The organism is Ruegeria sp. BE10 (assembly GCF_056538905.1).
The window spans coordinates 1-216,319 of record NZ_JBQFTX010000008.1; the positions used below are offsets into that span (position 1 = coordinate 1).

Genomic DNA, 216,319 nt, shown 5'->3' on the forward strand with positions numbered 1-216,319 from the left:
TTCGATCGGCGCCTCACTAACAACTTTCAATACAAACGTCCCGAAACAAACCGCCAAAAAAATATCCACAAAACACCTTGTGGCAATTCTGCAATTGAAGAGTTAACGGCAGTGTGGCCGGGCCGGATAGCGTTGCAGGTCACCCTTGAATTTAAGCAAATGCGTCTGGGGGGCTGCGGGCGCGGATCTGTGGCAAGCCTCTGAAAAAGCAGATTTTATCTGCACGTTTATAGAAATTTTTTCAGCAATGGCATTCTCACCTCCGAACGGGTGTGATAGCGTCCGGCCAAGACTTGTTTTAGGAGATTCATGATGATCAGAGCGACCGTGTTGGTTCTGGCCCTTTCAACCACAAGTGCCTTTGCGCAGGACGCGACCGACGGGACGACCCCGGAGCCTGTCGATCCTACTCGTGTAGCCCCATTGGACGATGCGGCGGCTGCAGCTGCGGCTGAAGGTGTGACTGGTTTTGTACCTCTTGTCGCGCCCGCACTTGGCGTGGCTGCGGCCGCAGTAGGTGTGGCTGCCTCGGGCGGCGGTGGCGGCGGGTCGTCAAACAGCACCACAAGCACAGTGGGCACCAACTGACCCGCTGTTCAAACAAATGAATAGTAGTGCGCCAATACGGCGCGCTGTCACCGGGAAAACCATTGCGGCAGTCTTTAGTTTTTAGATTGGTGTAATGTGCCGTGACACCGGAATTATCCTTTAGATACGTGCTTACAAACTTTTACGCCAGACACACGTAAAACGTGTGTCGTGCCGCTTTGCCCTATGGCACCAAAACATGAGCTTTGGGCCTAAGCGCTTGACCATACCCCAACCTTAGAAACACGGCCGAAACTGTCTGAGATACAGTCATGTTCCCATGGGACATGGATGAAAAAATTGACTGAACAGTAAAAAAATGCTGCCATCCTGCCAGACAGGAGAGTGTTATGACAAAAACAATATTTTCAAGAAGAGTACTGCTGGCCGCTGTGGCGGCTGCCTCAACCCTATTCTCCGCCGGTCTGGCGGCAGCGGAAACCGTCAAGGTCGCGGCGATTTATACCTTGCCGGTGGAACAGCAATGGATCAGCCGCATACACAAGGCCCTAAACACCGCAGCCGAGCGTGGTGACATCGAATACGTGTTCTCGGAAAATGTGGCGAACACAGATTATGAACGTGTGATGCGCGAATATGCCGAACAGGGCGCACAGCTGGTTGTGGGCGAGGTGTTTGGCCTGGAACGCGCCGCGCGCAAGGTGGCGAAGGATTATCCCGACACCGCCTTTTTGATGGGGTCTTCCTTTGGGCCGGTGGCGCCCAATTTCTCGGTCTTCGACAACTGGATTCACGAACCGTCTTACCTGACTGGCATGGTGGCAGGGGCTGCCACGGAATCGAACGTGATCGGCATGGTCGGCGGATATGCCATCCCCGAGGTAAATCGCCTGATGAACGCTTTCATGGATGGTGCGCGTGAAGTGAACCCGGATGTCACATTCCTCGTGACCTTCATCGACAGCTGGTACGATCCGCCCAAGGCCAAGGAAAGCGCCATCGCGATGATGGATGCGGGGGCGGATATCATGTACGCGGAACGCTTTGGTGTCTCGGATGCGGCGGTTGAGCGTGGTGTAAAGGCCGTAGGCAACGTCATCGACACGTCGGGCGACTACCCCGGCACGATCATGGCCTCAGCCCTGTGGCATATGGAGCCGACCATCGACAAGGCCATCGCCAATGTTGCGGGCGGCTCGTTCGAGGCTGCGGATTACGGCCAGTACAGCTTTATGGGTTATGGCGGCGGGTCAATGGTTCTGGATGAAGAGCTAGTTCCGGCCGAGGTTCTTGAGGCGGTGAATGCCCGTCAGGCCGAGATTCTGGACGGTCTGTTCCGGGTGAATGTCAACGATGACCGCCCGGTCTCGGATAACTGATACTGCTCGGGCCGGTTCTGCAACTGGCCCGTGTTTCCAATGACAGACTCCACGGTTCTGCAACTCAACGGGCTGAGCAAACGCTTTGGTCCCGTCGTCGCCAATGACGATGTCAGCCTGATCCTGAACAAGGGCGAGGTTCTGGCATTGCTGGGCGAGAACGGCGCGGGCAAGACCACGCTGATGAATATGTTATTCGGGCATTATTTGCCCGATTCAGGGTCTATCGACGTTGCTGACGAGGCGGGTGTTCTGCAGCCCTTGCCATTGGGTCACCCGCAGGTGGCGCTGGCCGCAGGCGTGGGCATGGTGCATCAGCATTTCACGCTGGCCGAGAATATCTCGGCCCTGGATAATATCACATTGGGCTCAGAACCCCTGCTTGCACTGCGCCGCAACCGGCAGGAGGCGCGGGAAAAGATTCAGGCCATTATAGATCGAAGTGGCCTGACCGCGCCGCTGGGTACGCCCGTGGGACGATTGTCGGTGGGTGAACGGCAGCGGGTGGAAATCCTGAAAGCCCTGTATCGGCAGGCGCGAATTTTGGTACTGGACGAACCCACCGCCGTGCTGACCCCGCAAGAGGCCGACACATTGTTCGAAAACATCCGGATGATGACGGATGAGGGGCTATCGGTCATTTTCATCAGCCACAAGCTGCGCGAGGTTCTGGCCTTTTCTGATCGGATCGCGGTGCTGCGCCACGGACGCAAAGTTGGTGAACTAGCTACATCCGAAGCGGATGAGAAATCTATCGCCCGAATGATGGTCGGGGCGGATACGCCGGAACTTGCCGGGGGCACCATGGCGCCGGGCGTTCCGGTACTCAGCCTGTCCGGCGTGTCAGTCGCTGGCCGGTCCAAGCGCGATACGCTCAGTGCTGTGGACCTAACCGTGCATGCGCACGAAATCCTCGGGATCGCTGGGGTTTCGGGCAACGGACAAAGCGGGTTGGCCAATGTTATCTCGGGTCTCGTTCAGCCAGAACAGGGTCTAATAAAGGTGGATGGAGCTGAAATCGGCACGCTCAACCCCGCGGCGATGATACGGGCGGGCGTGGGTCGTATCCCCGAAGATCGCCACCACGAAGGCATCGTTGGCGCGATGAGCGTGGCTGAAAACATGGTGATCGAGCGATTGGGTGACAGCGACGTGCAATCGCGCGGCCTGCTGCGACGTGAGGCGATCGAAGAGAACGCCGCGCGCCTTGCAAAGGCTTATGACGTGCGTGGGCCGGGTGTCGAAGCCCCGGCGCGGTTGCTGTCGGGTGGCAATATACAAAAGCTTATTCTGGCGCGGGTATTTGATCGGGCACCGCGTTTGATCCTGGCCAATCAACCGACGCGTGGTCTGGACATGGGGGCTGCTGCCGAGGTCGGACGCCGCCTGCTTGAGGCGCGCGCGCGCGGGGCCGGAGTAGTTCTGATCTCAGAGGATCTTGATGAAATTCTGGGTTTGGCCGACCGCATCGTGGTGATCCGCGATGGCGAATTGCACGAGGCCCCCGGCCGCGACCGCGAACAGATCGGGCTGATGATGGCAGGAGAACCGGCATGATCCGCATAGAACCGCGCCAGACTCAGTCTCGAGCCTTTACCCTGGGTGTTCCAATCCTGTCCGCCATAATTGCACTGGGGTTTGCCGCCATTCCATTGCTGGCCGCGGGGGCGAACCCTATTCTGGCGTATCAAGAGATGTTTCGCGGCGTATTTGGTTCTGTTTTCGCATTTTCCGAGGTGCTGACGCGCGCCACGCCACTGATCTTTACCGGTCTGGCCGCCGCTTTGGCGTTCCGCGCCAAGCTGTGGAATATCGGGGCCGAAGGGCAGCTGTATCTGGGTGCGATGGCGGCTGTGGCGGTTGGGTCGGGGGTGCTGGATGTCCATGGTATCTTGTTATTACCGCTGATCGTCGTGCTGGGTGCTGCAGCGGGTGCGGCAGGGATGGTTGCCCCGACCTATCTGAAAATCCGTTTTGGCGCGGATGAGGTGGTGACTACGTTGCTGTTGAATTTCATCATTCTGATCTTTGTGCAGATGATGCTGGAAGGGCCCCTACAGGACCCAATGAGCCTGGGATGGCCCCAATCCGCCCCTATCCTGGATCAGGGTATGTTACCGCCTTTGATCGAGCGGATGCGGGTGCATTCAGGGTTGATTGTGGCTCTGATACTAGCCGGATTGGCGCAATTCATGCTGGCCCGATCGGTTTGGGGATTTTGTTTGCGGGCGGTGGGGGAAAACGCTGCTGCCGCGCGCCATGCCGGGATCAATGTAAACCGCTCGCTGTTTGGCGTGGCCATCTTGTCTGGTGGCCTTGCGGGGCTGGCCGGGGTCAGCGAGGTCGCCGGGCTCAAGGGGTATCTGACCTCGGACCTGTCGCCGGGCTTTGGCTATACCGGCATCGTGGTCGCCATGTTGGCGGGGCTGTCACCTGTGGGCGTAGTGATCGCCGCGTTGTTCATCGCATCCGTGTTCGTAGGGGCTGACAGTATGAGCCGCGCAATGGGCGTGTCGTCTTTTCTGGCCGATCTGGTGGTGTCGGTTTCGTTGCTTTGCGTGTTGGTTGGTGGGTTCTTTGCCCGCTACCGGATCGTTCGGGCCAGCACGTCAGGGGTCACGTCATGATGGATATCCTTAATATCCTGCTCTCCGAAAGCTTCTGGGCCGCGTCCTTGCGCATCGCCACGCCGCTGATCTTTGGCGTATTAGGCGCGCTGATCTGCGAGCGGGCGGGTGTGCTGAACCTCGGGATCGAGGGGATATTTGTCGTCGGAGCGATGTGCGGCTGGATGGCGGTCTGGCTGGGCGCGGGGCTGTGGGGCGGCGTGCTGGTCGCGGCGCTGGCCGGGGCCTTTTTTGGCCTATTGCACGCGATCCTAACGGTGCCTCTGGGTCTGTCGCAACATGTCTCAGGGCTGGGGATCACTCTGTTTGCAACCTCCGTCAGTTATTACTCCTATCGCACCGCATTGCCGAACGTGTCGTCACCGCCGCGGATCGAGCCATTTCAGCCACTGGATTTGCCCGTACTGTCAGATCTACCCTTTTTAGGGACTGTTTTGTTCCAGCAAACCGCACTGACATGGCTGGCTCTGCTCATGGTGGCGGTGGTCTGGTATGTGATGAACCGCACCGCCCTGGGCGTGGCCATTCAGGCGGTTGGAGACAACCCGGACAGTGTCGATGCACAAGGCCTGTCGGTTTACGGGCTGCGGATCGGGGCCATTGTCGCGGGCTCGGCCTTGATGGCTTTGGGCGGGGCTTTCCTCACGATGAGCGCCTTTGATGCCTTCTTCTTCGGCATGGTCAACGGGCGCGGCTGGGTTTGCATCGCGCTGGTAATCTTTGCCAGTTGGCGGCCTGGAAAGGCGCTGTTGGGCGCGTTGTTGTTCGGGGCCTTTGATGCGTTGCAGGTGCGGCTGCAAACCGAGATCGGCGCGCTGGTGCCAGGTCAGGTATTCCTGATGGCCCCTTATATCCTCTCGATCATCGCCCTTGTGGTTGCGGCGCGGTCGGCGGATTATCCGCGTGCATTGCTCACCCCCTGGTTCAAGGGCCAACGATAGGAAACGTCATGTTCGATCTGATCGTCAAGAATGCCACCCTGACCGATGGCCAGACTGGCATTGATATTGCCTGCGCGGATGGCAAGATCGCCGCGATTGAATCCGAGATCACAGCCGAAGCTGGCGAAGTAATCGATGCGGGTGGCCAATTGGTTTCTCCCCCTTTTGTTGATCCGCATTTTCATATGGATGCGACTCTATCGCTAGGTAATCCGCGCATGAATGTCTCGGGCACATTGCTGGAAGGTATCGCGTTGTGGGGAGAGCTGAAGCCGATCCAAACGGTCGAGGACATCGTCGCACGTGCAATGCGGTATTGCGAGCTGGCCGTGGCCAAGGGGATTGGTGCGATCCGCAGCCATGTAGATACCTGCGATGATGAGCTGAAGGGTGTTGAAGCCCTGCTGCAAGTGCGCGAGCAGGTGAAGGACTACCTGGATCTGCAACTGGTTGCCTTTCCGCAGGACGGTGTTCTGCGCGACCCTACCGCGATGCAGAACACGATCCGCGCGCTAGATATGGGTGTGGATGTGGTGGGCGGTATTCCGCATTTCGAACGCACGATGGCGGACGGGGCCGACTCTGTACGTCAGCTTTGCGAAATCGCGGCCCGACGTGGCTTGATGGTCGACATGCATTGTGACGAAAGCGATGACCCGCAAAGCCGCCATATCGAGACGTTGGCCTATGAAACCCAACGATTGGGTCTAAACGGACGGGTGGCGGGGTCGCATCTGACCTCGATGCATTCGATGGACAACTACTATGTATCGAAACTGATCCCTCTGATGGTCGAAGCCGGGGTACATGCAATCCCAAACCCGTTGATCAACATTATGCTTCAGGGCCGCCACGACACGTATCCCAAACGCCGCGGCCAGACCCGCGTACGCGAATTGCGCGATGCAGGGATCACTGTGGGGTTCGGATCGGATTGCATGATGGACCCTTGGTATTCGCTGGGTAAGGCCGACATGTTAGACGTGGCCTTTGTGGGGCTGCATGTGGGACAACTCTCAAGCCGGGCCGATATGGCTTGGTGTTTCGATGCGGTGACCGAAAACTCGGCCCGGATCATGGGGTTGCAGGGCTACGGCGTGGCCAAGGGCTGCGATGCGAATTTCGTGCTGCTGCAGGCCAACGACAAGATCGAGGCGATCCGCCTGCGCGCCCATCGTCTTACCGTGGTGCGCAAAGGCCGGGTTATCGCCCGGTCGAATCCGGTGATCCATGATCTGACCTTGCCCAGCGGGCAGACATCTCTGGATGAGGCACGCGTGCCATTCACAAGCTGAAATCTGATAAGGCCACACGGTGTTACAGGTTTGAACGCGGCAAATCTCGATAAGCTCATCCTGAATCTCTGCGGTCAGATGCTCCTGTTTCGTGCATATGGGCGTACATAAACATTAAATTCGTTAACCATTGCAGACTCAGACGGGTCTGCTGTGCTAGGTCTGTGACTGAAGTTGGGGGCTTCAGAGGGGCGACATGTCTCAGGACCTTAGGGACTGGCTAAGCACACTTGGACTATCTGACTATGCGCAAGCCTTTTTGGATAACAAAATTGATTTCGCAATTTTGCCCGATCTGACGGGCGAAGACCTGATCGAAATCGGAGTGACCGCTGTCGGAGACCGCCGCAGGCTGCTGCGCGCGATTGCTGAGCTTGAGACTGTCGAAACCGTTCAACCCTATGAGCCCGAAACCCCGCTGGAGCCCGCCAGGCGGCAGGTGACAGTCATGTTCGCCGACCTGACCGGCTTTACTCGCCTGACCAGCGAGTTGGACGCCGAGGACATGCATGAACTGCTGAACGCGTTTTTTGCCAAGGTGGATCATGTGGTCGAAAAATTCGGTGGTCGGATCGACAAGCATATCGGGGACGCGGTGATGGCGGTGTTTGGAGCGCCGATATCGCACACCAACGATACCGAGCGGGCCGCCCGGGCGGCGCTGGAAATCCATGCAGTGCTGCCCGCTTTGAACCCGCCTCTGTCGTGTCACATCGGCATCGCGTCGGGTCAGGTGATCGCCAGCACAACCGGCAGTCAGGCCCATACAGAATACACGGTGACGGGCGACGGCGTTAATCTGGCGTCGCGCATCACCGATATGGCGACGCCGGGTGATACTTTGGTGTCCCATGACATTCAGCGCGCGTTAGGGCCGCTTTTTGTCGGCGAGTCGCTGGGTGAAAAGCCGATCAAGGGGCTGAACGAACCGGTCGAACTGTGGCGTCTGGATCGAATGGCGCGCAACATCCGGTCACGTCGGCACCGATTTGTCGGTCGCGAACGCGAGATGTCGCTGTTCTCGGCCACGTTCGATCGCTGCCAGCAGCACGGCAAGGGTGAGGTGCATATCGTTCTGGGTGAGCCGGGCATCGGCAAAACCCATCTGTCCGAACAGGTTGCCGAAATGGCTGCGGGGCTCGGATACTCGATCCACAACGGCGTGGTCATGGATTTCGGCGCGCGTGAGGGGCATTCAGCCATCCAATCCGTTGCTCGCAGCATTCTGGGGCTGCAACCCACAGATGACGCTGCCACCGGTGCTGCAATGGCGCAGGATGCGGTGACCAAGGGCTGGGTGTCGCCGTCTAACGTGGCGCATCTGAACGCGCTTTTGGAACTGGAGCAGGACCCTGGCCTGGCCGAAGTTTATGCTGTGATGGATAACGCCACCCGCCAACGCGGAAGGCGGCAAGTGATCGACGAGCTGATCGCGGCACGCAGTCGTGACGCGCCGATGCTCATCCAGATCGAGGATATCCACTGGGCCGCCCCCGAAATTCTGACCGCCTGCGCCCATATTGCCGCGACCACGCGAGATTTGCCTTGTGTACTGTTGATGACCAGCCGGGTCGAGGGCGATCCGATCAACCGTGAATGGCAAATGGGCACCGAAGGCGCGCTGATCTCGAAGCTGGAACTGGCGCCGATGGGGGATGAGCAGGCCCGACAGTTGGTTCAGGAGTTCACCGGCGTGGACCCCGAACTGCTGGATGCCTGCGTAAAGCGCGCCGGGGGCAACCCGCTGTTTCTGGAACAGCTCTTGCGCAATATCGATGTTCTGAAACGCGAATCCGTGCCGGGCAGCATTCAGGGAATCGTGCAATCGCGGCTGGATGCGCTGGACCGGCGCAGTCGGGCGGCGATTCAAGCGGCCTCGGTGTTGGGTCAGAGGTTCTCGCCCGAGGTGCTGAACTATGTCTTGGGTGAAGGGCATCTGGACACTTCGACCCTGATCCGGTCCGCCCTGATTCGTGAGGCAGGAACCGATCTGATGTTTGCCCACGCGCTGATCCGCGACGGGTCTTATGCGACGCTGGTGAAATCCGAACGCGCGCGGCTGCATCGTCAGGCCGCGAAATGGTTCGAGGATCGCGATGCCACCCTGCGGGCGCAACATCTGGACCGGGCAGGTGCCACCAATGCGGCACAAGCGTATCTGGAAGCTGCCGAGAAATTGATTCAGGCGTTCCAGTTTGATGATGCCAGCCCGCTGATCGAACGGGCCTTGGAATTGCCCGCGCCATCCGGGGTGCGGTTCGATCTGTTTTGCGCGCGCGGTGAAACCCACCGTTTGCAGGGCCTGTCGGATGACGCCTTGCGCGAATTCAAAGAAGCCGCTGATCTGGCTGAAACGGATGAACAGACCGCCCGCGCCCATATTGGGTTGGCGCAGGCCGCACGGCAGGCCAGTTTGTACAAAGACGCCCTGCAAAGCCTAGGTACGGCCGAGATAGCTGCAGAGCGGTGTGGATCGGAACGCGATATTGCCCAGATCAACTATGTCCGTGGCAATGTGTATTTCCCTCTGGGTCGGGTCGAGGACGCCCTGCAAAGCAATGAAAAGGCTCTAACACTGGCCAGAAAGCTGGAATCGGCGCGGCTTGAGGTCGGTGCGCTCAGCGGTTTCGGCGATGCGAATTTCATGAACGCGACCATGCAGACCGCCACGGGGTTCTATACGCAGGCGGTGGAACGGGCACGAGAAAAGGGGTTAGTGCGTGATCTGGCAGCGAACCTGCACAACCTCAGCGTGGCGCGCAGCTATACCGGCGATGTGGCGCAGGGCAAGCTGGATGCACAAGAGGCCATCGAGGTGTCCCAGAAGTATTTTGCCTTTGTGCCGGAATGTGTGGCCCAGACCTGCCTAGGCGTTGCGCATACGTTTTTGGGTGAGCTGGATCGGGCGCTGGAGACCTTCGCAGTTTCGGCCGAAATTGCCAGCCGCGTAGGCGCAAAGCGGCTTGAGGCGCAGGCATTGGAGCATCTGGCCCGCACACAGGTTTACGCCGGGCAGATGGACGATGCTCGGGAAACCGGTCAGCGGGCTGTCGATATTGCGCTCGAACATGGTCGGAATTTCGTGGGGCCCAAGGCGTTGTCGGCGCTAGCCATGGCGGAAACAGACCCTAATAAACAGGATCAGCACCTGAAACTGGGCGCCCAGATCATTGCCGAGGGTTGCGTTGGCCACAGCCACCTGCATTTTTATCCCGATGCCAGCGCCGTCATGCTGGCACGGCAGGAATGGGACCGGGCGACTGAATATGCGGACGCATTGGCAAAATTCACCGCCGAGGAACCCCTGCCAATGGTCGACCTGTCGATACAGCACACCAGGGTTCTGGCCGCGTGCGGGGGTTGGGGCATTCCCATGTCAGCACATGAAGATTTCGAAGCGCTGGGCGCGCGCTTTTCCGAGATGGGCATCACGCAATCTCTGGTCGGGCGGTTGAATTGAGCGGGCGAGGGGCTGAATGAGCATCGAAAAGAAGGTTTGGCTGATTTCCGGTGCCCTGACGCTTGCTCTGGCCGTCGTGCTGTTCAAACTTCTGGTCGCGCTGAACCATTTCGAGGGCGACCCGACGCAATTGCCAGATGAGGCCTCAGTCGATGAGTATCTGCAAAAGCTGGACAATTTGCCCGACTATCGGGTCAAAACCGGCATCTTCATCAAATCCTTCAGCTTTACCGGCGCCAGCGACGTGCGCGTGAGCGGCTACGTCTGGCAACATTTCGAAGACGGCGTTCATGACGCGATCAAGCCAACCGAAAAAGAGATCGGGTTCATCCTGCCCGAGGCCGTCGATGCCGCGAATGGCGTAATCGAAGAGGCCTATAGGATGGATCAGGACGGCGTGACCCTGATTGGCTGGTATTTTGAACAGACCCTGCGGCAGAGCTTTGACTACACCAGCTATCCGTTCGACCATAAAACCGTCTGGGTCCGGTTTTGGCCCGGTGAGTTTGATGTAAATGTGGCTCTAATTCCTGACTTTTCGTCCTATCCCGCCACCGGGCCGGATGATATTTTTGGCATAGATCCTCGCATCGTCATGGGCACGTGGGAGCGTGAGAACACCTATTTCGACTATCGCTTGTCCGATCTGGATACAACGCTGGGAATTGGCGAAAACGAGTTCCAGACCAACCTGCCGGAACTGCATTATAACTTCGTCATCAAGCGCAATTTCGGGAACGCTTTCATTGTCCACATGATTCCGTTGATCGTGGTGACGATGCTGCTGTTCGGTGCGGTAATGACGGTGACCCGCCGCCCCGATTTGGTCGAACGGCATGATTTCAGTACCTCCAGCGTGATCGGCACATGCTCGGTCTTGTTTTTCGTGATCCTGCTGGCCCATGTACAGCTGCGTGAAGGCTTTGCCGGATCGCCGGTGATCTACATGGAGTCGTTCTTTTTCCTGATGTATTTCCTGTTGCTGGCGGTTTCCGTGAACACCTACTTGTTTGCATCCGAGGCTGTGCCGTCCCTGCGGCTTATCCATTACAAGGACAACCTGTACCCAAAGGCCGCGTTCTGGCCTTTTGTCCTTCTGTGCATGGTGGCGATCACGGGCTACAACCTCAGCCTAAAGGCCGGACCCGAGGTTGAGGCCGTGATCGAAACCCACAATTAGGCTGTCGGTTGAAACCCCGGTTTTGGCGTGCCGGTGGCCATATCAAGCGTGTATTCAGCCACAATCCCAGATGTGCCCTGCTCCCATTCATCCAGATACTTGGTGGGGTGTGCGATCACATAGGTATAGGCGGGTTTTTTCACGCCGTTGATCAACACGTTGATCCGTTTGCGGACATAGACATTTTCGGGAGAGTTGGGGCCGTGATAGCCTTCAAGCTTGTCCAGCTCTTTCATCCCGGTGGATGAGACGCGATAGACCTCGCCCCGCACCGCCTTGCCACGGCCTTTCTGGTCGACCAGCGTGGCCATCCGGTGCAAAAACCCACAGTTCGGATTATCGCAGAACGGTTTGTGCGGCACGATCAGGGGCATGCGTTGCCGGGTGATCGCCTCGCCCACAAAATCATCCAGCACCTCGGCATGGGCATCGTGATTGGGAAAGCCTTTCTTCAACGATCCGTAGGTGAAGTAGAGATGGGTCTTTTCACGGTCTTCTATCAGATCGTCTTCGTCCTCATCCTCAAGCTCAGTCAGAGTGTGAGTATTGGCCCAATCGTCCAGCATCGCCTGGATTTCGTCCGAGACTTTGGCGTCTCTGGCGTTTTTGGGATTCTGCAGGAACTGGATGCACGAACTGGCGTCGATCCCATCAGCTGCCAGCAGGATTTTCACCATCTCGACCGAGTTGTTCATTACCGCCACATGCAGGCTGGTAAAGCCGTGGTCATTGCTGGCGTTGACGTTGATGCCACGGTCGATCAGCGCCTGTGCCGCCTCAAGGTCGGGCTTGCCCAGATCCATCCCGCTCTCGTTCATCTCGCCTTCGCCGCCTGCCGCGTAGTGCAACAGGGTGTCGCCGTTGCTGTCATCAACGATATCAATTCCAGCCATACCGTTGTCGATGGCCTGAAATACACGGCCCCATTGCGCGAATTCATCCGAGGCGGCGGCCTCTTGCGCCCATTTGCAGATGTTGTGTTCTTGATCGGCCAGTTCCTCGAAGGCCTCGTCCAGAACCTCCATGATCTGATCCGGAGTCGCCATCATACCGATGCCCATCATGCCGTTAGACAGCCGCCCTTTGCGCGGCCCGACCAGATCAATACCCAGATCGCGCAGTTTTTCGACATTGTTCTGGGTGGTGACGTTGTTCCACATATTGGTGTTGCAAGCGGGGCAGAGGATCACCGGTTTGTTCCGGTATTGCCACGCCACAAAGACCGAGGTCAGCAGGTTGTCGGCAATTCCGTTGGCGATCTTGCCCATTGTGTTGCAGGTCACCGGCGCCACGATCACGCAATCGGCCCAGTCACACAGCGCCAGATGCGAGGCGCGCAGGGGCATTCCAAACTCGATGTAGCGAAAGTTCCACTCGTCATCGTCGCGGTAATAGTCGTTATGGGTGATGCATCGCTCGATCCGTTCGGCACCGAAATCGCGAAAGAACCTCTCGGCCGAGACCGAGGGGATCAGTTTCACGTTGTGCCCGGCTTGTGTGATCCGTTCCACTAGTTCCGGCACCTTGTCGGCTGCCGATGATCCGCAGGCGCACAGCAATACGTTGCGCTTTTCGGTCGGCGCATCGGTCAACCCGCCCTTGGGATAGCCAAAGATGTTCTTGTCCAGGCTGGGGGATTCATGGCGCAGCAGAACCGGTAGACCGGCTTTGTGTACCCGTTCCTGCAACCGACCTTTCAGGATCATATCGACAATGTCCGACCGCCTGCCCAGGCATTCGTTCTGGAAAAACAGGTAAGGCGGTTTTTCCTTACCGGTCAGCACATTCAGTTGCCGCCGGATCTTCATCACATTGGCCCCGTGGCCTTCTATGTCGATCAGCTTGATGCTGGTGATGCCGATATTGGACAGGATACTACGCAGCATATAGGACCACGGGTCCTCATCGGCGTAAAACAGCACAAGCGGGTTGGTCGCGACAATGCGGGCCACGTCGGTGGGGTCTTCTGGGGGGTCGTGTTCCTCGATCACCAGCATCGCTGGGTTTTTCACATCACGCAGGCCGCGGAAGATATGCCCGCGCGGGGCCTGCCACACCTGCGAGGTCGCGGGGCTCATATCCACCACGGTCACCAGATCGGTATCCTCGTCATAGGCGATGCAGAGGCACCAGAATTCCTCAAGCAAGGCCGTTTCACGATAGACGTTCTCGGGCGGACGGATGACTTCAAACCCCAGCACGCGGTTAAAGTCGATGTTGATCATCAGGTGCCGATCATCATCGCTGTTGAGCAAGCGCAAATGATCTTGGAACCATTTCTCGGGTGTTATCTCCTCGGGATTAGGTCGCAAGGCATAACTGTGGAACGTGCTGCCCAGATGCACATCGGGCGATTGGCTCAGGTACCGCTGCGCAAGGCTGTGCATTTCCTTGGCGGTGGACACACGGCTCAAGGCTTCGGTGTAATCGGTTTGCGTGGCAATCAGCAGCTTGTCTTCATCGACCTGCTCATCCCCAAGGATCGCAAGGCTTTCGGCCAGCACCCCCAGCGAGTTCATATTCGGGCTGGCCCGCCGGAACAGGTTGCGGCGTTTCTTGGGGTCTTTGGCCAGATACAACGTGCTGTCCACATAGTTGCAGTCCTGCTGCAGGGTCTGCAGGTTGGTCTTTACCGCCTCACGCGCTGAGAACCGCAGGATGCCCCGTGATCGCATCGAGGTTCCGTCGCGATCCGACATTCCGGCCCACAGCCGGTCGATGGTGGTGACCCACAGCTTGCCGTATTTCTCGGGGTGGACGTCCATCATATGCACCAGCCCGGTGCTGGGATTGCACTTGGCGATGATGGCAAAGTGGCCACCCGGCATGGTCGGTTTGCCATGGGCGACTCCGACCTGAAAATTTGCCACCAGGATGTCGTTATCCCCACCCAGCCGGTTGGATTCGTCGATCGCCTTCAGCAAAATTTCGACCGAGGTCGTGGCCTCGTCCATGAAATAGGCCTGAACCTGCACCTTGTCGCGCAGGCCCTGGGTGTGGATGAAGGTACAGGCGACGTCGTAAAGCTCACCCAGTGAAATACCGTCATTGACCACGAAGGAGGTAGGCAGGGCACATTCGCGAAAGATATCGTTGACCTCGCAACTGAACCCCAGCGCCGACATGCTCAGCGCCGCTGCCGTAACGCTGCAGCAATTGATGGGTTGCTGAAAGTTCTGCAAATGCACGCTGACCAGATCACCGAACAGGGTGTCATAGCAGGCTTCGCGGATGTCCGTCGGAATTTCCAGCCAGTGATTGCTGGACAAATAAGCCAACTTGGTGCCGGGCGTGGCCAAGGCTTCGAGGCTGACGGGAATATCAAAGATCTCAAGATGTTCCTCGTAGAAATAGTCGCCCGCATCGGCCGTTGCCAGAACCGTCTCGTCCTGTCGCAGATGCACCTCGCCCCCCAGCACCACATACATGCCCTGCGATGGCAGGATCGTATCCTCAGCCACCTCGAAACACTCGAAATGCAGTTGGATTACGGTTGGATCATCTGCGGGCAGAACTTCTTGTATCAGCGCCCATTCGGATTCGGTTGGATGATAGGAAATAGTGTTTTCAATCGGGTCTTTAGGCACGTCTGTTCCCCCCTGAACTAAAGCCGTGAATGTCGTCAAAGAACCAGTGCTGCGTCTTGTGGCATGTGTCAGGCGTCTTATGGTCAAACAGAAATAAAGGACCGGCCCGACGGTTAATCTGCACTGGCCGGGCCAACAGAATGCGCACGTTCAGCGCGAACAAATGGGCCCAATTGCGCGTACCGTATCGCATTTGGACACAAAAATCACCGATGTTGTTGATTTGACTATACGAGTTCGGATTGTAGCTTTTGCCGCCCGCTTCCTGTCAGTCATGGCTTTGACATTATGTCGAAATTACCGTCGTAATGACGTAACTTTCCGCGTTTTCGTCAAGAATACCCCTGCGGATCGAACAGCCCACCCCTCATACTTTTCCTAAACGAAAGAGGAGGCGCGTTTTGAGCTGGAACATTTGTGTCATAGGGGCAGGTAAGATTGGTCAGATGATCGCCAGCCTGCTGCAAGCATCGTCGAATTACTCGGTCACCGTTGCCGACCGCGATCTGGCGGCGTTATCGGTGCTTAATAAACAGGGGATTGCGACCCGGCAGATCGATGTGGGGGATGAGGCACAACTGACCCAAGGACTGTCTGGGTTTGATGCCGTAATCTCAGCTGCTCCGTTCTTTTTGACGCCGAAGATTGCCAAGGCGGCCAAGACCGCCGGGGCACACTACTTTGACCTGACCGAAGACGTTGCAGCCACCAATGCGGTGCGCGAATTGGCCGAAGACAGCGATACCGCCTTCATGCCGCAATGCGGTCTGGCTCCGGGCTTCGTTGGCATTGCTGGCGCGTCGCTGGCGGCCGAATTTGATGAGCTGGACAGTCTGCACATGCGGGTGGGGGCGCTGCCGCTCTATCCGACCAACGCGATGAAATACAATCTGACCTGGTCGACAGACGGGCTGATCAACGAGTACTGCAACCCCTGCGATGCCATCGTGAATGGCGAGCGCGTGAAAACCGCGCCGCTGGAAGATTACGAAGTGCTGGGCCATGACGGGGTGGAATACGAATGCTTCAACACCTCCGGCGGGTTGGGCACGCTGCCCGAAACGCTTGAGGGTAAGGCGCGGGCGGTATCCTATCGCTCGATCCGCTATCCCGGCCATTGCGATATCCTGAAGCTGCTGCTCAAGGATCTGGAGCTGGAGCGCCGCCGCGACCTGCTGAAGGACATCTTCGAGACCGCGCTGCCGCGCACCGATCAGGATGTGGTGCTGGTCTATTGCACTGCCAAGGGCCTGATTGACGGTGCGCTGCGCGAGAAATCCCTGATCAACAAAAGCTTTGCCCGCACCCTCAACGGACAGGTCTGGAGCGCCATTCAGGTCACCACCGCCGCAGGCGTTCTGGGCGTGGTCGACCTGATGCGCACCGGGGGACTGCCCGCAAAAGGATTTATCCGGCAGGAACAGGTGAACCTGTCCGATTTCCTCAACACTGAATTTGGCCGACTCTATCGCGCCGGCGACGTAACTGAACAGAACAAGGCGGCCTGAGATATGAAAGACATCGTGATGACTGCGCAAACCACCCTGGCAAATCTGGACCTGACCGAGGCCGAACTGACCGGCGGCACGCTCAAGGTGACCTCGCCGATTGACGGTAGCCTGCTGGCCGAGGTGCATGAGACCCCAGCTTCCGACATGGAGGCCATCCTTGCCCGTTCGAAAATGGCCTTCAAGGCATGGCGCACCGTGCCCGCGCCGCGCCGGGGCGAGTTGATCCGTCTGCTGGGCGAGGAATTGCGCGCCGCCAAGGACGATCTGGGCGCGCTGGTCAGCTGGGAGGCCGGCAAGATCACCTCGGAAGGTCTGGGCGAAGTGCAGGAGATGATCGACATCTGCGATTTTGCCGTTGGTCTGTCGCGCCAGCTATACGGTCTGACCATTGCCTCGGAACGGCCCGGCCACCGGATGATGGAGACATGGCACCCGGCGGGTCCGGTGGGCGTAATCTCGGCCTTCAATTTCCCCGTCGCAGTCTGGTCGTGGAACGCAGCGCTTGCGCTGGTGTGTGGCGATCCGGTGATCTGGAAGCCGTCCGAGAAGTCCCCGCTGACGGCAATGGCCTGTCAGAAAATCTTTGAACGTGCACTGGCCCGGTTCGGCGACGCGCCCGAAGGCTTGTTGCAAACCCTGATCGGCGGCGCCGCGCTGGGCGAGGCGCTGGTGGCCAGCGAGGATGTGCCGGTGATCTCGGCCACGGGTTCAACCCGTATGGGCCGCGCAGTGGCCCCCATCGTGGCGCAACGGTTCGGCAAATGCATTCTGGAACTGGGCGGCAACAACGCAATGATTGTCGGTCCGTCGGCCGACTTGGAAATGGCAGTGCGGGCGATTGTCTTTTCGGCTGTGGGCACCGCGGGTCAGCGTTGTACCACACTGCGCCGTCTGATTGTGCATAGCTCGATCCGTGAAGAATTGGTGAGCCGTTTGAAGAAGGCCTATGCTGGTTTGCCCATTGGCAACCCGCTGGCTGAGGGCACCTTGATTGGCCCGCTGATCGACGAAGCCTCGGGTGCGGCCATGACCGCAGCCCTGAAAGCTGCAGAAGCCGAAGGCGGCACCGTATTCGGCGGCAACCGTGTGACCGAAGGCGTGCCTGCCGGGGTCTATATGGCACCCGCCATCGTCGAAATGCCCGGCCAAAGCGATGTGGTGAAGACCGAAACCTTTGCTCCGATCCTCTATGTCATGGGTTATGACGATTTTGACGATGCGATCGAGATTCAGAATGACGTACCGCAAGGACTGTCGTCGTGCGTGTTCACCCTGAACATGCGTGAGGCCGAGCAGTTTTTGACCGCAGCCGGGTCGGATTGCGGAATTGCCAACGTAAATATCGGACCTTCGGGTGCCGAGATCGGTGGCGCATTTGGCGGCGAAAAGGAAACCGGTGGCGGGCGCGAAAGCGGCTCGGACGCGTGGAAGGCCTATATGCGGCGTCAGACCAATACGGTGAACTACTCAGCCGAACTGCCGCTGGCCCAAGGCGTGAAGTTCGACATCTGATTGACCCTTCCGGCGGCATCGGCAGGTGCCGCCGGATCAGTCTGCAAACAGATAATCCAGTCTCATCACGGCCTGCGCCTTGTCTTCTGGGACATTCAGAAATTCAGCCATTACCTCTTCGTTTTCAGCCCGCGTATTGGCCTCGCGGATACGCAAGTATCCTTCGAACCCCGCACCCCGGATCAACTCGGATTCATAGGCCAGCGAATTGCGCAAGGCCGGCACAAGGCGCGCCACGGTTTCCGATGGGCTGTTTTCTCCGGCCAGACCGACCCGCCGCGCATGGCCGATCAGGTAATCGTCAGAATAGTCGCATTCGATCTCAAGAACCCGGGTCCTGACCTGGTCCGAGCAGAAATCCTGAATGATATCCAGATTTGCCGGGTCCACACACAGTACCAGCTTGTCGGTCTGGAAATGATCGAACAACATCCGCACGACCGCGCGCCGGTGGCGGGAGCGCTTGGTTAGCGTCGTCTCGATACCGCCAAGATTAGGCAGAAGGGTGTCTTCTTCATTGAACAGGTATTCGACACAAGGAATGTCAGTCTCGGACGTGATCTGATCGACCAGACGCTTGGCCACGTGCCATTTTTTGCACGCAATTAGATATAGTTCGCGTTCGGGACCCAAGGTATTCCCGGCCTCCCAAAAGCGCTGCCCAAAGCGGCGGCCAACGCGCCCGCGCCCGGTTAGAAACCCATAGAGGTTTCGCCCTTCATCCGAGATTTGGAACTCGACCCCTTCGCTGGCATAGAGCTGGCCCAGCCTCTCTTTCAACTCATGCGCCTCGGGGCTGATCTTGCGGGCAAACATGTAATCCTGCCCCAGCAGCATGTCGTAGTGATCGTTGTAAAAGGTCACCGGCATCCCGTAATCCGAGAACATTAGGAAAGTGGGGGTGCGGTTCTCAATCTCTTCCTTGGGGATCAGATGGCGGACTAGGGTCTGGAAAAACGTCTCATCCGGGATCCAGGTGGTCGAGAAAAAGCGGACCACATCCGGGCGCTGTTGCAGGAGATCAAGGATCATCTCGACCGTGCGGCGGCGCAGGCACCACCACTGACTGCCGATCATAACTTGGATGTCTGCGGGGATATCGCGCGTCAGGTCAAAGCGTTTTTGCAGGTTGTATGCGGCATAGAACCGCTTGCTCTGGGTGCGTTCGTTGAAGAAATGACGGTAAATTAGCCGGTCTTCCTTCATACCGGTTTTGATCCAGTTGCTGGCAAAGAAATCGTGGCTTTCCACAAAATCCTTGTCGTTTTCGTCCAGAAACCAATGGATGTACTCGGCGGTTTTGATCGCCATGCAATCGCCAGACAGCATGTAGAAATGGGTGACCCGTGGAAACGCATCCACCGCAGCCTGCACGGCATTCAGGGTCGCCTGCACCAAAGACCACTCGCCCCAGCCGCATTTGATGCGCTTGGCGGCAAAAGCCACATTTGGATTATCTTTCAACGCGCTGCGAATACGGTCATAGGCCACCGCGCTGGCGCGCGCGTCAAAATGGATGGCCATGCAGTCGCCTGCGGCTGTCAGTTGCTCGGCCTGCGCGATGATTGCGTCAGGGTCCTTGTGGCACAATAGAATATAGGCAATTTTTGCCATATTGCGTCTGTAACGTCCGTTTCTGCCTGTTTGCTCTCTGATACTGAGGATGAGCGATTGAATAAACAGAATATTTTTGGTTCTTTATGAGCCTAGGCGGGCGCGTGTGGTTATTTTGACCCGCTGAGGAGGCATTGCAGATGGGTTTTCCCGGTACATGGATGACCGAGAGTGAGAGTATGGTGTACCGTGTTGTGCCGAAATGTGCGTGCTCGACCATCGGGCAGATTATGTACTACTCGGACCACGGTCGGTTTTTCGACGGCGATATTCATGACGCCAAGGACGGTATGCACAAATGGGCCTTTGCCGACAGCCAGGCCCGGATTTCCGGCAATATTCGCAAACACGCCTCATACTCTTTTACCTGTGTGCGCAATCCGTACACCCGGATACTCAGCTCGTTCTTCGACAAGATTTGCGGTATTCAGCGCAATGGCAGCCGGTATCGGGGCAATCTGGTGCCGACGCTGATCTATAATTACGGGATCGAAGTGGGCGGCGATGACGGCAAGGGCGAGTTTGACCAGATCGCCAGTTTTCGCCGCTTTTTGCTGTTTGCGCGGGATACGATCCGCTGGCGCCGACCGATGGACCCGGACATTCACTGGTCAGCCGTGTCAGGGCATGTCTCGACTTTCATCGTAAATGGTGGACGCTACGACAACATTTTCTGGACCGAGAAATTCAATGACGGAATGCAGGGGGTGCTGGACAATCTGGACACACCTCACGCGGTCAGCCTTTCAGATATTCCACGGTTCAACGAATCCGAAGGGCATGGCCCCAAACGTGCGCATCCGGTCGAGGATTATTTCGACGATCTGTCCATGCATTTGGTCTACGAAATCTACAAACAGGATTTCGAACTGTTCCGATACGATTTTGAGAACCCGGCAAATAAGATGCCGATTGGTGAGATTGATCTGGACGAAGTTCACGCCAAACTAGGCGATTGACCTGCCATAAGGCAGGCACTTCCGCCTGTCGTCAATGTCTCTGACGAGACGTCTCCTCTAGTTGGGCCCGGCGCTGCGCACTGCGCGGCGCCGGGCCCAAGGCCGAACGTAGCGTCGGCGTAGCCGATGGTGCGGGTCGGGCGCGGGAGGCTGTCTGAGAAGACTCAGGTAACGATCAGTTCGCGTTTCAGACCGATAGGGTACAAATTTGGTCCGCTATCCGTATCGAGTTCACTGAGGTCGCGCCAACTGGCTCTGCACATGAGTCCGTTGTCCTCGGCAAAGGTGATCGCATGTTTTGGTAGGGCAGATGGATTTGACAGAGTCACTTCTGTGGCGAAAATTATCTCGTGCCCCAGCTGGCCTTCGTGGCGATAAATGTTCTCCAAAACCAAAGGCGCGCCGGAAATCTGAATGTCAACGCCAAGCTCCTCGTGAAATTCGCGTTTCAGCGCGTCCTGCCAAGTTTCGCCGAACTCAACTGTACCGCCAAGCGGACGGACACCTTTCAGATTGCCACTGTCGTCATGGACGTCGGCGACCAAGAGACTGGGACCTCTCCATAGCAAGCCGATCGCCTTGACCCGAATGCCTTGATACGGACGCCAAATCGTCATCAGAGCTCCTTTTGATCAAGTTGGCATTCAAAAATGAAAAGGCCCCGCTGTGCAATACAGCGAGGCCTATAATCTACCTACCGCAACCCGGTTCAGACCTGACGCACGGCTCCTTTCGCCGCGCTGGTTGTCAGCTTGGCATAGGCCTTCAGTGCGGTCGACACCTTGCGCTTGCGTGGCTCGGCCGGCACCCAGCCCTTTTCGTCCTGCTCTTCGCGCCGTGCTGCAAGTTCTTCGTCTGATACGGCCAGATGGATGCTGCGGTTCGGGATGTCGATCTCGATCTTGTCGCCCGGGCGCACCAGTCCGATCTCACCGCCCTCGGCGGCTTCGGGTGAGACGTGGCCAATCGACAGGCCCGATGTACCGCCCGAGAACCGACCGTCAGTCAGCAGGGCGCAGGCTTTGCCCAGACCTTTGGATTTCAGATACGAGGTCGGATACAGCATTTCCTGCATCCCCGGACCGCCGCGCGGGCCTTCATAGCGGATCACCACGACGTCGCCCGCTACGACTTTGCCGGTCAGAATGTCATTGACCGCCTGATCCTGACTTTCGCAGACATAGGCCGATCCGGTGAAGGTCAGGCTGGCGGGATCAACGCCTGCAGTTTTCACGATACAGCCGTCCCGAGCGATATTGCCAAACAAAACCGCCAGACCGCCATCCTGGCTGAAGGCATGCTCTTTCGACCGGATTACACCGCCTTCGCGGTCGATATCCAGTTCCTTGTACCGGTTCGATTGGCTGAAGGCTTGGGTGGTGCGCACGCCCCCCGGGGCGGCCTTGAACAGCTCTTGCGCTTTGGGGTTGTTGGCGACCTTGATGTCCCAATTCGCGATTGCCTCACCCATCGTGGCGGAATGCACGGTGGCGCAATCTTCGTGCAGCAGCCCCGCTCGGCCAAGCTCACCCAGGATCGAGAAGATACCCCCGGCGCGGTGAACGTCTTCCATGTGTACGTTTTCAGTGTTTGGTGCCACCTTGCACAGGCAGGGGACTTTGCGGCTAAGGCGGTCCATGTCGGACATGGTGAAATGCACCTCGCCTTCATGCGCGATGGCCAGCAGGTGAAGAACCGTGTTGGTCGATCCACCCATGGCAATGTCGAGGCTCATGGCGTTTTCAAACGCCTCAAAGGTTGCGATCTCGCGCGGCAGGAAGCCTTTTTCGTTCAGATCATAATGGCGTTTTGTGATCTCGACGATGCGGCGACCGGCCTCAAGGAACAGCTCTTTGCGGTCGGCGTGCGTGGCCAGGGTCGAACCGTTGCCGGGCAGCGCCAGACCCAGCGCTTCGGCCAGGCAGTTCATCGAGTTGGCGGTGAACATGCCCGAGCATGACCCGCAGGTGGGGCAGGCATTTTCTTCGATATGCTGCACCTGTTCGTCAGTGTATTTGTCATCAGCGGCGGCAACCATCGCGTCGACGAGGTCGATCTTTTTGACGTCCAGATCAGCGATGTCGATCTTGCCCGCTTCCATCGGACCGCCCGAGACGAAGATGGCCGGGATGTTCAGGCGCATAGCGGCCATCAGCATGCCAGGGGTGATCTTATCGCAGTTCGAGATGCAGACCATCGCATCGGCGCAGTGGGCGTTGACCATATATTCCACCGAATCCGCGATCACCTCACGCGAGGGCAGCGAATACAGCATTCCGTCATGGCCCATGGCGATACCGTCATCCACCGCAATGGTGTTGAACTCCTTGGCGACGCCGCCTGCTGCCTCAACCTCACGCGCGACCATCTGGCCCAAGTCCTTCAGGTGAACGTGGCCGGGAACGAACTGGGTGAACGAGTTGACGATGGCGATGATCGGTTTGCCGAAATCGTCATCCTGCATACCGGTTGCGCGCCACAGGCCGCGGGCACCGGCCATGTTGCGGCCATGGGTGGAGGTTCTGGATCGGTACATTGGCATGATGCTGTTTCCCTTTTGCCCCGGTTGCGATATGCGGGATGTGTGCGTTATAGCGCACGTACCACATGTGCGCTATAACGCACAAGAGGATTCGAAAGACGATCAGATGGCACCGGACGATATTACACTGAAACTGCGGGATGTGCGGGCGGCCTCGGGGCTGAGCCTGTCGAAGGTGGCTGAGATGACCGGCGTTAGCAAAGCCATGCTGGGCCAGATCGAGCGTGGCGAATCCAGCCCGACCATCGCGACGCTGTGGAAGATTGCCAAAGGGTTTCAACTGCCCCTCAGCGCATTGATCGGCACGGCGGCACTGCGCGATACGACAACGCCTGACGTGTTTCGCACGGTGACCTTTCCAGGCAGCATCGAAGTTAAGATCGTCTTTCCCTTTGACCCCGCATTACGGGCCGAGACATTTCATGTGGAACTTGCGCCGAACCAAAGCCACGAATCCGCCGCCCACGCGACTGGCGTGACGGAAGAGGTCTTTGTCCTGAACGGCGCGCTTGAGATTTTGCGTGATGGGGAGTGGGTGGCGCTTGAGGCGGGACAGGGCCTGCGATTTGCGGCGGACCTGCCGCATGGCTATCGCGCCGGTGATCAAGGGGCTGTTTTTTTGAACATGCACCATTATGCACAATTGGATGCGCTGGCCGCGATCGGCTGAACCTGACCCCACATAGTAATAGGCAAGATATGGGCGCTTTTCTGGAAACTCTAACACTGGCGGACGCGATTGGCTCAATCGGTGCTTTGGTCGTGGTGGCTGCGTATTTTGCCACTCAGATGCGGATGATGAATTCGGACGATCTGGCATTCCCGGTGCTGAACCTCGCCGGGTCGATCCTGATCGTCTATTCGCTGCTTCAGAATTTCAATCTGGCGTCGATGTTGATCGAATCCTTCTGGATTCTGATCAGTATGATCGGGATCGTTCAGTTTTTCCGTCTCAGGCGCGCGCGTTAGGCGGGCTAGGCCCCATCCAGTCTTGAACCCGAATGCGTGCGCGTATAGGGAAAACTCAAGCTCGCTTAGGGGAGGCTTTGATGCTGGACGATCCGAAAACACTCGTTTCCACCGAATGGCTTGCCGCCCATATCAAGGATCCTGATTTACGGATTCTGGACGGGTCATGGTATCTGCCGCAACAGGGGCGGGATGCTAAGGCGGAATATGATGCCGCCCATATTCCCGGCGCGCGGTTCTTCGATATCGATGATATATCCGATCAGCGTTCGGACTTGCCGCATATGGCACCACCGGTCGAAAAATTCATGTCGCGCTTGCGGGCGATGGGTGTGGGGGATGGACATCAGGTCGTGGTCTATGACGGTGCCGGGTTGATGTCTGCGGCGCGGGTCTGGTGGCTGTTTCGCCTGATGGGTCAGGAAAACGTCGCCGTTTTGGACGGCGGCTTGCCGAAATGGCAGGCTGAGGGTCGCGAAATCGAAGACCTGCCGCCGATCATTCGGGATCGCCATATGACCGTACGAGTGCAAAACCATTTGGTACGGGATGTGACGCAGGTATCGGCCGCAGCCAAACTCGCCGATCATGAGATTATCGATGCCCGATCCGCCGCCCGCTTTGCCGGAACTGCGGCTGAGCCGCGCGAAGGTTTGCGGTCGGGGCATATTCCGGGGTCGCGCAACGTGCCTTTTGACCTGTTGCTGAACAAGAATGGTACGATGAAATCGCCCGACGATTGCCGCGCTGTGTTCGAAGCCGCGGGTGTGGACCTGTCAAAGCCCGCGATCACATCCTGCGGGTCGGGCGTGACCGCCGCCATCCTCAGCCTGGCGTTGGAACGCTTGGGCAAGAAAGATCATTCGCTTTATGACGGCTCCTGGGCTGAATGGGGTGCCTTCCCGACCCTGCCCGTCGCAACCGGAGAGAACTGATGTTCGAGAACCTCAAGCCGCAACCTGCCGACAAAATTCTGGCATTGGTGCAGATGTACCGCGAAGACCCGCGTGATCAAAAGATCGATTTGGGCGTCGGCGTCTACAAGAATGCCGAAGGCGTGACCCCGGTGATGCGCGCGGTGAAGGCCGCCGAAAAGCGCATTCTGGAAGAGCAGGAAAGCAAAGCCTATACCGGTCTGGCCGGTGACCCGGCTTATGCAGATGCGATGATCGGCCTGATCCTGGGCACGTCTGTGCCACGCGGTAACATCGCTGCCGTGGCCACCCCGGGCGGCACCGGAGCCTGCCGTCAGGCGTTCGAATTGATCCGCATGGCCAACCCATCGGCGCGCGTTTTCGTGTCGAACCCGACATGGCCGAACCACCTGTCGATTCTGAACTATCTGGGAATGGAGATGGTCCCCTATCGCTATTTCGACGGCGATACCCGTGGCGTCGACTTCGATGGCATGATCGAGGATCTCAAGACGGCCAAGGCGGGTGACGTGGTGCTGTTGCACGGCTGCTGCCACAACCCGACCGGCGCCAACCTGAACATGGTGCAGTGGCAAGAGGTCGTGAACCTGATCAACGAACGTGGTCTGGTAGCGATGATCGACATTGCCTATCAGGGCTTTGGCGACGGTCTGGAGGCGGACGCGCAGGCGGCCCGTCTGGTAGCCTCGTCGGTCAAGCGCTGCCTGATCGCGGCGTCGTGCTCGAAGAATTTCGGCATCTACCGCGAACGTACCGGCCTGTTGATGGCGATCAGTGATGATGCGGCGCAGACAGCCTTGAATCAGGCTACGCTGGCCTTCCTGAACCGCCAGAATTATTCCTTCCCGCCCGATCACGGTGCACGTGTGGTGACCACCATCTTGAATGACGACGCCCTGCGCGCCGATTGGGCTGCTGAGCTCGAAGATGTTCGCCTGTCCATGCTGGGCCTGCGTCAGCAACTGTCGGATGAATTGCAGCGGCTGAGCGGCTCGGACCGCTTTGGTTTCATTGCTCAGCACCGCGGCATGTTCTCGCGCCTGGGTGCGGCTCCGGAACTGGTCGAGAAACTGCGCGACGATCACGGTATCTACATGGTCGGCGACAGCCGCCTGAACATCGCCGGCCTGAACGCGACCACCGTGCCAATTCTGGCCAAGGCGATTGTCGACGTCGGGGTTTGAAATCCCGCAGTTTTAAAAAATGAAAACCCGGACGCGAACGCCCGGGTTTTTTGTTTGAGAGTGGTTGACTCTTAGCCTTTTGAAAACTCGGGATACGCTTCCATACCCAGTTCCGCCATGTCGAGGCCGTTGATCTCGTCCTCTTCGCTGACGCGGATGCCGACGGTGGCTTTCAGGATCATCCACAGGATCAGGGCTCCGACAAAGGTGAACACACCGTAGGCAATGATGCCGGTCAATTGTGTGATCAGCGTGGCCTCGCCGTAGAAGATGACGGCGATGGTGCCCCAGATACCGCAGAACAGGTGAACCGGGATGGCACCGACCACGTCGTCGATCTTGAACTTGTCCAGCATCGGAACCGCAAAGACCACGATGATACCGCCCACGGCACCGATCCACAGCGCACCGAACAGGGTCGGGGCCAGAGGCTCGGCCGTGATCGACACCAAACCGGCCAGTGCGCCGTTCAGTACCATGGTCAGGTCAGGCTTTTTGTACAACAGCTGGGTCATGATCAGCGCCGCGACAGCCCCCGAAGCGGCGGCCATGTTGGTGTTGGCAAAGATGCGCGACACGTCCGAGACATCCCCCACGGTGCCCATAGCCAATTGCGAGCCGCCGTTGAAGCCGAACCAGCCCAGCCACAGGATGAACGTTCCCAAGGTTGCCAGCGCCAGGTTCGAACCCGGGATCGGGTGGACCTTGCCGTCTTTGTTGTACTTGCCGATGCGCGGACCCAGGATGATGGCCCCGGCCAGAGCCGCCCAGCCACCGACCGAATGCACCACGGTCGAGCCAGCGAAGTCCGAGAATCCGGCTTCGGACAACCAGCCGCCGCCCCACTGCCACGAGCCTGTGATCGGGTACATGATACCGGTTAGCACCACAACGAAGGCCAAGAAGGGCCACAGCTTGATACGTTCGGCCACGGCACCCGAGACGATCGACGCGGTTGCGGCAACGAAGACCAGTTGGAAGAAGAAATCCGAACCGATTGAGGCATAATCCAGAGCCGCTGCATCGGCGCCGACGCCAACGGGATCAAGCACGGTGGTTGAGAAGAACGGACCAAGCCAGCCGGAGATGGACCAGCCATCGCCCGGATACATCAGGTTGAAGCCGATCAGCCAGTACATGATCGCGGCAATCGAAAACAACGCCACATTCTTGATCATCTGCATGGCCACGTTCTTGGAACGCACCAGCCCGCCTTCTAGCATGGCAAAGCCAGCAGCCATGAAGAAAACGAGGAAGCCGCCCATCAGGAACAGCAGAGTGGTAAAGATATACTGGGTGTGCAGCGCGGCCTCGCCTTCGACGGCAGCCTCTTGCGCCAGACCCATCTGCGGCAGCGCGACAATCGCGGCGGCAGGGATGAGAGATTTCATCAGGTTCATAGTCAGTCCTCGAATTTTTGGAATGGAGGGCACTTAAAGCGCCTCTTCGTTCATTTCCCCGGTCCGCACGCGCAGGGCCTGCTCGACATCGAGGACGAAAATCTTGCCGTCGCCGATCTTGCCGGTTCGGGCGGTTTTGGTGATGGTTTCGACGATCTGGTCGGCCATCGTGGCAGGCACCACAATCTCCAACTTGATTTTGGGCACGAAATTCACTGCGTATTCAGCGCCGCGATAGATTTCTGTGTGACCAGATTGAGAGCCAAAGCCCTTGATCTCGGTCACCATCATGCCTTGTAGGCCTGCGTCGGTCAGTGCCTCGCGCACCTCTTCAAGCTTGAACGGCTTGATTGTCGCAATAATCAGTTTCACGTTGGTCCCCTCTGCGGTCCGGTCTGTTTGCACCTGCAGAAAAAAGAGCGTGCCTGACCGCAGTAAGGAACGGGTAAGGAGGGACGACGCCGGGTGAATGCGTGGGGAAGTGCACAATTTTTGCACAAAAAGTAACAATTGAGTAATAAATAGGCACGCTATAGAGGGTGATTGCCGGAATTTCAGACCTCTACTTCACCGGCGTGGCATTGTATTGTGCCTCAAAACGATAACCGGGCAGAGTTTGAGCATGACTGAGTCCAGGCGCCGAAAGGCACCGCTTGTCGCGGATAAAAGATACCCGTCGAAAAGGCGCAAGCCGACGACGACCAAGCGCACCACGAAACCCGCGGGCAAGAAGGCGGCCGCGCGCAAAACGACGACGCGCAAGACCACGCGTAAGAAAACGCGCCGGAAATCCGGTGGCGGTGGTGGGGGTATTTTCCGCCGTTTCTTCCGGTGGGTCTGGCGGTTGATCTGGGGCATAACCTGGCGTGTCGGCGCGGTGGTTGCGATGCTGTTGGCGCTGGCTGTTGGAGTTGTCTACACCACGCTGCCAGATGTGAATGAACTGCTGGACGGTCGGGCGCGGGGGTCGGTCACGCTGTTGGACCGCAACGGCAAGGTCTTTGCTTGGCGCGGGGATCAGTTCGGCGGGGTGATCACGGCGGGCACTGTTTCACCGCACCTCAAAAACGCTGTCGTCGCCACCGAGGATAAGCGGTTCTATCGCCATTTCGGCGTCAGCCCCCGAGGTGTGGCCAGTGCTGTGCGCATCAACCTGAGCGAGGGGCGTGGGCCGCTGTCAGGCCATGGCGGATCAACCATCACGCAGCAGACAGCAAAGCTGTTGTGCTTGGGCGTGCCCTACGTGCCCAGCGAGTGGGAATCCGAGAAAGCATATGAATCGGACTGTCGCCAGGGATCATTGTGGCGCAAGGCCAAGGAAGCGGTCTATGCGATTGCGATGGAGGTCAAGTATTCCAAGGATGAGATTCTGACCATCTATCTCAACCGCGCGTTCCTTGGTGCCGGTGCCCGCGGGTTCGAGGCCGCAAGCCAGCGCTATTTCGGTATCTCTGCAGCCGAGGTGAACCCGGCGCAGGCGGCGATGCTGGCCGGTCTGCTGGTGGCCCCCACGCGTTATGCGCCCACGAACAACCTGCAACGCTCGCAGGATCGGGGGCGGCTGGTGCTAGGGCTGATGGAGGCGCAGGGCTATCTGACAACCGCGCAAGCCAGCAGTGCCCGCAGCAACCCCGCACAACTGTCCGAGGCCGCAGCAGCACGGGCCGGCGGGTATTTCGCCGATTGGGTCATTACCGAGCTGCCCAGTTACTTTGGGGCAGATACCACGGATGATGTGGTGATCAAGACGACCTTGGACCAGCGCTTGCAGAAATCGGCAGAAGAAGCGCTGAAATACATCTTTCAGGAGAAGGTTCGCGAAGGGTCCAAAGCGCAGGCCGCAATTGTGGTGATGTCGGCAGACGGCGCCGTACGCGCCATGGTCGGCGGGCGCCAAACGCGGGTCTCGGGTGCGTTCAACCGCGCCACGCAGGCATTGCGACAGACCGGGTCGTCCTTCAAGCCGTTTGTCTATGCCACTGCTTTGGAGCTGGGCTATTCACCGCTGGATACGGTTGTGGATGAGCCCTATTGCGTCAACATTCCAGGGTCCGGTCAGTGGTGTCCCAAGAACTATACCCACAAGTTCTATGGTCGGGTTACGCTGGCAGATGCACTGAAGAATTCGCTGAACATCCCGGCGGTGAAAGTGGCCGAAGTTGCCGGTCTGGACAATGTCCGCACGGTCGCCAGTGAGTTCGGCATCGACAGCGATCTGGCGCAGGGGCCGGCCTTGGCGCTGGGCGCGTCGGAAAGCACGCTGATCGAGATGACCGGTGCCTATGCCGGTATCCTCAATGGTGGCTCGGCCGTGGAACCCTATGGCCTGTCAGAGTTGAAGCTGCTGGAGGATGATACGCCGGTGATGGTGACCAGCTCGGGCATTGGTGAGCGGGTGATCAACGACAAGGCCGCCAAGCAGCTGACCTGGATGATGCAGCGTGTGGTGTCCGAGGGGACCGGCGCACGGGCGCAACTGCCGGGCTGGCAGGTGGCCGGTAAGACAGGCACGACGCAGGCGGCGCGGGATGCGTGGTTTATCGGATTTACAGCAGATTACGTGGCCGGTGTCTGGATGGGTTATGACGACAACACACCCCTGTCCGGAGTTACCGGGGGTGGGCTGCCCGCAGAGATCTGGAAAGAAACCATGCTGCGCGTGACCGAAGGTATGACACCCACACCGCTGCCGATGCTGGCCCCGGATCCACCTAAACAGGTAGCACAGCCGCAGCGACAACGCCGCAGGCAGGGTGGGTTTGAAAATGCCATCAACAATCTGCTGAACAATATCTTCGGCAACTGATGCACCAATAAAAAAGGCGGTGCGCGTGGCACCGCCTTTTATTTGTCTGATGTGAAAGCGGATCAGAGGCTGCTGTCCAGCGCCGCCAGAATCGCGTCACCCATTTCGGTGGTCGAGACTGGTTGAACGCCCTCATCGGCCAGCAAGTCACCGGTGCGGACACCGTCTGCCAGAACCTTCTCGATCGCGGCCTCCAGTCGATCCGCCTCTTCGCCCTGATCAAAGCTATAGCGCAGTGCCATGGCGAAGCTGAGGATACAGGCGATCGGGTTGGCTTTGCCCTGACCCGTGATATCGGGGGCCGAGCCGTGGACCGGTTCGTACATCGCCTTGGGGCGGCCATTGGCCATCGGTGCCCCCAAGGACGCCGACGGCAGCATGCCCAGCGAGCCGGTCAGCATCGCGGCACAATCCGACAGGATATCGCCGAACAGGTTGTCGGTCAGGATCACGTCAAATTGTTTGGGTGCCCGCACCAGCTGCATCGCGCCGTTGTCGGCATACATGTGCGACAGCTCGACCTCGGGGTATTCCTTGGCCACACGGTCCACGACCTCGCGCCACAAGATGCCCGATTCCATGACATTGGCCTTCTCCATCGAGCAGACCTTTTTGTTCCGGCGCATCGCCAGTTCAAAGGCCGAGCGCGCGGCGCGTTCGATCTCGGATTCGGTATAGCGCTGGGTGTTGATACCGACGCGCTCATTGCCTTCTTCGAAGATTCCCCGGGGTTCGCCGAAATAGACGCCCGAGGTCAGCTCGCGCACGATCATGATATCAAGACCGGCGACGATGTCTTTTTTCAGCGACGAGAAATCGGCCAGCGCGTCAAAGCACTGTGCAGGGCGCAGGTTGGAATACAGGTCCATTTCCTTGCGCAGTCGCAGCAACCCGCGTTCGGGCTTGAGGCTGAAATCCAGATCGTCGTATTTCGGACCACCAACAGCGCCCAGCAGAACGGCGTCAACTTCCTGCGCCTTGGCCATGGTCTCGTCCGACAGGGGCTTGCCGTGCGCGTCATAGGCCGCACCGCCCACCAGATCCTCGCTCACGTCAAAGTGAAGGCCGCGCTTTTCGCCGAACCAATCGATTACTCTGCGCACTTCGGCCATGACTTCGGGGCCAATTCCGTCTCCGGGCAGGATGAGGAGCGAGGGGTTGGACATGAAGGATCTCCTTGCGTTTCGTCGCAAAGGCCCTAGCGTCTGCGCCGCATCGGGTCAATGAGACGATCCGGCCAATTCACGAGGAAAACACATGTTGATACCGGGAAACCCCGTTCCTGAGCTGAAAATTGAAACCATAAGCCATGGACGTTTCGATTTGGATACGGGCAAGGGCGAAAATGGCACGTTGGTGATTCAGTATCGCGGCCTGCACTGTCCGATCTGTATCAAGCAGATGGCCGAGGTCGAAGCGGCGCTGGATGAATTTGCCGAGCTTGGTATCGAAGTGATCATGATCACCACAGACACGGCCGAGCGCGCCGCGGAAACGGCCGAGAAGGCCGGTGTTTCGCGGCTGCGTGTGGGACACAGCCTGCCAATGGCTGCGGCGCGGGATGATTGGGGGCTGAACATCTCAACCGCGCGCGAAGGCAGCGCCGAACCTGACCTGTTCGCCGAACCAGGTCATTTCTTCATCGCCCCGAATCGAATGCTTTACTATGCGTGGCAACAGACGACGCCCTTTGCCCGACCTGCCATGTCCGACATTGTTGGCGGTCTGAAATTCACTCTGGGCAACAACTACCCGCCGCGCGGCACCTATACCGGCGCGCTTTAAAGGCTGGCCTTCAACCCGTCCGCCAGCAAATCCCAGACCCTGCGAATGCGCGGGGTCTGACGCATGGCCTGCGGTGCGGCCAGCCAGACTGGCAAGGTCTGAACATCAACATCCAGCGGTATTATTTCGACATCCGGATCAGCCTTTGCCACTTCGATCTGGGTAAAGCCGATTCCGCATCCCGCACGGACCAGTTGCCAATAGGCGCTTTGCAGGTCACAGCGGGTGGCGAAGCTGTCCCTGCTGGCGGGCCACCCTCGCGCGCGCATCTTAGTGATGATCTGTTCATTGGCGTCAAAGCCTACCAGATCGTGGTCGAACAGTTCTTCGGGGCGTGTTGGCCGCCCGGCGCGATCCAGATAAGTGCGGGCCGCGCAAAAACACAGATTCACATCCCCAAGATAGCGCGAGATCAGGTCCATCTGTTCCGGGCGATACATGCGCACGGCAATGTCGGCCTCGCGATACAGCAGGTTTTCGATCGTGTCCGTTGCCACCAGTTCCAGTTGAATGGCAGGTTCCTGGGCCCGGATCTGTGCCAGAATTGGTGGCAGCAGATGATGCGATGCAAAGACCGAGGCGGTGATGCGCACCGTCCCCTCCAGTTGCTGTGCCTGACCTGCCGCCGTCAGGCTGAATGACGTCATCGCTGAATGCATCTGTTGCGCCATCGGCAGCAGTTGCGCCCCAACATCGCTGAGCTTCAGGCCGCGGGCATGCCGGTCGAACAAGGACACGCCCAGCTCATCCTCAAGCGCGTGGATTTGGCGGCCCAGCGTAGGTTGGCTTCGGTCCAGCTGCCGCGCTGCTGCCGAAAGCGAGCCGGTCTGAGCCACGGCCAGAAAGCTTTGGATCAAAGACCAGTCGGCATGAGTAAGAGATTTGTCCATTCATAAATGAATACACGTTCCGAGTCTGGCGGCAATAACAGAAGTTAAATGAATGGATCAGTGCGAAAGCTGCTTGGGCGCAGCAATGTCGACCCAGACCAACCGGTGTCTGCTGGCCTGTTCGGCGGCGATGCGCAGAGGTGTGCCCGGTTTGGGCCAGAACACCCCCGCTGCGGTAACTTGCAGGTCGGCCGAGGGCAGCACGTAATCCACCCGCATTTCGCCCACCGCCTTCCAGACCACAGTAGTCTGGGACTCCAATGGTTGATCTGTGTGTGGGTCCTGCAAGCGCGGATCGGCCAGCAGCGCCTGTATTGCCTCTTTCCGCCCATCGCCGCGTGTCGGGTCCAGATTGGCATCTCCGGCGATCACGAAGGGGCCTTGGGGCCTATGCCCCAATTCTCCGTCCAGAACTGCGGACCAAAGGCGGATTTCGTCGCGGTTGCGCAACCCGTTGCGGTCCTCGGGGCCGTCAAACACTGGTGGGGCCGCGTGAAATGTCATCAGATCCAGCGAACCAATGGGTGTGTCCACAGGTACGATCCAATGGGCAACAGCGGACAGGCGCTGAATGGGCTGGGCCTGTTCCGATGGGAAGGGGCCGTCTTCCGTCACTGGCAATTGCGCGCCCGGCAGATCGCGCCACAGCAGATCCGTAAACTGCTGCACAGTGTCGGTGCGGATAGGGTGCCGTGACAGCACCGCAAGCCCGCCCTGACCGGTGAAACGACCCCAGCCCTGCGCGTCTGCCGGACCATGGGTGCGCCCGTCTCCGTTCAGGTCCAAAGCGGTCTCAAGCCCCGCATTGGGCTGGGCGGCAAAGTGATGGGGATAGTCCAGTCCAGCGGTCCGCAACAGATCGGCCAAAGCAGTCAAAGCCTGCCCGTCCATATCCCAGTCGATGCCTTGCAAGCTGACGATATCTGGTCGGGCGGCGACCAGAACGTCGACCACCGCCTGTACCTGTGGATCGCCGCGCCGGATATCGCGCAGCAACAGACCCGGCCCGTCGCGGTTCAGCTCGGTGTTGAAGGTGGCAATGCGCAGCGTTTCTGCCTGTGCCATAACCGGCAACAGCAACAGAAGAAGAATGCGGATCATGCGGCCTGTGTGGACTCAGCCGTGGAATAGGCGCGGCGCTTTTCAACGATCAGATTGGCGATGCGTAATGTCGCCATGCCGCGCATGATCATCGAGGCGGGCAAAAAGGCCCAGGCGCTCATGGTCCAGATCATGGTCTGAGGATTGCTCAGCGAGATCGGGTTGGCATAGTCAGTCAGTAATTTGATCAGCGCTGGAATCAGGAATGGCAGCAGCACCCCGATTGAGATATTCAGGCGCCCGTCCCGTTGCAGGCGGGTGACGACGTCCCCGCCCTTGGTCGGGTCAAACAGAGGCAGGTTGGTCCAGACGTTGAACGCACCGTTGCCGGTAGGCCAGCCGCGCATCTTCACCGCATAGGCAAAGCTGGCAATGGTCACTAGCGCGGCAACATAAGCAACACTGGCCGAGATACGCACCAATTCGATCAGCGGCGCGTTGGCATCGGCGGGCAGCACCAGCACAACCAGCCGAACCGGCGAATAAGGGAAATCGACAACATTGGCGATGCCCAGCCCCAACGCATAGAAAAGCCCGGTCAGATCGCTGGGCGCATAGGCGTTTTTGCAGATCAGCGTCAGGAAAGTGATCATCGACATCAACCCGACAAAACGCAGGCGGTTCACAGGTGGTGCGTCGCGGAATTCGATAAAGCTGGGAAAGGCCGAGTTATATTCAGCAAACGTCAGAAAGAATGCGAGAATGGCGAGAAAGACGACAATCTCGGTGCCATTCGTTGACGATACGGGCAAGTACAACGCGGGGGTTAGCACCATCAGTGCAACCATTATTCCCCGAATTGCCGCCCCAGTTGTGCGCGCAATCACTATCCGAACCCTTTCCAAACCGGAGTAGCCGATTCTGTGCCGACTTACGTTCCAACTTGTGCCCGCCGCATTTTTTTATGACGGATGCCTCTGTCTCGCCAACTTTGACGATAAGCGACATTTCGCTCAAGCCAGGGTGCAGAAAACACGTAGTTTCGGGCAAAATGATGGCGCAACTGGTGCGGGATTGCATCATTTTTGACGCAAATCCGACGTGTATCTCAAATTGATACCTATATCTTGTGGTAGTTAGACTTTTGACCCCAAGAATGCGAATGGGGCCGCCGAGGCGACCCCATTAGGTTGAGTATCCACAGATTCATCCACAGAATCACACCCAGGGGCGGGCCTGGCCTGCGTGATCCTCGAATTTGTCGATGTGATGGTCTTTTTCCATCGTAAGGCCAATATCGTCCAAACCGTTCAGCAGGCAGTGTTTGCGGTGTGGGTCGACGTCAAACTCGATCACGACGCCATCCGATGTTGTGATTTGCTGATCTTCCAGATGCACGGTCATGCGGGCGTTCTGACCCTTGTGGGCATCTTCCATCAGCAGCGCGTGATGTTCTTCTTCGACCACGATCGGCAGAATGCCGTTCTTGAAGCAGTTGTTATAGAAGATGTCGGCAAAGCTGGTCGAGATCACCACCTTGATGCCGAAATCCTTGATTGCCCAGGGCGCGTGCTCGCGGGACGAGCCGCAGCCGAAATTGTCGCCTGCCACCAGAATCTCGGTTTCACGATAGGCGGGTTGGTTCAGGACGAATTCTTCGTTCTCCTGCCCGTCATCGTGGTAGCGCATCTCATCAAACAGCACGACGCCAAGGCCGGACCGTTTAATGGTTTTCAGATGCACTTTCGGAATGATCATATCGGTGTCGATATTGATCAGTGGCATTGGGGCAGCCACCCCGTGGACTTTGTCAAACTTTTCCATGTTCACACTCCTGCGGGAGAAGGCTGCGCCCGTGCCCCGCGTTTAAGCCTGTTTCGCTTCTATTGTTTCGTCTTTGGGTGCGTTCTTGATGAAGAGCGCCATGAAGACCAATCCGAACCCGTTGAACAGCATCTCAATGCCCAGGAAGATCCCCAGAATGCTCAGCAGAGCCTGGGGTTCCTTGCCCACATACGTCCAGATGATAGCGGCGAGGACGATCGACAAGATGCCCGAGATCATCGTGGGCCAGAAAAACTGCGTTCCTTTCATTTGGAACGACAGAATGACCCGCGCGATGCCGCCTGCCATAAACAGAACCAGCATCACCGTCGCCAAGGTCAAGGTCCCCTGCAGCGGGTGATCCAGGAAGGACCAGCCCAGAAACAGCATCACCACACCCATGATGAGAGACAGGATCTTGTTGCCGGTGCCTTCGACGGTGAACCCGCCGACAACCTGCAACGCGCCTGCAATCAGCAGCAACACCCCGGTCACCACCGTCACCGCAACTGAAGCTGCAATCGCATTGCCCAGCGCAAAGACGCCAAATGCTATCGACAGCAGCCCCAGCAGGAACCATTTGATCCAGTCACTCATGTGTTCAATCCCTCAAATATCTAGATATGAGGAGACTTTACATCAATTCACGGACGTCTGTCAGCCGTCCCGTAATTGCCGCAGCGGCAGCCATTGCCGGGCTCAGCAGGTGGGTGCGTCCGCCCCGGCCCTGACGTCCTTCGAAGTTGCGGTTTGAAGTCGCGGCACAGCGTTCCCCCGGTGCCAGCTGATCCGGATTCATCGCCAGGCACATCGAACACCCAGCCAGACGCCATTCAAAGCCTGCTGCTTTGAAGATATCCGCCAGACCCTCTTCTTCGGCCTGCGCGCGCACCAGGCCCGAGCCGGGAACGATCATGGCCCGCAGACCATCTTTGATCTTTTTGCCCTTCAGAATTTCGGCGGCAGCGCGCAGGTCTTCGATCCGGCCATTGGTGCAGGACCCGATAAAGACGGTGTCAATTTCCACATCGCTCAGCTTTTGGCCCGCTTCCAGGCCCATATATTCGATCGAGCGGCGGGCCGCCTCGACCTTGCCGCCTTCGAAATCCTCGGGGTTCGGCACGGTTGCGGTGATCGGCAGGACGTCTTCGGGGCTGGTGCCCCATGTGACGACTGGCGCAATGTCTTCGCCGCGCAGAGTGATAACCTTGTCAAAATGCGCGTCTTCGTCGGTGTAGAGCGTTTTCCACCAGTTCAAAGCCGCTTCCCATTGCGCACCTTTAGGAGCGTGCGGGCGACCTTTGACATATTCAAACGTCGTTTCGTCCGGCGCTATCAGGCCCGCCCGGGCGCCACCTTCGATGGCCATGTTGCAGACGGTCATGCGACCTTCCATCGACAGATCACGGATCGCTTCGCCACAATACTCGATGACATAGCCGGTGCCGCCAGCCGTACCGGTCTCACCAATCACGGCCAGAGTGATGTCCTTGGCGGTCACGCCTGGCTGCAATTTGCCGGTGATCTCGACCTTCATGTTCTTGGATTTCTTCTGGATCAGAGTCTGTGTGGCCAGAACATGCTCGACCTCAGACGTGCCGATACCGTGGGCCAGCGCGCCAAACGCGCCATGGGTGGCAGTGTGGCTGTCGCCGCAGACAACGGTCATGCCGGGCAGGGTCCAGCCCTGTTCCGGGCCGACGATATGCACGATGCCCTGACGGACGTCATGCACTGGGTAATAGTGAATGCCGAAATCCTTGGCGTTCTTGTCCAACGCTTCGACCTGAATGCGCGATTCCGGGTTTTCGATCCCGTTCACGCGGTCCGGTGTAGTCGGAACGTTATGATCCGGCACGGCGATGGTTTTTTCTGGGGCGCGCACCTTGCGGCCCGCCATGCGCAGGCCTTCGAACGCCTGCGGGCTGGTCACTTCGTGGACCAGGTGGCGGTCGATATACAGCAGGCAGGTGCCATCATCGGCTTCGTGCGCGACATGGGCATCCCAGATTTTGTCATAGAGTGTTTTGGGGGACATTGGTCCTCTCCCGTATTTAAATGAGAAATAGCTGGCGAGTGGCTGGACGCGCCTTATAGGCGGGCCAGAACCGTGCGGGCGGCCCCAAAGAACCGTTCACGCAGGCGCGTGCGGTCTTGCAACGTCGGTGCAGGGGCCAGATTGAGTCTCATGCGCACCAGATATATCGGGCTTTGCTGTCAATCAAGGTTCAATCCGGTGTCAGACTTGCATCATTGAGCAACGCTGTCCAAGCTGGAACCATGAATCAGGACCTGATCCCCAGCTCGCTGTCGGACCTTTATGAAAACATGGTCGCGGGCTTTTCCGTGCAATTCGAAAACCTTGTCGAACTGATTGTCACCCCCGGTTGGCGACAGCACCAGTTGGTCATCATTGTTGTTCTTTGGGGGTTGGCCCTCCTTTTGAAATTGGCAACGCAAGGCCGGTGGGAGACCTGGGCCCGGTCCCGCTCGGGCTGGCCGAAATGGCGGCTGCGTACATTGGTACAGTTAATGCAGCGCCTGACGCTGGTTTATTTCGTGGTGATGTCCTGGGCGTTGTATCTTTTGATGCAGCAAGTCACCTGGCCGTCGCGCAGTTACATTATCGGCGTGTTTGCGACTTTGGCCTTGGCGTGGCTGGCCATTGCCCTGGTGGCGCGGCTGGTGCGCAACCGGACCCTGCGGCGGATATTCAAATGGGCCATGTGGGTCTATGCAACGCTGATTGCGCTGAATCTGACCGATGACGTGGCCGATTTTCTGGACGGGGTAGCGATTTCCATCGGCGATCTGCACATCTCGGCGCTGGGGATCATCAAGGCGGTTCTGCTGATCGGTATTTTGCTGACGCTGGCCCGTATTGGCACCCGCGCGGCTGAGCGGGGGCTGATGAACAATGACGACATCACCCCATCCATGCAGGTGTTGTTGGCCAAGGGCATTCAGGTGCTGCTGTATGGCGCTGTCTTTCTGGCAGCCATCCGCACGCTTGGGTTTGACCTGACCGGTATTGCGCTGCTGTCCGGTGCGATTGGTGTGGGGATCGGGTTCGGGCTGCAAAAGGTGGTGTCCAACCTGATATCCGGGATAATCATCCTGATGGACCGGTCGATCAAGCCGGGCGACGTGATCTCGTTGGGCGACACGTTCGGCTGGATCAATGCGCTGGGCGCGCGTTATGTCTCGGTCGTGACGCGGGACGGGCGGGAATACCTGATTCCGAACGAGGATCTGATCACCAATCAGGTGGTGAACTGGTCGCATTCCGACAAATTCGTGCGATTGGACCTGGAGTTCGGCACCAGCTACGACGACGACCCGCATAATGTCCGTGCAACGGCCATCGGTGCGGTCAAATCCGTGACGCGCGTTTTAAGTGGCGGTAAGCACGAGCCGGTCTGCCACATCACCGGGTTTGGTGACAGCAGCGTGGATTACGTCCTGCGGTTCTGGATCAGTGACCCGACCAAGGGCCTGACCAATATCCGCGGCAATGTCTATCTGGCCCTGTGGGATGCGTTTAAATCCAAAGGTATTTCCATCCCCTTCCCCCAGCGCGAGGTTCGGTTGTTGTCCGACGCAGCCACGCAACAGGTCGCCAAAGAGTGATCCCCTGTGCGCCCCGCATAGCGGCGTTTCATTGAAATGTTGCATTCCCCTTGTTACCTTATTAGTACCCCGGCGCCGGGGTTTTACGGCGCGCAGCAAAGGAGGACTATGTTCTGTCTCTACATACCCAGGCGGGTTTGCCCGCCGATGACCGGGCCAATGTAATGGCTCACTCTCAGTCAATCAGCGACAAGCTGCTTGAACGTATCCTTTCCTCACTTTCCGATGACAAGGCCGAAGATGTCGTGCAGATCAACCTGCAAGGCAAGTCCTCGGTTGCGGATCACATGGTGATTGCCTCGGGTCGGTCGACCCGTCAGGTCTCGGCCATGGCGGAAAAATTGACGGATCGCATCAAGCAGGAATTCGGTTTCACCTCGAAGGTCGAAGGCAAGGATGCCGGCGACTGGGTGCTGATCGATACGGGCGACGTGATCGTCCATATCTTCCGCCCCGAAGTGCGTGAATTCTATCAGCTGGAAAAGATGTGGCTGCCCCAGGGCGGCAGCGCCTCGGCGAACTGAGGCGCCATCCCGGCCTGCATTAACAGGCCGGCGGCGAGAGAAATATGCGTATAAGCATTTGTGCGGTCGGGCGATTGCGTGCCGGACCGGAGAAGACCCTGCTTGACGATTACCTGACCCGATTTGACCGGACCGGCCGCGCACTGGGCCTTGGTCCTGCACGTGTGATCGAGGTTGAGGACAAGAAAAACGCAGGCATGGGGGCCGAAGGTGCGCTGCTGCGCAAGGCACTGCCCAAGGGGGCTGTGATCTGCACCCTGGACGAACGCGGGCGGGTGATGTCCTCGCCGGATTTTGCCAAGAAACTGGGCGGATGGCGCGATGCCGGGCGTCAGGATTTGGCGCTGATCATTGGCGGGGCGGACGGAATAGACCCTAATCTGCGGGACGAGGCCGATTTTTCTATCTCATTCGGGTCAATGGTCTGGCCCCATATGCTGGTCCGTGTGATGCTTGCCGAGCAAATGTACCGGGCTGCAACCATCCTGTCGGGCGGCCCTTACCACCGGGTCTGACATGGCGCAGCTTTTGATCGTCTACCATTCGCGCACCGGCGGCGCCCGGCAAATGGCCGAAGCCGCGGCTGAGGCCGCGCAGGATGAGGCCGAAACCATCCTGAAACCCGCCGATCAGGCCGGACCGGACGATCTCCTGCGCGCCGATGGCTACCTGTTCTGCGCGCCCGAGAATCTGGCCGCGATTTCGGGTTTGATGAAAGAGTTTTTCGACCGCAGCTATTATCCCGTACTGGGCAAGATCGAAGGCCGTCCCTATGCCCAGATGGTGTGCGCCGGGTCCGATGGCGAGAACGCCGCGCGCCAAATCGCCCGGATCGCAACCGGCTGGCGGTTGAAAGAGGTGCAACCGCCACTGATCATCTGCACCCATGCGCAAACGCCCGAGGCGATTTTGGCGGAAAAGACTGTTCCAGACGACCAATTGGACCAATGCCGCGAGATTGGTGCTGCTTTGGCTGCGGGTCTGACTCTGGGCGTGTTCTGAGCCTCAGTTCAGATCAACGACCGTAGTGTCTTCGTTCCAACCATCAACATTGCAGCGTGCCTGAATCTGAACCTGTGTGGCACCGTCGGGAATGGCCACACCGCTTAGCGACCGGGTAAAGGGCTGCTCATTCTCATGTGGATGGTGCAACACGCGCATGCCCAGCTCGTTGCCGTCCATATCCAGCACGCGCCAGCCATCGGCGTAATGATCCCAGCCGGTATCGGGATGGCGGATCGTCACGTCGAATCGCCAGGTATCGCCGCTCTGACCGGCTGAGACATTCTCGATCACCGACGGATCGGCAAGGGCAGGGCTGGCCAGAAAGGCACTGAGAATCAGGTATCGCATGCGCTGACCATAGGGTGTGCGACGCACCCGCGTCATCACGAACCTGTGTTGGGTGGCAGGTCCATCAGGATCGATCGTGAATGCGAGGCAAATTCCCGCCGGTACAACACGCCAAAGGTGACGGTGGTGCCGATGATCAGGGCAACCGGCCCCAATATCCATGTCACCGAGGCCAGCGCAAAATAGGTCGCCCGAAGGGCACGGTTGAAGCTGCGTGCGGCGGTGACGCAAATCTCGGCGGCTTGCGCGGCCCGGGGATAGGCCTGCGGGTCTTCGGGGTCATTGGGCACGGCGGCCATCAGCACCCCGCAATAGCCGAACAGGCGATGCGCCCAGACATATTTCAGAAACGCGTTGGACAGAAATGCCAGTACGATCAGAATCTTGATCTCCCAGACCAGCGCCGGGGCGCTGCCTATGGCTAAATCCTGCGCCACCCCGGCCAGACGTTCGGTATTGCCCAGTAAGGCCAGCCCGCCGCCAATGGCAATCATCGTGGTCGAGGCGAAAAACGTGCTGCCCTGCCGCATGGTGCCAACCATCTGCGCATCAAACATGCGCGGTTGGCGCGTTACCATCTCGTGCATCCAGTTGCGGCGAAAATCATCCATCATCATCGTGACGGAATTCTTGCGCGGTGAGGGATTGTCGATCCGCCAGCCGATCCACTGCCAGGCACAAAACAGCAGCACAATGGCCGCATAGTCGAGTGGTGAAAACACCAGGGCGCGTTCAATCCAGGTCATGGTCGCGACACTACGCGCGGCCAAGAGAACTTGCCAGATGTAGAAATTGGTAATATTAATTTACCAAACCGGAGGGCTCGCCATGGACATGCCAACGCCAAACCCAGATATTCTGCGCCGCAGGGACGCCGTTTTGCAGCAATTGCTGGAGGTTTTGCCCCAAGATGCCGTGATCCATGATGCTGCTGAAACCCTCGCGTATGAGTGCGATGCGCTGACGGCGTACAAGTGCCCTCCGATGCTGGCAGTATTGCCGGCGACCACGCAACAGGTCTCGGACGTGCTGCGCATCTGCCATGCCGAAGGCGTGCCGGTGGTGCCGCGCGGTTCGGGCACGTCTCTGGCGGGCGGGGCATTGCCGACGGCGGATTGCGTCATTCTGGGCATCGCCCGCATGAACGAGGTGTTGGAGACCGATTATGACAATCGCTTTATCCGCGTTCAGACCGGCCGCACCAATCTGAGCGTGACCGGGGCCGTTGAGGAAGAGGATTTCTTTTACGCCCCCGATCCTTCGTCACAACTGGCCTGCGCCATCGCGGGCAATGTCGCGATGAATTCCGGCGGGGCGCATTGCCTGAAATACGGTGTGACGACCAACAACTTGCTGGGCGTGACCATGGTTTTGATGGACGGCAGTGTGGTTGAAATCGGCGGCGCGCATCTGGATGCAGGTGGATTGGACCTGCTGGGGGTGATTTGCGGCTCGGAAGGGCAATTGGGTGTCGTGACCGAAGCAACGCTTCGCATACTGCGCAAACCCGAGGGCGCCCGGCCGGTTCTGATTGGTTTCGACGACAACGAAGTCGCCGGGCATTGTGTCTCGGATATTATCAAATCGGGCATTCTGCCCGTCGCGATCGAGTTTATGGACACGCTGTGCATCAGGGCTTGTGAGAATTTTGCCAAAGCAGGCTATCCCGATTGCACGGCGCTGCTGATCATCGAGGTCGAAGGGTCCGAGGCCGAGATCGACTATCAGCTGTCGAAGATCGTCGAGATTGCCAAACGCCATAACCCGGTGGAAATTCGCGAAAGCCAATCGCCCGAGGAAAGCGCCAAGATTTGGTTGGGCCGGAAATCGGCCTTTGGGGCCATGGGGCAGATGAACGACTATATGTGTCTGGACGGTACGATCCCGGTCTCGTCCCTGCCCGAAGTGTTGCGCCGGATCGGCGAGATGAGCCAAGACTACGGCCTGCCCGTCGGTAATGTGTTTCATGCGGGTGATGGTAACATGCACCCTCTGATCCTGTTCGACGCCAACAAACCCGGTGATCTTGAGAAATGCGAGGCGTTTGGCGCCGACATTCTGCGGCTATGCGTCGATGTAGGCGGCTGCCTGACGGGTGAACACGGGGTAGGCGTGGAAAAGAGGGATTTGATGACACATCAATACGCGCCGCAAGACCTGGAAGCACAGATGTCGATCAAGGATGTGTTTGATCCGAAATGGTTGCTGAACCCCGCCAAAGTGTTCCCTCTGGACGCGTCAGCATCCCGGCGCGATGTGCGTCTGGCCGCGGAATAAAAGGCTCTAACACAAAAGATATGCGATGAAACCCAAGACGGAAACCGAACTGGCCGAGATGGTGGCCGGACTGAGCCATCCGGTGCGTATTGCCGGTGGTGGCACCCGTGGTATTGGCGGGCCAGACGCAACCATTCACACCGCGGGCCTAAGCGGCATAACCCTGTATGAACCCGGCGCGCTGACCCTTGTGGCGCAGGCCGGCACACCCTTGGCCGAAATTGAGGCCGCTCTGGAAGCAGAAGGCCAGCAATTGCCGTTTGAGCCTATGGATCATCGTGGTCTGCTGGGCACGGGCGGAGAGCCCACCATCGGCGGTGTCGTGGCGGCCAATATCTCGGGCCCACGGCGTATTCAAGCCGGGGCCTGCCGGGATTTCCTGCTGGGTGTGCGGTATGTCGATGGCAATGGGCAGGTGATCAAGAACGGTGGCCGGGTGATGAAAAACGTCACCGGATACGATCTGGTCAAATTGATGGCAGGGTCCTGGGGCACGTTGGGGATTTTAACCGAAGTGTCACTGAAAGTGCTGCCAAAGCCCGAATCCACCGCGACCTTGGCTGTACAGGTCGCGGATGCTGAAGACGCAGTGCAAGCCATGTCCGCAGCGCTGAAATCTCCATTTGAGGTCAACGGGGCCGCGTATGACCCTCAAGATGGGCGCACCTATTTGCGGATCGAGGGGTTTTCCGATTCGGTGTCCTATCGCTTGGGCCAGCTGAGATCAGTATTAACCAGATTTGGTGAGGTCACAGAAATCCCGGATTCTGCGGACCTGTGGCAAGGTCTGCGTGATGTTAAGCCGTTTCAGGGTCTAGACGGCGACGTCTGGCGGATTTCGGTCAAGCCAAGCGACGCGCCCGATGTTTCGATGCATCTGGCAGCGGACCAGCTTCTGTTCGATTGGGGCGGGGGATTGATCTGGGCGCGGGTCTCACAAGGAACCGATCTGCGCGCACGTTTGGGTGCATTTGACGGCCACGCAACACTGGTACGGGCTGGAGCAGATACAATAGAAACATTGGGTCAATTTCAGCCTGAACCTGCCGAAGTTAAGGCTCTAACACGGGGATTAAGACAGCGTTTTGATCCACGCGGCCTCTTCAATCCGGGCCTGATGGGATAAATTGATGCAGACGACATTTACCGAAGAACAGCTAAAGGACCCGGCGACCCAGCGCGCGAATGAAATTCTGCGCAGCTGTGTACATTGCGGGTTCTGTACTGCCACCTGCCCCACCTATCAGGTACTGGGCGACGAACTCGACAGCCCGCGCGGACGTATCTATCTGATCAAGGACATGCTTGAGAATGAGCGTGTGCCGGATGAAAAAACGGTACGGCACATCGATCGTTGTCTGTCCTGCCTGGCTTGTATGACAACTTGTCCGTCCGGCGTGCATTACATGCATCTGGTTGATCACGCGCGGGACTATATCGAACAGAATTACAATCGCCCCTTCAGTGATCGTGCGCTGCGCTGGATACTGGCGCAAATTCTGCCCTACCCGACACGATTCCGCTGGGCGCTACTAGGGGCGAAACTGGGTCGCCCGCTTCGTTTCCTCATGCCGGATGCGCGGCTGCGGGCGATGTTAGATATGGCGCCCAAGCATATCCCTCCGGTCAGCCGAAATGACGACCCGCAAAGCTTTGTGTCCAAGGGACCGCGCAAGAAACGCGTGGCTTTGATGACGGGCTGTGCGCAAAAGGCGCTGAACACCGATATCAACGACGCAACCATTCGCCTGCTGACCCGGTTGGGGTGTGAGGTTGTGGTGGCCAAAGGAGCCGGGTGCTGTGGCGCGCTGACCCATCACATGGGCAAGACCGGCGACAGTCACAAAGCGGCCCGAGCCAATATCAAGGCCTGGACGGCCGAGATGGATGGCGGTGGACTGGACGCCATTGTTATCAACACCTCAGGTTGCGGCACGACGGTCAAGGATTACGGGCACATGTTCCGCAACGATCCGCTGGCAGAAGACGCTGCGCGGGTGGCGGATATCGCGATGGATGTCAGCGAATTGCTGATGCGTCTGGACCTTCCCGAAGGTACGAACCAGAACTTGACCGTTGCCTATCACGCGGCATGTTCTCTGCAGCATGGGCAACAGATCAAAACTCATCCCAAGACTTTGTTGAAAAAGGCTGGATTCACCGTATTAGAGCCTGCTGACAGCCATTTGTGCTGTGGCAGCGCTGGTACGTATAACCTGATGCAGCCGGAAATCTCGGGCCAGTTGAAGCAGCGCAAAGTGAAAACGCTTGAGGCCAAGAAGCCCGACATGATCGCGGCGGGCAATATTGGTTGCATGATGCAAATCGGCTCGGGTACAGATATTCCCGTTTTGCACACGGTTGAATTGTTGGACTGGGCCACCGGTGGCCCCAAACCACGGGCCTTGCAATCGGGTGATGGGGCACAGATTCCGATCCTCAGATAAGCCTGGTTGATGCAGCGGCGCATCAGTTTTCGGACGAAACCAAACCCGGCACGGCTGCCCTATTTTCGCCCAACCACGACCGTAGGAAGGTGATCCAACAGCAACGCCGGAGAACCGCTTGCAAAACTGGATCAGGGCTTTAGCGCTGGCATTGATGCCGATAGCGGCCGCGGCGCAGGATAGTGGGCTAAAAAGCCTGGATACCACCGATGCCGGGCGGGCGTGGATGGCCGTTGGCCGTCTGGATATAAACGGATCGGGGTTTTGCACGGGTACGCTGATCTCACCGACTTTGGTGCTGACCGCCGCGCATTGCCTGTACGACAAAACAACCGGTCAGCGGATCGATCTGTCCGGGGTCGAGTTTTTGGCGGCGTGGCGTCTGGGCCGCGCGTCCGCCTATCGTGCGGCGCGGCAGGCGGTGGTGCATCCGGACTATCGCTATGACAACGAAACTTCGACGGCACGGTTGCGCAATGACATTGCACTGATCGAGTTGTGGCAACCCATTCGCAACACCACTGTGATCCCGTTTGAAACCGGCGATCGCCCCCGTCGTGGGGAAGAGGTGGGCGTTGTCTCGTACGGACAGGACAGGGCCGAAGCCCCGGCGCTGCAAGAGGTCTGCTCGGTCATGACCCGCCGGTCAGAAGTTCTGGTGATGTCCTGCGATGTCGAGTTCGGCTCTTCGGGCGCGCCGGTTTTTTCCTTTGAGGGTGACCGCCCGCGCATCGTGTCCGTGGTGGCTGCCAAGGCCGAGTTGAACGGCCAGCGCGTTGCCGTCGGTACCCCGGTCGAAGGGTCGCTGCGCCTGTTGCAAGCTGAACTGTCGGCTGGGCGCGGGTTTCTGGCTGCGACCCCTGAGGGTACATCCAAAAGAAACATTGGCGCGAGGTTCATCAAGCCATGATACGAATTCTGCTGGGCACATTTTTATGCTTGTCTGTCTTGTCGACTGCATCCCATGCGCAAACCGCAAAACGCAAGCTGACGGACCGTGACGACCTTTATGGCTGGGAGGCGGTGGGCCGTCTGGATATCGGCAATAAGGGCTTTTGCACCGGCACGCTGATTGCACGGGATCTGGTTCTGACGGCGGCTCATTGTGCGTTGGATAAGGCCACCGGCCGGCCCTATAAACCCGGAGAAGTGACGTTCCGTGCCGGATTGAGCAACGGTAATTCTCTGGCCGACCGCAAAGTCATCCAGATCGCCACCCATCCGGATTTTGTGGCCAATGCGCCGGTCTCGGCACCGCGAGTTCGCATCGACGTGGCGCTGATGCGTCTGGATACCCCGGTCCCGCACGGCGTCGCCGATCCGTTTGCGTTGTACGAGGGACGGATCAACGACAACGAGATCAGCGTTGCATCCTACGGGCAAGGCCGATCCGAGGCAATTACGCGCCAGCGTTCGTGCAGCATCCTTCAACGCGGTCGCGGGCTGATCAGCTTTGACTGTGACGTAACCTTTGGGTCTTCGGGGTCGGCCATTCTGGCAAAAAAGGGACCGCGCTGGCAGATTCTGTCGGTTGTATCCGCGGGTGGTTTTGATGGTCGGCGCAAGGTCGGGTATGGCATGGAACTGTCTGGGATCGTTTCTGATTTGAAAGCTGACCTGCGCCGAGATGCACCCCAGCCCAAGGCCAAGATCCGCCGGTTGCAGGTGGGGTCGGACAAGTCCAGTTCCGGTGCCAAATTCATCTCATCCGACGGGTCTTGAACTCGTTCGAAATGCTCCCCATGTGAGTTGTACCGGGTCGCCGTGAACGGGGCCTGGCATGCTCAATCGCCCGTCCGAACGGAGGGCAAATCGTAGATCGCTCAGATATGAGGATATGACACATGCGTACTTTTGATTTTGCACCGCTGCACCGCGCAACCATTGGTTTCGACCAGATCGCAGACATGATGGACCGCGTTCTGACCAATGACGTGGCTCAGCCCAGCTATCCGCCTTACAACATCGAAAAAACCGATGCCGACACCTATCGCATCTCGGTCGCTGTCGCCGGTTTTTCGGAAAATGACTTGTCGGTCGAAATGAAGGAAAACGCGCTGATCGTCGCCGGTAAGAAAGCCGCCGAAGACCAAGAGCGCAGCTACCTGCACCGTGGCATCGCCACCCGTGCATTCGAGCGCCGCTTTGCGCTGGCCGACCACGTGCGTGTTACCGGCGCGAACCACGAAAACGGCATGCTGAATATCGACCTGAAGCGCGAGGTGCCCGAGGCCCTTAAACCGCGCCGGATCGAGATCGCATCGGCCAATGCCATTGAAAAGGATGTGGTCGACGCCAAAGCCGTGAACTAAGGCGGTCAACCCACACGCCGCGGCGATCTCCTCCTCTCTGGGTCGTCGCACCATGCGCCCCGCGTTCCTCCAGACGCGGGGCGTTGTTTTTGGGTCGGGCTTTATCTGCCGATCGGACAGGGTCGTCCTATTGAAAAAGGCGCTTGCAGGGTTGCAAACGCCCGAAATCTTGATTCACCATTACTTTATGACGCAGATATCCCTACTCCAAAAAGCGTGATTAAGCTGTGATTTGTCTTCTTCTGCGGCGGGTAACAATGCCCAAGCCTAAAAACGCGCTTCCCAACAGCAGAAGTGAAGGCGGCAACGGAACAGCCGCGACCTGTATTCCGTCGATCGAGAAGCCGTCGTTCGAAAATGAACCTTCCCCCCCCTCTGATGCATAATTGGCAAGTGACACTTCTGCCGCTCTGGTTGGCCTGCCAAAATCGATGGTCACCAGCCGAACGTTGCCATCCCGCAATTTGCGGCCGGATCTGAGTTCATGGTTCACACCAACGGCACTGATGCGCAGAAATCCACCGGCATCGCTGGCGTCGGTAATGGCGAACATCAATTTGCTAAACGATTTCCCGTCGGCAAGTGCGACGTCCCAATTCAGCCCCCAGGTATCATTACTATCCATGAACCAGGATCCTCTGTCAGGGGACGTGCTCTCGCGCCCAAAAACGTGTCCTTGCCGCAAGGCAAGCATACTGCCGGTGTTGCCTTCCAATCCGGATACCGTGCCACCTGTGCCGACACCGCCCAGTGTAGAGAATGACCCGACAGAGGTTGAGAAACCATTTGCCACTTCACCCTCACCATGAGTGCCGCCAAGTGCTTCAAAGCCCTCGAAGACAGAACCATTCATGGCCCGGTACGCTTCTTGGTTAAATTCGACCACATTGATTGTTGTGGCATGTGCGCACACAGCAAATATCGACACAAAGCTTGCACCTATGAGTGCTCTAATCTTACTCATGAGAGAAACCCCACTAACAATCAATGAGATATATTAGCTTGGATGATTGTATTTGTAAAATACTGGGCTTGACAGTTTTGTATTGTCCGCTGCTCAAGCATGATGTGTTTGGACTAAAAAGTGAAAATTAGTTTTGAGATTGCCGATAACTCGCGTCCAGAACTGAAATTGTCGAACATATGAAAGCTGCGTTCACGGGCTGCAGCGGGTAAAATCCTGACGCTGTAGCGTTGCCGAATTCCCGGCTGACGTTGAGCAGTTTGGACCGAGCATCGATTCTTCTCAAATAAAGTCGCCGCGATGATCTCGATTGAGGCCCAAAGAGTGGAATAGGCCCCTGTAGCTGTGTTTCTGCCTAGCCGGAAGGGCGCAATTACGTTGGATGACGCGCGCCTTAAGTATGGCCACCGCCTGCTGACGGTGGCCCAAGCGGATCAGACCGACATGCAGATGTATTTCATCTCAAGATAGTCTTCCATGCCGTGATGGCTGCCTTCGCGGCCCAGACCGGATTGTTTGACACCGCCAAACGGGCCCAGCTCGGTTGAGATGATGCCGGTGTTCACGCCCACGATGCCGTATTCCAGCGCCTCGGCCACTTTGTAGACGCGGCTCAGGTCTTTGGCGTAGAAATAGGAAGCCAGACCAAAGATCGTGTCATTGGCCATGGCGATGACATCATCCTCGTCCTCGAACTTGAACAGAGGGGCCAGCGGGCCAAAGGTCTCCTCTTGCGCGACCTTCATGTCCTGCGTCACGCCGGTGACGATGGTGGGCTGAAAGAACGTGCCGCCCAGATCATGCGGCAGGCCACCGGTCAGGATAACGCCGCCTTTTTCCGTGGCATCAGCAATATGTTCGCGCACCTTGGCCACGGCCTCATCACTGATCAGCGGGCCGGTGGTGATACCCTGGTTCAGGCCGTCGCCGACGTGCAGGGCCTCGGTTGCGGCTTTCAGCTTGGCTGCGAATTCGTCGTATACACCGGCCTGCACATAGATGCGGTTGGCGCAGACACAGGTCTGGCCGTTGTTGCGGAACTTGCACATCATCGCGCCTTCGACGGCCGCGTCCAGATCGGCGTCGTCGAATACAATGAAAGGTGCATTGCCGCCCAGTTCCATCGAGCATTTCATGACCTGATCGGCGGCCTGACGCAGCAGGATGCGCCCCACCTCGGTCGAGCCTGTAAAGGTCAGCTTGCGCACGCCGGGGTTTTCGCAGAACTCTTTGCCGATCTCGCTGGCCTGAGACGAGGGCACGACGTTGAACACGCCGGCAGGTACGCCCGCCTGTTCCGCCAGCAGCGCCAGCACCAGCGCTGACAACGGCGTTTCCGTCGCCGGACGGGCCACAAAGGCGCAACCTGCGGCCAGCGCAGGGGCCGCCTTGCGCGTGATCATTGCGTTGGGGAAATTCCACGGAGTGATCGAAGCCGCCACACCGATGGGCTGTTTCAGCACGGTGATCCGCTTGTCGCGCTGATGGCCGGGGATGGTCTCGCCATACACACGCTTGGCCTCTTCGCCGAAGAATTCGATGAACGAGGCACCATAGGCAATTTCACCCACGGCTTCAGCCAGCGGCTTGCCCTGTTCGGCGGTCAGGATCTTGCCCAGATCCTCGGCGTTTTCCATCATCAGGTCGAACCAGCGGCGCAGGATTGCAGCGCGTTCTTTGCCGGTCAGTTTGGCCCATTCTTTTTGCGCAGCCTCGGCCTGAGCGATGGCGCCTGCCACCTGCGCCCGGCTGACATCGGCAACCTCGGCCACCACATCCCCGCGGGCCGGGTTGGTCACCGCAAGGGTGCCATTGTCGCCATCCACCCACTGACCGCCAATATAGGCTTTGGTCACCAGCAGGTCAGGGTTTTTCAGAAGGGATTTCAGATCGGTTGTCGCGTCCAGCATGGGTCAGCCTCCGGCAGAAAATTGGTTCAACGCACCCAATCAGGTGGGGTCGGGAATGTCTATGTCCACTATCGCCAGCGGGTCAATCCAGATTTGATCAAATAACCTTCAGTTCAAGGCTGTGCATCACGCCTATCTTTTTCAGGCTGAGTTTGTCAAAGTCTGGAGGAATTTTGGACCCAAGGGGATGTAAATACCCGTAACATTTCCTATCTTATTGGGTAAATAAAGAAAAAAGGGATAGCAGAGATGTCGAACCATCAATTTGATGCCTTGATCGAAGAGACTCAGGCGAAAGTCCGTGAAAGCCAATCACAGATCGAAGGGCTGACATCGCGGATTGAGGCCGCCCGCGCCAAGATCGGCACCACCGAGGCGGATATCGACATCGAAAATGCCACGCTTGAAGACGTGCATGCCCATACCGAGGTGATGAACGCCAATATCGCCGAGCTGATCATGGGTCTGGACGATGTGACCAACGCGTTTTCCAAGGATTTCGACGAGATGCGATCGAAAACCGGGTGGGAATCGTTTGTCGGCATCTTCGCAAAGGCCAAATCCGAGTCGATGCGGCAGGAACGGATGCGCACCGCTAATATCGACGACAAGCTGCAGGACCTGATCGCCAAATCCGACGTGATCGTCAAGCTGCTGGAAGGGCAGTTGTCGGTGTTGGAGGAGCAGCGGGTAAAGGTTGAGGACAACCTGACCGGCACGCTGGACGACCGTGAGGCGACCGTGGCCGAACTGGAAGCCTTGCGCGCCGAGATTCAGGGCATGGACCCGACGATCATTACGCTGGAGAACAAGATCAGCGTCGAACAGGACGCCGCCGCGCGCACCCAGCTGGAAACCGAACTGGCCGAGCTGAACAAGCAGTACAACGCCAAGGTTCAGGAAGAACAGGTCAAGCTGGCCAAGTCTCAGACGCTGGAGCGTTATATCGAAAAGGGCAAGACCTGGGTCGATTCATTGCAGAACCAGGCGGCGACGCAGATGGTGCTGATCAACAAGCTGCAAACAGACACCCAACAGCGTGTGGTTCTGTATGACGCCCTGACCAAATCGCTGAAAACGGCACAACAGCAGGACGTCGCCCACCGTATTAACGAGATCGGCGTGCAGACGGACCAAGAGGCGCAAACTGCCATGGCTGCCATCGGCACCGCGACCAATCAGAAAATGGCTGACATGCTTGAGGCGCATGAGGACCACATGGTTTTTGCCCGCGACGTGCTGGAGAAAAAGGCCAAGGCGGATGAACGCTTTGCCCGCCGGTTTGCCTCGATTGTCGAGAAGCATGATAAGAATTTGTATGGCGGGTGAGGCGCTTCAGTGACGTTCCGTTCCAAAGGCAAGCCAAAAGGAATACGCGACAGGTTCAGGATAGGGATTCTCTTTGTTGTCTTTGGCGGGTTCCTAACTTTGCTTCTTCTGACAGCTAATTGGATGCCAGACCATTTGGTGATTAAACCTGTGCTGATAGCGGGTGTTCTTTTGGTGACATTCTGCCTCTGCGTTCTGTTCGCCAACGGTCTCATCAAGCTTGAACAGCTTGATGAGAAGTTGTTCGGTCGCCGACAAAGAAAAGAGCGCGTGGATAATGACTAACCCCACCCAAGACCATGTCGGCCTGACCGACACCTTCGCCTCGCGCCGGTATTTCCGCAAATTTGAGGTGATCACCGTCCACCTCCTGCGCGTAGCCGCGACGATGGAGGCCGAGGGCGCGATCAGCAAGCAAGAGGTGCGGATCGTGTCGCGCTACCTTTCGGGGCTGCTCTACACCTTCCGCGCGCTCAGCATGAAGTACCTGCTGGTCGGGCGCGATACGGGGCGGTTCTTTGGCAGCCTTGCCATGGACAAGCGAGACAGCGGCTTTCCGGTGGCGGCCGAGTTGTTGACTATGGCCAATGACGCGCAGCAGGCGCAGGTGCATCTGGAGAATATGCCCTCGGAAGATGATCTGAAAACCGACATGGTGCGGGCAATTATTGGCGACCGTGAAATCCCCACCAAGCTGCAATTCGCGCTGTCCCAAAGGCTCTATTACGAGGAATTGCTGAAAGGTCAGCTGTTCTGGGCCCGCAACGATCCCGAATGTCACTGGATCGGGAATGAGGGCGAGCGGCGTAAGTTCATGATCCACTGGGCGGTCTATGACAGCCAGATCAACCTGCCGGTCATCTATCTAATGCAGTTGGAGGACAGTGGCAAAACCGCCCTGCCCAAGGATCAGCGCCGCTGGCCCGAAGTGCAGGCGCATCTGATGGCGCAGTCCTTGGGTGGATTGAAACTGGTGACCATCGCCAAAGGTTTCGATCAGGACTTCGACGACCTGCACCCCAAACACCTGCGCCGCATCCACGTGGGCCCGATGTATTCCTCGGCCTATACGGAGCAATCCGGGCCACTTCGGCAGGTGCTGGAAGACGCGCAAGCGCCCGAAGGTCAGGACTGGGCGCTGGCCTGGACCACTGAAGAATTGGAGAGCGAAGACGTGATCGAAGAACGCGCCGGGTGGTTTTCCACCGTCGAACGCGAGGTGTTCGCTTTGGACCCGTTCGGCGGGCAGGGGGCCGAGACCGGTGCCACAAGCACGCAGCGATCCATCATCCTGCCCCAGCGCCCGTTCCAGGTGCTGGCCGAGCGCAACCCGCCGGGATTTGCCGACGTGCGCAAGTTCGTCGTTAGCAAGACCGGGCAGGTGTTGAGATATTGAGGATTTCGCCTTCGGCGAGAGTATTTTTGAAAAGATGAAGCAAGGGCGGTTTTGAGATGAGTTTGACGTCTGATCAGATGGAATTGCGCGAGGCGGATATACGCAAACATTATCCGGCGGCGACCGCCTTGCTGAATGGGTTTGAACACGCGCCGCGGATTGCGAAGGCGGTTGATGCGACGGTCGAGCGTTCACCGGGTGTGTCCACGGGGCGGCGGTTTCGGTCCACGACCCCTGGTCTAGTGACAAGGCGTACTGTGCGGGCCGACGGGGTGCATCTGGTTGAACGGATCGAAGCTTCGGATGATGGCGATGCGCTGGTCTCGCCACCGCAGGCCACTACGCAGCAGGCAATCCGCCGTGCGGTTGCCATTGCTCTGGCGGTGGCTGAAGCCTATGCCGAACAGACACCGCTGGCAGACCTGAAGCGCGCGAACCTTGCGGGCGATCTGCCCGTCGCGCGCAAGACCGAGTTTTCGGAATTGCTGACAGCTGAGGCGCTGATCACCTCGCATACTTTCGGCAATGCCTTAGCCTATCTGATGTCCTCGCATCTTGACGAAACCACTGCTGATATTGGTGAGATCGAAGAGGTCTTGACCGACAACGGTCAACTCGCCCTGCATGGCGCATTGTGGGAACTGGACCAGATGCTGGCCAAACATGCCCCTGACGATGCCTATCTGATCGCGGCCACCAGCGCCTATGCTGAACAGCTAATGGAAAAAGCCGCCCTGCGCGCGCAATCTGCTGGTCATCTGGCCCCGTTCCACAACGCCGCCTGGCATATCGAGGCCGATGATCTGACGATCCGAGGGTTTGAACCCGCCTCGAAGGCCAAATCCACCACCCTGACCATGACGTTCAAGAAACCGAACGAGGTGGTTGGCAACCACATCGCCAAGTATCAGGCGATGAAGCTGGCCAAGATGGTGATGGCCTATGACTTCGACCGCCGCCTGAACCCGTTTGCGGAGCTTGGCGGGTTCATCTTTACCTTTATGGGGGATGGCAAACCGGGCACCGGAAAAACCACCCTGATCCAGATGATGGCCGGGCTAATCAATGACTACTGCCAGAACGCAGGCTATCCGTTCCGCTATCAGAACCTGAGCACCGACAATATCGACAGCTATCAGGGCAAATCCGGCCAGAACGCCAAGGCCTTCATCAACACGATCATCGACCCCTCGGTTATCGGGTTTGGCACCATCGACGATATCGACCAGCTGGCGGGCAAGCGCGGCGACCGGCAGTCGTCAGCTGGGCAACTGGAAATTACCGCCGTATTGATGGAGAGCTTTGCCGGCGCCAACACCGTCGTGCGTGGTAACTGCACCTTTGGCATGTTCTCGAACTACCCCGAGAATGTGGACGACGCCCTGCGCCAGCGGGCAGGCGCGCGGTTCCTGGTGGACGGGCCGCAAACGCGCGAGGATTACATCGACATCCTGCACCTGCTGATGGGCCGCAACCATGACATCCCGCTGGGCGCGCACGAAGCCTATGCCGCGCAGGAAATCAAAAAGGCCGTCGCCGCCAGTTTCGAAAGCCATTCCCGCCCGCATGAGGACGCCTTGCTGCAGGTCTATGACCGGGTGTCCGGCGATATCGGCCAGATGGACACGATCGCCAAGCTGGGCACCTACCTCAAGGCGATCCAGCAGGCGGATGAGCGTTTCACCGGTCGCGCGATCAAGAACATCACCGATGCGGTCAAGGTCCGCGCGATGGATTTCGAACTGCCCGACGAATGGATGGAAAACCCCGACCTGTTCCTGTTCCGCGACTACGACACCAAGAAGGCGATGATTGAGGACCTACGCCAGCCGATCACGGTCGAGATGGTGATGCAAGAGATCAACCGCTACGCCGACAGCGAGTTCCGATATGCCGACAAGAGCGACGAGGTCGCCATCGAAAACGCCGTCCGCGAGATGGGACGGATGGAAGAGGCCAAACGACGGTACTTGGAGGGGAACTGAAATGGATGATCTTCTGCCGCTTGTTGCGTATTATTTTTTAACCGTCGCGATTTCAGCGGTTGTGGGTTGGCACGCCGGAAAACTTCGTTTGAAGAGAGACGAACACACCGGAATTGGAGCGGTGCTCGTAAGTTTGGTACTTGTATTCGTTGTGGTACCCATTGGGCCGGTCATTCTTTCATCGATACTTTCGGAAGGGTTCGGTAGCGTTCCGACCGTTCTGAGTTTGTGGGGCTGGCTCCTTCTTCTTTCTACCGGCTCTGAAGGAGGAGCTGAGTTCCTACTGCTGATCGTAGTTTCGAGCGTTGCGGTCTGCCTATTGAACCACGCTTTAGGGCGTCGCGCGGCCGTTGAAGACGTTGTTTCGCGGCGAGAACTGCAAAGTCGAATAAGTGCTCAGAATAGCCGCATTAAAGAAACGCGCATGCGCCATATTTCGAAGGAGAGGCTGAAATGATCCGCCTCATCGAAAAAGGCCTGATGTTCGGCAACCTCGTCCACATCTCCAGCCCGGCTCTGGTCGAGCGGTATAACCGCGCGCTGCAGCATCTGGCGGGCAGGACCACGGCGCTGACGGATTTCCATGTCGATATCTCGGGCTATTCGCCGGAGGTGGGGATCGAGCTGGAGGATGAGCTCTACCTCAACCCCAACGGCGTCAACCGGCAGTTCATCCTGCTGACGACCGAGCAGAAACGCAGCCCCCTGCTGAACGTCAAATTCTCGACCTCGCGCGATATTCTGCGCGAATTCATCGAGATGAACGAGGCGCAGCTGTTTGCCCTGACCGCCACAGATGCGGTGGCCGGAGAGCTGGTGAACTCGGTCATCAAACTCAGCACGCCGCGTGACCTACTGAACATCAAAAAGATCGAGATCGAGGCCGACACTGCAGGCGGCACCCTGCGCAAAGCACAGCAACTGGCGGGCATGGTCGAGCGCTTCAAAACCGAAGAAGACGCCTGGTTCGACGATGTGCTGATCGCGAAGATGATCGAGACGGCCAAGGAAACCGGTGACGTCACCCGCAACCCCGTTCGCCTGCGCCACACCGCGTTTGAGCAACGCAACTTCTGGACGGCGCATTTCGGCGGGCTCTATCTGTTTCCTGATCTGGACCACCCGGCGGCGATCTGTATGGGCAAAAAGCCCGAGGATCTGAAGATCAAATACACGTTCGAGCCGTCGCAGCGAAATCAGATCGCCAAGTTTCTTGACTTTAACGACTTGGTCGAACCAATCGTCAAAGCGCGGGGCGTGGATGCCACCGCGATCCTGCAGCAAAAGATGGATTTCCTGACCGTCGACGCGGCGGCGGATGCGGGCGTTGACCTGACGGGGCTGGATCGTGGCGACATGCGGCGGCTGGCCCGTAATCACGCAGACCGCCTGCCCGAGGCTTATCACGGTTTGGGCCAATTACTGCGCTGGGCGAAGGATGGTGGTCCGTGGCCGCGCATCACCTCGGACCATCCGGCCTATTTCTACACGTTGCGGGCCACCGATACGCCGAACCGTGATCTGGTGAACATGCTGCTGGCTGAGCTGGCCCCGCTGGACCCGCGCCAAATGTTCATCTGCCACAAGGAACTGTTTTACAACACCTATGCCGGTTGGCCCGAGACCAAGAAAGCCTATGTTGCCGACTTTCTTGCGCGCGAGTATCAGGTGGACAAGGCGGGCGCCCGCGCTGCGCTGTTCGGGCATGAACCGGACATGAGCGGCAGTGACCGGATTAGCGATGACATCATCGCACGCGTTGGTCCCTGGGGCGCAGTTGGGAGGAATTGAATGCTTGTCGCAATCCGTTTTCTAATTCCACTGCTGATCGTTCTGACCGTGATCTATGTCGGGCTGTCGATCTACTCCCGCCTCGTCCGTCGGCGTAAGTTGATCGCGCATTGGGAAAAAAAAGGGCTGCACGGTGATCGAGAGGCTTTTCTCGAGCGGGGAATGCGGCAATATGACAAATCGTTCCGCAAGAAACTGCTGCTGGGTGTCTATGTCATCCCGCTTGGGGCCATTGCCCTGCTAATCTATATTACTAATTTCAAATGAGGGCCGGATAGATGGTCTATGTCAAATGGGTATTCATCATCGTGTTTTGGGGGCTTGTTGCCTCGGTGCTGGAATACACCTTGCCACAGCAAGATGTGGTGCGGATCGTAAAAACCGAGGTGCGGCGCGTCGATTTTGGTGAGAACTCGATCTTCTGGGCACAGCAGGATACCGGTCAGGAAGGGGCGCAAACCACCAACCGCGATGTGCGCTTTGTCGAAACTTTCCGCCCGAACGGGAAACCGCGCGTTTATCGCAATGAGGATACCGGCTGGGGCTGGCCGCCCTATTTCAAACTCGACAGTTCGAACCTACAGGCGGAACTGACCAATCTCGTGTCGACTGCGGATAACCCGCAATGGGTGGTTTTGCGCCATTATGGTTGGCGCAATCAGCTTATGTCGATCTTTCCCAATGTGGTCTCGGTGCGCCCGGTGGACAGCCCTGATGTGCGGCTGATCCCATGGTTCAACATCATCTTTCTGACGGTTTTCTTTGCCATCGTCTGGGCTATTTGGGTGCGCTGGCGTCGGTTCCGGCAACGCCGTATCGACCCGATGCTTGAGAATATGGAAGATGGGATTTATGCCGCCGGTGATGCGATCGAAGAAAAGCGCAACGGGTTCCGCCGCTGGCTTGATAGCTGGAAATCCAAGTGATGGCGGGCATCTGATCCCGCCATCTGCTCGGTTCTGTTTGCTTATCGAACTACGAATTCAGCGTGCAATGCCCCGGCGGCCTTGATCGTTTTCAGTATGTCGATCATGTCGCGGGGCGACACGCCCAGCGCATTCAGCCCGGCCACAACCTCGGACAGGGTAGTTGCCTCGGGGATTTCGGCCAACCCGGTGCCCTCTTCTTCTTCGATACCGGCGAAAGTGCGGGGGACCACAACCGTTTCGCCGCGGGCAAAAGGGTTGGGCTGAACTGCGATGGGGGATTCCTCGACTGTCAGGGTTAGATTGCCTTGTGATACCGCGACCCGTGAAATCCGAACCTCTTGCCCCATGACGATGGTCCCTGAGCGCTGATCAACCACGACGCGCGCCTTGGTTTCCGGTTCGACCAGAATGTTCTCGATCCGACCCAGCGCATGCGCGGTTGAAACCGACTGGGTTGCCGCAATGTTGAGTTCCACCGTGCCGGAATCCCGCATAATCGCCACTGCGCGGTTGAATTCTGTGTTGATCGCAATCTCAATCCGGCTGGCGGTGGTGAAGTCCGGCTCGCGTAGGGCAAGGCGCATTTGCGTCAAGGTTGACAGGTCAAAATCGATCTCACGCTCAACCCGTGCGCCCGAGGGGATCACGCCGGAGGTCGGCACTCCCTGAACAACCGAAGCAGCCTCACCCTCAGCCACGGCGCCACCGGCCAGAACCGTGCCTTGCGCCACAGCATAGATTTGCCCATCGGCCGCATTGAGCGGTGTCATGATCAGGGTGCCACCCAACAGGCTTTTGGAATCACCAATGGCCGACACCGTCACGTCGATCTGCCCGCCGACCCGCGCGAAAGGCGGCAGGCTGGCGGTCACCAACACAGCCGCTACGTTTTTAGGGCGAAAATCTTCGCCATTCACGTTGACGCCCAGCCGTTCCAGGATGTTCGACATAATCTCTTCGGTGAAGGGTGAATTGCGCAGCCCGTCGCCAGTTCCGTTCAGCCCGACAACCAGGCCATAGCCGACCAGATCATTACCCCGTACCCCGTCAAAATCCACAAGATCCTTCAGGCGTATCGTGCCAGCGAACGCGATCCCGGGCAGCAACATCAGTAGGAAAACAAAAAGCTTCATCTTAGGAAATTCACCAGCGACAGGTTCGCATTGCGAACGGTGACGGAATACAGGCTCTCCAACTGGAACTGGACGGTCTGCAACTGTGCAGCGGTTTCATAGGGGTCCGCAGCGATCAACTTGTTCCTGCTGAATTCAAGGCTGGTCTGCGCGGCGCTGTTGCGCGTGGCCGCCTGTTCGATCCGAGCCTCTGCTGAACCGACCTGAGCGCGCAAGTTCACCACATCGTTCTGGGTGTTGGCCAGATCGACGCCCAACTGTGTAAACAGGGCAGTGCGCTGGTCACGTGGCAAGTTCAGAGCATTGTCAGAGACCAACACCGCAACGGCAATATCCCGTATCGCATCCTTGATCGCGGGGTCGGTGGCTGTGATCGGGATCGTGATGCTTTCATTCTCGGATATCTGCATCGGTGCCAACGCATTGCCCGAGCCCTGGTAGATCACCGCGTCAAAACCGGCGGGGTCGTTGAACCAGTCTTCTGCCGCCTGTCTGATATCCGCCGTTGTGACGTATCCGCTCAGCTCCGTTTCAAGTGCGCTCAACAACGTGTCGGTTGACGGCAGGGGGGAGACATCAGTGGCCGCGCCGGAATACAGGCTGCGTCCACCAGCGCGGGTGTTCAGCGCTGATATAATCGTATCCAACTCGTTCCGGGCCTGAACCGATGCATTTTCATGGCTGACCGCCTGGTTTGACGTGCCGAAGGACAAAAGGGAGGAGGTCAACTTGGTCACGGACTCGTTAATCGTGGTCAAGCTCAGCTGCATGGCATCCGTGAACAGCCCAGCCTCAGCCGTCGATATCTGATAGGCGTCTAGACGCGATAGGCTGCGGTCCAGATCCAGCAGATGGGAATAGTCTCCATCCAGACGTCCCGACACATCCTGAACCTTGCCGGTCGACATCTCATAAGACAGGGTTTCGATTTCGTTTCTGAGTTCGGTCGAGCGGGTCCGCAAAGTCATGCCCCGCTCCAGATCGCCAATAGACGTCAAATTCATCATCAGAGCCTCAACAAGGTTTGCATCAATTCATCCACTACCGAGATGACCCGCGCGTTCGCGGCATAGGCCTGCTCGATCTCCATCAGGTTCTGCAATTCCTGGTCGGTATCCACGCCCTGTTCCGCCTCGATTCTGGCCATTTCCAGCTGCGCGCTGTTGGCAAAGGACAGTCGCTGGCTGGCGGAATGAGCGTCCGACCCGGTTCTGGACATCAGCGCCTCGGTCAGGTCCGAGGCGCGCATGTCACCGGTGCCAAAGGGCGACCCCGCGACGGGCCGGGCATCGCTGAGAATGGCGCCAAAGGCTTGCAATTGCGTGGCATCGCCCGGATCGCCGGGGGCCACCGCACCAAGCCCGTCGCGCAAGCGCCAGCTGTCACCCCCAGTGTCGGGATCAACAATCGTGTTCAGGCTGATGCGCGAGGCCAGCCCCTCAGGCGCAGTGGCATCGAAGCGGTTGCCGGCATCCGTGAACAGACCGGGATCGGTAGGCAATGCGGTGGGGTCCAGACCGGGTGTTTCGAACCGTTCGATCATATCCCGCGCGACCGAGTCGAGATGAGCCTGTGCCTCAACCGCCAGCTCATCGCGGATTTCAAACTGCGCCATCAGCGCGCCGCCGCGTATCTGGGCGTTGTCTCCGCCGGTGCGCACCGGGTTTCCGTTCATCTCCAACCCCGACAGCAGCCCATTGCCCACCGTCATGTGGGGTTTGGTGTCGCCCGTGGTGGTAAAGGAAAATTCGGCAGCCGTGCCTTCCAGCAGGATCAGGCCACCGTCTGAGTACAGCGACACCTGATCGTTCGCACGCGGAACCGCGTTCACCGGAACCAGCTCATTCACCTGATCTATCAACACCTGCCGCTGGTCTAGCAGGGCACCAATATCGCCACCCGCATGTTTGACCGACGGAATTTTGGCGTTCAGCTTCTCGATATCCTTGAGGGTCTGGTTCAGGCTCTCTACCTGCTTTCCAATGGAGCGATCTGCGTCCGAGCGCAGCTGCCGAACGCCTTCGGACGCCGAATTGAGCGCGTTGGCCAGATCACGGCCCGCGCGGGCCACCTGATCCAGTCGCTCAGAAGAATCTGGCAGGCTGGCAGCGGTAATCAGGCTGCTGTCGAACTCGGCCAACCGATTGGCAAGCGATGTGGGATCGTCAACCGTGCCAACGGCGCCCTCAACACTTGTGTGAAAGCTGGAAACTGCAAATTGGTAGGCCAGTTCCGCATCGGTGGTGCGACGGTTGGCGGTTATAACCGGGTCCTGATTGCGAATAACGCCTACGGTGCGCACCCCGGTGCCCGAAATCACGTTTGTCGTCAGTTCCAGCGACCTGCGGGCATAGCCGGGCGTCCGCGCGTTGGCGATATTGTCCGACACGACCGAGGTGCCGCGGCTCGAGGCCGTCAGGCCGCTGACGGCGTTGTTGAATGCTGTCGACAAATTCATCAGACAGGCCCCCTTTCCGGGTCAAAACCCAAATCAGCGTTTGATGTTGGTGGTTTCTTGCAGCATCTCATCAACGGTCTGAATCACCGTAGCAGCCGAGGAATAGGCGCGTTGGGTCTGGATCAGCGAAGTCAGCTCGGTCGCGATATCTGTGGTCGATTCCTCGCGCGCGAAAGACACAAGTTCACCTGTTGGACCTTCCCCTGCGTTCCAGAGAAAATATGTGCCGCTTTCCCGTGATGGCGCATAAGTCTGGCTGTCCAGCGCGGTCAGGCCATTGGGGTTGGGCACATCCGCTAGCGGGATCTGGAACATGCGGCGGCTGACACCAGTGTCATAGAACGCATAGACATAGCCATTTTCGTCAACTTGAACGCTGGTCATCGTGCCCACGGCCGACCCGTCGCGTGTGATCGAAACGGGCGCAAAGGTATCGGACAGTTGCGTAATGCCGTCCGCATCGCCGATCTGGCCGATATTGATCTCCATCGGGCCACCCGCGACGTTGACCACAAGGCTGCCGGTTGCCGGGTCATAGGCCCCGCCCGACACGGTGGCGACGCTGGCCAGTGTACCGCCAGCGGTGCGGCTGTCGGTGAACGTCAGCGTGTATTCCCCGATCACCGCCCCGCCTGAGGCTGAGTCGCGCAGCACCATGGTCCATTCATTGCTGCTGCCGGCCCCGGGGACGGTTGGCACAAGTTCGATATCCACGCTTTCGGATTTGCCCAGGTTGTCGAAATATTCAACCGACAGGGGTTGTGTGTCGCCCGGCGACCCGGCTTCGGTGGCCGTTGCGGGCAAGTTCATACGCAGATTCATCTGTGTGGTCGGCGCGCCGGACAGTTGATTGACGCTGAGCTGCACGAGCTCGAGCGCCGCCGGGGTGTCCCGCGGCACCGCAGGAATTGAACCGTCCGGGTTGGCACGCCAGCCCAGCAGGACCAAGCCGGATTCGGTGACCAGATACCCTTCCTCATTGGTGCGGAAAGAACCGGTCGTGGTCAGTTGCATCTCATTCGAGCCACCCGCGATTTGCGAGCTTGGGCGAACCGGCAGCATGCCTCGGCCGCGTACTGCCAGATCGGTTGAATTGTTGGTCGTCACCAGTGACCCGCGCTGATCGATCAGACGCTGGCTGGTGGTTCTGACCCCACCCGCCGAGTAGCTGCCGCCCTGACCCGAGGTGACCATCGAATGAAAATCCGTCTCAACCCGCTTGTAGCCGAAGGTCGACGAGTTGGCGATGTTGTCTGAAATAGTAGCCAGCCGGTTGGCGTTGGCCTTCAAAGATGCCACACCGGCATTCAGCGAGGAGGAAATCGTCATTGGCACGCCCTTCTGTTGCGTCAATCGTTGAGGCAACAGCTAACGCACTGCCCCTTAACAGCGCGCTAACAGTTAAAATGCGGCCTATCCTGTGCGTTCAGGTGTCGCGCAGAAAGATGATTTCGATCCGGTTATTGCGCACGGCCATCGGGTTTTCATCGCTCAATTCCCGGTCGGCATGACCGGTCACGCGATCCAGCCGAGAACCCGCAAAACCCTTATCCTCAAGCAGTTGGCGTACCACCTGCGCGCGCGAGGTCGATACATCCCAGGACGGGTCCTGCGCCAGAACCACGGGCGAGGCGCTGACGTGACCCTCGACTGAGACAGCATTTGTCACCAGATCCGAAGATCGCGTCACCAGCAGGGCCAGCGCCCGCATCATCGGGGTCGGTTCATCCGTTCCCGATTCGAACAGCGGCTGATCTTCGGTATCAAACAGCTCGACCACCAGACCTTCGTCAGTGACGCGCGTAACGATGTGCTTCAGCACATTGTCCGACACCATGCTTTCCCCGGTATGCCCCAGAAGTTGCGCTTCGAGCGTCGAGAAGTCCTCGGACATTTCCTTGCCGCCATCGGGATTCACGCCGATCGACCCCCGCGCTTGCCGCGCAATCGTCGGGTGCCGCTTGGTCGCGCCCGAGCCATCCATTACCATGGTCACTTCGGAAAACATGTTGTTCCCGCCAAAAGCCCCATCGCCCCCGCCCGAAACCGGGTTTACCGGAATTGTTGGCGAGAAATAATCCGCCAGCCCTTTGCGTTGTTTCTCAGTCGTTGCATTCAGCAGCCACATCAACATGAAGAACGCCATCATGGCCGTGACAAAGTCGGCATATGCGACTTTCCACGCGCCGCCGTGGTGACCATCGCCACCTGACACACGTTTCTTCTTGATGATGATTGGCGCCGCATTGGATTGCGCACCCATCTCCACCACCTTTTTTATCACCCAACTACAGGGGTAGCCGGGCAGGTCTTAAGGTGGCCTTAACACTTAAAACTGTCCCGATTTCGCTAGCGCGGCAAGTTGGCGTTGGCCCGCCGCAGGATCAGTTGCAGGAGGTTGAAGCTGTTTTTGATTCCATCTGGCTCGGGTTTGCCAAAGAACGCGTCCAGTTCCTCATGCACGCGCACGGCCTGATCCAGCAGCGGGTCTGCGCCTTCGGCATAAAGCCCGGCCTTGATCATGACCTCGGATTGTTCATAGCTGCCGACCAGTTTGCGGGTTTCCGAGATCAATTGGTTTTCCTCTGCGGTGGCCGCCCCCGGCAGGCTGCGCGAAACCGAACGGCTGAGGTCAATGGCCGGAAACCGCCCGCGCTCGGCAATGTCGCGGCTCAGCACGATATGCCCGTCCAGAACCCCGCGCAGGATGTCAGCCACTGGTTCATCCATATCCGAACCCGCGACCAGAACGCTGAACACGGCGGTGATATCACCTTGGCCCGCCGCTCCGGGACCCGCGCGTTCACACAACCCGGCAATCAGCGGCGTGACCGAAGGTGGGAAACCCCGCAACGAAGGCGCTTCGCCCATGGCAACGGCGATTTCGCGGTGCGCCTCGGCAAATCGCGTCACCGAATCGGCCAGAAACAATACGTTCAGCCCCTGATCGCGCAGATACTCGGCCACCGACATTGCCGACCAGGCGCAACGCCTGCGGGCAAGCGCCGATTGGTCGGACGTGGCCGCGACAACGACCGAGCGTTTCATCCCCTCTGCCCCCAACGCATGTTCGACAAACTCGTTCACCTCGCGCCCGCGTTCGCCCACCAGTGCCACGACAACGGCATCCGCCTGCATCGATTTCGCGAGCGTTGCCAGCAAGGTGGATTTTCCGACGCCCGATCCGGCGAAAAGACCGATGCGCTGACCCTGGACCACGGGCAGCATCGTGTTGAGCATCGCTAAACCGGTCTCCATCCGTACGCCCAGCGGTTTACGTGCCACAGCGGGCGGCGGAGCACGCATGATGTCCTGCTCATGTGCGCCCGAAAGCAGAGGTTTCCCGTCCAGCGGTTTGCCAAAGGGATCGACCAGGCGCCCCAGCCAGTGCATGCCGGGTGCGAAAGCGGATGTCTGGTCCAGAATCACCCGGTCACCAAGGCACACCCCATCCGGCGCGGCGGTTGGCATCATGCGAATCCCGTCGGTCTCGACATGAAGCACTTCGCCCGGCAGATCCGGGCCATTACGACGCCGCAATGTCAGGTGGTCACCGATTCGCGCCTGCCCTTCAAGGCCTTGTATTTCAATGACTCCGCGCGCCACGCCGGTAACGCGGCCCATATGGCGCACAGCAGACAGACGGTCGAATTCACACTTCAGAAGCATCGGGTCGAGATCGGACATCGTGGGTTCTCCAATGGGTTTCTGCAAACGCTTTCTAAAGGAATCGGGGTTAAGCCTTGATTGAAATTGATCGAGGGAGAAGCCCCGATGTTCTATGACCTGAACGTCTTTAAAGCAGCGTACGCAATGGCAACCCATGCCGGACAACGGCAGGCAGTGATTGCGCACAACATGGCCAATGCAGATACGCCCGGCTATCAGCCCCGCGATATCGAGGGTTTTCAGAAAGCATTCGAAAAATCAGACCGTCAGGTTTCGATGACCGCCACCCGCGCGGGTCATCTGAACGGCGCCACCGCCCCACAGCCCTGGGCCGAGTTTGAGGTTGCGCCCTCGGGCGATCCAAACGGCAATGGAGTGTCTGTCGAGGAAGAGATGTTCAAAGCTGTCGAGGTCAAGCGTCAGCACGACCGCGCGCTGACCATTTACAAATCCTCGATGAACATCCTGCGCAGCAGCCTTGGCCGGTCATAAGGAGTGTAAGACATGAGCGATTTTTCCCATTCCCTAGCCGCCTCAACCAATGCTCTGCGTGCGCAATCAGCCCGCCTGCGGCATGTGTCCGAGAATATCTCGAACGCCGATACGCCAGGTTATCGCCGCAAAACCGTGCCGTTTGAGACGGTGCAAAAGAACGGACAAGAGGTGGTGCAGGCCGGGCGCGTCAAACTGGATCGCCGCGAGGGTTCGCGCATTTATGACCCCGGTCACCCGATGGCGGATGAAACCGGCCATTACCGTGGCTCGAATGTCGATCTGATGATCGAAATCGCAGACGCACGTGAGGCGCAGCGCAGCTATGAGGCCAATCTCAAGATGTTCGACCAGTCACGCCAGATGTCGTCGAGCTTGATGGAACTTCTCAGAAAATAAAGGACACCAGAATGGATATCCGATCCCTGACCGCGGTGCAGAACTATGCTGTCGCCCGCCCGGCCACGCAGGCCGATCCTGATCACGCCGGATTGGCGCAAGGGCTGCACAGTACGTTTCAGGACTTTACAGCGACGCTGAAGCATTCCGAGCAAATGTCGCAGGCCGCCATGACCGGCCAGGCCGATCCCCACGCTCTGGTACAGGCACTGGCACAGACCGAGCTGGCCGTGGAAACGGCGGTCATTGTCCGCAACAAGGTGGTTGAGGCGTATCAGGAAATCCTGCGGATGCCGGTCTGATAGGATGCTCAGCGAAGGTCTCTTCTATGACATTGTGCGCCAGGCGCTGTGGGTCGCGGTCATTACCTCGGTTCCTATCCTGGCGGTGGCGCTGGTGTCGGGCCTGATCGTGGGTCTGTTTCAGGCGCTGACCTCGGTACAGGAAATGACACTGACCTTCGTGCCCAAGCTGATCGCCATCGTCATCGTGTTCTGGATCTCGATGGGGTTCATGACCCAGATGCTGGTGACGTTTTTCACCACAACCCTCATCCCATTGATCGCCGGAGGTCGCTGATGGATACCGCCTATACCACTTTGTCCCGTCAATCGGGCCTGATGAATGAAATGCGGCTGGTGGCGAATAATATCGCCAATGCCAACACCACCGGATATCGCGCGCAGGGTCTGGTGTTTTCCGAGTTTGTCCGCGACTTGCCGGGCAACCCGTCCCTGTCCATGGCACGGGCCGAGGCGCGCAACACCTCATTGCAGCAGGGCCTGCTGACGGAAACCGGCGGCCAGTTTGATTTTGCCATCGAAGGTGATGGGTTTTTCATGGTCGAAACGCCATCCGGCAACAGGCTGACCCGGGCCGGAGCGTTCTCACCCAGTGCCGAGGGTGATTTGGTCACGATGGACGGCCACCGGGTGCTGGACAGCAACGGCGCACCTGTTTTCATCCCGCCGGATGCTGCGTCGATTGACGTTGGCAGCGATGGCACACTGAGTATCGAGGGGCAATTGCTGGGGCAGATCGGCGTCTATCGTGTGGCCGATCCCAAAACGCTGGTGCGTGAAGGCAGCACACAGTTCCGCGCCGAGGGCGAAATTGACCCGGTCGAAAACCCAGTGGTGCTGCAGCGTTTTCTCGAAGGGTCCAACGTCAATGCGGTCGAGCAGGTGACCCGGCTGGTGGAAATCCAGCGCGCCTATGAGCTGGGCCAAAGCTTTCTGGAAACCGAAGACGAACGTCTGCGCGGCGCGCTCAAGGCGCTGATGCGTTGATTTGTGAAAAGGAGATTTTGACATGCGAGCATTGAAAATCGCGGCTACGGGCATGGCCGCGCAGCAGATGCGGGTCGAGACGATCTCGAACAATCTGGCGAACACGAACACTACTGGCTACAACGCCCGCCGGGCTGAGTTCGCGGATTTGCACTATCAACAAATGGCGCGGGCCGGGGCGGTGAAGGCCAATGACGGCACCGTTCTGCCCACCGGTATTCAGCTGGGTCTGGGTGTGCGTCCGGCGGCTGTCACGGTGCAACTGGCGCAAGGCGGATTGTCGGCCACCGGGAGCGATCTGGACGTGGCCATCGAAGGGCGTGGTTATCTTGAAGTAACGCTGGCCAATGGTCAGTCGGGCTATACCCGCGATGGCAGCCTGAAACGATCCGCCGAGGGGTTGATTGTCACATCAGACGGTTTTGCCGTCGCGCCCGAGATCACCATTCCTGACGATGCCCGGTCGATCTCGATCAACGCTGCGGGCGAAGTTTATGCCTATTTCGACGACACGGCAGACGGGCAGCTGTTGGGTGAGCTGACGCTGGCCAGTTTCTCGAACGCCAAGGGGCTTGAGGCGATTGGCAGCAATCTTTTCAAGGAAACCGAAGCCTCAGGCGCACCCGTGGTCGGCACACCGGGTGAGGATGGTCTGGGCACGCTGCGGCAAGGCTATCTTGAGGACAGCTCGGTCGATGCGGTGCGCGAAGTGACCGAACTGATCGAGGCGCAACGGGGATATGAGATGAATGCCAAGGTCATTTCCGCCGTCGACCAGATGATGGGCGCAACCACACAGGTGCGGTGATGCGGTTTCTGGTTTTGATATTGGCCCTTTTGGTGCCGGCCTCGGTACAGGCTGAAATCGTAGTGCCGACTCGCACTATTCGCGCCAAGGAAATCATCTCGGCGACTGATCTGGATCTTAAGGCCCAGCAGGTGCCCGGCGCGATAACCACGCCTGAGTTTCTGATCGGGCAAGAGGCCCGCGTCGCGCTGTATCCCGGACGCCCGATCCGTGAAGGCGATGTGGGTCCACCGGCCCTGGTGGATCGCAACGATCTGGTTATCCTGATCTTTGACCGCACACCGCTGTCGATCACCGCAGAAGGCCGCGCGCTGGGTCGTGGGGCCGCCGGGGATCGTATCCGGGTCATGAACCTGTCCTCCCGTACCACTGTGACGGGCCTTATCCGGCCCGACGGCCAAATCGAGGTAAAATGATGTCGCAACTTTCGAAATCTCTGTTGTTTGCCATTCTGGCGGTGTCAGCCTGTGGGCGCTTGGATCATCTGGGCAAACCGCCAAGCTTCACTCCGAACGAGGATTCCCCCGAACATGTCGCGATGTTGTGGCCGGGCCTGCCTTTGCACACTCAGCCGCAGCGCAATGTCGACCGGTCCTCACTTTGGAGCGGTGGGCAACAATCGCTGTTGGGCGATCAGCGGGCGATCAAAAAGGGGGATATCCTGACGGTCGTGATTGAGCTAGACGAAAAGGCCGAGTTTTCGAACGACACGGAACGCTCGCGGTCTGCTTCGGAAAGCCTTGGCATCGTCGGCCTGTTTGGCCTGCCACAGCGCGCGGCGGATCATCTGCCGGAAGGGGCATCGCTGGCGGACGCGGTCGAGATCGATTCCGCCTCAGAAAGCACGGGCGAAGGATCGGTTAAGCGCAAGGAAAAGCTGACGCTGCGTGTGGCCGCGACCGTGATCGACGTGCTGCCAAACGGGGTACTGTCGATTTCGGGCTCGCAGGAACTGCGCGTCAATTTCGAACTGCGCGAGCTTTTGGTGACGGGCTACGTGCGACCACAGGATATCTCGCGCAAAAACGAGATCACCTATGACAAGATCGCCTCGGCCCGCGTGTCTTATGGCGGGCGCGGACAGATCACTGACGTGCAGCAGCCGCGTTATGGCCAGCAGATCCTGGATGCTGTGCTGCCGTATTAAGGAGCGGATGTGATGAAGAAACTTCTACCCGTCGTATTCTTGCTGATCGGTCTGGGGGCCGGTATCGGTGCCGGAGTTGTGTTTGCGCCCTCCGGTGAACCGAAAGAGGCCGCAAAACAGGAAAAACCCAAGGCCAAGGCGGAAAAAACCAAAGAGAAATCCGCCAAGAAAAAGGACATTGCTGGGAAAAAGGACACGCAAAGCGACTATGAATACCTCAAACTGACCAAGCAGTTTGTGGTGCCCGTCGTCGATGCGGACCGGATCGCGGCGTTGGTCACCATGTCGCTGAGCCTTGAAATCACTCCTGGCATGACCGAAGCTTTCTACGCGCTTGAACCCAAACTGCGCGACGGTTTTTTGCAGGTCATGTTTGATCACGCTAATACCGGTGGTTTTGACGGCGCATTTACTGAATCGGACAATATGAGCGTTCTGCGCAAAGCGTTGCTGGAGACAGCGCGCAAGGATTTGGGCGATGATGTGTTTCAGGTCTTGATCATGAGCGTCAACCGTCAGGACGTTTGATTCTGACTGGGTTATACGCTGTTTAGTAGGGTGACGATATCCGGTGCTGGGCGCGTTTGTGCGCCTTTTTTGGGGCGTCTGACAGGTTGGTGACGGCTTGTTTGCGGCCAAAGGCCGTGCGCAGCGCGTTCATCGCCGACAGTTTTTGCGCCCGAATCCGCGCCAGTTCCATATTCAGCTGGCGGCGCGTGGCCGACTCCCAACCGTTCCACAACACATCGGTGCCAGTGACTCGGTACCCCTCGGCCGCGGCGCTGTGTTGGCGAGATTGCCGGACCTGCGCGTCCAGCCGCGCCAATTGCTGTTGCACGCGTGCTTCAGCCTCTAGCAGGGGGCGCAGGGCGTTGTATTCTTTTTGAAACACGGCCTCTGTAACGTTTTTCAGGTCTGATAGGGCGGCTTGTTTCATCTGACCTGTCCCTTGGCCTTTTTGCGCATCGCCTCTGCAAATCGGATGGCAGCAGCGACGGGGCGATAATGTTCTTCCGCGATTTCCTGTCCGATCTCGACGGCGGCATGCAGGGCGCGGGCCGTGGGCGGGTCGGAATGAATGGGAACACCAGTCTCAGCTGCCCGGGCTCGGATCGCTGCGGCCACCTCGTCCACGCCCTTGGCCACGCAAACAGGGGCTGACCCCGCCGTCCGGGCCCATTTCAAGGCCACCGCGTAATGGGTCGGGTTGACGATCACCACATCCGCCGAGGGTACGTCGGACATCATCTGGTTCGTGGCGATGTCCTGCGCGCGCTGGCGGCGTTGTTGTTTGACATGCGGGTCGCCCTCGGCATCCTTGGTTTCGTCCTGAATTTCCTTGCGCGACATCCGGTTCTTGCGAATATGCTCGGCATGTTGCCAAAGATAGTCGATCACCCCGATGGCAAGCGCCACGGTGATGACGATGAACAGGAAGCGAAACAGAAAATTCATCATCAGCATGACCGATGACCGCGCCGGAGCGGCGCTGGCGGACAGAATCTCGTTTAGGTTGGAGCGCAGAAACAGCGCCAGACAGGTGCCGTAGATCACCAGTTTCACAAAGCTCTTGGCGAATTCGAACAGGCCGCCGCGCCCGAATTTGTTTTTCGCATTCGAGATGATCGAGATGCGGGACAGTTTGGGTTTCAGCTTGCTGGGCGCAAAGATCAGCGCACGCTGGGCGATCAGGCTGAGCAGAACAGCGGCGGCGGGCACAGCAAACAGAACCGTGACGGACAACAGCGCCGTTTTGACCATCCCACCGACCGGGCTTGCGGCGGGCCCGTCGGTCAGCAAGGGAGCGATTGTGTCGGCCTGATCAATCATCACGACAAACAGGCTTCCCATATGTTGCACACCGAATTGCCCGGCCGCGAACAGGGCAATGAGGAACCCGGCATAAGCGGCAACCACGGACAGGTCGTTGGACTTGGCAACCTCACCCTTTTCGCGCGCTTTCTGGAGCTTCTGCGGCGTCGGCTCGTAGGACTTGTCGCTGTCGTCTTCGGACCCGCTCATCTTGGGTCCTCAAGCGGGTTCAGCATGAAGGCAAAAAAGGCATCAGACCAGACAGACAAGATCAGGGGCGTGCCCGCGAACAACAGGAACAGGCCTGCAAAAGTAATGGCCGGAGCGCCAACAAACGCCACCATCAGCTGCGGCATCGCGCGGTTGATGACGCCAAGCGCAAGGTTATAGATCAGCGAGGCGATCACGAAGGGCATAGCCAGCGCAAACGCCAACCCAAAACTGCGCGCAATTTGCTGCACCCCCCATTGCGACAGGTCCGGGGCCAGTATTGGGGTGCCCATTGGAAACAGCGTATAGCTGTGGATCAGAAACTGAGCGACGCGGATGTGCAGGCCGAGCAAAACCGCCAGTGTCAGGCCAGCCAGTGTCAGAAGATATCCCATCGCGGGCACGGGATCTGCAGCAGCTGGACCCAGAATCTGCGACAGCGAAGTTGCCTGCGCCGCAATCGATCCTGCCGTTTGCAGGGCCAGCACGAACAGTCGCAGCGACATACCCAAGGCCATCCCGATCAGCACTTCGGTCAGAACCAATCCTGCCATAGGCAACAGGCCGGGTGGGGCAACAGGCGCCGCAATCGCCGGTGTCACAATAAGGGTAAAGGCAGCCGCGATGCCGAATTTGACGCGGGTCGGAATGCTGCGCTCGCCAAAGGCGGGCAGCAGCGACACCATGGCCGAGACACGCAGGAAGACGGCAAAGAGGTGCCACAAACCCTCACCCAGCTGGGGCAAAAGCTCGGGCGGTAGCGCGATCACGCGGGCACCGTTCCAACCAGCGAAGGCCGCGCCTCGAGCCCGATTTCCTCGAACGACAGCACCGGGTTGGTTATGCCGCGCGCGTGCATGATGGTGCGCAGCAAACGGCGACGGCGGGTCGAGGTGACCAACGCCGGAAACAGCCCGTGATCGGCGGATTGCGCGACACTGTCGACCACGCCATCGGCCAGCTTGTTGAACAGGTTCGGCGGCAGCGCCACGTCGAGACCCGCTGCAGGCGCGTCGATCTGGTAGGTGGTGAAGGTATCCTCCCACTCCGGGGCCAGTTGGATCAGCGGGATCGATCCGTCTTCGCGTTTCATCTCGGCCACCAGTTGGAAACCCAATCGCTGCCGGACCAGTTCGCAGATGCCTTCGGGTTGGGTGGTGGTCAGCCGCGCCTCGGCCACGCTTTCCAGAATCAGCGCCATGTTGCGGATCGAGACCCGTTCGTCCAGCAGCAGACGCAGCACCGCATGTAGCGTGTCGATCGGTACCTTGTCGGGGATCAACTCGTCCAGAAGCTTGCGGTTAGCCTCGGCCCGAACCGGATCGCTGAGCCGTGTCATCTCGGATAACAGGCGGCGCAGGGATTTCAGCGTCATCAGGCGTGAGAAGTTCTGTTTGATGATCTCAAGCAGATGAGTGGCCAGAATCTCGGGCGGGGAAACGATAGTGGCCCCACTAAGCGCGGCGGCCTCTTGATCCTTGGGCAGAATCCAGCGGGCGGGGGCGCCATAGACGGGCTCGGTCACGTCATTACCCTCGGGCAGCATGTCGCGGTCATCCTGTACCAGCGCCAGTACCAGATCGGGGTTCAACACGCCGCGCGCCTGTTCGACGCCCTGGACCTTGACCACATAGGTGCCCATTGGCAGATCGGCGCGGTCGGTCAGGCGGATATCAGGCAGGATCAGGCCAAAGCTTGAGGCCACATAGGTCCGCATATTGGCGATGCGCGCGTCCAGCCCGGTGCCGGGGTTCAGGACCATGCTGACCAGATCGGGGGCAAACTCCAGATGCACATCGTCCAGGTCCAAAATATCGCCAATAGCCTGCGAGACCGGTGTGTCTTCCTGCGGTGTTGGGGCCAGCGCCTCTTCCGCTTCGGTCTTTTGCTTGCGATGGACGTTATAGGCCGCATAGCCCAGAACACCCGCCCCCAGGATGAATGGCAAAAAGGGCAGGCCAGGCACCAGCGCAAACAGCACCATCAACATGGCAACTGTTGCCAGGGCCGCTGGATGCCGGCCCAGCTGCGAGAAGATTGCGTTGTCGGTCGCCCCCTGCGTACCGCCGCGGGCCAGCAGCAGGGCTGACGCGATCGATATGATCACCGCCGGGATTTGCGACACCAGCCCGTCACCGACGGTCAGGATGGCGTAGGTCTCGAACGCGGATGAGATTGGCATCCCATGGACGATCACGCCCATGATCAAACCCATCACCAGGTTGAGCAACGTGATTAGCAGCCCGGCTATCGCATCGCCTTTGACAAATTTCGATGCCCCATCGAGAGAGCCGAAAAACGTCGTCTCTTGCTGCTCACGCTCGCGGCGTTCTTTAGCCTGTTGGTGGTCGATGGCCCCGGCGGACATGTCGCTGTCGATGGCGAGCTGTTTTCCCGGCATGCCGTCCAAGGCAAACCGCGCGCCGACCTCGGCCATGCGGGCAGCACCTTTGGTGATGACCATAAAGTTCACAATCAAAAGCACGCCGAACACCACCAACCCCAGAAAGATACTGCCGCCCATGACGAAGTCGGCAAAACCTTCGATCACGTCCCCAGCGGCATTGGGTCCCGTGTGCCCCTCTCCGATGATAAGCTTGGTCGAGGATACGTTCAGCGAAAGCCGCAGCATCAGCGAGGCCAAAAGGATTGTCGGGAAAGACGAGAAATCCAGCGGCCGTTCGATAAACAGCGTCAGCGTAAAGATCAGGATCGCCAGCGCGAACGAGGCTGCCAGGCCCACATCCAGCACCCAGGCAGGCATCGGCAGGATCATCATCACGATGACCGTCATCAGCGCCAGCGCCAGCAGCACGGTCGGAGAAAACAGGGAACGGGCGTCGATCTTGGGCACGCATGCCTCCTAGTTGAACGAGATAAAGGCGGTGGCAGTGCCCGAAGGCGGAACCAGCGACCCCAGCGCGCCACCACCCGGTTGCGGCAGATTGATCGGGATCAGAGGGGTTGCGGCGGTGGTAAACGGGTCGCGCGCGGCCCGTTCCGGGGCAGTGGGCAAGGATTGATCCAGTTGTGCCAGTACGGTCTGAAACCGGCCCGAGTAAGCATTGGCCAGCGATGGTGTGCGGGAATGATAGGCCCCAACGGCTGCGGGCCACGATCCAAGCTCGGCATACAGTTCATTCAGAAACCGGGCGGCGTAGGTGGCGTTTTCATCCGGGTCGAACATGGCGTCGATGGACCGGAATGCCTTGCCGTGCCAACGGTAATTGATCTGGAAACAGCCGATGTCAAAGCTGCGCTTGCCTGCTTTGAAAATGTCGAAAACGTAAGATTTCGCCTCAAACTCGGATGTGAACCAGTATCCTTGCCCTTCGACATTGATGGTCCAGGGCCAGGGTTCCAACTGCCCGTCCCGCAACCGCCCGGTTTCCACCCGCGCAATCGCGCGTAAGACATCCAGCGGTACACCCTGGGATTGGGCAGCGCGGCGCGCGGCTGCATCGCAAATGCCCGCCCCGCGGGCATCGGGCATAGCAAAGACCTGATGCGCCGCACATAGCGCAAACAAACTCAGGCCAAAGATCAAACTATGGGGCATTCTGCCGGTCCGGGATTCTGATCAGTCCCGGCCAAGCTAGTCCTGCTAGGGTTTACAGAGGGTTATCAGCCGTTCAGATTCGATCAATCCGGCGGCCGAAGACAACGCTGGTATTGGTTCGCAGCACGCCGGGGATCTTGGCCAGATCATCAACCAGAATATCCAGATCCTCGATCCGCGGGGCCTCGGCCGATAGCAGCAGGTCGAACTCGCCATTGATCGACAGGCAGAGCTTGACCTCGGGGTAAGCCTCAAGCCGATTGATGATACGCTTGGTTTCCTTTTGCTGCACTTCCAGCAGCACGACCACCTGTACGCGCGGGGCGTCTTCGGGGCTGTTCAGAACCACCGAATAGCCTGCGATCACGCCACGCTCTTCCATACGGCTGATGCGTTCATGCACGGTGGTTCGGGCCACGCCCAGCTTCGCGGCGATCTTGGTGGTCGATTCGCGAGCGTTGTGCTGCAGGGCGGCGATGATGCGACGGTCTAGCTGATCCATGATGCACCAAGGTGTAATGCACCGGGGCAGGGGGGCTCAAGACATGTCAGCATGTTCTTTTGAAACGGCTTTCCGGTCCGAACGCGGCCAGATCACAAGGGCCACCATAACCCCGGGGGCCGCGATAAGGGTCATCCAACCCAACGTTGCCGCCGTGCTGGTTGTGGTCATGATCCAGCCGGTCAGTGGATATAGCACCAGCCAGCAGGCGTGCGACAGGGTGAACTGGGCGGCAAACACGGCTGGTCGGTCTTCGGATCGGGTCGAGCGGGTCAGCAACCGGCCTGAAGGCGTCAGCGTGGCGGAATAGCCAAACCCGATGCAGGCCCAGAGTATTGCGAGACCGATCAGAGAGATCGGCATAGCCGCGAACAGGATGGCAGAGAGACCAATTGCCAGGGTTCCGAAAATGGCCCCGCCTAGCATAACGGTGCGGTCCATGAACCGATCTAACAGTTTGGGCAGGGCAAATGCGGCCAGCATCGAACCACCGCCGAACCCGGCCAACGCTATAGCCACAGCGCTTTCCGACAGGCCCAAATCGGACCGCACAATTACAACCGTATTGACGATAATCATCGCGCTGAGGGTCGCTGCTGTCCAAGTCAGGGCAAGTAATCCGCGCAGTCGGGGTGTGCTCAGGTAAAGACGAATGCCGCGTGTCGTACGGTCATAAATACCACGGCGTCTTGTCGGTTTGGGTGAGGGCAGGGCAACCGACACCACCAACAGTGCCGAGGCGATGAACCCCAGCCCCGTACCCCAGAACAGGCTGTCGAAACTGACGAACAGCAAAAGCGCTGCGGCCAGAGCAGGGCTGAGCAGGCTTTCAAGATCATAGGCAAGCCGCGACAGGGAGAGCGCCTTGGTATAGTCCTGCTCATCGGTCAGCACGTCGGGGATGGTGGCCTGAAACGCCGGGGTGAACCCGGCGGATGCGGATTGCAGGACAAAGATCAGCACGTAAACCTGCCAGATCTCGGTCACGAAAGGCAGACAGACCGCAACTGCCGCACGCACCAGATCCAACGTCACTAGCATCCGGCGGCGGTCGAGCCGCTCTGCGAAGGCTGCGGCAAGTGGGGCGACGACCACATAAGCCACCATCTTGATCGTCAGCGCGGTTCCCAACACCAGACTGGCCGCGCCACCTGCCAGATCATAAGCCAGTAGCCCCAACGCAATTGTCGCCAAACCGGTGCCCGTCAACGCAACGACCTGAGCCCCCAACAGATGGCGATAGGTGCGGATTCGCAGGACACTCAGCATCGGCGGTTCGGACCTTTTTTCAATTGGCGTCGCGTCAGGGCCTGCTTAATGCCAGACGCACGGTGGCCTTATCCATTTTCCTGTCAAAGCAGTTGGGGTCAAGAAATCCGCGCATGTTTGTCGCATTCTATTGATGGCGTTGAGTTTACGGGCCAAACCTCCTATCTCGGGGGCGATATCGCATAAAGGAAGACCCCGTGGCGAACCATCTTTATAAAAACGACCTGCCGGACGGGTTGGACCTGGGCCCTGTGGTGGCCATTGATTGCGAAACCATGGGGCTGAACCCGCATCGCGACCGCCTGTGCGTGATCCAGATGTCGGGCGGCGACGGCAACAGCCATATCGTGCAGGTTGAAAAGGGCCAGACGCAGGCACCAAACCTGTGCGCCATGTTGGAAAACCCCGACGTGTTAAAGCTATTCCATTTTGGACGGTTTGACATTGCCGCGATGTACCACACCTTTGGCGCACTGGCCGCGCCGGTCTATTGCACCAAGATCGCCAGCCGTCTGGTGCGCACCTATACCGACCGTCATGGCCTGAAGAACCTGTGTCAGGAGCTGATTGGTGTCGATATTTCGAAGCAGCAGCAGATGAGCGACTGGGGGGCCGAAACCCTGACCGACGCTCAGTTGGAATATGCGGCCTCGGACGTTCTGTACTTGCATCAGCTACGCGATGCGCTGGACGGGCGTTTGGCCCGCGAAGGCCGTGCCGAGATGGCACAGGCGTGTTTTGACTTCTTGCCGACGCGTGCGAAACTTGACCTCGCAGGCTGGCCCGAAACGGATATCTTTGCACACTCATGACTGATAACGAGTCCTTTCTGAGAACCGCCAAACAGGTCGTCACCGACGAGGCCCGCGCGCTGGACGTGCTGGCCGACAGTCTGGACGAGCACTTTGCCGAAGCCGTGCAGATGATCCTGCAGGCTCCGGGTCGCATCATCATCAGCGGCATCGGCAAATCCGGCCATATCGGTCACAAGATTGCGGCCACCCTGGCCAGCACCGGCACGCCTGCCTATTTCGTGCATCCGGCCGAGGCCAGCCATGGGGATCTGGGCATGGTCTCCAAAGGTGATGTTGTTGTGGCGATTTCCAATTCGGGCGAGGCACCGGAACTGGTAAACCTGCTGGCCTTTACCCGCCGCTTTGGCATTCCGCTGATCGGCCTGTCCAGCAAGCCGGAAAGCACGTTGATGAAGCAGGCCGATGTGCATCTGCTGATCCCGTCGCTGGGTGAGGCTTGCGGGTTCGGCATGGTGCCCTCGATCTCGACCACGCTGACATTGGCGATGGGCGATGCGTTGGCCATTGCGCTGATGAAATACCGCGACTTCCAGCCCGAGGATTTCCGCGCCTTCCACCCCGGCGGCAAACTGGGGGCGCAGCTGTCCACTGTGCGCGATCTGATGCATGCCGACCTGCCCGTGGTGCCTGTTGGCACCCCGATGAGCGAAGCCTTGCTGGTCATGAGCCAGAAAAGCTTTGGTGTCGTCGGCGTGACCGACGAGGCGGGCCGCCTGATGGGCATCGTCACGGATGGTGACTTGCGCCGGAACATGGAAGGGTTGCTGAACAGAACCACCGAAGAGGTGATGACCCGCAACCCGATGACCATCGCACCAAACGCTATGGCGGAAGAGGCGGTTGCGATCATGAACGATCGCAAGATCACCTCGCTGTTTGTAGTTGATCCCGAAGGACAGGGGCAGGCCGAGGGGCTGCTGCACATCCACGACTGCTTGCGCGTCGGTCTGGGCTAGGTAGGGGCTGAGCGGTGGACGGACATTCACGCATGGTTCAGTTTTTTAAGGTGGTGCTGCCTTTGGTGGCCATCTTGATGCTGTCCACTGTGTTCTTGCTGTCGCGCAGCATCGAAACCAATGTGTCCGTGCCCTTTTCCCAACAGGATATCGACGAACGGTTGGCCGATCAGGTGGTGACGCAGCCAAACTACCGCGGCACCACGCGCAAGGGCGAAGAGGTCCAGATCCAAGCGACCCGCGCCACGCAGGGCACCGAAGTTTCCACCCCGACAGCGGCCGAGTTCCGGGGCCGCCTGGGCCTTTCGGGCGGCGGCGTTATCACGTTGGATTCCAACTCTGGCATGATCCGCCCCGACAAAAACACCGCAACCTTTATTGGCGATGTGGTCATCACCTCGACCGATGGCACCGAGATCACAACCGATCTGCTGAACACCGCGCTGGATGAAATTCGCGGTGACGCGCCGGGTGAGGTGCACGGCACCGGAATTCTCGGCAACATTTCAGCAGGTGGCATGACCTTTGGAACGGAAAAAAAGGACGGACCGGTCCATATTATTTTTACAGACGGCGTGAAGCTGATATACGAGCCTGAAAAAGCAGAAAGATAACCTGTGTTCGATTTTCGATTTGTTCCACTTTGCCTTGTACTGACACTTGGTGCTTTTTCTGCGGCGGCGCAGGAGACTCAGGTTGCGTTTGGCGCGGTCAAGGCTGACCCTTCGCTGCCGGTCGAGGTGACCTCGGAAACCCTCAACGTCAATCAAGAAAACGGCTCGGCCGAATTTGTAGGCAATGTGATCGTCATTCAGGGGGAAATGCGCCTGACCGCTGAACGGGTGCTGGTTCTGTATAATGAGGATCGCTCGGGTATCGAGCGGATGGAAGCGACCGAAGATGTGGTTCTGGTCAGCCCGCCCGACGCGGCCGAGGGTGACTGGGCCGAATACACCATTGATTCAGGTGTGATCGTGATGAAGGGCAATGTGCTGCTAACGCAGGGGCCCAGCACCATCAGCGGCGATCAGATGAATGCTGATCTGACCACTGGCACGGCAACGATGACAGGCAATGTCAAAACCATCCTGCAGCAGGGCAATAATTGATGGCGCGGCCTGAACTGACCGTGACCGAGGGGCAATCCGGCCTCAGAATAGAAAAGCTGCGGAAATCCTATAGCAAAAAGACCGTGATCCGCGATGTGTCGATGACGCTTGACAGGTCCGAGGTTGTGGCGCTGCTGGGTCCGAATGGGTCGGGCAAAACCACCACGTTCTACTCGGTTGCCGGGCTGGTCTTCCCCGAGGCGGGCACGGTTACGATCGACGGGCAGACCGTGACGACATTGCCGATGTACCGCCGCGCGCGTTTGGGCATCGGATATCTGCCGCAAGAGATGTCGATCTTCCGCGGCATGAGCGTCGAGGACAACATCGCCTCGGTTCTGGATATCACTGTCCGCCACGCCCATCGCCGCAAAGAGCGGCTGGAAGAGCTGCTATCGGATTTTTCGATTGAACACCTGCGCCGGGCACCCGCGCTGGCCTTGTCGGGCGGTGAACGCCGCCGGGTTGAAATTGCGCGCTGTCTGGCGGCCGACCCGAAATACCTGCTGTTGGATGAACCTTTTGCGGGTGTCGACCCGATCAGCGTGGGCGATATCCGCCACCTGGTCGCTGATCTGAAAAAACGCGGTATCGGGGTTCTGATCACCGACCACAACGTGCGGGAAACGTTGGAGATTGTGGATCGCGCCTATATCCTGCATGACGGTCAGGTGCTGATGTCTGGCACCCCGGACGAAGTGGTCGAAAATGAGAACGTCCGCCGTGTCTATCTGGGTGAAAATTTCCGTATATCATAAGCTTGCGCAGAAATGCGCCGACTGCATGGCGGAAATCACGTATATACACGTCTGTTTTGATTGACTCTCCCGCCGTCTCTTGCCTCAATTGGGTCATGGCATTTCTTCGGTTTCCGTCTGGATCACGATGCCCCTTCCTGGAAGGGCAAATGGCGCGGCTACTGCAGGATATGCCTTTTTCCCCCACCCGATAAAAACACGTGCGTCGCGTAACGTGACGTAAGAATGGGTGTGAATTGTGAAGGAGATCACATGCGTTACCAAATCAGCGGAAAACAGATCGACATCGGCGCGGCGCTGCAAACTCACGTGCAGACCGAACTGGGCGAGGTTGTGGGCAAATATGCCCAGCGTCCGACAGATGCCAACGTCGTCTTTTCCCGTTCAGCGCATGAATATGTATGCGAAACCACCGTACATCTTTCTACGGGGCTGACGGCGCAGGCCAAAGCTCATGCAACTGAAATCTATGCGGCGTTCGAAGGTTGCTGCGACAAGATGGAAACACAGCTGCGCCGATATAAGCGGCGTTTGAAGGATCACCACAAGGATCGGTCTGAGCCTGTTGAACTCTTTGGGGCGTCGTCCTATATCCTCGCCTCTGACGAATCTGACTCGGCAGCCGAACCCGAATCTCTGCAGCCGATGATCGTGGCTGAGATGGAAACCAAGATCCCATCGCTGAGTGTTGGTGAAGCCGTCATGCAGATGGAACTGGCCGGCGCCCCGGTGCTGGTGTTCCGGAATGAAAACAAGGACGGATTGAACGTCGTTTATCGTCGGGAGGACGGTAATATCGGCTGGATCGATCCGTAACAGGCAAGAATAGCAAAGGCAGGCCCCTGCAAATGCGGGGGCATCGCCATGGAGCGTAATCATGGAGCTTTCGAGCATACTGAAGCCCGAAGCAGTTCGCGTACTGTCCGCCGCTTCCAGCAAGAAGCGGTTGTTTCAGGAAATTGCGGATGTGGCTGAGGCAGCGTTGGGCCTTGATGCCCAGATTGTTGTCGAAGGGCTGCTGGAACGGGAAAGCCTGGGGCCGACTGGTGTGGGTCATGGCGTGGCTTTGCCACATGCCCGTATGGCTGAATTGGAAAACGTTTCAGGCGTGTTTGTCATGTTGGAAAAACCGATCGATTTCGGATCGGTTGACCGTCAGCCGGTCGATATCGCCTTTGCCCTGTTCGCCCCAGAAGAGGCCGGGGTGGATCATCTGAAAGCACTGGCGTTGGTGTCCCGCACCCTGCGTGACACCTCGGTCTGCGCCAAGTTGCGGGCCAACCCGGACCCGGTCAAGCTGTATGCGATTTTGACCGAAGCGCAGTCTATGCAAGCGGCCTAAGCCTTTAAGGATATGAAAAAAGCCCCCGGTTTTCCGGGGGCTTTTTCGTTTTCGGATGGGGTTGCGGTTAACCGCCAGCGCCCATTTCCAGCGTCCACCAGATTTTCCCGCCACCTTCCTGATGCCATGCAAAACCCATCTGCGTGGCCTTGGGGTCCAAAATCACCGAGCGCGGACCAGGTTCTTGCATCCAGGCGGCCAGCGTTTCGGTTTCGGTTTCATAGGTCTCGGAAATTGCTTCGCCCAGGAACGTGCCAAAATAGCCCACGCGCTGGGCGCGGTCGATTGGCGATGATCCGTCCGACCCAAAATGCCATGGGCGGTTTTGCCGTGCCATGTCCTTGGCGTGGGTGGCGGCCGCGGCATTAAGCTGCGAATTCAGCTGCACTGACTGCAAGCCCTGCGCCTGACGCAGTGCGTTGACCGAATCAAGCATGCGGAACTGCAGTTTTTCGGGATTGCCCCGGATTTTGTAGACGGTCGGCAGCGGCCGGCCATCCGATCCATATGTCGGGGTGCTGCTGGGTGTACATGCGGCCAGCGCAATAAAGCAGGCAAACAGTAGTGAAATAATACGCGTCATGATCGACCTGATGATTGTGTTAATCTACGGCATAGCGTGACAGACCGTCTTGAGCAAACGCACAATGGACCCATTCTGCGTGATTCTGCCGGTTTGATTTGCGACTGAAGCATTCTGGCAATAGAATACGACAGATTTTCAGACTGGCCTTAGCAAAGGACCGCCCCTCATGGTCAAGAAACACATTCATGTAGCTTCCCGTCGCGGATTCCTGGCCGGGGCTTCAGCCCTGCTGGCCTCACCTGCGATTGCGCAATACATTCCCGGCGACCCGCTGCGCCCCGCACCCGAGGCGGAACCCAATGTGCGGCGAAATATCTCGGGCTTTCGTGCGTTGGATTGGCAACCCTATTTCTCGAACACAAATAACGGGGCCATTCTGGTCGATACCGTCTCGCGCGCGTTACATTACTGGTCCGACGACCAGCGGGTGTATAAACTTTACCCCTCGTCCGTACCTCTGACCGAGGAGCTGACGCGCCGTGGTCGTACAAGTGTGATCCGCAAAGTCGAGGGTCCGAGCTGGTCACCCACGCCTTCGATGAAAAAGCGCAACCCCGAATGGCCGGATTATATCCCGCCGGGTCCTGATAACCCATTGGGAACGCACGCTTTGTATCTGAGTTGGAAATATTATCGCATCCACGGAACACATGATACGCGCAAAATTGGCCGCCGTTCGTCGAATGGGTGCATCGGTTTGTTCAATGAGGATATCGCGGAATTGTTTTCAATGGCGAAGGTCGGCACGCAAGTGTTGCTAATTTGACGACATTTTCGCGCACGAACCCGCTTGCGGCGCAAGTTGCAATTGCATTCCAGTCGGATAGCTGGTTAGAAAAAAACACGAGGTAAGTCTTGGGTGTGCGGTTTCACTATTCGGAACCGTGCAAATTCTGGAGGTTAATATGAAGAAACTCGTTCTCGCCGCTGCACTGACTGCTGCTGCTTCGACCGCTTATGCCGGTAACCTGGAAGAGCCGGTTGTTGAAGCACCGGTTGTTGTAGAGGAAACTCAAGGTTCGTCGCAGGGAATCATCCTGCCGCTGATCCTGCTGGTCGTAGTTGCCGCAGCTGTTGCAGCAAGCTAATTTGACGAGCGTCATCTAGAGAAAAGGCGGTGGAGCGATCCACCGCCTTTTTTCATGCCTGATTGATGGGTGCTGCTTAGTCCAGCCAACCCTTCAGATTGTCTTCGATCACCTTGCCCAATGCCGCGATGTGCGAATCATCATCGTTGAGGCAGGGGATATAGGTAAAGGTTTCACCGCCCGCCTCTTCGAAGCTTTCCTTGATTTCTTCGTTGATCTCTTCCAGCGTTTCGATGCAATCGGCGGAAAACGCCGGTGCGATCACGGCAATGTTTTTCTTGCCCTGCCGCGCCAACTCGGCCACGTGGTCGACCGTATACGGCTTCAACCATTCCTCAGGCCCGAATCGCGATTGGAAGGTTGAAACAAGCTGATCGTCCGACCAATCCAGCCGTTCCTTGAGCAAGCGCGAGGTTTTTGCGCATTGGCAGTGGTATGGATCGCCCTGCTGCAAATACCGTTCCGGCATCCCGTGATAGGAGCAAACCAATATATCCGGCTTGGTCTCCATCGCTGCATAGGCCTGTTCCACCGACCCGGCCAGAGCGTCGATATAGGCGGGTTCATCGAAATAGGCAGGTACGGTGCGGGCGGCCGGTTGCCAGGCTTCATCCATCAGCGCGCGGAAGAACTGATCATTGGCGGTGGCCGTCGTCGCGCCCGCATATTGCGGATAAAGCGGGAAGAACAGGATGCGGTCGCAGCCCGCCGCCACCATTTCGCGCACTTTCGATTTGGTCGACGGGTTGCCGTAGCGCATGCAGAAATCGACCAGCACCTGATCGCCATAACGCGCCTGCATCGCATCACGCAGCTTGGCGGTCTGGTCCTTGGTGATCGTCATCAGCGGGCTTTCGCCCTTGTGGTGGTTCCAGATCGATTTGTACGCTTCGCCCGAGCTAAACGGGCGTTTGGTCAGGATGATTCCCTGCAGGATCGGTTGCCATTTCCATTTGGGATAGTCGATAACGCGCTGATCCGACAGAAACTCGTTCAGATACCGGCGCATCGGCCAATAGCTATAGTCGTCCGGTGTGCCAAGATTGGCCAGCAGGATGCCGACACGGCCCATCTTGACCTTGGGGTGGTCCGCAGGGGCATGATCGGGGCGAGTGGCGTCAAACATTTCGAGCTTCCTGAGAGTTCTCTGTATCTGGCTGAGATAACCGGAAATCTCCGGTCGTCAATTGGACAGTTTGCCTTCTTTCGTTCCCAGCGCCTCGGCCAAGCGCGCCTGCGCTGATCCCGGACGCAATGGTTTTTGCTGGCTGTCGTCGGGTGACCAGCCGGTCAGGCAAATCAATTCATAAGTGGACGACAAACGCCCCTGCGGTGTCGGGAAGTGATCGGCGTAAATCTGCTGCGCCCGGGCAAAGACCTGCCGCTGTGTGGCCTGTTTCATGCGTCCGGACAGGCTGTTGGTCTCTCCCATCGCGCGCAGATCATGCATCAGATGGGTCAAGTCGCGGTATTCCGCCGTCAGACGAGCGGTATCGGCGACCGGCAGCGCAAGCCCCGCGCGTTGTAGTAACCCGCCCAGATCGCGTAGCTCGGCCATCGGGGCGATACGGGGGCTGAGGCCACCTGTGACCTCAATCTCGGCCTGCCCAAGGGCGGCGCGTAACTCGTGCAGGGTTTCACCGCCGAGACACACCACCAGCAGCAAGCCGTCGGGCTGCAGGGCGCGGTGACATTGGATCAGCTGCCCCACCGGATCATTGGCCCAATGCAGCGCCATGGCGTGAATCACCAGATCATGCGCTCTGGGTGCTAGGTCCAGAACCTCGTCATCCGAAACGATCTGTGCCTCCGGCAAAACGTCCTGCCAGATATGCGCAAACGGCGTCACAATCGCCGGGGCCGTAAAGGTTTTATTAACCATGGAGAGCCGATCCTGCACCTCATCCACCGCGGCGCGATGCAAAAACAGCGCCTCGTCCCGCGCGCGGGCACGGTGTCGGATCAGGGCTGGGCGGTCGAACAGAGAGGGTGCGTTGGACTCAGGCAGTTTCATAGGGCGCAACTACCGCATATGGCAGCGGATTCAAACCGCTGTCGAGTTGATCTATCCACCGCGATGTCTGGGATGTGGTGAATTGACCGAAGCGGATTTCGGCCTGTGCGGCGCTTGCTGGCGCGACACGCCTTTCATTGGCGGAGTGGTATGCGAAAGCTGCGGGGTGCCCTTGCCGGGCGAGGTGGATGGTCACCGGATCGAATGCGATGACTGCATGAAAACGGCTCGCCCCTGGCAGGATGGTCGGGCTGCGCTGATGTACGATGGCAAGGCGCGCGCCTTGATTCTGGCCTTGAAACACGGCGACAGACCTGAGCTGGCAAAGCCAGCAGCTCGGTGGATGGCGCAAGCCGGGCGGGATCTATTTCGCGACAACATGCTGATCGCGCCTGTACCCCTGCACTGGTCCCGTTTGATCAAGCGACGGTACAACCAGTCGGCATTGCTAGCCCAGCATCTGGGGCGGGAAACGGGAATTGAAGTGTGCCCGGACCTGTTGCACCGACGGGCACGAACGCCAGTTCTGGACGGGAAAACCGCTGCTCAGCGGGCGGAAACCCTGGCCGGTGCGATCTCGGCGCATCCCAGGCAGGGTTCGCGCATTAAAGGACGGGATATCTTGCTGGTCGATGATGTCATGACCTCTGGTGCGACTCTGACAGCCTGTGCGCGTGCCTGCCATGCAGCGGGTGCAAATCATATTTTCGTGTTGGTACTGGCACGCGTTGCCAAGGATGCCTAATTCGCGGAAGATCACGCGAAACCCAAAGGGACGGAATATGAAACCGGTTGAAATCTACACCTCGCCGCTGTGCGGTTTTTGCCATGCGGCCAAACGACTGCTCAAACAGAAAGGCGTCGAATTCAAAGAGATCGACGTGCTGATGCACCCCAAGCGCAAGCCAGAGATGATCAAACGCGCAGGCGGTAAACGCACCGTGCCGCAGATTTTCGTCGGGACGCAGCATGTGGGCGGCTGCGATGACCTGTACGAACTGGACCGTAAGGGCAAGCTGGACCGTCTTTTGGCGGCCTGATGAAATCCGCGCTGCTGCAAATCACTTCGTCGGATAACCCGGCCGAAAATCTGGAAATGGTGCGCGCCATGGTGGCCGAGGCCGCAGGTCAGGGCGCGCGGTTCATTCTGACGCCCGAGGTGACGAACTGTGTGTCCACCAGCACAACCCGACAGCGCGACGTTCTGCAGCATGAAGAAGACGACCAAACGCTGGCGGGCTTGCGAGATCAGGCCGCCGCGCTGGGCGTCTGGCTGCTGATCGGGTCTTTGGCCATCAAAACCCACGATGCCGATGGGCGTTTTGCCAACCGTTCCTTTTTGATCGACCCGCAAGGGCAGATCGTGGCGCGGTATGACAAGATTCACATGTTTGACGTGCAGGTCTCGGAATCTGAGACCTTCCGCGAATCCAAAAACTATCGCCCTGGCGATAAGGCGGTGCTGGCCAAAACCGATTTCGGCACGGTTGGTCTGAGCATCTGTTATGACATCCGTTTCCCACATCTCTATGCCGCTTTGGCGCAGGCGGGGGCGCAAATTCTGACCATTCCAGCGGCGTTTTCGCCGGTCACCGGCGCAGCCCATTGGGAATCACTGCTGCGCGCGCGGGCGATTGAAACCGGCTGTTGGGTGCTGGCCCCGGCACAGACCGGAGAGCATCCGAAAACCCGCGGCAGAACGCGTCAAACCTACGGTCACAGCATGGTTGTAGCCCCGTGGGGAGAGGTCGTTGTCGACGCAGGGGACGATCCAGGCATTCACTTTTTCGATTTGGATGATAGTTCTGTGTCAGAGGCGCGCCGTCGGGTGCCCTCGTTGACTCACGTGCGGCCTTTCGACGGGCCCTGATCCAGAACCGGACCATGACTGACGAACATAATGCCCTTGCGGTCACGCTGTTCAGCGAGATCCTGACCGCCGATCAACTATTGCGCAACCGGCTGAGCCGGGTGCTGCCCAAGGGCATGGAAATCTCGCATTTTTCGGTGCTGAACCATCTAGTGTTCGTGGGGGATGAGCGCAGCCCGGCGCAACTGGCCAACACGTTCCACGTCACGCGCGGAGCAATGACTAACACTTTGGCCAAGCTGGAATGGGCCGGATACATCCATATCCGCCCCGACTGGGACGACGCCCGCCGCAAGATGGTCGCGATCAGCCCCGCCGGTCGTCGTGCGCGCGATCAGGCAATTTCGTCGATTGCGCCGCTGATCAACCGCGTCGTTGGAGAGCTGGGGCTGGAGCGTGTCCGCAGCACACTGCCGGTGCTGCGGGATTTGAGAATCCGACTCGAAGACGAGTGAGTCAGGCTTTCAAAGCGGGATGCAGGTTGGACGCCCGGAACTCGGTCACGCGAAATTTGGCAACCTTTTCCTGTGCGAACGGGTCATGTTCCAGATACTTCTCAGCCTCCTCCCGGCTGTCGGCGGTCATCACGATCAGACCGCCACTGCGTGGAACCTTTGGCCCGGACATCAGGAACCGGCCATCTTTATATGACTCGTGTACAAAATCCATATGCGAGTCGATTACGGGTTCCACCTGATTCATTGGTACAATGTATTCGATGTCTACGACGAACAGGCTGCAACCTTCGGGGATTACTGACATAAAAAGTCCTTACTCTGGGCGAATGCTGGCTGTGACGTAATTGACGCTCAGATCCCGGTCCGAGATCGACCAACTCCAAAGAATCGGGTTGAATACGAACCCCTTGCGGTCCACCGGCTCCAGCCCGGCTTGGCGCAGCAGGTCGAACAGCTCATCGGGGGTGATGAACTTGTTCCACTCATGCGTACCCCGCGGCAGCCAGCGCATGACGACCTCGGCCCCGACGATCGCCATAGCATACGATTTCGGGTTGCGGTTGATGGTGGAACAAATCTCCAACCCGCCGGGTTTCAGCAATTGCCGCGTTGCGGTCAGATAGGACAGCGGATCGGCCACGTGCTCGACCACTTCCATGTTCAGCACCACATCAAATTGCTCGCCCGCCTCGGCCAACGCCTCGGCGGTGGTGTGGCGATAGTCGATGTCCAGCCCGGACTGTTCCGCGTGGATGCGCGCAACGGGCAGGTTGCCCTCGGCGGCGTCGGCGCCCACGACCTCGGCCCCAAGGCGCGCCATCGGTTCGCTCAGCAGCCCTCCGCCGCAGCCGATATCCAGCAAACGCAGGCCTTGAAACGGGTTCGGCGCGGTCAAATCCCGGTCAAATTCGCCCGCGATCTGCTGTGTGATATAATCCAGACGGCACGGATTCATCATGTGCAGCGGTTTGAATTTCCCGTGAGGATCCCACCATTCTGCGGCCATCGCTTCGAATTTTGCGATCTCGGATGGATCCACAGTGTTCGGATGCGCTTGCATTCCTGTCTCCGTATGCTCTTTTACGTTTAAGGACTATATAGGGCCATAATGGACAAGTACCCGGACCAAAAGCGCGCAGTGCAATATCTGTACCCGCCGATCGACCCGTTCGATCAGCGCATGGTGGATATGGGCGAAGGGCATCGCATTTATATGGAACAATGCGGCAATCCAACGGGGATACCGGTTGTGGTGCTGCATGGCGGGCCGGGCGGCGGCTGCAGCCCGGCGATGCGCCGTTATTTCGATCCCAGCGTCTATAGGGTGATTCTATTCGATCAGCGCGGCTGTGGCCGATCGCGGCCCCATGCGTCGGTGACCGACAATACGACATGGCATCTGGTGGCCGATATCGAACGGTTGCGCACGTTACTGGATATCGAGGATTGGGCTGTGTTTGGCGGCAGTTGGGGCGCGACTCTGGCGCTGATCTATGCACAGGCGCACCCGGATCGTGTGAACCGTCTGGTGCTGCGCGGCGTGTTTCTGGCCACGCAGGCCGAGCTTGATTGGTTCTATGGCGGCGGCGCGGGTAAGTTCTGGCCCGAGCAATGGGCGAAATTCACTGCTCTGCTGACCGAGGCTGAGCTGACCGACACGATCGCTGCTTATAACAAACGCCTGTTTTCGGGGGATCGGGCCACGGAAATCCTGTATGGGCGGGCCTGGTCCGCGTGGGAGAACGCGCTGGCTTCAATTCATGCCCAAGGCGGGACGGGGGAAAGCCCTGGCGAATACGCGCGGGCCTTTGCGCGGCTTGAGAATCACTATTTCATCAATAGCGCCTTTCTTGAGAAGGACGGTCAGATTCTGGACCAGATGGACAAGATCGCTCATATCCCCGGCCATATCGTGCAGGGTCGCTATGACATGATCTGCCCACCACAGGCCGCGTGGAATCTGGCCGAACGCTGGCCCAATGCCGAACTGAAGATGGTCCGCAACGCAGGCCACGCCCTGTCTGAACCCGGTATCAGCGCCGAGCTGGTCCGGATCATGGATCGCGTGGCCGAGGGGGTGGTATGACCCGGATTGACCGTCGTGCTCTGTTTGCCTCGGGTGCTGCCGCAGCTTTGCTGGCGGCCACGGGGGCGTCGCTGGCGGATACGCCTAAGGCCGGAGGTGCGCTGCGGCTGGCTGTGCCACGCGATGACAGCTTGGAACAGGTGGCCCGTGGGGCGGTGTTTGATACGCTGACCGAAATTGCCCCAGATGGCACCTTGCGCGGTGAGCTTGCGACGGGTTGGCACACGGACGCGGATGCGCGGGTCTGGCAGTTCGATCTGCGCGAGGATGTTACCTTTCACGATGGCGTGCCGCTGGACGTTGCGGATGTGATGGCAGTTCTGGGCAATGTTGGGCGGGTCGAGGCCGTATCGCCCAATCAGGTGCAGCTTAAACTGGCTGAGGCAAATCCGGGCCTGCCGTTCCTGCTGGCCGACAGCCGCTTTGTCATCACCCGCGACGGACAAGGCGTGACGCCTTTGCACGCGGCCAATGGTACCGGATGCTACCGCGTGGAACGCGCCGAGGATGATCGTCATTTTCTGGGCCGCAAGGTGGTCGGGCACTATAAGGACGGCAAGGCCGGGTGGGCCGAGACGTTCGAAATCATTGTCATCCCCGACGCCCGTGTCCGGGCTGAGGCGTTGCGCGACGGGTTCGTCGACGTGGCGGCGCTGCCCTCAGGCGGCGAGTTGAAAGGCCAGCGCGGGCTGCGTTTTCACCCAAGCGAATCGGATATGGCACTGGCCGTGGCCCCACATGTGGGCATGCCGCGCCAGATCGGGGCGGGCCGCGCACTGGACGATGGCCGCATCGCCGAACGGTGGTGGATGGCGTAAATCCGATCACGTCTTGCACCGGGGGTTGCAGATTCGGGAAACCCTGCGTATATGCAGTTGCAACAGCGGCGTGTCGGGCTTCGGTCCGGGGCTCCACCGGAAATTTCGACGGGCCGCGCGCCCGTTTTTTTGTGCCCGTATGACAGGGTAGAGCACCTGATGACAAACGACCTGATAGCCAAAGCGGCGATTGATCGGCGGCTGGCCGAGATCATCACCCCCGTGATCGAAGATCTGGGGTATGAGCTGGTCCGCATCCGCCTGATGAGTGGCAAGACCACCACGATGCAAATCATGGCCGACAAGCCTGATGGCGGCATCGAAGTGGATGATTGCGCCGAAATCTCGAACGCGGTTAGCGCCACGCTGGATGTCGAAGATCCGATTCTTGACGCCTATACGCTTGAGGTTTCAAGCCCTGGCATTGATCGTCCTCTGACCCGTCTAAAGGATTTTGAGATGTTCGAGGGGTATGAGGCCAAGATCGAGACCGCCGAGCTGATCGATGGCCGCCGCCGGTTCAAGGGTGAGCTGGCTGGGATCGAGGGCGACGAGGTTCTGATCAACATCCCCGAGGGGGGAGAGACGATCACCATCGGTCTGCAATTCGACTGGTTGAGCGACGCCAAGCTGGTCCTGACCGATGATCTGATCAAGGAAATGCTGCGCCAGCGCAAGGACGCCGGTGCCCTGAACGAAAACGCTTTCGACGAGATTGAGACCGAAGGGTCCGAAGAGGAGACGAACTGATGGCAATTACCTCAGCCAACCAGCTGGAGCTGCTGCAGACCGCCGAGGCCGTGGCCCGCGAAAAGATGATCGACCCCGGTCTGGTTGTCGAAGCGATGGAAGAATCGCTCGCCCGTGCCGCCAAGAGCCGTTACGGCGCCGAGATGGATATCCGTGTCAGCATCGATCGCAAGACCGGCAAAGCGACATTCACCCGCGTTCGCACCGTGGTCGAGGATGAAGAGCTTGAGAACTACCAGGCCGAGATGACCGTCGAGCAGGCCAAGCAGTACATGGAAGCGCCCGAGGTCGGCGACGTCTTCGTCGAAGAGGTTCCCCCGGTTGAAATGGGCCGGATTGCTGCTCAGTCCGCCAAGCAGGTCATCCTGCAAAAGGTTCGCGAAGCTGAGCGCGACCGTCAGTACGAAGAATTTAAGGATCGTGCGGGAACCATCATCAACGGTGCGGTTAAGCGCGAAGAGTTTGGCAATGTCATCGTCGATTTGGGCGGTGCCGAGGCCGTTCTGCGCCGCAATGACAAAATCGGTCGCGAAAGCTATCGCCCGAATGACCGCGTGCGTGCCTATATCAAGGAAGTGCGCCGCGAGGTTCGTGGCCACCAGATCTTCCTGTCGCGCACTGCGCCGGAATTCATGGCCGAGCTGTTCAAGATGGAAGTGCCGGAAATCTATGACGGCATCATCGAGGTCAAGGCCGTGGCCCGTGACCCCGGCTCCCGCGCCAAGATTGCCGTGATTTCGTACGATGGATCCATCGATCCTGTCGGTGCCTGCGTTGGTATGCGCGGCAGCCGCGTGCAGGCCGTTGTGAACGAGCTGCAAGGCGAAAAGATCGACATCATCCCCTGGAACGAAGACCAGCCGACCTTCCTGGTGAACGCGCTGCAGCCCGCCGAGGTTTCCAAGGTGGTTCTGGACGAAGAAGCCGGCAAGATCGAAGTTGTTGTGCCTGAGGAACAGCTGAGCCTCGCAATCGGTCGCCGCGGTCAGAACGTGCGTCTGGCCAGCCAGCTGACAAATCTGGATATCGACATCATGACCGAGGCCGAAGAATCGGCGCGTCGTCAGAAAGAGTTCGAAGCCCGTACCCAGCTGTTCATGGAAAGCCTGGATCTGGACGAATTCTTTGCACAGCTGCTGGTGTCCGAAGGCTTTACCAACCTCGAAGAGGTCGCCTATGTCGAGCTGGAAGAGCTGCTGGTCATTGACGGCGTCGACGAAGGCACTGCGCAGGAACTGCAAACCCGCGCACGCGAATTCCTGGAAGCCCAGGCCAAGGCAGCGCTGGACGCAGCCCGTGCCTTGGGTGCCGAGGACAGCCTTATTGAATTCGAAGGCCTGACACCCCAGATGGTGGAAGCGCTGGCAAAGGACGACGTAAAAACGCTTGAGGATTTTGCCACCTGCGCCGATTGGGAACTGGCCGGCGGCTGGACCACGGTCGATGGTGAGCGAATCAAGGATGACGGTGTGCTTGAGCCTTTCGGCGTTACGCTGGAAGAAGCACAGGATCTGGTCATGACCGCACGTATCATGCTGGGCTGGGTCGATCCCGCCGAGCTGGAACAAGCCGAAGAAGATGGCGAAGCGGTAGACGAGGAGGCCGAGGCCTGATCTCAGGCCTCGGGGTGCGCGCATGGGTCGCGGTGGCGTCCATAAGGATCGGTCCGAAGGACCTGAACGCAAGTGCATCGCCACGGGCGACATTCAACCTAAATATGGGTTGATACGCTTTGTGGCGGGGCCGGACGGACAGGTCTATCCGGATGTTGCGGCGAAATTGCCGGGTCGCGGAGTCTATGTGGCGGCGGATCGCGCTGCACTGGACAAGGCCGTTGGCAAGAAGCTGTTCGCACGCGGGTTCAAAGCGCAAGTCAGCGTGCCACAGGATTTGACCGATGAGGTCGAAAAACAGGTTTCGCGCCGGGTGATCGAGCTGTTGAGCCTGGCGCGCAAGTCCGGTGACGCGGTCGCTGGGTACGAAAAGGTCAAGACATGGCTGGACCGGGAAGAGGCACAAGTGCTGATTCAGGCCAGCGATGGATCGGGGCGCGGCAAGTCGAAACTCAGCACGCCGCACTTTGGAAAATACATCGGTTGGCTGACCGCAGACGAGTTAGGACAGGCATTTGGGCGCCAAACCGTGATTCATGCGGCCATGGCCTCTGGTGGACTCGCCAAACGTGTTGTAGAGGAAGCGCAGCGCCTGCGTGGCTTGCGCGAAACGGATGACGGCGGCAGGGGCCGCGCGGAAGGGTAAAAAGCTTTATGAGCGAGAATGACGGCAAAAAGACATTGGGTCTTCGTGGTGGGGCACGCCCCGGAAATGTGAAACAGAGTTTCAGCCACGGACGCACCAAGAATGTCGTGGTGGAAACCAAACGCAAGCGCGTGGTGGTTCCCAAGCCGGGCGCCGGCAAACCGGGTGGCGGAGCAACGCCGTCGGGTGATCCGTCGCGTCGCCCTGCAGGTATCTCTGACGCGGAAATGGCGCGCCGGATGAAGGCACTGCAGGCCGCCAAGGCCCGCGAAGTCGAAGAGGCCGCAGCGCGTGAAGCCGCCGAAAAGGCGCGCGAGGAAGAACGCGCCCGTCGTCGTGCCGAGCAAGAAGCAAAAGAGCGCGAACAGCGCGAAGCCGAAGAGCGCGCCCGCGCCAAGGCCGAAGAGGAAGAGCGCAAGCGCAAAGAGGCGGCAGAATCCGCCAAACGTGCCGCTGCTGCCCCAGCTGCCGAAGAACCCAAAGCGGCGCGCGCACCGGCCAGCAAACCAGCCCCGGCCGCCACCCCGCGCAAGCAGGACCGTGAACGCGAGCAGCGCGGTCGCGGCAAGGGCCGTGATGACAATCGTCGTTCCGGCAAGCTGACACTGGGTCAGGCCACCGGTGGCGAAGGTAGCCGTCAGCGCTCGATGGCGTCGATGAAGCGCAAGCAGGAGCGAGCGCGTCAGAAAGCCATGGGCGGCCCGGTCGAGCGGGAAAAGGTAATCCGCGACGTGCAACTGCCCGAGGCGATCACAGTGTCCGAACTGGCCAACCGTATGGCCGAGCGTGTGGCTGATGTGGTCAAATCGCTGATGAACATGGGCATGATGGTCACGCAGAACCAAACCATCGACGCCGATACCGCCGAGCTGATCATCGAAGAGTTTGGCCACAAGGTCACGCGTGTTTCCGATTCGGATGTCGAAGACGTCATCAAAGAGGTCGAAGACAGCGAAGAAGATCTGCAGCCGCGTCCGCCGGTCATCACCATCATGGGTCACGTCGACCACGGTAAGACCTCGTTGCTGGATGCGATTCGCGATGCGCGCGTTGTTGCCGGTGAGGCTGGAGGCATTACCCAGCATATCGGTGCCTATCAGGTGAAAACCGATGGCGGCACTACGCTGACCTTCCTGGATACGCCGGGCCACGCGGCCTTTACCTCGATGCGTTCGCGCGGGGCTCAGGTCACGGATATCGTGGTGCTGGTTGTGGCTGCTGACGACGCGGTGATGCCGCAGACGATCGAAGCGATCAATCACGCCAAAGCGGCCGAAGTGCCGATGATCGTGGCGATCAACAAGGTCGACAAGCCGGATGCAAACCCGGACAAAGTGCGCACCGATCTGTTGCAACACGAAGTGATCGTTGAGAAAATGTCGGGTGAGGTTCAGGACGTCGAAGTGTCCGCCATCACCGGTCAGGGCCTTGATGAATTGCTGGAAGCCATCGCGCTGCAGGCCGAGATTCTGGAACTGAAAGCCAACCCCGACCGCGCCGCCCAAGGTGCTGTGATCGAGGCGCAGCTGGATGTGGGCCGTGGCCCCGTGGCCACCGTTCTGGTTCAGAACGGCACGCTGCGTCAGGGCGATATTTTCGTTGTGGGTGAGCAGTACGGTAAAGTCCGTGCGCTGATCAATGACAAGGGCGACCGCGTCAAAGAAGCTGGCCCCTCGGTCCCGGTCGAGGTTCTGGGTCTGAACGGCACGCCCGAGGCCGGTGACGTTCTGAACGTGACCGAGACCGAAGCACAAGCCCGTGAGATTGCCGCCTATCGTGAACAGGCCGCCAAGGACAAACGCGCCGCCGCTGGTGCCGCGACCACCCTTGAGCAGCTGATGCAGAAGGCCAAGGAAGACGAAAACGTCACCGAGCTGCCGATTCTGATGAAAGCGGACGTGCAAGGTTCGGCCGAGGCCATCGTTCAGGCGATGGAAAAGATCGGCAACGAAGAAGTGCGTGTGCGTGTTCTGCACTCGGGCGTTGGCGCGATTACCGAAACCGATGTCGGCCTGGCCGAAGCGTCGGGTGCGCCGATCTTTGGGTTCAACGTGCGTGCCAATGCGTCGGCACGGAACACCGCGAACCAGAAAGGCGTGGAAATCCGCTACTACTCGGTGATCTACGATCTGGTCGACGACGTGAAAGCCGCCGCTTCGGGGCTGCTGAGCGCCGAAATCCGCGAGAAGTTCATCGGTTACGCCGAGATCCGCGAAGTCTTCAAGGTTACCGGTGTTGGCAAGGTCGCTGGCTGTCTGGTCACCGAAGGTGTGGCGCGTCGTTCCGCAGGCGTCCGTCTGCTGCGCGACAACGTGGTGATCCACGAAGGCACGCTGAAGACGCTGAAACGCTTTAAGGACGAAGTGTCCGAGGTTCAGTCGGGTCAGGAATGCGGTATGGCGTTCGAGAACTACGACGATATCCGCGCCGGCGACGTGATCGAAATCTTCGAGCGCGAAGAGGTTACGCGTACGCTGGATTGATCCTGCTTTGTATGGGAAATGAAAACAGCGGCTCAATTGGGCCGCTGTTTTTTGTGAAATACCACGAACCTTAACTGTCTTGAACGAAATTTTCTGACTCTAATCCCGACCGCGCATAAGCAACTCCGACATTGCCACACGGTGGATCCAACATAACGTCCGCTTTGCGGGACATTCCCGACCTACGTAGCTCTCAGACCAACGACGGCTCTCGGGCGGTACAGCAAAAAATGAGTGTGGCGCCCTTGCGCAACGTTAGCTCAAAAGCGAGAGTAGCCTACACAAGGAAAGACCGATTTCGCGCGGTGTCACGACAGCGACTTGATGAGAAGAACCCAGTTTTCGGTCTCAGTCTCCCACCCATCTTTGGCGCATGGGGCTTTATCCAGCTCAGAGTATCCCTTTCGCTCGTATAGACGTCTCGCTCCCACGTTTTCATCGGCGACAATAACGCTCATTTTGTTGTATCCCGCGTCTCGGGCTATCTCGTCGGCGACATCGAGTAGTCTTGAACCAAGTCCTTGCCCCCGGTTCTCTGGGTAACAAGCCAGAACATTCACATACCAGCTGTCTAACGCTTTGTTTTCCAGCTCCTGCAAGGGGCGGAACAACGCTGGGAAGTCATCTCCAATTTCTTCTGGTTCTGATCCGATCCCATAGCCCGTGAGCCCAGCAACTGCCCCGTTTCCATAGTCAATTACAACTACTTGCCTCTCTCGTGCCTTTTCGGCCTGTCGCGCGCGACCGACGGCCCAAGGATCCTCGCCATCTTGTGCCAGCCCGGTCCAGATATGGAGCGGCAGGCCTTCACCTGCAAAATTCACTAAGTCCGCAAGTGCATGGGCATCAGTTTCAACGGCCAATCTCAAAGGCTTTTCAAGTGGTATCACGTCTCGTACTCCAAAGAATTCAAAGCATCATAGACATCTCATGCCAAGTCATTCCTCCATGGTCGGAAGTCGATGGCTGCAAATAGCTGTATCCAAATCGCTCATACAGTGGGACGTGATGCTCTTTGCACATAAGGAAGATCGCCGATTTACCCACTTTTCTCATGCGGTCGACGAATTCAGTCATCAATGCCCGCGATAGGCCCCTTCCCTGATGGGCTGGATCAACGACGACAGACATAATGACGGCATTCGGAGCGTCGGGATCATGCCCCACAAGCTCCTTAAATTCCTCATCAGACATTTCGACGTCATGGGCACATCCGCAATTGATAAAGCCAACGATCTCGCCTTGTACTTCAAGAATGAGGAAACCATCGGGATATTCCTCAATCCTCTTGGATATCTTTTTGAGGGTTGCTGCGTCGTCGCCTTCATAGGCAGCAGTTTCGATCTCAAAGCATCGAGTTGCGTCGGAAGGTTTGGCGTTTCTGAACGTGCTCATGCACGTGACACTAAGCGCGTCGGGGCAAGTTGCATAGCCGCCATTGGTTGGGCCCGCAGCATTCGGTACTTTGGGCTCACAGCGGATAATCCCTGCTCTGTCAAAAACGTTCGGTTCGTTAGGGATGCGTAGGTTTGTGTGCTAAAGGCCAGACCTGACTGATACCCAATTTTCTTGGCTATCGGGACGTCGCCAAAAACGTTCCCGGATGCATAATTATATCGAAATGCTGCATCCCCTTTTTCAGATCGAAATTGACCGCATGCCCGGCTTTGCGCAGCAATTCGGCATAATCTCGGCTCTGGCGGACGAATTCGGGGGTATCCCGTTCCGCCACAGTCACATGGTAACGCGGGCCAGGGGCGGGTAGGTGCAGGATAGGGGACAGATCATGTATCTCGACCGGGGTCAGTTGCAGCGGATCGTTTACGGACGTCAGGCTGATCGGCTCCAGATCATAGACACCGCTGATCAGGATCACCTCGCGCACGCGGAGCCCGGCGCGGGCCAGCGCATCGGCCGAGGTTGCCATGACCATAGCCGCCAATTGCGCCCCGGCGCTGTGGCCCGACAGGGTGATCCGTGACGGATCGAAACCCAGATCAGGCGCATTTGCGGCCAGCCACAGCAGGGCGTCGCGGCATTCGTTGATCATGTCGCCAATCCGCGCCTCGGGGGCCAATGTGTAGTTCAGGGTCGCAAAGGACTGTTCGGCCTCAACCAGTGCCGGGGCCATCATTGCCGACTCGTTCTGACTCAGCGCCTGCCAGTAACCGCCGTGAATAAAGACGTGCAGTGGCGCGCCTGCCCCCTTCGCGGGAAAGAAATCCAGAACCTGAGCCCTACCGTCGCCGTAAGAGACATTCCCGATGACTTCCATCTGTGCCCGGTGCTGCGCGCTGAGCGCGGCGTAGCTGTCCAGATAAGGCGTCAGGTCGCCGCCGATCATCGACCGGGGCGAATATTCCTGCTCTAGCTCTTCCTGCGAAAACCCGCGGTACAGCATCGCTTACTCCTGCTCGGAATACATCAGTTCGGTGCGCATATCGTAAAGATCATGGAAGAACCGCAAATCCAAGGCTTTCCGCAAGAAGGATACACCGCTGGACCCGCCGGTGCCCGGCTGGTTGCCTATCACTCGTTCTACCGCGGTGACGTGATCGAAGCGCCAGCGTTGAAACAGAGACTCCACGTCCATCAGTTTCTCGGCTAGCGCATAAAGATCCCAGTATTTGTCCGTGTCGCGATACACCTGCACCCAGATATTCACGACGCGCGGATCACCGGAGTATGGCTGCGAATAGTCGCGATCCAGCAGGTCCTGTGGTACGTCAAATCCCTGCCGAGCCAACATGAACAGCACCTCGTCATACAAGGACGGCTTGGTCAGCGCAGCGTTCAGAAGTTCCATGACCTGCGCGTCATGTTCGTGGACTTTTAGGGTCGAGGCGTCCTTGTTGCCCAAAATGAATTCGATCTGGCGATAGCCATAGCTTTGAAAACCGGACGAACTGCCCAATGCCTCGCGAAAGGTCATGTAGTCCGCAGGGGTCATGGTCAGCAACGTCTCCCAGGCGGATATCAGTTGCCGCTGGATGGCCTTGACCCGGTCGAGATTTTTCATCGCAGGGCCGAATTCATCCTGTTGCAGAAATCGGCGCACCTCTACCAGTTGGTGATGCATCAGTTTCAGCCACAGCTCGCTGACCTGATGGATGATGATGAACAGCATCTCATCTGGTTGCGCAGGGTCCTGAAAGGTTTTTTGCAGGTTCAGCAGGGTTTTGAGCTGCAGGAAATCGCCGTAACTCTTGCGATGGGTCTGTGCGAAATCGGTGACCAGAGTGTCCTCGATTCCGCGTTCCAGATACCGATCATCCTTATCGCCCATATGCTCCTCCAAACGACTGGGTTCACCCCTGTTTAGGGGCTGAACCCGCGCAGTACCAGAGCGTCAGGTCCAGTCCAGCACCACTTTGCCTGACCGGCCTGATTTCATCGCGGCAAATCCTTCGGCAAAATCGTCAACTTTCATCTCGTGCGTGATGACACGGCTGACATCCAGACCGTTCTGTAGCATGGCGATCATCTTGTACCAGGTCTCGAACATCTCGCGCCCGTAGACGCCTTTGATGGTGATGGCCTTAAACACGATGCGGGACCAGTCGACCGGGGATTTGCCGGGCGGAATACCCAGCAGAGCGATCTTGCCGCCCATCACCAGCGCCTCGACCATTTGATCCAGCGCGATTTGTGAGCCCGACATTTCCAGCCCTACATCGAACCCTTCTTTCATGCCTAGTTCTGCGATGACGTCTTGCAGGTCTTCTTTGGACACATCCACGGTGCGCACGGTCGGAACCACATGTTCCGCGAGCTTCAGGCGATCGGGGTTGATATCGGTGATCACCACATGGCGCGCGCCAGCATGGCGGGCGACAGCGGCAGCCATGATGCCGATGGGGCCTGCGCCGGTGATCAGAACATCCTCACCCAGCAGATCAAAGCTGAGCGCGGTGTGAACCGCATTGCCCAATGGATCGAGGATGGCGCCGATCTCATCCGGCACGTCCTCGGGCAAGGGCACCACGTTGAAGGCGGGCAGTTTCAGATATTGGGCAAAAGCCCCCTGTTCATTCACGCCAATCCCGCGCGTGCCCGGATCAAGGTGGAACTTTCCCGCCCGGCTTTGACGGCTGTCGGTGGTGATCAGGTGCCCCTCGCCCGAGCAGCGCTGACCGATCTCAAGACCTGTCACATTGCGCCCGATCTCGACGATCTCGCCCGCAAACTCGTGGCCGGTGATCATCGGAATCGGCACTGTGGCGGCGGCCCAGTCATCCCAGTTCCAGATATGGATGTCGGTGCCGCAGATGCCGGTCTTGTTGACACGGATCAGCACCTCTTCGGGGCTGATTTCGGGCACCGGGGCCTGGACCATCCACAGACCTTCCTCGGGCTTGGATTTCTCCAAAGCTTTCATCGTGTTGGGTCGCATCAGATCACTCCCAATTCTTTGCCAACCTTGCCAAAGGCGGCCAATGCACGGTCCAGTTCGTCTTTCGTCAAGGCTGCATTCATCTGCGTCCTGATCCGCGCTTGTCCGCGCGGGACAACGGGGAAGAAGAAGCCCGAGACATAGACGCCCTCATCAAACAGACGCGACGCCATGTCCTGCGCCAAAGTGGCCTCGCCCAGCATTACCGGAATGATTGGGTGTTCGCCGGGCAGCAGGTCAAAGCCCAGCTTTTCCAGCCCAGCACGCCAGTATTTCGCGTTGCCGAATAACTGAGCGCGCAGCATTTCGCCCTCTTCGACCAACCGGATCGCCTCAAGACCTGCGGCGACAATCGAGGGTGGCAGCGAGTTTGAGAACAAATAGGGCCGCGCCCGCTGCCGCAGCAGATCGATCACTGGTTGCGGCCCGGCGATATAACCGCCGATTGCCCCCCCAAGTGCCTTGCCCAAGGTTCCCGTTAGAATGTCGACATCGACACCAAAATGATCTGGCGTGCCTGCGCCGTTCGGCCCCATAAAGCCGGTCGCGTGGCAGTCATCGACCATGACGATGGCATCATATTTATCGGCCAGCTCGCGAATTTTTGGCAGGTTGGCCAGGTAACCGTCCATCGAGAACACGCCGTCGGTCGCGATCATGATGTGCCGCGCACCGTCCTCGCGCGCCTGTTTCAGCCAGGCTTCGAGGTCGTTCATGTCGTTGTTCAGGTAGCGATAGCGTTTCGCCTTGCACAGCCGCACCCCGTCAATGATCGAGGCATGGTTCAGACTGTCCGAAATGATGGCGTCTTCTGGCCCTAACAAGGGCTCAAAGAGCCCGCCATTGGCATCGAAACAAGCCGCAAACAGGATCGCATCGTCCTTGTTCAGGAATTGCGCCAGCTTCTCTTCCAACTCGCGGTGAATGTCCTGGGTGCCGCAGATAAACCGGACCGAGGCCATGCCGAACCCTTTGGGCCGCATCGCGCCCTTGGCGGCGTCGATCAGCGCAGGGTGATCGGCCAGACCCAGATAATTGTTGGCGCACAGGTTGATCACCTGCTTGTCGCCCACAGTAATCTCACCGCCCTGAGGCGAGGTGATCATTCGTTCGCGTTTATACAGACCCTCAGATTCAATCTGCGCAAGGGTGTCCGTGATGTGGGACAGGAATGCATCGGCCATGGCGGTCTCCGGTTTATATGAGTCGCGTATCTAACATAACGGATATGGTTCCCAAATAGGGGAATTCAATATTGCAGAAAAAAATCCACGATAACGGAACATGCGGAGGACCCTGAAAATTGCTTTCGATTCGGAGGCGTCTATTCCGGTTTTGCCACGTTGTCCTGAAACTGTTTGGTTGAATTTGTGTGCGGATAGGGTTCTTCGGGAATGTCGACGCCAAGGAAAGTGCACAGTGGTTTCCATCCACTTCCGGTTTCATAGACCAGCAACCGGTCCTTCGGGACGGTGTCGCGGACTTTTTCGATATGCTTCCGAAACACGCTGACGGCGTGATCCCGATCATCCATCCGGCCGTCGAAGATGCCATGAACGATAAACTTGCTGCACATCTCGGCAATTGCGTTTGCATGATCCGAGTCGTGCCGTCCGCGCATTGTGGTCATGAATGGTCCAATCGTGGCCCATATGCTGTCAAACCAGGCATCAGGGTCGCGCACGCTCAAAATGATTTTGGCATCTGGATAATGATCAGAAAGCTGGCGCCAGTATGCGGCGCCTGGCCAGTCGACTTGCGCGCGATAGCCCTGAAACATGGCATCCCAATCAGCTTGCTCGCCATGTGCGGCACGGTTCCAAGCAGGCAGTTGTTCGGGATTGTCCCGCACTTCGAACATGTGGTGACAGGGTCCGAAATTAAGCTGTTCCAAAGCAAGCTTCAGCGAATTCGTCCCAGTGCGGCCAAATCCAGCGCCAATCACTTCCAAAGTCATTTTGGGTAACTCCAATTCGTGTAAATGCCATAAAATAGCACAACACACAGGTATCCCCCAAACTTCGCCCCGGTCGGGGTCAGGCGTTTTTCACAATCAGGAACACGCGCGCGGGACCGTTGGGCGATGCGATCGAGTGCAAGACGTCCGCCGCATAACGCGCTGTATCGCCTTGGTTCAACTCCATTGTGGCCGATCCCGATGTGACGCGAACCGACCCGTCCAAAACCGTCAATTGCTCTTGCGCGCCGCGCGTGTGGGGCTGGCTTTTCAATGCGCCGTCTTTGTCGAACTGAATGTCATAGACTTCATGCCCACCCGCTTCTTCGGGGGGGGACAGGATGCGAATCCGGCAGTTTTGTCCCATATTGTCGATGCTTGGCACTTCAGAGTTTCGCAGCACTTCGATTTGGTTTGCGGTGCCGGTCTCTTCCAGCAAACCGGCGAAATCCACCTGCAAGGCCCGGGTCAGGTTCCACAGGGTTGAGATGGTAGGGCTGCTTTCCCCCCGTTCGATCTGACTAACCATTGAACGCGACACGCCGCTGAGATTGGCCACGGCTTCAAGCGACAGGCCCTTGGCGCGGCGCGCTTCTTTCAGGCGGGCGGGAAGGCGTGTCAGGATATCGTCTGTATTCTCCGTCATGACGGAATTTCATGCGCCTTGTATATGTGGTTGTCAATTCCATCCGTGACGGGACGTCCCATAGGACAGGGCGACGTGGTGTATGCATACTGCGCGCAAATGCACGAGGAGTGATCCATGACTGATATCGTAATTTTGGACGGTGCCCGCACCGCTATTGGAACCTTTGGCGGCGCGCTGGCTTCGACCGCTCCGATCGATCTGGCTACGGTTGTCACCGAAGCCGCGCTGGAACGCTCGGGTGTTGAAGGTGGTCAGATCGGGCATGTGGTGTTCGGCCACGTGATCAATACCGAGCCGCGGGACATGTACCTGTCGCGCGTTGCCGCGATGCAGGCGGGGATCCCAAATGGTACACCTGCGATGAACGTGAACCGGCTGTGCGGGTCAGGCGCGCAAGCGATTGTCTCGGCGATGCAGTCCCTGATGCTGGGGGATGCCGAGTTTGCCGTGGCCGGCGGGGCCGAGAGTATGTCGCGCAGCCCTTATATCGTGCCGCAGGCGCGCTGGGGCGCGAAGATGGGCGATGTCACCTCGTTGGATATGATGCTGGGGGCACTGAACTGCCCGTTTGGCACTGGACATATGGGTGTGACGGCCGAAAACGTGGCCGACGAACACCAGATCACCCGCGAGCAGATGGACCAATTCGCCGTGACCAGTCAGACCCGCGCGGCAGCGGCGATTCAGGCGGGGTATTTCGACAGCCAGATCGCGCCCGTGCAGGTCAAAGTCAAGCGGGACATGGTTGATTTCAAGGTCGATGAACATCCCAAGGCCACCACTGCCGAGACCCTGGCCGGATTGCGACCGGTATTCCAGAAGGACGGGCGCGTGACGGCGGGCAATGCCTCGGGCATCAATGACGGGGCGGCGGCGATGGTATTGGCAACAGCAGACGCGGCCGAGAAAGCCGGATTGAAGCCCAAGGCGCGCGTGCTGGGGTATGCCCATGCGGGTGTTCGCCCCGAGGTTATGGGGATTGGACCGGTTCCGGCGGTGCGGAACCTGATGGAAAAAACCGGCCTGTCGGTGGATGATTTCGATGTGATCGAAAGCAACGAGGCCTTCGCGGCGCAGGCTCTGGCTGTGAATCAGGAACTGGCATTGGACGCGTCGAAGGTTAACCCGAATGGTGGCGCGATTGCCTTGGGTCACCCGGTTGGGGCGACCGGCGCAATCATCACCATGAAAGCGCTGTATGAGCTGGAGCGCGTTGGTGGGGCCAAAGGTCTGGTGACTATGTGCATCGGTGGTGGGCAAGGTATTGCACTGGCTATCGAGCGGCTTTGATTTCGCACCGTGCAGGGGGGTTGTCTGCCCCCTATCGCGCGCAGGCGCGATTCCCCCCGAAGGTATTATTGGCCAGAAGAAGCAGGCGGTCTGGCTCAGCTGAGAGCGTTGACAATCAGGACTAGCGCGGCACCGGCTGCGGCACCGATTGCGGCAGGTAGGGCCGCGGACCATAGGGATGACTTTTGCGGGTCGTCTTTTTGCGTCTGGGCGATCAGGGCATTTTCAACCAGACCCGGCAATCGTGGGCCAAAGCGGGCCAGAACCATGGCGGTTTTGCCGAAGTCCCGCAGCGCGGCGCGGGGACCGATGGATTGCTTTATGTAATCCTCGACCACGGGGCGGGCGGTTTCCCAAATGTTCATATGTGGGTCGAGCGAGCGTGCGACGCCTTCGACCACAACCATCGTACGCTGCAACAGGATCAGTTCGGTCCGGGTTTCCATGCCAAAGCGCTCGGTGACCTCGAACAGGTAGTTCAACAGGCGGCCCATTGAGATATGCGAGGCGTCCATGCCAAAGATCGGCTCGCCCACTGCTCGCAGCGCGCGGGCAAATTCGTCGACATCCTGGTTGGCGGGGACGTAACCGGCCTCGAAATGCACCTCGGCCACGCGTTTATAGTCGCGGCGGATGAACCCGAACAGAATCTCGGCATAGACCCGGCGGGTGTATTCGTCGATGTGACCCATGATGCCGTAGTCATAGGCGATGATATCGCCATTTGCGGCGACCTTCAGGTTGCCCTGATGCATATCGGCGTGGAAATAGCCATCACGCAGGGCGTGCAGCAGGAATAGGTGCAGGACCCGCTCTGCCAGATCGCGGCGGTTGTGACCAACCGCATCCAGTGCAGCATTGTCGCCCAGCGGTACACCATCCGCCCAGCTGAGCGTCATCACCCGGCGCGCGGACAGTGACCACACAACGGGGGGCAGCCAGAAACCGGCATCGTCCTTGGTATTGGCGGCATATTCCGAGGCAGCGGCGCTTTCCAGTCGCAAGTCCAACTCACCCCGTACAACGCCGTCGAAATGTTCGATCACGTCCATCGGTCGCAGGCGGCGCGCGCCGGGGGCGAACAGGTCGACAATACGGGCGGCGAAATAGAACGCATCGACATCCTTGTGAAAGGCACGCTCGATCCCCGGGCGCAGCACTTTGACGGCGACATATTCGCCAGTGCTGACCAGCCGGGCCTTGTGAACCTGCGCAATCGACGCTGCGGCGATCGGTTCGCTGAATTCCTCAAAAACCTCATCGACGGGCTGGCCAAGTTCCTTTTCCACCTCAGCCATGGCTTCGGCGCGGGAAAAGGGTGGCAGCTTGTCCTGCAACACACGCAATTGGGCGGCTAGTTCTTCGCCCACCACGTCGGGGCGGGTCGAGAGAATCTGACCGAATTTGATATAAGCCGGGCCAAGCGCCGTCAGCGCTCGGGTGGCGGGCGGCATATTGGGATCGCCCTTGTAACCCAGCCATTGAAACGGTTTGCCCAACGCATGCGCCAGAAATCGCAACGCGCGGGGGGCCTCAAAGGCGTCCAGCACTACGTTCATGGCGCCTGTGCGTTCAAACGTGGCGCCTGTACGGATCAGGCGAATGATGTTGTGGGGGCCGCGCATAAATCAGATCTTCCAGCCGGAATGCAGCGCGGCGATGCCCATGCTGAGGTTGCGGTATTTGGCGTTTTCGAATCCAGCGGCACGAACCATGCCCAGAAAGGTTTCCTGATCGGGGAAATTGCGGATCGATTCTACCAGATATTGATAGCTGTCGTAATCATTGGCGATCAGCTTGCCCATGCGGGGAATGACGTTGAAGCTGTACAAGTCATAGAGCTTTTGCAGCCCTTCATTGGGCAACTGGCTGAATTCCAGCACCATCAGGCGGCCACCGGGCTTCAGAACTCGGAAGGCTTCATTCAACGCCTCTTGCGGGCGGGTCACGTTCCGGATGCCGAAGGAAATGGTGTAGACGTCAAACGTGTTGTCCTCGAACGGCAGGGCCATCGCATCGCCTACCACCCAGTTCAGGCTGTCGGACATCTGATCTGCCTCGGCGCGCTGGCGGCCTTCGACCAGCATCGGCTCGGTCAGGTCCAGAACGGTGGCGTGGCCGTATCCCGCGCGTTTGAGAAAGCGGAAAGAGATATCGCCCGTTCCACCGGCCACATCCAGTAGACGTTGACCAGGGCGCGGGGCCAGCCAGTCCATCATCGCGTCTTTCCAGACCCGGTGGATGCCCATCGACATGACATCGTTCATCACGTCATATTTTGAGGCGACCGAGTTGAACACGCCCTGCACACGACCGGCCTTGTCGGCCTCGCGCACGGTTTCAAACCCAAAATGAGTGGTCTTGTCGCTGTTGTCGGACATAAGCCTTGCCGTTTATCGAATTTCGTCTCTGTTATAGGGCTCTGGAACCGGGGCACAATGCGGCCCTTTGAATTAGGAGCCATCTAATGCCCGAATTGCCCGAGGTCGAGACAGTAAGACGCGGCCTGAGCCCCGCAATGGAGGGGGTCGTGATCGAACGGGCAGATGTGAATCGCCCCGATTTGCGCTGGCCGTTCCCGGACCGCATGGCCGAGCGGCTGACCGGGCAACGGGTGGATCAGCTGCGGCGGCGGTCGAAGTATATTCTGGCAGATCTCAGCAGCGGTGAAACTTTGTTGATCCATCTGGGTATGTCTGGGCGGATGACAGTATCGGGTGATCCGCTAGGGCAGTTCGTGCATGAGCATCCCATGCCCGAAAAACACGACCACGTGGTGTTTCACATGGCCAATGGCGCGCGTGTGACATTCAACGATCCGCGGCGCTTCGGCGCGATGGACCTGTTGCCCACGGCTACAGCCGAGGATCACAAGCTTTTATCCGTTCTGGGGCCAGAGCCGCTGGGCAATGATTTTCACGAACAGCACCTGATCGAAGCGCTCAAGGGCAAGAATACTCCTGTCAAATCTGCACTGTTGGATCAGGGAATCGTTGCCGGATTGGGCAATATCTATGTTTGCGAGGCCCTTTATCGTGCGGGTGTGTCGCCACGTCGCAAAGCAGGACAAATTTCTGCCGCCCGTGTCGGCGCGCTGGTTCCGATCATTCGGCGGGTACTGCAGGACGCGATCGACGCGGGTGGTTCATCCCTGCGCGATTTCCGCCAAGCCGATGGAGAACTTGGATATTTTCAACACAGCTTTGACGTTTACGGACGCGAAGGCGAACCCTGCAGAACCCAGGGATGCAGTGGGGAAATAAAGAGAATCACTCAGTCCGGTCGCTCATCCTTCTATTGTGCGCAATGCCAAAGATAACTTGATCCAGATAAATCGCGTGATAAGGAATCGTACTTGAACGGAACAACCGGAAGCTTACACCTCATGGCTTTTGAGACGATCATCGTCGAAATCGAAGACCACGTCGCCCTTATCAAGCTCGACAGACCCGATGCGCTGAATGCGCTAAATTCGCAGCTGGCGCAGGAACTGTGCATCGCATTGGAAGACGCGGATACCAACGACAAGGTGCGCTGCATCGTCATTACCGGTTCGGACAAGGCGTTCGCGGCCGGCGCGGACATCAAGGAAATGTCCGAGATGAGCTTTGTTGATGTCTACAGTTCAAATCTGTTTGGTGCTCTGAATGACCGTGTTTGCGCGATCCGCAAGCCGATCATTGCAGCCGTTGCTGGCTATGCGCTGGGCGGTGGGTGCGAATTGGCCATGCTGTGCGATTTCATCATTGCTGCGGATACCGCCAAGTTCGGGCAACCCGAAATCAACCTGGGCGTCATTGCAGGACTGGGTGGTTCGCAGCGCCTGACGCGTTTCGTTGGGAAGTCCAAATCGATGGACATGAACCTGACCGGTCGCTTCATGGATGCCGAAGAGGCCGAGCGTTCGGGTCTTGTCAGCCGGGTCGTACCGGCCAAGAAACTGATGGAAGAGACGATGGGCGCCGCCCAGAAGATCGCTGAGAAATCGCAGCTGAGTGCAATGGCGGCGAAAGAAGCTGTGAACCGCAGCTATGAGTTGCCTCTCAGCGAAGGGATGCTGTTTGAACGTCGCGTGTTCCACTCGATGTTTGCGACAGAAGACCAGAAAGAAGGCATGGCGGCCTTCCTGGAAAAACGCGCGGCTCAGTTCCGCGACAAGTAAAGCGCGTAAGCGACCGAAACAGGCGGGCTTGGCCCGCCTTTTTTCATGACTGCTATGAAGCGCGAAAGAATCGGCTTGGCAAAGCCTGCAAACTTGGATAACTAGCGCCGCTATACATGCGCGTGCGGCCCGCTTGGCCCGACTCACACTCGTGATTCTGATCCGGTGCGGATAGTCCGTGACGCGCAACCTTTGATAACCGTACCGAATGAAGGTCAGAAACACATGGCAAACTCGCCTCAGGCTAAAAAGCGCGCTCGTCAGAACGAAAAGCGTTTTGCTATCAACAAAGCACGTCGCTCGCGTATCCGTACTTATCTGCGCAAGGTCGAAGAAGCGATTGCTTCTGGTGACAAGGACGCAGCAACCGCAGCTCTGCGTGCCGCTCAGCCCGAACTGATGCGTGGCGTCACCAAAGGCGTCTTTCACAAGAACACCGCTTCGCGGAAAATGTCGCGCCTGTCGGCACGCGTGAAAGCACTGGGCTAATCGCTCAGGTTGACCTTGCGTCAGCAAAACAAGGTTGAATTGTTCTCAAAGGCGTCACAATGCGTGGCGCCTTTTTGTTGCTGTTGCCGGAAAGTCGCGCCTTCACAAAACCGAGAGATTCTTTCTGCAAAAGACCCGAGTCAATATCAGAGTTTCGTTGCCGTACGCCTTGGCCTCTTGCTACCACTGTTACAGCGATTCACTCGCTTGGGGGGACAGGCTGTTTCGGCGATCTGACTGACGGGCATCAGGACGGTCACGAAACGAATGTTGGCAATCGGTCACGGCTGATTTGCTGATCTGCTAAAGGTCTTGGGGTAACCGAAGATCTGAGCCCTGTCTAAAAATTTGATTGCGAAGCGCAACCCGGTTACGGGGCGCCCGGATTATGGGTGCCTGATTGCTGGGCTGTGCAAACTTTCGGGACAGTCCCGCCAATCCCATGTGGTTTGGCGATGGGTATCCTATTGCGGTGAATGCTTAAGAACCGGGCAACCGGGCCAGATCAATAAGGCCGACAGGCCAATAAAGAATGGGATGCGTGAGGCGCTTGATGACACAAGAGAAATGGGGACAACTGCGTAACAAACTGCTCAAGGCGATCGGCAAGAACAACTATACCACCTGGATCGAGCCTCTTGAATTCCAAGAGCTGCAGGATGGCGTGGCCACGTTCTCGGTTCCGACCAACTTCATGGGCAATTATGTTAGTCAAAACTTTGCGGACTTGATTCTGTACGAGATGAACACCGCAGGGGAATCGGTTCAGCGCCTGGCGTTTCGCGTCGCAGCCAATTCGCCGGTGCGTCCGTCGGGTGATGTAGAACCTGCGCCGTCTGTTGTTCAGGACACGACTCAGCCGCAGTCCCTGTCACAGCGGGCCGAACCCGCGAATGATGCGCTCGAATCCCTTCAGGCTGCACCGCTGGACGCCCGTTTCACCTTTGACAGTTTTGTGGTGGGCAAACCCAACGAGCTGGCCCATGCCGCCGCGCGCCGTGTTTCTGAGGGCGGCCCCGTCACGTTCAACCCGTTGGTTCTGTATGGCGGCGTTGGTTTGGGTAAAACCCACCTGATGCACGCCATCGCGTGGGAGCTGAAAACCAAACGCCCCGAACTGAACGTGCTGTACCTGTCGGCGGAACAGTTCATGTATCGCTTTGTACAGGCGCTGCGCGAACGTCGGATGATGGACTTCAAACATCTGTTCCGTTCCGTCGATGTGCTGATGGTGGATGACGTGCAGTTCATCGCCGGCAAGGATTCAACTCAAGAAGAGTTCTTTCACACGTTCAACGCGCTGGTTGATCAGAACAAGCAGATCATCATTTCGGCTGACCGCGCGCCGGGCGAGATCAAGGATCTAGAAGATCGCGTGAAGTCGCGCCTGCAATGCGGTCTGGTCGTCGACCTGCACCCCACCGATTACGAACTGCGCCTGGGCATCTTGCAGAACAAGGTGCAGCAATACAGCAGCACCTATCCCGATCTGACCATCGCCGATGGCGTGCTGGAGTTTCTGGCCCACCGTATCTCGACCAACGTGCGCGTGCTGGAGGGTGCCCTGACCCGTCTGTTCGCCTTCGCCTCGCTGGTGGGACGCGAGATCGACATGGAGCTGACGCAGGACTGTCTGGCTGACGTGCTGCGCGCGTCCGAGCGCAAGATTACTGTTGAAGAGATTCAGCGCAAAGTGTCGGACTATTACAACATCCGTCTGTCCGACATCATCGGCCCCAAGCGCCTGCGGTCTTATGCCCGTCCGCGACAGGTGGCGATGTATCTGTGCAAGCAGTTGACCAGCCGATCCCTGCCCGAGATCGGGCGCCGCTTTGGTGGTCGCGATCACACCACCGTCATGCACGGCGTCAAACGCATTGAAGAATTGAAAGTCACCGACGGCCAGATCGCCGAAGATGTGGAAATGCTGCGCCGGTCGCTGGAAGCCTAAGGGTCATCCTATCATTCAAGAAACGCCCCGGAACCTCACGCCCGGGGCGTTTTCTTGTGCGCTTAAATCCACGGTTGAATAGGAACTGTGCCCGCCCGGCCACGCGCCCCTTGACCCTTTGGCCGTTCCGACCCAGAAAACCATAAAAAATCCTTGTGCCTCAGGGTGGAACCGCTAACGTGCCAGTCCCGCCTGTTTTCGGCACGCAAGTCAGAGGAATTGAGGGTATGAAGATCAGCATCGAACGCGGCACCCTTCTTAAGGCCGTTTCGCAGGCCCAATCTGTTGTAGAGCGCCGGAACACTATTCCCATCCTTGCCAACGTGCTGATCGAGGCCGAAGGCGATCAAGCCATGTTCCGTGCCACCGATCTGGATATCGAAGTGGTCGACAAAGCCCCGGCGCAGGTTGAAAAGGCGGGTGCCACAACCGTTGCGGCGACAACCCTGCACGAGATCGTGCGCAAACTGCCGGATGGGGCACTGGTGACGCTGACCTCTGACAGTGCGGCGGGCCGCCTGACGGTTGAAGCAGGCCGGTCGAATTTCTCGCTGGCAACGCTGCCGAAAGAGGATTTCCCGGTGATGGCGTCGTCGGAGTATCAGTCGAACTTTACGGCTTCGGCAGCACTGTTGCGACGGCTGTTCGACAAATCGAAATTCGCCATCTCGACCGAAGAGACCCGGTACTACCTGAATGGTGTCTACATGCATGTGGCTGACGGGTCCGAAGGCGGCAAGGTGCTGCGCTGTGTGGCCACCGATGGCCACCGTCTGGCTCGCATTGATGCAGATTTGCCGGATGGTGCCGCAGACATGCCGGGCGTGATCGTGCCGCGCAAAACCGTGGGTGAGCTGCGCAAGCTACTGGACGATGATGAGATGGATATCGCCGTCTCCGTCAGCGAAACCAAGGTGCGTTTCGCAACGCCCGATATCACGCTGACCTCAAAAGTGATCGACGGCACCTTCCCCGACTACACCCGCGTGATTCCGCAGGGCAATACGCGTCAGCTGGAAGTGGACGCTGCTGAATTCGCGCAGGCCGTGGATCGGGTTGCTACCGTTTCGTCGGAACGCTCACGCGCTGTGAAACTGCAACTGGATGCGGACAAGCTGGTTCTGTCGGTCAACGCCCCCGATAGTGGTGCGGCCGAAGAAGAACTGGCCGTGGCCTATGGCGACGAACGGCTCGAGATCGGCTTCAACGCCAAATACCTGCTTGAGATCGCCAGCCAGGTGGATCGTGAAAACGCCGTGTTCCTGTTCAACTCGGCCGGTGATCCGACCCTGATGCGGGAAGGCAATGATCTAAGCGCAGTCTATGTTGTCATGCCGATGCGCGTCTGATCGACCCCGCGGGGTGTTTTTTAACGAAAGGGATGGGTCATGAGTTTGGCCCTGACCGAACTTACGGTCTCGCATTTCCGGTCCCACAAGCTGGCGCGGTTGTCCTTTGACGGGCGGCCGGTGGCGATACATGGGCCGAACGGGGCGGGCAAAACCAACATTCTTGAGGCAGTGTCGCTGTTTTCCCCCGGTCGCGGAATGCGCCGGGCCAGCGCGGCCGAGATGACCCGGCGACCCGAAGCGCTGGGCTGGAAACTTTCCGGCCTGTTGCAAGCACAGGGCCGGAATTACGAGATCGAGACCTGGTCCGAAAGTGGCGCGGCGCGGCAGGTTCGGATCGATGGCAAAGCGTCCAATCAGATAGATTTGGGTAAACTGGCGCGGGTGGTTTGGCTGATCCCCTCGATGGACCGGCTGTGGATCGAAGGGGCTGAGGGGCGGCGCCGCTTTCTGGATCGGATTGCACTGAGTTTCGACCCCGCCCATGCCGAGGCCTCGCTGACCTATGAAAAATCCATGCGCGAGCGCAACCGTCTGCTGAAAGAGCAGGTGCGCGATGCCCATTGGTATGCAGCGCTTGAAGGGCAGATGGCCGAGACCGGCCATAGAATACACTCCGCGCGGTTGGCCGCGTTGGAACATCTGCAAAGGGCGCAGGAACAGGCGGAAACGGCGTTTCCGTCCGCTGATCTGGAATTGGTGCAAACCGAAGGCGTGATGCCCGAGGCAGCTGAGGATTTGCGCGAGGCCTTGAATGAAAGCCGTTTCCGCGATTTGGCGGCAGGGCGCACATTGGTCGGACCGCATCGGTCGGACCTCTATGGTGTGTTTGCGGCCAAAGGTGTGCCAGCCAAGGATTGCTCGACCGGAGAGCAAAAGGCGCTGTTGGTGTCGCTGATCCTGTCAAACGCGCGGGCGCTGGCCGGGATGGTTGGCGCGCCTCCGATCGTGTTGCTGGATGAGGTGGCCGCCCATCTGGATGCGGGGCGGCGGGCGGCGCTGTATGATGAGATTTGCGCGCTGGGCGCCCAGGCCTGGATGACGGGCACCGGGCCTGAGCTGTTTGCGGAACTGGGCGACCGGGCCCAGACGTTGATCGTGAGTGATGGCCTTGAGGGCTCGGTCGTTTCCGCTTAGGCGGGTTCGCTGACTTTGCGTTCCCACAGGAAGCCACGCATGACCTCGTCAACCGGCGTTTGTGCCATGTGGTTGACGTAGTTCGACATGGTTTTCTGCGCCAGACCCAGCACCACGTCCAATACAGCGCGGTGCGAGTAGCCTGCATCAAAGAACGCCTGCAGCTGTTCCTCGGACGGGTTGCCCCGGGTTTCCATCATTTGCAGGGTGAACGTGCGTAACGCCTCAAGCTTGGCATTGGGCAGCGGGGTTTCGTTGCGCAGGGCCTCGGTGATCTCGTCCGAGACCTTCATCATCTTGGCAATGCCGGTATGCGCTGGCACGCAGTAATGGCATTCGTTTTCCACGTTGATGGTCTGCCAGACGACGGTTTTTTCGTCATTGTCGAAATCTGTCTGCACGAACAGATGGTGCAGCACCTGATAGCCTTCCAAATGCTGGGGGCTTTCGGCCATCACTTTGTGCAAACCGGGCAGGCGGCCAAACGCGGCCTGAGATTTTTCCAGCAATGGTTTGGAACCTTCAGGGGCGGATTCGAGGTCGTGTGAAGGGAAGTTGGCCATTTGGGAATTCCTTTTTTCTGGCGGCTGAGTCCGAAATAGCCTTTCTTGAGCGGTCGCTCAAGTATATATTTGAGCAACCGTTCAAGAATTGGTGAATATGATGCCCCGCAAACCTGCCTATGACCGAGATACCCTGATCGCTCAGGCCCGAGATATATTCTGGCGTCACGGTTGGGCCGGAACATCGTTGAAGGACCTAGAGCGTGAGTTGAAGTTGAAGCCAGGCAGCTTTTATGCGGCGTTTGGTTCGAAAGATGCGCTTTATGCGCTGGCAATGGAACGCTATGCGCAGGATGGCGTCGCCAATATGATGGCCTTGGCGCAGCAACTGGGCCCCTTAGAGGCGCTCAAGGCCCAGCCGCGACTGGTGGTCGAGGCGTCTGTGTTGCCTACCAAGGCTTGCATGTTGTCCAAAACCTATGCCGAATTGCAGGCGCGCGGCCATGAATTGGCAGGCCAGGCCCGCACCCACATGATCGCAATGAAGACCTGTTTTGCAGACCTGTTTCAACGCGCGCAAAAGGCCGGTGAGATCGGTTCGGAACATGACCCGGAGCGTCTTGCCGCGCGGTATCAATCCGACCTTCTGGGCCTGCGATTGTCGGCCGAGCGGGATGATGTGAACGCAGCGGAAATTGCCGCAGATATCGCGGCCGACCTTGATCGGCTTTGATCCGCAAATCAAGGTCATCCAAACCACAAAATCTTGGGGGAGCGCGTGACATTCCCCACCAGAAAACGTATAAGTTACCAAAATAATATAGGTACTGACTGAATGTCCGACGACGCACAGGCACCCCAGGAATACGGTGCTGATTCCATTAAAGTTCTCAAAGGCTTAGAGGCGGTTCGCAAACGTCCGGGCATGTATATCGGCGACACGGACGATGGCTCGGGTTTGCACCACATGGTCTATGAGGTTGTCGACAATGGTATTGACGAGGCGTTGGCCGGTCATGCTGACCATGTGACAGTGAAAATTCACGCCGATTCCAGCGTTTCGGTCAGCGACAACGGGCGTGGTATTCCGGTGGATATTCACCCCGAAGAAGGTGTCTCGGCGGCTGAGGTCATCATGACGCAGCTGCACGCGGGCGGTAAGTTCGACAGCAACTCGTACAAGGTGTCGGGCGGTCTGCACGGTGTGGGCGTTTCGGTTGTGAATGCCCTGTCCAATTGGCTGGAACTGCGTGTCTGGCGAAATGGCAAAGAGCATGTCGCCCGGTTCGAAGGCGGCGAAACGGTCGAGCACCTGAAAGTAGTCGAGGAGTGTGGCGACCGCACCGGAACTGAGGTGCGGTTCCTGGCCTCGACCGACACGTTCTCGAATCTGGAATACTCGTTTGAAACGCTGGAAAAACGCCTGCGCGAGCTGGCCTTCCTGAACTCGGGCGTGCGCATCATCCTGATCGACGAGCGCCCGGCGGAACGGTTGGAAACCGAGCTGTTCTATGAGGGTGGCGTTAAGGAGTTCGTCAAGTATCTGGACCGCTCGAAATCGGCGGCGATGCCAGAGCCCATTTATATCAAAGGCGAACGCGACGATATCGGCGTGGAAATCGCTATGTGGTGGAATGACAGCTATCACGAGACGGTCCTGCCCTTCACCAACAACATCCCGCAGCGCGATGGCGGCACCCATGTTGCCGGTTTCCGGGGTGCGTTGACCCGCACGATCAACAACTATGCGCAATCCAGCGGGATCGCGAAAAAGGAAAAGGTCAGCTTTACCGGCGATGACGCGCGCGAAGGTCTGACCTGTGTGTTGTCCGTCAAAGTGCCCGATCCGAAGTTCTCGTCCCAGACCAAAGACAAGCTGGTGTCGTCCGAGGTGCGCCCAGCGGTTGAAGGTCTGATGAACGAAAAGCTGGCAGAGTGGTTCGAAGAGAACCCGAACGAGGCCAAGACCATTGTCGGCAAAATCATCGAGGCTGCTCTGGCGCGTGAGGCCGCGCGCAAGGCACGCGAACTGACCCGCCGCAAAACGGCGATGGACGTGAATTACCTAGCCGGCAAGCTGAAGGACTGCTCCGAGAAGGACCCATCAAAGACCGAAGTTTTCCTGGTCGAGGGGGACTCGGCTGGCGGATCAGCTCAAACGGGTCGGGATCGTCTGACGCAAGCGGTGTTGCCGTTGCGAGGGAAAATCCTGAACGTGGAACGGGCGCGGTTTGACCGGATGCTGTCTTCGCAGGAGATTGGCAACCTTGTCATGGCGCTGGGCACCGGTATTGGCCGCGATGAGTTCAACATCGAAAAGCTGCGCTACCACAAGATCGTCATCATGACCGATGCGGATGTTGACGGCGCGCATATCCGAACGCTGCTGCTGACCTTCTTCTATCGGCAGATGCCGGAACTGATCGAAGGCGGATACCTCTATATTGCGCAGCCGCCGCTTTACAAAGTTTCACGCGGTAAATCAGAGGTTTACCTGAAGGACCAAGCCGCTCTGGATGACTACTTGATCAATCAGGGCGTTGAAGGGGCCGTGCTGAAACTGGGCTCGGGTGAAGAGATCATCGGACAGGACTTGACCCGTGTGGTCGATGAGGCGCGTCAATTGAAACGCGTATTGGACGCATTCCCGACCCATTATCCGCGCCACATTCTGGAACAGGCCGCCGTTGCCGGTGCCTTTGTGCCGGGTGCTGTGGATGCTGACCTGCAGGGTGTGGCCGACAAAGTTGCCGCCCGTTTGGACTTGATTGCGCTGGAATACGAACGCGGCTGGCAAGGTCGGATCACGCAGGATCACGGCATCCGTCTGGCCCGTATCTTGCGCGGTGTTGAAGAGGTCCGCACGCTGGACGGCCCCATGCTGCGCTCGGGCGAGGCCCGCAAAACCGGCAGCTTTACCCAAAGCCTACAAGAGATCTACAACACCCCCGCCACCCTCATCCGTCGCGACCGTAGCCAGATGATCCACGGCCCGCTGGACTTGTTGCGCGCCATTCTGGAAGAGGGTGAAAAGGGTCTATCGCTGCAACGCTACAAAGGGTTGGGAGAGATGAACCCCGACCAGCTATGGGAAACCACGCTGGACCCGGACGCACGGACTCTGCTTCAAGTGCGGGTGGACGATATGGTCGAGGCAGATGACCTGTTCACCAAGCTGATGGGCGACGTGGTGGAACCGCGCCGTGAATTCATCCAACAAAACGCGCTGAGCGTCGAGAATCTGGATTTCTAAGTCTCTGTAGGTTTGCGCATAACACTTCGCGCACCCTATAAGTTTGCATAGTTTGCCCATAGTTTTGCGCTCCGCGCTTGTCCGCCTTAGCGGTGAATTCAATCAGTTTTGACGTAGTCGTTGCGTTTATGGCGCTTTGCGGGGCTCAACCCCGCAAAGGGTCTCCCTAATGCTGCGCGTTCAACGAAGGTCAGCTTGACGAGGCAAAGCGCCAAAACGTTTGCCAGACGAAATTTGAACATAGGCGCGAAGCCATCCTCATGCTAATTTTAGAGAGGATTTGTAGGGTGGGAAGCTGTTGGATCGCCAGCACACAAAAGAGATTGACCGTGTCTTAAGCGGGTTCGATACAGGGAGAGACCGGCTTGTCGCGGACAGCTGGCAGCGCTGTGTTGAAACCTATGGTATGGATCCCTCACGGCAGGAACCCGCGCATATCCTGCCTGACACCAAATTCCGTGAACATCTAGAGCAATCCGAACGTCTGATCGCAACAGCGCGCTCGGGGCTGCAATCGTTGTTTGCGCAGGTTGCAGGGCAGAACTACGTCCTGCTGCTTGCGGATGCGGATGGCGTCTGCGTCGATTTCTTTGGCGACCGGAACTTTGAGGACGAACTCAGAACTGCCGGTCTTCATCTGGGATTCAAGTGGACGGAAGAGTTGGCAGGAACGAACGGGGTAGGGTCGTGCATCGTTACAGGTCAGCCGGTGACGATCCATCAGGGGGATCATTTTTCGATCACGCATACGCCGCTGTCTTGTACGGCAGCGCCTATTTTCGATACCAAAGGTGGTCTTGCGGCTGTTCTGGATGTTTCGTTGTTGCGTGGCCCTTCGCCTAAGGCGTCGCAGAATCTGGCCATGACATTGGTGACGAATTCCGCCCGTCGCGTCGAGATGGCAAACCTGATGGCATCGACCCGGCGCGATTGGGTCCTGCGCTTTTCAGCAAGCCCCGAATTTCTTGAGGTCGATCCTGAAGCGGCGGTTGCAGTGGACGGAAGCGGCAAGATCATTGGTATGACCTCGGGGGCCCGACGCGCACTGGACCCGGACGGTTCGGGCCACCTGATCGGGTCGCAATTGCAGGACTGGCTTGAAATCAGTGTTGATGACATGCCGGAGTTCATGCGCGGCAGACCGTCCGAAGACCGCGTTCTACACCTCAAGGACGGGCGCGCGCTCTATGGTCATGCCGTTGCGCCACAGACGTCGCAGATGACGGCGGCCCTGCGCAAGCGAGAACAGGTTCTGCCCGGAGCCCTTGGCAGTTTTGCGGGGCCGGATGCGGACCTTCAGCAGCTTTTGAACAATGCTGCACGTCTTGCACCGACCAGCCTGCCGCTTTTGCTGACCGGTGAAAGCGGCACGGGCAAGACCAAACTGGCGCGTGCGATCCACATGGCCGATCCTGCGAGACAGGATTTCCACACAGTGATCTGCTGCGATACCGAGACATTCGATTTCTGCCAAACCATCGACCCCGGCACGCTGTTCCTGCGCGGTGTTGAAGACCTGAGCGAGCCTGCACAGGCCTCTCTTTTAGCAGTGCTTGAGCGGCGGGCTGATCTGAGGATCATTGCCTCATGTCGGCAGCCCCCGGCGGGATTGCAGGGCGGTCTGCGTGAAGATCTGCTGCACCGGATTGCGGGGGCCACATTTTCTCTGCCGCCTTTGCGCCACCGAGCGGATCTGGATTGGCTAATTGATCGCCTGCTTCGACGGTTTGCAAGCCATGATATTCACCTGTCGACAGTCGCGCGCGCCGATCTGAAATCACGACTATGGAGCGGCAATATTCGTGAACTGGAACATCTGCTGCACAGCGCGGTCGCCCTGTGTCAGGACAACATCATCGACTTGACGGATTTGCCAGCCCCGGCGCTCGCCCCTGCGCAAAAGCTGGACTCAGATGATTTGGAAGCACTGCTGCGTGCTTGCGATTGGAACATGTCTCAAGTGGCGCGACGCCTTGGCGTGAACCGGTCGACAATCCTGCGCCGTGTGCGAAAGGCCGGGCTTATTCCACCTGCATAAACGCACATGCCTTTGTGTTGCGCCCTTGTTGCGCGCGCAACAAGTCTTGGTGTTTTTGGCCTAGGTCAAGCGTTGAGCCGCCAAATCGACTTGCCCGAAGGGACGCGGATTTGTCAGCCTTTTGCTCCGTGGAGATAGGGAGGATGACATGCTCGACACAACACTCTCGGATCAGGTGCAGGGGTTCCTTGATGACTTCGGTGCGGCTTTGTCCCAAGGCGATATCGATGCCGCCTGCGATATGTTCCAGGACGATTGCTATTGGCGCGATCTGGTCAGCTTTACCTGGAATATCAAAACGGTCGAAGGCAAGGCGCAGGTGGCAGATTTGCTCGCGCATCAGTTGGCCACAACCAAGCCGAGCGGTTGGAAAATAGCCGAAGGTGAAGTGCCCACTGAAGACGGCGGAATAACCACCGCATGGATCGAGTTCGAAACCGAAGTGGCACGCGGCTATGGGTTAATCCGCCTCAAGGATGGCAAGATATGGACCTTGCTGACCACGATGGTCGAGCTGAAAGGTCATGAAGAGCCCAAAGGGTTCAACCGCCCACTTGGGGCCAAGCATGGTGCGGGTAAACACAGGACCACATGGGCGGAAGAACGGGCCCAAGAAGAGGCTGAACTGGGCTACAAAACACAGCCCTACTGCGTCATCATCGGCGGTGGTCAGGGTGGGATCGCCATGGGTGCGCGGCTGCGACAGCTCGGCGTCCCGACGATCATCGTTGAACGGAATGACCGGCCTGGCGACAGTTGGCGCAATCGCTACAAATCCCTCTGCCTGCATGATCCGGTCTGGTATGACCATCTGCCTTATATCAAGTTCCCGGAAAACTGGCCCGTGTTCTCGCCCAAGGACAAGATCGGCGACTGGCTTGAGATGTACACCAAAGTGATGGAGCTGAATTATTGGACGCGCACGACGGCCAAATCCGCCACCTTCGATGAAGACAAGGGCGAATGGACCATCACGGTGGACCGGGATGGCGAAGAGGTGGTGTTGCGGCCCAAGCAGCTGATCATGGCGACGGGTATGTCCGGCAAGAAACGCATGCCTGATTTTCCGGGTATGGATGTTTTCAAGGGTGAGCAGGCACATTCCTCGGAACACGACGGGCCGGCCAGATGGGCAGGCAAGAAGGTTGTCGTGGTGGGGTCCAACAACTCGGCCCATGACATCTGCGCCGCGCTTTGGGAAAACGATGCCGATGTGACAATGGTGCAGCGGTCCTCAACCCATATTGTCCGCTCGGACACCCTCATGGAAATCGGACTGGGCGATCTTTATTCTGAACGTGCGGTGCGGTCTGGCATGACGACCGAAAAGGCCGATCTGATCTTTGCATCACTGCCTTATCGCATTCTGCATGAATTCCAGATTCCGGCCTATGCCGCGATGAAAGAGCAGGACAAAGAGTTTTATGACGGTCTGGAAAAGGCCGGGTTCTGGCTGGATTGGGGCGATGACGAAAGCGGGCTGTTCATGAAATACCTGCGCCGCGGATCAGGCTATTACATCGACATTGGGGCCAGCCAGTTGATCATTGATGGTGAGATCAAGCTGAAACGCGGTCAGGTCACTGCGCTTGATGAAACTGGAGTTATCCTTGACGACGGAACGCATCTGGATGCCGATCTGGTTGTCTATGCGACCGGGTATAATTCGATGAACGGCTGGGTTGCTGACCTGATGGGTCAGGACATGGCGGATCGGCTTGGGAAGTGTTGGGGTCTGGGCTCTGACACAACCAAGGACCCGGGGCCTTGGGAAGGCGAGCAACGCAATATGTGGAAGCCGACACAGCTTCCAAACCTCTGGATGCATGGTGGAAACCTGCATCAGTCCCGACATTATTCACAGTTCCTGTCGCTGCAAATAAAGGCCCGGATGGAGGGTGTACCAACGCCGGTCTACGGCATGCAAGAAGTGCATCACCTCAGTTAAAGCATGTGCCGCGACCGAGAAGCAGACTTTGCAAATTTGTACGGATGGCCCAAAAAGTACTATGATTTGGTAAGTCATTTACGCCGCGTTTCTGAGATATTTCTCCCAAGTGCTCCATCCACGGGCTGCGTTCTGCTTTTAGGCAACACAATATGTCTGTTTGCAAGATCGCGCGTCGGATGAAGGCTTTTGAAACCTTGTTTCAATTGCCTGGAGAGTCGATTGTGTCCAACATTCAGGCGACCAAAGGATTGAATGCAATGCTCTGCAGGATTGGTGATGTTGAGGTTTGGCGAATTCTTGAAATTCATGCCCCGTTCATGAAGCCAGAAGAGTTGTTTCCAACCGCCGGACCAGATGTCAAAGCTGCTATTGAAAGCCTTGCTCCAGGCAGCATCGACCACAACTCGGGACGACTAATTTTACCCATACAAGGTTTCCTTCTGAAAACGCCCTCACATAACATTTTGGTGGATAGCTGTGTCGGCAATGATAAGACCAATCTAAATCACCAAGCTTGGCACCAACGATCAGACGACCGGTTTATAGCAGCATTGAAAGCGGCTGACCTCGGCACCGACGAAATTGACTACGTGCTGTGCACCCATCTTCACGTAGACCATATCGGTTGGAATACGCAGCTAAAAGATGGTCGTTGGGTGCCTACGTTTCCAAACGCACGCTACCTTTTGCCCAAAGACGATGAAGAAACTCAGCGTTTGCAGAACAGTATTACCTACGTCGAAAGCGTCTTGCCTGTAGTGGAAGCTGGTCAGGTGGAACTGGTGGAGGCAGGGCACAAGTTGGGCGACCATGTGACTTTGTTCCCTACGCCAGGACATACGCCGGGCCATGTTTCTGTACTCGTGAAGAGCAGGGGTGATGAGGCGTTGATTACTGGCGATGCGCTTCATACGACTGCGCAATGTAAACATCCCGACTGGCATTTCAAATTCGATTCTGACGCCGAATTGGCTGTGAAGTCGCGTAGATTGCTGCTTGAGCATTGCTCGGAAACCAGTTGCTTGGTCTTGGGGTCTCACTTCGCGTTGCCCTCAATAGGGCATGTGAAAGCCGATAACGACAGTTTTCGTTGGGACGAATGAGATTTGGCGTCCCGTAGTCGATGATGCCAGAAAGCAGAGATATTCATTAACGAGCGCTGAGCGAACAATGTCCCTGCCGGTTGGAGTGAGGAGCCGCATCAACTATCGTCGAACGTATGTCAAACAAGGGGCAACAGTTGCAACGAAGGTTGGCGGCAATTCTAGCCGCGGATGTCGTTGGGTATTCGGCGCTTATGCACAAAGACGAGCAAGCCACAATTCTAATGCTTGATCACCTGGAAAGCGACATCGTCACCCCAACGATAGCAGGCCAATCAGGTCGTGTCGTAAAGAGCATGGGCGATGGTTGGCTAGTGCAATTTGACAGCGCGGCGCAAGCTGTAACCGCAGCAATGCAGCTACAAGAGCAGTTGGCTGAACACTCGTTAATGAACATGCGGATTGGTGTTCATGTGGGCGACATCACTGAAAAAGGTGACGACATCTTAGGTGACGGTGTAAACATTGCGGCACGGCTTGAGAGCATTGCGCCAACCGGTGGCATCGCAATTTCTGAACCCGTACATTTGAACCTTGAACACACTCTGGCAGACGCTTTCAAAGCAGTTGGGAAAAAGAAGCTCAAGAACATCCAGCGCAGCCTGGATGTGTGGATTCACGATGGACCGCAACTTGGCGCATCGCAAGGCTCGCATTCTTTCACAGAGACGAGCTTGCCAAAGCTATCCATTCATCCTGTCACGTGCAGCGACCAACGAACCGAATTAAAGGAAACGGCCGCAGCTCTTACTTCAGATTTCGGGTCTTATTTTCGAACGATCAACTGGTTAAACGCGGCAATAACATCCACGGAAGCATCCGAGGGATATGCACTTCGCGGCGTGCTGCGTGGACACGGCGACCGATTGCGTCTGGAAGCCCGCTTAAATGACTCTTCTGGTCCTGAAATCTGGACTCAGAAGTTCGACGGTTCGGTCGAAGCTATCTTTGATTGGCAAGACGAAGTTGTAGAAAAACTGTTGGATGCGGTTAGTGGGATCTTGATCCAGTCGCTGACCGCAAAGCTCTCCGCTTTGCCTGAAGAAGAACTGACGGCAGAACAGTGCGTTTTGATGGGCATGATCACATGGTCGGAGGCCAGCATCGACAGCTATGAAGAGACGTTGTCGTACCACGCCAGGGCCATCGAAGCCAAACCAACCCTAGCTGCCGCCTATGCCGAAGCTATTTGGACAATGAATGGCGCGAGAACCTATGATCTTCGACGCGAACTGTCATCTTATTACGAGAAACTACCACACTGGATTGAGGCCGGTCGACACATGGCAGGTCAAAGCCCAACGCTTGATCTGAGTGTTGCCGTGGCGGATTATAATGTGGACGGGGATGCTGATCGACTTTCCGTGGCGCTTGAGCAAATCAGGCAACGAGCGCCATTAGATGCCCGCCTGCATTTGTTTATGGGTTGGGGATACAACTGGGCCGGGTTTCCTAAAATGGCATTAAGCTGTTTTCAGACGGCGCTTCGGTTGGGCCGATATGGAGCCGTTTTCGTAGGTGCTTCTGGAGGTGCTGCCACCTCTTGCGTTATGCTTGGTCGAGACCGCGATGCCATCGGCTACGCTGAGGCAGGTTTGCGCTTCTCAAAAAACTATGCCGCACTTCACAGCACGAGGGCTGCTGCACACGCAATGCTTGGGGAACCTGAAGAAGCGTCTGCTGCTTTGGCGCAAATGCTGCAAATGGAACCTGGTGAGACGATTTCGAAGTGGCGTAGCAACGTGGACTATGGTTGCTCTGAAGGCGCTGAACGCTACTTTGAGGCACTTCGCCGGGCAGGGTTGCCAGAATAGCGGTGCCGGAACCAAGTTGCCCTGGCAAAACCGGCAGCTTGATCGCGCATATTAGTGCCTGCAAAGCTCGAATTTGAAGGGCCGCTTTGGGCTGGGATGCCAACAAACTGACTGGTACATCGAATTCACAAATTGTGGCACCGATCTAGCAGTCAAGGTTTCCCTTAAACCGGTGGCGGCGCATTGGGGAAACAGGTCCAACGCGCCTCATTCGCTTTGGATAACTGGTCTCAGGTCTGCGACGGCACCGGGTCTTGGGTTCGGATGCAATCCCAAAGAAAATAGCGTCGAGCGAACCGGGTAGCTGACTAATGCGACGTGACATAGCTGGTTCCTTTTTTGTTTATGCGCCGAGCTTGGCTGGTCTGAAGGAACTGGGCCACAGACGCGATCCGCCTGAACCCGTAAGTCATCCGTAAGTCACTTGGGCAATCACCTATTGTCAGGCATATTGATAAGCAGCGGCACGACTATTTCGGAGACAACATGACCGCCCCTTCGTCCATCTTCGCGGACAAACTTCGAAGCCATCGAGCTCGCAACGGTAAGGATGGTCGAATGTCACAGGAACAATTGGCTGCTTTGCTGGGATTAAGTGTAGATGCGGTTAGCAAATATGAGCGTTCGCTGTCTTACATCCGAGGTGATCTGGAGCACCTTTTGATAGAAAAGCTCGGATGGACGCGGGATGAAGTTGTGGCTTGCCGTGAGGATTGGGAAAGCCGTTCAATTGGAAAGCAGGCCTCCTACCGGGTTCTTCGCGAACACGAAGTGGCGTTGGAATACGGATCTATCGAGTTTGCCGATGCCGCCGTTCAGGCCTTGGAGTTGGCAAGCGCTCATGAGTTTCCCGACGGGTTCTCCGCCTGCGATCCCATCTGGGCGGAGATTCTAAAGGATGGGGCGATGTCTGGCGTTTATGTCATGATTGGAGATGAATTAGCCGCTCATATCTCGCTCATTTTCCTGGATGAAGATTTGGAAGCTAGGTTCCGCGAGCGCCGATTGGTTGAAGCTGAACTCAGTCTGGGAGCCCTCCGACGCCCGGTTCTTCCTGGCGATTATTTTGGCTATTGCGCCGGTGTCTACATCGCGCAAGGGCATCAAAAATCTGCGCTTCATCTGCTAAATGGGTTTGTAAAAGTACTGGAAGATCTCGTGGAAAGGGAAGTTTATTTAAAAGACCTAGCTGCCATCGCTGCAAGTCCAATAGGGCATCAACTTTGCAAGGATCTGAATTTCCAATTCATCGGGCCACACTTTAACGCCTCAAGTCTCGAATTCTGGCGTCTCGCCGGGGAAAGCATACCCAATTCTCTCTTTGCTCGACGCAGCCCAGTGCTCAAGAATGCTTATGCCGACCGTTTCAAAAAAACTTAAATTCGGTCTGGCAATTGGTCATATGCAAATGACGTCCAGCCCAAAGGTTCAATTGTGGGCGATACATAGAACTGTATTTTGGGCAGCGCTACGTCGATGAAGTTAAGAGTCGAATGTCCGGTTCGAGCTGACAGCTATCTTAGTCGATACTGTGCATGATCCGAATTTTCGATTTGCGTATGAAAGCGCTACGCAAATTCGTGGCAACCAAAACAATCTTCTGATCTCTACAACCAAATACAATACTGCGGCGCTAATCTGGTAGACCGGCCTTTAGCATAGCATCCGCCCAGAATTTGCGCAGGGCTTCAGTCTTGTAGACCATGTGGCCGGTATAGGTTTGCACTGAAAACTGAGGGTCGATTGAAAGAACTGCGTCTACTGCTTTCGTGGCATTTTCGGTGTCATCAAGATCAGCGTGGATTGCTGCCAAACGGATTTGGCACAACAAGGTGCCAGGCAGGCGGGTTTCCAAGTGCCGGTAAACTGTTCTTGCTTGCTCCAGCTGACCTAACCCGCGATAGGCATCCCCCAAATGGCTAAAATACCAGTCCGGGCTGTAGGGCGACAGCCGAATGGCTTTTCGCATGCTGTTCAGGCTTTCCTCAAATTCACCACAACTATTGTACGCAATTGCCAGCATGGCATGAGAAAGCGAGACACTGGGTTGCCGTTCGATAGCTTCATTACAAAAGGCTTTGGCTTCATCAAAACGAGATTCGTTTGTGAAAATATACCCTTGCAGTGCGTAGACATCAGCAGGGACATTTTTCTTCGCCAACAATGCGTCGCAGATAGATTGGGCCTCGTCAGTTGACGCCTTCGGATCTTGATGAAACCCAAGGCGGGCACCGGCTTGTAACGCCCAGCCAAGGCCCGTTCTGAATGATGAGTTCTCGGGGTCAAGCTCAACCGCTTTCCGGTAGAGCTGAATCGCGGCGAGATTCCCTTCTTTTGTAAATTTGTATTGTTCACTGATGCCACGCATCATCAAGTCCCACGCCTCAAAGTTAGGCGCTTGATCAGCCCAAAGCCGGAGCTCTTGCCCGTGTGTAAGGTTGACCGCCAATGAGATAGAAATTTCGCGTGTGATTTCATCTTGAACGGTAAAAATGTCTTCAATCTGACGGTCATAGCGGTCGGCCCACAAATGCGACCCGGTTTGGCATTCAATAAGCTGCCCGGTGATGCGAACCCGCTGCCCCGCCTTTCGAACACTCCCTTCAAGGACGAAACGAACACCTAATTCCCGTCCGACCTGTCTTACATCGACAGACCTTCCTTTGTAGGCAAATGTCGAATTGCGCGCCATCACGATGAGCCCATTGATATGCGACAAGGCAGTGATGATGTCTTCGGTAATTCCGTCCGCGAAGTATTCCTGCTCTGGGTCGCCTGACATGTTTTGAAATGGCAGGACGGCGATTGACGGTTGGTCCGGCAACTCCAACTGCTCACCTGTCAGAACTTCGTAGAACTCAGGTGACAGGCGCGCCGGGTCGAGATCGATGCTGTAGGCGCCAATCCTATGCTCGATGTTTTTTAGATCTTGCTGACCCAGATCCTTGAAGCTGCCTGAGACCTTTCCTTTGATTTGACGGTATACATCCTCGGAAATGCACACGCTTCCGGGTTCTGCGATTGCTTCCAATCTTGCGGCTACGTTGACGCCTTCTCCAAAAACATCTGAACCTTCAGAAATCACATCTCCCAGATGAATGCCGATCCGCAATTGAATGCGTTGCACGCGGGGCATGTCAGGTTCTCGGTCCTGCATTGCTCGTTGAATGGCAATAGCGCACTCTGCCGCGTCGACCACACTGGTGAATTCGGCCAACAAACCATCGCCCATCAACTTGACAATTCGCCCTCTGGACTCGCGTATTTGGGGTTGAACCAATTCAGAAAGTAAAAGGTTTAGGCGTAGTAGCGTGTTTTCTTCATCACGCCCCATGAGTCGTGAGAAGCCAACAACATCAGCTGCCAAAATCGCTGCAAGTTTCCGCTTCACTGTCAGCCCCCCGCGAAAGTTACGTTAGAGGCAACGACCTGCAAGGTCTACATTCGTGCGCCCTTGAACGTTTGCTGTTCCAACGCGGAGATTCTTGTTGAAGCTAAAAAAACGGCCGCCAAGGCTACGCACCGCTAAACTCAGCTTTGGCAACTAAAATCCAACGACCGCTCCGAGCTGCAATCAGCCAAATAAACGGGATACAGATAAATTTGCATTTGATGACGCAGCGGTTGGGCAAAAGAGTTACGGTAAGCGTCAGCCAGTCAATCCTGCCGCCCGTAGCCCATCCACAAGACGTTTGAAATCATCCGGTCGCCGCCACATCGACCTGAATCCACGGGCAAGGCTTTCTACTGTGTCATCATCAACCACAATACCTCGACTTGTGAACTCATCGCGACGTTCGGTGACAAATTCTCGCAATGCGTCGGAGGCGTCTCGCGCTCGTCCGAGCTGCGCGTAAGACGCGGCGACAAAGGCAGTGGCCAATGAGTTGAGCCGCGCTGCTCCCATCAAAAAACCAAGCGCTGCTTCGAAGTTGCCGTTGAAGAATTCGACCTGTCCCATAATCCAGTCGATGGCAGGCGGATGCAGCGGGTCCAGCGCCATCGCTTCCGAAACTACTTCGCGCGCCTTTTCGTGCAAGCCGAGCAGTAGGAAAGCGTAGCCGCACCATGCCATCGACTCCGCCTCGTTTTCTATCATGGAAAGTGTCTTATTGAATTGTGCCTCTGCCTCATCCCAAAGGCCAGCACAGAGATAGGAAAAACCAAGTTGGTCCTGAATGTAGACGTCCCGGTTATCCAGTGCCACGCCCTTTCGGGCGATTTTCAACGTGTGGGCCGGTGCGTCAGCGTCTGCCAGCCCAAGCCACAAGTCTATTACATATGTGTCCGAAAGATACATGTAAGATCGCGCGATGGTCGGATCGAGTGCGACCGCTCGTTCCAACAAAGCTCTGGCCTTGGCCGTATCTCGTGCGTTCAAGCCGTCGCGTAGTGCCTTGCCCTTCAGCATCAGTTCATAGGCCTTCATCTGATCCGTTGGTTTCTGGGTCGAGCGGTCGACGACATCGTTTTGGACCCTACCCGGCAACACTGCGACGATATTTCGGGCCACTTCGTCTTGAACCGCCAGAACGTCCTCCAGTTCGTGGTCATATCGATCCGACCAGAGTTGAGTGCCCGTACGCGCGTCAGCGAGCTGTACCGAGATTCTCACGCGACTGCCGGCCTTCCGCACGCTGCCTTCAACCAGGTAATCTGCGCCGAGAGCCTCCGCGATTTTGGCCGGATCTGTGTCCTGTGTCCGGAACCTGAAAGACGCATTTCTGGAAACAACCTTAAGTGTTCGAAAACGCGATAAGCCCACAATAATGTCTTCCGCAATCCCGTCGCTGAAGAATGCCTGCTCGGGGTCATCACTCATGTTTTGCAGAGGCAGGACCGCAATAGTGGCTTTTCCTGATTCAGGCCTGGGCGGTTCAGCGCATACTGCGTTTAACCTGCCAATGCGCCAAGCATGTACCGGTTCGGCGACGTTCTTTACTGTGTGCTGACCAGCATCCTCCCAGGCGACCGGTATACGGTTCCCGACCACACGATAGACAGCGTCAGACACCAACACACCGCCGGGCGGGGCAAGCTGCTCCAACCTCGACGCAAGGTTCACACCGGAACCAAAAACATCTCCGTCGCGCATGATAATGTCCCCAAGAGTGACACCGATGCGAAAGCGAAGCGGGTCGGAGCCTACTACTGGCACATTTTGCCAATCAACCGCGCAAGAAACGGCATCGACAGCGCTGTCGAAGCTGGCGAGCAGACCGTCACCCATCTGTTTGACAATGCGACCGTGATGCCGACCGACAAGCGGAACAACAGTATCCTCAATGTGCGCTGAGAGGATTTCGAGCGTGCCTTTCTCGTCCCGCTCCATTCGGGCGGTAAAGCCGACAAGGTCAGCAATCAGGATGGCCGCCAGCTTTCGCTCCACCTGTTGTCCTCCTTTCTATTTCATACTGGTCGCTACGTGTTTAGACCATGCGAAAGTGCACAGGGCCGGTTGCTGACTTTGCTCGAAGTCGGTTTCAGCGTTGGGGAACTATGCCATTCGTCTGCGCGAAAAGCTTGGAGGACAAACAGCCCAGTTGTCCTCGCCTTGAGCTGCGTTAGGTCCGCTTTGGGCTGCGAACGGCCTATCGCACCAAATCAGAAAACGCCGCCATCGACCCTTGTTAGACCCGCTTTGGTGCGAGTTCTCCCCACTCATCCGCGCTCATGCTTTTTCGCGTTAGCCCATCCTCTGAGGCGAATTGGGCTGCTTTGACGATGAGAAAGGCCACCGTGATCGCATCTACCTCGCTGCGTTTCTCGAATTCTCCGGTAGTTTCATTGGGCCTTTCTTCTGACATTCCCATTCCCTCTGTATCCGACGCTTTCGGGCAATTGGCTAGGGTCAGGACCCATTGATTTCCGCTTGGCTGCGTGATTCACGGTTCGAAAATCGAGCGGTGACCATGTCTGATCTTTTCTGGCTGACGGATGCGCAGATGGCGCGTCTTGAGCCTTTCTTCCCCATGTCCCACGGCAAACCACGCGTTGATGATCGACGTGTGTTGAGTGGCATTATCTTCATTAATCGCAATGGGTTGAGATGGCGCGATGCCTCTTCGGCGTATGGCCGACACAAGACGCTCTATAACCGTTGGAAGCGGTGGAGCGACAAAGGCATCTTCGCCCGGATGATGGCCGGTTTGGCTACCAAACACGGTGAAGAGAAGACCGTGATGATCGATGCCACCTACCTGAAGGCCCACCGTACCGCGACCAGTTTGGGCGTCAAAAAAGGGGGCGTGGACGCCTGATCGGTCGCACCAAAGGCGGCATGAACACCAAGTTGCATGCCATCTGCGACAGCCGGGGACGTCCGCTCAACCTGTTCATCACCGCCGGTCAGGTCAGCGATTACGTTGGTGCGCGGGCACTGCTGAGCGGCCTGCCGGATGTCGATTGGCTGCTCGGGGATCGTGGCTATGATGCCGATTAGTTCCGGGAAGCGTTGAAAGACAAAGGGATGCGCGCCTGCATCCCTGGCCGGAAGCAGCGGAAGAAACCGGTTAAGTACGACAAGCGTCGTTACAAACGGTGCAACCGGATCGAGATCATGTTCGGCAGGTTGAAGGATTGGCGGCGTGTGGCAACCCGCTACGACAGGTGCCCGAAGGTCTTCCTGTCAGCAATCGCCCTCGCAACACTCGTTATCTATTGGCTATGAGTCCTGACCCTAGTTGCCAGAAAGATTGGAGATTTCCGATTTGCGGTTAAACTGAATTATGAAAGCGACCACAGGGAAGCAAATGAGGACTTGGCTGTTTAAGATACTTGGGCTCGTTGCGCTACTCGCTTTTGCAGCAATCGCTTTTGTTTGGTTGCTACTTGCTGCTCCGTTGTTCTCAGATATGCGACGCAACCTTGTGGAAAAGGCTCTTTCGGAACAAATTGGGCAGCCGCTTCTGGTCAACGACGATGTGAGCGTCGCACTTGGTCGCATTACTCACATCTATGTCGGTGGCGTTGTAATCCCCAGCGAGACACTGCCAGATACATCTCTTGCAGAATTAAAGCTCCTTGAAATGGAACTGGACGTTGCCGCCTTGGCCAACGGACGTCTGCACTTTGACAATCTTTTGGTGGACGGACTCCAGGCAAACTTTCTTACAGCCTCTGATGGCACAACAAGCTGGCGAAAACGCCGACCAATGCCAACGCCTCAAACCAACGGGTCGTTGGCAGAGGACAATCAAGACGCTGAGGCTGAAATCGAGACGTCCGAAGATGGTGGCAATGAAAGCAGTGGGATTCTTACCTTTCTCAGCGACAAGAACGTCAGTTTCACATCCATCGGTTTGAACGTTGACGACCAGGTTTCAGGTTTTTCGTTTGTGTTTGATCTTCAGTCACTCGCCCTCGAACAAGCAGCTGATGAACAAAGAACAAAGGTCTCGGGGACAGGCTCCGTCAACGGTCAAGGTTTCGAAATCGAGGGCGACTATCCCCATGACGCGCCGTTTACGACGCGGGCGAACTTTGGAGAAATGACTGTCCGCTACGATGGCGAGCCATTCGCGGAAGACGAAGGTGGCGGTTACCGGGCTGTCCTGGAGATGGATACCGGTGAATTCGGCGACTTTCTCGATGTCATGGGGTTGGAACGAGTTCTGGAAGGTAATGGCCAGTTGCAAGCTGAACTTGTGTCTCAGGACGTCCTAACAATCGAAACATTTACAACAACCGTAAGCCTTGAAGATGGACAAAAACTCGAAGCTGAAGGTTCTGTTGATGATCTCTATACAGCTCAAGGTGTCGATCTGCTTTTCAATGCGCGACTTCACCCAGAGGGACAACCGCCCCAAGCGGCAAAGAGTATTCAAGATCTCAAGTTTACAGGCTTTGAAATGCATATGGTTGGATCCCTTGCCTCCTTCGAATTCGAGAAATTACTGTTTGAAACCAACGCCTTTGACCAAGGGTTGGGCGTGATCGGTCCGGCCTCTATCGAGAGCATTCGCCGCATGCCGGATGGCCGCCTCGCGATGTTGGGCATTACCTTGCAAGCTGGCCCAATCGAGGAGCCGGTTCTGAAAGCCGAAGGCGAAATACTCGACCTGCTTCAGCTTCAGGACGTAACTTTCGATGGTGTGCTCAACGGACGTGCTAAGTTGATTTTGCCGAACCTAGATGAGGGTTACGTTGATCAGTTCGGCGGCATCAAAGCCGATTTCAACATAACCAATGCGGGTGGGCCAGTTTCTCTCAACAGGTTTAACGCAACCACCTACGGCACCGATCTTTGGGCGCTGGAACTTGCACTATCTGTCAACGAGCTCAAAGGGCTAGCCGGTCTCGACTTCGACGTGGAACTGCATGTCGACAATGGCGCCCAGTTTTTGACTGCGCTCAACCTGCAACCTATCGAAATTGGCGAACTCGGCATTGATGCTGAAACCTCTAGGCAGGGCGAAGATTTTGATGCCGCAATCGAGTTCGAGGCCGGGTCTTCGCATCTTCTAGCCGCTTTGGATGCAAAGTTCCCCGAAGGTGCACCCATCCTCCGTGGCAACGTTACGAGCGAGAGACTCGATCTTAACGACCTGAAGAACCTGACTGCCGTACTGGACCAACTGAAAAGCCTGGTAGGCGAGGCCTCAAAAGAACCTGAAGCTGAAATTCAGCCTTTGGTTTTGCCGAAGGAGACAGATGTTCAGCCCTTGGTTTTACCTAAGGAGAATGGGAAACCTGCCGATCTTCTGGATGTGCAACGTGTACTGAAAGAGGCTGATGTCGAGGTGCAGATCGACTTCAATGAGATTGTAGGCCAGCAAGGCGTAACTTCTGTTTCAAGCCAATTGTCTGCAAAAGACGGAACCATAGATTTTGGTCCTCTTCAAATGGCCTATGGCGGCGGAAACTTCAGCCTGCGGGCGGGCATGGACCTGATTGATTCACCCGATTGGCTTTCCTTGTCGGGATCGACCTCAGGATGGGAATTCGGTGAAATCCTTGATGAATTGGGAATTGGCATTGATGCCTATGGACGTTTGAGCGGTGAGTTCAACGTTTCTGGCAGTACCACCTCGGGCAAGGCCTTCGTCAACTCCATGCGCGGCAATGCGTCTTTGTCGATGTCCCAGGGCTACATCAGCACCAGCTTATTGGAGTTGGCGGGGCTGGGAATCTTCCCGTGGCTGTTTTCAGAAGAGTTCAGACAAGGTTACACCGATATCACTTGCGTGGTAGCTCCGGTTGAAATTCAGGCCGGGCGGGTCAGTTCAAACTCCACCGTCATTGAAACAGGGTCGGTTCAGTTGGTGGCCAGGGGACAAGTGGACTGGCTGAACGATAGCATTGCGATCAGAGCGGAGCCGCGGCGCGTTGGCAAACCCCTATCCCGAAGCGCTTGGCCTTTTGATGTGTCGGGCCAGCTTTCGTCGCCAAAGTTCAAGTTGGATGTGGGCGGATCCAGAAACAAGGCTCCAGAGGGCGCCGATGCTATGCCTGTCGACAGGCAACCCTGTGTGCCTGATATCAATCAATTGCAGTGATCTGACGCGACCTAGTTCTTCAGTGGTTCCGGCTGCTCCGCCTGACACGCCAGAACGGCCTCAATGGCTTTTGCGGATCCGCTTAAGTCGAGTTCGACTTCGGCTCCGCTTTCGCCAATGATCGTAACGCTTTGGCGTTTTCCAAACTCGGTTACAAATGCCGGATTGTCAAAAAATGCGTAGCCACCGGGCACGCCATTCTTGTAGACACCTACAGCCTCACCTTCGAACTGCGCATCACCAAAATCAAATCTTACTATGCCTGTCGCACCGTCCTCGACTTGAACCCAGGCCGGATTGTAGGCGGCAAAAAAGCCGCCAGCCTGGTTTGGTGCAGCGCCAATTTCTACTGTCATATCGTCTTCAAAGGCTCTCCACGCGAGACAACCGTTGCCTTTTTCTGGATCGACGAGAATTGCCCAGTCGCCGGACTCACCCCACTGTTCCATCCCGGCTGCGTGGACAAACCCAGGCAGAAGCACTGCAGTTGCGGAAAGTACCCACTTGATCATCCGGAGCCTCGCTGAGTTCTGAAGATTTCTTGTTTGATTCTAATCATTGCTCAATGTCAATCAATCCAAGCCAATCCAATCCGACGACGGCGGTATTGCGTTTTTGAAGTTTCACAGATGCCCCTGACGAGTTGTTAGTCAGATATGTGAGCAAGCTCACCATCCCAATCAGCTGAAGGTATTTTGGGTTCCGGCGGATCAGCGATGTAAGACGGAGTCATTATTTGAGTTTCGTTTTCATTAAAAACATCGACAATGTTCTCGCGAAGATCCGACAAGATTTTTGGCAAACTCGATCCACGAGAAGTGTACGCGTTGATTTCATAGTTGATCGCGTAATCTGCCAACTGGGTCCAAAGCACAAATGGCTCCGGGCTCTTTCTCAGCCCTTGCGTTCGGTGTGCCGCCTCAATCAGCATCGCTTTGATTTTCTTGGGAGGCTCCTCGTAGCCAATCCCCACCGTCGTGTGCACCAATAGCCCCCGACCATCCACTTTGCGAGAGTAGTTCACAACTTCGGAATTGAGCAGCTGGGCATTTGGAATGCTGATCATCTCGTTTTTGATCGATTTGATGAGTGTTTCCATCAGTTTGATCTCTGTTACGTCGCCTATCTTGTCACCGACCTGAATTCGATCACCCACATTAGTGCTGCGTCTGTAGATGACAAACAGACCGGCCATCATATTTGAAACAACTGTGTTGGATCCCAGCGAAACCATGATGCCGGCAAGAATAGTCAAACCTTGGAAGGCGCGAGAGTCGGAACCAGGAATGTAAGGGTATGCAAACACCAACGCGATAACGATGAACAAAGCCCTGCACAGCATTTTTGTTGGTGCAATCCAATGATCCTCGAAGTCCTTTAGCTCAAAGGCTCCGCTCTCAATGTTTTCGAAGAAAAGATCGAGGCCTCGAATTCCCAGCCGAGTCACAGCGGCTATAATCGCAAGCATGATCAGATTGGGAATGTACCCGACAATGGCCAAAACAACAGTGACCAGCGGTTCACTGACATATTTCAACAGGATTTGGGCTATGCCCTGTGTTTCCGCGAAAGAAAGCAGAACTAAGGAAAGGTAGTAATAGAAGAAAAAGAGGAAGAAGACCCACATCAAAACGTGGAATGCGTAAACGATGATGGAGGCAATAGCCTTGCTTCTTAGAATCGATTTTGTGGCTTCCTCAAAACCTTCTGCTCTCTTTTCCAAGTTGCTTCTGATGTAGTCCAACAGCTTTCGTCGTTTGGCGAAGAACGCATATGAAACCAGAGCAAAAATGACTGTCCATGCAACGGCAGCAATTGCACTGTCGACAAGGCCCTCGTTGGATCGCGCTTCACGATATTGCAGGATCGCGGTTTCAATTGCCGCGGCTTGTAGTGCGGCCAAACTCTCGACGTCCATCTGTTCATATTCGGCATCCGCTTGGGTCGTCGTTGTAATCATCTGGCCATCGGCTCTAATGAGTTTCCCGAACTCAGAGTCCATGATTTCAACATTTATGCTCGAACTCTGAGAAGCGTCGCCAACCTCAGAAAGGCGCTCAGCAACCTTGTCGGCCCGCTCAGTTGCAGGAAGGGCACTCGAACCACGAACGACGAACAGTTCCTCCCCATCTACAATCACTGGAGCAACAAATTCAGAATCTTCTCTTTCTTCAGTCGGAACAAGCGGTTCTTCTGACTGGGCGAACGCGACACTGCTGGCAAATAAAACAGTCGTGAACCAAACTACAAAAGCTCTCATGAATTTGCTCCCTCTACGGGTATCAGGTGAACATCGCGCTGTGGGAAAGGTATCGAAATCCCCTCTACGTCAAACCGCTCCTTTGCTTGCCCCGTCAGGTCCCAATAGACGGTCCAGTAATCGTCAGATTTGGACCACGGGCGACAGAAAATATTGACAGAATTGTCTCCCAACTCACCTACAAAAACTTCGGGCTCGGGTGTCTTCAAACAGAGCTCGTGTTTCGAAACCAGTTCTTTGAGAACGTCGATTGCTTGCGCCGCGTTGTCTGAATAGGCGATGCCAAAGACCAAATCGACCCGGCGTTCTTCTGAGGCGCTGACGTTGGTAATCACGTCGCCCCAGATCTTACTGTTCGGGACGATAATAATCTGGTTGTCAAACGTACGGATCTTCGTGGAAACCACAGACATCTCATCCACAAAGCCGGATGATCCTCCGACTTGAATGTAGTCACCGGTATCAAACGGCTTCAAAACCATAATCATCAGACCACTCGCAAGATTGCCTAGGGTTTCCTGAAGCGCGAAGCCCAGGATGAAAGACAAGCCACCAAGAACGGCAAAAAGCGGAGTGACGTTCACCCCGAACAAGGCCAAGACAACGAGTATCCCAAGAACGAACACAGCCCAGAAAACTGCTGTGGCGATGAATCTCTTCAGCATCCTCGAAATTGTCGGAATTTTTTCTAAACCGCGTTCGGTGACGCGGCGCACCATTCGGGCGACAAACATCATGGCCCAGACAGCCAGCAAAACACCCAAAACAGCCATCAAAAGGCCAACACCCCCTTCCCAGGAGAACAACCAGGCCCACGCATTTTGTAATAGCGTCTGAAAATCAGTTGTTTTGAGAGCCCCTGCCTTTAATGCAAGGATGTAGTCGGAATGGGGTTGCAGGTCTTCTGCCTTGGCCCCTTTCAGTGTCCACGCCTCAAGCACCAACCGATAGTTGTTCAAAAGCGCCGATCCTGAGTCACTTAGGGACGCCAATTGTGACCGGAGGTCGTCTTCTTGCTCCCCACTTGCTGTCCGAAGACCGAGATTAATCTGGGCGACCTCTTCGAGTTGCGAGCGCACAATACCTTGCCAAGTGCCTGCGACCTCGGAAAGCTCATCTGCTGTCAACGGGACAAGTAGAATTTCCAAATCTTCGCCCGAAATGGATGCATCAACGACCTCATCAAGAAGTTCGTCTTGCTCTACTTCGATAGCTTCCTGCGCATCCGTCGTTTCTTGGGCGTTGGCAGAAAAAGCGCCTGTAAGGGTCACCATGCAAAGAAATAGCCAAATTGACCCGATATTGAATAGTCGTCTCATTTATCCGTCCCCCTCTTTAATCGCTAAGGAGAACATACAGGGATGCCATGAATCCACTTTTATATTCAAAATCGAATATTCTGTTGTGACAAATACCGTCTGAAAAAACAGCTTCACATCCACTTGGTTCGGAACGATGGTTGTTCAAAAAAGCGGACTACCAATTCATTGCAAATCGTCGATTGTCTTTGCCCCCTAAAATTGGGCCACTACTTTGGCGGCTGGCGTAGAAAGATAAGTGACTAGGCCTACGTCCCAGCCGCCAGGTCTTCCAACGACCCACCATCACGCAGAAAGTCGCTCCAGATCCACGCCATGCGATCCACAAACCACATCTTGCTGCCCGAGATCACAACAATGCCAAGGAATGTGAATCCCAAGTCGTACGCCCAAAGACCGTATGCAAACGGCAGCAAACCCAATCCGCTGACATAGGCAAGTGCTTTGGCCATTCTAATATGATGAGCCGCAATCTTGTCTTGGTATCGCAGCCAGACACGCTCGCCCAAAACACCTTGGGCTGACCAGCTCTCGAAGGTTCTAGGTCGGGAAAACGCACGCGGATTTATCCAGACCCAGACCAAAACAACCCCAACAGCAACCCATGCCCCACCGCCAATCCACGCCCGACTCCAGATCGCCAACGCCATAAGCGGCAAAGGTGTCAGCACGCGGGTCCAGACTGACCAAGGGTTTGCATGCCGCAACCAAACCTCGTCCTTCATACCCATGAGGCGTTCGGAAAGACGAATTATGTCCATCGGGTCACTCTAGAAACTGCAAACCCATTATTGAGATTGAATCCATCCACTACGGATCACAACCGCTTTCAAGTCTCGTCCTTTAATTAAGATCAGGCACTCGCGATTACATGGCGAATATCCGGATCGATCCTGACAAGGCTTGAAAAACATATCTGGCCCGAACCTTGCTTGAGTGTATCCTTGCCACATTTTGGAGCTTTGGGGGGCTGAAGTGACTGATACAGCGGACTTTGAGAAAATGGAACGCCGAGGGTGGGCGGATCCGTCTATTGCTAAAGGGTATGCCGACGGCTTTGAAATGGCGACGCGCCTGGTTGCCAGAAAGCTTGCAGACGAAGTCGCTGCCGGGCCGAATTGCAAAGCGCTTGATCTGTGCACCGGACACGGTGTCGTGGCAGCAGAGCTTGTGGCCCGCGGTTCGGATGTAACGGGCTTGGATTTCTCTGAACCGATGATTGAGCTTGCCCAATCAGCTGTTCCAACGGCGCGGTTCGTTCAGGGTGATGCAATGGCAATGGAGTTTCCAGATCACAGCTTTAATGCGGTCACAATCGGGTTCGGCGTCCCACATTTTCCAGACCCCGAACGCGGTCTGAGAGAAGTAAACAGAGTGCTGAAACCGGGCGGTAGAGTTGCCTTCTCGATTTGGCGTGGCAAAGGATCAGTTGGCGCGTTTGGCTGGCTGTTCGATGCTGTTGAACGCTTGGCCGACCCATCCATTTCTCTGCCTGCGGGCCCGGATGCGCACATGCTCGTAGACAGCGGAATTGCCAAACCAATGGTCGAAAATGCAGGTTTCCGCAATGTGCGGCTTATCGATGTTGCAAGCGAATTGTGCGTTTCAGATCCTAAGATGCTTTTTGATGTTTTTGATGGGGGTGCAGTGCGTGCGGCATCGCTCCTCAAGCGTCAGCCGAAAGAACGGCGTGATGCAATACGCGCGGATTTGGCAACGCGCGTTCAGGCGGAAGTAAACAAAGACATTCGAGGTTATTTTGTGCCTGCCCCTTCAGTTGTTATCACTGCTTCGTCCCAAGCCTGAGCTGCTTCGCTGTAGATCGATTTCGCCGGATGATACTTGGAGGGATCGTCCATTGATGCCGCATGGACGTAGATGCAGTCACTCATCCGTTCACTTCTACGGATCAGCGGTGAGCCGCAGTTCGGGCAAAACCCGCTAAAGGTCGACAACCCTGATCCTCCTGCCATTTCAAATGTTTTGAGCGCATCACCAATCGAAACAGATTTGGCCACAAGTGGCACCATCTCTGAATGTCCCGAGCCGGTAAGCTGCTGGCAATCTCGGCAGTGACATCGAAACATCGGAAGATCAGAGCGAATTCCAGAATATCGCACCAGCCCACATTTGCAGCCGCCTTCGATCTTATCACTCATGTCTTCTCCTCCACCTAGAAAGGATAGAGCGGCCAGTCCTTTGTGTCAGCTTGAACCTGCCGCTCCGAGGTAACAAGGACCGGCTATAGGTTAGAACGGTACAGCCACGCTTGTTCAGAATCTCCGACGGTTCGCGCCTAACTATGCCTAGCCGATACCGCAAATGCAGAAAGCGTCCGAACGGACAAGTAAACACCTCGGTTTTGCAGAAGATCTGATCATTGTTATTGTGGATGCGGAGTAATGCCGGTGTTCGAGGGGTGCAGAATGGCGCGGAGACTTCCAGGCGAGGGGGACAAGAAATTTTTGGTTTATGCAGGTACAGGTACGGACCTGATCTTTAACCACGGTATCGAGCTTCCGGGTTTTGCGTCGTTTCCCTTGCTGGAGAAGCCTGACACCCGGGCTGTTCTGGCCGGACAAATGCAAGCGCTCGTGCAATTGGCCGGCGATATGGGTGTTGGGTGCATTCTCGACGCACCGACATGGATGGCCAATGCCGACCGTGCTGCACCTTTGGGCTACGATGCTGAACGTCTTTGTGAGGTAAACAAGGATGGTGTCGCACTGATGGAGGAGGTGCGCAAGGCTTCTGGTCGGGATGACGTTTTGGTTTCCGCCTGCGTCGGCCCAAGATACGATCCTTACGCTGATGTCCCGCCCATGACAGTTGAACCGGCGCGTAGTTACCACGGTGCGCAACTTGCTGTTCTGAAAGAAACCAGTGTTGATCTGGTGACCGCGTACACGTTCAACCGCCTAAGCGAGGCTGCTGGCTGTGTTCTGGCTGCAAGAGATATTGATTTACCGATCATTTTGTCATTGGTCGTCGAAACCGATGGCTGTTTGGCTGACGGCACCAAGCTTGTTGATGCCATAGACCAGATCGAAGCAGAAACAGACGGCGCGGCTCTGTTCTACATGGTCAACTGCGCACACCCGACGCACTTTGCCGACGCGCTCAACGCGCATCCAAGGCTCAAAGGTGTTGTTGCCAATGCATCAAGTTGTTCGCACGCAGAACTGGATGAGGCCGATACCTTGGATGAAGGAGATCCCGTGCAGCTCGGCCAAGAAATTGCGGATGTCATGCGGAAAAACCCGTCTATCAGGGTGTTTGGCGGTTGCTGCGGTACGGATATGCGACACCTAAGGGAAATGGCTTTGGAGGTAGATCGCGGATAGCGCTGATGTTTTATTTACGGCGGCGTATCACCGTATGGTTGAAGCTTGATGATAGGCTTTAACGGGAAAAACAGTGATCCGAGAAGTAATTCCGATGAAATGCTGGCGAAGCGTCATGACAGGTGCTTGACTTTGCTTTTATAGACCGTGGACCAAACGTGTTCTACCGTCTCGATCACGCAACTCAATTTGAGAAGCTCAACTGATACCTTCAGGATGGAGACTGACGATGTTTGCTGGGAGGATGACAAGCTTTCGCACTCATATGCAAGAAGCCGGAATCGACGTTGCTCTCATCACCGATGACGACAACGTTTATTATCTGACGGGCTATTATGACTACCTGCATATGGAGTTCGGGCGTCCAACCATCCTGGTTGTGCACAAGTCAGGTGAAAGCCTGCTGATCACGCCGACAATAGACCTGAACGCGGCACGTTCGGCGGCTCATGTTGATCGTATCGCGGCCTGGAATGACGGTATGGGCGAAGAGTGGAGATCGGAACTGCCTAAAGCGGTCAAAATGGCAAAGCGCGTCGGGATCGAGCCTGATCACATGCCGCCTGTTGTGCGGACATATCTGGAAACGTTGGTCCCGGTGGAAAACCTGGTCAGCGCCACACCGATATTGGCTGAAATGCGAATGATAAAATCCGCCCAGGAACTTCAATTGGCCCGGCATGCCGGGCAAGTTGCAAGCGCTATGATGGACGCCGGACGCGACGCCATTGCAGACGGAGTGCCGGAGTTCGAAGTTGCGATTGCCACGTCCCAGGCTGGAACACGAAAGGCCGCCGAGCTTTTAGTGGCGCATTACGATGACGCGGACATGTCGCCCAACACTCATTTTCTGCAAATAATGGCGTCGGGCGACACCATCACCAAAACCCATCATCGCGCCTCAACCCGGATCATGAAACGAGGCGAGCCGGTGTTTTTATGCTTTTGCGGCATGACCAATTTTCACCGCTTCAAACTGGGTTTTGACCGCACCTTTTGGATTGGTGAGGTGGCGGACAAACAACAAGAGAATATCTATGAGGTTGCCGTGGCAAGTCAGGCCGCCGCACTGGCAGAGCTGCGCCCAGGTGTGACCGCCGAAAGTGTGCATACCGCCTATGCCGAGGTTATCCAGGGGGCGGGTTTTGAATACCCGTTCCGGTGTGGTCGCGCGACCGGCTATAGCTTTTTGGAGAAACCACAGCTCGTCACCGGCGACACGACAGTGTTGCAGCCAGGGATGGTTTTCGCTGTTGATGGTTCAGTGTCAGTCGATACATTTCGTGCGCAGGTTGGCGACAGTTTCATAATCACCGAAGATGGTTGGGAGGCAATAACGGAACATCCAAAGTCCTTGGATGCCGTTATCCTTTGACCTTCTGACCAACGCAGTCTTTTGAATGCATTGGCGTGGCGAGCGCCTGAAATGGCGAGCCGGGTCTTAGGATTTTGTAAGTTTTGCTCCACGATCTCGCGATTGCGTTGCATCTTTAGGCATCCGCAACGCGATAAGGTGCGAGAAGTTGGAAGCACCTCCGGCACCTTCGATAGCGCAGTTTCAGAGGTAAATAAGCCACTTTGGGACCCGGCAATTGGAATGTATAACTGGCAGTGCATTGGAGAAGAAGGCGTGGCGGAAAACTTGCGTTAACAGCCATTATTCGATTGGGGGTAGATGGAAAATGAGTGATGATTCTGAAACCTACCGAGGAATCTGTTATTGCGGCGCATGTAGTGTTTCTACTGCCGGTGAGCCGATGGTCATGGCTTATTGTCATTGCCACTCTTGCAGAAAATGGCATTCGGCGCCGGTCAATGCCTGGTGCCTCTGGTCGGCAGACAATGTCTCGTTGTCAGGACCGACGGTTCACTCGGACAAGAATGATGAAAGCCATCGTGTTTCCTGCGGCAAATGCGGAGGTGCATTGGTGAATATCAAACCCGGAAAGGACATTGTAGCGGTCTACGCAATGTCGCTGGCCGAATCCGGTTTGAGCTTCGAGCCGGCCTTTCACATCTTCTACGGCGAGCGTGTTTTCGACATGGCTGATGGCCTGCCGAAGTGGAAGACGGTTCCGACATCGTTTGGAGGGGATGGTGCCGCTGTGACCGAACCGGACAAAACCGGTTGGATTTCCTTGAACACGCGAGCCGAAGGTTGAAACGCAAACTCACTTCGATCTTGGCGGCTGACATTGTCGGCTTCTCGCGGCTTGTGGAAGCCGCCGAGGAAGCCACGCTGGCCCGTCAGAAAGAACTGCGCGTGTCCGTGTTTGATCCCGGTGTTGCGCAGGCAGGTGGTAAGATCATCAAGTCAACGGGCGACGGATTTCTGGCCGAGTTTTCTAGTGTAGTGGAAGCGGTTCGCTTCGCGATATCTGCACAAGAAGCCGTTCGCGCAGAGGAAGAATCCACGCCTCAGGATCGGCAGATCAGTTACCGCATGGGCCTTCACATAGGCGATGTGGTTGTTGATGACGGCGATATCTATGGTGACGGTGTGAATCTCGCAGCTCGCTTAGAGGGCGCAGCCCCGACGGGCGGGATTTGCATCTCCGCTGCCGTTCGTGACCAGATCGTTGGCGTAATGGACGTGCTATTTGCGGATATCGGTGAATTGACATTAAAAAACATCTCGCGCCCGATCCGCGCCTTTGTTTGGCCCCCCGACCAAGATGGTGGGCAGAACAGTGTCAGCACACCACCCATCGGTGGTACATCCAGGAAACCGACCATAGCCCTCGCGGCATTCGAAGCCCTTGGCAGCAATGATGATGCCAAGATGCTGGCAGAGGCCTGCAATCACACGGTAGAGGCGGCGCTTGCCAATCTGACCGGATTGGATCTGATCGCTCTCGATGCGGACCCGGATCATATCGCAACCGCAGTGTTTCAGGCGTCCGGCAACCAGGTCCGTACCACCCTAAAGCTACGCGAGACGAGCACGTCAGCAACCTATCTGACCCAGCGGATGAACGGTGATCTTTCCGACCCCTTCTTGGCGGAAGATCTGTTGTCAGGTGAAATCGCAACAACGATCCGATACGGAATTTTGCAACGAATTGCTGAGCACGCGGCTGAGACAGAGACAAACGATCCCGAGGCAATGCTGAACCTCGCAGGGCATTACATGATGGGATCGCAGCCCGAAGAATGGGATGCGGCGGGCCGTCTGCTGGACAGGATCCTGAAGGTCCAGCCACGCAATTTTATGGCCGTTGGGATGAAGGCGAACACGTTGATCGGCGAATTGGTATGGGGTTACCGTCCGATAAACACGGAGGATATCGAAGCGGCCGACGCCGGGTTGAGCAAGGCGGTATCGTTGAATGACCAAAGCGACTACTTGCACCTGATCCGGGGGATTTTTCACTACGGTATTACCGGCGATTTGGAAGCGGCGGTGCGGTGTGTTGAACGCGGGTTCGAAATCAGTCCGCAGTTCGCCCAGGGGCATATGGTACTGGGCTGGATTCAGAACCTGATGGGCCAACCAGAGTTAGCGCTGAAGTCCATCAAAAAGGGCTCGTTTTCTCTTGCCAAGAACCGGATATATCACCGTGTCCCACAAGCGTTGGCCCAGACTTATCTGGTTATGGGCGACTTCGAGAATGCCATCGCCAACGCCAACCGAGCGTTACAAAATTCGCCGGGGCTGCCGGTCGCACAAATGTACCTTGCCAGCGCAGCCGGTCAGGCTGGTCTACCTGATGAAGGAGAAAGGGCGCGGGATGCCCTAATTGCGTCAGATCCGGACTTCCGAGTTAGCGGCGTGCGCAGGTTCCATTTTCAGGACCCAACACGTTGGGACGCAATCCTGGATGGACTTCGTTTGGTGGGGCTGCCCGAGTAAGCTCTCTCGGGAAATTCTGTGTTGTAGTGTGCTAACATCAATCCCCGAGGGGACATTATGCACAACAAAGTATTGGCCGTTTTAGTTTTACTCGTGAGTTCAGGGCAGGCAATCGCCCTCGATTGTGGTGACAAAACAAACTCGTGCAAGATTGAAACCGGAGAATATCATATCGTTCTTCCGAACGATTGGCAGGGTGGACCTGCTGTGATGCACCTGCACGGTTATGGCGGTACAGGTGAGAAGATTGTAGGGAACTCGGCGTTCGTTGAAGAATTCACCAAGCGGGGATACGCATTTATCGCGCCAACAGCTCTCCCATGGTTGGATGGTAAACCCACCGACTGGTCTGTTCGAGACGGTTGGAACACCTACCCTCGCTCAGACGTAAGATTTCTCCGTGAGGTTTTGGCTGACGCTGCCCTTCGTGCAAACGTGAATGTGGGCCGGGTGTTGCTGACAGGATTTTCCAGAGGCGGATCAATGGTCTGGGAAGTTGCTTGTCTTGCACCGGAAATAGCGCTTGGTTACGCGCCGGCTTCCGGTGGTTTCTGGCTCCCGGCAACCGAAGATTGTCTAAAGCCGGTACACTTGCTCCATACCCACGGGTTTGCCGACAAAGTTGTTCCGCTTGAAGGTCGCGCAATACACAGCGAGGAGTCTGACGTTACCATCACGCAGGCAGATATCTGGCAAGGCCTGTCGGTGTGGCGGCAAGAAAACAAATGCCCACCCAATGCTGCACATCACGAAATGACCGAGGGTCTGTGGCGCAAACGCTGGAACTGCGAATACGGTAGTCTCGAAATCATTCTGCATGACGGAGGGCACGGTTACCCGCCAGGATGGAGCTCCACAGCGCTTGACTGGTTTGAAAGTCTGGGAAACTGACGCATCATCAATTTCAAAAAAATTTGGTTTTGCTACGGTGAGACTTAGAAGAGCTTGTGGATCGGTCGGCTGGCCAAAAGGCACGTCTTCTAGATTTTAGTTAGAAACGCAGAGCGGATAGCCGTTTTCATGGCATCCAATGGCCCGGTTTCCTGTGAACCGGCTGCCGCCATCACCAACTTCGAGGTGGACGTTCTGCTGAAACCAAGGGTCTCGCCCACTATCGATAGACCGGCATGAAGTGAGGAACGCCCCAGTAGGCCGACCGCTATCCCTGCTTCGACCGCCGCGATTACACCAGCGACACTCTGGCTGGAATAGACAATGCGGTATGGTTTTGCGCGGTGCTCTAGCGAAGCGATTGCCGCGTCGCGCCACCAACAGGCGTGATCGAATACAGCCACCGGCAAAGTTTCATCGACTGAAAACTCCCGATGTGCGGATGAGACCCAAAATGTTGGATCCTCAAACAACAGCTCTTCATGAGGCTCTGGGCTTTCAACTTCATAAACTGCAAGGTCCAACGACCCCTTGTCGATGGCGTCAGGGAAACCGGTGCTCAAAGCGCAGGTCACCTCCAACTCAACCTGTGGGTGGTGGCGGGTGAATGCTGCGATAATCTGAGCCAGTTTGGCTCGACCGTGATCATCTGGAACGCCAATACGCAGTTTGCCCGTCACGGCCGTTTGGGAAATGTCCTGCAATGCCACGTCCAGACGTGTTGTCACTTCATGTGCAACGGGCAACAGCAGACGACCTGCATCGCTTAGGACGACCCCGCGCCCGTGCCGCTTAAATACGGGTTGGCCGAGGATGGATTCGAGGCGTTTGATTTGAAGGCTTGTGGCGGATTGGGACCTATGGATACGTGCGGCGCCATCCGTGACGCTGCCTGCTTCGGCGACGGCAACAAAGGTGCGCAACAAATCGCTATCCAGATTTACCATTTGAATTACCAATATCAGTGATTGAAACTATTCGTTTCACACATGTTTGTTCAACTCCTATTTTTCAAGATCAAAGGAGTATCCTATGACCGATCAGACAATTGTCCGCCGGCAATCAGGTAAGACTTATGTGGTCTGGGGCGTGTGCCTATTGCTGTTGGTCAGCATCGGTTTCGCCTGGCCGGAACACATTGCGGAAGCCACTAGGTTTGTCCTCTGGGGCCTCGTTGTCGTTGCCCCGATAGTTATTCCAGGCATCCTTCTGGCGGCCTGGATCATCGCCAGCGGAGCAGACACCCACATTGCTGGCGTGTTCGAAGGCAGGACACTCCGAACAGTGGTGGCCGCATCATTGATCGGGGCCATCACGCCAATTTGTGGTGTCACCGTACTGCCATTGATGGCAGGGTTATTGGCTGCTGGCGTGCCGCTTGCCCCGATCATGGCGTTTTGGTTGTCATCCCCGATCACAGACCCTGCGATGCTCGCAACGACCGCTGCCACTCTGGGATTGAGCTTTGCAATTGGCAAAACGCTCGCAGCGTTCGGATTGGGTGTGTTCGGAGGGGCAGTTACCAGCTTATTTGCCAAAGCACCTTGGTCATTGTACGCGCTTCGCAACAATGGTCTGGCACGCCAACTCAGCACAGCGCGACGTTGCAATGACCAAAACTTCGACCCATGGGTTTGGAGAACTCAAGCACGTCGGCATTCATTCAGAAAACAATTCTGGGCAACGGCACGGCTTATCTTAATCTGCCTGATTCCTGCCTTTGCGGCCGAATACGCGTTGAATGCTGCACTGACCCCAGGGGTGCTTGCGGCTTATGTTGGCGAGGATCAATGGTGGGCTATACCCGCAGCGGTTTTTTTTGGTGCACCAGCCTATATCGATGGTTACGCCGCGCTCCCACTTACGCGTGGGCTAATTGACAACGGCATGTCTAAAGGTGCCGCCATGGCCTTTTTGGTTTCAGGTGGTGTGGTCAGTATCTGGGGCGCAATGGCCATCGCCCCGGTTCTCAAACTGAAGCCATTCTTGCTCTATCTTTTGCTTGCCATTTTGGGATCTCTCGCCGCAGGATACGCTTTTGGGTGGATCGCCTGACCGCTCACGAGAACTTGAGCAGGCATCGGCAAAGCACTATTCAAATCCGTAATTCGGCCATAGAACCGTTGCCGAGGAAAACGAAGACTTTTTGGCTCGTTCGGCTAAATCGAATAGAATGCACGTCACGGCCTTCCGCAGAATTTGGGCTTCAGAAACTGGATTCCAGTTCCGCAATTTACCACAAACGCTGACGAGCATCGTCCTTCAGATAAGGGTTAAATTTTGCCGCCCAGAATGCACCTATGATTGAGAGATAGCCCTTTAAAGCTGAAGAAGGAGCGCGACAGCTGCCATCAATTGAGAGCGTTTTTCGAACCGCGCAAATTTATGGGCAAATCGCGCAAGCTTGTGCGCAAATACCGCGCAGAATTATGGGCGAACACAGCCGAATTTCCTGAATGTCTTCAATGAAGACAATGCTGCGTTATGAGAACACCTGCAGTCTCTGTAGGTGCGCCCATAGCTTTGCATTTCGCCCAAAGAATTGCGTTTTTGGCCCAAAACTTTGGGCGCATTAACCTTCAACTTTCTTAGTTCGAGGCTCCATATCTTCGGGTCTCATTCTTTGCTTATTTCGCGCCATCGCCGAATTGCCGGGGAAGGTTTTCGGGTGGCCGCTTCCAGCCCAAACCGGACATTCGATACTGGCATTCGCAACTCCCGAGATGCGGGAAGAGGTGGCCATTTCGTTTTCTGCAATTGAATACGACAAGCCAGTGCGATTTTTTTCGGCAATCAAACCTGCGGTAAAACAAATGCGTATAAGCGTGACTTTTTGCCATCATCGGTCAAGATGTAAAGAACGCCACCACTTTCATCCAAAGCTATCCCCTCAGGATTCTTCACTTCCTTTACTTCATCCTTTTTGGAGTAAATTAAATCGATAGTTTTGACCGTCAGAACTTCAGGATCAAAAACGAATATTCGGCGCCCTTCATCGCTGAGTATCCATAAAGACTTGGTCTTGCCGGACCAGGCGATCCCGCTGATGTCTAGTTCGTCATCGTCGGCGCGAGATGAAACGAAACCAGCCTCAGCCGCTAATGGAACTACTCCAATAATCTCATCAATTTTCGAGGAAATGACGAGCAGCAGTCTTGGTTGACCCTCAATGACTACAAATACTTGCCCAGAGTCTTGATCTACAGTGATCCCTTCCGGTCCCTTGTTCAAAGGGTTCTCAGCAAGCATTTCAGCAACTTTGCTGTAGCCCCTGAGTGAAGAAATTGGAGTAGAATTGACTTTGATTGGGTCTGTGGGTTGGACCGTTACGATGGATCGGTCAGTTTCTTGTAACAGCAATACAGACCCATCCTTTCTTCCAGCGACACCTTCCAAGTCTGTGCCCAGATATTCTGGAAGTTTGAACGAACTCTTTAGCTCTCCATCTACTCCTAGAAGGTGCAGCTTCGATGCTTCATCGCTTACTGCCCACAAGAATCCATGAACACTGGAAAGCGACAATCCGGATGGCTCAGAAAAGCCCGCTGAATTATCTGCCACTTTGTAAGACCCAATAAGTTCCAACATATCAGTCTGCGCTCTCACTGGGCTCGTTAACGCAAAAACGTTGGCGATCACAGCAAGGCTCGCGCAAATTACCTTTGCAACTCTTCGTTTGTGCCGATCATTTGGCTGGTTCATTCGAGTAAAACCTGCGTTCGTTTGGACTTAGTTCATACTCGATCAAAAATCGATGTTGTCCAACCTAACACAGTATTTGGCGGAAGTATGATGTCTGATCCAGCAAGGCTTTACCGGAACTAAATTCATAAGGTTGAATTGGTCTATGGGAGTGCGGCTTAGTCGTGAGGTGTTGAGCGATTAAGCCAAGTTACTCACTACAGAGCGAATATTCGACGATTCAGCGGGAGGAAAAGACTGTTGAGTAAGCTATTTTCGATTGCATCGGTCCTTTTGGCGGTGCTTTTGCCTAGTGTTAGCTATTCTCAGATTGATCCTGCTTCCTTGCTTGCAGGAACATCCGAGTCAGAGATAGTAATTGAACGAAGCTGGACTCAGTTCCGCGGCAAACAGGAACTCTACTTTTTCACACTGGACGTCATCGTAACGATCATTTTGACCGCTTTGATTGTCTATCATCCCGTACGACGTAAAGCGCGCCGAAGTGTCAGCGATCTGGTTATGCCCAGATTGTTTTTCCTGTACGCGCTGATCGGAATGGCCGTAGGGTTCCTCGTTGTTCAACATGGGTCAATGATTGGTTTCGTTATCTTTGGCATCGGCGCGTTGCTCAGGTTCCGCTCCAATCTGGATGACCCGGTCGATACAGTCGAAATGATTATCGTAACGGTTCTTGGTCTTGCGGTCGGTTTGGGCTTGCCGCTGATGGCCACTCTGGTGGCAATTGTGTGTTGGTGTTTCATTTGGCTAGGCGGACGCAACAGGGGTGTCGAAGTTTCCCTGAAGGCCTCAGACGAAGAGCACTCATTGAACGTCAGCGGCGCCATTGAAGCTATGGCCGCAGACGCTGGATGGAAGCTGGTCAGAAAACACCACGTCCCCGGAAAATCTCGCGTTTCATTGCTTTTCATCACCTCGGGTGGACTTTCAGAAGCCCGGATAGAAGAGATGATAAACGACTTGGTTCCTGAAAAAGTTGAACTGAAACTCAACCTCTAATCATTTGACAAGGTCCAAACGTTTCAACACCGCGTTCGGGGATCTGATCTCTTTCGGAAGCGACTTGAAGTTTACCGACCTTTCGAAATCAGGTCCTCGATATACTGCTATCCCAAATTCTCCGTTTGGCTGAAACGTAACATGAGTGAAGCTGTGAGGTGATCTGGCTTTTGAGCCGATAAGCCGTCGGGGACCACCTCCCAAACAAGCTTGGGAGACGTAAGCAACACCGTCTTTCCAACCTGGATAGAAGGCATGATGGTGGCCTGACAGATGCAGAACGACACCGCTTTCCAAATAGATTTTTTCAAGTGTTGGGTCGCCGATGATTTCGCGTTCGCGCTGGATTGCGAATGGCCAAAGTGGGAGGTGACTGAAAGTGACAATCGGGTCTCCGTCTGCACCCAGTTCCTGTAGGCGATCCTGCTGGTCACCGGATAGGGGTCCTAGGGTCGTTGCATCCAGAGACGCAAACGTAATGCCCTGCATCTCAAATGCGTAGAAGAACGGGTAGTCATCTGAAAGCAGGAAGTCGACGTCTGGTTTTCTCGGAGTCCATTCCTCTGCGTATATTTTTCTTTCCCGCTCGAACCCACTGTACGCAGAGGCGTCATGGTTTCCTGGCGTAACCGCAAATGGAATGCCGGCAGCCGCTAAAGGATCTGATACGGCCTCGTGAAACGCCTTCCACATATCCCTGACCTGTTTGTCGGACAAGTTGGGAATGCGCTGCCCCGCAACCATATCTCCGGTCGAAATAACCAGATCTGGATCAATCTCGACTATCCGCTCAATCGCTTTGTCGACGCGGGCATCGTATCTTACCGAACCATAGCTTCCATTCAGATCCGATATGACGATGACATCCAATGCCGCCGCTTTGCAGGCGACCAGAGCGGTCCAAATGAATGCCGCAAAGAGCGTAGAAAGCTTACGGGTCACTACAGTTCACGGCCTCCACTTCGGTGTCGTTTCTCAAAAAGAATGCGACAGGATCCAAATCGAACATCAAATCACCATTAGAACAATTGTCCTGGAGGATGGATGTTGCCAGCGCGGTGTTTTTCACAACTTGGGCAATCTGACTGTCTGACAACCCAAAGCTTTGCGACAACCAGCCGTAGACGGGACCTTGAGATTGAAGGTCATTATTCAAAGCGACCAAGCGCCGATACGTACTTGGAGAGAAGTGCCGCATTTTCTCTAGCATTTGAGTAGATTTTGCGAAATTGGCATACTCGACCCGCCCACCAGCATCGTTGTCGTTTAGATTGCTGCGACGGATCAATAATGCGTCGGCGGGAACGTCTCCATCGTTTGGTTCATGGTGCTTGGCCTTCCTATGCTTCAGGTCTCCGTCTTCGACCCAATACCAATAGGGTGTGAAGTCTATGTTTCCCACACGGTCCTGCTGGCTAAAGATGAAGTCGAGTAGAACAATCTCGGTGAGTTCTTGCATCCAAAATGCCATCTGTTGGTCACTGACATCGGGGCCGAGATCCTTGTTGATCATCCGGTCTTTTCGGCCTTCTTTAACGCCCTCTGCAATGGCTTCTGGCAAGGGTTTTGAAGAACGCAAAGCCAAGAAAGCGGGGGTTTCCTGAAAATCGCGGTTTTGACCTTTCCCCCAGCCAGACTTACGAGTGCCGTTGATTTCCGAGCCGTATCGATGCCCAGGACTATCAAGCAGTACACCGTAAATTTGCGTTCGATCCGCGGTGAATAGATCGTCGGTTGGCTGGTATGATTTCGGGTCAGCATCCGCGGCTGCGAAGACCCGCCAGCCTTCGTGGTTCATGCGCCCGCCATGAGATCCACCAGAAATCGCAAGGCCAGGCTCGGCGACCTCGGAAAAATGCGCCTGGGCGTCCATGCTACGCCAAACAGCGACTGGAACTCTGACAGTTGCGTCGAAATACCTGGAGAAATGATAGTAAAGCAGTGAAGACGTGGAAAACGTTCCACTGGTGCCTTTTTGGTTCATGGTGGACTTGAATTTAGCCACCCTATCCTTGGCCAGATCTTTTGCCGCCTTCCCCTCCTTGCAAGCGTTTCTCTCGAATTCAGAACGGTTCCCCACGTAAGGTCCTTCCGAAATATCGTAGACGGCCATTCCTGGGCTGGTGCTCCAGGTTTTTGGGCAAATAGCAATTTCGGAGGCATAGAAATCGATCTCGCAATAGGCCGCTTCTTCCTCAAGATTGCTTTTCTTATACTCGCCCGTTGGAACTTTATTGATCCGAATACAGCGTTCAGTAACACCGTTGGGACTATTAAATGTCGTGGCTTCACCTAGAACATCGTCGTTCGCCCACAAGACGGCGGGTGCAATGAAAGCAAGTGACCCCAGAAGGATGAACTTCATTTGGATAGTCCTCCCAATATCATTTGGGGCAAATCGTTGCCTGTTGTTCGGTGGAGATTTTCAACTTGGGGTCGACGCTGAAGTTGGAGAATTTTGAGTCAATCCACTGGTCGCACCCGCCTGAACAAGGGGCCCCGTTTCGGGCATCATTCCAATATTCCTTGGCCCTTTCTTCTGTCCAACCACAAAACTGAACGAGCGCCATTGCCGACAATGCCCCCGAGGAATGAACGCCCCACATGCAGTGCACCAATACAGGGCCTTTTCCAGGGTTTTCAATCACCTCGTGTATGGAAGCCATGACAGCACCGGGTCGGGAGGATCTGGCACTTTGATAGTCAAAGGATCCGTTTCCACAACTTGTGCGACCGTACTCAGTGTTTTTGCCAAAGTCGGCATAAAACCCGGTTGAAAACCCTTCACCGCACAAAGTTTCGCGTTGTCCTTCACTCAGGCCCGTTCGGTCCTTGTCGCCGCCTTTGAAACCAGAGCGATACAATACTCCGCTTAAGACTGGGCGAAAAAAAGCGACACCATCAACTCCTCCGTCGCCACCCTTTGAAAGCATTTGACTGTTGCTTGGGCCACCGTTTCGACTGGTCACATCAGAATTCGCCGCGGTTGCAAGAACACCAATGAATATGAGGGACGTCAAAAACCGCATGCGTATTCCTTTCTGTTTTCAGCCAGCGATGCTCACGCTTTTCTTGCCGGGAGTCCCGCGGAGAGGCTCGTTCACGGTAACCATGTAAGGTGGGCGGTTGGCTTCCCGTCCTAAAGTTTCAAATTGGCCACACCAGATTGATGAGAAAGACGACTACGAAGTAGGCCAGAACAACTTTCCAGTTCCATTGGTGTTTGTTTTCTTCGTTGATCACCCCGGCAGATTTCAATACGAGGTTTGTGACTATCAAAGCTGCAACAGTCACCACAGCGTGTGCAAGATCGAAGTGCATTTCTCAGCCTCCTTCACTTTTATAAACTAATCCGGACAAAATTCAGCAGTCGGAGGAAGGAAGCATGGTGACATCTGAATACCGACCCTCAGATGTAGTAATGCGCGCGCAAGCGCCTGTATTCCGGTTGAACCAGTACGAGGTCAGACCTTCGCTTCGGATGAGTTCAAATCCGAGACTTTGGATGCCCATTTCAGCCTGACCGGCGCGCGCACCTTCAAAAGACGAAAGGTCGCTTGAACTGCCGACGGTTGGCGACCCAGTATCCACTGATCCCCCGTTATCGTCACATGCCGCCAAAGCAAGGGCACAAACTGCACCTCCAAGCAGCGATAGATTGGTTCTCATTTCTTCTCTCCCTTTCTGGTCGCCAGCAATCCAAAAAATCCAGTGCAACTCACGCGTGGTCTTACTCGATTCCAAATATGACGTTGTAGTCAACTTGCACATTTCCCCGGTTAATAACTTCAACGACATGGTCACCAGATTGCCAAAGCTGGCCCCGGTATTCCTTGTCCGCCGACATCAACTCCAGAAGCTCCGAGCCATCAGGGTTGCGAATGACGTAGTCCAACGACCCGTTTCGTGGCGCGACGCGCACATACAGAAACTGTTCGTTCTGCGCGCCAAGGACATATTGTTGAGAGGCGCCGGGCTCGAGTTGGCCGACGAGTTCGACACCGGTGGACCCGGCACCGAATTTGACACGCTGGCTACCGGTAGACCCGGCGGCACCGTCCATGGCTCCACCGCCATCATCCATGGCTTCGACAACCGACATCTCGCCGATGCTTCCATCCTTGTAAGCGATGCAGCGCCAAAGTGTTCCACCTGCATCACGCAGCATAACGAGCGTACCAGCTTCCGAGAACTGAGAGCTTTCAATTGTTCCGGATTGACCGTCTGGTCCACCAACCTGCCGCAAATGGTCGATACAAGCGTCGTCGGCTTCTGACATTGCAAAAGCAGCTGTGCCCGCGATTGCGAACATGGATGTGAGGAGCTTGAGTAAAACGAGTTTCATCAGATGGTTCCCTGTTGGCTTGTCCTTAATGTTTTGTTCCGTACAAAGCGGAACCTCACTTCGCTTCTCGTAACTTTGACAGAAATTCATCGCATGCCTGTGCGCTGCCGACGATCTCGCCCGTCGTTTCAATTCCTTGCATTGACGCCATTTCGGAATTCACGCGATTGAGGATCTGATCCGCTTGCTCGGCGGTGATAAGGTTCTCGGCTTTTGCTCCTTTCAATGTGGTGCAGACACCAGCGGACAAGCCTGTCGCAACGCCGACACCTACCGCGGCCCCGCCACCCAAGGTCATCGCCCCAACCACGCCGAGGACGAGCCCGATCACAATTCCCAAGATCACTTTTCCCATGTTTTCCTCCCTTTTGGTGAGACAGAGCTCTTCCTTCATTTCTGGTGTAAACTGCGAGCCCACCTGCAAATGAAAACCAGCGCCAAAATGTTGAGCACCGGTGCAATCGCCGCGAACCACGGCTTGGCGGACTCCGAAATTAAGTCCGCTACAAGTATCCAAGGTAGTCCCAACGGCAGCAGGAACACTCCGGACAAAGGGTCTGGTTCCTGTCCCAACCAGCCGAACGTGCCCGTCAAGAATGCAACCAACGCCAACAGGTACAGGACCGCGAATACGATGATGGTGGTTCTACAAACCAAGTCGAGCCTCAGCAGATCAAGCCAGTACTGCGCAGCCGTATTCAGCTGCGCACCAAACAGATCACAATGCGCCTTCGTCGCCCAGGAACTCGATACCAGCTGTCGCGCCATCACTGTAAGCAATGCAATTCCAAGGAGCACGATCCTCGCCAACGCCTACAGTGACCTGTGTTCCCGCCTCGCTAAACGCGGATGAGAGCACCACGACTTGCGAATTGTTTGTCGTATTGGCTACATCTCGCAAACACGCCTGCTGAGCCGGCGTGAGCTCGGCGGACGCGCTTGATGTACTCGTATCGTCGCAGGCCGCAAGCAGTGCGAAACATGTCGCGCCTGCAATCATCACCATCTTGTTAGACATTTTCTTCTCCCTCTGGTTCCCTTGAAATTAGTGAAATTGGATGCGCTTGTTTGAAGCTCTCGCGTCTGAGTGCCCGACAGAACATGCTTCCATCCTGTGAATACCTTTCCCAAAACTTGCCGCGGGGGGCTTGGTCGGCGGGACGATATTTCGTTGACTATCGGGGCCGACAATAACGTGTGAAGGCCGAATGACGTCACTAGCAAATGCTAGAGCAAACTCTGGAAAGAGGGCGAGTACGTTAAGTTTGGGCATCGCGTCCTCCCAACGCTCAATCATTGTAAAGTGCCTTCCGACTGCCAGCACTCACTCCAGCAGTCGGAAGGGCCCGACAAATCGGGCGACAGCGACAACAACGGAGGTAAATAAAGTTGTGTCGAATTCGCATATTTGAATCTAATTTTTTACAAATCAATATTTTTTCCGCGCGTAAAATTCTTTACGCTCTCGTGCGATAGGCTTCTGCTTTCAAACAAAAAGGTAAGAGGGAGCATCCTAAGGGGCGAGTGCGTTCTCTAGAGCGGCGAAGCGTTTGAGACCGCACAGAAAGCAAGAAAGGAGTGAAATATGGGATTTGGCGAAGCAGTAAAAGCGTGTTTCTCAAAATACTTCCAGTTCTCCGGTCGGGCTTTACGCTCAGAATACTGGTGGTTCTTCTTGTTCGTAGTTCTCGCGAGCGCTGCTTTAGCTGTGCTGGATACAATCATATTCGGGACCAACCCCGAAACAGGGCAGGGATCTCGGGTTCTGTCCTCTGTTTTCCAACTGGCTGTTCTCATACCCATGCTGGCCGCCGGTTGGCGAAGGCTGCATGATACAGGACGACCTGGCTGGTATTTGCTGCTGCCGATGGCGCTCAGCATTACAACGCTATTTGTTATGCTGGGTGGGGTGGCGTTCTTTTCGGTATTGGAGCAAGGGACCGAGAACCCTGACGCATTGCGAGGACCTGCGGCCGTCCTGGGCGTAACCGGTATTGTTGTTGTCTCAATTCTTCAATTGGTTCTGTCCATCCTGATGATCTGGTGGCTTACGCGACCTTCCCAAGAAGGCGCAAACGAATACGGCGAACCTGTTTCCTGATCTGGCTGTCCGGGCAATTGGCTAGAACTTCTGCTGAACGACAGTGCGAACCGTAACTCAATGGAGAGAAAAAAATGAGCTGCAAAACCATTTCCATTGGAATGCTACTGATGGCAGTGGCGACCACAGCATCAGCGGAGTGGTCGTTCAGCTCCGGGCCCAACCCCAATGCGTTTATTCAGACAGGAAACATGACGCTGGAACTTCAGTGTGACCGTATTCGCTTTGCTCCGGCTGGATTCGAGGACAGCCAGGACATTGCGGACAAGCAGGGGCTTTCCATTCGCTTTTTGAAGAACAGCACCACCGAAGTTGGAGCATTTCAGGTTGGCGCAGAAAACGCTGCCGTGCAGATCGTCGACAATTATCCGGTCGAGGTCAGCTTCAACAGTCAGCAGGACTATAGTTTTGTACTGGACCAGCTTGCGGCCAACGCGTCGGTCAATCTGTCGATGAGTGATCAAGATGTCAGCTATGGGATCTTTGACTTGAAAGGTTCCAGCGCAGCAATTCGGTCCCTTCGTTCTGCGTGCAACTCGGATGCTAGCCAGGGGACCTCTTACGAAGCACCCGAAGGCATCGTCTATTGTGGTGGCGGAGCGATAAAACGCGTGATCGAACCCGTAATTTTAGACAATTCGGAGGGGGAGTGGGACGCAAGAGTAACGGTCAACGGCGAGTCGATTAGAGCCATGACGGCCTACAGTTACTTCGGAAACTCTGAGCCGCCGGCGGGATTTGTTGTCGCCCTGCTTGGGGAAGACAGGTCCGAATTTCTGATTTTTAACGAAGGCTCAGCAAACTGGCTGGAATACGGGGACTACAGGTATGAACAATGCAATTGATGCCACCTTCCAAACGGCTTCCCAAGTAGTGCGTCAATTGAAAGGGTTGGTTTTTAGGATTGTGCTGGTCTCTGGCCTAGTATGGAACTCACCAACTGTCGCGGCTGATGTTTCGCAACTTCCCATCGGTTTGCGGACAAAGGTTGATCTGGCGGCACAAGCCTGCGCGGAGTTCAACGACGGTCATTTTGACTTAGATTGGGGTGCGGTTGAGAGGGTCGATCTAGACGGAGACCTACAACGCGACTGGGTTCTGAATGAATCTGGTTTCGCGTGTTCAAGCGCCGCATCTCTATATTGTGGAACTGGCGGATGCATGTCGCACTTCTTGATTGAAGAAGAGGTTCAATCCTTGCTCAACCAGGGCTGGACGGTTGTTGATTTTGGGCTTCAACGCGTTGTTGTTGCGGATATTCATGGATCCAATTGCGACGGAATAAACCCAACGCCTTGCGTCACCGCCAGTGTTTGGGATGCGGACGCTAAGACGTGGCGCTCGTCTGCTGGCGATTGGGAGTAAACTGCATTTGTGTGTAGCAGATGTGCCAGAGGCCCCATTTTTCGATGGGTTTTCTGTGGCACGCAAACTTATGGGCGAATTGTACAAAGTTATGCGCAAATACCGCGCAGAGTTATTAGCAAACTTCCAAGATTTTCTTCAATGAAATCAATGTTGGGAATGCAGCGTTATGAGCGCACCTACAGTCTCTGAAGGGATTCAATAAAGGTTTCTTGTTGTTGCGAACTTGCCTGCGGGTTGGGACGCTACTGGAACACCTTACTTCATGGACATCGCAATCCGGGTCGTAACTAAACGTGAGCAGTGTTGCTGGGGTTCATGCTCAATGTGACTTCCGGAATCCCAGGTTTGGGTTCTCAGGCAGTTTGAACATTCTGCGCAGAATGCGGACTCTGCAAAGTTCAACCAAAGACGTATTTTCGGTAATGATCAAGCAATCAATATGCGGCGCTAAAACCCGCATTTTTGATAGATTTCTGTTTCGGCTGCCATCATATTTGTGACCCCGGTTTTTTCGTCCCAGGGTCACATTTAGATACGCGAGTACTATTCGGCTGGCATCGTTGATGTTTCGGGATCAACAGTTGATGCAATGCCAGCCGCTTCGCGGCGACCATCGTTCCAGATCGCTTTTATCAAAGCAATGCACATCAGCGCCATGACGATAGAGAAAGGTAATGCGCCGATTACCATAGCGGTCTGAATGGCCCCGGTTCCACCTGAGATCAGAAGGCCTCCAACCACCAATGCCAGCGCAGCGCCCCAGAACATGATATGCGGACGTGCCTTGGGCCCTTCGTCACCAGCCGCGTTGATCGTATTCACGATTAACACGGCCGAGTCAGCCGAAGTGACAAGGAAGGTCATCAGCAAAATCACGATCACAACCGCCATGGCCCAGGCCAGGAACTCGGCTATGGGCGCGAGCATGTAGGTGGTCATGGCAAAGATCTTGTCACCATTGGCCGCATCCAGGATCACACCGTTTGCGCCACCGTTCAGTTCAAGGTCGATAGCGGTGCCGCCGGCCCATGCAAACCAGACAAAGCACATCAGCGACGGTACGATCATCGCACCCAGCACGAACTCACGGATGGACCGCCCCCGCGAGATGCGCGCCAAGAACAATCCGACGAAAGGTGCAAACGCGATCCACCAGGCCCAATAAAACACCGGCCACCAGCCCTGCCATTGTGCCAGCAGGAAAGATTCAGACCCTTCTACGCCATCCGAGGCGTAAACGTTGAAGCTGAGCCAGGGCAGAGCAACCAGATAGTCCCAGATGCCGACAAAGAATGCCTTGGCGCCAAAGAACGTAGCCCCGAACAGGATGAAGAAACCCAGAAGGAAGATCGATAGCGCCATATTAATGTTTGACAGCCACTTGATGCCCTTACCCACACCAGACAGAGCCGACAGTGTCGAAGCCCCCATGATGACCAGCAACGCGACGATGATGCCCAGCGTTGTGGCTGAACCGTCTGTATTTGCCAGGCCGCCGATGCCGATTCGCGTCAGGCCCGCAACGAACTGCTCAACACCAAAGCCAAGCGTCTGTGCCACACCCAAGATGGTTGCAACGACGGCGACGATATCGATCAGGTGGCCAAGGTTGCCCGAAAGCGCCTTACCAAAGAGCGGCGTCAGGGATGAGCGGATCGTCAGCGGAAGCCCACGGCGATAGCTGAAGAATGCCAATGCAAGACCTGCAATCGCGTAGCACGCCCAAGCGCCCAATCCCCAATGCAGATAGGACCACACGTAGGCAGTGCGCACATTGTCCGCATCTAGGGCTGTAGTGACCCCCTGTATAACCGAAGGATTGTTCTTGAAGTGGGCCACGGGTTCCGCCACCGCCCAGGTCAACATCCCAACTCCGATACCTGCACCGAACATCATCGAGAACCATGAGAAATTCGAGAACTCCGGCTTTTCGCCTTCTACACCCAGGTTCAGACGTCCTGCAGCTGGCCAGATGGCCAATCCAATACAGACGATAACAAACCCTGTTACGACCCAGATGTACCAAGCTGCAAACTGAGCCAGAATGGCTGCATTCCAATCGCCAAGGATCCTGCCGGCCTGGGTCGGCCAAACGATGCACCAGACGACCAGCAAACTAATGATAATCTTACTGATCACCGTGACGTTAACACTGAACCCCCTATAAAAACCGTTGTCAGCGGTCTTAATCGGAAGTTCTGATAGAGGTGGCTTTATCGCCATAATCAACTTCTCCCTGTTTTTGATATTCTGGTGGGACAGTCTGCTAGTTTTGGCCCGATCGCCCATATTGCCGGGAAACCAGTGAGCCCAACGATGCACACCAGTTGCATCGTCAATCTCACTGGGTCCGGGGAGTTAAAACGCGCCGAAATTCTTAGCTTCTCAGAGCCAGCGCACGCGTGTGAATTTCGTTAATCGGATGGCTGTCCGCACCTATGGCCGCGGTTTTGTTTGGTTATCATTGGCTCCCGTGTTTCTCTCACAGGGCTGCACTCGCGCCCATTGGCTTAGTTTTTGGTATAAATTTTCTCTCTTTTGCAGTAGCTGAGTAATTATGGGTGACATTAACAGAGTTAATACCAATCTAAGCCGAAACCTCGTGGCGCTTTATGCGTTCGAAATGGTCGCGAAGCATGGAAACTTTACAAGTGCCGGCGATGCTCTCGGGCTGACCCAGTCCTCGATCTCGCAACGGATAAAAGGTTTGGAGGTCGATCTGGGCGTCGTCCTCTTCAAAAGAGAACACCGGGGCGTTTCACTGACGTATGAGGGGTTGAGGCTTTTGAATGTGGTCAGACCCGCAATGACGCAGATGAGTTTTGCGGTAAACTCTTTGCTCGAGCGCAAAACTAAACCCAGTGTTCGAATCTCAGCCGATTTTGCGTTCTCAACATTCTGGCTGCTTCCGCGTCTTGGTTACCTCCGAGAGGAAATCGGGGATGAAATTGAAATTCAGATTTTGGCCTCCACTGTGCCGCCCGGCCTGGATGATACCGATTGCGACATTCGTATCCATGTTGCACCCAAAGCCCAGATCAAACCTGATGAAATACTACTCTTGGAAGAGGTTGTCGCCGCTGTTTGCAGTCCTCAGCTATTAGAGAAGATTGGATCAATCCAAAATCCCGCGGACTTGCTGGATGTTCAACTTCTGAGCCTGTCAAAACCTGCAACCGCAGCGTGGCAAACCTGGCAAGGATGGTTTGATAGCCTGGGCATAACTGGCAAAAGAAAGAAAAATTACATCAGTTTCAACAACTATGACATGGTCACCCAGGCTGCTTTGTCTGGTGAAGGTGTCGCATTGGGGTGGATTGGATTGATTGATGATCTGCTCAGCAAGGGGTCTCTGGTGACCGTTACGGACGATTTAGTCTTCAGCGATGCTGGTTATGTAATGTCTCGAAGTCATACCAACTCCGGCAGGGGGTCCAGGCTTGTGTTCGACTGGATTGCGGATCAAGTTCTCGCAGCATCTTCGAATTAGAACGTCGCTGAGTTGTTCAGTCAGCTCGGCCATAACGTCCGGTCAATTCGAAAACTACGGCAATACTACAACAACATGAAGCGGCATTGAAAACTTGCTTTCTTCTCGCTTTACGGAATTGCAAAGTCTGGTCGCGAATGTCGGTTACGGGCTGCAACAGCCAAGTATGCAACCCGTAGAAAATGACTGCTGTGGGCCAAAGCTGCCGAAAACTGACCCGGTCCTAAGGTGTTTTGTCAACCACGGGCGCGCATCTCCAAAGCGTCTTGTGTAGTTAGAATGTGTCCCGCGTAACCCCATGAACCGCTGCTTACCTCTAGCAACCGGACAGACGTTCCATTTTGTATTGTTTGCCCGGCGACTTCACCGAAGGCCTTGGTGACATTTTGTATTATCTTTCCTTTTTCTTCTGCCGAAAACACACCTTCAAGCACCTGAATTTCAATTGAGGGCATCGCACACTCCATTTCTTAAGACTTACCAAAGTGCTGGTCTATACTTGGTCGATTGTTCGACAAGATGACATGCAATGCCCATTCTTGTAAGAATCCTATGCAGTTCGAGAGGAGCAACTACATGTCAGCAATGGTTTCATTTCGCTCGGTTGTTGATCCAACGGATTGCGATTTCCTTGGACATATGAATGTTTCGAGGTACTTCGCCGCATGTTCCGACGGTGTTTTAGCCATTCAATCTGAAATGGGGTTAACCGCAAACGATATGCGAACGGGCCGCCGTGTTTCATTCGCCGTAGTCAACGCTCAAAGCGATTTCCGCGCAGAGCTTACTGCTGGTGAATCGATACGGCTGGAGACGGAAGTTGTAGCGATTGGCTCCAAATCCATGACCTTTAGACATCGGCTTTTTCGAGCTGACGGCAACAAGATAGCGTTCGAAACCGAATTCAAATGCGTACTGCTAAGCCTCGAAACCCGCCAAGCCACAGAGATACCCGATGACGTTCGCGAACGTGCAACCAAATGGTTGGGGAACCCAACCTGAATGACCAGAAAGTCCCGAATTGCGTTGGTTCACTCCGACCAATCTTAGCGCCGTACATCAATCGGTGGCTTTGGTCAGCATCGCTAGAATTACAAAGCTCGGTTTTGAAGGTCCGCTTTGGGCTGCGATCTGTCGCAGACATTGTATGCAGAAAATGTCTGCTGTGAGCCCAATGCAGTCATCCATCGTTGCTTGAGCAGGACAATAAATTGCGCATTTGACAACAAGTATTTACGGCCCTCATGCTAAAACTTGGAATTCGAAGTGGAACGACCAAAGGTAATTTCATGTTTAGATCATCAACCCGAAGTGAAGCAGAAAGTTTGTTAAGCGGACTTGCTCTTGGATTTTCTGCGGACCCATTCATGCGTTGGCTGTATCCTGAACCTGCCGATTTCCTCTCCCACTTCCCGCGAGTAATGGACTTCTTTGGAGGGCGTGCATTTGAACAGGGCAGCGCGTTTCGAAACGATGATTTCACCGCTGGCGCACTTTGGCTTCCGCCAAGCATTCACCCTGATGAAGAACGGCTTGTCGCCTGTTTTGAGCAGACGGTCTCACCAGAAAAGCATGATGCGTTGTTCGAAACCTTTGGGCAGATGGACAATTATCATCCCGATGAGGACTGCTGGCATTTAGCTTTTATTGCGGTCGACCCAATTCACCAAGGAAAAGGGTTGGGTTCCGCGTTGCTTGAATGCTGCCTCAAACGTTGTGACGAAGATGGAAGACCTGCTTACTTAGAGTCGACAAACCCTACAAATCTATCGCTGTATAAGCGCTATGGTTTTCAAGAGATGGGTCTAATCAAAGCCGACCAAGCCCCACCCCTATTTCCGATGTTTCGAGCCGCCCAATAGCGATAGATCAAACGGCTGCATTGTCCGCTTCTCGGAAAACTGCAAAGTCTAGTTTTGAATTTCCGGTTTGGGCTGCGACCGGTCACAGATACGCGTCGCGGATATCTGAGCGAACTGCCGTGTCGCAAAGCGACGTGACCTATTCTTTGACCCATGGTAGTGGCCCTGTGAAAGGGCACTCCATGACAGCGGAACAAAAACTACAAAACCCGACAGCTGGTATTGTGTTCGTGCTGATCGGAATATTGGCGATTTCTGTCAATGACATGCTGATCAAATTCCTGTCTGGCGGTTACCCATTGCACCAGATGGTGTTTACAAGATCGTTGATCGGGATCGGGTTCAGCTTTGCCCTGGTCCAGATGGAGGGCGGTTGGCGCATCCTGAAAACCGATCAGCCGGAACTTCACCTTGTGCGCGGTTTGCTGATTGTCATTGCCAATCTGACGTTCTTTACGGCCCTGGCGGTAATGCCGCTGGCAGAAGCCACCGCTGTTTTCTTCGTAGCCCCCTTGATGATCACCTTGCTGAGTATCCCATTGCTTGGCGAAAAAGTTGGGCCGATGCGGATTGGTGCTGTGCTTGTGGGATTTTTGGGCGTGGTGATCATGACTCGCCCATGGGAGGCAGGCGGCGAGCGTGAAGTTGGTCTGTTGATGTATGCCTTACCGATTCTTGCTGCATTTACCTATGCCCTCAACAACGTGATGACCCGTTTTCTTGGCGCAAAGTCCAAAGCCTCAGCAATGGCCGTGTACATTCAGGCGTGCTTTATCGTTGTCAGTCTGTTGTTCTGGTCAGTGGCAGGGGATGGACGTTTTGCGAGTGAGCTCGAGAACGATAGCCTGATCTTCTTACTGCGTGCGTGGGTTTGGCCCGAAGGGGCTGACCGCTGGTTGTTTATTGGCCTCGGATTCAATTCTGCAATTGTCGGGTATTGCCTTGGCCAGGCCTACCGAATGGCAGACGCAGCTACAGTGGCACCGTTTGAATATGTCGGTCTTCCCATGGCTATTTTCTGGGGATGGGTCATCTGGGGCGAACTCCCAAACCTGCCTGTCGCAGTCGGTATTTCACTGATCTTGGGGTCAGGACTGTTTGTCTTTTTGCGCGAGCGTCAGAAAAAGAGGCACGTTGTTACTGAAAAGAGAGTGCACCGTCGGTATTAGGTGCCAAATCAATTCTGGCCAAAAGCCGCTCAAAAATACCTTGGGATATTGAATATCAATCACAGTTGAGCACTGATGAATCTTGTCATTAATGAGATGAGATTTTTGATGCGATACACAGTCATTCTTGCTGCGCTAATTCTTACCGCTTGCGGCAATGAACCCACAGAGCCTTTGACGCGACTTTATCCCGGTGAAACCCCTGAGCTGCGCGTGATGATCAACGAAACTGCGGACGCAAACGGTGTACCGCGGAGCCTCGTACACCGTGTGATCCAGCGAGAAAGCGACTACCGCCCCAATGCCCGAAATGGTCCCTATTATGGGCTGATGCAGATTCTGCCTGCAACTGCGCGCCAGATGGGATTTCGCGGACAGCCTTCCGACCTCTTAGACGCTCAGACCAATCTAACATACGCCGTTAGATATTTGCGTGGTGCTTGGATGGTTTCAGATGGAAATGAGCCCGAAGCGGTCATGTGGTATGCCCGCGGGTATTATTACGAGGCGCGAAACAGATGCATGCTTGTGGCCACCGGGCTTAGGGATACTGAGGTGCGAAAGTACTGCGGATGAAGCCCGTCTCTGACATTCTTACTCCCCTCTGGATTTGAGACTTTTGGGCAAATTGCTAACTTTGAGTTATTTGTCATGGCCCCGGAAAAGCTAGTTGTCGGGCGTGCTAGCGCTTCCTCAGGAGAGGCTCCAATTCTGTAAACGACCTAGTCCTCCGGCGCAAGTAGTTTGCACTGGTGTGGAAAGACGGGAGACTGGCACCGAAATTCCTACCTGTGCGTTGCTTTAGGTGTCGTCTGGTGACACGCCCTGCCTATTACCAGAAGTTGGTTCAATCTCCCGAATTGCCAACTCCGCGATTTTTCGAACCAGATACCAAACGCTGCTGCGGCGTGTATGCCACTTGATTCAGCCAGTCACATCCTGAGCCGGGATCCTACCGCTAGTGTGGATGAGGATCTGGCGCGATTGCGCAGGCAGATGATGGCTGTGTTTGAGCGGTGAAGTCTGTTTGACAGAAATATGCAGAAACCGAGTTTGTTGAGTTTCCGCTACGCGTAGCGGTAGATAACAGATTTGCAGAGCAGTTGTACTTGTCGGTGGGATTTTCTCCAACGGGTATCGATATTCGAAGACCTAGTTAATACCCGTATTTCAGTATGCTCTTGGCCATTCGTATTTATGGATGGGCTGCTTGATATTGTCTCTGAATTCTCAGAAGAGAATGGACATTTAAGTGCCCTGATCTCGCTATTCTTGCCGGAGGCAGAAAAAGCAGGGGAGACACGAATTTTCCAGATGCTGTAAGACGTATGAGTGACCAAAAGCTAACACTAAGCTGCCTTCAGACCACCAGCATCGCCTGCGATACCGACTATGCAATCATCGCCGATCTGAATGCGATTTGCCGGGCTTTCACCTCCGAGTTCCAGTTTGGGTGAGGTTAACCAGAACGCGCATTGCCACGGGGTCATTTCACGTGGCAGGGCTTTCAACACTTTTTCCATCAAAGGAAGCGGGGTTCCATCCTGAGCAAACTGGAAAGATGGATAGGCGTTGGCTCCTTTGTAAGGTAAAGAAAGCACCTTCCCGGTTCGTGTCCAGATGTCGGCTATCCGCGTGATCTGCCAGGAGCCCTTCTGCCATTGTGCGTGCACGCCTACATCGTCCAGCAACGGATACTCACGCGCAAAATCATCCATCCGGGTGTCATTGACCGCGCAACAATGCCCCTCGAAATTATGCAAATACATCTACTCACTCACTGAACTCACTAACAACTCATGAAACGATACTGCCAAAAAACCGTTCTAACCAAAGTTAAGAAGTTCACATTGGGCAAATTAAACTTCAGCTGCCCTCGTTTTTTTTGCCTAGCGCGCTGAAATTATTGTTGGTTTGCTTGCGATGACCCGCCGTTCTGATGCTCGTAAAACCAGTTCTGAATTCCTGGCTTTGTTACTCATTGGAGTAGTAATCCTCACAAGATGAGGGCATTGGCCATGAATCTACCGAACCAATCTCTGGTTTGTGAGTGATCAAGATCAGCGCGTTGGACAAAGCCGCCAGTCACTCAGTCCAGTGTTGGAAACTAGTACCGAGCGCGGGCTCTCTTTTCTACGATCGCGATCCTCCTCGTCTGACACTCCCGCAAAAAGACAAACAGTCCTGATCCTAAGATTAGCGTGACACCAACCGGGATGGGGAGGTTTTGTATTTCTACCGACCTAAATTCCTTTCTCTGGTCACAATACGGACTGACCATTCCAAAAATTTCCTACCGCCACCTTGAATTTCTGGACCAATCATTCCAAATCATGCGCATGAGCAAAAAAACTCTCCCAAATGGCGACATCAAATCATCCGCAGGTCCAGGTAGACCTCGTGCCTTTGACGAAGCTGAGGCATTGGAAAAAGCCTTGTGTGTATTCTGGCACAAGGGCTACGAGACCGCGTCCGTGGATGATCTGACCAAGGCCATGGGTTTGAGTCGGTCCAGCTTCTATGGAGCGTTCGGCAACAAGCAGGCTTTGTTTCACAAAGCCCTCAGCCACTATTCAAGGCGTGGTTTGAAAGCGCTGCGTGACGTTGCTGACGCGGGCGGAGATGACCCTGTTGGTGCGATAATGGAAGCTTTGGCGAACCCGCAAGGCGGTCGTGATGGCTGCATGCTTATCAACTGCCTGACGGAACTTGCTCCTCATGATGATGAAGTGGCGGCTCTCGGGCGGCAGCATTTGGAGAATATTGACGAGATTATTGCGAGAACGCTTGAGCCTTCGGATCCGGGACAGGCCCTCGACAAGGCACGCGCCTTTGCGTCCCTTGCAATCGGAACACTAGCCTTGCGCAAGGCGGGCGTTCCCGCTGAGCAGATATCGCAAACCCTGAAACAAGCCCGGTTGGTGATTTCGCCATAAGGCCTCCCGCCACCATAAGGAAATGAAACCTAAAACAAACTCAATCAAAAGACAGTGACCCTAATATTGGACTGATTGGTCCAATAATATCTGAACGAAGTTTACCAAAGAAGGAAACAGCAATGGCTGATGAAAAACTGTTCTCCGGCATCAAAGCTGGTGCAATCGAGCTGAAAAACCGCATTGTCATGGCGCCATTGACCCGCAACCGGGCAAGAGCCGAGGATGACAGTGTCCATGAATTGCAGGCCAAGTACTACGCCCAGCGGGCGGGTGCAGGTCTGATCATCACAGAGGCTTCGCAAATCTCGCCCCAAGGCAAGGGCTATGCCTGGACGCCCGGCATTTATTCCGAAGCGCAGATCGACGGCTGGAAAAAAGTGACTGAGGCCGTCCATGCCAAGGACGGGAAGATTGTAATCCAGCTTTGGCATGTGGGCCGGATTTCGCATTACAGCTTGCAGCAGGATGGTGGCGCCCCTGTTGCACCATCCGCAATTGGAGCTAAGGCCAAGACGTTTGATGGTGAGCAGTTTGTTGAAACATCTGAACCGCGGGCTCTGGCCATCGAAGAAATTGCAAACATTGTTTCCGACTACCGGAGGGCTGCGGAAAACGCCAAAGAGGCTGGTTTCGACGGTGTCGAGGTCCACGCAGCCAATGGATATCTGATCGATCAGTTCCTGCGGGACGAGTCCAACAGGCGTGAAGACGAATACGGCGGTCCTGTCGAGAACAGAGCGCGATTCCTGAAGGAAGTCATGGACGTGGTTGTCGACGTGTGGGGCGCCGACCGCGTTGGTGTTCGCCTCAGCCCGTTCTCGGACGCCAACAACATCTCCGACAGCGACCCGCAGGCGACGTTCTCCCATGCGATCAAATTGTTGAATAGCTATGGGTTGGCCTATCTCCATCTCGTGGAAGGACAGACCGGCGGCCCGCGCGATATTCCTGAAGGTGGCGATCTGAAGGCGCTCTATGAGTTGTTTGACGGTGCGAAAATGGGCAACAACGCTTATGACCGGGAAATGGCGGTCGAAGCGGTTGAAACCGGAGCCGTCGATCTGGTGGCCTTTGGTCGGCCGTTTATTTCCAACCCGGATCTTGTCAACCGGCTGGAGAAAGACGCCGCGCTGAATGAGCTGGATGCAACTACCCTCTACGGCGGTAACGAAAAAGGATACACCGACTACCCAGCACTAGAAGAGGAAGCGGTTGCCGCAGAGTGATGCATCACTCTTAACTCCTTGGTAACAGGCGATACCAAATAGAGTGAGCGCGCCGGTTTGGACGCGCTCACTTCGAGGTTACGGCAATACCCTTTCTTGAAGCGGGGTTCTGTCACAAGTCTACGAATGGACTGCTTCCCTCCGATTGCGGTGATTAAGAGAGGCTTTTGAGTTTATCTTCAGCGTCTCTTTGAGTTGGCGAAATCCAGGTTTCAGCAGATACCACGTCCGAGAAAACGAGCTGCGTGAGCCGACGTGATGGATTTTGGACTTATCTGCCGCGCAGAGTTGGTTCTTCGTATTTGCTGCTGGTCAGGTAACGTTAGGTTGGGAGTACGATATGGAATTACCAACGCTGACGTACGAAATGATAGCCGTACTGAGTCTATTGTCTTTTACGGTCTTACTTTTTGTTACCGAGATTATACGGATCGATGTTGCAGCAATTCTTGTAATGGTTTTGCTTGGCGCACTGAGCTATCTACCGGGGTTAAATAATCTAGCCGATATTTCCAACCTCTTCGAAGGTTTCTCCTCCAACGCTGTGATGTCCATCATCGCAGTTATGGTAATTGGGGCTGGGCTTGATAAGACTGGACTTATGTCAAAGGTCGCGGCCTTGATCCTCAAGAATGGTGGCACGACAGAGGCCCGGATAATCCCCATAATTTCAACAACGGTTGGTGTCATCAGCTCTTTCATGCAGAACGTCGGAGCTGCCGCGCTTTTTCTGCCTGTTGTGAGCCGCATCTCAGCACGTACTGAAATCCCAATGAGTAGGTTGCTTATGCCCATGGGGTTTTGCGCGATTCTGGGTGGTACGATCACATTGGTCGGGTCGTCGCCCCTCATCCTGTTAAATGACTTGATCGTTTCGGCAAATTCATCCCTTCCGGCTGACCAACAAATGGAGACATTTGGGTTGTTTTCAGTCACGCCTATCGGTGTGATGCTGGTGCTGACAGGGGTGCTTTACTTTGTGCTATTTGGTCGTTGGGTCCTTCCAGCGCAGCGAGAGCGTGGAGAAGACGCAAGCTCAGCTCGGTCCATGCAGACCTATGTAGAAAACACCTATGGGCTTAGGGCCGATATGTTCGAGATTCGTGTTCCAGAAGGCTCGATCTTGATTGGACAAACGCTCGCGGATGTCATGGTCGCCCATAATATTTACATTCTCGGTACATCCTATCGCGGCCACAAGGTCATCGCGCCGATGGCCGATACAAAGATCGAAGCCCCGGCGCGGCTCGCAGTGCTCGGCCTACGTCGGGTGGTTGAGCATCAGTTCGCTGAGCCTTACGGCTTAGAGATACTACCCCAATTAGATGTCTTTGCAGATGATTTCGCGGCGACTCAATCAGGGGTGGCAGAGGTTGTTATTCCGCCCGGTTCATCGGTCATTGGCCAGACTCCGATTGATCTGCGCCTCCGTCAGACACACGGTTTGTCTCTGTTGGCCATTCAGCGCGGTGAAGAAACACTGAGCCACGTTGAAACTGAAGATCATTCAGCCACGCATATCGGGCAAGTCCCTTTGCAAGCTGGTGATACGTGTGTGGTGCACGTGCAGTGGGACCGTCTGACACGGCTTAAGTCGGACAGGGATTTTGTCGTCGTTACTTCGGATTTTCCCCAGGAAGAGTTACGTCCACACAAAGTCGGATGGGCGCTTGCTTTCTTCCTAATAGCGTTGAGCTTAATCCTGTTTTCCGATCTGCGCTTGTCATTATGCCTGTTGATCGGCGCTATTGGGATGGTTTTGAGCCGGGTGCTATCGATTGATGAAGCCTACGAGTCGATCAGTTGGAGCACAGTTTTTCTACTCGCTTCGCTGATCCCGTTGGGCCAGGCAGTTCAGAACACCGGCACTGCGGATTGGATTGCAGCACATGTGTTGGCCCTCCTGAAGGGGTGGCCGATCTGGTCTTTGCAAGCAGGGATCGCCGTTTTGGCAACGGCGTTCACGCTGGTCATGTCCAACGTAGGTGCAACTGTTCTGCTGGTGCCGCTGGCGGTTTCTATTGCCGTATCGGCGGGTGGTAACCCGGCTGTGTTTGCTCTCACCGTGGCAATTTCAACGTCCAACTCATTTTTGATCCCAACACACCAGGTGAACGCGTTGATCATGGGCCCGGCAGGCTACCGGGTGGTCGATTTCGTTCGCTCGGGTGGAATCATGACTCTACTTTTCTTGGTTGTCTCAATGACCGGACTTGCGCTCTTCTTCTGATGCGCTTCTTGGCGATCCGCATTGCTGAACTCTGCTTCAGCTCAAAAGAACTGGCAAGATGAGGTCTTTGAGACCAATCCTTTTGTTGGAGCAGCAGATCCGAGATCTATACAAATGGACCTTCGCTGCGAGCAAGAGAAGAAGGGCGGCGAACAAATGCAAACCTGACGTCGACATACCCCGGTACTGGACCGTTTTTGTTTTATCGATCACTGTTGCTTGGCCAATACCGTCGGCATATTGGAGAGTTCACAATGAAGTTCCTTCGAACACCTGACCATCGGTTTGACGGGTTGCCAGATTTCGCATTCGGCCCGAACTATCTTGATGTGGATGATACCGAAGGCGGTCGTCTCCGAATGCACTATTTGGACGAGGGGCCGACACAGGCACCGACAGTATTGTTGATGCATGGAGAGCCAACCTGGTGCTTCCTGTATCGGCACATGATCCCATTATTCAAAGATACGGGCCACCGAGTTCTGGCGCCTGATTTGATTGGGTTCGGACGGTCGGACAAGCCAGCTGAGCGGTTCGATTACACCTACCAACGCCATGTAGACTGGATGTCCGAGTGGTTGCGGAAAGTTGACCTAACGAGCATCACATTGGTTTGCCAAGACTGGGGCGGGCTCATAGGCTTGCGGCTGGTTGCGAGTATGCCCGAGCGGTTCTCTCGGGTAGTTGTGGCAAACACGGCCTTGCCCACTGGTGACACTCCCTTGGGCGAGGCATTTCTTTCTTGGCGGGAATACTCGCAATCCGTTCCTGAATTTAATTCGGGACGCATCGTATTCGGCGGCACAACATCCAAGATTTCCGATGAAGAGGTCGCAGCCTACAACGCACCGTTCCCGGATGCGCGCTATCTGGCAGGCGCTCGACAGTTTCCAATGTTGGTGCCCGACAAACCCGACAACCCAGCTTCAGAAGCCAACCGAGCCGCATGGAAAACCCTAAAGACCCTCGACACTCCGTTTCTGACCGTTTTTGGAGAAGATGACAGGATCATGGCGGGGGTGGACAAAGTGTTCCAAAAGTCGATCCCAGGAGCTGCCGGTCGAAACCATACCGTTGTGCCTAAAGCCGGGCATTTCATTCAAGAAGATGCTGGCAGAGAGCTAGCACAGGCGACATTGAAATTCATTGAGCAAACTTAGCTGGTATCAGTCTGGTTTCTTCCCCTGTGGCCTCAATTCACACCAAATTTGCGACGCAAGTGCTCGGCCAAGGCCGTTATGCGACGTGGTTGGGCTCGGCTAGGCGGAAACATCATTTGCAAAGGTTTCGGTGGTGGGAGGAAGTCGCGCAAGACAGAAATAAGTCTGCCAGATCGAACATCGTCGCCGACATCCAGCTCGGACTTCAGTACGACCCCATGGCCTGCAATCGCCCAATCGCGGATGAGTGAACCATCATTGACTATTCGGTTTCCTTTTACCGATACGCGCTGGGCATTTGGTCCTGATCCAAACTCCCAAAGGTTGTCGATCATGTCTCCAAACCTCATGACCAAGCAGTTGTGGTTTAATAGATCTTCGGGTTTTTCAGGCGTTCCGAATGAGGCCAGATAACTTGGGGACGCACACACGAAACGTTGGTAGCTTCCTAGATTTCGCAACCTGAGCGAGCTGTCCGTGATGTTGCCGAAGCGAACGGCGAGGTCAAAACCCTGGCCTACGAGGTCGACATAACCGTCCGAGAGGGACAGTTCGATTGAGACGGCTGGGTTCTCTTCGGTGAATTCGGCAATAACCTCGGAAACAAAACTCCGTCCCAAGTCAATAGGCGCACTTACGCGAATTGGACCAGACAGAGTTTCGGCGCCGTGCCGAACAAGTGTATCCAGGTCCGCAACCTCACTGAGTATGCTTCTTGCTCCGTTAGCTAGTGTCCGGCCTTCTTCGGTCAGGCTAATGGAACGGGTGGTGCGGTTGAACAAAACCACTCCGTAATGTGCCTCGAGAGCCGCGAGCCGCTCGGACACTGTCGTGCTCGACATCCCTGTGTCGCGCGCCGCGGCCACAAGACTGCCTTTCTCGGCTATGGTCAGAAACAAGCGAAGATTGTCTAAATGCATTAAACGGTATTTCCGGATTATATGTTCGATTATGCCCCGTTTATCCCGAAAAGACTGCGGCGTAAATCTAACGCATCGCGCAAATACACAAGGGACCTATTCCAATGGCCAAGTTGACTATCGTCGCCAACATCAAAGCTAACCCCGACAAGATTGACCTCGTAAAGGCCGAGCTGATCAAGCTCATCGACATAACCCGTGCCGAAGAAGGTTGCGTTAACTATGACCTGCACCAGGACAACGACAACTCGGCTCATTTCGTGTTCTACGAAAACTGGCAAAGCCGAGAGCTTTGGCAAACCCACATGGGTGCTCAGCACCTTGCGGCTTACCTGGAAGCAACAGAGGGCGCCGTTGCAGAATTCACGTTGAATGAGATGACAGTCATCGGTTGATAGAGAACCGGACAAAGGAGCACGTTATGAAAGCCGTGGGATACCTTGAGACAGGGTCGATTGATCGGGCGGACGCCTTAATCGACTTTGAGGCCGACAAACCGACGCCGAAAGAGCACGACTTGTTGGTGAAGGTGCAGGCCGTGTCAGTGAACCCAGTCGATACGAAAATTCGTCAAAAACGTGCTCCTGTAGGTCCAATACCTGATATTCTGGGGTGGGACGCAGTAGGGATCGTCGAAGCAGTTGGCGAAACGGTTGAGACTTTCCGTCCGGGAGATGCAGTTTGGTATGCCGGGGCGATCAATCGGCCTGGAACCAATGCCGAATACCATCTTGTGGATGAGCGCATCGTGGGGGCTGCTCCAAAATCCATACCTGCATCAGCGGCTGCGGCGATGCCGCTAACGACACTTACTGCCTTTGAGATGCTGTTCGACCGCTTGCGAGTTCAAGATGCCGTTTCCGGCGGGACCAATACGTTGCTGGTTATTGGTGGCGCAGGCGGTGTCGGGTCAATCACCATTCAATTGGCACGGGCTCTGACTGAATTGACAGTGATAGCGACGGCGTCCCGACCCGAGACACAAGACTGGGTTCGAGAGCTGGGTGCACACCATGTCATCAACCATGCGGAACCTTTTGGCTCACAACTCGAGGCTCTCGGTATTTACAGCGTGGATTTCATTTATTCGACAAACCATTCCCAACTTTATGCTTCCCAAGCTGGAGAGGTGATGACACCTCAAGGTCGCTTTGGGTTGATTGATGATCCTGAAACCTTCGACATCGCGCCGTTCAAACCTAAATCGATCTCATTGCATTGGGAGTTCATGTACACTCGGTCGCTTTTTGGGACTGGAGATATGAACCGTCAAAGCGAAATCCTGAATCAGGTCGCCGGGTTGATAGATGACGGAAAGATCAGATCCACAGCGACCGATACACTTGGTAGGATCAATGCCACAAACTTAAAGAAAGCGCATACTATCCTTGAAAGCGGCAAGGCCAAAGGGAAGCTCGTGCTTGAGGGTTTTTAGATGAGAATTGAGCGGCTGGATCATGTGAATATCGTGACGACTAAGTTGCCTGAGATGGTTACTTGGTATGAAGAGGTCTTGGGTTTAAAACTCGGGGCCCGCCCTGATTTTCCGTTTCCCGGAGCTTGGTTGTATGCGGGTGATCACGCCGTCGTTCACCTTGTGGGTCACGAAGGAACGCCTAATGTCGGCTCCGAAGTGAAGCTCAAGCTCGAGCATTTTGCGCTCTCAGCCACAGGGTTGAGAGCATTCGAAGAAAAACTGATCTCGTGTCAGATCCAGTATCGCAAAACTGATGTCCCGGGGGCTGGAATGGTGCAAATCCATGTGGCCGATCCTGATGGAAATCACATTCACATAGACTTTGAAGAAACCGAATAAGTGGCTAACCCGCGAAATAGTCGCAACGCAAAATCAAGCCGGTAACTTCTTGCCGATTAGGGATTGAGGTCCTTGCCGGGTTGCTTCCAAGACTTGCGTGGGCAACATTTTTTGGGCGGTGCAAACGTCGATTTGGAGATCAGTATGCCGGACCTCAAAACAAACAAGAAAAACGTCATCGCTTTCTACGAAATGATGTTCAACGAGTGTCGACCTGCCGAGGCCATAGAGATCTTTGTTGGGGAAACCTATACGCAGCACAACCCGCATGTTGGCGACGGCAAGCAAGCCTTTGTCGAGTACTTCGAGCGCATGGCTGCCGAATACCCGGGAAAGCGTGTGGATATCAAACGTGCCTTTGCTGAAGACGACCACGTTATTTTGCATTGCCACCAAATCTGGCCCGATGGTCTCGAGTACGCAGGGATCGATATTTTTCGCCTGGATGTCGATGGGAAGGTTGTCGAGCACTGGGACGTTCTTCAGGAGGTTCCGGCAAACAGCGAGAATGAAAACGGCATGTTTTGACTTAACCGTTCTGACAGCGGCGCATGGAACTTTGAAAGGTCCTGTCGGCTGAACCACGATAGTCAAAGGGCATAAGTCTGATCCAAGAAAGCTGCCAGAGCGTATTTGTCAAGAACCTTGTCGAAAGGAGACAAAAATGCTTCCGACCAGAATTATTGCGGTGTGCCTCGTACTTTTAGCATCTACCTCGCTTCAAGCCGGAGTTCAAATTCGCTTCATAGAAGGTGCACCCAAGGACCGTTTTGTTCTAACGAATGTCGGAACGTGCGAAGTAGAAGCCTCAACCCTCAAAATTGACTTGTCGCAATCTGCCGGACGCCTGATTTTCGATGTCACCGAAAGTGGCGCAGGCGTAGAGGTATTCCAGCCGCTTGAATTCGTTGAGGGTGCTGATGCACTGCGGCAACTTCCTTTGGTGGTGGACGGGCAAAATACAATTGAACTTGAGATCGCCACCCTCGCAGTCGGGGACAATCTCGCCTTTACCATCGATGTTGATGATACAACCGGTCAACGCGAAATCACCGTAACCGGGTCCGAGATCGAAGGCGCAACAGTGTCATATGCCGACGCAGTTGAGACCAAAACTGCAACCTTCTCTTCCGACGCAGTTGTCAACGTAGCGACCAAGGACTGCTGAAAGCTGCCTTACAATGTCGAACTGGATGGTCCGCATAGCATTTCTTGCCCTCGTGATGGGAGGCGGCATCCTGATCGGGATATTGACCGCACCCGGCGATTGGTATGGGCAGCTTTCTAAACCCGCCTTCAACCCACCAAATTGGGTTTTTGGCCCAGTTTGGACGGTGCTCTATGTCTTAATTGCTGTGACGGGTTGGCGTCAGTTTGAAACAGACCGAAGTTCGACCGCAATGAAGCTGTGGTGGGCGCAGATGGGTCTGAACTTTTTGTGGTCCCCAGCCTTTTTCGTACTGCAACTGCCGTGGTTTGCCCTTGTGGTCATTGTCGCGTTGTTGGCCGTAATCTTCATGTTCATCGCTCAGGTTAGGAATTCAGATCAGATCTCCGCATTGGCCTTCCTGCCTTACTTCGCGTGGGTCGCATTTGCCACGGCGCTGAACCTTTCCATTGCGATACTGAACTGAGAAGGAACAATATGCGTGCCAACTTCATTGGGCTTGTTTCAGGTCTTGCTATCATCGGATGCACAATGGCTCAGGCTGATGGAAAAATTACTGAAGACTTCTTCAAGTCTCCGGAGACGCGTTGGGACTACATTGCCGACAGCGTCATGGGAGGGGTCTCTTCAGGGCAGGTGCAGTTTCATTCGGAAGGTGATGTTGCATTCGCGCGGTTGACCGGAACCGTGAGTACAGAAAACAACGGCGGCTTTATCCAGTTCCGACGCAAGTTACCTGTTCGACCAGATGAGGGTGTATCAGGCGTCAGGTTAGTGGTGCGGGGCAACGGCGAGCAATACTTCGTTCACCTCAGAACACGTGGCACGGTGCTGCCCTGGCAATACTATCAGGCCGAGTTCGAAACTTCTGACGAATGGACCGAGGTTTCTTTACCTTTGTCAAACTTTAAGGCTTCAGGTGCCATGTTGCGCTCTATTCCCGTCGCTGACGAAATCACCTCAGTTGGAATTGTCGCCTACGGGCGCGATCACGACGCCCGTGTAGATGTCAGCGAGATTGGTTTTTACTGAAGGTCGCCTGGACGATGGCCCGAAATACGTCGGGGTGTTTCCCATTCGCTGTAGACGCGTGTCCGAGAAGAGCGACACGCGGCCAGATTATTTGTCAACAAAGCTAAAGCTGTGACCCAATTGGTAAAATACTTAGAAAACCGGAAACTATGTGATCCCAAGCTGATCCTGTCGGTTCGGATTCATACTCAAGGACGTTGCCATCATCGCCTCTTGTTGTCCATTTAAGCTGACCGGCGTGCTCTAGCGTCACGTTATATGTGTATGCGGGTAGCGCGTCGTCCAAGGCACCCATAGTCCGTGCGGTCAATGCTGGTGAGTCAATCAGAATTCCCATTTCGGTGTTGATGTTGACAGACCGCGGGTCCCAGTTGAACGACCCTACGAACAAGTATCGGTCATCAACTGCAAATGCCTTGGAGTGTAGGCCTGATCGAGATTGAGCCCAGTTAATACCCCGACGTTGGACCTGATAGGCGTCGGGGCGCAGTTCGTAAAGTTCTACTCCACCGCGTAGAAGTGCACGGCGTTTCTTGGCGTAGTGCGCGTAGACGGGTGCGACGTCGTTAGATGCAAGTGAATTGGTCACGACCTTCACGTTAACACCGCGGCTCTCAAGTTCGGTAAGCCATTTCACACCGTTGTTGCGCGGCACGAAATAGGCGGAGACGATGTTCACCTCACTGTTGGCATTCTCAAAGTACGGAAGCAATTGAGATGCCAGAACGGGACCTGAGTTCTCGAGACCCGCGGCTTTTGAGGGCGGATCAGCATAAAGTTTCGCAGGCAGCCAATCCAGTGACAGGGCTCCATCCGCGAAGTTCTCTTGCGCTGATTTTCTGAGGGCAGCGCCGTACTGCGTTTGCCTCGCTTCCTCGACCAGTTCATTCAACCGGACTCGTGCATCAGCAAGGTCAAATTCCTGAGGTTCTCCAACGACCACACGAGCCGGAACGGCGAATTCGCTGTTCCAGTATGCGTCAAAGCTTTGCGACACCTCGCGTACAACTGGGCCTGCGGCCAGCACATCCAGATCGGCATAGTTCATTTCTTTCCGAGCCAGAAAATACTCGGCACCGATGTTTCTGCCACCCACTATCGTGAACACGTTGTCCGCCGTCATGGACTTGTTGTGCATTCTGCGGTTGATGCGTTTGAAGTCCGTCAGACCCGCGAACAAAAGGCTCTGATCGCGCCAAAACGGATTGAACAGCCTGATTTCTATATTCTCGTGATTGTCCAATGCGGCTGTCATCGCGTCATAGCTGGACGTATCCATGTCATCCAGCAACAATCGGACACGAACACCCCGATCTGCGGCCTGCAATAGACTGGCTGCAAAGAGGTGACCCGTTGGGTCGTTGTGCAGAAGGTAGTATTGCGCGTCTATCGTTCGCTCAGCCGCAGCCGCCAACAAAAGCCTTGAGACGAGCGCTTCTTCGCCATCACTGATTAGCTTGACGCCTGACCGACCGTCTTTGGGATTCCCAAGGCGATTGGCCGCCAGGCCCAGAGCTGTGCCTGAAGTCGCTGGCAGCGAAGCCGATACCGTCTTTTCATAAGTGCGGGTTTTTGGAGCGCAAGCTACAAGAGCCAGCGCACACCAAACACAAACCACAAACTTCCATCGCGTCATCAGCTTGCTCCATCCCCGTATCCTAGGTGACTACGTCGGAGCACGCGATTGCAAGTTTGTTCTATGTAGCCTGAGGTTGTTTCGTTTTTGGTGTTGATTTCGCACATCCTACTTTGTCGATTGGCGACTGTGACGGCGCGCTAGTTCGAACGAACTCTGGCAGTTCCCCAATAGGCGGGAATTTAACCAACCACTCGTGGTATTTGATGGTGACGCGTGGATTGCAATATTTGACGACATGCCCATCTTGCCTCGAGGATCTCCGTCGCTGCTCCTAGGCGCAGATAGCATGGTGTTCTGATCGTTTGAGGTCGCGCATTGGGCGGCGCTGGTTCTACTTAGTCCCGTTCGCTGTCCAAAGCTTCGCGTATGAGCGTCAGATTCGGCAGCGAATTGCGAAATGGATCGAACCCGAGTTCGTACAAAACAGGATCCAGGGCTTCCGACATCCGCTCCATACAAGCTTTCAAAAACTCCGCGCCTCGCGGTGTGGACCGGGCAATTTTTGAACGCTTGTCATTGGGGTTGGCTTCAAGGGTAATTAAGGCATGACTTTCAAGACTGGAGAGCATGTGCGTCATCGACGTCTTGGGCACTTGAAAAGCGTTCGATAGCTGAAGTGGCGTCTCTCCCTCGGGGCGCCGGACCAGGTGGCCCAATATGCCAAATTGGGTTGCGGTCATTCTGCCAGGTAAGAACGCTTCTAGCTTGGTCGAGATCAACTGATTGATGATCCCGACCTCGGTGAAGAACCGGTAGACTTCGTTGGTCTCATGTTCAGGCTTCATTCAGAATTCGTGTCTCCAGCGGCCAGCGGGGTGTGGCAATTGGTTCGGGCCCATACCCCAAACGCAGCAACATTTGCACTGTGTGCCCTGTTGGCGCAAGAAGCTCATGCGCCAGAGCGTATTCATCGGCCATCTCGGGATATTCCTGAAGTGCCTGACTGACCGGATGAACGCCCAGGCCCATTTCGGTTGTCTTCAGGTAAAAACGCATCAATCGACGCCCGGTATCGAGTTGATCGCTTCGCGTGTTTGTAGCCGTCGTGATGACCGCGTATTGCGGCGTCGCGTCTAGCATGGCGAAGTAGCCTCGCATGTGTGACTGAGTGCCTGGGTGGTCAACGTTCATCAGGGTCTCATTGTCCAACAGACCTGCTAGTCGCAGTGTTTCCAGCATGGGATCACGCAGTTCAATCCCGTCAGGGTTGGCGTTGATTTCTGCTTTCCCGATCCGCATGAGGTCGACGGATTCTTTCAGCGTCTGCGGTGTACGCATCTCGATTTCAAATGCGCGTTTCGTGAGGTCTCGAATACGGGCCACTAGACTCTCATCGGAAATCAGAGTGGCGTAGTTTTCAAGGACTGACATTTCCGCCTCGGACAGCCGCTGTTCAGTGTACGGTTCTTTGTTGGAATGCCGTTTGAGGATTTGATCTGATAGTGGATCGGATGTCCCGCCTGGCACAAACACTGCTTCTGCGATGGGTCCGTCATCCCCATCTGGCAGTAACTTGACCTCGGTATCGAACCCGAAAGCACTTGCCGCCAGTACCATCGTCTCAACAAATGCCCCGAGGCCAATATAGAGCTGACGGTGGTAAGGATCGGTTTCCGGAAGCTCGCGATCAGGATCGCGGTAGATGCGCACCTTGTCTCGTCCAACCAACTCGACCAGCCAAGGTTGCAAGTTGTGCGGATTGGGTGCGAGAATTGCATAGGACAAAGCAACTTTGCGTGGGTCGTCATACGGTTTTGGCGTCCACGGAGCCAGCGCGTCATGCGGCGTGCGTGTAGCGAGAAACGCAACCGCACCGGTTGCCGCCAGTATTGTGCTTCCGCCTAGAATCTTGAGAAAACGTCTTCGGTTTGGCATCTTGACTCTCCAATAGTGCGATATCGTACTAATTTAATACGAATTCGTACCACATCAACCCCAAACGATGCAGTGATTGGTTGAGTGATTTGAAAAAAGAAAATCAGAACAGCCGGACGCAACCGTGGACTGCCGTGGGCGACAAGTATTCGGAGCGCCTTTGATGTCGAAAATTGGCAGTTATTTTAGTTGATTAACGACCGGACACGAGAAGATCAGAGGCTGTTGAGCCGATGCTTTTCGAGTATCCCGCAAAGCATAGCCTGCGCTTGCAGCCTGTGTTCTCGATGACGTTCGCGGGCGGCATCTGGACGACCTTCACTAATCGCTTGAAAAACAACCCGGTGATCTTCATTGGATTTGACGGGCAGGGGCCTGATGAACAACGTCGTTGCGCGCGCGCGACGCACCTGGTCGCTCATCATGGCGACAATCGCTTCGACCCGTTTGTTGCCGCCCAACCGAACGAGCTCCTGATGAAACAACTCGTCGGCCTCGGCCCAGGCTTCAAGGTCTCCGGTTTCGATGGCTTGGTCCATCTTTGCAATTGATCCAGCAAGTACCGCCAGTTCATCTTCGGAATAGCCCGCTTCGGCAGCGCGCTGCGCTGCGAGGCTTTCGAGTTCCGTCAGTATGTCGTAAATTTCACGCATATCATCTGATGAAACAGGTAGTATCCGCACGCCCTTGCGGGGCCTCATTTCCAGCAACCCTTTACTTTCCAACATCAACGCAGCTTCCCGTATCGGGGTGCGGGACATGCCCAGAGTTTCGGCGAGTTCCGACTCCAGATGGTCTGTCCCGGCCGCAAGTTCGCCGGACAGGATCATCCGCCGCAAGTCCCTTACAGCGCGCTGCGTATTGGAAAGAGTTTTTGCGTCCTGATCTTTCACGGCGTCTCCAGGTTGATTTTTCGTCCCTCCGCAGCCGAAAGATAGATCTTCTCTTCAATGCGGATCACGTCCAGATAATCTCGGGCCGTGTTTTCCAACGGCGTGCCTCTTAGAAGGCCTGAAACGACGTGACTTTGCAAGGCGTGGACGCAGTCGCCTCCAAACCCATCGTGATCGCTTGGAGGTAGAATCTGCTGTCGCTCCTGTTTTCCAAAAACGCGGAGTTCTACTGAACCGTCGCCGATAAGAACCAGTGATCCTTCCGTTCCTTCGACGAGAGCTTCGCCCATGGTCTGACGCAGGTTTTCGGCGCTGTGGTCAAGGCACCTGTTCCCATCGAACAGAGCTTTCAAACCGTTGGGGTGGTCAAACAGGATGTAACCTGCATCTTCGCCCGCTATAACGGGGTTAACTTGGCGCAAGTCCGCATAAACTGCGCTGGGCGCATCGAATAAAAATCGGAATGTGTCTACCCAGTGAACCGCTGTTTCATGAACGAGGAAACGTGGCATATCCTGAAAGTACGGCTGCCGGTCTAGGTAGGCGCTTGGTCCCTGTCCGTCACCGGGTCGAAGTCGGAAAGTCGCTTGTAGAGGTGTTCCAATTCGACCCTCGGCCATCGCCTCTTTGATTGCGCGATACCAAGGCTGGAAGCGAAAGTTCTCGTGTATTACAATAATGGCACCAACGGCTTCAGCCTCTGAAACAATCTTCTCAGCTTCATCCAGAGACAAGCAAAATGGCTTTTGGCAGATCAGCCACTTGATACCAAACCGCAATGCCGAGCGGATTGCCTCGGCCTGCGCCACAGGCGGAAGGATGATGTCCACGAGATCCGGTTCTTCCGCCTCCAGCATTTTTGACAGATCATCGTAAGCGGCCAGTCCTGTTTCCTTCGCCTTGTTGATATCACGGTTGCAGGATGCAATCGGAACCGCTCTGGGCATTCGGGACCAGCTTTCGTAGTGGAACCTGCTGAAGTACCCCGCACCCACACACGCGACCCTAATGGCTTGTTGAGTATTCATGCCCGCAATGCTTCCAATACCGACGCGGCTGCGTCCTTTGTTCCGGCGGTGCCACCTAAGTCACGCGTCAGGTTCTGTCCGTTCGCAGTCACCTTTTCCACGGCTTCGCTCAACCGTTCACCGTCGTTGGACAGGTCTGGATGATCATGGGTCAACCCCAACCATTCAAGCATCATTGCTGCGGACAGGATCATCGCAAAAGGATTGGCAATACCCCGTCCCGCAATGTCCGGAGCGGAACCATGGCAGGGTTGGAATACAGCGTGATTCAACCCGATATCCGCTGACGGAGCCAGTCCAAGACCACCCATGAGACCCGCGCCAAGGTCGGAGAGGATGTCTCCGAACATGTTCTCAGTCACCAATACATCGAATTCCCAAGGCTTTTGAACCATCCATAGAGCGGTGGCATCAACATAGGCATGGTCTGCCTGCAATTCGGGATGGTGTGCAGCTTCTGCATCAAACATCGATCTGAAGAACGCAAAGGCGCGGAACACATTAGCTTTGTCGACACATGTAACTCGACCCCGACCGCGCCCGGTTCTTTTGCGGTTCTGGGCGAGTTTAAACGCGAAACGGAACAGTTTTTCGGACACCTCACGAGTGATCAGCAGAGTTTCACGTGCTTCGTGTTCGGTAACTTCGCCAGTGCCTTGGGTGAAGAACAGTCCTTCTGTGCTCTCGCGTATCAAGACAAAGTCGATCTCTTTTCCGGTGGGCAGCGCCAAGGGGGTCATTTGCCCGCTGCTTACCTTTACTGGCCGTACACCAGCGAAAAGTCCCAGTTGCTTTCGCAGATCGATCTGCGGTGAAATCTCGGTTCCGTCAGGGTAGCGAACGTCCGGCAAACCCATTGCAGATAGCAGAATAGCGTCGGCGTTGCGTGCAGTTTCGAGTGACCCAGCCGGAAACGATTCTCCAGTTTTGGCGTAGTGGCCTGCGCCCGCCGGAGCGTCTGTAAACACCAGTTCGTATGAAGGACTGCTGCGCGAAAGCTGGTACAGAATTTCAAGCGTAGGGGCCATAATTTCCGGGCCGATCCCGTCCCCGTGGAACACTGCCACATTATAATTTTTCTTCATCTTAGCCCGCTTCCTTCCCGTTTCGCATTCATAGCGCGATAGCAGCTTTCACTACAGTCCGTTGACAACGCATTCTTTAATGTATACGCAAATAAATGCAATAATAAACGCAAAGCTGTTTGGGAGGACTTGGAAATGAAACAAAAGCTAGGGCGGTTGGCGGCCGCAGCCGTGATGGCGACCGGGATTGCAGGGGCAGCTGTTGCGCAGGATTATCCCTATCGTGATATCACCACAGCTGTGGTCTGGGGGGCCGGAGGAGGTACGGATACGATCAACCGAATGATCATGGCCGAGATGGAAAAACACCTTCCGGTCTCGATCAATGTGATCAATCAAACAGGTGGTGTCGCAGGCTCCAACGGGATGGTCTATGTCATGAACCAACCAGACGATGGCTATACATTGGTTGGTTTGTCAGAGTCGAACGTCACCGCTGCTGTGCAAGGTGGTTGGGATAAGAAATTTGATTTTTGGTATCCGTTCATTGTTGGCGGATCACCTGATCTGATCTCGGTTCCAGCAGATAGCCCTTACAACACGCTGGAAGAGCTGGTCGACGCCGCAAAAGCTGCTCCTGGGACCATTCCAGCGGCGGCTTCCGGCGCAGGTTCGATCCACCACTTGAACCTTCTGGCCATCGAAAAAGGGTCCAGTGCAGAATTCAAGTTTGTTCCATACAAAGGTTCAGCGCCCGGGCAGGAGGCAGCAATAGCAGGTGAAGTCGCGTTGGTTGTGACTTCTCTAGCTGAACAGGCCCCGTTGATCGAAGGCGGTCAACTTAAACCGCTTGCGATGTTGACACCCGAAGATGCGCAGATTGCAGGGGCAACAGTGCCTTCTGCCTTTGGCATCTATGACGGTCTCGATCAGTATTTACCGCTCAAACAGGCCATCGGGTTTGCAGTTCACAGTTCAGCGGGGGACGACGTAAAGGCCGCGCTTGGTGATGCCTTCGAGCAAGCGATTGCCTCCGACACCGTCGCTGAATGGGCCTCTGCAAACAATTATGATGTCGGTGGTCAACACGGCGAAGAAGCTCAAGAGCTGTTTGCGAACCTCGAGGCTACTTTTGCCTACACCTTGCAAGATCTGGGCGCTGCCACAGTGGATCCAGCCTCGCTGGGTATCGAGAAGCCCTAATCCGATCAATTTTGAAGGGGCGCGCTTGATCGCGCCCTTTCCGATAAGAGGCAGGCAATGGACAAACCTGACGATACACTGATCATGCGGGCGCGCGATTTCTGGGCATCGATTGGTCTGATAGCAATTTCCACCTTTTTCCTTTGGAAGACGTCGGACATCCCGCTATGGGGTGAAAACCGCGCAGGTGTAAGTGGATCGGATTGGTACAACTCGGCTGCAATTGTACCGCTGTTCATCTTCGGTGGATTGCTTGTGTTGTCCTTCGTCTTGCTAGCTATTTCGATCCGCTCAGGTGGAGCCCAAAACGCGCTTAGCGCTTTGGAAATCGGATGGGACAAGTCGGAAGCCTTTCGAGCTTCAACAATCGGCCTGATCCTTCTTGCATATGTCGTGGGACTGGTCCCCAGAGTGGACTTCATTCTGTGTTCTGGGTTGCTGATTACAGCTTTGACTTACGGCTACTACGGAGGTCATGCGCGGCGTGCTTTGGTCGCCTGTGTCGCAGTTGTCGTCGCCGGTTTGTTTGCGTTCGCCGTGTTTCCTGCTCAGGCGGATTGGAATGCACATGGTGATGATTGGTTCACACTGGCCTTGTGGGTCGCGTTAACACTAGTGGTGTTGACCAAAGCGGCTTCCGAACGCGTTTTGCGGTTCGTTCCATTGGTGGCGATACTTGCCCCGCTCATCCTCGTTTGTGCGATGGCCTTTGTTTTCCGGCAGAACGTGCCCGCGCGCGGCGGGCCGATCTTCAAGCAAATCGAATACCACTACTACGTGACGCTTCGTCCGCTATGGAAAGGCTGACCGGATGGACTTTATTCTTTCGCAACTGGCTGGATTTGGGACTGCATTCGTGGGCCTGGCAGTGGACCCGCTGACCTATCTGTATTTGATTGCATCCGTGTTCCTGGGCGTCACGTTCGGCGCATTGCCCGGCCTTACGGCAACCCTGGCCGTTACGATCCTGACGGGTTTCTTCGGCAACAAAATCCCGCTCGACTATTCGCTCATCGCTTTGCTCGGGGCCTATGTCGGCGCGATTTACGGCGGCTCTTACCCGTCTATTTTGCTGAACATTCCGGGCACGGCAGCCAGCGCGGCGACGGCCATGGATGGCTACCCTCTGGCCAAAGCGGGTCGAGCGGGCGAAGCACTAGGGCTGACCACGACGGCCAGTTTCATTGGCACAGTTATCGGAACCATCACGCTTTTGATTTTTGTCTGGGCGCTGCTTTTGGTTTCAAAGAACATCGCAAGCCCGGAGAAAGCATTGCTGGCCCTGTTCGGCATTCTGCTTTCTGGCACTTTGATGAGCGAAGACCTGGTGATTAAGGGATGGATCGCCGGTCTGATCGGGCTTGCGATGTCCATGGTGGGACTTGACCCTCTGTTGTCTGAGCCGCGCTATACCTTCGGCTGGTCTTACCTGATGAGCGGATTTCAGGTCGTGCCAGTTTTGATGGGTGCCTTTGCCATCCCCCAAATTATCGACGGTTTGAGGCACGTTGAGGCTGGGAAAGTTCTAGCCCTAAAGGGCCGAATCCTTCCGAACCTACGCTCCATCCGACGCTACCTGCCCACCATTGGCCGGTCAGGAGTGATTGGGACCGGGGTAGGAGCGCTTCCTGGCGTCGGCGAAGATGTCGCCGGTTGGGTCAGCTACGGTGTCGGTAAGACCGTATCTGCTGAGGGCGATAAGTTTGGAAAAGGGTCATTGGAAGGTCTGCTGTGCTCTGAAACAGCAAATAACGCCTGCATTGGGGGCGCGCTAATCCCGCTTTTGGTTTTGGGCATTCCCGGTTCACCACCCGCCGCGGCATTGATGGGGGCTTTCAAGATCAACAATGTGATCCCAGGTCCGACGATAGACCCCGAGATCATTCTGCGCGTGGTTGCAATTTTAGTGCTGGCCTCCCTGACGATGTTCCTGATGGGGCTTTTCACCGCTCGGGTCTTTATCAAAATACTCGCCATCCCGCAGACCATCTTCTTGCCAGTCGTGATGGTCCTGACAACAATCGGGTCTTTCAGCGTCGGTGGTGGCATCAATGATCTATACCTGATGCTTGGCGTCGGCGCCGTTGCTTACTTTATGAACCTCATGAAGTACCCAATCGCTCCACTGGTTATCGGGGTTATCCTGGGAGGTCTTTTTGATGAAACCTTCCGCCGGTCATTGTTCCTGTCGGATGGGGATCTTTCGGTCTTCTTTTCTCGACCTGGAGCGGCCATTCTGCTGGTGCTCAACATTGGTCTGATCCTCAGCCAACTGCCCGCCGCGAAACGCGCTTTCTCACGCCTAAAAGGAATTTCAGTCTGATGTTTGCGGTTACTGTCACTTTTACTCTCAAACCCGGCACGAGAGACACTTTTTTGCCGCTGATGGTCGAAAACGCTTCAACCTCTTTGCGTGAAGAACCCGGATGCCAACAGTTTGACGTGTGCCTCGGCGACGATCCCGAGACAGTTTTTCTTTATGAGGTTTATGATGACAGCGCGGCGTTCTCTGCCCACCTAGAAAGCGCGCATTTTCAGTCCTTCGATGCGGCGGTGGCTGATATGATCGCCACCAAGGTAGTTTACCAGTATTCCGAGGTCATCCGATGAACGATTGGGAAATCCATGCCGTGAAATACGCGGATCGCAACGCCCGGACGCGAGCCGATAGCTTCATTTTCGATGATAATCATGACGCTCCTCACGCGATGGATTATTTCGTTTGGGTGCTCAAACGCGGTAACAAAGTCGTTCTGGTCGATACCGGCTATGACTCCGATGAGGCCGCCGCACGTGGTCGTCCCATCGCGATGGACCCTCGCGAGGCTCTAAGCCCTTTAGACATTATGCCAGAAGCGGTGACTGAGGTCATCGTGACCCACCTTCATTATGACCATGCAGGGGGGCTGCATTTGTTCCCTAACGCGAAATTGCACATGCAGTCGGCGGAAATGGCCTTCGCCACAGGTCCATGCATGTGCCAGGATCACCTGCGTGCGCCTTTTACGGCTGGCCATGTATGTGAGGTCGTAAAGCGTCTCTATTCAGGCAAGGTGGTGTTCTATGATGGAGAAGCCGAGATTGCAGATGGGGTAACGGTGCACTGCATCGGAGGGCATTCGCGCGGGTTGCAATGCGTTCGCGTAAGAACGGCGGCCGGGTGGATGGTACTCGCCTCTGACGCCTCGCACTATTACGAGAATTTCATGGCACGCAAAGCCTTTCCTATCGTCGTCGACCTGCAAGACATGATGGATGGTTTCGAGACCCTTGAGAGGTTGGCTTCGCATTCTAGGCTTATCGTGCCCGGCCATGATCCACTTGTGCGTGAGGTATTTCCCGTGGGCGCGGCACCGCATATCCATAGGCTGGATCCAGGGCCGACGCGGGACATTGAACTATGAAAATCGGTGTCATAGCGGACGATTTTACTGGTGCAAGTGATGTCGCAAACACCTTGGCGAAGGGTGTTGAGCCGGAAGGTGGACTACGAACGGCTCAGTTTCCAGGTATTCCAACTTCCCCAGCTGACAAAGAGATCGAAGCGGGTGTGATCTCACTTAAGAGCCGCACCGCACCTATTGAGGAAGCCGTAGCGGACAGCTTGCAAGCTCTGCGGTGGCTTAAGGATCAAGGATGCCAGCAGTTCATTTTTAAATACTGCTCGACATTCGATTCCACCAATGAAGGGAACATCGGCCCGGTCGCGGAAGCGCTTGCCAACGAACTGGACGCGCAGAAGGTGGTTTTCTGTCCGGCCTTTCCCACCACGGGGCGTACCATCTATCACGGCCATCTTTTTGTGCTCGGCAAGCTATTGCACGAGTCTGGGATGGAAAATCACCCTCTTACTCCGATGACGGATGCGAACATCAGGCGTTGGTTGCAGCACCAGGCCAAAGAGGCGGTTGGGTTGGTTCCAGTTGGCACCGTGAAGCAAGGGCCAGAGGCGATTGCTGATGCGTTGCAGATCGCAGACGAACGCTTTGTAATCGGTGATGCGATTTCGGACGAGGATTTGCTGGCCTGGGGCGAGGCACTGATGGATGCCCAGCTGATTACCGGGGGATCCGGGATCGCATTGGGTCTACCCAGAAACTTCGTCAGAAAAGCTTCGTCCAAAAGAGGTGGCATTGTGTTCACAGGTATCTCTGGGCCTGCCGCTATCCTTGCAGGGTCATGTTCAGGTACGACACGCGGGCAGATCGATGTTCATGCGGAATCCAATCCGACGTTCGCCATCGATGTTCCGGGTGTTATGTCCGGGGATGTGACCACGCAAACGCTTCTGGATTTCTTTGAAACGCATTCAGGAGAGTCCCCTCTCGCTTACTCATCAGGAAGCCCGGAAGAGGTGCGTGCGATCCAAAGTCAATTCGGTCAAGAAGTAGTAGCGGACAGGCTGGACAATCTCTTTGCGGAAACAGCACGAGAACTTGTTCAAACGGGTCAAAAGCGCCTTGTCGTGGCCGGAGGAGAGACGTCAGGCGCTGTCGCCAAGGCCGTCTCTGAGGCATTGGGTTCACAGGCCATGTCAATTGGGCCAGAGATCGATCCGGGCGTGCCAGTCTTGAGCGTTGGAAAGACTGAACCCATTGCGCTGGCTCTAAAGTCTGGAAACTTCGGCGCTCCGGACTTTTTCGCGAAGGCCCTCAGAATGATGGAGTCCGGTAAATGAGTTCTGAAGAACAGACACTGCGACGGCAGATGTCGGAACTGTGTGCATCACTGTTTGCGCGTGGTTTTTCCGTCGGCACGGCGGGCAATGTCTCCGCGCGTTTACATGACGGGATCCTCATGACGCCAACGAATTCCACCTTGGGCGATATCGACCCCGAGCGCATCGCCAAGATTAGTTTGGATGGCAACCACGTTTCCGGCGACAAGCCGACCAAAGAGGTTTTTCTGCATCAAGCCTTCTATGACACGCGGCCGGAAGCGGGCGCTGTGGTTCATCTGCACTCGACCTGGGCCACTGCTCTGTCGTGTCTGGAAGACACCGATCCCAATGACTGTATTCCGCCGCTTACGCCGTACGTGGTGATGCGCGTCGGCACGGTCAAACTGGTTCCATACATCAAACCAGGCGACCCGAAATCCGGTTACTTGATCCGCGAACTGGGCGGCAAGTATAGTGCGGTTCTGTTGGCCAATCACGGTCCCGTCGTTTCGGGAAAGGATCTCTTCTCAGCGGTCTGTGCAGCAGAAGAGTTAGAAGAAACAGCCAAGCTACTAGTGGCTTTGCGGGGCCTGTCAACCCGGTTGCTGGATGTAGCTCAAGTCGCAGAACTCAAAGAGACTTTCGGAAGGATTTAATCCGGCACCGAAAGGTGGAGTGCGCAGACTTTTGGGCAAATCGTGCAGAGTTATGAGCAAATATCGCGCAGAAATATGGTCGAACTTCAAGAATTTTCTTTAATGAAATCAATGGCAGTAATGCAGCGTTAGAAGAGCACCTACAGTCTCCGGGTTAGGTCAGCATGCAGACCTTTTTCGACAGTGTCCGCTTGTTAGGCCTGATCTTAGAGGTGGACGACATTCAATTGGCGTCCAGGCTCAATAGCCGGACACGTCGCGGGCGTATTCCTGATAGATGCCGGGGTCAAAGATGGAATTCACTGCAAGCTCGCGTCTGGGCAACATGTCGCCGGGAAACACCTGCGCGGCCAGAAAAACCTCTGGCGTTACAAACCTCAGACCCTCGGGCAAATCCCCCAGCGTAGACGCGGGTTCATTGGTCGCAAGGTTGTAACCCCAAACCCCGAAAGAAGGGATCGACATCTGATAGTTCACCACCTGCGGGAACATCTCGGACAGGGTTTCCGATATCGTCCAATAGGTATGGGGGGAAAAGAAAGGTGAGCTGCTTTGTGTCACCAGAACGCCGTTTTGGGACAGAATGCCCTGAACCATGGCGTAGAACTCGACCGAATACAGTTTCGACAGCGCCTCACTATGAGGGTCGGGAAAGTCGATGATGATCCGGTCATAGATCTGATCGGTGGATTTGACATAGTTGAAAGCGTCGGTGTTGTGAACGTTTAGTATGGATGCCTCCATGCTGTTGTCATTCAGACGTGCGACGGGGGCCAGATTGCGCCCCAGGTCGGTCATCGCTGGGTCAAGATCGACCAGATCGATACGCTCAACGCTGGGGTGTTTCAGGATTTCACGTACGGCCAGACCGTCGCCACCGCCAAGCACCAGAACCGACTTTGGGGTGCTATCCCCCCAGGACAAGGCGGGGTGGACCAACGCTTCGTGATAGCGGTATTCGTCGGTTTCAGCGAATTGCAGATGGCCATCAATGTACAGGCGTACGTCGTTTTTTTGCCAAGTATTGGTAACGACCAACGACTGATACTGGGACTGTTTGCGCCAGACGATGCGATCAAAATACAGATGATCCTGCGCAAATGCAGTGATGCGCCCGGCCACCAGGGTCAGGGCGAACAACAAAACTATGGTACCAATGGCACAGGCCAGCATCCGTTTGGGCGCATCCAACTGGTCGCGCAGACACAGGACGCTGAGCAGGCCAACCATTGCATTGGTCAGACCGATAGCGAAAGAGGATGAAATCAGCCCAAGCGACGGCAGCAACAAAATGGGAAACAGAACCGATCCCCCAAGCGCACCGATATAGTCTAGTGACAGCACATCAGCGATGGATTCCCGCGTTGTACTGCTTTCCGACAATACGCGCATCAGCAGCGGTATTTCCAACCCGACCAGAAATCCGATGGCCGAGATGAAGGTGAACATACCCACCGTGTAAAACCAGGGCGCATAAGGAAAAAGCATGAACAGCGACACGCTGCACAGACCACCGATCAGCGCCAGGATCAGCTCAACCCAGATGAACGTCTGGATCAGGTTGCCGTGGAAAAAACGGGACACATAGGACCCCACGCCCATGGCAAACATGAAAAACCCGATCGTAAGTGAGAACTGATAGACTGAGTTTCCCAGCAGATAGCTGGACACCGTACCGATGATCAATTCGTAGACAATGCCACAAAGGGCAACAACAAGGATTGCGCCAAGAAGAACCATCGCCTGCCGCCGGGGCAGCGCCGTGTAACGCGGTGTCAGAGTATCAGTCATTTCAAAATCCGAAAACGGGAAGACCCGGCACTGATAACGCGCCGGGTCTGAGTGGGGTTTGGTGTAGTCGCGGCGTCTTATTTACCGGCGCGCAAACCGCCCGAGCGGGCGCTGCGCGGGGCCGAGTAGCTGTTGCGCGGTGTCACTGACCGGTTGTTGAAGCTGGACGCGGTAATGCCGGCCGAGCGTTGGCGGCTGATCAGATTGCCGATCAGAGCCCCCGCCAGGAACCCCGCCCCCGAAAACCGCAGGCCCGCGGATTGGCCGGTGGTGTCGGTGGCGATCAGACGGTTGTTGGCCTCGTCAATCTCGATGGTGAAAATCTCACCCTCGCTCGAGTCGCGCGTGCCATTTGCGTTCGGATCGACAAAACCCGAGAATTTGGCGTCAGACAGAACCTCCATGCCCAGCGGTTCGTCATAAAAGCGCGGGTCCGAGTTCATGACCTGAGCCAGATATCCGGTGAACTCATCCACCTGCTCGTCAGATGCTTCGGCGATGCTGTTGGCTTCCAGGTATTCCTGATACTGGTTGATCGCGAATTCGGTCCGGTCCAGAACCTGCCCGAGATCGGCGGTTTGCTCGGACTTCGAACTAAAAAACACCGAATAGGCCACAAAGCCCAAAACGCCAACAATGGCTATCGTCTTAATGTTTCCAAACATAACTTCTCCTATTGATTTGAGATTGTGATTCAGGATTCGCTCAGGTCGCTGCTCCACCAGACCTGATGCAGGTCTTTGCCGTAGAACTCTTTAAGTTCGCCGCATTTTTTCAGGCCATTGGCCTGCAGTTCTGTTGCGTTGGCGTTGGACAGGTCGGACGGGATGGCCAGAACGGCCATGCGATAGCTTTGCGCGCGCGCTAACGAAAGCTGTTGATCCAGCCCGCTCAGCCCGCTGCTGGTTTCGCACCAGCGCAGGCCGGCAATGTCGTCCGTTTCGGCGGCTTTGTGAATGTCGGTGAAGCTCAGGCCAGTGGTTGGCGATGGCTCTGCCGCCTGTATGTCGGGCGCTTCGGGATTGTCCAATCCATAGATGATCTTGGCTTCGCGTGGGCCGTGATACCCGGGTACCGTCAGTTCGACTTCGGCTCCGAATTCCTCATACAGTTTATGCGCCGCGGCATAGAGCTTTTTGCCAAACTCTTCATAGTCGCTGGTTTCGATGAAAATCTTGCGGACATGCATCTGGGCCAGTTTGCCAAGCAGGTCGTTCAGCATCTGGCTTCCCAGCCCCTTGCCCGCATGCGCCTGATCCAGATAAGTCCAGGACAGCCAGGCGATGTCCGGCGCATCTTCGTCGAGGCAATAACCGATCAGCCCCAGCACCTCGCCGCGGTCCTGCAGGACGAACATGTTGTCCGTTCCTTCATGCACGAACTTGTTTTCGGCTTCGTCGGCATCATCTTCGTCGGTTTGGGCGATGATTTGGACAGCCGGGGATACATGCCGCCATTCCATGGGTTTAAGGGTTGGCCCTTTTGAGCCGAACAGGGCGCTAAACATGGCGAGTCCTCCTCCGATCAAGGCGGATGTGCTGTGGGTGAAAACGGCGATCTGAGGGCGCAGAAACAACAGCTCGGCGATAAGGACAAAGACAATCAGCGCCAGCATCCAACTGCGTCGCCCCGGTGTGCTTGTGGCAATCACTCCATAGGAAACCAGGCCATAGGCGACACTGGACAGCCCCACAAAGCCGGGTCCGGCCAATGCGAATTCTGTGGTCGTTCCGGCAACGGCGCAAAGGATAACAAGCCCTGCGGTTCGGGCGCTGCCCAAGTGCGGTTCGCTGAGGCTGCCGCCAACAAGGATTAGCAGGCAATTGAGCGTCAGATGGTTCAGGTTGCCATGTCGGATCGAAAACAACAGATGATCGGGTAGCGTCACAATGGGTCCGGAATACCGAACCGGACCCCACAGCGCATAAACGATTATCGCGCATAGTATGAGACTTATCGTGACCGGGCATCTGCGCAGTTCCTTCATCCGCCCTTTAGCAGCCCGCCGCCGCAAGCCGGTGTCTGCTCTGTCCGATCAGACCGCGCTTGATGGATTGCACATCGACGCGCTGGGGGCGGAAATAGGACTTCAAAACCTCTAAGCTGCGCTGTGGTTCTGCGTCACCGCACATAAAGATATCGATGGCGGCATATCCGTGTTCGGGCCAGGTGTGGACCGAGATGTGCGACTCGGCCAAAAGTGCCATGCCTGTGAAACCTGCCCGTTGTCCGAAATCGCGCATGTTGATCCCAAGAACCTGAGCATTGGCAGCAATTGCTGCGCGTCTCAGGGTCTCTTCTGCTGGGGAAGGATCGTATAGTGCGCTTGCATCGAAAAAATCTGCTATAAGGTGTAGGCCCAGAGAAGATGAGAACCCATCCATATGAAATCGAAACCTCAAATCCAAAAATTCTGTATCCTGACTATCCCTCTGATCTTGGTAGTCAATCTCAACTCAAGTTTATCTGAATTGGGTTGCCGGGCTGTGGCAAAAAAACACAACTCATGAGGGATTTGCGTTAAAATTTAATCAAGACCGCGACTAGTTCTGTTTTGGTGCTTTTGGGTGCAATTTCACATAACCTGCTGATCGGCTGTCTCAGGTTTGCTTTGACCTGGAATTAAACCGGTTCTGCCAGATCCTTGCGCGCTGTGCGTCGCGGTTTTCATATTCGGTGATGGCCTGGGCAATACCGCGATCCACCGATCCTTCCCGATCCGACCCGATATCCGTCATGCGCATGGTATACCACGCGGTCATCCCTCCGGGTGGAAGGGTAGTGAAGCGGGGGAAGGGGACCTCGTGTTGTCGCGCCTGCCACGTCCGGGGCAAAGCGGGATCAAGAACAAAGCCCCGTGCGATACCCACCGCATCCACATCCCCCGCCATAATTGCGGCTTCTGCCTCGTCACGGCGCTTGAATCCTCCGGTGGCCATAAGCGGGATCGCGGTTAGACCGCGCGCCGCACGAACGAAGTCGAGGAAATAGGGGCCTTTGGACGTACGATCGGAACTGGACGGAGCGCCCGGGAAATAAGTTCCGCCGCTGATGTCCAATAGATCAACACCTTTGCCTTCAAGCCCTGCAACCACCTTCAGCGCGTCTTGTTCTGTAAGGCCGCCGTCCAGCTGATCGGTGGCGTTGAGTTTGACAGCAACTGTAAAATTGCGGGGCACTGCGGCACGAACGGCCTCGACCGTGTCGATCAGCAGGCGCATCCGCGCGTGGATTGCGCCGCCATAGGCATCCGTCCGGCGGTTGAAGAGGGGTGAGAGAAATTGGCTCAGAAGAAACCCATGCGCGGCATGGATCTGGACGCCCCCAAAACCAAGTTTGGCTGCAAGATGGGCAGTGCGGGCAAATTGATCCGGGATTGCTCTGATTTCGGGCAAAGACATGGCTTCGCTGCGAAAGTCTGGGAAGTCTATCGCACTTGGACCTCTGGGCTGGCTGATCGGTAAATGGGCCAACGTCCCGGCATGGCCGAGTTGCAGCCAAAGCTGCGCTCCGCCGGTCGACCCGCGCCGGGCTAGATCGCTGAAGGCCGCCAAGTCGGCTTGTTCATCAAGCACCAAATTGCCCGGTTTTTCGGGAAAATGAGGATTGCCTTGCACTTCGCCGATAATTGACGCGGCCACACCCCCTGTTGCCCAACGTTCATACAGACGCATCTGTGCAGCGGTTGGGTTGCCCTGACCGTCGGCCAGTGAATCCGACATGGCCGATTTGATGATCCTGTGCTTCAAAACACGCCCGTTCGGCAGTGTAAGCGGCGTGAAGAGAGAGATGTTCGAGGCGGCGGGCAAGGTGGTTCTCCTTGGTTTTTTGATCTCCACCTTAGATAATTTGGACAATCTCTTTTGATAATGTAGTGAATGGGATTAGTTTTTGATATTTTTTGGATCAAATGGCACAAAAGGCTGAACTGGAAGTTCTTCTGGCCGTGGTTGATCACGGCAGTTTCTCGGCTGCGGCCCGCGCATTGGGATACACCCCGTCGGCCGTGGGCAAGCGGGTGTATCAGCTAGAGCAGAGGTTGCGGGTGCCGCTTCTCATACGCTCGACTCGGCGCATGACCTTGACCAAGGCGGGACAGCGATATGTAGAGGAAGCGCGCGAGATTCTCGCCCGCCTGACGGCACTGGAAGAGGACATTGCCGATGGTGCCGACAGCCTGCATGGAACGATCCGCCTGACAAGCTCGGCGGCTTTTGGTCAGCGACACGTGATCCCTCTGGTCATTGAATTCATGGATCTCAACCCCGAGGTCGAGATTGACATGCTGTTGACGGACAAGGTTGTTGATCTGGTCGGAGAAGGTTTTGATATCGCGATCCGCAGCGGCGTTTTGCCGGACTCATCGCTTGTGTCGCGGAAACTGATGAACAATCGGCGGATACCATGTGCAGCGCCCACCTATCTTGAGCGGCATGGCGAACCGCAGCAACCACAGGAATTGACCGCGCATAAATGTCTACGCCTGGGGCCGGAAAAACACCTGTCGGATTGGGGATTCACAGGAGCAGCGGGTCCCATATCGCGTCTTGGGCCGGGGTTTTCATGTAACAGCCTCGAAGCGCTCCATGCAGCGTGCTGCGCCGGGCGCGGCATTGCTTGGCTGCCGGAGTTTCTTGTCTCGAATGACTTACGCACTGGTCGCTTGACCTCGGTTTTGCCCGATCATGCTAAACCGAATGCCGGTGGTGGGATCTTTATTCTGCGCCCAGAAATGCCGTTTTTACCGCAGCGCGTGCGGGCCTTGATTGACTTTGTGGCCGACCATTTCTCGGGCAAGGCCAGCCCCCGAGATGCTTGAGGTGCGGGCCGAGAAGGTCTGTTGCGCCTGAATTGATAAGATAGTTCCGCCAGAGCTGGGAATATTGGAACATTCTTCTTTTAAGAGTGGTGGTAAATCCACGATAAACCCCATATTAAGTGCGTCACGAATCCATCAGGCAGAAAAACAGTCCCGTGTTCGACCTACCGGCGCAGCGTGCGCATCTCTCCGAAAAATATGATCTGACCCCATCGCCCGAGCTTGCCGCAAGCATGAGCGATATCTATGACCGCATGTCGCGCGTGGTCTCGCCCGTCGATTGGGCGATCTATGCGCCCTATGTCAAGGCGATCAACGACCTGAAGGTCGAGCGCAACGCGGTCATTCTGGGCCATAACTACATGACGCCCGAAATTTACCATGGCATTTCGGATTTCGGCGGCGACAGCCTGCAACTGGCGATCAAAGCGACCGAGGTCGAGGCGGATGTGATTGTGCAATGCGGTGTGCATTTCATGGCCGAGACATCCAAGATTCTTAGCCCGGACAAGACGGTCCTGATGCCGGATATGGAGGCGGGATGCTCGCTGGCGGAATCGATCACCGCCGAAGGGATCGAGGAAATGCGTCGCCGGTATCCAGGCGCGCCGGTTGTTTCGTATGTGAACACCACGGCCGAGGTCAAAGCGGCGTCAGATATTTGTTGTACTTCGTCGAATGCCGCCCAGATTGTTGCGGCGCAAGACAGTCAAACGGTCATCATGACGCCGGATCAGTATCTGGCGCAGAACGTGGCACGCGATGTGCCGCAGAAAAATGTGGTCTGGTGGGAAGGGTCATGCATCGTGCATGAACAATACAGCCCGCAAGATCTGCGCGATTTCCGGGAATGGAATCCGGGCACCCGCCTGATTGCGCACCCTGAATGCCCACCGGACGTTGTGGCCGAGGCAGATTTCTCGGGCTCCACCAGCGGTATCATCAAATACGTCTCGGACGAAAAGCCGGAAAAGGCGCTGCTGATTACCGAATGCTCGATGGCGTCGAATATTGCGGATTCACTGCCCGAGGTTGAGTTTGTCGGCCCCTGCAACATGTGCCCCTACATGAAGAAGATCACGCTGGAGAAGGTGCTGTTCGCGCTTGATACCATGACAGGGCAGGTCGAGGTTGACGCCGAAGTGGCGGACAAGGCCCGCCTGTCGGTGCAACGCATGATCGACTTGTCACGCCAGCTGGGTATTTGATCCGCGACATGCAGAGCGTTGAGACGCCGCGTGTGGTCATCATCGGCGCCGGGCTGGCGGCAGTCTATGCGGCCCTGAAGCTGGCCCCTTGCCCTGTGGTGATGATTTCGCCTGAACCGCTTGGATCGGGTGCAAGCTCGGCCTGGGCACAAGGCGGCGTTGCCGCTGCCATGGCGCGGACGGACAGCCCCGAAGCGCACGCGGACGACACCATGCGCGCCGGGGCCGGGTCGGTCCTGCGCGAGGTGGCCGAGTTCGTCACCAATGCCGCACCGGAACATATTTATGATCTGTCCGACTTGGGCACCGGGTTTGATCGCACCGCCGATGGTGGGTTCGTGCAATCGCGCGAGGCCGCGCATTCCGCAGCCCGCGTGGTCCGCGTCAAGGGCGATCAGGCCGGAACCGAGATCATGCGTGCTCTGATCGAGGAGGTGCGCCGAACGCCGTCGATTCAAGTGATCGAGGGCGCTCAGGCCGTCGGGCTGGAAAGCGACGGTACACAAGTGACCGGCGTTTACCTGACCCGCGCCGATGCCGCCGATGCGCCGCCGATATTGCTGCGCGGATCAGCGCATGTTCTGGCCACGGGGGGATCCTCGGGCCTTTATGCCCAAACCACCAATCCTGCACGTATCCGCGGGCAGGGGATCGGCATGGCTGCTCGCGCAGGCGCGCGCATTGCAGATGCCGAATTTGTACAGTTTCATCCCACCGCCATCGACGTGGGCGAGGACCCGACGCCACTGGCAACCGAGGCGCTTCGGGGCGACGGTGCCATCCTGATCGACAGCTCCGGCCACCGGTTTATGCCCGACATCCACCCTGACGCGGAACTGGCCCCCCGCGACACGGTTGCGCGCGCCGTTTACCTGCAGGCGCAGGCGGGCAAACGCCCGGCATTGGACACGCGCCAGGCCATCGGGGCCGAGATGGCTAGGCAATTCCCCGCGGTCACCGAGGCCTGTTTGCGCAACGGTGTCGATCCTGCGACCGACCCCATCCCCGTGACCGCTTCGGCGCATTATCACATGGGCGGGGTTGAGACCGATCTGGACGGGCGTAGCTCATTAACAGGGTTGTGGGTGTGTGGCGAGGCAGCCTCAACCGGGTTGCATGGGGCGAACCGGCTGGCGTCGAACGGGTTGCTTGAGGCGCTGGTGTTTGCCCGCTCTTGCGCGCGCGACATTGCAACCGTTGTGAGTGCGCAGGACGCGGCTGAGGTGGACATTTGTTTTGTCGCCGGTGGTGAGCCGATCAATGAAAGGGACGTGGCCGCCCTGCGCGAAACCATGACCGAACATGTGGGTGTGGTGCGCGATGGTACCGGCCTGCGCCAAGCGTTGACGAAAATCGCGACGTTGGAAGCCCGGCATGCGGGCTCTGATCTGTTTCTTAACATGACCGCCACCGCCACCCTGATCGCGGCTGCCGCGCTGTTGCGCGAAGAAAGTCGCGGTGCCCATTCCCGATCCGATTTCCCCGATCTTACCCCCGGCCCCGGCCAACGCTCGGCCCTGACGCTGAGCGAGGCGCTGGCCCTGCGGGACCGCATTGCAAAGGACACAGTATGAAATACCCGGCCCTGCCCGACTTGATCCTTGAACCGATGGTACGTTCCGCGTTGATGGAGGATCTGGGGGCCAATGGCGATATCACCACCCTGACCGTAATCCCTGCGGAAGCCACTTATTCTGCCCGCCTGAACGCGCGCGAGGACGCGGTTGTCTCGGGTATGCAGGTGGCTGCGCTGGCGTTCCGTCTGGTCGACCCGGCGCTGCGTGTCACCACCCACATCGCCGACGGCCAACGCTGCACAAAAGGAGATACGTTGATGGAAATTGAGGGCAGCGCCGCTTCGATCCTGTCGGGTGAGCGGGTGGCGCTGAACTATGCCGGGCGCATGGCCGGGGTGGCGACCGCGACGGCGGCGCTGGTGGCCGAGACCAAAGGCACCAATGCTCGCATCACCTGCACCCGCAAGACCACGCCCGGCCTGCGTATTGTCGAAAAACAAGCGGTTCTGCATGGTGGCGGGTTCAATCACCGCTTTTCCCTGTCCGATGCGATCCTGATCAAGGACAACCACATCGCCGCTGCCGGTGGGGTACGCGCCGTGCTTGAGGCTACCAAGGCCCGCGCCTCGCACATGATGAAGGTCGAGATCGAAGTGGACACGCTGGACCAACTGGCCGAAGTGCTGGAGGTCGGCGGGGCCGATGTCGTGTTGCTGGACAACATGCCACCCGAGACATTGAAACAGGCGGTGGCACTGGTCGACGGCCGGATCGTGACCGAGGCATCGGGCAATATCAGCCACGACACCGTGGCCGCCGTGGCGGCAACCGGCGTGGATTACATTTCATCCGGGGCGCTGACTCATTCCTATCGCACCATTGATATCGGGCTGGATTTCTAAACAAATCAAATCCTCTCGCGGATGGGGGCCGCTCCGGTGCCATTCCCTCTGACCGCCCGCGAATAGTGATCGTGACCTATGTCAATGACGGCTCTGCGCCAGTGTTGTTCATTGGGGGCATATCGCTGGCTGGGCTGTGCAATCCTGATTGCCGTGCCCATGGACAGTTTGGGGGTGTGATGGCTGTCGACGGCCCAAGCTCCAACTAAGAAGAGGCTCGCGTTGAACGCGCTGGGTTGGAAGAGGTGTTTGACCGGTTGGAGGGCTCAAATGGCTGATGGATGTGGTTGCGACCAGCACGCTCGGATGTATCTGACGGTGACAGAGGCATTGGCTCGCGGACTGACCGTTGCCGACCCGATTGCCGAGACCGAAACCGTGTCCCTGATCGATGCGACGGGTCGGGTGTTGGCTGAGGATTGCACCAGCAAGGTGGACATGCCCGCCTTCGACAATTCAGCCATGGATGGCTTTGCCGTCCGCACGGCTGATCTGGGCAAAGGGCCCGTGTTCAACCTGCCGGTGGCAGGACGCATCGCCGCCGGGGACAGCGGTGCCCATGATACGCCAGCGGGTGCGGCCTTGCGCATTTTTACCGGTGCCCCAGTGCCCGCCGATTTCGACGCCGTGCTGATGCAGGAGGATTGCGAGGCCACCACCGGAGGTATCCGATTTACCCGCCGTCCCAAACCTGGCCAACATATCCGCCGCGCGGGGGAGGACTTGAAGGCCGGTACCCCGATCCTGTCGCAAGGATGCGAGATCACCGCGCGCGAAGCTGCAGCACTGGCTTCGGCCGGGTATGGCGATGTGAATGTATTCCGGAAGCTGAAGGTCACCCTTTTTTCCACCGGTAATGAGCTGCAACAACCCGGTGAACCGCTGGGCCCGGGCCAGATTTACAACTCGAACCGCTATATGCTGCAGGCTTTGCTGAACAAGCCGTGGATTGATCTGATGGATATAGGCCCGGTCGCAGATGACCCCGAGCGGCTGGAGCAGGTGTTGCGGCAGGCCTGCGATGATGCCGATCTCATTGTCACAACGGGTGGTGTTTCGGTGGGGGATGAAGATCACATGCCGCGCCTGTTTGAAGCCATTGGCGGCCAGATTGACGTGATGAAGGTGGCCATGAAACCTGGTAAGCCGATCATGTTCGGTCGGTTCGGCGACGCGCTTTATGTCGGGCTGCCGGGCAATCCGGTTTCGGCCTTTGTGACATGGCAGATAATCGGGTCGCACATGATGGCGCGTCGGGCTGGTCTGCGTCATACGCCGCCAACCCCGGAACAGGCGGTGCTGGCCGAACCGCTGCAGCGCCACGCTGGGCGTCAGGAATACCGTCCGGTCATGATCAATGGCACGACTTCCGACGGCGTTCCACGGCTGCGTTTGATGGCACCTTCATATAGCGGCCGGGTTGCGACGCTGGCACAGGCGGATGGTCTTGCAGTCATCCCTGCGGAAACCGAAACGCTGCCACAAGGTCATAAGTTGCCGTTTCTTCGTTTTTGAAACAGATGCCCGGATCAACTTAGGTTTTTGTACATATAGGTCGTAGGCTCTAGCCGGTCCTCAAGCGGATTGCGGCAATAGTCCGGGATCTCTCCGGCGATCTGAAAGCCTAGGCTTTGATACAGGATGCGTGACGGGTCTGTACTGCGTGTGTCAAGCACCAGCAAGGTACGGCCTAGCTGGATAGCCCGGTCCTGAAGCGCCGCCATCAAGACCCGCCCCAAACCCCGGCGTCTGGCGCTGGGGTGAACCAGCAGTTTGGCCACATCGGCCCGGTGTGGCTGGTTGGGCATCGTCGCGGGGATCAATTGCACCGTGCCCACAATGCGTTCGTTTTCACGAAAGACGAACAGGTCCAGCGAGCCGGTCTGTACGTTGGGCCGCACCCGGTCTTGCCAATAGGCGCGGGCCTGATCCGATGAAAAGGGCAGGATGAACCCGATACTGGCCCCGTCCTGTACACAAGCGTGCAGGATATCGGTCAGGTCGTCCAAGGCGGTGTCAAAGCTGCAATCGTCGATGCGTGTAATCATATCAGCACCAATAGGTACCGTGCCCCACGCGCGGGCGTTGTTTCAAACCGCGTGGGACCCGCAAGGTGATAGCGCAGGCAATCGCCGCCATTCAAATCATGGGCAACGCCGTCTACGGTCAGTTTCAGCGCGCCGTCCAACATGATCAGGTGATGTTCTTGCCCAGGCTTTGGTGGCGCATCGTACGTGATTATCGCATCGGGGGGCAGGTGACCTTCCAGCACCTCTCCGCTAAGCCCAGTGGCGGGCGGAGATACCGAGCGACGGGTAAATCCGGTTTCCGGGTCGCGCCATTCGGGTTGCCGTTCGAACGGTACGCGAGGGTCGAAACTGTCTTCGACCATCATCAGCAGACGCGACATCGGCAGGCCATAAGCTGCACAGAGCCGCCCCAGCGTTTCAGCGGTCGGGCTGACATCGCCCTTTTCCATCCGCGAAAGCGTGGCGCGGCTGATGCCGCTGTGTTCGGCCAGTTGGTCCAGTGACCACCCATGGCTCCGGCGCAGTTCGTTCAGACGGTTGGCGAGGCGGTTCGAGAGATCATCCAACATGTTCATATGTGAGAATATCGTTCATTATAGAGATTATTCTCCAAAAATATGTAATACGCAATAAAAAAGGGCGCAGAAATTTCTGCGCCCTTCAAAGTGTTAAGATCTCGTGCGCTGGGTTATTTCCAGCCAGCCTCGTTGAAGATTTTTTGCGCTTCAGGAAGGTTCTTTGCGACCTCGGACAGGTTCACTTCATCTGCCTTGAACTCACCCAGTGACTTGACCGAGTCCGCAAGTGCGACGCCGTTCACCGCTGGGAACTCGTCATTGCCGGCCGAGAAATACTGCTGGGCCGAGTCGCTGGCCAGGTATTCCAGGAACAGGATCGCATTGTCCTTGTTCGGTGCATTCGCGGCGACACCGGCCCCGGAAAGGTTCATGTGCGCGCCAGTGCTGTCGTTGTTAGGGAACACCCAGCCGATTGAGTCGATTTCCGACGAAACGCCTTTGACATCTTTGCGGATGGCGCGGGCAAAGTAATAGGTGTTCGACACGGCGATATCACATTCGCCCGAAACAATGCCACGCAGCTGGTCGGTGTCGCCGCCCTGCGGATCGCGCGCCATGTTGGCGACGATGCCTTCGGCCCAGGCTTTGGCGGCCTCAGGTCCTTCGTGGGTGATGATCGATGCCAGAAGCGTCTGGTTATATGTGTTGCTGGACGAGCGGATGCAGACCAGACCCTTGTATTCAGGTTTCGCCAGATCGGCGTAGGTGGCCGGCGGGTTGGCTACGTTTTCCTTGTCGAAAAAGATAATGCGGCCACGCTGCGAAAAGCCGAACCATTGGTTGTCATTGTCTTGCAGATTGGCGGGGATACGCTCTTCGAGAACAGCGCTGTCGATCGATTGCAAAATGCCCGCGTCTTTGGCCCGCGCCAGACGCGAGGTGTCTACAGTCAACAGGATGTCCGCGGGCGAGTTGGTGCCCTCAGCTTCCATCCGTGCAATGAGTTCGTCGGCCTTGCCTTCGATACGGTTGATGGTGATGCCGGTCGCCTCTTCGAAATCAGAATAGAGACGTTCGTCGGTGTCGTAGTGGCGTGAAGAGTACAGGTTCAGTTCACCTTCGGCGGCGGCAGAGGTAGCAACCAAAGCCATCAGAGCGGCGGCAACGCAGGTAGAGGATTTCAGCATCATTTGTCCCAACATTGAAAATCGTTGCGGGTATTAACCCGACTGATTTGGTCAATTAAACGATTCTGAGGGGGATGCAAGGAAATCTGACAAATTTAGTTGGTCAAAATGTCGCTCGCCTTTCCTGCTGCGCACTTGCTGTCAGGATCGACGCTGTTTGCTCTGTCTTCCTTCCGGTTGCGGTGGTGCGGGTGACGGCGCCGGCTCAGGTTCCGGATCGTCGCTGAGTACCGGTTCCTTGGTCAACATGGCCTGAGTTACAGCTTCCATGTATTTTTGCAGCATGACCGGCGGATCGGCCGGTGCGAGTTTGATGGTCAACCTGCTTGCACCTTCCTGACTATAGGCATAGCGCGAGGAATAGCTGGCGTTGACCTGGGCCGCCACGGGCCCCCAGCCGCCTTTCACTGAAGCGCTACCTGATTTTTCGGTCTGTTTGGTCATCGAGATTGCCATTTTGACCTCTATCTCGGCCTCCTGCACCGCATAGAATGCAGGGAGGAATCCCATCGACACGAGGCTGAATTCTTTGGCGGGGCCGTCGGGATTGGAGAGATCAGGAAGCAGGATTTTTTGGTCGGCCATATATTTAGCCATGTCGGTCGAATGACGATCCAACTCGCTTTGTGATTCAGCGACCGAAAGTGCCAGCTTTTGAACCATTTCTGCAAAGGGAACGTTCAGCAGTTCTTGCCCGATACTCATTGTTCAAACTCCTTTTGAAAAATTTGTGTTCACTCGATGATTTGCGTTTTTGACCGCCTTCGGACCGAAAACGTAACTTTCGATGCGTTCTGGCTGACCGCCTGTTTCTTGGCGTTGGTTGCGATCTGTGCCTTATTGCCATCTTGGCCCAGCCCGACCACGGCCTCGACCTTTACATTGTCGATGGTAAACTCGCTGCTTCCGTCTGAACCGGCGAGAATCTGTTCGCCCAGTGCCTGTGAAAATTCCTGAGCGTCGACAACCTGAGTGTCTTCGTCGCCCGAATTCATTTCTGACCGACCCTGAGCCAACGGGTTTGTTACCGGAGACCCCGTGCCCATCAGCATGCCGCCGCCGCCTTCTTCCAGATCGTCAATCCGATTCTGCAGGTCCGAAATTGTTTGAAGCAAAGTGGTCTCGCGCTGCTCCATTGCGGTAAGACGGTCAGCAAGTGACTGCAACAGTGTCGCAAAGGCTTCGGGCAATTCGGTGACGCGTACATCAATAGGTGGCCTCTTGGGGGCCTTAACTGTCTTACGTGCCATCGGTGTCCTCTGGTGACCTGTTGTCATCTACTGGGCCCGGAGCAAAGCGCATGCGCATGGTCGATGCGCTTTTGGTGTCGACCGTATCGGTCTGGGTCAACTTCGGTCCCATGAAGATCGAGATGATTGCGGGCCGCTTGCCTTCTTCCGTCTTAGTGCTCATCTCCATTACGACTTTCAATTCCACATCGACATCCTGCATGTGATAGAAAACCGGTGGGATGCCCATGTCGCGAAGCTCCTGCGGGTAGTTCTTCAGGGCGTTCAACTGGTCGAGGCTTAGTTGCTCGGCGGCTTGCGCCACGCTCCTGCCAATATCCGCGACCATATCGGTCAGGGTCGTTCCGAGTATTTCACCGTCGGCCAAGTTGACCTCCCGTCATCGAAAATCCGGAGAACGTTAACACGAGAACGCTCTATCACAACGCGAAATATCAAATTCAAACATGCCTGGCCCCTTGCCGGGCTAGACACAGGCGAAAAAAATATTTGGAAAACAAAAAAACCGCGCTCGAAGGCGCGGTTTCTTTAAGTGGTTATGTGCAGTTCTTAGCCCTGACGAGCTTTGAACTTGCGCTGCGTCTTGTTGATCACGTAGACGCGGCCTTTGCGACGCACAATACGGCAATCACGGTGCCGGTTCTTGAGCGAGCGGAGCGAGTTCTTGACCTTCATTGGTCTGTCTCCAATCTGCGGCGCCTTCATCAAGGACGTGGCCAGCGCCTGGGTTAGTCGGGTGCCCCGGAAGCCCGGAACAGTGAAATCATGGTGGGCGGTACAAGGATCGAACTTGTGACCCCTTCGATGTCAACGAAGTGCTCTACCGCTGAGCTAACCGCCCACGTCCCGTTGCGTTGTCCTACCCCATAACGAAATGGGGCGCGGAACCCCGCGCCGGTAGCGGGGTCTATAAAAGGAGTCGCAAAGGGGTTCAAGGGGTTTGGTAGAACTATTTTCCAGTCTATGTTCAATGCGAACAAGGAGTCACCATGCCGAACGCCCCCTATGTATTGGACATGCCCGCCAGACGCACGTCATGCGTGGTGTTTTCTTCTCCTCATAGTGGTCGGAGTTACCCTCAAACGCTGTTGAACCGCACGGTTCTAAGTGAAAATGTGATTCGATCCTCGGAAGATGCCTTTGTAGATCAGCTGTTTTCTGCGGCGGCTAAATTTGGCGCGCCGTTGATCTCGGCAGTGTTGCCGCGGGCGTATCTGGATCTGAACCGCAGTGCCGAGGAGTTGGATCCGGCACTGGTCCAAGGGGCGCGACGTTCCGGGCATAACCCGCGGGTGGCATCCGGGTTGGGGGTGATTCCCCGCGTGGTGGCCAATGGGCGTGCGATCTATCGCGGCAAGCTGACAATGGACGAGGCGCGCCTGCGCATCGACACCTGCTGGCGGCCCTATCATGCACGTCTCAAATCCTTGTTGGCCGAATCACTCGACGTCTTCGGCCAGGCGATATTGATCGATTGCCACTCGATGCCGCATGAGGCGGTCGCCATGGCCAGCAACGCGAAATCCAAGCGGCCAGATGTGGTGCTGGGGGACAGGTTTGGCGCGTCCGCCTCGATCGAGGTTGTGGATCAGATCGAAGCGGCCTTTGTGTCCGCCGGGCTGAACGTGGCACGCAACGCGCCCTTTGCCGGGGCGTATGTGACCCAGACCTATGGCCGCCCCGCCCGTCATCAACATGCGGTGCAGATCGAAGTTGACCGGGCGCTTTATATGGACGAGGCCAACATCGTGCCGAATGAGAATTTTGCCCTGTTTCAAGAGATTCTGCGCGACATCATTCAGGAAATCGCCAGCATTGGCGATGATCCGGTCCGCCTGGCGGCCGAGTAAGCTCAGCGCAGCGCGCGGCCTTTCACAATTGCATCATTGCCAAAGCGGCGCCGAATCTCGTCGGTGGCGCGTTCGGCCTGTGATCGCTGAGTTGCTCCGGGATCCAGCAAATCGCCCGATATATCGGCCTGCGCTTCGGGGCACAAATCAGACAAGCCAACGCCCAGCAATCGATATGGCCCCTGATCGCCAACCTGGTCGAAAAGGCCACGGGCCGTGCGATAAAGGCGATCGGCAATCTGGGTGGCATCGCGCAGGGAAATGCGCCGGGTGATGATCTTGTGATTGGCTCGTTTGAGTTTCAGGGTGACAACACGCCCGGCCAATCCTTTGGCCTTTGCCCTGTCCGCCACCTTTTCGGAAAGGCGCCAGATGTGCCCATCCAAAATATCCAAACTGGCGGTATCTTCGAAAAACGTCGTTTCGTTGCTGATGGATTTCATCGGCTCATGGGCCGAGACGCGTCGCTTGTCCTGCCCGCGCGCCAGATGCCACAGCCGGTAACCCATTGATCCGAACCGTGCGGTCAGCGCCTCTTGGTCCCAGCGCAGCAGGTCGGAAAAACTGCGGATACCCGCGCGATCCAGCGATTCCTGCGCGGCAGGGCCGATGCCCCAGATCAGCCGCACGGGTTTGTCGTACAGGAACTCAGCCGTTTCCGCCTTTCCGATCACCGAGAATCCGCGGGGCTTGTCGAGGTCCGAGGCGACCTTGGCCAGAAACTTGTTGTGCGACAGCCCGATAGAGCCGGTCACGCCCAACTCATCCTTCATCCGCCCAACCAGCCGCGCCAGCATAACGGCAGGCGGCGCGCCATGCAGGCGCTGCGTGCCGGACAGGTCCATGAACGCCTCGTCCAGCGACAGCGGTTCGACCACCGGGGTCAGTTCGTCCATCATCTTGCGAATCTCGCGCGACACTTCGGCATAGACCGACATGCGCGGCTTGATCACCACCGCCTCGGGGCACAGTTGCAAGGCTTTGAACATCGGCATGGCCGACCGCACCCCGCGAATGCGCGCCACATAACAAGCGGTCGACACCACGCCGCGTTTGCCGCCGCCGATGATTACCGGCTTGTCGGCCAACTCGGGATTGTCCCGCTTTTCGACCGAAGCATAGAAGGCATCGCAATCCATATGTGCGATGGACAGATCAAACAGCTCGGGATGCGCCTTGATCCGCGGGCTGCCGCAGGCAGTGCAGCGCCGTTCGTCGGTCAATGTGGTCAGGCAATCTCGGCAGAGACCGGGCATGAAATCTTCCCGCCTTTCATGCGATTCAATTAGTGGTTTCCTTATACCAGCCCCAGCTGTGGCACGAAATGCCAGCGATTACTGAAAGCAGGGTCATGTCCGAAAGAAGACCCCCCGCGAAGTGGCGGGGGGAGGTGACGGACCTCAGGAAGAGAGGGTCCGCGGGGAGTATCACACCCCTAGAATCGCGCAAAACCGCCAATTTCGATAGGACCGAGGTCACACATGAGAAACTCGTATTTTTCATGTGTGTTTTGGGGCACAGCGGCGATTTGGCACGGTTGGGCCGGAAAGTGACGTTAGGTCAACTGGTTGCAAGCCGTTTCTGCGCGGAAATTCGCTGATTTGGTGGCACTTGTCAGTGATGTGTCAAGGAATTTAACTCAGCAAGAACCGCCTGGGCTGCGGCTTTTGGGTCCTGTGCCTGATAGATCGGGCGGCCAACAACGATGTGATCGGCACCGTCGCTGATTGCACTGGCCGGGGTGGCCACACGTTTCTGATCGCCCAATGCTGCGCCTGCTGGTCGGACACCTGGAGTAACGATCAGACGACCTTCGGCCTGGGGCAGGGCGCGGATCAGCGCGGCCTCTTGCGGGCTGGCGATGACGCCATCGGCCCCGGCCTCTAGCGCGCGTGCCGCACGTTCGACCACCAGTTCCTGCACGTTGCCCTCTTTCAGCAGGCTGGCATCCAGATCGTCGCGGTTCAGCGAGGTCAGGATGGTCACGGCGAGGATTTTAAGGTCCTTGCCCGAGGCACCCTCTTTCGCGGCGCGTACCACATGGGGATCACCATGCACGGTCAGGAAATCCAGATCGAACTGTGCTAACCCGCGCACAGCGTTTTCCACTGTGTTGCCGATGTCGAACAGCTTCATGTCCAGAAAAATGCGCTTGCCGTGATCCTGTTTCAGCTCATTAGCCAGGGCCAGCCCGCCCCCGGTCAGCATACCCAGTCCGATCTTGTAGAAAGATACGGCATCGCCCAGCCGCTCGGCCATGGCCAGACCTTGCAAGGCGTTTGGAACATCAAGGGCAACGATCAGGCGGTCATCGGACATGGGGCAAGCTCCTTTTTGGCAAACGTCTGCGTCCTAACGGGTTCCGCGCCTTGTGTCCATGCAGGACCGATGTTTGATCGAAGTCGCAATCCTCATGACTGAGTGTGCTATGGTCCTCCCGTTACAAAGAACATTTAAGATGGGGGACTCATGAAACAGTTTGCAGGTGCGGGGTTTGTTTTGTCTTTGGTTGGCTGTCAGCAAATGCCGTTGCAGCCAGAGGCCGCAGATACGGTCATCAGATCCCCGACCAATCAGGACCTGCGCCTTGTGCGCGGCTATCGTTCGACCGACGATGATTGCCAGTTAACCGGCGAAACGGCCTTTACCGTCGATTTTCTGGATGACGCGGCTGATCTTGTGTCCTGCCCCTCAGGCAGCGATGCGGCGCAATCATTGGTCGACATGTATAATGCACGGCAAGTCGCAAAAACCGGAGGGTATACAGTCTATTCCGTACCGCGCCGTTAAGTGCGGAATCTGCGGCTTAGCCTCTTGAACCGTCAAAGATATTTCCCAGATTGAATGTGAGGCCCAGACCGACGCGTGCCGCCAAGCGGGCGCATCACATTCAGGGCGCTTGAGATAAAGGAGAATGCTATGGACTTGAACAAGTTCACCGAGCGGGCACGGGGGTTCGTGCAGGCGGCGCAGACGATTGCGCTGCGCGAGGGGCACCAGAGGTTGGAGCCCACACATATTTTGAAAGCATTGATGGATGACGATCAGGGGCTGGCCAGCAACCTGATCACACGTGCAGGTGGCGCGCCGAACCGTGTGGTCGAGGCGCTGGATGCTGCGATGGCCAAAATCCCGAAGGTCAGCGGCGACGCAAGCCAGATTTACATGGACGGCCAGACCGCCAAGGTATTGGACGAGGCCGCCAAGATTGCCACCAAAGCGGGCGACAGCTTTGTGCCGGTCGAACGCGTGTTGATGGCACTGTGCATGGTGAAATCCAAAGCCAAGGACGCTTTGGATGCCGGCGCTGTGTCCGCGCAGAAACTGAACGAGGCGATCAATGATATCCGCAAGGGTCGCACCGCTGACAGCGCGTCGGCGGAGGAAGGTTATGACGCGCTCAAAAAATATGCGCGCGACCTGACCGAGGCTGCGGCCGAGGGCAAGATCGACCCGATCATCGGACGGGATGAGGAAATCCGTCGCTCGATGCAGGTTCTGTCGCGTCGTACCAAGAACAATCCGGTTCTGATCGGGGAACCCGGCGTCGGTAAGACCGCGATTGCCGAAGGTATGGCCCTGCGCATCATCAATGGTGATGTGCCGGAATCGCTGAAGGACAAGAAACTGCTGGCGCTGGACATGGGCGCGCTGATCGCCGGGGCGAAGTACCGCGGTGAGTTCGAAGAACGCCTCAAGGCTGTTCTGACCGAGGTCACCGAGGCCGCCGGTGAGATTATCCTGTTCATCGACGAGATGCACACATTGGTCGGTGCCGGTAAATCTGACGGTGCGATGGATGCCGCCAACCTGATCAAGCCCGCGCTTGCACGGGGTGAGCTGCATTGCATCGGTGCAACCACGCTGGACGAGTACCGCAAATACGTCGAAAAAGACGCGGCCCTTGCGCGACGGTTCCAGCCAGTGATGGTGCAGGAGCCGACGGTCGAGGACACGATCAGCATCCTGCGCGGTATTAAAGAGAAGTATGAGCTGCACCACGGTGTGCGCATCTCGGACTCGGCACTGGTGTCGGCGGCGACCCTGTCGCATCGCTATATCACCGACCGGTTCCTGCCTGACAAAGCCATCGATTTGGTCGATGAGGCGGCGTCGCGTCTGCGGATGGAGGTAGACTCCAAGCCAGAAGAACTTGATCAACTTGATCGTCAGATTCTGCAGATGCAGATCGAGGAAGAAGCGCTGAAGCTTGAGGATGACGCAGCCTCCAAGGATCGTCTGGAAACCTTGCAAAAGGATCTGGCCGACCTGCAGGAGAAATCCGCCGAGATGACCGCCCAGTGGCAGGCCGAACGCGATAAGCTGGCAGGTGCGCGCGATCTGAAGGAGCAGCTCGACAAGGCGCGGGCCGATCTGGAGATCGCTAAACGCGAAGGCAACCTCGCCAAGGCGGGTGAGCTGTCTTACGGCGTCATCCCCGAGCTTGAGAAAAAGCTGACTGAGGCCGAAAACGCCGAAAGCAATGCCATGATGGCTGAGGAGACGGTGCGTCCGGAACAGATCGCTTCGGTGGTCGAACGCTGGACGGGTATCCCGACCTCGAAAATGCTGGAAGGTGAGCGCGAGAAGCTGCTGCGGATGGAAGACGATCTGCATTCCCGTGTGATCGGTCAGGATGCGGCGGTCACTGCTGTCGCCAACGCTGTGCGCCGTGCCCGTGCGGGTCTGAACGACGAAGGCCGCCCCTTGGGTTCGTTCCTGTTCCTCGGGCCGACCGGCGTGGGTAAGACCGAGCTGACCAAGGCCGTGGCAAACTTCCTGTTCGACGACGACAACGCGATGGTACGCATCGATATGTCCGAGTTCATGGAGAAACACGCGGTCGCCCGTCTGATCGGTGCCCCTCCGGGTTATGTCGGTTATGATGAAGGCGGTGTGCTGACCGAAGCCGTGCGACGCAGGCCCTATCAGGTCGTGCTGTTTGACGAGGTCGAAAAGGCGCATCCGGATGTGTTCAACGTGCTGTTGCAGGTTCTGGACGATGGTGTGCTGACCGATGGTCAGGGCCGCACCGTGGACTTCAAGCAGACGCTGATCATTCTGACGTCGAACCTCGGCTCTCAGGCGCTCAGCCAGTTGCCCGAAGGTGCGGACAGTGCGCAGGCCAAACGCGACGTGATGGATGCGGTCCGGGCGCATTTCCGGCCGGAATTCCTGAATCGTCTGGACGAAACGATCATCTTTGACCGGCTCAAGCGGGCCGATATGGATGGCATCGTTGATATCCAGATGGCACGCCTGCAGAAACGTCTGGCCGCCCGCAAGATCGAGCTGGCACTGGACGATGGCGCCAAGGAATGGCTGGCGAACGAAGGCTATGATCCGGTCTTTGGTGCGCGTCCGCTGAAGCGCGTGATTCAGCGCGCGCTTCAGAACCCATTGGCCGAGGCCCTGCTGGCCGGCGAGATCAAGGACGGCGAGACTGTCCCGGTGACCACCGGAGCCGAAGGTCTGATCATCGGTGACAGGCTGGGCACGTCAGATCGACCCCGCCCGGACGATGCCGTGGTGCATTGATCTGAGATTGGAAACCAGAAAGACCCGCCAAACTGGCGGGTCTTTTTTTTACACCTTGGCAAAATGCCCATTCAGAAAAACAGCGATTTCCGTCAGCGAGGCATCGGCTTCGGGTATCTCCGGGTAAAACTCGAACACGTGCCACATGCCCTCCCATACACGCAGGGTGCAGTCGGCGCCGGCCTGTCGCAGCAGGCGATCCAGACGCACGCAACCGCTCAACAAATGATCGCGGGTTCCCGAAGTCAGAAAGACGGGTGGAAAGTCTGCGTCGAAGGGGCCGTAAATCGGAGATACGTCGGGGGCTGTCAGGTCGACCTCTTTGCCAACATAACAGTCACGGAAAAAGTCGATTTCAGACTGATTTAGAAACGGGTCGCGATCTGCCAGTCCGCTGTCCCCGTTGTTCTGCAGGTCGACAAAAGGTGAAAGCAGGGCCAGTGCCGTTGGTAACGGAACGCCATTTGCGCGCATTCTGTGGACTGCAGCCAATGCAAGATTTCCCCCGGCAGATTCTCCGCACAGGCAAGCCCCAGGCGTTTCGGCCAGTACAGACGAGATGACTGCGGTGCAGGCATCAAGGGCCGCCGGGTATGGCGCTTCGGGGGCCAAGGGATAGTCCGGTGCAATCACGACCGCGCCGGTCTTGGCCGCCAGCCAGGCTGAGATTGGCAAATCCTCAAACGGGCTGCCAAGGGTAAAGCCGCCGCCGAACAGATAGACCAACCTGCGGCCAGAGCGCGGTTCGGCAGGAGTGATAACCATGCAACGCACACCGCCAATTGTTTCATCGGACAGTGCAACGCCGGACATTTCTACGGCTGCGGTACAACTGTCTGCGTAATCCTCTCGCAACATAGCCCGCATTTCGGGAAGAGGCTGCGTTAGATCCCGAATTGCGGCTTGTTCGGCATAAGATGCAGCCTTGGCACTGATTGCGGCGGGGGCGAGCATAGGTTTGTTTTTTCTGTGGTTCATACCATTGATATCGCAATGTCAGCAGGCGCAAGGGATCTAATGGATGCAGGTATGCTTTGACGGTTTCCCCAAAAACACCGCACTACGTCTGTCGATCCATTGCAAAGCCTGCACGTTCCGGGCCTGAATTGCAAAGCTTAGCTTGGTTGGGAACGTTCTGAAGTCCACGCCTACAGGCGACTACGTTACAATCTCGTCGCTCAATCGTGACGCTCATTACCTTGGCACTGTGCTATCAGCGATCTACCTCATACCCGAGGTGTTTTGACAACGGAGACATACATGGCGCATCGCTGGACCAATACATTGACACATGCGGACGTCACCCCAAGGGCGGCGTTTTTGAACCGGCGTCAGGTTATGGCCGGGCTGGCAGGTGTCGGACTGGCGGGGATGGCGCGCGGCGCGGCAGCGCAAGAAGCGCTGGAGCCGAACACCTGGGAAGAGATCACGTCTTATAACAACTTTTATGAATTCGGGACCGGCAAGGATGATCCTGCCAAATATGCCGGTGCGCTGACCACCGAACCATGGAGTGTTAAGATCGACGGTCTGGTCGACAATCCGGGCGACTATGACTTTAAGGATATCATGTCCGAGATGACGGTCGAAGAACGCATCTATCGTTTCCGGTGTGTCGAGGCCTGGTCGATGGTGATCCCATGGAACGGGTTCGAACTGGCTGATCTTCTGAACATGGCAGGTGTTCAGGAAGGGGCCAAATACGTGGCCTTTGAAACCGCCTTGATCCCCGATGAGATGCCGGGCGTGCGCTACCCGATTCTGGAGTGGCCTTACCGCGAGGGTCTGCGCTTGGATGAGGCGATGCATCCGCTGACCATCATGGCGACGGGTATTTATGATCGGCCGATCCCAAACCAGAATGGTGCGCCGCTGCGTTTGGTGGTGCCGTGGAAATACGGCTTCAAGTCGATCAAGTCGATCGTGCGGATCACTCTGACAGAAGAAGAGCCACCCACCAGCTGGAACATGTCGGCGCCACGTGAGTATGGCTTCTATAGTAACGTGAACCCGAACGTGAACCATCCGCGCTGGTCGCAAGCCTCGGAACGTGAAATCGGCGGCGGTCTCTTTGCCAAGCGTATCCCAACCCTGATGTTCAACGGCTATGAGAACGAGGTCGCCGGGCTGTACGAAGGCATGGATCTTTCGCAATACTATTAAGTCTATGCAGCAGGTGAATCATATATTACGCCGTATTCCCGCTTGGGCGGTCTACTTGATTGGGGCGCTTCCAGCGCCCTGGTTGTTTTACCAGGGGCTGACAGGCGGATTGGGCGTAAACCCGATAGAGGCGTTGGAGCATCGTTACGGAGAGTTGGCGTTACAGCTTCTGATTGGTGTGCTGGCGATTTCTCCTCTGCGGCGTTTCCTTGGCCTGAACCTGCTGAAGTTCCGCCGCGCCCTTGGGGTTCTGACCTTTGCGTATGTCACGCTGCATCTGTTGGTGTGGCTTGTGTTGGATGTGCAGGTGCCCAGCCAGATTTGGGCGGATATCGTTAAGCGCCCTTATATAACGGTCGGCATGGCCGCTTTTGTCTTGATGCTGCCGTTGGCGGTGACGTCGAACAATCTGTCGGTGCGGAAATTGGGTCCGCGATGGCGCAGCTTGCAGCGCCTGGTGTTTCCTGCGGCGATTCTGGGTGGGCTGCACTATGTCATGTTGGCCAAGGGCTTCCAGATTGAACCGCTGGTCTATCTGTCTGCAATCGTCGGCCTGTTGCTACTGCGTTTGCCTATATCCGGTGTGCTGACTCGGTCGCGTCAGGCCGATTCCATCTGACTCGGCGCTGAGTCTATGGGTAAGCCTGTTCAAAAGCTGAGATTCGAGGTGGGATGCGCTGCGTGTTGCGGGTTTCGTGGAGTGTGACATTATTTAAGCTTATGATTTATATGGGTAAAATTTAAATCTGCGGTTTTTTGCGAGTTTGTCGAATTTTCCACTTGCGGGTTGTTTGGGTAAACCTTAGAACCCCCTTCACCGGCGCTGCTGAGGCGGTGTTGGGACGCTGGAGACGGCGGAGA

General features: G+C 56.5%; 213 protein-coding genes, 1 tRNA gene and 1 pseudogene. 125 read left to right on the plus strand and 90 right to left on the minus strand.

Annotated elements, in window-relative coordinates; translation table 11 throughout:
- The 9 genes from ACR0M2_RS16335 to ACR0M2_RS16375 all read left to right on the plus strand — a co-directional run.
- The coding region (locus ACR0M2_RS16335) for a hypothetical protein (RefSeq protein WP_480706067.1) at positions 1–204 on the plus strand (204 nt) is incomplete at its 5' end.
- A 108-nt stretch (positions 205–312) separates the two neighbouring features.
- Positions 313–588 (plus strand): hypothetical protein, encoded by a 276-nt coding sequence (locus ACR0M2_RS16340; RefSeq protein ID WP_170351938.1) that lies wholly within the window; start codon positions 313–315, stop codon positions 586–588.
- 350 nt (positions 589–938) lie between these two features.
- A complete protein-coding gene (locus ACR0M2_RS16345; RefSeq protein ID WP_170379376.1) occupies positions 939–1,928 on the plus strand; it encodes a BMP family protein in 990 nt (329 codons plus the stop codon).
- 39 nt (positions 1,929–1,967) lie between these two features.
- Complete coding sequence (locus ACR0M2_RS16350; protein WP_480706069.1) at positions 1,968–3,485, plus strand: ABC transporter ATP-binding protein; 1,518 nt, start codon at positions 1,968–1,970, stop codon at positions 3,483–3,485.
- Positions 3,482–4,555, plus strand: a complete 1,074-nt coding sequence (locus ACR0M2_RS16355; protein WP_480706071.1) for an ABC transporter permease — start codon at positions 3,482–3,484, stop codon at positions 4,553–4,555. The genes ACR0M2_RS16350 and ACR0M2_RS16355 overlap by 4 nt, the downstream gene beginning before the upstream one ends.
- Complete coding sequence (locus ACR0M2_RS16360) at positions 4,555–5,496, plus strand: ABC transporter permease (RefSeq protein WP_170379394.1); 942 nt, start codon at positions 4,555–4,557, stop codon at positions 5,494–5,496. The genes ACR0M2_RS16355 and ACR0M2_RS16360 overlap by 1 nt, the downstream gene beginning before the upstream one ends.
- Positions 5,497–5,504: 8 nt before the next feature.
- Positions 5,505–6,791, plus strand: coding sequence for an amidohydrolase family protein (locus tag ACR0M2_RS16365; RefSeq protein ID WP_480706073.1), 1,287 nt, complete (start codon positions 5,505–5,507; stop codon positions 6,789–6,791).
- Positions 6,792–6,987: 196 nt separating this feature from the next.
- Positions 6,988–10,251, plus strand: coding sequence for an adenylate/guanylate cyclase domain-containing protein (locus ACR0M2_RS16370; RefSeq protein ID WP_480706075.1), 3,264 nt, complete (start codon positions 6,988–6,990; stop codon positions 10,249–10,251).
- Between the two features lie 16 nt (positions 10,252–10,267).
- On the plus strand, positions 10,268–11,431 hold the full coding sequence (locus ACR0M2_RS16375; protein WP_170399338.1) for a hypothetical protein: 1,164 nt from the start codon (positions 10,268–10,270) through the stop codon (positions 11,429–11,431).
- On the opposite strand, the gene ACR0M2_RS16380 is transcribed toward ACR0M2_RS16375, so the two are convergent.
- The gene (locus ACR0M2_RS16380) at positions 11,428–15,018 is read right to left on the minus strand and encodes a flavoprotein (protein ID WP_480706077.1); all 3,591 of its coding nucleotides are present in this window, start codon (positions 15,016–15,018) and stop codon (positions 11,428–11,430) included. The genes ACR0M2_RS16375 and ACR0M2_RS16380 overlap by 4 nt on opposite strands.
- Positions 15,019–15,419: 401 nt before the next feature.
- Here ACR0M2_RS16380 and ACR0M2_RS16385 point away from each other — a divergent pair, with 401 nt between their 5' ends.
- Positions 15,420–16,526, plus strand: a complete 1,107-nt coding sequence (locus ACR0M2_RS16385) for a saccharopine dehydrogenase family protein (protein WP_480706080.1) — start codon at positions 15,420–15,422, stop codon at positions 16,524–16,526.
- Positions 16,527–16,529: 3 nt separating this feature from the next.
- The gene (amaB, locus tag ACR0M2_RS16390) at positions 16,530–18,041 is read left to right on the plus strand and encodes an L-piperidine-6-carboxylate dehydrogenase (protein ID WP_170413133.1); all 1,512 of its coding nucleotides are present in this window, start codon (positions 16,530–16,532) and stop codon (positions 18,039–18,041) included.
- Between the two features lie 36 nt (positions 18,042–18,077).
- On the opposite strand, the gene ACR0M2_RS16395 is transcribed toward amaB, so the two are convergent.
- On the minus strand, positions 18,078–19,655 hold the full coding sequence (locus ACR0M2_RS16395; protein ID WP_226689684.1) for a DUF5928 domain-containing protein: 1,578 nt from the start codon (positions 19,653–19,655) through the stop codon (positions 18,078–18,080).
- 140 nt (positions 19,656–19,795) lie between these two features.
- Here ACR0M2_RS16395 and ACR0M2_RS16400 point away from each other — a divergent pair, with 140 nt between their 5' ends.
- The gene (locus ACR0M2_RS16400) at positions 19,796–20,614 is read left to right on the plus strand and encodes a sulfotransferase family protein (protein ID WP_425082266.1); all 819 of its coding nucleotides are present in this window, start codon (positions 19,796–19,798) and stop codon (positions 20,612–20,614) included.
- Positions 20,615–20,778: 164 nt separating this feature from the next.
- Here ACR0M2_RS16400 and ACR0M2_RS16405 read toward each other — a convergent pair whose 3' ends face one another.
- Both ACR0M2_RS16405 and ilvD read right to left on the minus strand, forming a co-directional pair.
- Positions 20,779–21,231, minus strand: coding sequence for an NUDIX hydrolase (locus ACR0M2_RS16405; RefSeq protein ID WP_425082265.1), 453 nt, complete (start codon positions 21,229–21,231; stop codon positions 20,779–20,781).
- Positions 21,232–21,323: 92 nt separating this feature from the next.
- The gene (ilvD, locus tag ACR0M2_RS16410) at positions 21,324–23,156 is read right to left on the minus strand and encodes a dihydroxy-acid dehydratase (RefSeq protein WP_480706083.1); all 1,833 of its coding nucleotides are present in this window, start codon (positions 23,154–23,156) and stop codon (positions 21,324–21,326) included.
- A gap of 106 nt (positions 23,157–23,262) precedes the next feature.
- On the opposite strand from ilvD, the gene ACR0M2_RS16415 reads away from it, so the two are divergent.
- From ACR0M2_RS16415 to ACR0M2_RS16430, 4 genes are all read left to right on the plus strand, one after another.
- Complete coding sequence (locus ACR0M2_RS16415; protein ID WP_480706249.1) at positions 23,263–23,826, plus strand: helix-turn-helix domain-containing protein; 564 nt, start codon at positions 23,263–23,265, stop codon at positions 23,824–23,826.
- A gap of 29 nt (positions 23,827–23,855) precedes the next feature.
- Positions 23,856–24,125 (plus strand): CBU_0592 family membrane protein, encoded by a 270-nt coding sequence (locus tag ACR0M2_RS16420; protein WP_170351845.1) that lies wholly within the window; start codon positions 23,856–23,858, stop codon positions 24,123–24,125.
- 80 nt (positions 24,126–24,205) lie between these two features.
- Positions 24,206–25,060 (plus strand): 3-mercaptopyruvate sulfurtransferase, encoded by an 855-nt coding sequence (sseA, locus tag ACR0M2_RS16425; RefSeq protein ID WP_170379352.1) that lies wholly within the window; start codon positions 24,206–24,208, stop codon positions 25,058–25,060.
- A complete protein-coding gene (locus ACR0M2_RS16430) occupies positions 25,060–26,244 on the plus strand; it encodes an amino acid aminotransferase (protein ID WP_170351847.1) in 1,185 nt (394 codons plus the stop codon). The genes sseA and ACR0M2_RS16430 overlap by 1 nt, the downstream gene beginning before the upstream one ends.
- A gap of 71 nt (positions 26,245–26,315) precedes the next feature.
- Here the strand turns inward: ACR0M2_RS16430 and ACR0M2_RS16435 are convergent, their stop codons facing one another.
- Both ACR0M2_RS16435 and ACR0M2_RS16440 read right to left on the minus strand, forming a co-directional pair.
- Entirely contained in the window at positions 26,316–27,644 is a 1,329-nt protein-coding gene (locus tag ACR0M2_RS16435; RefSeq protein ID WP_170399364.1) for an ammonium transporter, read from the minus strand.
- A gap of 33 nt (positions 27,645–27,677) precedes the next feature.
- Complete coding sequence (locus ACR0M2_RS16440) at positions 27,678–28,016, minus strand: P-II family nitrogen regulator (protein ID WP_170351849.1); 339 nt, start codon at positions 28,014–28,016, stop codon at positions 27,678–27,680.
- 250 nt (positions 28,017–28,266) lie between these two features.
- Here ACR0M2_RS16440 and ACR0M2_RS16445 point away from each other — a divergent pair, with 250 nt between their 5' ends.
- Positions 28,267–30,450 (plus strand): transglycosylase domain-containing protein, encoded by a 2,184-nt coding sequence (locus ACR0M2_RS16445; protein WP_170399375.1) that lies wholly within the window; start codon positions 28,267–28,269, stop codon positions 30,448–30,450.
- A gap of 62 nt (positions 30,451–30,512) precedes the next feature.
- Here ACR0M2_RS16445 and leuB read toward each other — a convergent pair whose 3' ends face one another.
- Positions 30,513–31,616 (minus strand): 3-isopropylmalate dehydrogenase, encoded by a 1,104-nt coding sequence (gene leuB / locus ACR0M2_RS16450; RefSeq protein WP_170361851.1) that lies wholly within the window; start codon positions 31,614–31,616, stop codon positions 30,513–30,515.
- Between the two features lie 91 nt (positions 31,617–31,707).
- On the opposite strand from leuB, the gene ACR0M2_RS16455 reads away from it, so the two are divergent.
- Positions 31,708–32,235 (plus strand): redoxin domain-containing protein, encoded by a 528-nt coding sequence (locus tag ACR0M2_RS16455; protein WP_170379343.1) that lies wholly within the window; start codon positions 31,708–31,710, stop codon positions 32,233–32,235.
- Here ACR0M2_RS16455 and ACR0M2_RS16460 read toward each other — a convergent pair.
- From ACR0M2_RS16460 to ACR0M2_RS16490, 7 genes are all read right to left on the minus strand, one after another.
- Entirely contained in the window at positions 32,232–33,125 is an 894-nt protein-coding gene (locus ACR0M2_RS16460) for a LysR family transcriptional regulator (protein WP_480689770.1), read from the minus strand. The genes ACR0M2_RS16455 and ACR0M2_RS16460 overlap by 4 nt on opposite strands.
- A 57-nt stretch (positions 33,126–33,182) precedes the next feature.
- Complete coding sequence (locus ACR0M2_RS16465; protein ID WP_480706085.1) at positions 33,183–34,226, minus strand: endonuclease/exonuclease/phosphatase family protein; 1,044 nt, start codon at positions 34,224–34,226, stop codon at positions 33,183–33,185.
- On the minus strand, positions 34,223–35,053 hold the full coding sequence (locus ACR0M2_RS16470; RefSeq protein WP_170361854.1) for a hypothetical protein: 831 nt from the start codon (positions 35,051–35,053) through the stop codon (positions 34,223–34,225). Before ACR0M2_RS16470 ends, ACR0M2_RS16465 begins: the two co-directional genes overlap by 4 nt.
- 331 nt (positions 35,054–35,384) lie before the next feature.
- Entirely contained in the window at positions 35,385–35,990 is a 606-nt protein-coding gene (leuD, locus tag ACR0M2_RS16475; RefSeq protein WP_170351856.1) for a 3-isopropylmalate dehydratase small subunit, read from the minus strand.
- A 42-nt stretch (positions 35,991–36,032) separates the two neighbouring features.
- Positions 36,033–36,587: an HdeD family acid-resistance protein gene (locus tag ACR0M2_RS16480; RefSeq protein WP_170351857.1), complete on the minus strand. Its 555-nt coding sequence runs from the start codon at positions 36,585–36,587 to the stop codon at positions 36,033–36,035.
- Between the two features lie 37 nt (positions 36,588–36,624).
- A complete protein-coding gene (gene leuC / locus ACR0M2_RS16485) occupies positions 36,625–38,028 on the minus strand; it encodes a 3-isopropylmalate dehydratase large subunit (RefSeq protein ID WP_170413102.1) in 1,404 nt (467 codons plus the stop codon).
- 53 nt (positions 38,029–38,081) lie between these two features.
- Positions 38,082–38,180, minus strand: a complete 99-nt coding sequence (locus ACR0M2_RS16490; RefSeq protein ID WP_170351859.1) for an isopropylmalate isomerase — start codon at positions 38,178–38,180, stop codon at positions 38,082–38,084.
- 90 nt (positions 38,181–38,270) lie between these two features.
- Between ACR0M2_RS16490 and ACR0M2_RS16495 the strand changes: the two genes are divergently transcribed.
- The 4 genes from ACR0M2_RS16495 (at position 38,271) to ACR0M2_RS16510 (ending at position 41,146) form a co-directional block, all read left to right on the plus strand.
- Entirely contained in the window at positions 38,271–39,620 is a 1,350-nt protein-coding gene (locus tag ACR0M2_RS16495; protein ID WP_170351860.1) for a mechanosensitive ion channel family protein, read from the plus strand.
- A gap of 164 nt (positions 39,621–39,784) precedes the next feature.
- On the plus strand, positions 39,785–40,144 hold the full coding sequence (gene rsfS / locus ACR0M2_RS16500; protein WP_058276550.1) for a ribosome silencing factor: 360 nt from the start codon (positions 39,785–39,787) through the stop codon (positions 40,142–40,144).
- Positions 40,145–40,188: 44 nt separating this feature from the next.
- On the plus strand, positions 40,189–40,659 hold the full coding sequence (rlmH, locus tag ACR0M2_RS16505) for a 23S rRNA (pseudouridine(1915)-N(3))-methyltransferase RlmH (protein WP_480649148.1): 471 nt from the start codon (positions 40,189–40,191) through the stop codon (positions 40,657–40,659).
- Position 40,660: 1 nt separating this feature from the next.
- Positions 40,661–41,146 (plus strand): flavodoxin family protein, encoded by a 486-nt coding sequence (locus tag ACR0M2_RS16510; protein ID WP_170351862.1) that lies wholly within the window; start codon positions 40,661–40,663, stop codon positions 41,144–41,146.
- A 3-nt stretch (positions 41,147–41,149) separates the two neighbouring features.
- Here ACR0M2_RS16510 and ACR0M2_RS16515 read toward each other — a convergent pair whose 3' ends face one another.
- Together ACR0M2_RS16515 and ACR0M2_RS16520 are read right to left on the minus strand one after the other, a co-directional pair.
- A complete protein-coding gene (locus tag ACR0M2_RS16515) occupies positions 41,150–41,497 on the minus strand; it encodes a hypothetical protein (RefSeq protein WP_480706087.1) in 348 nt (115 codons plus the stop codon).
- A 35-nt stretch (positions 41,498–41,532) separates the two neighbouring features.
- Entirely contained in the window at positions 41,533–42,243 is a 711-nt protein-coding gene (locus tag ACR0M2_RS16520) for a DUF599 domain-containing protein (protein ID WP_170361859.1), read from the minus strand.
- An 82-nt stretch (positions 42,244–42,325) separates the two neighbouring features.
- On the opposite strand from ACR0M2_RS16520, the gene ACR0M2_RS16525 reads away from it, so the two are divergent.
- The 6 genes from ACR0M2_RS16525 to ACR0M2_RS16550 all read left to right on the plus strand — a co-directional run bounded on the left by ACR0M2_RS16525 (position 42,326) and on the right by ACR0M2_RS16550 (position 48,533).
- Positions 42,326–43,774, plus strand: a complete 1,449-nt coding sequence (locus ACR0M2_RS16525; protein ID WP_480706089.1) for an FAD-linked oxidase C-terminal domain-containing protein — start codon at positions 42,326–42,328, stop codon at positions 43,772–43,774.
- Positions 43,775–43,799: 25 nt separating this feature from the next.
- On the plus strand, positions 43,800–44,900 hold the full coding sequence (gene glcE, locus ACR0M2_RS16530) for a glycolate oxidase subunit GlcE (RefSeq protein ID WP_170413088.1): 1,101 nt from the start codon (positions 43,800–43,802) through the stop codon (positions 44,898–44,900).
- Between the two features lie 4 nt (positions 44,901–44,904).
- Positions 44,905–46,221: a glycolate oxidase subunit GlcF gene (gene glcF, locus ACR0M2_RS16535; protein WP_480706091.1), complete on the plus strand. Its 1,317-nt coding sequence runs from the start codon at positions 44,905–44,907 to the stop codon at positions 46,219–46,221.
- 118 nt (positions 46,222–46,339) lie between these two features.
- A complete protein-coding gene (locus ACR0M2_RS16540; protein ID WP_226689697.1) occupies positions 46,340–47,131 on the plus strand; it encodes a trypsin-like serine peptidase in 792 nt (263 codons plus the stop codon).
- Positions 47,128–47,943 carry a trypsin-like serine peptidase gene (locus ACR0M2_RS16545; protein ID WP_480706093.1) on the plus strand — a complete coding sequence of 272 codons (816 nt, stop codon included), beginning with the start codon at positions 47,128–47,130 and terminating at the stop codon, positions 47,941–47,943. The genes ACR0M2_RS16540 and ACR0M2_RS16545 overlap by 4 nt, the downstream gene beginning before the upstream one ends.
- 122 nt (positions 47,944–48,065) lie before the next feature.
- The gene (locus ACR0M2_RS16550; protein WP_480706095.1) at positions 48,066–48,533 is read left to right on the plus strand and encodes an Hsp20 family protein; all 468 of its coding nucleotides are present in this window, start codon (positions 48,066–48,068) and stop codon (positions 48,531–48,533) included.
- A 220-nt stretch (positions 48,534–48,753) separates the two neighbouring features.
- Here ACR0M2_RS16550 and ACR0M2_RS16555 read toward each other — a convergent pair whose 3' ends face one another.
- Positions 48,754–49,497: a hypothetical protein gene (locus tag ACR0M2_RS16555; protein WP_480706097.1), complete on the minus strand. Its 744-nt coding sequence runs from the start codon at positions 49,495–49,497 to the stop codon at positions 48,754–48,756.
- Between the two features lie 434 nt (positions 49,498–49,931).
- On the minus strand, positions 49,932–51,407 hold the full coding sequence (locus ACR0M2_RS16560; RefSeq protein WP_170361865.1) for an NAD-dependent succinate-semialdehyde dehydrogenase: 1,476 nt from the start codon (positions 51,405–51,407) through the stop codon (positions 49,932–49,934).
- Between the two features lie 249 nt (positions 51,408–51,656).
- Here ACR0M2_RS16560 and ACR0M2_RS16565 point away from each other — a divergent pair, with 249 nt between their 5' ends.
- The 8 genes from ACR0M2_RS16565 to ACR0M2_RS16600 are packed head-to-tail and all read left to right on the plus strand — an operon-like array spanning position 51,657 to position 58,834.
- Positions 51,657–52,736: a coiled-coil domain-containing protein gene (locus ACR0M2_RS16565; RefSeq protein ID WP_170351872.1), complete on the plus strand. Its 1,080-nt coding sequence runs from the start codon at positions 51,657–51,659 to the stop codon at positions 52,734–52,736.
- A gap of 9 nt (positions 52,737–52,745) precedes the next feature.
- Positions 52,746–53,021, plus strand: coding sequence for a hypothetical protein (locus ACR0M2_RS16570; RefSeq protein WP_170379317.1), 276 nt, complete (start codon positions 52,746–52,748; stop codon positions 53,019–53,021).
- A complete protein-coding gene (locus tag ACR0M2_RS16575) occupies positions 53,014–54,132 on the plus strand; it encodes a hypothetical protein (protein WP_170379315.1) in 1,119 nt (372 codons plus the stop codon). Before ACR0M2_RS16570 ends, ACR0M2_RS16575 begins: the two co-directional genes overlap by 8 nt.
- 56 nt (positions 54,133–54,188) lie before the next feature.
- A complete protein-coding gene (locus ACR0M2_RS16580; protein ID WP_480706099.1) occupies positions 54,189–56,117 on the plus strand; it encodes an AAA family ATPase in 1,929 nt (642 codons plus the stop codon).
- Between the two features lies 1 nt (position 56,118).
- On the plus strand, positions 56,119–56,574 hold the full coding sequence (locus tag ACR0M2_RS16585; RefSeq protein ID WP_480706101.1) for a hypothetical protein: 456 nt from the start codon (positions 56,119–56,121) through the stop codon (positions 56,572–56,574).
- On the plus strand, positions 56,571–57,908 hold the full coding sequence (locus ACR0M2_RS16590; protein WP_226689701.1) for a DUF6638 family protein: 1,338 nt from the start codon (positions 56,571–56,573) through the stop codon (positions 57,906–57,908). Before ACR0M2_RS16585 ends, ACR0M2_RS16590 begins: the two co-directional genes overlap by 4 nt.
- Positions 57,909–58,175: a hypothetical protein gene (locus ACR0M2_RS16595; protein WP_170361871.1), complete on the plus strand. Its 267-nt coding sequence runs from the start codon at positions 57,909–57,911 to the stop codon at positions 58,173–58,175. It begins immediately after the preceding gene.
- Positions 58,176–58,186: 11 nt separating this feature from the next.
- Positions 58,187–58,834: a DUF1523 family protein gene (locus tag ACR0M2_RS16600; protein WP_480706103.1), complete on the plus strand. Its 648-nt coding sequence runs from the start codon at positions 58,187–58,189 to the stop codon at positions 58,832–58,834.
- Positions 58,835–58,875: 41 nt separating this feature from the next.
- Here ACR0M2_RS16600 and ACR0M2_RS16605 read toward each other — a convergent pair whose 3' ends face one another.
- The 6 genes from ACR0M2_RS16605 to ACR0M2_RS16630 all read right to left on the minus strand — a co-directional run bounded on the left by ACR0M2_RS16605 (position 58,876) and on the right by ACR0M2_RS16630 (position 66,115).
- On the minus strand, positions 58,876–59,970 hold the full coding sequence (locus tag ACR0M2_RS16605) for a flagellar basal body P-ring protein FlgI (RefSeq protein ID WP_170413060.1): 1,095 nt from the start codon (positions 59,968–59,970) through the stop codon (positions 58,876–58,878).
- Positions 59,967–60,977, minus strand: coding sequence for a flagellin (locus ACR0M2_RS16610; protein WP_480706105.1), 1,011 nt, complete (start codon positions 60,975–60,977; stop codon positions 59,967–59,969). Before ACR0M2_RS16610 ends, ACR0M2_RS16605 begins: the two co-directional genes overlap by 4 nt.
- On the minus strand, positions 60,977–62,428 hold the full coding sequence (gene flgK / locus ACR0M2_RS16615) for a flagellar hook-associated protein FlgK (protein WP_480706107.1): 1,452 nt from the start codon (positions 62,426–62,428) through the stop codon (positions 60,977–60,979). Before flgK ends, ACR0M2_RS16610 begins: the two co-directional genes overlap by 1 nt.
- Before the next feature lie 33 nt (positions 62,429–62,461).
- Entirely contained in the window at positions 62,462–63,757 is a 1,296-nt protein-coding gene (locus ACR0M2_RS16620) for a flagellar hook protein FlgE (protein ID WP_480706109.1), read from the minus strand.
- A gap of 97 nt (positions 63,758–63,854) precedes the next feature.
- The gene (locus ACR0M2_RS16625; protein ID WP_480689796.1) at positions 63,855–64,691 is read right to left on the minus strand and encodes a flagellar motor protein MotB; all 837 of its coding nucleotides are present in this window, start codon (positions 64,689–64,691) and stop codon (positions 63,855–63,857) included.
- An 86-nt stretch (positions 64,692–64,777) separates the two neighbouring features.
- On the minus strand, positions 64,778–66,115 hold the full coding sequence (locus ACR0M2_RS16630) for a FliI/YscN family ATPase (protein ID WP_480706112.1): 1,338 nt from the start codon (positions 66,113–66,115) through the stop codon (positions 64,778–64,780).
- A gap of 87 nt (positions 66,116–66,202) precedes the next feature.
- On the opposite strand from ACR0M2_RS16630, the gene ACR0M2_RS16635 reads away from it, so the two are divergent.
- Genes ACR0M2_RS16635 through ACR0M2_RS16675 form a run of 9 tightly spaced genes read left to right on the plus strand, consistent with a single transcriptional unit; the run spans position 66,203 to position 70,760 of the window.
- Positions 66,203–66,589: a FlgB family protein gene (locus ACR0M2_RS16635; RefSeq protein WP_170413349.1), complete on the plus strand. Its 387-nt coding sequence runs from the start codon at positions 66,203–66,205 to the stop codon at positions 66,587–66,589.
- Positions 66,590–66,601: 12 nt separating this feature from the next.
- Positions 66,602–66,988, plus strand: a complete 387-nt coding sequence (gene flgC / locus ACR0M2_RS16640; protein ID WP_170379299.1) for a flagellar basal body rod protein FlgC — start codon at positions 66,602–66,604, stop codon at positions 66,986–66,988.
- Positions 66,989–66,999: 11 nt separating this feature from the next.
- Positions 67,000–67,290, plus strand: a complete 291-nt coding sequence (gene fliE, locus ACR0M2_RS16645; RefSeq protein WP_480706114.1) for a flagellar hook-basal body complex protein FliE — start codon at positions 67,000–67,002, stop codon at positions 67,288–67,290.
- A 4-nt stretch (positions 67,291–67,294) separates the two neighbouring features.
- Positions 67,295–67,567 (plus strand): flagellar biosynthetic protein FliQ, encoded by a 273-nt coding sequence (locus ACR0M2_RS16650; protein WP_480706116.1) that lies wholly within the window; start codon positions 67,295–67,297, stop codon positions 67,565–67,567.
- On the plus strand, positions 67,567–68,277 hold the full coding sequence (locus ACR0M2_RS16655) for a flagellar hook-basal body complex protein (RefSeq protein ID WP_170361880.1): 711 nt from the start codon (positions 67,567–67,569) through the stop codon (positions 68,275–68,277). The genes ACR0M2_RS16650 and ACR0M2_RS16655 overlap by 1 nt, the downstream gene beginning before the upstream one ends.
- Before the next feature lie 22 nt (positions 68,278–68,299).
- Positions 68,300–69,085 (plus strand): flagellar basal-body rod protein FlgG, encoded by a 786-nt coding sequence (gene flgG, locus ACR0M2_RS16660; RefSeq protein ID WP_480706118.1) that lies wholly within the window; start codon positions 68,300–68,302, stop codon positions 69,083–69,085.
- Entirely contained in the window at positions 69,085–69,501 is a 417-nt protein-coding gene (gene flgA, locus ACR0M2_RS16665; RefSeq protein WP_480706120.1) for a flagellar basal body P-ring formation chaperone FlgA, read from the plus strand. Before flgG ends, flgA begins: the two co-directional genes overlap by 1 nt.
- Entirely contained in the window at positions 69,501–70,232 is a 732-nt protein-coding gene (gene flgH / locus ACR0M2_RS16670) for a flagellar basal body L-ring protein FlgH (RefSeq protein ID WP_438826490.1), read from the plus strand. The genes flgA and flgH overlap by 1 nt, the downstream gene beginning before the upstream one ends.
- A 12-nt stretch (positions 70,233–70,244) precedes the next feature.
- Positions 70,245–70,760 carry a flagellar basal body-associated protein FliL gene (locus ACR0M2_RS16675; RefSeq protein ID WP_170399462.1) on the plus strand — a complete coding sequence of 172 codons (516 nt, stop codon included), beginning with the start codon at positions 70,245–70,247 and terminating at the stop codon, positions 70,758–70,760.
- Between the two features lie 22 nt (positions 70,761–70,782).
- Here the strand turns inward: ACR0M2_RS16675 and ACR0M2_RS16680 are convergent, their stop codons facing one another.
- The 7 genes from ACR0M2_RS16680 to ACR0M2_RS16710 all read right to left on the minus strand — a co-directional run bounded on the left by ACR0M2_RS16680 (position 70,783) and on the right by ACR0M2_RS16710 (position 77,584).
- Complete coding sequence (locus tag ACR0M2_RS16680) at positions 70,783–71,169, minus strand: hypothetical protein (protein ID WP_480706122.1); 387 nt, start codon at positions 71,167–71,169, stop codon at positions 70,783–70,785.
- Positions 71,166–72,254 carry a flagellar type III secretion system protein FlhB gene (gene flhB / locus ACR0M2_RS16685; RefSeq protein ID WP_480706124.1) on the minus strand — a complete coding sequence of 363 codons (1,089 nt, stop codon included), beginning with the start codon at positions 72,252–72,254 and terminating at the stop codon, positions 71,166–71,168. Before flhB ends, ACR0M2_RS16680 begins: the two co-directional genes overlap by 4 nt.
- Positions 72,251–73,024, minus strand: coding sequence for a flagellar biosynthetic protein FliR (locus ACR0M2_RS16690; RefSeq protein ID WP_425082238.1), 774 nt, complete (start codon positions 73,022–73,024; stop codon positions 72,251–72,253). Before ACR0M2_RS16690 ends, flhB begins: the two co-directional genes overlap by 4 nt.
- Entirely contained in the window at positions 73,021–75,108 is a 2,088-nt protein-coding gene (gene flhA / locus ACR0M2_RS16695; RefSeq protein WP_480706126.1) for a flagellar biosynthesis protein FlhA, read from the minus strand. Before flhA ends, ACR0M2_RS16690 begins: the two co-directional genes overlap by 4 nt.
- 9 nt (positions 75,109–75,117) lie before the next feature.
- Positions 75,118–75,813, minus strand: a complete 696-nt coding sequence (locus ACR0M2_RS16700; RefSeq protein WP_480706128.1) for a lytic transglycosylase domain-containing protein — start codon at positions 75,811–75,813, stop codon at positions 75,118–75,120.
- 73 nt (positions 75,814–75,886) lie between these two features.
- A complete protein-coding gene (locus ACR0M2_RS16705; protein ID WP_170379279.1) occupies positions 75,887–76,315 on the minus strand; it encodes an Lrp/AsnC family transcriptional regulator in 429 nt (142 codons plus the stop codon).
- Positions 76,316–76,351: 36 nt separating this feature from the next.
- Positions 76,352–77,584, minus strand: coding sequence for an MFS transporter (locus ACR0M2_RS16710; protein WP_170351895.1), 1,233 nt, complete (start codon positions 77,582–77,584; stop codon positions 76,352–76,354).
- 197 nt (positions 77,585–77,781) lie between these two features.
- On the opposite strand from ACR0M2_RS16710, the gene ACR0M2_RS16715 reads away from it, so the two are divergent.
- From ACR0M2_RS16715 to ACR0M2_RS16745, 7 genes are all read left to right on the plus strand, one after another.
- Complete coding sequence (locus tag ACR0M2_RS16715; protein WP_170552350.1) at positions 77,782–78,396, plus strand: ribonuclease D; 615 nt, start codon at positions 77,782–77,784, stop codon at positions 78,394–78,396.
- A complete protein-coding gene (locus ACR0M2_RS16720; protein ID WP_170361891.1) occupies positions 78,393–79,355 on the plus strand; it encodes a KpsF/GutQ family sugar-phosphate isomerase in 963 nt (320 codons plus the stop codon). Before ACR0M2_RS16715 ends, ACR0M2_RS16720 begins: the two co-directional genes overlap by 4 nt.
- A 32-nt stretch (positions 79,356–79,387) precedes the next feature.
- Positions 79,388–79,969, plus strand: coding sequence for an LPS export ABC transporter periplasmic protein LptC (gene lptC, locus ACR0M2_RS16725; RefSeq protein WP_174818944.1), 582 nt, complete (start codon positions 79,388–79,390; stop codon positions 79,967–79,969).
- 3 nt (positions 79,970–79,972) lie between these two features.
- A complete protein-coding gene (locus tag ACR0M2_RS16730) occupies positions 79,973–80,464 on the plus strand; it encodes an LptA/OstA family protein (protein WP_413247494.1) in 492 nt (163 codons plus the stop codon).
- Positions 80,464–81,222, plus strand: a complete 759-nt coding sequence (lptB, locus tag ACR0M2_RS16735; RefSeq protein WP_480706131.1) for an LPS export ABC transporter ATP-binding protein — start codon at positions 80,464–80,466, stop codon at positions 81,220–81,222. Before ACR0M2_RS16730 ends, lptB begins: the two co-directional genes overlap by 1 nt.
- A gap of 252 nt (positions 81,223–81,474) precedes the next feature.
- Positions 81,475–82,038 carry a ribosome hibernation-promoting factor, HPF/YfiA family gene (gene hpf / locus ACR0M2_RS16740; protein ID WP_170351900.1) on the plus strand — a complete coding sequence of 188 codons (564 nt, stop codon included), beginning with the start codon at positions 81,475–81,477 and terminating at the stop codon, positions 82,036–82,038.
- Positions 82,039–82,099: 61 nt separating this feature from the next.
- Complete coding sequence (locus ACR0M2_RS16745; protein WP_170351901.1) at positions 82,100–82,564, plus strand: PTS sugar transporter subunit IIA; 465 nt, start codon at positions 82,100–82,102, stop codon at positions 82,562–82,564.
- A 67-nt stretch (positions 82,565–82,631) separates the two neighbouring features.
- Here the strand turns inward: ACR0M2_RS16745 and dalA are convergent, their stop codons facing one another.
- Positions 82,632–83,147, minus strand: a complete 516-nt coding sequence (gene dalA, locus ACR0M2_RS16750) for a divisome-associated lipoprotein DalA (protein ID WP_170361893.1) — start codon at positions 83,145–83,147, stop codon at positions 82,632–82,634.
- Between the two features lie 169 nt (positions 83,148–83,316).
- Between dalA and ACR0M2_RS16755 the strand changes: the two genes are divergently transcribed.
- Together ACR0M2_RS16755 and ACR0M2_RS16760 are read left to right on the plus strand one after the other, a co-directional pair.
- The gene (locus tag ACR0M2_RS16755) at positions 83,317–83,916 is read left to right on the plus strand and encodes a L,D-transpeptidase (protein WP_170351903.1); all 600 of its coding nucleotides are present in this window, start codon (positions 83,317–83,319) and stop codon (positions 83,914–83,916) included.
- A 139-nt stretch (positions 83,917–84,055) separates the two neighbouring features.
- Positions 84,056–84,238 carry a hypothetical protein gene (locus tag ACR0M2_RS16760; protein ID WP_010442520.1) on the plus strand — a complete coding sequence of 61 codons (183 nt, stop codon included), beginning with the start codon at positions 84,056–84,058 and terminating at the stop codon, positions 84,236–84,238.
- Between the two features lie 76 nt (positions 84,239–84,314).
- Here ACR0M2_RS16760 and hemH read toward each other — a convergent pair whose 3' ends face one another.
- Positions 84,315–85,364 carry a ferrochelatase gene (hemH, locus tag ACR0M2_RS16765; protein WP_480706132.1) on the minus strand — a complete coding sequence of 350 codons (1,050 nt, stop codon included), beginning with the start codon at positions 85,362–85,364 and terminating at the stop codon, positions 84,315–84,317.
- Between the two features lie 57 nt (positions 85,365–85,421).
- Positions 85,422–86,252, minus strand: coding sequence for a methyltransferase domain-containing protein (locus tag ACR0M2_RS16770; protein WP_480706133.1), 831 nt, complete (start codon positions 86,250–86,252; stop codon positions 85,422–85,424).
- Here ACR0M2_RS16770 and ACR0M2_RS16775 point away from each other — a divergent pair.
- Genes ACR0M2_RS16775 through ACR0M2_RS16790 form a run of 4 tightly spaced genes read left to right on the plus strand, consistent with a single transcriptional unit; the run spans position 86,233 to position 88,577 of the window.
- Positions 86,233–86,997, plus strand: a complete 765-nt coding sequence (locus tag ACR0M2_RS16775; protein ID WP_226689707.1) for a ComF family protein — start codon at positions 86,233–86,235, stop codon at positions 86,995–86,997. The two genes, ACR0M2_RS16770 and ACR0M2_RS16775, sit on opposite strands and share 20 nt — an antisense overlap.
- 37 nt (positions 86,998–87,034) lie before the next feature.
- Entirely contained in the window at positions 87,035–87,292 is a 258-nt protein-coding gene (gene grxC, locus ACR0M2_RS16780) for a glutaredoxin 3 (RefSeq protein WP_170413011.1), read from the plus strand.
- On the plus strand, positions 87,292–88,122 hold the full coding sequence (locus ACR0M2_RS16785) for a carbon-nitrogen hydrolase family protein (protein WP_170413008.1): 831 nt from the start codon (positions 87,292–87,294) through the stop codon (positions 88,120–88,122). Before grxC ends, ACR0M2_RS16785 begins: the two co-directional genes overlap by 1 nt.
- Positions 88,123–88,136: 14 nt before the next feature.
- Complete coding sequence (locus ACR0M2_RS16790) at positions 88,137–88,577, plus strand: MarR family winged helix-turn-helix transcriptional regulator (protein WP_170351908.1); 441 nt, start codon at positions 88,137–88,139, stop codon at positions 88,575–88,577.
- Between the two features lies 1 nt (position 88,578).
- On the opposite strand, the gene ACR0M2_RS16795 is transcribed toward ACR0M2_RS16790, so the two are convergent.
- Together ACR0M2_RS16795 and ubiG are read right to left on the minus strand one after the other, a co-directional pair.
- Positions 88,579–88,884, minus strand: a complete 306-nt coding sequence (locus ACR0M2_RS16795; RefSeq protein WP_170413005.1) for a YciI family protein — start codon at positions 88,882–88,884, stop codon at positions 88,579–88,581.
- 9 nt (positions 88,885–88,893) lie between these two features.
- Positions 88,894–89,640 carry a bifunctional 2-polyprenyl-6-hydroxyphenol methylase/3-demethylubiquinol 3-O-methyltransferase UbiG gene (gene ubiG, locus ACR0M2_RS16800; protein ID WP_170351910.1) on the minus strand — a complete coding sequence of 249 codons (747 nt, stop codon included), beginning with the start codon at positions 89,638–89,640 and terminating at the stop codon, positions 88,894–88,896.
- A gap of 48 nt (positions 89,641–89,688) precedes the next feature.
- Here ubiG and pip point away from each other — a divergent pair, with 48 nt between their 5' ends.
- From pip to infB, 6 genes are all read left to right on the plus strand, one after another.
- The gene (gene pip / locus ACR0M2_RS16805; RefSeq protein WP_480706136.1) at positions 89,689–90,666 is read left to right on the plus strand and encodes a prolyl aminopeptidase; all 978 of its coding nucleotides are present in this window, start codon (positions 89,689–89,691) and stop codon (positions 90,664–90,666) included.
- Positions 90,663–91,484, plus strand: coding sequence for an ABC transporter substrate-binding protein (locus tag ACR0M2_RS16810; RefSeq protein WP_480706137.1), 822 nt, complete (start codon positions 90,663–90,665; stop codon positions 91,482–91,484). Before pip ends, ACR0M2_RS16810 begins: the two co-directional genes overlap by 4 nt.
- Before the next feature lie 159 nt (positions 91,485–91,643).
- Positions 91,644–92,234 carry a ribosome maturation factor RimP gene (gene rimP, locus ACR0M2_RS16815; RefSeq protein ID WP_170361901.1) on the plus strand — a complete coding sequence of 197 codons (591 nt, stop codon included), beginning with the start codon at positions 91,644–91,646 and terminating at the stop codon, positions 92,232–92,234.
- Positions 92,234–93,847, plus strand: a complete 1,614-nt coding sequence (gene nusA / locus ACR0M2_RS16820; RefSeq protein ID WP_170351914.1) for a transcription termination factor NusA — start codon at positions 92,234–92,236, stop codon at positions 93,845–93,847. Before rimP ends, nusA begins: the two co-directional genes overlap by 1 nt.
- A gap of 22 nt (positions 93,848–93,869) precedes the next feature.
- Positions 93,870–94,493: an RNA-binding protein gene (locus ACR0M2_RS16825; RefSeq protein WP_480689832.1), complete on the plus strand. Its 624-nt coding sequence runs from the start codon at positions 93,870–93,872 to the stop codon at positions 94,491–94,493.
- Positions 94,494–94,501: 8 nt separating this feature from the next.
- Entirely contained in the window at positions 94,502–96,976 is a 2,475-nt protein-coding gene (gene infB / locus ACR0M2_RS16830) for a translation initiation factor IF-2 (protein ID WP_170379264.1), read from the plus strand.
- 308 nt (positions 96,977–97,284) lie between these two features.
- Here the strand turns inward: infB and ACR0M2_RS16835 are convergent, their stop codons facing one another.
- From ACR0M2_RS16835 to ACR0M2_RS16870, 8 genes are all read right to left on the minus strand, one after another.
- Positions 97,285–97,866 (minus strand): GNAT family N-acetyltransferase, encoded by a 582-nt coding sequence (locus tag ACR0M2_RS16835; RefSeq protein ID WP_170377254.1) that lies wholly within the window; start codon positions 97,864–97,866, stop codon positions 97,285–97,287.
- Between the two features lie 19 nt (positions 97,867–97,885).
- Complete coding sequence (locus ACR0M2_RS16840) at positions 97,886–98,371, minus strand: GNAT family N-acetyltransferase (RefSeq protein WP_170350200.1); 486 nt, start codon at positions 98,369–98,371, stop codon at positions 97,886–97,888.
- 178 nt (positions 98,372–98,549) lie between these two features.
- The gene (locus ACR0M2_RS16845; protein ID WP_170412993.1) at positions 98,550–99,377 is read right to left on the minus strand and encodes an alpha/beta hydrolase; all 828 of its coding nucleotides are present in this window, start codon (positions 99,375–99,377) and stop codon (positions 98,550–98,552) included.
- A gap of 3 nt (positions 99,378–99,380) precedes the next feature.
- Complete coding sequence (locus tag ACR0M2_RS16850) at positions 99,381–100,262, minus strand: tryptophan 2,3-dioxygenase (RefSeq protein ID WP_480706140.1); 882 nt, start codon at positions 100,260–100,262, stop codon at positions 99,381–99,383.
- Positions 100,263–100,325: 63 nt separating this feature from the next.
- Positions 100,326–101,354 carry an L-threonine 3-dehydrogenase gene (gene tdh, locus ACR0M2_RS16855; RefSeq protein WP_170351947.1) on the minus strand — a complete coding sequence of 343 codons (1,029 nt, stop codon included), beginning with the start codon at positions 101,352–101,354 and terminating at the stop codon, positions 100,326–100,328.
- A gap of 14 nt (positions 101,355–101,368) precedes the next feature.
- The gene (locus tag ACR0M2_RS16860; RefSeq protein ID WP_480706142.1) at positions 101,369–102,553 is read right to left on the minus strand and encodes a glycine C-acetyltransferase; all 1,185 of its coding nucleotides are present in this window, start codon (positions 102,551–102,553) and stop codon (positions 101,369–101,371) included.
- A 140-nt stretch (positions 102,554–102,693) separates the two neighbouring features.
- Positions 102,694–103,326, minus strand: a complete 633-nt coding sequence (locus ACR0M2_RS16865; protein WP_170379254.1) for a sulfotransferase family protein — start codon at positions 103,324–103,326, stop codon at positions 102,694–102,696.
- Between the two features lie 79 nt (positions 103,327–103,405).
- Positions 103,406–103,972: a helix-turn-helix domain-containing protein gene (locus tag ACR0M2_RS16870; RefSeq protein ID WP_170351922.1), complete on the minus strand. Its 567-nt coding sequence runs from the start codon at positions 103,970–103,972 to the stop codon at positions 103,406–103,408.
- Positions 103,973–104,089: 117 nt separating this feature from the next.
- On the opposite strand from ACR0M2_RS16870, the gene ACR0M2_RS16875 reads away from it, so the two are divergent.
- On the plus strand, positions 104,090–105,265 hold the full coding sequence (locus tag ACR0M2_RS16875) for an acetyl-CoA C-acyltransferase family protein (RefSeq protein ID WP_480706144.1): 1,176 nt from the start codon (positions 104,090–104,092) through the stop codon (positions 105,263–105,265).
- 95 nt (positions 105,266–105,360) lie between these two features.
- Here ACR0M2_RS16875 and ubiB read toward each other — a convergent pair whose 3' ends face one another.
- Positions 105,361–106,890 (minus strand): 2-polyprenylphenol 6-hydroxylase, encoded by a 1,530-nt coding sequence (gene ubiB / locus ACR0M2_RS16880; protein ID WP_170361909.1) that lies wholly within the window; start codon positions 106,888–106,890, stop codon positions 105,361–105,363.
- Positions 106,891–106,893: 3 nt separating this feature from the next.
- On the minus strand, positions 106,894–107,646 hold the full coding sequence (gene ubiE / locus ACR0M2_RS16885) for a bifunctional demethylmenaquinone methyltransferase/2-methoxy-6-polyprenyl-1,4-benzoquinol methylase UbiE (protein WP_170351925.1): 753 nt from the start codon (positions 107,644–107,646) through the stop codon (positions 106,894–106,896).
- 86 nt (positions 107,647–107,732) lie between these two features.
- Here ubiE and mutM point away from each other — a divergent pair, with 86 nt between their 5' ends.
- From mutM to recF, 6 genes are all read left to right on the plus strand, one after another.
- Positions 107,733–108,584 carry a bifunctional DNA-formamidopyrimidine glycosylase/DNA-(apurinic or apyrimidinic site) lyase gene (gene mutM / locus ACR0M2_RS16890; protein WP_170361911.1) on the plus strand — a complete coding sequence of 284 codons (852 nt, stop codon included), beginning with the start codon at positions 107,733–107,735 and terminating at the stop codon, positions 108,582–108,584.
- A 66-nt stretch (positions 108,585–108,650) separates the two neighbouring features.
- On the plus strand, positions 108,651–109,427 hold the full coding sequence (locus ACR0M2_RS16895; protein ID WP_170351927.1) for an enoyl-CoA hydratase: 777 nt from the start codon (positions 108,651–108,653) through the stop codon (positions 109,425–109,427).
- 225 nt (positions 109,428–109,652) lie between these two features.
- A complete protein-coding gene (rpsT, locus tag ACR0M2_RS16900) occupies positions 109,653–109,916 on the plus strand; it encodes a 30S ribosomal protein S20 (protein WP_170351928.1) in 264 nt (87 codons plus the stop codon).
- A 553-nt stretch (positions 109,917–110,469) separates the two neighbouring features.
- Positions 110,470–111,867 carry a chromosomal replication initiator protein DnaA gene (dnaA, locus tag ACR0M2_RS16905; RefSeq protein WP_170361913.1) on the plus strand — a complete coding sequence of 466 codons (1,398 nt, stop codon included), beginning with the start codon at positions 110,470–110,472 and terminating at the stop codon, positions 111,865–111,867.
- A gap of 227 nt (positions 111,868–112,094) precedes the next feature.
- A complete protein-coding gene (dnaN, locus tag ACR0M2_RS16910) occupies positions 112,095–113,216 on the plus strand; it encodes a DNA polymerase III subunit beta (RefSeq protein ID WP_170361914.1) in 1,122 nt (373 codons plus the stop codon).
- Positions 113,217–113,255: 39 nt separating this feature from the next.
- Complete coding sequence (recF, locus tag ACR0M2_RS16915; RefSeq protein WP_480706146.1) at positions 113,256–114,353, plus strand: DNA replication/repair protein RecF; 1,098 nt, start codon at positions 113,256–113,258, stop codon at positions 114,351–114,353.
- Here recF and ACR0M2_RS16920 read toward each other — a convergent pair.
- Positions 114,350–114,916, minus strand: coding sequence for a carboxymuconolactone decarboxylase family protein (locus ACR0M2_RS16920; protein WP_170351932.1), 567 nt, complete (start codon positions 114,914–114,916; stop codon positions 114,350–114,352). The two genes, recF and ACR0M2_RS16920, sit on opposite strands and share 4 nt — an antisense overlap.
- Before the next feature lie 100 nt (positions 114,917–115,016).
- On the opposite strand from ACR0M2_RS16920, the gene ACR0M2_RS16925 reads away from it, so the two are divergent.
- The 7 genes from ACR0M2_RS16925 to ACR0M2_RS16955 all read left to right on the plus strand — a co-directional run bounded on the left by ACR0M2_RS16925 (position 115,017) and on the right by ACR0M2_RS16955 (position 126,395).
- Entirely contained in the window at positions 115,017–115,589 is a 573-nt protein-coding gene (locus ACR0M2_RS16925) for a TetR/AcrR family transcriptional regulator (RefSeq protein ID WP_170412970.1), read from the plus strand.
- Between the two features lie 102 nt (positions 115,590–115,691).
- Positions 115,692–118,109, plus strand: a complete 2,418-nt coding sequence (gene gyrB, locus ACR0M2_RS16930; RefSeq protein WP_170351934.1) for a DNA topoisomerase (ATP-hydrolyzing) subunit B — start codon at positions 115,692–115,694, stop codon at positions 118,107–118,109.
- A 295-nt stretch (positions 118,110–118,404) separates the two neighbouring features.
- Positions 118,405–120,147, plus strand: coding sequence for a sigma-54-dependent Fis family transcriptional regulator (locus ACR0M2_RS16935; RefSeq protein ID WP_170533786.1), 1,743 nt, complete (start codon positions 118,405–118,407; stop codon positions 120,145–120,147).
- A 148-nt stretch (positions 120,148–120,295) separates the two neighbouring features.
- Positions 120,296–122,095 carry an NAD(P)-binding domain-containing protein gene (locus ACR0M2_RS16940; protein WP_480706148.1) on the plus strand — a complete coding sequence of 600 codons (1,800 nt, stop codon included), beginning with the start codon at positions 120,296–120,298 and terminating at the stop codon, positions 122,093–122,095.
- Positions 122,096–122,274: 179 nt separating this feature from the next.
- The gene (locus ACR0M2_RS16945; RefSeq protein WP_226689714.1) at positions 122,275–123,201 is read left to right on the plus strand and encodes an MBL fold metallo-hydrolase; all 927 of its coding nucleotides are present in this window, start codon (positions 122,275–122,277) and stop codon (positions 123,199–123,201) included.
- A gap of 116 nt (positions 123,202–123,317) precedes the next feature.
- On the plus strand, positions 123,318–125,015 hold the full coding sequence (locus tag ACR0M2_RS16950) for an adenylate/guanylate cyclase domain-containing protein (protein WP_480706149.1): 1,698 nt from the start codon (positions 123,318–123,320) through the stop codon (positions 125,013–125,015).
- A gap of 558 nt (positions 125,016–125,573) precedes the next feature.
- The gene (locus ACR0M2_RS16955; protein ID WP_480706150.1) at positions 125,574–126,395 is read left to right on the plus strand and encodes a hypothetical protein; all 822 of its coding nucleotides are present in this window, start codon (positions 125,574–125,576) and stop codon (positions 126,393–126,395) included.
- 253 nt (positions 126,396–126,648) lie between these two features.
- Here the strand turns inward: ACR0M2_RS16955 and ACR0M2_RS16960 are convergent, their stop codons facing one another.
- From ACR0M2_RS16960 to ACR0M2_RS16970, 3 genes are all read right to left on the minus strand, one after another.
- Complete coding sequence (locus tag ACR0M2_RS16960; protein ID WP_480706152.1) at positions 126,649–128,406, minus strand: adenylate/guanylate cyclase domain-containing protein; 1,758 nt, start codon at positions 128,404–128,406, stop codon at positions 126,649–126,651.
- 258 nt (positions 128,407–128,664) lie between these two features.
- The gene (locus tag ACR0M2_RS16965) at positions 128,665–130,404 is read right to left on the minus strand and encodes an adenylate/guanylate cyclase domain-containing protein (protein ID WP_480706154.1); all 1,740 of its coding nucleotides are present in this window, start codon (positions 130,402–130,404) and stop codon (positions 128,665–128,667) included.
- A 241-nt stretch (positions 130,405–130,645) separates the two neighbouring features.
- The gene (locus tag ACR0M2_RS16970; RefSeq protein ID WP_480706155.1) at positions 130,646–130,822 is read right to left on the minus strand and encodes a hypothetical protein; all 177 of its coding nucleotides are present in this window, start codon (positions 130,820–130,822) and stop codon (positions 130,646–130,648) included.
- Positions 130,823–130,927: 105 nt separating this feature from the next.
- On the opposite strand from ACR0M2_RS16970, the pseudogene ACR0M2_RS16975 reads away from it, so the two are divergent.
- Both ACR0M2_RS16975 and ACR0M2_RS16980 read left to right on the plus strand, forming a co-directional pair.
- Positions 130,928–131,685, plus strand: a pseudogene (locus ACR0M2_RS16975) (IS5 family transposase).
- An 82-nt stretch (positions 131,686–131,767) separates the two neighbouring features.
- Positions 131,768–134,512: an AsmA family protein gene (locus ACR0M2_RS16980; RefSeq protein ID WP_480706157.1), complete on the plus strand. Its 2,745-nt coding sequence runs from the start codon at positions 131,768–131,770 to the stop codon at positions 134,510–134,512.
- 11 nt (positions 134,513–134,523) lie between these two features.
- Here the strand turns inward: ACR0M2_RS16980 and ACR0M2_RS16985 are convergent, their stop codons facing one another.
- The 4 genes from ACR0M2_RS16985 to ACR0M2_RS17000 form a co-directional block, all read right to left on the minus strand.
- Positions 134,524–135,024 (minus strand): hypothetical protein, encoded by a 501-nt coding sequence (locus ACR0M2_RS16985; protein ID WP_170379538.1) that lies wholly within the window; start codon positions 135,022–135,024, stop codon positions 134,524–134,526.
- 134 nt (positions 135,025–135,158) lie between these two features.
- Positions 135,159–136,772 (minus strand): mechanosensitive ion channel family protein, encoded by a 1,614-nt coding sequence (locus ACR0M2_RS16990; RefSeq protein WP_170379540.1) that lies wholly within the window; start codon positions 136,770–136,772, stop codon positions 135,159–135,161.
- Complete coding sequence (locus ACR0M2_RS16995; protein WP_480706160.1) at positions 136,769–138,091, minus strand: mechanosensitive ion channel family protein; 1,323 nt, start codon at positions 138,089–138,091, stop codon at positions 136,769–136,771. The genes ACR0M2_RS16990 and ACR0M2_RS16995 overlap by 4 nt, the downstream gene beginning before the upstream one ends.
- A 248-nt stretch (positions 138,092–138,339) precedes the next feature.
- Complete coding sequence (locus tag ACR0M2_RS17000) at positions 138,340–138,852, minus strand: DUF6653 family protein (RefSeq protein ID WP_480706162.1); 513 nt, start codon at positions 138,850–138,852, stop codon at positions 138,340–138,342.
- Positions 138,853–139,153: 301 nt separating this feature from the next.
- Between ACR0M2_RS17000 and ACR0M2_RS17005 the strand changes: the two genes are divergently transcribed.
- Positions 139,154–139,897: a methyltransferase domain-containing protein gene (locus ACR0M2_RS17005; RefSeq protein ID WP_480706252.1), complete on the plus strand. Its 744-nt coding sequence runs from the start codon at positions 139,154–139,156 to the stop codon at positions 139,895–139,897.
- On the opposite strand, the gene ACR0M2_RS17010 is transcribed toward ACR0M2_RS17005, so the two are convergent.
- Complete coding sequence (locus tag ACR0M2_RS17010) at positions 139,846–140,250, minus strand: GFA family protein (protein WP_170352124.1); 405 nt, start codon at positions 140,248–140,250, stop codon at positions 139,846–139,848. The two genes, ACR0M2_RS17005 and ACR0M2_RS17010, sit on opposite strands and share 52 nt — an antisense overlap.
- Positions 140,251–140,493: 243 nt before the next feature.
- On the opposite strand from ACR0M2_RS17010, the gene ACR0M2_RS17015 reads away from it, so the two are divergent.
- From ACR0M2_RS17015 to ACR0M2_RS17035, 5 genes are all read left to right on the plus strand, one after another.
- Positions 140,494–141,435, plus strand: coding sequence for a homocysteine S-methyltransferase family protein (locus ACR0M2_RS17015; protein WP_480706164.1), 942 nt, complete (start codon positions 140,494–140,496; stop codon positions 141,433–141,435).
- A gap of 244 nt (positions 141,436–141,679) precedes the next feature.
- Positions 141,680–142,810 carry a M24 family metallopeptidase gene (locus ACR0M2_RS17020; protein ID WP_480706166.1) on the plus strand — a complete coding sequence of 377 codons (1,131 nt, stop codon included), beginning with the start codon at positions 141,680–141,682 and terminating at the stop codon, positions 142,808–142,810.
- 307 nt (positions 142,811–143,117) lie between these two features.
- A complete protein-coding gene (locus ACR0M2_RS17025; RefSeq protein ID WP_170361929.1) occupies positions 143,118–143,597 on the plus strand; it encodes a GFA family protein in 480 nt (159 codons plus the stop codon).
- Positions 143,594–145,288 (plus strand): adenylate/guanylate cyclase domain-containing protein, encoded by a 1,695-nt coding sequence (locus tag ACR0M2_RS17030; RefSeq protein ID WP_480706168.1) that lies wholly within the window; start codon positions 143,594–143,596, stop codon positions 145,286–145,288. The genes ACR0M2_RS17025 and ACR0M2_RS17030 overlap by 4 nt, the downstream gene beginning before the upstream one ends.
- 57 nt (positions 145,289–145,345) lie before the next feature.
- A complete protein-coding gene (locus tag ACR0M2_RS17035; protein WP_480706170.1) occupies positions 145,346–146,179 on the plus strand; it encodes a CE1 family esterase in 834 nt (277 codons plus the stop codon).
- 89 nt (positions 146,180–146,268) lie between these two features.
- Here the strand turns inward: ACR0M2_RS17035 and ACR0M2_RS17040 are convergent, their stop codons facing one another.
- Complete coding sequence (locus ACR0M2_RS17040; RefSeq protein WP_480706172.1) at positions 146,269–147,126, minus strand: LysR substrate-binding domain-containing protein; 858 nt, start codon at positions 147,124–147,126, stop codon at positions 146,269–146,271.
- A gap of 85 nt (positions 147,127–147,211) precedes the next feature.
- Between ACR0M2_RS17040 and ACR0M2_RS17045 the strand changes: the two genes are divergently transcribed.
- Entirely contained in the window at positions 147,212–148,234 is a 1,023-nt protein-coding gene (locus ACR0M2_RS17045) for a permease (protein WP_480706173.1), read from the plus strand.
- A gap of 738 nt (positions 148,235–148,972) precedes the next feature.
- Here ACR0M2_RS17045 and ACR0M2_RS17050 read toward each other — a convergent pair.
- Complete coding sequence (locus tag ACR0M2_RS17050) at positions 148,973–149,767, minus strand: SdiA-regulated domain-containing protein (RefSeq protein WP_480706176.1); 795 nt, start codon at positions 149,765–149,767, stop codon at positions 148,973–148,975.
- A 354-nt stretch (positions 149,768–150,121) separates the two neighbouring features.
- Here ACR0M2_RS17050 and ACR0M2_RS17055 point away from each other — a divergent pair, with 354 nt between their 5' ends.
- Entirely contained in the window at positions 150,122–150,880 is a 759-nt protein-coding gene (locus tag ACR0M2_RS17055) for a DUF4956 domain-containing protein (protein ID WP_480646785.1), read from the plus strand.
- Here the strand turns inward: ACR0M2_RS17055 and ACR0M2_RS17060 are convergent, their stop codons facing one another.
- From ACR0M2_RS17060 to ACR0M2_RS17090, 7 genes are all read right to left on the minus strand, one after another.
- Positions 150,881–151,822, minus strand: coding sequence for a metallophosphoesterase family protein (locus ACR0M2_RS17060; protein WP_480706178.1), 942 nt, complete (start codon positions 151,820–151,822; stop codon positions 150,881–150,883).
- Complete coding sequence (locus tag ACR0M2_RS17065) at positions 151,812–153,245, minus strand: hypothetical protein (RefSeq protein WP_480706180.1); 1,434 nt, start codon at positions 153,243–153,245, stop codon at positions 151,812–151,814. Before ACR0M2_RS17065 ends, ACR0M2_RS17060 begins: the two co-directional genes overlap by 11 nt.
- A gap of 19 nt (positions 153,246–153,264) precedes the next feature.
- The gene (locus tag ACR0M2_RS17070; protein WP_170552483.1) at positions 153,265–153,909 is read right to left on the minus strand and encodes a protein-tyrosine phosphatase family protein; all 645 of its coding nucleotides are present in this window, start codon (positions 153,907–153,909) and stop codon (positions 153,265–153,267) included.
- Positions 153,910–154,027: 118 nt separating this feature from the next.
- Positions 154,028–154,201 carry a hypothetical protein gene (locus tag ACR0M2_RS17075; protein ID WP_170399849.1) on the minus strand — a complete coding sequence of 58 codons (174 nt, stop codon included), beginning with the start codon at positions 154,199–154,201 and terminating at the stop codon, positions 154,028–154,030.
- Between the two features lie 409 nt (positions 154,202–154,610).
- On the minus strand, positions 154,611–155,225 hold the full coding sequence (locus ACR0M2_RS17080) for a hypothetical protein (RefSeq protein WP_480706182.1): 615 nt from the start codon (positions 155,223–155,225) through the stop codon (positions 154,611–154,613).
- A 55-nt stretch (positions 155,226–155,280) separates the two neighbouring features.
- The gene (locus ACR0M2_RS17085; protein ID WP_480706184.1) at positions 155,281–155,700 is read right to left on the minus strand and encodes a hypothetical protein; all 420 of its coding nucleotides are present in this window, start codon (positions 155,698–155,700) and stop codon (positions 155,281–155,283) included.
- Positions 155,701–155,943: 243 nt separating this feature from the next.
- Positions 155,944–156,243 (minus strand): hypothetical protein, encoded by a 300-nt coding sequence (locus ACR0M2_RS17090; RefSeq protein ID WP_170337109.1) that lies wholly within the window; start codon positions 156,241–156,243, stop codon positions 155,944–155,946.
- 567 nt (positions 156,244–156,810) lie between these two features.
- On the opposite strand from ACR0M2_RS17090, the gene ACR0M2_RS17095 reads away from it, so the two are divergent.
- From ACR0M2_RS17095 to ACR0M2_RS17105, 3 genes are all read left to right on the plus strand, one after another.
- Entirely contained in the window at positions 156,811–157,326 is a 516-nt protein-coding gene (locus ACR0M2_RS17095; RefSeq protein WP_480649424.1) for a DUF805 domain-containing protein, read from the plus strand.
- Between the two features lie 74 nt (positions 157,327–157,400).
- The gene (locus ACR0M2_RS17100) at positions 157,401–158,171 is read left to right on the plus strand and encodes a hypothetical protein (RefSeq protein ID WP_480706186.1); all 771 of its coding nucleotides are present in this window, start codon (positions 157,401–157,403) and stop codon (positions 158,169–158,171) included.
- A complete protein-coding gene (locus tag ACR0M2_RS17105) occupies positions 158,155–158,691 on the plus strand; it encodes a hypothetical protein (RefSeq protein ID WP_480706188.1) in 537 nt (178 codons plus the stop codon). The genes ACR0M2_RS17100 and ACR0M2_RS17105 overlap by 17 nt, the downstream gene beginning before the upstream one ends.
- A gap of 546 nt (positions 158,692–159,237) precedes the next feature.
- Here the strand turns inward: ACR0M2_RS17105 and ACR0M2_RS17110 are convergent.
- A complete protein-coding gene (locus ACR0M2_RS17110; RefSeq protein WP_170352056.1) occupies positions 159,238–160,917 on the minus strand; it encodes a BCCT family transporter in 1,680 nt (559 codons plus the stop codon).
- Positions 160,918–161,251: 334 nt separating this feature from the next.
- Between ACR0M2_RS17110 and ACR0M2_RS17115 the strand changes: the two genes are divergently transcribed.
- The gene (locus ACR0M2_RS17115; protein ID WP_480706189.1) at positions 161,252–162,184 is read left to right on the plus strand and encodes a LysR family transcriptional regulator; all 933 of its coding nucleotides are present in this window, start codon (positions 161,252–161,254) and stop codon (positions 162,182–162,184) included.
- A gap of 236 nt (positions 162,185–162,420) precedes the next feature.
- On the opposite strand, the gene ACR0M2_RS17120 is transcribed toward ACR0M2_RS17115, so the two are convergent.
- A complete protein-coding gene (locus tag ACR0M2_RS17120) occupies positions 162,421–162,639 on the minus strand; it encodes a tautomerase family protein (RefSeq protein ID WP_170352054.1) in 219 nt (72 codons plus the stop codon).
- Between the two features lie 121 nt (positions 162,640–162,760).
- Here ACR0M2_RS17120 and ACR0M2_RS17125 point away from each other — a divergent pair, with 121 nt between their 5' ends.
- The 4 genes from ACR0M2_RS17125 to ACR0M2_RS17140 all read left to right on the plus strand — a co-directional run bounded on the left by ACR0M2_RS17125 (position 162,761) and on the right by ACR0M2_RS17140 (position 165,791).
- The gene (locus ACR0M2_RS17125) at positions 162,761–163,186 is read left to right on the plus strand and encodes an acyl-CoA thioesterase (protein ID WP_170414968.1); all 426 of its coding nucleotides are present in this window, start codon (positions 162,761–162,763) and stop codon (positions 163,184–163,186) included.
- A 365-nt stretch (positions 163,187–163,551) separates the two neighbouring features.
- A complete protein-coding gene (locus ACR0M2_RS17130) occupies positions 163,552–164,046 on the plus strand; it encodes a GNAT family N-acetyltransferase (RefSeq protein WP_425082509.1) in 495 nt (164 codons plus the stop codon).
- A 182-nt stretch (positions 164,047–164,228) separates the two neighbouring features.
- Positions 164,229–165,215: a DMT family transporter gene (locus tag ACR0M2_RS17135; RefSeq protein ID WP_480706191.1), complete on the plus strand. Its 987-nt coding sequence runs from the start codon at positions 164,229–164,231 to the stop codon at positions 165,213–165,215.
- 108 nt (positions 165,216–165,323) lie between these two features.
- Positions 165,324–165,791: a lytic transglycosylase domain-containing protein gene (locus ACR0M2_RS17140; RefSeq protein WP_254429585.1), complete on the plus strand. Its 468-nt coding sequence runs from the start codon at positions 165,324–165,326 to the stop codon at positions 165,789–165,791.
- Between the two features lie 773 nt (positions 165,792–166,564).
- Here ACR0M2_RS17140 and ACR0M2_RS17145 read toward each other — a convergent pair.
- Complete coding sequence (locus ACR0M2_RS17145; protein WP_480706194.1) at positions 166,565–166,984, minus strand: hypothetical protein; 420 nt, start codon at positions 166,982–166,984, stop codon at positions 166,565–166,567.
- Between the two features lie 432 nt (positions 166,985–167,416).
- On the opposite strand from ACR0M2_RS17145, the gene ACR0M2_RS17150 reads away from it, so the two are divergent.
- From ACR0M2_RS17150 to ACR0M2_RS17165, 4 genes are all read left to right on the plus strand, one after another.
- The gene (locus ACR0M2_RS17150; RefSeq protein ID WP_480706196.1) at positions 167,417–168,151 is read left to right on the plus strand and encodes a TetR/AcrR family transcriptional regulator; all 735 of its coding nucleotides are present in this window, start codon (positions 167,417–167,419) and stop codon (positions 168,149–168,151) included.
- 122 nt (positions 168,152–168,273) lie between these two features.
- The gene (locus ACR0M2_RS17155) at positions 168,274–169,380 is read left to right on the plus strand and encodes an alkene reductase (protein ID WP_480706197.1); all 1,107 of its coding nucleotides are present in this window, start codon (positions 168,274–168,276) and stop codon (positions 169,378–169,380) included.
- 340 nt (positions 169,381–169,720) lie between these two features.
- Positions 169,721–171,610, plus strand: a complete 1,890-nt coding sequence (locus ACR0M2_RS17160) for an SLC13 family permease (RefSeq protein ID WP_480706198.1) — start codon at positions 169,721–169,723, stop codon at positions 171,608–171,610.
- 254 nt (positions 171,611–171,864) lie between these two features.
- Complete coding sequence (locus tag ACR0M2_RS17165; RefSeq protein ID WP_480706200.1) at positions 171,865–172,770, plus strand: haloalkane dehalogenase; 906 nt, start codon at positions 171,865–171,867, stop codon at positions 172,768–172,770.
- 32 nt (positions 172,771–172,802) lie between these two features.
- Here ACR0M2_RS17165 and ACR0M2_RS17170 read toward each other — a convergent pair whose 3' ends face one another.
- The gene (locus tag ACR0M2_RS17170; RefSeq protein WP_480706202.1) at positions 172,803–173,690 is read right to left on the minus strand and encodes a LysR family transcriptional regulator; all 888 of its coding nucleotides are present in this window, start codon (positions 173,688–173,690) and stop codon (positions 172,803–172,805) included.
- A 104-nt stretch (positions 173,691–173,794) separates the two neighbouring features.
- Between ACR0M2_RS17170 and ACR0M2_RS17175 the strand changes: the two genes are divergently transcribed.
- The 7 genes from ACR0M2_RS17175 to ACR0M2_RS17205 all read left to right on the plus strand — a co-directional run bounded on the left by ACR0M2_RS17175 (position 173,795) and on the right by ACR0M2_RS17205 (position 177,706).
- Positions 173,795–174,085, plus strand: a complete 291-nt coding sequence (locus ACR0M2_RS17175; RefSeq protein ID WP_480706204.1) for a putative quinol monooxygenase — start codon at positions 173,795–173,797, stop codon at positions 174,083–174,085.
- A 26-nt stretch (positions 174,086–174,111) separates the two neighbouring features.
- Complete coding sequence (locus ACR0M2_RS17180) at positions 174,112–175,125, plus strand: zinc-binding alcohol dehydrogenase family protein (RefSeq protein WP_480706205.1); 1,014 nt, start codon at positions 174,112–174,114, stop codon at positions 175,123–175,125.
- A complete protein-coding gene (locus ACR0M2_RS17185; RefSeq protein ID WP_170361954.1) occupies positions 175,126–175,506 on the plus strand; it encodes a VOC family protein in 381 nt (126 codons plus the stop codon).
- Positions 175,507–175,650: 144 nt separating this feature from the next.
- Positions 175,651–176,034, plus strand: a complete 384-nt coding sequence (locus ACR0M2_RS17190) for a nuclear transport factor 2 family protein (RefSeq protein WP_170361955.1) — start codon at positions 175,651–175,653, stop codon at positions 176,032–176,034.
- 136 nt (positions 176,035–176,170) lie between these two features.
- The gene (locus tag ACR0M2_RS17195) at positions 176,171–176,674 is read left to right on the plus strand and encodes an aggregation factor core (protein ID WP_226689739.1); all 504 of its coding nucleotides are present in this window, start codon (positions 176,171–176,173) and stop codon (positions 176,672–176,674) included.
- 13 nt (positions 176,675–176,687) lie between these two features.
- Positions 176,688–177,140: a TspO/MBR family protein gene (locus ACR0M2_RS17200; protein ID WP_480706207.1), complete on the plus strand. Its 453-nt coding sequence runs from the start codon at positions 176,688–176,690 to the stop codon at positions 177,138–177,140.
- Between the two features lie 11 nt (positions 177,141–177,151).
- Positions 177,152–177,706: a CIA30 family protein gene (locus ACR0M2_RS17205; protein WP_480706209.1), complete on the plus strand. Its 555-nt coding sequence runs from the start codon at positions 177,152–177,154 to the stop codon at positions 177,704–177,706.
- Between the two features lie 103 nt (positions 177,707–177,809).
- Here the strand turns inward: ACR0M2_RS17205 and ACR0M2_RS17210 are convergent, their stop codons facing one another.
- The 6 genes from ACR0M2_RS17210 to ACR0M2_RS17235 form a co-directional block, all read right to left on the minus strand.
- Positions 177,810–179,342: a phospholipase D family protein gene (locus ACR0M2_RS17210; RefSeq protein WP_480706211.1), complete on the minus strand. Its 1,533-nt coding sequence runs from the start codon at positions 179,340–179,342 to the stop codon at positions 177,810–177,812.
- A 338-nt stretch (positions 179,343–179,680) separates the two neighbouring features.
- Positions 179,681–180,130 carry a MarR family winged helix-turn-helix transcriptional regulator gene (locus ACR0M2_RS17215; protein ID WP_217353310.1) on the minus strand — a complete coding sequence of 150 codons (450 nt, stop codon included), beginning with the start codon at positions 180,128–180,130 and terminating at the stop codon, positions 179,681–179,683.
- On the minus strand, positions 180,120–181,220 hold the full coding sequence (locus ACR0M2_RS17220; RefSeq protein ID WP_480706212.1) for an Acg family FMN-binding oxidoreductase: 1,101 nt from the start codon (positions 181,218–181,220) through the stop codon (positions 180,120–180,122). Before ACR0M2_RS17220 ends, ACR0M2_RS17215 begins: the two co-directional genes overlap by 11 nt.
- Positions 181,221–181,435: 215 nt before the next feature.
- Positions 181,436–182,113 carry a GntR family transcriptional regulator gene (locus ACR0M2_RS17225; RefSeq protein WP_480706213.1) on the minus strand — a complete coding sequence of 226 codons (678 nt, stop codon included), beginning with the start codon at positions 182,111–182,113 and terminating at the stop codon, positions 181,436–181,438.
- On the minus strand, positions 182,110–183,141 hold the full coding sequence (locus ACR0M2_RS17230; protein ID WP_480706215.1) for a Gfo/Idh/MocA family protein: 1,032 nt from the start codon (positions 183,139–183,141) through the stop codon (positions 182,110–182,112). Before ACR0M2_RS17230 ends, ACR0M2_RS17225 begins: the two co-directional genes overlap by 4 nt.
- Positions 183,138–184,226: an isocitrate/isopropylmalate dehydrogenase family protein gene (locus ACR0M2_RS17235; RefSeq protein WP_480706217.1), complete on the minus strand. Its 1,089-nt coding sequence runs from the start codon at positions 184,224–184,226 to the stop codon at positions 183,138–183,140. Before ACR0M2_RS17235 ends, ACR0M2_RS17230 begins: the two co-directional genes overlap by 4 nt.
- A 135-nt stretch (positions 184,227–184,361) precedes the next feature.
- Here ACR0M2_RS17235 and ACR0M2_RS17240 point away from each other — a divergent pair, with 135 nt between their 5' ends.
- The 7 genes from ACR0M2_RS17240 to otnC are packed head-to-tail and all read left to right on the plus strand — an operon-like array spanning position 184,362 to position 190,685.
- Entirely contained in the window at positions 184,362–185,369 is a 1,008-nt protein-coding gene (locus ACR0M2_RS17240) for a Bug family tripartite tricarboxylate transporter substrate binding protein (protein WP_170361964.1), read from the plus strand.
- A gap of 57 nt (positions 185,370–185,426) precedes the next feature.
- A complete protein-coding gene (locus ACR0M2_RS17245; protein WP_480706219.1) occupies positions 185,427–186,176 on the plus strand; it encodes a hypothetical protein in 750 nt (249 codons plus the stop codon).
- A gap of 4 nt (positions 186,177–186,180) precedes the next feature.
- Complete coding sequence (locus tag ACR0M2_RS17250) at positions 186,181–187,692, plus strand: tripartite tricarboxylate transporter permease (RefSeq protein WP_480706221.1); 1,512 nt, start codon at positions 186,181–186,183, stop codon at positions 187,690–187,692.
- Entirely contained in the window at positions 187,692–187,979 is a 288-nt protein-coding gene (locus ACR0M2_RS17255; RefSeq protein WP_480706223.1) for a putative quinol monooxygenase, read from the plus strand. Before ACR0M2_RS17250 ends, ACR0M2_RS17255 begins: the two co-directional genes overlap by 1 nt.
- A complete protein-coding gene (locus ACR0M2_RS17260; protein WP_480663612.1) occupies positions 187,976–188,773 on the plus strand; it encodes an N-acyl homoserine lactonase family protein in 798 nt (265 codons plus the stop codon). The genes ACR0M2_RS17255 and ACR0M2_RS17260 overlap by 4 nt, the downstream gene beginning before the upstream one ends.
- Positions 188,770–190,047: a 3-oxo-tetronate kinase gene (otnK, locus tag ACR0M2_RS17265; protein WP_480706225.1), complete on the plus strand. Its 1,278-nt coding sequence runs from the start codon at positions 188,770–188,772 to the stop codon at positions 190,045–190,047. The genes ACR0M2_RS17260 and otnK overlap by 4 nt, the downstream gene beginning before the upstream one ends.
- Positions 190,044–190,685: a 3-oxo-tetronate 4-phosphate decarboxylase gene (gene otnC / locus ACR0M2_RS17270; protein ID WP_480706227.1), complete on the plus strand. Its 642-nt coding sequence runs from the start codon at positions 190,044–190,046 to the stop codon at positions 190,683–190,685. The genes otnK and otnC overlap by 4 nt, the downstream gene beginning before the upstream one ends.
- 240 nt (positions 190,686–190,925) lie before the next feature.
- Here otnC and ACR0M2_RS17275 read toward each other — a convergent pair whose 3' ends face one another.
- From ACR0M2_RS17275 to ACR0M2_RS17295, 5 genes are all read right to left on the minus strand, one after another.
- Positions 190,926–192,476 carry a polyamine aminopropyltransferase gene (locus ACR0M2_RS17275; protein WP_170361971.1) on the minus strand — a complete coding sequence of 517 codons (1,551 nt, stop codon included), beginning with the start codon at positions 192,474–192,476 and terminating at the stop codon, positions 190,926–190,928.
- Positions 192,477–192,553: 77 nt separating this feature from the next.
- Positions 192,554–193,141, minus strand: coding sequence for a hypothetical protein (locus ACR0M2_RS17280; RefSeq protein ID WP_480706228.1), 588 nt, complete (start codon positions 193,139–193,141; stop codon positions 192,554–192,556).
- A 29-nt stretch (positions 193,142–193,170) separates the two neighbouring features.
- Positions 193,171–194,364 carry a GNAT family N-acetyltransferase gene (locus ACR0M2_RS17285; RefSeq protein WP_480706230.1) on the minus strand — a complete coding sequence of 398 codons (1,194 nt, stop codon included), beginning with the start codon at positions 194,362–194,364 and terminating at the stop codon, positions 193,171–193,173.
- Positions 194,365–194,470: 106 nt separating this feature from the next.
- Positions 194,471–194,860: an adenosylmethionine decarboxylase gene (gene speD, locus ACR0M2_RS17290; protein ID WP_170352021.1), complete on the minus strand. Its 390-nt coding sequence runs from the start codon at positions 194,858–194,860 to the stop codon at positions 194,471–194,473.
- Positions 194,861–195,076: 216 nt separating this feature from the next.
- Positions 195,077–196,225 (minus strand): oxidoreductase, encoded by a 1,149-nt coding sequence (locus ACR0M2_RS17295; protein WP_480706254.1) that lies wholly within the window; start codon positions 196,223–196,225, stop codon positions 195,077–195,079.
- Between ACR0M2_RS17295 and ACR0M2_RS17300 the strand changes: the two genes are divergently transcribed.
- From ACR0M2_RS17300 to ACR0M2_RS17325, 6 genes are all read left to right on the plus strand, one after another.
- Positions 196,197–196,343 carry a hypothetical protein gene (locus ACR0M2_RS17300; protein ID WP_480706256.1) on the plus strand — a complete coding sequence of 49 codons (147 nt, stop codon included), beginning with the start codon at positions 196,197–196,199 and terminating at the stop codon, positions 196,341–196,343. The genes ACR0M2_RS17295 and ACR0M2_RS17300 overlap by 29 nt on opposite strands.
- A 43-nt stretch (positions 196,344–196,386) precedes the next feature.
- Positions 196,387–197,295, plus strand: coding sequence for a LysR family transcriptional regulator (locus ACR0M2_RS17305; protein WP_480706232.1), 909 nt, complete (start codon positions 196,387–196,389; stop codon positions 197,293–197,295).
- 155 nt (positions 197,296–197,450) lie between these two features.
- Entirely contained in the window at positions 197,451–198,503 is a 1,053-nt protein-coding gene (nadA, locus tag ACR0M2_RS17310) for a quinolinate synthase NadA (protein WP_480706234.1), read from the plus strand.
- A gap of 8 nt (positions 198,504–198,511) precedes the next feature.
- On the plus strand, positions 198,512–200,077 hold the full coding sequence (locus ACR0M2_RS17315; RefSeq protein WP_480706236.1) for an L-aspartate oxidase: 1,566 nt from the start codon (positions 198,512–198,514) through the stop codon (positions 200,075–200,077).
- On the plus strand, positions 200,074–200,922 hold the full coding sequence (gene nadC / locus ACR0M2_RS17320) for a carboxylating nicotinate-nucleotide diphosphorylase (protein ID WP_480706238.1): 849 nt from the start codon (positions 200,074–200,076) through the stop codon (positions 200,920–200,922). The genes ACR0M2_RS17315 and nadC overlap by 4 nt, the downstream gene beginning before the upstream one ends.
- Positions 200,923–201,192: 270 nt before the next feature.
- Complete coding sequence (locus ACR0M2_RS17325) at positions 201,193–202,437, plus strand: molybdopterin molybdotransferase MoeA (protein WP_480706240.1); 1,245 nt, start codon at positions 201,193–201,195, stop codon at positions 202,435–202,437.
- Positions 202,438–202,451: 14 nt separating this feature from the next.
- Here the strand turns inward: ACR0M2_RS17325 and ACR0M2_RS17330 are convergent, their stop codons facing one another.
- From ACR0M2_RS17330 to ACR0M2_RS17365, 8 genes are all read right to left on the minus strand, one after another.
- Positions 202,452–202,970, minus strand: coding sequence for an N-acetyltransferase family protein (locus ACR0M2_RS17330; protein ID WP_480706242.1), 519 nt, complete (start codon positions 202,968–202,970; stop codon positions 202,452–202,454).
- Complete coding sequence (locus ACR0M2_RS17335; RefSeq protein WP_170361980.1) at positions 202,967–203,521, minus strand: helix-turn-helix transcriptional regulator; 555 nt, start codon at positions 203,519–203,521, stop codon at positions 202,967–202,969. Before ACR0M2_RS17335 ends, ACR0M2_RS17330 begins: the two co-directional genes overlap by 4 nt.
- Positions 203,522–203,640: 119 nt before the next feature.
- Positions 203,641–204,657, minus strand: coding sequence for a Fe(3+) ABC transporter substrate-binding protein (locus ACR0M2_RS17340; RefSeq protein WP_480706243.1), 1,017 nt, complete (start codon positions 204,655–204,657; stop codon positions 203,641–203,643).
- A 141-nt stretch (positions 204,658–204,798) separates the two neighbouring features.
- Positions 204,799–205,362 (minus strand): hypothetical protein, encoded by a 564-nt coding sequence (locus tag ACR0M2_RS17345; RefSeq protein ID WP_170352013.1) that lies wholly within the window; start codon positions 205,360–205,362, stop codon positions 204,799–204,801.
- Between the two features lie 29 nt (positions 205,363–205,391).
- The gene (locus ACR0M2_RS17350) at positions 205,392–205,907 is read right to left on the minus strand and encodes a hypothetical protein (RefSeq protein WP_170414875.1); all 516 of its coding nucleotides are present in this window, start codon (positions 205,905–205,907) and stop codon (positions 205,392–205,394) included.
- The gene (locus ACR0M2_RS17355; protein WP_170352011.1) at positions 205,897–206,274 is read right to left on the minus strand and encodes a hypothetical protein; all 378 of its coding nucleotides are present in this window, start codon (positions 206,272–206,274) and stop codon (positions 205,897–205,899) included. Before ACR0M2_RS17355 ends, ACR0M2_RS17350 begins: the two co-directional genes overlap by 11 nt.
- A 182-nt stretch (positions 206,275–206,456) precedes the next feature.
- Complete coding sequence (ykgO, locus tag ACR0M2_RS17360; RefSeq protein WP_008755722.1) at positions 206,457–206,582, minus strand: type B 50S ribosomal protein L36; 126 nt, start codon at positions 206,580–206,582, stop codon at positions 206,457–206,459.
- 91 nt (positions 206,583–206,673) lie between these two features.
- Positions 206,674–206,748 (minus strand) — tRNA-Val (locus ACR0M2_RS17365).
- A 148-nt stretch (positions 206,749–206,896) separates the two neighbouring features.
- Between ACR0M2_RS17365 and ACR0M2_RS17370 the strand changes: the two genes are divergently transcribed.
- Complete coding sequence (locus ACR0M2_RS17370; RefSeq protein WP_480706245.1) at positions 206,897–207,757, plus strand: N-formylglutamate amidohydrolase; 861 nt, start codon at positions 206,897–206,899, stop codon at positions 207,755–207,757.
- Positions 207,758–207,759: 2 nt separating this feature from the next.
- Here the strand turns inward: ACR0M2_RS17370 and ACR0M2_RS17375 are convergent, their stop codons facing one another.
- Positions 207,760–209,013 (minus strand): DNA polymerase IV, encoded by a 1,254-nt coding sequence (locus ACR0M2_RS17375; protein WP_480689955.1) that lies wholly within the window; start codon positions 209,011–209,013, stop codon positions 207,760–207,762.
- Positions 209,014–209,371: 358 nt separating this feature from the next.
- Positions 209,372–210,076: an orotidine-5'-phosphate decarboxylase gene (gene pyrF / locus ACR0M2_RS17380; RefSeq protein WP_170361982.1), complete on the minus strand. Its 705-nt coding sequence runs from the start codon at positions 210,074–210,076 to the stop codon at positions 209,372–209,374.
- Between the two features lie 150 nt (positions 210,077–210,226).
- On the opposite strand from pyrF, the gene ACR0M2_RS17385 reads away from it, so the two are divergent.
- Positions 210,227–210,547, plus strand: a complete 321-nt coding sequence (locus ACR0M2_RS17385) for a hypothetical protein (protein ID WP_170361983.1) — start codon at positions 210,227–210,229, stop codon at positions 210,545–210,547.
- A gap of 129 nt (positions 210,548–210,676) precedes the next feature.
- A complete protein-coding gene (clpB, locus tag ACR0M2_RS17390) occupies positions 210,677–213,295 on the plus strand; it encodes an ATP-dependent chaperone ClpB (RefSeq protein WP_170399974.1) in 2,619 nt (872 codons plus the stop codon).
- A gap of 48 nt (positions 213,296–213,343) precedes the next feature.
- Here the strand turns inward: clpB and ACR0M2_RS17395 are convergent, their stop codons facing one another.
- Complete coding sequence (locus ACR0M2_RS17395) at positions 213,344–214,249, minus strand: alpha/beta hydrolase (protein WP_480706247.1); 906 nt, start codon at positions 214,247–214,249, stop codon at positions 213,344–213,346.
- 306 nt (positions 214,250–214,555) lie between these two features.
- On the opposite strand from ACR0M2_RS17395, the gene msrP reads away from it, so the two are divergent.
- Positions 214,556–215,458: a protein-methionine-sulfoxide reductase catalytic subunit MsrP gene (gene msrP / locus ACR0M2_RS17400; RefSeq protein ID WP_170352004.1), complete on the plus strand. Its 903-nt coding sequence runs from the start codon at positions 214,556–214,558 to the stop codon at positions 215,456–215,458.
- A gap of 4 nt (positions 215,459–215,462) precedes the next feature.
- Positions 215,463–216,077: a protein-methionine-sulfoxide reductase heme-binding subunit MsrQ gene (msrQ, locus tag ACR0M2_RS17405; RefSeq protein ID WP_170352003.1), complete on the plus strand. Its 615-nt coding sequence runs from the start codon at positions 215,463–215,465 to the stop codon at positions 216,075–216,077.
- Positions 216,078–216,319 lie beyond the last annotated feature (242 nt).

What these genes read in the sequence shown, in the direction of transcription:
- ACR0M2_RS16340 (WP_170351938.1), top strand. Translation starts at nt 313, where the DNA reads ATGATCAGAGCGACCGTGTTGGTTCTGGCCCTTTCAACCACAAGTGCC.
- ACR0M2_RS16345 (WP_170379376.1), top strand. Translation starts at nt 939, where the DNA reads ATGACAAAAACAATATTTTCAAGAAGAGTACTGCTGGCCGCTGTGGCG.
- ACR0M2_RS16350 (WP_480706069.1), top strand. Translation starts at nt 1,968, where the DNA reads ATGACAGACTCCACGGTTCTGCAACTCAACGGGCTGAGCAAACGCTTT.
- ACR0M2_RS16355 (WP_480706071.1), top strand. Translation starts at nt 3,482, where the DNA reads ATGATCCGCATAGAACCGCGCCAGACTCAGTCTCGAGCCTTTACCCTG.
- ACR0M2_RS16360 (WP_170379394.1), top strand. Translation starts at nt 4,555, where the DNA reads ATGGATATCCTTAATATCCTGCTCTCCGAAAGCTTCTGGGCCGCGTCC.
- ACR0M2_RS16365 (WP_480706073.1), top strand. Translation starts at nt 5,505, where the DNA reads ATGTTCGATCTGATCGTCAAGAATGCCACCCTGACCGATGGCCAGACT.
- ACR0M2_RS16370 (WP_480706075.1), top strand. Translation starts at nt 6,988, where the DNA reads ATGTCTCAGGACCTTAGGGACTGGCTAAGCACACTTGGACTATCTGAC.
- ACR0M2_RS16375 (WP_170399338.1), top strand. Translation starts at nt 10,268, where the DNA reads ATGAGCATCGAAAAGAAGGTTTGGCTGATTTCCGGTGCCCTGACGCTT.
- amaB (WP_170413133.1), top strand. Translation starts at nt 16,530, where the DNA reads ATGAAAGACATCGTGATGACTGCGCAAACCACCCTGGCAAATCTGGAC.
- ACR0M2_RS16395 (WP_226689684.1), bottom strand. Translation starts at nt 19,655, where the DNA reads ATGGCAAAAATTGCCTATATTCTATTGTGCCACAAGGACCCTGACGCA.
- ACR0M2_RS16400 (WP_425082266.1), top strand. Translation starts at nt 19,796, where the DNA reads ATGGGTTTTCCCGGTACATGGATGACCGAGAGTGAGAGTATGGTGTAC.
- ACR0M2_RS16405 (WP_425082265.1), bottom strand. Translation starts at nt 21,231, where the DNA reads ATGACGATTTGGCGTCCGTATCAAGGCATTCGGGTCAAGGCGATCGGC.
- ilvD (WP_480706083.1), bottom strand. Translation starts at nt 23,156, where the DNA reads ATGCCAATGTACCGATCCAGAACCTCCACCCATGGCCGCAACATGGCC.
- ACR0M2_RS16415 (WP_480706249.1), top strand. Translation starts at nt 23,263, where the DNA reads ATGGCACCGGACGATATTACACTGAAACTGCGGGATGTGCGGGCGGCC.
- ACR0M2_RS16420 (WP_170351845.1), top strand. Translation starts at nt 23,856, where the DNA reads ATGGGCGCTTTTCTGGAAACTCTAACACTGGCGGACGCGATTGGCTCA.
- sseA (WP_170379352.1), top strand. Translation starts at nt 24,206, where the DNA reads ATGCTGGACGATCCGAAAACACTCGTTTCCACCGAATGGCTTGCCGCC.
- ACR0M2_RS16430 (WP_170351847.1), top strand. Translation starts at nt 25,060, where the DNA reads ATGTTCGAGAACCTCAAGCCGCAACCTGCCGACAAAATTCTGGCATTG.
- ACR0M2_RS16435 (WP_170399364.1), bottom strand. Translation starts at nt 27,644, where the DNA reads ATGAACCTGATGAAATCTCTCATCCCTGCCGCCGCGATTGTCGCGCTG.
- ACR0M2_RS16445 (WP_170399375.1), top strand. Translation starts at nt 28,267, where the DNA reads ATGACTGAGTCCAGGCGCCGAAAGGCACCGCTTGTCGCGGATAAAAGA.
- leuB (WP_170361851.1), bottom strand. Translation starts at nt 31,616, where the DNA reads ATGTCCAACCCCTCGCTCCTCATCCTGCCCGGAGACGGAATTGGCCCC.
- ACR0M2_RS16455 (WP_170379343.1), top strand. Translation starts at nt 31,708, where the DNA reads ATGTTGATACCGGGAAACCCCGTTCCTGAGCTGAAAATTGAAACCATA.
- ACR0M2_RS16460 (WP_480689770.1), bottom strand. Translation starts at nt 33,125, where the DNA reads ATGGACAAATCTCTTACTCATGCCGACTGGTCTTTGATCCAAAGCTTT.
- ACR0M2_RS16465 (WP_480706085.1), bottom strand. Translation starts at nt 34,226, where the DNA reads ATGATCCGCATTCTTCTTCTGTTGCTGTTGCCGGTTATGGCACAGGCA.
- leuD (WP_170351856.1), bottom strand. Translation starts at nt 35,990, where the DNA reads ATGGAAAAGTTTGACAAAGTCCACGGGGTGGCTGCCCCAATGCCACTG.
- ACR0M2_RS16480 (WP_170351857.1), bottom strand. Translation starts at nt 36,587, where the DNA reads ATGAGTGACTGGATCAAATGGTTCCTGCTGGGGCTGCTGTCGATAGCA.
- leuC (WP_170413102.1), bottom strand. Translation starts at nt 38,028, where the DNA reads ATGTCCCCCAAAACACTCTATGACAAAATCTGGGATGCCCATGTCGCG.
- ACR0M2_RS16490 (WP_170351859.1), bottom strand. Translation starts at nt 38,180, where the DNA reads ATGAGACTCAATCTGGCCCCTGCACCGACGTTGCAAGACCGCACGCGC.
- ACR0M2_RS16495 (WP_170351860.1), top strand. Translation starts at nt 38,271, where the DNA reads ATGAATCAGGACCTGATCCCCAGCTCGCTGTCGGACCTTTATGAAAAC.
- rsfS (WP_058276550.1), top strand. Translation starts at nt 39,785, where the DNA reads ATGGCTCACTCTCAGTCAATCAGCGACAAGCTGCTTGAACGTATCCTT.
- rlmH (WP_480649148.1), top strand. Translation starts at nt 40,189, where the DNA reads ATGCGTATAAGCATTTGTGCGGTCGGGCGATTGCGTGCCGGACCGGAG.
- ACR0M2_RS16510 (WP_170351862.1), top strand. Translation starts at nt 40,661, where the DNA reads ATGGCGCAGCTTTTGATCGTCTACCATTCGCGCACCGGCGGCGCCCGG.
- ACR0M2_RS16515 (WP_480706087.1), bottom strand. Translation starts at nt 41,497, where the DNA reads ATGCGATACCTGATTCTCAGTGCCTTTCTGGCCAGCCCTGCCCTTGCC.
- ACR0M2_RS16520 (WP_170361859.1), bottom strand. Translation starts at nt 42,243, where the DNA reads ATGACCTGGATTGAACGCGCCCTGGTGTTTTCACCACTCGACTATGCG.
- ACR0M2_RS16525 (WP_480706089.1), top strand. Translation starts at nt 42,326, where the DNA reads ATGGACATGCCAACGCCAAACCCAGATATTCTGCGCCGCAGGGACGCC.
- glcE (WP_170413088.1), top strand. Translation starts at nt 43,800, where the DNA reads ATGAAACCCAAGACGGAAACCGAACTGGCCGAGATGGTGGCCGGACTG.
- glcF (WP_480706091.1), top strand. Translation starts at nt 44,905, where the DNA reads ATGCAGACGACATTTACCGAAGAACAGCTAAAGGACCCGGCGACCCAG.
- ACR0M2_RS16545 (WP_480706093.1), top strand. Translation starts at nt 47,128, where the DNA reads ATGATACGAATTCTGCTGGGCACATTTTTATGCTTGTCTGTCTTGTCG.
- ACR0M2_RS16550 (WP_480706095.1), top strand. Translation starts at nt 48,066, where the DNA reads ATGCGTACTTTTGATTTTGCACCGCTGCACCGCGCAACCATTGGTTTC.
- ACR0M2_RS16555 (WP_480706097.1), bottom strand. Translation starts at nt 49,497, where the DNA reads ATGAGTAAGATTAGAGCACTCATAGGTGCAAGCTTTGTGTCGATATTT.
- ACR0M2_RS16560 (WP_170361865.1), bottom strand. Translation starts at nt 51,407, where the DNA reads ATGCTGGACGCGACAACCGATCTGAAATCCCTTCTGAAAAACCCTGAC.
- ACR0M2_RS16565 (WP_170351872.1), top strand. Translation starts at nt 51,657, where the DNA reads ATGTCGAACCATCAATTTGATGCCTTGATCGAAGAGACTCAGGCGAAA.
- ACR0M2_RS16575 (WP_170379315.1), top strand. Translation starts at nt 53,014, where the DNA reads ATGACTAACCCCACCCAAGACCATGTCGGCCTGACCGACACCTTCGCC.
- ACR0M2_RS16580 (WP_480706099.1), top strand. Translation starts at nt 54,189, where the DNA reads ATGAGTTTGACGTCTGATCAGATGGAATTGCGCGAGGCGGATATACGC.
- ACR0M2_RS16585 (WP_480706101.1), top strand. Translation starts at nt 56,119, where the DNA reads ATGGATGATCTTCTGCCGCTTGTTGCGTATTATTTTTTAACCGTCGCG.
- ACR0M2_RS16590 (WP_226689701.1), top strand. Translation starts at nt 56,571, where the DNA reads ATGATCCGCCTCATCGAAAAAGGCCTGATGTTCGGCAACCTCGTCCAC.
- ACR0M2_RS16595 (WP_170361871.1), top strand. Translation starts at nt 57,909, where the DNA reads ATGCTTGTCGCAATCCGTTTTCTAATTCCACTGCTGATCGTTCTGACC.
- ACR0M2_RS16600 (WP_480706103.1), top strand. Translation starts at nt 58,187, where the DNA reads ATGGTCTATGTCAAATGGGTATTCATCATCGTGTTTTGGGGGCTTGTT.
- ACR0M2_RS16605 (WP_170413060.1), bottom strand. Translation starts at nt 59,970, where the DNA reads ATGAAGCTTTTTGTTTTCCTACTGATGTTGCTGCCCGGGATCGCGTTC.
- ACR0M2_RS16610 (WP_480706105.1), bottom strand. Translation starts at nt 60,977, where the DNA reads ATGATGAATTTGACGTCTATTGGCGATCTGGAGCGGGGCATGACTTTG.
- flgK (WP_480706107.1), bottom strand. Translation starts at nt 62,428, where the DNA reads ATGAATTTGTCGACAGCATTCAACAACGCCGTCAGCGGCCTGACGGCC.
- ACR0M2_RS16620 (WP_480706109.1), bottom strand. Translation starts at nt 63,757, where the DNA reads ATGACGATTTCCTCCTCGCTGAATGCCGGTGTGGCATCTTTGAAGGCC.
- ACR0M2_RS16625 (WP_480689796.1), bottom strand. Translation starts at nt 64,691, where the DNA reads ATGGGTGCGCAATCCAATGCGGCGCCAATCATCATCAAGAAGAAACGT.
- ACR0M2_RS16630 (WP_480706112.1), bottom strand. Translation starts at nt 66,115, where the DNA reads ATGTCCGATCTCGACCCGATGCTTCTGAAGTGTGAATTCGACCGTCTG.
- ACR0M2_RS16635 (WP_170413349.1), top strand. Translation starts at nt 66,203, where the DNA reads ATGTTCTATGACCTGAACGTCTTTAAAGCAGCGTACGCAATGGCAACC.
- flgC (WP_170379299.1), top strand. Translation starts at nt 66,602, where the DNA reads ATGAGCGATTTTTCCCATTCCCTAGCCGCCTCAACCAATGCTCTGCGT.
- fliE (WP_480706114.1), top strand. Translation starts at nt 67,000, where the DNA reads ATGGATATCCGATCCCTGACCGCGGTGCAGAACTATGCTGTCGCCCGC.
- ACR0M2_RS16650 (WP_480706116.1), top strand. Translation starts at nt 67,295, where the DNA reads ATGCTCAGCGAAGGTCTCTTCTATGACATTGTGCGCCAGGCGCTGTGG.
- ACR0M2_RS16655 (WP_170361880.1), top strand. Translation starts at nt 67,567, where the DNA reads ATGGATACCGCCTATACCACTTTGTCCCGTCAATCGGGCCTGATGAAT.
- flgG (WP_480706118.1), top strand. Translation starts at nt 68,300, where the DNA reads ATGCGAGCATTGAAAATCGCGGCTACGGGCATGGCCGCGCAGCAGATG.
- flgA (WP_480706120.1), top strand. Translation starts at nt 69,085, where the DNA reads ATGCGGTTTCTGGTTTTGATATTGGCCCTTTTGGTGCCGGCCTCGGTA.
- flgH (WP_438826490.1), top strand. Translation starts at nt 69,501, where the DNA reads ATGTCGCAACTTTCGAAATCTCTGTTGTTTGCCATTCTGGCGGTGTCA.
- ACR0M2_RS16675 (WP_170399462.1), top strand. Translation starts at nt 70,245, where the DNA reads ATGAAGAAACTTCTACCCGTCGTATTCTTGCTGATCGGTCTGGGGGCC.
- ACR0M2_RS16680 (WP_480706122.1), bottom strand. Translation starts at nt 71,169, where the DNA reads ATGAAACAAGCCGCCCTATCAGACCTGAAAAACGTTACAGAGGCCGTG.
- flhB (WP_480706124.1), bottom strand. Translation starts at nt 72,254, where the DNA reads ATGAGCGGGTCCGAAGACGACAGCGACAAGTCCTACGAGCCGACGCCG.
- ACR0M2_RS16700 (WP_480706128.1), bottom strand. Translation starts at nt 75,813, where the DNA reads ATGCCCCATAGTTTGATCTTTGGCCTGAGTTTGTTTGCGCTATGTGCG.
- ACR0M2_RS16705 (WP_170379279.1), bottom strand. Translation starts at nt 76,315, where the DNA reads ATGGATCAGCTAGACCGTCGCATCATCGCCGCCCTGCAGCACAACGCT.
- ACR0M2_RS16710 (WP_170351895.1), bottom strand. Translation starts at nt 77,584, where the DNA reads ATGCTGAGTGTCCTGCGAATCCGCACCTATCGCCATCTGTTGGGGGCT.
- ACR0M2_RS16720 (WP_170361891.1), top strand. Translation starts at nt 78,393, where the DNA reads ATGACTGATAACGAGTCCTTTCTGAGAACCGCCAAACAGGTCGTCACC.
- lptC (WP_174818944.1), top strand. Translation starts at nt 79,388, where the DNA reads ATGGTTCAGTTTTTTAAGGTGGTGCTGCCTTTGGTGGCCATCTTGATG.
- lptB (WP_480706131.1), top strand. Translation starts at nt 80,464, where the DNA reads ATGGCGCGGCCTGAACTGACCGTGACCGAGGGGCAATCCGGCCTCAGA.
- hpf (WP_170351900.1), top strand. Translation starts at nt 81,475, where the DNA reads ATGCGTTACCAAATCAGCGGAAAACAGATCGACATCGGCGCGGCGCTG.
- ACR0M2_RS16745 (WP_170351901.1), top strand. Translation starts at nt 82,100, where the DNA reads ATGGAGCTTTCGAGCATACTGAAGCCCGAAGCAGTTCGCGTACTGTCC.
- dalA (WP_170361893.1), bottom strand. Translation starts at nt 83,147, where the DNA reads ATGACGCGTATTATTTCACTACTGTTTGCCTGCTTTATTGCGCTGGCC.
- ACR0M2_RS16755 (WP_170351903.1), top strand. Translation starts at nt 83,317, where the DNA reads ATGGTCAAGAAACACATTCATGTAGCTTCCCGTCGCGGATTCCTGGCC.
- ACR0M2_RS16760 (WP_010442520.1), top strand. Translation starts at nt 84,056, where the DNA reads ATGAAGAAACTCGTTCTCGCCGCTGCACTGACTGCTGCTGCTTCGACC.
- hemH (WP_480706132.1), bottom strand. Translation starts at nt 85,364, where the DNA reads ATGTTTGACGCCACTCGCCCCGATCATGCCCCTGCGGACCACCCCAAG.
- ACR0M2_RS16770 (WP_480706133.1), bottom strand. Translation starts at nt 86,252, where the DNA reads ATGAAACTGCCTGAGTCCAACGCACCCTCTCTGTTCGACCGCCCAGCC.
- grxC (WP_170413011.1), top strand. Translation starts at nt 87,035, where the DNA reads ATGAAACCGGTTGAAATCTACACCTCGCCGCTGTGCGGTTTTTGCCAT.
- ACR0M2_RS16785 (WP_170413008.1), top strand. Translation starts at nt 87,292, where the DNA reads ATGAAATCCGCGCTGCTGCAAATCACTTCGTCGGATAACCCGGCCGAA.
- ACR0M2_RS16790 (WP_170351908.1), top strand. Translation starts at nt 88,137, where the DNA reads ATGACTGACGAACATAATGCCCTTGCGGTCACGCTGTTCAGCGAGATC.
- ACR0M2_RS16795 (WP_170413005.1), bottom strand. Translation starts at nt 88,884, where the DNA reads ATGTCAGTAATCCCCGAAGGTTGCAGCCTGTTCGTCGTAGACATCGAA.
- ubiG (WP_170351910.1), bottom strand. Translation starts at nt 89,640, where the DNA reads ATGCAAGCGCATCCGAACACTGTGGATCCATCCGAGATCGCAAAATTC.
- pip (WP_480706136.1), top strand. Translation starts at nt 89,689, where the DNA reads ATGGACAAGTACCCGGACCAAAAGCGCGCAGTGCAATATCTGTACCCG.
- ACR0M2_RS16810 (WP_480706137.1), top strand. Translation starts at nt 90,663, where the DNA reads ATGACCCGGATTGACCGTCGTGCTCTGTTTGCCTCGGGTGCTGCCGCA.
- rimP (WP_170361901.1), top strand. Translation starts at nt 91,644, where the DNA reads ATGACAAACGACCTGATAGCCAAAGCGGCGATTGATCGGCGGCTGGCC.
- nusA (WP_170351914.1), top strand. Translation starts at nt 92,234, where the DNA reads ATGGCAATTACCTCAGCCAACCAGCTGGAGCTGCTGCAGACCGCCGAG.
- ACR0M2_RS16825 (WP_480689832.1), top strand. Translation starts at nt 93,870, where the DNA reads ATGGGTCGCGGTGGCGTCCATAAGGATCGGTCCGAAGGACCTGAACGC.
- infB (WP_170379264.1), top strand. Translation starts at nt 94,502, where the DNA reads ATGAGCGAGAATGACGGCAAAAAGACATTGGGTCTTCGTGGTGGGGCA.
- ACR0M2_RS16840 (WP_170350200.1), bottom strand. Translation starts at nt 98,371, where the DNA reads ATGAGCACGTTCAGAAACGCCAAACCTTCCGACGCAACTCGATGCTTT.
- ACR0M2_RS16845 (WP_170412993.1), bottom strand. Translation starts at nt 99,377, where the DNA reads ATGCTGTACCGCGGGTTTTCGCAGGAAGAGCTAGAGCAGGAATATTCG.
- ACR0M2_RS16850 (WP_480706140.1), bottom strand. Translation starts at nt 100,262, where the DNA reads ATGGGCGATAAGGATGATCGGTATCTGGAACGCGGAATCGAGGACACT.
- tdh (WP_170351947.1), bottom strand. Translation starts at nt 101,354, where the DNA reads ATGAAAGCTTTGGAGAAATCCAAGCCCGAGGAAGGTCTGTGGATGGTC.
- ACR0M2_RS16860 (WP_480706142.1), bottom strand. Translation starts at nt 102,553, where the DNA reads ATGGCCGATGCATTCCTGTCCCACATCACGGACACCCTTGCGCAGATT.
- ACR0M2_RS16865 (WP_170379254.1), bottom strand. Translation starts at nt 103,326, where the DNA reads ATGACTTTGGAAGTGATTGGCGCTGGATTTGGCCGCACTGGGACGAAT.
- ACR0M2_RS16870 (WP_170351922.1), bottom strand. Translation starts at nt 103,972, where the DNA reads ATGACGGAGAATACAGACGATATCCTGACACGCCTTCCCGCCCGCCTG.
- ACR0M2_RS16875 (WP_480706144.1), top strand. Translation starts at nt 104,090, where the DNA reads ATGACTGATATCGTAATTTTGGACGGTGCCCGCACCGCTATTGGAACC.
- ubiB (WP_170361909.1), bottom strand. Translation starts at nt 106,890, where the DNA reads ATGCGCGGCCCCCACAACATCATTCGCCTGATCCGTACAGGCGCCACG.
- ubiE (WP_170351925.1), bottom strand. Translation starts at nt 107,646, where the DNA reads ATGTCCGACAACAGCGACAAGACCACTCATTTTGGGTTTGAAACCGTG.
- mutM (WP_170361911.1), top strand. Translation starts at nt 107,733, where the DNA reads ATGCCCGAATTGCCCGAGGTCGAGACAGTAAGACGCGGCCTGAGCCCC.
- ACR0M2_RS16895 (WP_170351927.1), top strand. Translation starts at nt 108,651, where the DNA reads ATGGCTTTTGAGACGATCATCGTCGAAATCGAAGACCACGTCGCCCTT.
- rpsT (WP_170351928.1), top strand. Translation starts at nt 109,653, where the DNA reads ATGGCAAACTCGCCTCAGGCTAAAAAGCGCGCTCGTCAGAACGAAAAG.
- dnaA (WP_170361913.1), top strand. Translation starts at nt 110,470, where the DNA reads ATGACACAAGAGAAATGGGGACAACTGCGTAACAAACTGCTCAAGGCG.
- dnaN (WP_170361914.1), top strand. Translation starts at nt 112,095, where the DNA reads ATGAAGATCAGCATCGAACGCGGCACCCTTCTTAAGGCCGTTTCGCAG.
- recF (WP_480706146.1), top strand. Translation starts at nt 113,256, where the DNA reads ATGAGTTTGGCCCTGACCGAACTTACGGTCTCGCATTTCCGGTCCCAC.
- ACR0M2_RS16920 (WP_170351932.1), bottom strand. Translation starts at nt 114,916, where the DNA reads ATGGCCAACTTCCCTTCACACGACCTCGAATCCGCCCCTGAAGGTTCC.
- ACR0M2_RS16925 (WP_170412970.1), top strand. Translation starts at nt 115,017, where the DNA reads ATGCCCCGCAAACCTGCCTATGACCGAGATACCCTGATCGCTCAGGCC.
- gyrB (WP_170351934.1), top strand. Translation starts at nt 115,692, where the DNA reads ATGTCCGACGACGCACAGGCACCCCAGGAATACGGTGCTGATTCCATT.
- ACR0M2_RS16940 (WP_480706148.1), top strand. Translation starts at nt 120,296, where the DNA reads ATGCTCGACACAACACTCTCGGATCAGGTGCAGGGGTTCCTTGATGAC.
- ACR0M2_RS16945 (WP_226689714.1), top strand. Translation starts at nt 122,275, where the DNA reads ATGAAGGCTTTTGAAACCTTGTTTCAATTGCCTGGAGAGTCGATTGTG.
- ACR0M2_RS16950 (WP_480706149.1), top strand. Translation starts at nt 123,318, where the DNA reads ATGTCAAACAAGGGGCAACAGTTGCAACGAAGGTTGGCGGCAATTCTA.
- ACR0M2_RS16955 (WP_480706150.1), top strand. Translation starts at nt 125,574, where the DNA reads ATGTCACAGGAACAATTGGCTGCTTTGCTGGGATTAAGTGTAGATGCG.
- ACR0M2_RS16970 (WP_480706155.1), bottom strand. Translation starts at nt 130,822, where the DNA reads ATGTCAGAAGAAAGGCCCAATGAAACTACCGGAGAATTCGAGAAACGC.
- ACR0M2_RS16980 (WP_480706157.1), top strand. Translation starts at nt 131,768, where the DNA reads ATGAGGACTTGGCTGTTTAAGATACTTGGGCTCGTTGCGCTACTCGCT.
- ACR0M2_RS16985 (WP_170379538.1), bottom strand. Translation starts at nt 135,024, where the DNA reads ATGATCAAGTGGGTACTTTCCGCAACTGCAGTGCTTCTGCCTGGGTTT.
- ACR0M2_RS16990 (WP_170379540.1), bottom strand. Translation starts at nt 136,772, where the DNA reads ATGAGAGCTTTTGTAGTTTGGTTCACGACTGTTTTATTTGCCAGCAGT.
- ACR0M2_RS16995 (WP_480706160.1), bottom strand. Translation starts at nt 138,091, where the DNA reads ATGAGACGACTATTCAATATCGGGTCAATTTGGCTATTTCTTTGCATG.
- ACR0M2_RS17000 (WP_480706162.1), bottom strand. Translation starts at nt 138,852, where the DNA reads ATGGACATAATTCGTCTTTCCGAACGCCTCATGGGTATGAAGGACGAG.
- ACR0M2_RS17005 (WP_480706252.1), top strand. Translation starts at nt 139,154, where the DNA reads ATGGCGACGCGCCTGGTTGCCAGAAAGCTTGCAGACGAAGTCGCTGCC.
- ACR0M2_RS17010 (WP_170352124.1), bottom strand. Translation starts at nt 140,250, where the DNA reads ATGAGTGATAAGATCGAAGGCGGCTGCAAATGTGGGCTGGTGCGATAT.
- ACR0M2_RS17015 (WP_480706164.1), top strand. Translation starts at nt 140,494, where the DNA reads ATGCCGGTGTTCGAGGGGTGCAGAATGGCGCGGAGACTTCCAGGCGAG.
- ACR0M2_RS17020 (WP_480706166.1), top strand. Translation starts at nt 141,680, where the DNA reads ATGACAAGCTTTCGCACTCATATGCAAGAAGCCGGAATCGACGTTGCT.
- ACR0M2_RS17025 (WP_170361929.1), top strand. Translation starts at nt 143,118, where the DNA reads ATGAGTGATGATTCTGAAACCTACCGAGGAATCTGTTATTGCGGCGCA.
- ACR0M2_RS17035 (WP_480706170.1), top strand. Translation starts at nt 145,346, where the DNA reads ATGCACAACAAAGTATTGGCCGTTTTAGTTTTACTCGTGAGTTCAGGG.
- ACR0M2_RS17040 (WP_480706172.1), bottom strand. Translation starts at nt 147,126, where the DNA reads ATGGTAAATCTGGATAGCGATTTGTTGCGCACCTTTGTTGCCGTCGCC.
- ACR0M2_RS17045 (WP_480706173.1), top strand. Translation starts at nt 147,212, where the DNA reads ATGACCGATCAGACAATTGTCCGCCGGCAATCAGGTAAGACTTATGTG.
- ACR0M2_RS17050 (WP_480706176.1), bottom strand. Translation starts at nt 149,767, where the DNA reads ATGTTGGAACTTATTGGGTCTTACAAAGTGGCAGATAATTCAGCGGGC.
- ACR0M2_RS17065 (WP_480706180.1), bottom strand. Translation starts at nt 153,245, where the DNA reads ATGAAGTTCATCCTTCTGGGGTCACTTGCTTTCATTGCACCCGCCGTC.
- ACR0M2_RS17070 (WP_170552483.1), bottom strand. Translation starts at nt 153,909, where the DNA reads ATGCGGTTTTTGACGTCCCTCATATTCATTGGTGTTCTTGCAACCGCG.
- ACR0M2_RS17075 (WP_170399849.1), bottom strand. Translation starts at nt 154,201, where the DNA reads ATGCACTTCGATCTTGCACACGCTGTGGTGACTGTTGCAGCTTTGATA.
- ACR0M2_RS17080 (WP_480706182.1), bottom strand. Translation starts at nt 155,225, where the DNA reads ATGAAACTCGTTTTACTCAAGCTCCTCACATCCATGTTCGCAATCGCG.
- ACR0M2_RS17090 (WP_170337109.1), bottom strand. Translation starts at nt 156,243, where the DNA reads ATGTCTAACAAGATGGTGATGATTGCAGGCGCGACATGTTTCGCACTG.
- ACR0M2_RS17095 (WP_480649424.1), top strand. Translation starts at nt 156,811, where the DNA reads ATGGGATTTGGCGAAGCAGTAAAAGCGTGTTTCTCAAAATACTTCCAG.
- ACR0M2_RS17100 (WP_480706186.1), top strand. Translation starts at nt 157,401, where the DNA reads ATGAGCTGCAAAACCATTTCCATTGGAATGCTACTGATGGCAGTGGCG.
- ACR0M2_RS17105 (WP_480706188.1), top strand. Translation starts at nt 158,155, where the DNA reads ATGAACAATGCAATTGATGCCACCTTCCAAACGGCTTCCCAAGTAGTG.
- ACR0M2_RS17110 (WP_170352056.1), bottom strand. Translation starts at nt 160,917, where the DNA reads ATGGCGATAAAGCCACCTCTATCAGAACTTCCGATTAAGACCGCTGAC.
- ACR0M2_RS17115 (WP_480706189.1), top strand. Translation starts at nt 161,252, where the DNA reads ATGGGTGACATTAACAGAGTTAATACCAATCTAAGCCGAAACCTCGTG.
- ACR0M2_RS17120 (WP_170352054.1), bottom strand. Translation starts at nt 162,639, where the DNA reads ATGCCCTCAATTGAAATTCAGGTGCTTGAAGGTGTGTTTTCGGCAGAA.
- ACR0M2_RS17125 (WP_170414968.1), top strand. Translation starts at nt 162,761, where the DNA reads ATGTCAGCAATGGTTTCATTTCGCTCGGTTGTTGATCCAACGGATTGC.
- ACR0M2_RS17130 (WP_425082509.1), top strand. Translation starts at nt 163,552, where the DNA reads ATGCGTTGGCTGTATCCTGAACCTGCCGATTTCCTCTCCCACTTCCCG.
- ACR0M2_RS17135 (WP_480706191.1), top strand. Translation starts at nt 164,229, where the DNA reads ATGACAGCGGAACAAAAACTACAAAACCCGACAGCTGGTATTGTGTTC.
- ACR0M2_RS17140 (WP_254429585.1), top strand. Translation starts at nt 165,324, where the DNA reads ATGCGATACACAGTCATTCTTGCTGCGCTAATTCTTACCGCTTGCGGC.
- ACR0M2_RS17145 (WP_480706194.1), bottom strand. Translation starts at nt 166,984, where the DNA reads ATGTATTTGCATAATTTCGAGGGGCATTGTTGCGCGGTCAATGACACC.
- ACR0M2_RS17155 (WP_480706197.1), top strand. Translation starts at nt 168,274, where the DNA reads ATGGCTGATGAAAAACTGTTCTCCGGCATCAAAGCTGGTGCAATCGAG.
- ACR0M2_RS17160 (WP_480706198.1), top strand. Translation starts at nt 169,721, where the DNA reads ATGGAATTACCAACGCTGACGTACGAAATGATAGCCGTACTGAGTCTA.
- ACR0M2_RS17165 (WP_480706200.1), top strand. Translation starts at nt 171,865, where the DNA reads ATGAAGTTCCTTCGAACACCTGACCATCGGTTTGACGGGTTGCCAGAT.
- ACR0M2_RS17170 (WP_480706202.1), bottom strand. Translation starts at nt 173,690, where the DNA reads ATGCATTTAGACAATCTTCGCTTGTTTCTGACCATAGCCGAGAAAGGC.
- ACR0M2_RS17175 (WP_480706204.1), top strand. Translation starts at nt 173,795, where the DNA reads ATGGCCAAGTTGACTATCGTCGCCAACATCAAAGCTAACCCCGACAAG.
- ACR0M2_RS17180 (WP_480706205.1), top strand. Translation starts at nt 174,112, where the DNA reads ATGAAAGCCGTGGGATACCTTGAGACAGGGTCGATTGATCGGGCGGAC.
- ACR0M2_RS17185 (WP_170361954.1), top strand. Translation starts at nt 175,126, where the DNA reads ATGAGAATTGAGCGGCTGGATCATGTGAATATCGTGACGACTAAGTTG.
- ACR0M2_RS17190 (WP_170361955.1), top strand. Translation starts at nt 175,651, where the DNA reads ATGCCGGACCTCAAAACAAACAAGAAAAACGTCATCGCTTTCTACGAA.
- ACR0M2_RS17195 (WP_226689739.1), top strand. Translation starts at nt 176,171, where the DNA reads ATGCTTCCGACCAGAATTATTGCGGTGTGCCTCGTACTTTTAGCATCT.
- ACR0M2_RS17200 (WP_480706207.1), top strand. Translation starts at nt 176,688, where the DNA reads ATGTCGAACTGGATGGTCCGCATAGCATTTCTTGCCCTCGTGATGGGA.
- ACR0M2_RS17205 (WP_480706209.1), top strand. Translation starts at nt 177,152, where the DNA reads ATGCGTGCCAACTTCATTGGGCTTGTTTCAGGTCTTGCTATCATCGGA.
- ACR0M2_RS17210 (WP_480706211.1), bottom strand. Translation starts at nt 179,342, where the DNA reads ATGACGCGATGGAAGTTTGTGGTTTGTGTTTGGTGTGCGCTGGCTCTT.
- ACR0M2_RS17215 (WP_217353310.1), bottom strand. Translation starts at nt 180,130, where the DNA reads ATGAAGCCTGAACATGAGACCAACGAAGTCTACCGGTTCTTCACCGAG.
- ACR0M2_RS17220 (WP_480706212.1), bottom strand. Translation starts at nt 181,220, where the DNA reads ATGCCAAACCGAAGACGTTTTCTCAAGATTCTAGGCGGAAGCACAATA.
- ACR0M2_RS17230 (WP_480706215.1), bottom strand. Translation starts at nt 183,141, where the DNA reads ATGAATACTCAACAAGCCATTAGGGTCGCGTGTGTGGGTGCGGGGTAC.
- ACR0M2_RS17235 (WP_480706217.1), bottom strand. Translation starts at nt 184,226, where the DNA reads ATGAAGAAAAATTATAATGTGGCAGTGTTCCACGGGGACGGGATCGGC.
- ACR0M2_RS17240 (WP_170361964.1), top strand. Translation starts at nt 184,362, where the DNA reads ATGAAACAAAAGCTAGGGCGGTTGGCGGCCGCAGCCGTGATGGCGACC.
- ACR0M2_RS17245 (WP_480706219.1), top strand. Translation starts at nt 185,427, where the DNA reads ATGGACAAACCTGACGATACACTGATCATGCGGGCGCGCGATTTCTGG.
- ACR0M2_RS17250 (WP_480706221.1), top strand. Translation starts at nt 186,181, where the DNA reads ATGGACTTTATTCTTTCGCAACTGGCTGGATTTGGGACTGCATTCGTG.
- ACR0M2_RS17255 (WP_480706223.1), top strand. Translation starts at nt 187,692, where the DNA reads ATGTTTGCGGTTACTGTCACTTTTACTCTCAAACCCGGCACGAGAGAC.
- ACR0M2_RS17260 (WP_480663612.1), top strand. Translation starts at nt 187,976, where the DNA reads ATGAACGATTGGGAAATCCATGCCGTGAAATACGCGGATCGCAACGCC.
- otnK (WP_480706225.1), top strand. Translation starts at nt 188,770, where the DNA reads ATGAAAATCGGTGTCATAGCGGACGATTTTACTGGTGCAAGTGATGTC.
- otnC (WP_480706227.1), top strand. Translation starts at nt 190,044, where the DNA reads ATGAGTTCTGAAGAACAGACACTGCGACGGCAGATGTCGGAACTGTGT.
- ACR0M2_RS17275 (WP_170361971.1), bottom strand. Translation starts at nt 192,476, where the DNA reads ATGACTGATACTCTGACACCGCGTTACACGGCGCTGCCCCGGCGGCAG.
- ACR0M2_RS17280 (WP_480706228.1), bottom strand. Translation starts at nt 193,141, where the DNA reads ATGTTTGGAAACATTAAGACGATAGCCATTGTTGGCGTTTTGGGCTTT.
- speD (WP_170352021.1), bottom strand. Translation starts at nt 194,860, where the DNA reads ATGGATGGGTTCTCATCTTCTCTGGGCCTACACCTTATAGCAGATTTT.
- ACR0M2_RS17300 (WP_480706256.1), top strand. Translation starts at nt 196,197, where the DNA reads ATGGCCGATTTGATGATCCTGTGCTTCAAAACACGCCCGTTCGGCAGT.
- ACR0M2_RS17305 (WP_480706232.1), top strand. Translation starts at nt 196,387, where the DNA reads ATGGCACAAAAGGCTGAACTGGAAGTTCTTCTGGCCGTGGTTGATCAC.
- ACR0M2_RS17315 (WP_480706236.1), top strand. Translation starts at nt 198,512, where the DNA reads ATGCAGAGCGTTGAGACGCCGCGTGTGGTCATCATCGGCGCCGGGCTG.
- nadC (WP_480706238.1), top strand. Translation starts at nt 200,074, where the DNA reads ATGAAATACCCGGCCCTGCCCGACTTGATCCTTGAACCGATGGTACGT.
- ACR0M2_RS17325 (WP_480706240.1), top strand. Translation starts at nt 201,193, where the DNA reads ATGGCTGATGGATGTGGTTGCGACCAGCACGCTCGGATGTATCTGACG.
- ACR0M2_RS17330 (WP_480706242.1), bottom strand. Translation starts at nt 202,970, where the DNA reads ATGATTACACGCATCGACGATTGCAGCTTTGACACCGCCTTGGACGAC.
- ACR0M2_RS17335 (WP_170361980.1), bottom strand. Translation starts at nt 203,521, where the DNA reads ATGTTGGATGATCTCTCGAACCGCCTCGCCAACCGTCTGAACGAACTG.
- ACR0M2_RS17340 (WP_480706243.1), bottom strand. Translation starts at nt 204,657, where the DNA reads ATGCTGAAATCCTCTACCTGCGTTGCCGCCGCTCTGATGGCTTTGGTT.
- ACR0M2_RS17345 (WP_170352013.1), bottom strand. Translation starts at nt 205,362, where the DNA reads ATGAGTATCGGGCAAGAACTGCTGAACGTTCCCTTTGCAGAAATGGTT.
- ACR0M2_RS17350 (WP_170414875.1), bottom strand. Translation starts at nt 205,907, where the DNA reads ATGGCACGTAAGACAGTTAAGGCCCCCAAGAGGCCACCTATTGATGTA.
- ykgO (WP_008755722.1), bottom strand. Translation starts at nt 206,582, where the DNA reads ATGAAGGTCAAGAACTCGCTCCGCTCGCTCAAGAACCGGCACCGTGAT.
- ACR0M2_RS17370 (WP_480706245.1), top strand. Translation starts at nt 206,897, where the DNA reads ATGCCGAACGCCCCCTATGTATTGGACATGCCCGCCAGACGCACGTCA.
- ACR0M2_RS17375 (WP_480689955.1), bottom strand. Translation starts at nt 209,013, where the DNA reads ATGCCCGGTCTCTGCCGAGATTGCCTGACCACATTGACCGACGAACGG.
- pyrF (WP_170361982.1), bottom strand. Translation starts at nt 210,076, where the DNA reads ATGTCCGATGACCGCCTGATCGTTGCCCTTGATGTTCCAAACGCCTTG.
- ACR0M2_RS17385 (WP_170361983.1), top strand. Translation starts at nt 210,227, where the DNA reads ATGAAACAGTTTGCAGGTGCGGGGTTTGTTTTGTCTTTGGTTGGCTGT.
- clpB (WP_170399974.1), top strand. Translation starts at nt 210,677, where the DNA reads ATGGACTTGAACAAGTTCACCGAGCGGGCACGGGGGTTCGTGCAGGCG.
- ACR0M2_RS17395 (WP_480706247.1), bottom strand. Translation starts at nt 214,249, where the DNA reads ATGCTCGCCCCCGCCGCAATCAGTGCCAAGGCTGCATCTTATGCCGAA.
- msrP (WP_170352004.1), top strand. Translation starts at nt 214,556, where the DNA reads ATGGCGCATCGCTGGACCAATACATTGACACATGCGGACGTCACCCCA.
- msrQ (WP_170352003.1), top strand. Translation starts at nt 215,463, where the DNA reads ATGCAGCAGGTGAATCATATATTACGCCGTATTCCCGCTTGGGCGGTC.